The 230,686-nt window shown below is 40.3% G+C and carries 195 protein-coding genes, 2 tRNA genes, 2 pseudogenes and 1 riboswitch (1 of these 200 running past the window's edge); of the genes and pseudogenes, 105 read left to right on the forward strand and 94 right to left on the reverse strand.

What is annotated here, in order from left to right; all coding sequences use genetic code 11:
* From pseI to AACW45_RS01640, 10 genes are all read right to left on the reverse strand, one after another.
* On the reverse strand, positions 1–815 hold the 5' portion of the coding sequence (gene pseI, locus AACW45_RS01595; RefSeq protein WP_190626992.1) for a pseudaminic acid synthase. It extends 238 nt beyond the left edge of the window; the window shows 815 of its 1,053 coding nt (coding positions 1–815); the start codon lies at positions 813–815; its stop codon lies beyond the left edge, outside the window.
* Positions 816–834: 19 nt separating this feature from the next.
* The gene (gene pseG, locus AACW45_RS01600; RefSeq protein ID WP_190626994.1) at positions 835–2,325 is read right to left on the reverse strand and encodes a UDP-2,4-diacetamido-2,4,6-trideoxy-beta-L-altropyranose hydrolase; all 1,491 of its coding nucleotides are present in this window, start codon (positions 2,323–2,325) and stop codon (positions 835–837) included.
* 111 nt (positions 2,326–2,436) lie between these two features.
* Positions 2,437–3,195 (reverse strand): glycosyl amidation-associated protein WbuZ, encoded by a 759-nt coding sequence (gene wbuZ / locus AACW45_RS01605; RefSeq protein WP_190626996.1) that lies wholly within the window; start codon positions 3,193–3,195, stop codon positions 2,437–2,439.
* An 8-nt stretch (positions 3,196–3,203) separates the two neighbouring features.
* Complete coding sequence (hisH, locus tag AACW45_RS01610) at positions 3,204–3,821, reverse strand: imidazole glycerol phosphate synthase subunit HisH (RefSeq protein ID WP_190626998.1); 618 nt, start codon at positions 3,819–3,821, stop codon at positions 3,204–3,206.
* A 16-nt stretch (positions 3,822–3,837) separates the two neighbouring features.
* Positions 3,838–5,052: an N-acetyl sugar amidotransferase gene (locus tag AACW45_RS01615; protein WP_199330860.1), complete on the reverse strand. Its 1,215-nt coding sequence runs from the start codon at positions 5,050–5,052 to the stop codon at positions 3,838–3,840.
* 27 nt (positions 5,053–5,079) lie between these two features.
* Entirely contained in the window at positions 5,080–5,694 is a 615-nt protein-coding gene (locus AACW45_RS01620; protein ID WP_190627000.1) for a pseudaminic acid biosynthesis-associated methylase, read from the reverse strand.
* 19 nt (positions 5,695–5,713) lie between these two features.
* Positions 5,714–6,454 carry a cytidylyltransferase domain-containing protein gene (locus AACW45_RS01625; protein WP_190627002.1) on the reverse strand — a complete coding sequence of 247 codons (741 nt, stop codon included), beginning with the start codon at positions 6,452–6,454 and terminating at the stop codon, positions 5,714–5,716.
* Positions 6,451–7,617, reverse strand: coding sequence for a UDP-4-amino-4,6-dideoxy-N-acetyl-beta-L-altrosamine transaminase (gene pseC, locus AACW45_RS01630; RefSeq protein ID WP_190627004.1), 1,167 nt, complete (start codon positions 7,615–7,617; stop codon positions 6,451–6,453). Before pseC ends, AACW45_RS01625 begins: the two co-directional genes overlap by 4 nt.
* On the reverse strand, positions 7,614–8,603 hold the full coding sequence (pseB, locus tag AACW45_RS01635; protein ID WP_190627006.1) for a UDP-N-acetylglucosamine 4,6-dehydratase (inverting): 990 nt from the start codon (positions 8,601–8,603) through the stop codon (positions 7,614–7,616). The genes pseC and pseB overlap by 4 nt, the downstream gene beginning before the upstream one ends.
* 100 nt (positions 8,604–8,703) lie before the next feature.
* A complete protein-coding gene (locus AACW45_RS01640; protein ID WP_190627008.1) occupies positions 8,704–9,117 on the reverse strand; it encodes a tetratricopeptide repeat protein in 414 nt (137 codons plus the stop codon).
* A gap of 951 nt (positions 9,118–10,068) precedes the next feature.
* On the opposite strand from AACW45_RS01640, the gene AACW45_RS01645 reads away from it, so the two are divergent.
* Entirely contained in the window at positions 10,069–10,287 is a 219-nt protein-coding gene (locus AACW45_RS01645; protein ID WP_096642191.1) for a DUF4327 family protein, read from the forward strand.
* A 53-nt stretch (positions 10,288–10,340) separates the two neighbouring features.
* Here AACW45_RS01645 and AACW45_RS01650 read toward each other — a convergent pair whose 3' ends face one another.
* The 4 genes from AACW45_RS01650 to AACW45_RS01665 all read right to left on the reverse strand — a co-directional run bounded on the left by AACW45_RS01650 (position 10,341) and on the right by AACW45_RS01665 (position 16,624).
* A complete protein-coding gene (locus tag AACW45_RS01650) occupies positions 10,341–11,594 on the reverse strand; it encodes a protein kinase domain-containing protein (protein WP_190627497.1) in 1,254 nt (417 codons plus the stop codon).
* 96 nt (positions 11,595–11,690) lie between these two features.
* The gene (locus tag AACW45_RS01655) at positions 11,691–13,691 is read right to left on the reverse strand and encodes a serine/threonine phosphatase (protein ID WP_190627010.1); all 2,001 of its coding nucleotides are present in this window, start codon (positions 13,689–13,691) and stop codon (positions 11,691–11,693) included.
* 262 nt (positions 13,692–13,953) lie between these two features.
* The gene (locus AACW45_RS01660; RefSeq protein ID WP_190627011.1) at positions 13,954–15,684 is read right to left on the reverse strand and encodes a sensor histidine kinase; all 1,731 of its coding nucleotides are present in this window, start codon (positions 15,682–15,684) and stop codon (positions 13,954–13,956) included.
* A gap of 346 nt (positions 15,685–16,030) precedes the next feature.
* Entirely contained in the window at positions 16,031–16,624 is a 594-nt protein-coding gene (locus tag AACW45_RS01665) for an rRNA large subunit pseudouridine synthase E (RefSeq protein WP_190627013.1), read from the reverse strand.
* Between the two features lie 632 nt (positions 16,625–17,256).
* Positions 17,257–17,353, forward strand: a riboswitch (TPP riboswitch).
* 6 nt (positions 17,354–17,359) lie between these two features.
* Here AACW45_RS01665 and thiC point away from each other — a divergent pair.
* The 3 genes from thiC to AACW45_RS01680 all read left to right on the forward strand — a co-directional run bounded on the left by thiC (position 17,360) and on the right by AACW45_RS01680 (position 20,001).
* The gene (thiC, locus tag AACW45_RS01670; protein WP_190627015.1) at positions 17,360–18,733 is read left to right on the forward strand and encodes a phosphomethylpyrimidine synthase; all 1,374 of its coding nucleotides are present in this window, start codon (positions 17,360–17,362) and stop codon (positions 18,731–18,733) included.
* Positions 18,734–18,870: 137 nt separating this feature from the next.
* Entirely contained in the window at positions 18,871–19,050 is a 180-nt protein-coding gene (locus AACW45_RS01675) for a PCP reductase family protein (protein ID WP_190627017.1), read from the forward strand.
* 246 nt (positions 19,051–19,296) lie between these two features.
* The gene (locus AACW45_RS01680; RefSeq protein WP_190627018.1) at positions 19,297–20,001 is read left to right on the forward strand and encodes a DUF4058 family protein; all 705 of its coding nucleotides are present in this window, start codon (positions 19,297–19,299) and stop codon (positions 19,999–20,001) included.
* 45 nt (positions 20,002–20,046) lie between these two features.
* Here AACW45_RS01680 and AACW45_RS01685 read toward each other — a convergent pair whose 3' ends face one another.
* Both AACW45_RS01685 and pyrE read right to left on the reverse strand, forming a co-directional pair.
* The gene (locus AACW45_RS01685) at positions 20,047–20,892 is read right to left on the reverse strand and encodes an Rpn family recombination-promoting nuclease/putative transposase (RefSeq protein ID WP_190627021.1); all 846 of its coding nucleotides are present in this window, start codon (positions 20,890–20,892) and stop codon (positions 20,047–20,049) included.
* 108 nt (positions 20,893–21,000) lie between these two features.
* Entirely contained in the window at positions 21,001–21,621 is a 621-nt protein-coding gene (pyrE, locus tag AACW45_RS01690; protein WP_190627022.1) for an orotate phosphoribosyltransferase, read from the reverse strand.
* A gap of 101 nt (positions 21,622–21,722) precedes the next feature.
* On the opposite strand from pyrE, the gene AACW45_RS01695 reads away from it, so the two are divergent.
* Complete coding sequence (locus AACW45_RS01695) at positions 21,723–22,136, forward strand: hypothetical protein (RefSeq protein ID WP_190547324.1); 414 nt, start codon at positions 21,723–21,725, stop codon at positions 22,134–22,136.
* 93 nt (positions 22,137–22,229) lie between these two features.
* Here AACW45_RS01695 and AACW45_RS01700 read toward each other — a convergent pair.
* Positions 22,230–22,302: transfer RNA gene (locus AACW45_RS01700), tRNA-Ile, on the reverse strand.
* A 347-nt stretch (positions 22,303–22,649) separates the two neighbouring features.
* On the opposite strand from AACW45_RS01700, the gene AACW45_RS01705 reads away from it, so the two are divergent.
* Positions 22,650–23,348, forward strand: a complete 699-nt coding sequence (locus AACW45_RS01705) for a hypothetical protein (protein ID WP_190627024.1) — start codon at positions 22,650–22,652, stop codon at positions 23,346–23,348.
* A gap of 206 nt (positions 23,349–23,554) precedes the next feature.
* Entirely contained in the window at positions 23,555–24,916 is a 1,362-nt protein-coding gene (locus tag AACW45_RS01710) for a CNNM domain-containing protein (RefSeq protein WP_190627025.1), read from the forward strand.
* Positions 24,917–25,067: 151 nt separating this feature from the next.
* On the opposite strand, the gene queC is transcribed toward AACW45_RS01710, so the two are convergent.
* Positions 25,068–25,742, reverse strand: coding sequence for a 7-cyano-7-deazaguanine synthase QueC (queC, locus tag AACW45_RS01715; protein ID WP_190627027.1), 675 nt, complete (start codon positions 25,740–25,742; stop codon positions 25,068–25,070).
* A gap of 614 nt (positions 25,743–26,356) precedes the next feature.
* Here queC and AACW45_RS01720 point away from each other — a divergent pair.
* The 6 genes from AACW45_RS01720 (at position 26,357) to rdgB (ending at position 32,617) form a co-directional block, all read left to right on the forward strand.
* Positions 26,357–27,439 (forward strand): Gfo/Idh/MocA family oxidoreductase, encoded by a 1,083-nt coding sequence (locus AACW45_RS01720; protein WP_190627029.1) that lies wholly within the window; start codon positions 26,357–26,359, stop codon positions 27,437–27,439.
* Positions 27,440–27,642: 203 nt separating this feature from the next.
* The gene (locus tag AACW45_RS01725) at positions 27,643–28,266 is read left to right on the forward strand and encodes a DedA family protein (protein WP_190627031.1); all 624 of its coding nucleotides are present in this window, start codon (positions 27,643–27,645) and stop codon (positions 28,264–28,266) included.
* Positions 28,267–28,476: 210 nt separating this feature from the next.
* Positions 28,477–29,625 carry a ParM/StbA family protein gene (locus tag AACW45_RS01730; RefSeq protein WP_190547339.1) on the forward strand — a complete coding sequence of 383 codons (1,149 nt, stop codon included), beginning with the start codon at positions 28,477–28,479 and terminating at the stop codon, positions 29,623–29,625.
* Positions 29,626–29,630: 5 nt separating this feature from the next.
* Positions 29,631–30,122, forward strand: coding sequence for a plasmid segregation centromere-binding protein ParR (locus tag AACW45_RS01735; protein ID WP_096642207.1), 492 nt, complete (start codon positions 29,631–29,633; stop codon positions 30,120–30,122).
* 226 nt (positions 30,123–30,348) lie between these two features.
* A complete protein-coding gene (locus AACW45_RS01740; RefSeq protein WP_190627033.1) occupies positions 30,349–31,785 on the forward strand; it encodes a phosphoglucomutase/phosphomannomutase family protein in 1,437 nt (478 codons plus the stop codon).
* Between the two features lie 247 nt (positions 31,786–32,032).
* Positions 32,033–32,617, forward strand: coding sequence for an RdgB/HAM1 family non-canonical purine NTP pyrophosphatase (rdgB, locus tag AACW45_RS01745; protein WP_190627036.1), 585 nt, complete (start codon positions 32,033–32,035; stop codon positions 32,615–32,617).
* A 169-nt stretch (positions 32,618–32,786) separates the two neighbouring features.
* Here rdgB and AACW45_RS01750 read toward each other — a convergent pair whose 3' ends face one another.
* The 3 genes from AACW45_RS01750 to thiD form a co-directional block, all read right to left on the reverse strand.
* Positions 32,787–33,125, reverse strand: coding sequence for a P-II family nitrogen regulator (locus tag AACW45_RS01750; protein WP_017749852.1), 339 nt, complete (start codon positions 33,123–33,125; stop codon positions 32,787–32,789).
* 336 nt (positions 33,126–33,461) lie between these two features.
* Positions 33,462–34,088 (reverse strand): hypothetical protein, encoded by a 627-nt coding sequence (locus AACW45_RS01755; protein ID WP_190627038.1) that lies wholly within the window; start codon positions 34,086–34,088, stop codon positions 33,462–33,464.
* 191 nt (positions 34,089–34,279) lie between these two features.
* On the reverse strand, positions 34,280–35,107 hold the full coding sequence (gene thiD, locus AACW45_RS01760; RefSeq protein WP_190627040.1) for a bifunctional hydroxymethylpyrimidine kinase/phosphomethylpyrimidine kinase: 828 nt from the start codon (positions 35,105–35,107) through the stop codon (positions 34,280–34,282).
* 300 nt (positions 35,108–35,407) lie between these two features.
* Here thiD and AACW45_RS01765 point away from each other — a divergent pair, with 300 nt between their 5' ends.
* On the forward strand, positions 35,408–37,639 hold the full coding sequence (locus AACW45_RS01765) for a PAS domain S-box protein (protein ID WP_190627042.1): 2,232 nt from the start codon (positions 35,408–35,410) through the stop codon (positions 37,637–37,639).
* Positions 37,640–37,765: 126 nt separating this feature from the next.
* On the opposite strand, the gene AACW45_RS01770 is transcribed toward AACW45_RS01765, so the two are convergent.
* Positions 37,766–38,173 (reverse strand): hypothetical protein, encoded by a 408-nt coding sequence (locus tag AACW45_RS01770; RefSeq protein WP_190627044.1) that lies wholly within the window; start codon positions 38,171–38,173, stop codon positions 37,766–37,768.
* A gap of 109 nt (positions 38,174–38,282) precedes the next feature.
* On the opposite strand from AACW45_RS01770, the gene AACW45_RS01775 reads away from it, so the two are divergent.
* Positions 38,283–40,136 (forward strand): S8 family peptidase, encoded by a 1,854-nt coding sequence (locus AACW45_RS01775; protein ID WP_190627046.1) that lies wholly within the window; start codon positions 38,283–38,285, stop codon positions 40,134–40,136.
* Positions 40,137–40,215: 79 nt separating this feature from the next.
* Positions 40,216–40,443, forward strand: a complete 228-nt coding sequence (locus AACW45_RS01780; protein ID WP_190627047.1) for a hypothetical protein — start codon at positions 40,216–40,218, stop codon at positions 40,441–40,443.
* On the opposite strand, the gene AACW45_RS01785 is transcribed toward AACW45_RS01780, so the two are convergent.
* Positions 40,440–40,763: a thioredoxin family protein gene (locus AACW45_RS01785; RefSeq protein ID WP_190627498.1), complete on the reverse strand. Its 324-nt coding sequence runs from the start codon at positions 40,761–40,763 to the stop codon at positions 40,440–40,442. The two genes, AACW45_RS01780 and AACW45_RS01785, sit on opposite strands and share 4 nt — an antisense overlap.
* A gap of 2,682 nt (positions 40,764–43,445) precedes the next feature.
* Here AACW45_RS01785 and hetF point away from each other — a divergent pair.
* Positions 43,446–45,953, forward strand: a complete 2,508-nt coding sequence (hetF, locus tag AACW45_RS01790) for a cell division protein HetF (RefSeq protein WP_190627049.1) — start codon at positions 43,446–43,448, stop codon at positions 45,951–45,953.
* Between the two features lie 230 nt (positions 45,954–46,183).
* A complete protein-coding gene (locus AACW45_RS01795) occupies positions 46,184–46,978 on the forward strand; it encodes an LmeA family phospholipid-binding protein (RefSeq protein WP_190627051.1) in 795 nt (264 codons plus the stop codon).
* A 175-nt stretch (positions 46,979–47,153) separates the two neighbouring features.
* On the opposite strand, the gene AACW45_RS01800 is transcribed toward AACW45_RS01795, so the two are convergent.
* A complete protein-coding gene (locus tag AACW45_RS01800; RefSeq protein WP_190627052.1) occupies positions 47,154–47,939 on the reverse strand; it encodes an MlaE family ABC transporter permease in 786 nt (261 codons plus the stop codon).
* Positions 47,940–48,524: 585 nt separating this feature from the next.
* Here AACW45_RS01800 and moaA point away from each other — a divergent pair.
* Positions 48,525–49,511 carry a GTP 3',8-cyclase MoaA gene (gene moaA / locus AACW45_RS01805; protein ID WP_190627054.1) on the forward strand — a complete coding sequence of 329 codons (987 nt, stop codon included), beginning with the start codon at positions 48,525–48,527 and terminating at the stop codon, positions 49,509–49,511.
* A 56-nt stretch (positions 49,512–49,567) separates the two neighbouring features.
* On the opposite strand, the gene rpsD is transcribed toward moaA, so the two are convergent.
* Complete coding sequence (gene rpsD, locus AACW45_RS01810) at positions 49,568–50,176, reverse strand: 30S ribosomal protein S4 (RefSeq protein WP_096642221.1); 609 nt, start codon at positions 50,174–50,176, stop codon at positions 49,568–49,570.
* Positions 50,177–50,184: 8 nt separating this feature from the next.
* On the reverse strand, positions 50,185–50,415 hold the full coding sequence (locus AACW45_RS01815; protein WP_190627056.1) for a hypothetical protein: 231 nt from the start codon (positions 50,413–50,415) through the stop codon (positions 50,185–50,187).
* Positions 50,416–50,850: 435 nt separating this feature from the next.
* Here AACW45_RS01815 and AACW45_RS01820 point away from each other — a divergent pair, with 435 nt between their 5' ends.
* Complete coding sequence (locus AACW45_RS01820; protein ID WP_190627057.1) at positions 50,851–51,447, forward strand: hypothetical protein; 597 nt, start codon at positions 50,851–50,853, stop codon at positions 51,445–51,447.
* 94 nt (positions 51,448–51,541) lie between these two features.
* Here the strand turns inward: AACW45_RS01820 and hetR are convergent, their stop codons facing one another.
* Positions 51,542–52,441 (reverse strand): heterocyst differentiation master regulator HetR, encoded by a 900-nt coding sequence (hetR, locus tag AACW45_RS01825; RefSeq protein WP_096642223.1) that lies wholly within the window; start codon positions 52,439–52,441, stop codon positions 51,542–51,544.
* 1,066 nt (positions 52,442–53,507) lie between these two features.
* The gene (locus AACW45_RS01830; protein WP_190627059.1) at positions 53,508–54,599 is read right to left on the reverse strand and encodes a nucleotidyltransferase domain-containing protein; all 1,092 of its coding nucleotides are present in this window, start codon (positions 54,597–54,599) and stop codon (positions 53,508–53,510) included.
* A 623-nt stretch (positions 54,600–55,222) separates the two neighbouring features.
* Here AACW45_RS01830 and rplU point away from each other — a divergent pair.
* Together rplU and rpmA are read left to right on the forward strand one after the other, a co-directional pair.
* Positions 55,223–55,618 (forward strand): 50S ribosomal protein L21, encoded by a 396-nt coding sequence (gene rplU, locus AACW45_RS01835; protein ID WP_190627061.1) that lies wholly within the window; start codon positions 55,223–55,225, stop codon positions 55,616–55,618.
* A gap of 23 nt (positions 55,619–55,641) precedes the next feature.
* Positions 55,642–55,920: a 50S ribosomal protein L27 gene (gene rpmA / locus AACW45_RS01840; protein WP_096642226.1), complete on the forward strand. Its 279-nt coding sequence runs from the start codon at positions 55,642–55,644 to the stop codon at positions 55,918–55,920.
* A 284-nt stretch (positions 55,921–56,204) separates the two neighbouring features.
* Here the strand turns inward: rpmA and AACW45_RS01845 are convergent, their stop codons facing one another.
* On the reverse strand, positions 56,205–56,651 hold the full coding sequence (locus AACW45_RS01845; protein ID WP_190627063.1) for a hypothetical protein: 447 nt from the start codon (positions 56,649–56,651) through the stop codon (positions 56,205–56,207).
* Positions 56,652–57,048: 397 nt separating this feature from the next.
* Between AACW45_RS01845 and cruF the strand changes: the two genes are divergently transcribed.
* On the forward strand, positions 57,049–57,954 hold the full coding sequence (gene cruF, locus AACW45_RS01850; protein WP_190627065.1) for a gamma-carotene 1'-hydroxylase CruF: 906 nt from the start codon (positions 57,049–57,051) through the stop codon (positions 57,952–57,954).
* 106 nt (positions 57,955–58,060) lie between these two features.
* Complete coding sequence (cruG, locus tag AACW45_RS01855) at positions 58,061–59,266, forward strand: 2'-O-glycosyltransferase CruG (protein ID WP_190627068.1); 1,206 nt, start codon at positions 58,061–58,063, stop codon at positions 59,264–59,266.
* A gap of 185 nt (positions 59,267–59,451) precedes the next feature.
* Here the strand turns inward: cruG and rnhA are convergent, their stop codons facing one another.
* Entirely contained in the window at positions 59,452–60,357 is a 906-nt protein-coding gene (gene rnhA, locus AACW45_RS01860) for a ribonuclease HI (RefSeq protein ID WP_190545062.1), read from the reverse strand.
* A 603-nt stretch (positions 60,358–60,960) separates the two neighbouring features.
* Here rnhA and AACW45_RS01865 point away from each other — a divergent pair.
* The 3 genes from AACW45_RS01865 (at position 60,961) to AACW45_RS01875 (ending at position 65,802) form a co-directional block, all read left to right on the forward strand.
* Entirely contained in the window at positions 60,961–63,429 is a 2,469-nt protein-coding gene (locus tag AACW45_RS01865; RefSeq protein ID WP_190627070.1) for a CHAT domain-containing protein, read from the forward strand.
* A gap of 236 nt (positions 63,430–63,665) precedes the next feature.
* A complete protein-coding gene (locus AACW45_RS01870) occupies positions 63,666–64,064 on the forward strand; it encodes a hypothetical protein (protein ID WP_190627072.1) in 399 nt (132 codons plus the stop codon).
* Positions 64,057–65,802 (forward strand): caspase, EACC1-associated type, encoded by a 1,746-nt coding sequence (locus AACW45_RS01875; protein WP_190627073.1) that lies wholly within the window; start codon positions 64,057–64,059, stop codon positions 65,800–65,802. Before AACW45_RS01870 ends, AACW45_RS01875 begins: the two co-directional genes overlap by 8 nt.
* A gap of 313 nt (positions 65,803–66,115) precedes the next feature.
* Here the strand turns inward: AACW45_RS01875 and AACW45_RS01880 are convergent, their stop codons facing one another.
* Positions 66,116–66,304 carry a hypothetical protein gene (locus AACW45_RS01880; protein WP_190627543.1) on the reverse strand — a complete coding sequence of 63 codons (189 nt, stop codon included), beginning with the start codon at positions 66,302–66,304 and terminating at the stop codon, positions 66,116–66,118.
* A gap of 33 nt (positions 66,305–66,337) precedes the next feature.
* A complete protein-coding gene (locus AACW45_RS01885) occupies positions 66,338–67,162 on the reverse strand; it encodes a DUF4351 domain-containing protein (RefSeq protein ID WP_190627075.1) in 825 nt (274 codons plus the stop codon).
* 1,047 nt (positions 67,163–68,209) lie between these two features.
* On the opposite strand from AACW45_RS01885, the gene AACW45_RS01890 reads away from it, so the two are divergent.
* The 6 genes from AACW45_RS01890 to pgsA all read left to right on the forward strand — a co-directional run bounded on the left by AACW45_RS01890 (position 68,210) and on the right by pgsA (position 74,137).
* Positions 68,210–69,214 carry an ABC transporter ATP-binding protein gene (locus AACW45_RS01890; protein WP_190627077.1) on the forward strand — a complete coding sequence of 335 codons (1,005 nt, stop codon included), beginning with the start codon at positions 68,210–68,212 and terminating at the stop codon, positions 69,212–69,214.
* The gene (locus AACW45_RS01895; RefSeq protein ID WP_190627079.1) at positions 69,215–70,033 is read left to right on the forward strand and encodes an ABC transporter permease; all 819 of its coding nucleotides are present in this window, start codon (positions 69,215–69,217) and stop codon (positions 70,031–70,033) included.
* A gap of 127 nt (positions 70,034–70,160) precedes the next feature.
* Complete coding sequence (locus AACW45_RS01900) at positions 70,161–71,942, forward strand: GldG family protein (protein WP_190627081.1); 1,782 nt, start codon at positions 70,161–70,163, stop codon at positions 71,940–71,942.
* 1 nt (position 71,943) lies between these two features.
* Positions 71,944–72,552, forward strand: coding sequence for a DUF4340 domain-containing protein (locus AACW45_RS01905; protein ID WP_190627082.1), 609 nt, complete (start codon positions 71,944–71,946; stop codon positions 72,550–72,552).
* A gap of 107 nt (positions 72,553–72,659) precedes the next feature.
* On the forward strand, positions 72,660–73,514 hold the full coding sequence (gene purU / locus AACW45_RS01910) for a formyltetrahydrofolate deformylase (protein WP_190627500.1): 855 nt from the start codon (positions 72,660–72,662) through the stop codon (positions 73,512–73,514).
* Positions 73,515–73,621: 107 nt separating this feature from the next.
* Positions 73,622–74,137: a CDP-diacylglycerol--glycerol-3-phosphate 3-phosphatidyltransferase gene (pgsA, locus tag AACW45_RS01915; RefSeq protein ID WP_190627084.1), complete on the forward strand. Its 516-nt coding sequence runs from the start codon at positions 73,622–73,624 to the stop codon at positions 74,135–74,137.
* A 65-nt stretch (positions 74,138–74,202) separates the two neighbouring features.
* Here pgsA and AACW45_RS01920 read toward each other — a convergent pair whose 3' ends face one another.
* Entirely contained in the window at positions 74,203–75,618 is a 1,416-nt protein-coding gene (locus AACW45_RS01920; RefSeq protein WP_190627086.1) for a sugar transferase, read from the reverse strand.
* 643 nt (positions 75,619–76,261) lie between these two features.
* Here AACW45_RS01920 and AACW45_RS01925 point away from each other — a divergent pair.
* The 11 genes from AACW45_RS01925 to AACW45_RS01975 all read left to right on the forward strand — a co-directional run bounded on the left by AACW45_RS01925 (position 76,262) and on the right by AACW45_RS01975 (position 88,814).
* Complete coding sequence (locus tag AACW45_RS01925; RefSeq protein WP_190627088.1) at positions 76,262–78,460, forward strand: GumC family protein; 2,199 nt, start codon at positions 76,262–76,264, stop codon at positions 78,458–78,460.
* Between the two features lie 166 nt (positions 78,461–78,626).
* Positions 78,627–80,129, forward strand: coding sequence for an MATE family efflux transporter (locus AACW45_RS01930; protein WP_339385072.1), 1,503 nt, complete (start codon positions 78,627–78,629; stop codon positions 80,127–80,129).
* Between the two features lie 46 nt (positions 80,130–80,175).
* Positions 80,176–80,901, forward strand: a complete 726-nt coding sequence (locus tag AACW45_RS01935; RefSeq protein WP_190627092.1) for a TylF/MycF/NovP-related O-methyltransferase — start codon at positions 80,176–80,178, stop codon at positions 80,899–80,901.
* Between the two features lie 32 nt (positions 80,902–80,933).
* Positions 80,934–81,632 (forward strand): acyltransferase, encoded by a 699-nt coding sequence (locus AACW45_RS01940; protein ID WP_199330864.1) that lies wholly within the window; start codon positions 80,934–80,936, stop codon positions 81,630–81,632.
* A gap of 44 nt (positions 81,633–81,676) precedes the next feature.
* The gene (locus AACW45_RS01945; RefSeq protein ID WP_190627093.1) at positions 81,677–82,642 is read left to right on the forward strand and encodes a class I SAM-dependent methyltransferase; all 966 of its coding nucleotides are present in this window, start codon (positions 81,677–81,679) and stop codon (positions 82,640–82,642) included.
* A gap of 1 nt (position 82,643) precedes the next feature.
* Positions 82,644–83,771: an SDR family NAD(P)-dependent oxidoreductase gene (locus AACW45_RS01950; protein ID WP_190627095.1), complete on the forward strand. Its 1,128-nt coding sequence runs from the start codon at positions 82,644–82,646 to the stop codon at positions 83,769–83,771.
* On the forward strand, positions 83,764–84,657 hold the full coding sequence (locus AACW45_RS01955) for a glycosyltransferase family 2 protein (protein ID WP_190627096.1): 894 nt from the start codon (positions 83,764–83,766) through the stop codon (positions 84,655–84,657). Before AACW45_RS01950 ends, AACW45_RS01955 begins: the two co-directional genes overlap by 8 nt.
* A 198-nt stretch (positions 84,658–84,855) precedes the next feature.
* The gene (locus tag AACW45_RS01960; RefSeq protein WP_190627099.1) at positions 84,856–86,064 is read left to right on the forward strand and encodes an O-antigen ligase family protein; all 1,209 of its coding nucleotides are present in this window, start codon (positions 84,856–84,858) and stop codon (positions 86,062–86,064) included.
* Positions 86,065–86,181: 117 nt separating this feature from the next.
* The gene (locus AACW45_RS01965) at positions 86,182–87,273 is read left to right on the forward strand and encodes a glycosyltransferase family 4 protein (protein ID WP_190627100.1); all 1,092 of its coding nucleotides are present in this window, start codon (positions 86,182–86,184) and stop codon (positions 87,271–87,273) included.
* 60 nt (positions 87,274–87,333) lie between these two features.
* Positions 87,334–87,903, forward strand: a complete 570-nt coding sequence (locus AACW45_RS01970) for a serine O-acetyltransferase (RefSeq protein ID WP_190627102.1) — start codon at positions 87,334–87,336, stop codon at positions 87,901–87,903.
* On the forward strand, positions 87,900–88,814 hold the full coding sequence (locus tag AACW45_RS01975; RefSeq protein ID WP_190627104.1) for a glycosyltransferase: 915 nt from the start codon (positions 87,900–87,902) through the stop codon (positions 88,812–88,814). Before AACW45_RS01970 ends, AACW45_RS01975 begins: the two co-directional genes overlap by 4 nt.
* 133 nt (positions 88,815–88,947) lie before the next feature.
* On the opposite strand, the gene AACW45_RS01980 is transcribed toward AACW45_RS01975, so the two are convergent.
* From AACW45_RS01980 to AACW45_RS02005, 6 genes are all read right to left on the reverse strand, one after another.
* Positions 88,948–89,541, reverse strand: coding sequence for a YdcF family protein (locus AACW45_RS01980; RefSeq protein WP_190627106.1), 594 nt, complete (start codon positions 89,539–89,541; stop codon positions 88,948–88,950).
* Positions 89,542–89,604: 63 nt separating this feature from the next.
* Positions 89,605–90,501 carry a dTDP-4-dehydrorhamnose reductase gene (gene rfbD, locus AACW45_RS01985; RefSeq protein ID WP_190627108.1) on the reverse strand — a complete coding sequence of 299 codons (897 nt, stop codon included), beginning with the start codon at positions 90,499–90,501 and terminating at the stop codon, positions 89,605–89,607.
* On the reverse strand, positions 90,498–91,043 hold the full coding sequence (gene rfbC, locus AACW45_RS01990; RefSeq protein WP_190627110.1) for a dTDP-4-dehydrorhamnose 3,5-epimerase: 546 nt from the start codon (positions 91,041–91,043) through the stop codon (positions 90,498–90,500). Before rfbC ends, rfbD begins: the two co-directional genes overlap by 4 nt.
* A gap of 162 nt (positions 91,044–91,205) precedes the next feature.
* Positions 91,206–92,093, reverse strand: a complete 888-nt coding sequence (gene rfbA, locus AACW45_RS01995) for a glucose-1-phosphate thymidylyltransferase RfbA (protein ID WP_190627505.1) — start codon at positions 92,091–92,093, stop codon at positions 91,206–91,208.
* A 232-nt stretch (positions 92,094–92,325) separates the two neighbouring features.
* Complete coding sequence (gene rfbB / locus AACW45_RS02000) at positions 92,326–93,396, reverse strand: dTDP-glucose 4,6-dehydratase (RefSeq protein ID WP_190627112.1); 1,071 nt, start codon at positions 93,394–93,396, stop codon at positions 92,326–92,328.
* A gap of 187 nt (positions 93,397–93,583) precedes the next feature.
* A complete protein-coding gene (locus tag AACW45_RS02005) occupies positions 93,584–94,525 on the reverse strand; it encodes an NAD-dependent epimerase/dehydratase family protein (RefSeq protein WP_190627114.1) in 942 nt (313 codons plus the stop codon).
* Positions 94,526–94,849: 324 nt separating this feature from the next.
* Between AACW45_RS02005 and AACW45_RS02010 the strand changes: the two genes are divergently transcribed.
* From AACW45_RS02010 to AACW45_RS02025, 4 genes are all read left to right on the forward strand, one after another.
* Positions 94,850–96,010 carry a glycosyltransferase gene (locus AACW45_RS02010; protein WP_190627116.1) on the forward strand — a complete coding sequence of 387 codons (1,161 nt, stop codon included), beginning with the start codon at positions 94,850–94,852 and terminating at the stop codon, positions 96,008–96,010.
* A gap of 94 nt (positions 96,011–96,104) precedes the next feature.
* A complete protein-coding gene (locus AACW45_RS02015) occupies positions 96,105–96,863 on the forward strand; it encodes a sugar transferase (RefSeq protein ID WP_190545054.1) in 759 nt (252 codons plus the stop codon).
* A gap of 750 nt (positions 96,864–97,613) precedes the next feature.
* Positions 97,614–98,693 (forward strand): GDP-mannose 4,6-dehydratase, encoded by a 1,080-nt coding sequence (gene gmd, locus AACW45_RS02020; protein ID WP_190545002.1) that lies wholly within the window; start codon positions 97,614–97,616, stop codon positions 98,691–98,693.
* A gap of 23 nt (positions 98,694–98,716) precedes the next feature.
* On the forward strand, positions 98,717–99,661 hold the full coding sequence (locus AACW45_RS02025; protein WP_190627118.1) for a GDP-L-fucose synthase family protein: 945 nt from the start codon (positions 98,717–98,719) through the stop codon (positions 99,659–99,661).
* A 528-nt stretch (positions 99,662–100,189) separates the two neighbouring features.
* Here AACW45_RS02025 and AACW45_RS02030 read toward each other — a convergent pair.
* Together AACW45_RS02030 and AACW45_RS02035 are read right to left on the reverse strand one after the other, a co-directional pair.
* A complete protein-coding gene (locus tag AACW45_RS02030; RefSeq protein ID WP_190627120.1) occupies positions 100,190–100,657 on the reverse strand; it encodes a MarR family winged helix-turn-helix transcriptional regulator in 468 nt (155 codons plus the stop codon).
* Between the two features lie 78 nt (positions 100,658–100,735).
* Positions 100,736–102,355 carry an ArnT family glycosyltransferase gene (locus AACW45_RS02035; RefSeq protein ID WP_190627122.1) on the reverse strand — a complete coding sequence of 540 codons (1,620 nt, stop codon included), beginning with the start codon at positions 102,353–102,355 and terminating at the stop codon, positions 100,736–100,738.
* A 152-nt stretch (positions 102,356–102,507) separates the two neighbouring features.
* On the opposite strand from AACW45_RS02035, the gene AACW45_RS02040 reads away from it, so the two are divergent.
* The 3 genes from AACW45_RS02040 (at position 102,508) to AACW45_RS02050 (ending at position 104,859) form a co-directional block, all read left to right on the forward strand.
* Positions 102,508–103,152 carry a class I SAM-dependent methyltransferase gene (locus AACW45_RS02040; protein WP_190627124.1) on the forward strand — a complete coding sequence of 215 codons (645 nt, stop codon included), beginning with the start codon at positions 102,508–102,510 and terminating at the stop codon, positions 103,150–103,152.
* Between the two features lie 261 nt (positions 103,153–103,413).
* Positions 103,414–103,923: a hypothetical protein gene (locus AACW45_RS02045; protein WP_190627126.1), complete on the forward strand. Its 510-nt coding sequence runs from the start codon at positions 103,414–103,416 to the stop codon at positions 103,921–103,923.
* A gap of 48 nt (positions 103,924–103,971) precedes the next feature.
* The gene (locus AACW45_RS02050; protein ID WP_190627128.1) at positions 103,972–104,859 is read left to right on the forward strand and encodes a hypothetical protein; all 888 of its coding nucleotides are present in this window, start codon (positions 103,972–103,974) and stop codon (positions 104,857–104,859) included.
* Between the two features lie 397 nt (positions 104,860–105,256).
* Here the strand turns inward: AACW45_RS02050 and AACW45_RS02055 are convergent, their stop codons facing one another.
* The 5 genes from AACW45_RS02055 to AACW45_RS02075 all read right to left on the reverse strand — a co-directional run bounded on the left by AACW45_RS02055 (position 105,257) and on the right by AACW45_RS02075 (position 109,048).
* Positions 105,257–105,994, reverse strand: coding sequence for a hypothetical protein (locus tag AACW45_RS02055; RefSeq protein ID WP_190627129.1), 738 nt, complete (start codon positions 105,992–105,994; stop codon positions 105,257–105,259).
* A gap of 315 nt (positions 105,995–106,309) precedes the next feature.
* A complete protein-coding gene (gene rpsU / locus AACW45_RS02060; RefSeq protein ID WP_096642267.1) occupies positions 106,310–106,504 on the reverse strand; it encodes a 30S ribosomal protein S21 in 195 nt (64 codons plus the stop codon).
* 111 nt (positions 106,505–106,615) lie between these two features.
* Complete coding sequence (locus tag AACW45_RS02065; protein ID WP_190627131.1) at positions 106,616–106,921, reverse strand: RNA recognition motif domain-containing protein; 306 nt, start codon at positions 106,919–106,921, stop codon at positions 106,616–106,618.
* 320 nt (positions 106,922–107,241) lie between these two features.
* Positions 107,242–108,120: a 3'(2'),5'-bisphosphate nucleotidase CysQ family protein gene (locus AACW45_RS02070; protein ID WP_190627132.1), complete on the reverse strand. Its 879-nt coding sequence runs from the start codon at positions 108,118–108,120 to the stop codon at positions 107,242–107,244.
* 67 nt (positions 108,121–108,187) lie between these two features.
* Positions 108,188–109,048, reverse strand: coding sequence for a sugar kinase (locus AACW45_RS02075; RefSeq protein ID WP_190627134.1), 861 nt, complete (start codon positions 109,046–109,048; stop codon positions 108,188–108,190).
* A gap of 71 nt (positions 109,049–109,119) precedes the next feature.
* On the opposite strand from AACW45_RS02075, the gene rsmI reads away from it, so the two are divergent.
* Both rsmI and AACW45_RS02085 read left to right on the forward strand, forming a co-directional pair.
* Entirely contained in the window at positions 109,120–109,983 is an 864-nt protein-coding gene (gene rsmI / locus AACW45_RS02080) for a 16S rRNA (cytidine(1402)-2'-O)-methyltransferase (protein WP_190627136.1), read from the forward strand.
* Between the two features lie 547 nt (positions 109,984–110,530).
* Complete coding sequence (locus AACW45_RS02085) at positions 110,531–111,211, forward strand: tetratricopeptide repeat protein (RefSeq protein WP_190627138.1); 681 nt, start codon at positions 110,531–110,533, stop codon at positions 111,209–111,211.
* A gap of 441 nt (positions 111,212–111,652) precedes the next feature.
* Here the strand turns inward: AACW45_RS02085 and AACW45_RS02090 are convergent, their stop codons facing one another.
* Positions 111,653–112,558: a peptidoglycan-binding domain-containing protein gene (locus AACW45_RS02090; RefSeq protein WP_190627139.1), complete on the reverse strand. Its 906-nt coding sequence runs from the start codon at positions 112,556–112,558 to the stop codon at positions 111,653–111,655.
* A 653-nt stretch (positions 112,559–113,211) separates the two neighbouring features.
* Here AACW45_RS02090 and AACW45_RS02095 point away from each other — a divergent pair.
* The gene (locus AACW45_RS02095; RefSeq protein WP_190627141.1) at positions 113,212–113,826 is read left to right on the forward strand and encodes a hypothetical protein; all 615 of its coding nucleotides are present in this window, start codon (positions 113,212–113,214) and stop codon (positions 113,824–113,826) included.
* Positions 113,827–114,108: 282 nt separating this feature from the next.
* Here the strand turns inward: AACW45_RS02095 and AACW45_RS02100 are convergent, their stop codons facing one another.
* Positions 114,109–114,483, reverse strand: a complete 375-nt coding sequence (locus AACW45_RS02100; RefSeq protein ID WP_190627142.1) for a DUF4870 domain-containing protein — start codon at positions 114,481–114,483, stop codon at positions 114,109–114,111.
* 350 nt (positions 114,484–114,833) lie between these two features.
* Here AACW45_RS02100 and AACW45_RS02105 point away from each other — a divergent pair, with 350 nt between their 5' ends.
* Both AACW45_RS02105 and rpsU (AACW45_RS02110) read left to right on the forward strand, forming a co-directional pair.
* The gene (locus AACW45_RS02105) at positions 114,834–115,178 is read left to right on the forward strand and encodes a hypothetical protein (protein ID WP_190627144.1); all 345 of its coding nucleotides are present in this window, start codon (positions 114,834–114,836) and stop codon (positions 115,176–115,178) included.
* 264 nt (positions 115,179–115,442) lie between these two features.
* Complete coding sequence (rpsU, locus tag AACW45_RS02110) at positions 115,443–115,622, forward strand: 30S ribosomal protein S21 (protein ID WP_008226419.1); 180 nt, start codon at positions 115,443–115,445, stop codon at positions 115,620–115,622.
* Between the two features lie 253 nt (positions 115,623–115,875).
* On the opposite strand, the gene pth is transcribed toward rpsU (AACW45_RS02110), so the two are convergent.
* The 3 genes from pth to psbH all read right to left on the reverse strand — a co-directional run bounded on the left by pth (position 115,876) and on the right by psbH (position 117,297).
* Positions 115,876–116,523 (reverse strand): aminoacyl-tRNA hydrolase, encoded by a 648-nt coding sequence (gene pth / locus AACW45_RS02115; protein ID WP_190627146.1) that lies wholly within the window; start codon positions 116,521–116,523, stop codon positions 115,876–115,878.
* Positions 116,524–116,671: 148 nt separating this feature from the next.
* Positions 116,672–116,926 carry a TatA/E family twin arginine-targeting protein translocase gene (locus tag AACW45_RS02120; protein ID WP_096642279.1) on the reverse strand — a complete coding sequence of 85 codons (255 nt, stop codon included), beginning with the start codon at positions 116,924–116,926 and terminating at the stop codon, positions 116,672–116,674.
* 167 nt (positions 116,927–117,093) lie between these two features.
* Entirely contained in the window at positions 117,094–117,297 is a 204-nt protein-coding gene (psbH, locus tag AACW45_RS02125) for a photosystem II reaction center phosphoprotein PsbH (RefSeq protein ID WP_096642280.1), read from the reverse strand.
* 85 nt (positions 117,298–117,382) lie between these two features.
* On the opposite strand from psbH, the gene psbN reads away from it, so the two are divergent.
* Positions 117,383–117,514, forward strand: coding sequence for a photosystem II reaction center protein PsbN (gene psbN, locus AACW45_RS02130; protein ID WP_096642281.1), 132 nt, complete (start codon positions 117,383–117,385; stop codon positions 117,512–117,514).
* Positions 117,515–117,610: 96 nt separating this feature from the next.
* Here psbN and AACW45_RS02135 read toward each other — a convergent pair whose 3' ends face one another.
* Entirely contained in the window at positions 117,611–118,882 is a 1,272-nt protein-coding gene (locus AACW45_RS02135) for an RNA-guided endonuclease InsQ/TnpB family protein (protein ID WP_190627148.1), read from the reverse strand.
* A gap of 86 nt (positions 118,883–118,968) precedes the next feature.
* Between AACW45_RS02135 and tnpA the strand changes: the two genes are divergently transcribed.
* The gene (tnpA, locus tag AACW45_RS02140; protein WP_190627507.1) at positions 118,969–119,370 is read left to right on the forward strand and encodes an IS200/IS605 family transposase; all 402 of its coding nucleotides are present in this window, start codon (positions 118,969–118,971) and stop codon (positions 119,368–119,370) included.
* Between the two features lie 68 nt (positions 119,371–119,438).
* Here tnpA and AACW45_RS02145 read toward each other — a convergent pair whose 3' ends face one another.
* A complete protein-coding gene (locus AACW45_RS02145) occupies positions 119,439–122,588 on the reverse strand; it encodes an alpha-mannosidase (RefSeq protein WP_190627150.1) in 3,150 nt (1,049 codons plus the stop codon).
* Positions 122,589–122,693: 105 nt separating this feature from the next.
* On the opposite strand from AACW45_RS02145, the gene AACW45_RS02150 reads away from it, so the two are divergent.
* From AACW45_RS02150 to AACW45_RS02170, 5 genes and pseudogenes are all read left to right on the forward strand, one after another.
* Positions 122,694–124,247, forward strand: a complete 1,554-nt coding sequence (locus AACW45_RS02150) for a hypothetical protein (RefSeq protein WP_190627151.1) — start codon at positions 122,694–122,696, stop codon at positions 124,245–124,247.
* A gap of 196 nt (positions 124,248–124,443) precedes the next feature.
* A complete protein-coding gene (locus AACW45_RS02155; RefSeq protein WP_199322625.1) occupies positions 124,444–124,674 on the forward strand; it encodes a hypothetical protein in 231 nt (76 codons plus the stop codon).
* 85 nt (positions 124,675–124,759) lie between these two features.
* Positions 124,760–124,900, forward strand: a pseudogene (locus tag AACW45_RS02160) (NADH-quinone oxidoreductase subunit C); the annotation flags it as partial.
* 118 nt (positions 124,901–125,018) lie between these two features.
* Entirely contained in the window at positions 125,019–126,311 is a 1,293-nt protein-coding gene (locus AACW45_RS02165) for an ATP-binding protein (RefSeq protein WP_190627153.1), read from the forward strand.
* Positions 126,301–127,932 carry a tetratricopeptide repeat protein gene (locus AACW45_RS02170; protein ID WP_190627155.1) on the forward strand — a complete coding sequence of 544 codons (1,632 nt, stop codon included), beginning with the start codon at positions 126,301–126,303 and terminating at the stop codon, positions 127,930–127,932. The genes AACW45_RS02165 and AACW45_RS02170 overlap by 11 nt, the downstream gene beginning before the upstream one ends.
* 68 nt (positions 127,933–128,000) lie before the next feature.
* Here AACW45_RS02170 and AACW45_RS02175 read toward each other — a convergent pair whose 3' ends face one another.
* Complete coding sequence (locus AACW45_RS02175) at positions 128,001–128,381, reverse strand: hypothetical protein (protein WP_190627157.1); 381 nt, start codon at positions 128,379–128,381, stop codon at positions 128,001–128,003.
* A 369-nt stretch (positions 128,382–128,750) separates the two neighbouring features.
* Between AACW45_RS02175 and AACW45_RS02180 the strand changes: the two genes are divergently transcribed.
* Positions 128,751–130,043 (forward strand): ATP-binding protein, encoded by a 1,293-nt coding sequence (locus AACW45_RS02180; RefSeq protein ID WP_190627159.1) that lies wholly within the window; start codon positions 128,751–128,753, stop codon positions 130,041–130,043.
* Positions 130,033–131,814 (forward strand): tetratricopeptide repeat protein, encoded by a 1,782-nt coding sequence (locus AACW45_RS02185; RefSeq protein ID WP_190627161.1) that lies wholly within the window; start codon positions 130,033–130,035, stop codon positions 131,812–131,814. Before AACW45_RS02180 ends, AACW45_RS02185 begins: the two co-directional genes overlap by 11 nt.
* A 422-nt stretch (positions 131,815–132,236) precedes the next feature.
* Here the strand turns inward: AACW45_RS02185 and AACW45_RS02190 are convergent, their stop codons facing one another.
* Entirely contained in the window at positions 132,237–134,282 is a 2,046-nt protein-coding gene (locus AACW45_RS02190; RefSeq protein WP_190627163.1) for a sensor histidine kinase, read from the reverse strand.
* Positions 134,283–134,576: 294 nt separating this feature from the next.
* On the opposite strand from AACW45_RS02190, the gene AACW45_RS02195 reads away from it, so the two are divergent.
* The 3 genes from AACW45_RS02195 (at position 134,577) to AACW45_RS02205 (ending at position 137,151) form a co-directional block, all read left to right on the forward strand.
* On the forward strand, positions 134,577–135,317 hold the full coding sequence (locus AACW45_RS02195; RefSeq protein WP_190627165.1) for a RibD family protein: 741 nt from the start codon (positions 134,577–134,579) through the stop codon (positions 135,315–135,317).
* Positions 135,318–135,520: 203 nt separating this feature from the next.
* Entirely contained in the window at positions 135,521–136,693 is a 1,173-nt protein-coding gene (locus tag AACW45_RS02200) for a GNAT family N-acetyltransferase (protein WP_190627167.1), read from the forward strand.
* Positions 136,694–136,767: 74 nt separating this feature from the next.
* Positions 136,768–137,151 (forward strand): DUF4346 domain-containing protein, encoded by a 384-nt coding sequence (locus AACW45_RS02205; protein WP_190627509.1) that lies wholly within the window; start codon positions 136,768–136,770, stop codon positions 137,149–137,151.
* Positions 137,152–137,421: 270 nt separating this feature from the next.
* On the opposite strand, the gene psb32 is transcribed toward AACW45_RS02205, so the two are convergent.
* Together psb32 and AACW45_RS02215 are read right to left on the reverse strand one after the other, a co-directional pair.
* Complete coding sequence (gene psb32 / locus AACW45_RS02210) at positions 137,422–138,159, reverse strand: photosystem II repair protein Psb32 (RefSeq protein ID WP_190627169.1); 738 nt, start codon at positions 138,157–138,159, stop codon at positions 137,422–137,424.
* A 477-nt stretch (positions 138,160–138,636) separates the two neighbouring features.
* The gene (locus AACW45_RS02215) at positions 138,637–139,311 is read right to left on the reverse strand and encodes a Uma2 family endonuclease (RefSeq protein WP_190627171.1); all 675 of its coding nucleotides are present in this window, start codon (positions 139,309–139,311) and stop codon (positions 138,637–138,639) included.
* 136 nt (positions 139,312–139,447) lie between these two features.
* Here AACW45_RS02215 and AACW45_RS02220 point away from each other — a divergent pair, with 136 nt between their 5' ends.
* Both AACW45_RS02220 and surE read left to right on the forward strand, forming a co-directional pair.
* On the forward strand, positions 139,448–140,011 hold the full coding sequence (locus AACW45_RS02220; protein ID WP_190627173.1) for a Uma2 family endonuclease: 564 nt from the start codon (positions 139,448–139,450) through the stop codon (positions 140,009–140,011).
* 273 nt (positions 140,012–140,284) lie between these two features.
* On the forward strand, positions 140,285–140,965 hold the full coding sequence (surE, locus tag AACW45_RS02225) for a 5'/3'-nucleotidase SurE (RefSeq protein ID WP_190627175.1): 681 nt from the start codon (positions 140,285–140,287) through the stop codon (positions 140,963–140,965).
* A gap of 123 nt (positions 140,966–141,088) precedes the next feature.
* Here the strand turns inward: surE and AACW45_RS02230 are convergent, their stop codons facing one another.
* Complete coding sequence (locus AACW45_RS02230; RefSeq protein ID WP_096643970.1) at positions 141,089–141,385, reverse strand: hypothetical protein; 297 nt, start codon at positions 141,383–141,385, stop codon at positions 141,089–141,091.
* A gap of 602 nt (positions 141,386–141,987) precedes the next feature.
* On the opposite strand from AACW45_RS02230, the gene AACW45_RS02235 reads away from it, so the two are divergent.
* Positions 141,988–143,157, forward strand: a complete 1,170-nt coding sequence (locus AACW45_RS02235) for a homocysteine biosynthesis protein (protein ID WP_190544915.1) — start codon at positions 141,988–141,990, stop codon at positions 143,155–143,157.
* 88 nt (positions 143,158–143,245) lie between these two features.
* Here the strand turns inward: AACW45_RS02235 and AACW45_RS02240 are convergent, their stop codons facing one another.
* Positions 143,246–144,274, reverse strand: coding sequence for a hypothetical protein (locus AACW45_RS02240; protein WP_190627177.1), 1,029 nt, complete (start codon positions 144,272–144,274; stop codon positions 143,246–143,248).
* A 378-nt stretch (positions 144,275–144,652) separates the two neighbouring features.
* On the opposite strand from AACW45_RS02240, the gene AACW45_RS02245 reads away from it, so the two are divergent.
* Positions 144,653–145,528 (forward strand): tetratricopeptide repeat protein, encoded by an 876-nt coding sequence (locus AACW45_RS02245; RefSeq protein ID WP_190627179.1) that lies wholly within the window; start codon positions 144,653–144,655, stop codon positions 145,526–145,528.
* 368 nt (positions 145,529–145,896) lie between these two features.
* Here AACW45_RS02245 and AACW45_RS02250 read toward each other — a convergent pair whose 3' ends face one another.
* Positions 145,897–146,517, reverse strand: a complete 621-nt coding sequence (locus tag AACW45_RS02250) for a TMEM165/GDT1 family protein (RefSeq protein ID WP_190627181.1) — start codon at positions 146,515–146,517, stop codon at positions 145,897–145,899.
* A gap of 428 nt (positions 146,518–146,945) precedes the next feature.
* Here AACW45_RS02250 and AACW45_RS02255 point away from each other — a divergent pair, with 428 nt between their 5' ends.
* From AACW45_RS02255 to AACW45_RS02265, 3 genes are all read left to right on the forward strand, one after another.
* Positions 146,946–148,118, forward strand: a complete 1,173-nt coding sequence (locus AACW45_RS02255; protein ID WP_190627511.1) for a murein hydrolase activator EnvC family protein — start codon at positions 146,946–146,948, stop codon at positions 148,116–148,118.
* Positions 148,119–148,279: 161 nt separating this feature from the next.
* Positions 148,280–148,352: transfer RNA gene (locus tag AACW45_RS02260), tRNA-Arg, on the forward strand.
* A 547-nt stretch (positions 148,353–148,899) separates the two neighbouring features.
* Positions 148,900–149,280 (forward strand): hypothetical protein, encoded by a 381-nt coding sequence (locus tag AACW45_RS02265; RefSeq protein ID WP_190627183.1) that lies wholly within the window; start codon positions 148,900–148,902, stop codon positions 149,278–149,280.
* A 232-nt stretch (positions 149,281–149,512) separates the two neighbouring features.
* On the opposite strand, the gene AACW45_RS02270 is transcribed toward AACW45_RS02265, so the two are convergent.
* Positions 149,513–150,988, reverse strand: coding sequence for a serine/threonine protein kinase (locus AACW45_RS02270; protein WP_190627513.1), 1,476 nt, complete (start codon positions 150,986–150,988; stop codon positions 149,513–149,515).
* A 387-nt stretch (positions 150,989–151,375) separates the two neighbouring features.
* Between AACW45_RS02270 and AACW45_RS02275 the strand changes: the two genes are divergently transcribed.
* Complete coding sequence (locus AACW45_RS02275) at positions 151,376–152,992, forward strand: adenylate/guanylate cyclase domain-containing protein (protein ID WP_190627185.1); 1,617 nt, start codon at positions 151,376–151,378, stop codon at positions 152,990–152,992.
* A 411-nt stretch (positions 152,993–153,403) separates the two neighbouring features.
* Positions 153,404–153,664 (forward strand): hypothetical protein, encoded by a 261-nt coding sequence (locus AACW45_RS02280; RefSeq protein WP_190627187.1) that lies wholly within the window; start codon positions 153,404–153,406, stop codon positions 153,662–153,664.
* Between the two features lie 132 nt (positions 153,665–153,796).
* On the opposite strand, the gene AACW45_RS02285 is transcribed toward AACW45_RS02280, so the two are convergent.
* The 6 genes from AACW45_RS02285 to AACW45_RS02310 all read right to left on the reverse strand — a co-directional run bounded on the left by AACW45_RS02285 (position 153,797) and on the right by AACW45_RS02310 (position 156,650).
* Positions 153,797–154,366 (reverse strand): Uma2 family endonuclease, encoded by a 570-nt coding sequence (locus AACW45_RS02285; protein WP_190627189.1) that lies wholly within the window; start codon positions 154,364–154,366, stop codon positions 153,797–153,799.
* 240 nt (positions 154,367–154,606) lie between these two features.
* The gene (locus AACW45_RS02290) at positions 154,607–154,849 is read right to left on the reverse strand and encodes a hypothetical protein (RefSeq protein ID WP_190627191.1); all 243 of its coding nucleotides are present in this window, start codon (positions 154,847–154,849) and stop codon (positions 154,607–154,609) included.
* Positions 154,839–155,084 carry a PIN domain-containing protein gene (locus AACW45_RS02295; RefSeq protein WP_242045438.1) on the reverse strand — a complete coding sequence of 82 codons (246 nt, stop codon included), beginning with the start codon at positions 155,082–155,084 and terminating at the stop codon, positions 154,839–154,841. The genes AACW45_RS02290 and AACW45_RS02295 overlap by 11 nt, the downstream gene beginning before the upstream one ends.
* Positions 155,085–155,090: 6 nt before the next feature.
* A complete protein-coding gene (locus tag AACW45_RS02300) occupies positions 155,091–155,279 on the reverse strand; it encodes a hypothetical protein (RefSeq protein WP_242045439.1) in 189 nt (62 codons plus the stop codon).
* Positions 155,280–155,958: 679 nt separating this feature from the next.
* A complete protein-coding gene (locus AACW45_RS02305; RefSeq protein WP_190627193.1) occupies positions 155,959–156,405 on the reverse strand; it encodes a type II toxin-antitoxin system VapC family toxin in 447 nt (148 codons plus the stop codon).
* A complete protein-coding gene (locus AACW45_RS02310; RefSeq protein ID WP_190627195.1) occupies positions 156,393–156,650 on the reverse strand; it encodes a hypothetical protein in 258 nt (85 codons plus the stop codon). The genes AACW45_RS02305 and AACW45_RS02310 overlap by 13 nt, the downstream gene beginning before the upstream one ends.
* A gap of 45 nt (positions 156,651–156,695) precedes the next feature.
* On the opposite strand from AACW45_RS02310, the gene AACW45_RS02315 reads away from it, so the two are divergent.
* Together AACW45_RS02315 and AACW45_RS02320 are read left to right on the forward strand one after the other, a co-directional pair.
* On the forward strand, positions 156,696–156,929 hold the full coding sequence (locus tag AACW45_RS02315) for a hypothetical protein (RefSeq protein WP_190627197.1): 234 nt from the start codon (positions 156,696–156,698) through the stop codon (positions 156,927–156,929).
* Positions 156,930–156,952: 23 nt separating this feature from the next.
* Complete coding sequence (locus AACW45_RS02320; protein ID WP_190627199.1) at positions 156,953–157,117, forward strand: hypothetical protein; 165 nt, start codon at positions 156,953–156,955, stop codon at positions 157,115–157,117.
* Between the two features lie 32 nt (positions 157,118–157,149).
* Here AACW45_RS02320 and AACW45_RS02325 read toward each other — a convergent pair whose 3' ends face one another.
* Entirely contained in the window at positions 157,150–159,936 is a 2,787-nt protein-coding gene (locus AACW45_RS02325; RefSeq protein WP_190627201.1) for a tetratricopeptide repeat protein, read from the reverse strand.
* A gap of 170 nt (positions 159,937–160,106) precedes the next feature.
* Here AACW45_RS02325 and AACW45_RS02330 point away from each other — a divergent pair, with 170 nt between their 5' ends.
* Complete coding sequence (locus tag AACW45_RS02330; RefSeq protein WP_190627203.1) at positions 160,107–160,250, forward strand: hypothetical protein; 144 nt, start codon at positions 160,107–160,109, stop codon at positions 160,248–160,250.
* A gap of 958 nt (positions 160,251–161,208) precedes the next feature.
* Here the strand turns inward: AACW45_RS02330 and AACW45_RS02335 are convergent.
* Positions 161,209–161,964: a superoxide dismutase gene (locus AACW45_RS02335; RefSeq protein WP_096643960.1), complete on the reverse strand. Its 756-nt coding sequence runs from the start codon at positions 161,962–161,964 to the stop codon at positions 161,209–161,211.
* A gap of 212 nt (positions 161,965–162,176) precedes the next feature.
* Positions 162,177–163,598, reverse strand: a complete 1,422-nt coding sequence (locus AACW45_RS02340) for an NADP-dependent isocitrate dehydrogenase (RefSeq protein ID WP_190627205.1) — start codon at positions 163,596–163,598, stop codon at positions 162,177–162,179.
* Positions 163,599–163,933: 335 nt separating this feature from the next.
* Between AACW45_RS02340 and AACW45_RS02345 the strand changes: the two genes are divergently transcribed.
* The 5 genes from AACW45_RS02345 (at position 163,934) to AACW45_RS02365 (ending at position 168,402) form a co-directional block, all read left to right on the forward strand.
* Positions 163,934–164,647 (forward strand): GUN4 domain-containing protein, encoded by a 714-nt coding sequence (locus AACW45_RS02345; protein ID WP_190627515.1) that lies wholly within the window; start codon positions 163,934–163,936, stop codon positions 164,645–164,647.
* 203 nt (positions 164,648–164,850) lie between these two features.
* Complete coding sequence (locus AACW45_RS02350; protein WP_190627207.1) at positions 164,851–165,990, forward strand: ABC transporter ATP-binding protein; 1,140 nt, start codon at positions 164,851–164,853, stop codon at positions 165,988–165,990.
* A gap of 51 nt (positions 165,991–166,041) precedes the next feature.
* Positions 166,042–166,581, forward strand: coding sequence for a Uma2 family endonuclease (locus AACW45_RS02355; RefSeq protein WP_190627209.1), 540 nt, complete (start codon positions 166,042–166,044; stop codon positions 166,579–166,581).
* Positions 166,582–166,677: 96 nt separating this feature from the next.
* Positions 166,678–167,514, forward strand: coding sequence for a 4-hydroxy-tetrahydrodipicolinate reductase (gene dapB, locus AACW45_RS02360; RefSeq protein WP_190627211.1), 837 nt, complete (start codon positions 166,678–166,680; stop codon positions 167,512–167,514).
* Between the two features lie 171 nt (positions 167,515–167,685).
* Positions 167,686–168,402 (forward strand): phosphate ABC transporter permease, encoded by a 717-nt coding sequence (locus tag AACW45_RS02365; protein WP_190627213.1) that lies wholly within the window; start codon positions 167,686–167,688, stop codon positions 168,400–168,402.
* Positions 168,403–168,468: 66 nt separating this feature from the next.
* Here the strand turns inward: AACW45_RS02365 and AACW45_RS02370 are convergent, their stop codons facing one another.
* The 5 genes from AACW45_RS02370 to AACW45_RS02390 form a co-directional block, all read right to left on the reverse strand.
* The gene (locus tag AACW45_RS02370) at positions 168,469–169,089 is read right to left on the reverse strand and encodes a precorrin-8X methylmutase (RefSeq protein ID WP_190543978.1); all 621 of its coding nucleotides are present in this window, start codon (positions 169,087–169,089) and stop codon (positions 168,469–168,471) included.
* Positions 169,090–169,240: 151 nt separating this feature from the next.
* Positions 169,241–170,050 (reverse strand): TPM domain-containing protein, encoded by an 810-nt coding sequence (locus AACW45_RS02375; protein ID WP_096643952.1) that lies wholly within the window; start codon positions 170,048–170,050, stop codon positions 169,241–169,243.
* Between the two features lie 256 nt (positions 170,051–170,306).
* Positions 170,307–170,849 carry a DUF948 domain-containing protein gene (locus AACW45_RS02380; RefSeq protein ID WP_190627215.1) on the reverse strand — a complete coding sequence of 181 codons (543 nt, stop codon included), beginning with the start codon at positions 170,847–170,849 and terminating at the stop codon, positions 170,307–170,309.
* Positions 170,850–170,863: 14 nt separating this feature from the next.
* Entirely contained in the window at positions 170,864–171,241 is a 378-nt protein-coding gene (locus tag AACW45_RS02385; RefSeq protein WP_190627217.1) for a YtxH domain-containing protein, read from the reverse strand.
* 173 nt (positions 171,242–171,414) lie between these two features.
* Complete coding sequence (locus tag AACW45_RS02390; RefSeq protein ID WP_190627219.1) at positions 171,415–171,747, reverse strand: hypothetical protein; 333 nt, start codon at positions 171,745–171,747, stop codon at positions 171,415–171,417.
* A gap of 129 nt (positions 171,748–171,876) precedes the next feature.
* On the opposite strand from AACW45_RS02390, the gene AACW45_RS02395 reads away from it, so the two are divergent.
* Positions 171,877–173,268: a 1-acyl-sn-glycerol-3-phosphate acyltransferase gene (locus tag AACW45_RS02395; protein WP_190627221.1), complete on the forward strand. Its 1,392-nt coding sequence runs from the start codon at positions 171,877–171,879 to the stop codon at positions 173,266–173,268.
* A 94-nt stretch (positions 173,269–173,362) separates the two neighbouring features.
* Here the strand turns inward: AACW45_RS02395 and AACW45_RS02400 are convergent, their stop codons facing one another.
* The 4 genes from AACW45_RS02400 to AACW45_RS02415 all read right to left on the reverse strand — a co-directional run bounded on the left by AACW45_RS02400 (position 173,363) and on the right by AACW45_RS02415 (position 180,227).
* A complete protein-coding gene (locus AACW45_RS02400; protein WP_190627223.1) occupies positions 173,363–174,235 on the reverse strand; it encodes an SGNH/GDSL hydrolase family protein in 873 nt (290 codons plus the stop codon).
* Positions 174,236–175,033: 798 nt separating this feature from the next.
* Positions 175,034–176,554, reverse strand: coding sequence for a pyruvate kinase (locus tag AACW45_RS02405; protein WP_190627225.1), 1,521 nt, complete (start codon positions 176,552–176,554; stop codon positions 175,034–175,036).
* Between the two features lie 553 nt (positions 176,555–177,107).
* A complete protein-coding gene (locus AACW45_RS02410; RefSeq protein WP_190627227.1) occupies positions 177,108–178,751 on the reverse strand; it encodes an acetolactate synthase large subunit in 1,644 nt (547 codons plus the stop codon).
* 108 nt (positions 178,752–178,859) lie between these two features.
* The gene (locus AACW45_RS02415) at positions 178,860–180,227 is read right to left on the reverse strand and encodes an NAD-dependent succinate-semialdehyde dehydrogenase (RefSeq protein WP_190627230.1); all 1,368 of its coding nucleotides are present in this window, start codon (positions 180,225–180,227) and stop codon (positions 178,860–178,862) included.
* A 505-nt stretch (positions 180,228–180,732) separates the two neighbouring features.
* Here AACW45_RS02415 and AACW45_RS02420 point away from each other — a divergent pair.
* Positions 180,733–182,064, forward strand: coding sequence for a cytochrome P450 (locus AACW45_RS02420; RefSeq protein ID WP_190627231.1), 1,332 nt, complete (start codon positions 180,733–180,735; stop codon positions 182,062–182,064).
* Positions 182,065–182,571: 507 nt separating this feature from the next.
* Here AACW45_RS02420 and recQ read toward each other — a convergent pair.
* The 4 genes from recQ to AACW45_RS02440 all read right to left on the reverse strand — a co-directional run bounded on the left by recQ (position 182,572) and on the right by AACW45_RS02440 (position 191,281).
* Complete coding sequence (gene recQ / locus AACW45_RS02425; RefSeq protein ID WP_190627234.1) at positions 182,572–184,734, reverse strand: DNA helicase RecQ; 2,163 nt, start codon at positions 184,732–184,734, stop codon at positions 182,572–182,574.
* A 200-nt stretch (positions 184,735–184,934) separates the two neighbouring features.
* Entirely contained in the window at positions 184,935–186,509 is a 1,575-nt protein-coding gene (locus tag AACW45_RS02430) for a hypothetical protein (RefSeq protein WP_190627236.1), read from the reverse strand.
* Between the two features lie 1,249 nt (positions 186,510–187,758).
* Entirely contained in the window at positions 187,759–189,315 is a 1,557-nt protein-coding gene (locus tag AACW45_RS02435; RefSeq protein ID WP_190627238.1) for an RHS repeat domain-containing protein, read from the reverse strand.
* A gap of 853 nt (positions 189,316–190,168) precedes the next feature.
* Positions 190,169–191,281 (reverse strand): S1C family serine protease, encoded by a 1,113-nt coding sequence (locus AACW45_RS02440; RefSeq protein ID WP_190627240.1) that lies wholly within the window; start codon positions 191,279–191,281, stop codon positions 190,169–190,171.
* A 904-nt stretch (positions 191,282–192,185) separates the two neighbouring features.
* Between AACW45_RS02440 and AACW45_RS02445 the strand changes: the two genes are divergently transcribed.
* Both AACW45_RS02445 and AACW45_RS02450 read left to right on the forward strand, forming a co-directional pair.
* Complete coding sequence (locus tag AACW45_RS02445; protein WP_190627242.1) at positions 192,186–192,881, forward strand: hypothetical protein; 696 nt, start codon at positions 192,186–192,188, stop codon at positions 192,879–192,881.
* Between the two features lie 48 nt (positions 192,882–192,929).
* A complete protein-coding gene (locus tag AACW45_RS02450; RefSeq protein ID WP_190627245.1) occupies positions 192,930–194,072 on the forward strand; it encodes a DUF1822 family protein in 1,143 nt (380 codons plus the stop codon).
* Positions 194,073–194,170: 98 nt separating this feature from the next.
* Here AACW45_RS02450 and AACW45_RS02455 read toward each other — a convergent pair whose 3' ends face one another.
* The gene (locus AACW45_RS02455; RefSeq protein ID WP_190627247.1) at positions 194,171–196,945 is read right to left on the reverse strand and encodes an ABC transporter substrate-binding protein; all 2,775 of its coding nucleotides are present in this window, start codon (positions 196,943–196,945) and stop codon (positions 194,171–194,173) included.
* Between the two features lie 528 nt (positions 196,946–197,473).
* Between AACW45_RS02455 and AACW45_RS02460 the strand changes: the two genes are divergently transcribed.
* The 6 genes from AACW45_RS02460 to AACW45_RS02485 all read left to right on the forward strand — a co-directional run bounded on the left by AACW45_RS02460 (position 197,474) and on the right by AACW45_RS02485 (position 203,728).
* Positions 197,474–198,910 (forward strand): aspartate ammonia-lyase, encoded by a 1,437-nt coding sequence (locus tag AACW45_RS02460; RefSeq protein ID WP_190627249.1) that lies wholly within the window; start codon positions 197,474–197,476, stop codon positions 198,908–198,910.
* 73 nt (positions 198,911–198,983) lie between these two features.
* Positions 198,984–199,955: a DUF362 domain-containing protein gene (locus tag AACW45_RS02465; RefSeq protein ID WP_190627251.1), complete on the forward strand. Its 972-nt coding sequence runs from the start codon at positions 198,984–198,986 to the stop codon at positions 199,953–199,955.
* 885 nt (positions 199,956–200,840) lie between these two features.
* Positions 200,841–201,026, forward strand: coding sequence for a hypothetical protein (locus AACW45_RS02470; protein WP_190627253.1), 186 nt, complete (start codon positions 200,841–200,843; stop codon positions 201,024–201,026).
* 552 nt (positions 201,027–201,578) lie between these two features.
* The gene (locus AACW45_RS02475) at positions 201,579–202,091 is read left to right on the forward strand and encodes an inorganic diphosphatase (RefSeq protein WP_096644415.1); all 513 of its coding nucleotides are present in this window, start codon (positions 201,579–201,581) and stop codon (positions 202,089–202,091) included.
* Between the two features lie 344 nt (positions 202,092–202,435).
* Positions 202,436–202,819, forward strand: coding sequence for an aspartate 1-decarboxylase (gene panD, locus AACW45_RS02480; protein WP_190543922.1), 384 nt, complete (start codon positions 202,436–202,438; stop codon positions 202,817–202,819).
* A 12-nt stretch (positions 202,820–202,831) separates the two neighbouring features.
* Positions 202,832–203,728: an MBL fold metallo-hydrolase gene (locus tag AACW45_RS02485; RefSeq protein ID WP_190627255.1), complete on the forward strand. Its 897-nt coding sequence runs from the start codon at positions 202,832–202,834 to the stop codon at positions 203,726–203,728.
* Positions 203,729–203,817: 89 nt separating this feature from the next.
* Here AACW45_RS02485 and AACW45_RS02490 read toward each other — a convergent pair whose 3' ends face one another.
* The 6 genes from AACW45_RS02490 to AACW45_RS02515 all read right to left on the reverse strand — a co-directional run bounded on the left by AACW45_RS02490 (position 203,818) and on the right by AACW45_RS02515 (position 208,802).
* The gene (locus AACW45_RS02490; protein ID WP_190627257.1) at positions 203,818–204,891 is read right to left on the reverse strand and encodes an anthranilate phosphoribosyltransferase family protein; all 1,074 of its coding nucleotides are present in this window, start codon (positions 204,889–204,891) and stop codon (positions 203,818–203,820) included.
* A gap of 282 nt (positions 204,892–205,173) precedes the next feature.
* On the reverse strand, positions 205,174–206,121 hold the full coding sequence (locus tag AACW45_RS02495) for a LysR family transcriptional regulator (protein WP_190627258.1): 948 nt from the start codon (positions 206,119–206,121) through the stop codon (positions 205,174–205,176).
* 136 nt (positions 206,122–206,257) lie between these two features.
* Positions 206,258–207,556: a HEAT repeat domain-containing protein gene (locus AACW45_RS02500; RefSeq protein WP_313933712.1), complete on the reverse strand. Its 1,299-nt coding sequence runs from the start codon at positions 207,554–207,556 to the stop codon at positions 206,258–206,260.
* A 254-nt stretch (positions 207,557–207,810) separates the two neighbouring features.
* Complete coding sequence (locus AACW45_RS02505; RefSeq protein WP_190627260.1) at positions 207,811–208,083, reverse strand: type II toxin-antitoxin system RelE family toxin; 273 nt, start codon at positions 208,081–208,083, stop codon at positions 207,811–207,813.
* Complete coding sequence (locus AACW45_RS02510; protein WP_190627262.1) at positions 208,070–208,282, reverse strand: hypothetical protein; 213 nt, start codon at positions 208,280–208,282, stop codon at positions 208,070–208,072. Before AACW45_RS02510 ends, AACW45_RS02505 begins: the two co-directional genes overlap by 14 nt.
* 94 nt (positions 208,283–208,376) lie before the next feature.
* Positions 208,377–208,802, reverse strand: coding sequence for a QcrA and Rieske domain-containing protein (locus AACW45_RS02515; RefSeq protein ID WP_190627264.1), 426 nt, complete (start codon positions 208,800–208,802; stop codon positions 208,377–208,379).
* A 399-nt stretch (positions 208,803–209,201) separates the two neighbouring features.
* Here AACW45_RS02515 and AACW45_RS02520 point away from each other — a divergent pair, with 399 nt between their 5' ends.
* The 10 genes and pseudogenes from AACW45_RS02520 to AACW45_RS02565 all read left to right on the forward strand — a co-directional run bounded on the left by AACW45_RS02520 (position 209,202) and on the right by AACW45_RS02565 (position 224,065).
* A complete protein-coding gene (locus tag AACW45_RS02520) occupies positions 209,202–210,758 on the forward strand; it encodes a ferredoxin--nitrite reductase (RefSeq protein WP_190627267.1) in 1,557 nt (518 codons plus the stop codon).
* Positions 210,759–210,894: 136 nt separating this feature from the next.
* Positions 210,895–212,214, forward strand: coding sequence for a CmpA/NrtA family ABC transporter substrate-binding protein (locus AACW45_RS02525; protein ID WP_190627269.1), 1,320 nt, complete (start codon positions 210,895–210,897; stop codon positions 212,212–212,214).
* A gap of 57 nt (positions 212,215–212,271) precedes the next feature.
* Positions 212,272–213,111: a nitrate ABC transporter permease gene (gene ntrB, locus AACW45_RS02530; protein WP_190627271.1), complete on the forward strand. Its 840-nt coding sequence runs from the start codon at positions 212,272–212,274 to the stop codon at positions 213,109–213,111.
* Positions 213,112–213,201: 90 nt separating this feature from the next.
* On the forward strand, positions 213,202–215,190 hold the full coding sequence (locus AACW45_RS02535) for an ABC transporter ATP-binding/substrate-binding protein (protein ID WP_190627273.1): 1,989 nt from the start codon (positions 213,202–213,204) through the stop codon (positions 215,188–215,190).
* A gap of 290 nt (positions 215,191–215,480) precedes the next feature.
* Positions 215,481–216,329, forward strand: a complete 849-nt coding sequence (locus AACW45_RS02540) for a nitrate ABC transporter ATP-binding protein (protein ID WP_190627275.1) — start codon at positions 215,481–215,483, stop codon at positions 216,327–216,329.
* A gap of 501 nt (positions 216,330–216,830) precedes the next feature.
* Positions 216,831–218,333 (forward strand): NarK family nitrate/nitrite MFS transporter, encoded by a 1,503-nt coding sequence (locus AACW45_RS02545; protein ID WP_190627278.1) that lies wholly within the window; start codon positions 216,831–216,833, stop codon positions 218,331–218,333.
* Between the two features lie 247 nt (positions 218,334–218,580).
* A complete protein-coding gene (locus AACW45_RS02550; RefSeq protein ID WP_190627280.1) occupies positions 218,581–220,770 on the forward strand; it encodes a molybdopterin oxidoreductase family protein in 2,190 nt (729 codons plus the stop codon).
* 303 nt (positions 220,771–221,073) lie between these two features.
* A pseudogene (locus AACW45_RS02555) lies at positions 221,074–221,526 on the forward strand (phosphate-starvation-inducible PsiE family protein); the annotation flags it as partial.
* Between the two features lie 165 nt (positions 221,527–221,691).
* On the forward strand, positions 221,692–222,153 hold the full coding sequence (locus AACW45_RS02560; RefSeq protein WP_190627284.1) for a nitrate reductase associated protein: 462 nt from the start codon (positions 221,692–221,694) through the stop codon (positions 222,151–222,153).
* A 547-nt stretch (positions 222,154–222,700) separates the two neighbouring features.
* On the forward strand, positions 222,701–224,065 hold the full coding sequence (locus tag AACW45_RS02565) for a PrsW family glutamic-type intramembrane protease (RefSeq protein WP_190627286.1): 1,365 nt from the start codon (positions 222,701–222,703) through the stop codon (positions 224,063–224,065).
* 327 nt (positions 224,066–224,392) lie between these two features.
* Here the strand turns inward: AACW45_RS02565 and AACW45_RS02570 are convergent, their stop codons facing one another.
* The 4 genes from AACW45_RS02570 to AACW45_RS02585 form a co-directional block, all read right to left on the reverse strand.
* Positions 224,393–225,031, reverse strand: a complete 639-nt coding sequence (locus AACW45_RS02570; protein WP_190543881.1) for a hypothetical protein — start codon at positions 225,029–225,031, stop codon at positions 224,393–224,395.
* A gap of 234 nt (positions 225,032–225,265) precedes the next feature.
* The gene (locus AACW45_RS02575) at positions 225,266–226,852 is read right to left on the reverse strand and encodes a CHAT domain-containing protein (protein WP_190627519.1); all 1,587 of its coding nucleotides are present in this window, start codon (positions 226,850–226,852) and stop codon (positions 225,266–225,268) included.
* A 138-nt stretch (positions 226,853–226,990) separates the two neighbouring features.
* Positions 226,991–229,258, reverse strand: coding sequence for a PP2C family protein-serine/threonine phosphatase (locus AACW45_RS02580; RefSeq protein ID WP_190627288.1), 2,268 nt, complete (start codon positions 229,256–229,258; stop codon positions 226,991–226,993).
* Positions 229,259–230,193: 935 nt separating this feature from the next.
* Positions 230,194–230,550, reverse strand: coding sequence for an NAD(P)H-quinone oxidoreductase subunit M (locus AACW45_RS02585; protein ID WP_190627290.1), 357 nt, complete (start codon positions 230,548–230,550; stop codon positions 230,194–230,196).
* Positions 230,551–230,686: the final 136 nt, after the last annotated feature.

The following is a 230,686-nucleotide window of genomic DNA, read 5'->3' on the forward strand; positions in this document are numbered from 1 at the left end:
TGCCAAGCTCTTTCAGTTTCAAGAACCAATTGATGCATTTCTTCTGGTTCCATTGAAAAAGCAGAATCAACGCCCCCATCAGCCCGACAGAGAGTAAAGTGTTTTTCAATGAATGTCGCCCCTAAAGCAACACTAGTAACGGCAACACCAATTCCCATCGTGTGATCCGATAACCCCACCTGTACATTGAACAAATCCCGCAGATGAGGAATTGTCAACAAATTGCTATCCTTTGGTGTTGCCGGATAAGTACTTGTACATTTAAGTAAAATCAAATCATTACAGCCTGCTTCCCTAGCTGTCCGTACCGTTTCATCTAACTCCGAAATTGTTGCCATACCAGTAGAGATAATCATTGGTTTGCCAGTACTAGCCACTTTGCGGATTAGAGGTAAATCAGTATTTTCAAAAGAAGCTATTTTATAGCAAGGTACTTCTAAAGATTCGAGAAAATCTACAGCCGTAATATCAAAGGGAGTACTAAAGCAGATAATTCCTCGTTGCTTGCAACGCTCAAAAATTAGTTTGTGCCATTCCCAAGGCGTGTAAGCTTGTTGGTAAAGCTGATACAAAGATTTACCATGCCAAAGACTATTGGGATTATCAATATAAAAATCACCCTCTTTGATATCCAAAGTCATACTATCTGCTGTATAAGTCTGAAGTTTGAGAGCGGTTACCCCTGTCTTGGCTGCAGCGTCAACTATTTCTAGAGCTAATTCTAACGATTGATTATGATTGCCCGACATTTCAGCAACCATAAATGGCAGATGGTTGGCACCTATTTTTTTACCTGCAATATTAATTTCTTTCATATAATTTGTTACAGAGATTTTATTTATTTTTAACTAAATGAATTGCTTGATAATCGCCTAGTTTACTGTTGCCGATATTTTTAAATCCAGATTGGGAAAAAGCTTTGATTGAGCTTGTATTATAGGGTTTGACATAGGCATGAATTATTTTGACTTGAGATTCAGAAAATATTTTTTCGCATCCTAAGTTAATCAGGTGACAACCATAACCTTGATAACGAAACTTTTTATCAATATTTATAGAAATAATGGCTTCATGAACTTGTAATTCATAGCGAATTTGACCAATAGGTATATCATTCCTATCAACACCAATGTAAAAAATATAATTCGGAGAGTTTAGTCTAGATTGAAACCATTGAACATGATCCTCCCAAGGTATAGGTTCTGTGGAAAAAGAAACAGCCCTGACTTCTGGATCGTTTGACCATTCCCACAACAACCGACAATCTTCTTGGCACGCCCAGCGTAATTTTAACAACTTGGCTTCTAGATGACTCAATACGCGCTTACTTCCTTCGCCATCTACTAACTCTTGGCCGCGTCTAGTCATCTCTACTCGTGTATGTGCAGCTATTAGTAAATCAGTAAGCGCCGATCCTATTTCAGCAGCAGAAACATCCTCATGCCAACCAAGATAGATAGATACCCCCATATAATCTAATTTTTGTGCGATCGCTTTTTGATTTTCAGCTAAACTCAATATGAGGCTAGGCAACCCCATAAAAGCTAGTTCCCAACATGTACTACCACCTGCTGTTATTGCCACATCAGCCCAAGCCATCAACTCAGGCATATTTGTCACATTCTTTTCTAAACGAATAGGAAATTGCGAATTCTGCGATGCTAAACGCAATTGTTCATAGTGAGAATTACTTCCACCGACTACAACTATTGCTTCTATTCCATTTATCTTCAATATATTTAAAGCTTGAATAATCTTCAGGGTGACATTATTAGTATCGGCACCTCCCATTGTGATCAGTAATTTACTAGCTATAGGTGGGTGATAGCGTTGCCATTCTTTCCACTGCAAAAACTCCCGTCGTAACAATACATAATTATTTCCTAGTAATATCTGAGTGTAAAGCTCGCGGTTTGAGTACAAGTCATTATCACCAGAAATGTTCTGATTCAAAACTAGATCTGCATAGTAGCGCTTGGCATGTCCATAATCATCAATAAATAAAAGATTTAGTCCGGAATTTTTAATAATTTTTTGGTAATCAGAGTCAAAGTTATAGCCATCAACTATAACCCACTTAGCATTAAGCTCCTGAGCTATACGAGAAGTTTCTCTAGCATCCTCATGACTATGCAAATGTGCTGGCAAATAAAAGATTTGGAAGTTTTCTGCTGTTAACCGTGCCTCTAAATGCATAGTTTCCGTAGATATTACAAAAATAGGTTCTCCTACTTTTGCCTGCCATACATGAGCTAACGCAAGACACCGCATTAAGTGACCTGTTCCAATATTGCTAGAAGCATCTGTACGAATGACGACTTTCATGGGAGTATTTCATCCTCTCCTATTTTAGAGTCGGTATCAGCAACTGATATTCTTTTCTTGTTCAAAATTCAGATGAAAAGTTAATGTTGAAATTAATAAGATACTTTTAAGTTATTGCCGTACATTTATACCGCGTTCTTTAAGAAAACGCTTCGCCTGTAAAGGTGTTTGTTCAGTAAAGTGAAACATACTAGCTGCTGCGATCGCAGATGCTCCTCCTTCAATTAGTGCCGAAGCCATATGTTCATACTTCCCTGCGCCCCCAGATGCAATGACAGGAATAGAAACTGCTAAGGTGACTTTTCTAGTGAGTTCGATATCATAACCTTTCATCGTCCCATCAGCATCAATAGATGTGAGTAATATTTCACCTGCACCTAGTTTCTCAACTTCCTGAGCAAGTTTCACAGGGTCTTTTCCTGTAGCCTTTGTCCCACCATGAGTAAATACTTCGTATTGTCCAGTGTGGAGTTTTTTGGCATCAATTGAAACTACTACACATTGGGAGCCAAATTGTTGAGCCGTTGCTCGAATGAGTTCTGGTGTCAATACAGCAGCAGTGTTGATAGCTACTTTATCAGCACCAACCAGCAACAATCGCTTTACATCTGCAATTGTTTGTACTCCGCCACCTACAGTTAAAGGCATATAGCACTCATCAGCAAGCTCATCGACGGTTTCAAAATCAGGAGAACGCCCCTCATTACTAGCAGTAATATCTAGAAAAATTAACTCATCGACTTCGCGCATATTGTAAACTTTAACAGCTTGCATGGCGCTACCAACTCGTCGCCAACTGTTAAATTGGATACCTTTAACTAAGCCGAAGTTTTTAAATAGCAAAGTTGGCATAACACGAACTTTTAGCATAGTGTCTGCTACATAGAAAGGAAATTTTTGATAACTTGTAGTCCCAATCTTTGACTCTTTTCTGGATGAAACTGAACACCGAAAATGTTATTTTTTCCTACTACTGATACAAAATCTCTACAATAAGGTGTATGAGCAATTTCATCCTGGGGATGATTGCATATAAAATGGTAGCTGTGAACAAAGTAGAAATCTTTGCCTGAGGGTATATTCTGAAATACAGATGACGGTTGATTGAAAATAACTTCATTCCAGCCTACATGGGGAATACGGATTTCCGAGCTATCAGGTAAAAGTCGCTTGATTTCTCCTTCAATCCAACCCAGTCCCTCTGTTTCTCCTCCTTCCCAACCTTTAGTAGCTAGCAATTGCATACCCAAACAAATCCCTAAAAAAGGGACACCTTGTCCCAAGACTTGTTCTTGTAACACTACGTCTAAACCCTGGCTACGGATATTTTTTATTCCAGTTTGAAAAGCACCCACTCCAGGTAGTATGATGTAATTGGCAACTTCAAAATCAGCAGTTTTAGATGTAATAACTGGTTCACCGCCACAGTGCTGAACTGCACGCGCGACAGAATCAACATTTCCCATACCATAGTCAACAATCGCGACTTTCTTCATTAGTATTCTAGGTATCTTATGAGATTGTGGTGTGATTTACAGTTAGTTGCCAGTCTAATCCTGGATTAGGAATGATATTGTCATAATTGATTTTGCTAAGATTTCCCTCTTTGTCTTTGACTAAATTGCCTCTGCTATCACAGAGAAATAGCTTTTTGTTGGTGAAGCGATCGCAGACCTGGATAAATTCTTCAACGGTCATATCAATATCTTTCAGAATTTCCTCCAAGGGGCAACCTAAATAAACCCAAGGGAATTTGCCATCATGCATCTTTACTAGTTTGATAGCTTCTTCTCTTCTCAATCGTCCACGCCGGACATGCAAACAAGCAAGGTCTGTAGCTCTCCCAAAACCGTACTTGAGAAATTTAAAGTAGTCATGTATTCCTGTTTGATAGTTATCTAAATTCTCATAGTTAACTAAAGAACCTTCAACACTCTTGTGGTAAGTTTCAAAACCATGCGCTTGGGCATACAGCGCATTCTGATAGCCATCCCAAGGGAGATAGTAACCTAAGAAAAGTCCCGTTACACCGACTCTCTGTAAGTCCTCATCAGACGGATAAGTATATTGAATCAGGTGGTGTGTTTCAATACCTTGTTGTCCGATCAAATCGCTAACTCTCAGCCCTAAAAGTCCGCCAAACTCCTCTAACCATCTTCGGGTCAGGGAATTATTATTTCCAGCAGCAGCAGGGCCTCCATACTCATTCTGTGGATTTTCTCCCCAGATAATCAGTGGTACATTGAGTTGTACAGCCAACTTAATAGGTATAGTAAATATAGTTACATGCTCTGTCCAAGAAATATCCCCAATTTCCGTTAATCCTAGACGATTTATCCTACGCCGCACTAAAGGATTAGTGGTAACTTCTATATAATCTAAACCAAGGTTTTTGAGATTCTCAATATTGCGTCGTCCTATGTCAGACAGCTTATCTGTTGTTGCTGTAACACACAGAGGATTCATTCCCATTTCTAAGATTTTGAGCACTTGAAAGTGGCTATCCTTACCACCACTCACAGGAATAATACAATCATAATTACTGCTATTCTTAGAGCGGTAACGCTCTAAAATCTGAAGCAATGCTTTTTTCCTTGCTGGCCAGTCCACTTCCTGTCGTTTTTCAAAATTACGACAGGCACTACAAACTCCTTGTTCGTCAATATATAAATCTGGTTTAGTTTCTGGCATTACACAACGAGTGCAGTACTGAATGTATTTAGTCATAAAAAATGCTCCTTAACCCATCTAGCATTAAACAATTCTTTCTAATAAAAACCAATTTGTGTTGTCCCAACCAGGGTGTATCTTATTCCATAAGAATCCATTATCAATAACTGAAACTTTTCCCTTGTACTGTTCTAAAAACTCACTAGCGAAATCACGCTTAAATAGTTTACTGGTATGTCCCCGATAATGAACTTCCACAGGCACAGGATTATAATATTCATTAAGTAAAATATATCTAGAAGAAATATTATAAATTTTCTCGTAAATGATTGGTAAGTCCTCAGGATTAATATGAATTAAAACTCCACATGTAAATACTAAATCAAACTTTTCATCTGTTTCAAATTCTTGAATTGAAGCTTGTTTGGCTTTTACACCGGGCATTTTATCTAACTCAGCTATTGCTACCTGATTTAACTCAACTCCGGTTAGTTCAAAGTTACGACTTAAGTTAGCGATCGCCTGAAGATTGTGACCGCGATTTGCACCTAGTTCACAAATTGTTCTGACACCATAAGTCTTTTGTAAAACTTGGGCGAAAAATGGTTGGCGTTGTTCTGGTAAGATTTGATTTCTTGTGGTGTATTCATTACCAAATTCACCTTCCCAGAATAATTCTTGTTCTGTTTTAGATCTCATAATTAATTGCACCCATTATCTATAGTTCTTTCTGCTTCACATGAATATTCAGGTTTAGTAACTCTGGTTTCGCTGTTAAAAGAGCTATTACCTCATCAGTAGTAAAAATTTCTCCTTCCTGATATAAATCTGCATATACTGCTTGGATTAATTTCCAATCTTCTTCGGTATCTAATGTCCAGCGATAATTAGATATATCTTCATCATAGGTCTGGTTATGTAAAGCAAATATTTCCGGATGTTCGTAAATATAAGGCGTAACATGTTCTCGTTCGTATGGCTTTTGTGCAGCTTGAAAGGTTTTTTCTAAAACGCCAAAAGTAAAAACTTCTGCATCTAATCCACGGGGGTAACTGCGATTCAAGCAATTACTCAGATAATCTATTTCTAATCCTTCAGATGTTTCATCTTTGAAGTATTCCAACATTTGTGAAAGTACTTCAGGATCAAATAATGGACAGTCAGAGGTAACTCTGACTACTACATCAGCACTGTATTGTTTAGCTGCTAAATAATAGCGTGCTAAAACATCTTCTTCACTTCCTCGAAACCACTTTACTCCACATTTTTCTGCTTCTGTTACAATCGCATCATCTGTGTTTAAAGTAGTCGTTGCCACAACCACTTCATCAATTAATGAACAAGCTTTAACTCGACAAATGACATGTGCCAAAACAGTTTGGCCACAAAGTTCTTTCATCACCTTACCTGGTAGGCGAGTAGATCCCATACGAGCTTGAATAATTGCAACGGTTTTCATAACAAAATCCTTTGCAGCGCCGCTACTACCCTATCTTGATCTTCCTGAGTCAAGCTGTAGTACAAAGGAAGAGAAATTGCTTTCTGGTAATACTTCTCAACTTGGGGAAAGTCACCCCAACTAAAACCTAATTGCTGATAATAAGGTTGAGTATGAACTGGAATATAGTGTAAATTAACCCCTATATTTTCCTGCCTAAGTTCCTCAAAGACCTGCTGATGAGTTTTGTTAATTTTATCTAGCTTGAGTCTAATGACATAAAGATGCCAGCTAGACTGAGTATCCGGATGTTGCCAAGGTAGTATTAATGGCAAATCTTGTAGTAGTTGATTATAGCGGTTAGCTAAAAACCAACGGCGTTCTACAAACTCATCCAATCTTTGCATTTGGCTAGTACCCAATGCAGCTTGAATATCTGTCATGCGATAGTTATAGCCTAATTCCAGTTGCTGATAATACCAAAGACCGTGAGATTCTCCTTGCATAAAATTTGGATTGCGAGTGATACCATGACTTCTTAATCTCATCAATCTCTGATATAGTTCTTCCTGATTTGTTAGTACCATACCACCTTCACCAGTTGTAATAATTTTGACTGGATGAAAGCTAAAAACTGTCATATCAGAAAATAGGCATGAACCAATAGGTTGATGCTGATATTTCCCGCCAATTGCATGAGATGCGTCTTCTATAATTTTGAAATTATATTTTTGGGATAAAGCATAAATTTTAGCCATTTCACAGGATTGTCCTGCAAAATGCACAGGTACTAATAATTGAGGTAAACAGCCTAATTTTTCTGCTTCAATTAACCTGCGTTCTAATTCATCACTACTGAGATTATAGGTATTAGGGTCAATATCAATAAAGTTAACCTTTGAGCCACAATAAAGCCCACAATTAGCTGAAGCAACAAAAGTATTTGGTGATGTCCAAAGAATTTCATTTTCCTTTAACCCAGCTGCAATACAAGCAATATGTAATGCAGCTGTCGCACTAGAAACTGCAACAGCATATTTGGCTCCACAGTAGTTAGCAACAGCCTGCTCAAACCTTTCTATGGCAGGCCCTTGAGTAATCCAATCTGATTGTAAAACTGCGATTACAGCATCAATATCTTCTTGGCTAATATGTTGCCGCCCATAAGGAATGTAGTCATTCATTGCTTTAACATATCCAATAGTTGGAATCCTTTTAACCATTCTGTATTGATTTCGGAACTATATTCAAATCCTTCGGAAACGGGGACTCCTTTTTCACCTAAAATGTTACAAGTGTAATCAACAGAATGAGCATATTCAATAGTTGGTTTAATTACATAATGATCGAAAAATTCCAAAGCTAAATGTGAAGATTCAGCAGAAAACATTGCTTCATGTAGTTTTTCTCCTGGTCTGATGCCAACAATTTTAATTGGTACTCCTGGTGCAAGTGTTTCAGCTAAATCAGTAATTTTCATGGAAGGGATTTTAGGAACAAATATTTCTCCTCCATGCATTCTTGCAAAACTTTTGAAAACTAAATTAACACATTGCTGAAGAGTAATCCAAAAGCGAGTCATGCGCGGATCGGTAATAGGAATTACTGGAGCTTTTTCAACAATGAGCTTTTGGAAGAAGGGTACAACTGAACCTCGCGAACCGACAACATTACCGTAGCGAACTACTGCAAAACGAGTTCTTTTAGTACCTACAATATTGTTAGCGGCAACAAAAAGTTTATCGGCAGCTAGCTTGGTTGCACCATAGAGATTAATGGGATTTACGGCTTTATCAGTGGAAAGGGCAATTACTTTTTCTACTTCTTGCTCAATGGCAACATCAATGACATTATTTGCGCCATGAATATTAGTTTTAATACATTCCATTGGATTGTACTCAGCAGCAGGAATATGCTTGAGCGCTGCGGCATGAACTACATAATCAACTCCGCGCATAGCCATACTCAAGCGATCGCGATCGCGTACATCTCCAATGAAATATCGCATCTCTGGCGAATTAAACTCTTGCGCCATTTCATACTGTTTAAGTTCATCACGGGAATAAACTATAACTTTCTGAGGCTGATATTGGCTGAGGATTGTTTTGACAAATTGTTTACCGAAGGAGCCTGTACCACCTGTGATCAAAATAGATTTATGATTAAACATTGTGTCTTACCTAGTAATTTATAAATTAATTTTTTGCGGAAATTGTTGGCAGTAGAGTATTCATACAATGCTTAATTGAATAGCCTTAATCAGGGTTAGACTAATTATGAGTTTTTCTCTCGTTTTTACCGACTTCTTGCTTGAATTTGTCTAAAACGACCTTGTAGTCTTGGCGTTCTGGGTGTAACTTCACCAGCTTTTCTAAAATTTGAATAGCACCTTGAGTATCGTTCAACTTGATCCGTACATTTACTAACCCTTCTAGGGCTAATTGGTTTTGTGGTTCTCTTTGTAAGACCATTTCCCAACCCTTTGCTTGTTCCTGTAATACAGCATCAGGAGATTTCTGAGTTGCAGCCTTTGGCTGTGGTTCTTGCAAAGCTTTTTGGATGACAGGAACTGCTGAAAACAAGATGGAACCAAAGAAAGATACAATTGACACTATGGTTAAAAATTTTTGTCGGCGTTGAATCTGCTTCTTGCGATTAATTAAGTATTCTTCTCCCGCTCCCATATTTTCCTTAGATCCTGTGGTAATTACTTAGGTACTAGCAACCCTCTGGTATGAGGATACCCACCACTCTCAGGAAACTAACATCTTAACTAAAAATTTTTTACACAACCTTTAACAGATGAGTCTGGACGATCTCCATAGTCTTGTGCTAGGGGCTAGGGGCTAGGGGAGAGAGATTTTTAGGGAGCATCCCAAATGTGCAAAAACGCCCTCACCCTTATAGGGTGGGGCTAGAAATACGAAGCCTGCCTTCGCAGGCTATCAAACTTTTAGCCTGCGAAGGCAGGCTTTGTTGGTATAGCAATACCCTTCTAGGGTATTGCGTCAAAATTGGGATGCTCCCGATTTTTATATTTGGTTGTGAGATTGTTTTGTGAGAGACTAGCATGTAAACTGCTCATAATTTCGCTTTTCTCCATCTACCAAAAGCTTGATTTCTATTTATAAATAAAAGTAAAAATATATACTTGCTCTAATATGTTTTTAGGGTAAAAATAAAATTTATATGAAGATTTGCAATAACGTTGTTTATCCTGGAATGTTTGCGATATTGTATATAGGATTCCAACAGGGTAAATAATTTCACCGTCAGCTAATCAACTTTATATCAGCCCGTTTACTATGGGTTTTCTAAAATCTGCACACATTTTGTTGACGAAAACAAATACAGTGTTACTAGTCGTGTTTGCCTATGCTATTGATGCATCTGTGAGGACGGCTGGTTTTGCGTTTTGCGGTTACTGTCAATCTCTTGGGCTGAGTTGGTTGTGGTGGTAATTACCGTACAAAACCGACTTATGGAGCAACATATTTAGGGCGAGTATGGTATATTTAAGAAGTTAAGACTAGCTTTGCCCAAATTACAACGCTCTACGCATAGGTAAAATTTGCAAAACGGAAAGCAGTTTTGATTAAGTATTTACTAAACAAAATCTGAATTGAATCGAGGTTATGACTCAGCAAGTAATTCACCCAATGGTGAAATTGCAGCGTAACGTGCAATCACTCGTCGAATCCAACATTATCAAGCCAAATGATAGTATTTGGAAAATTGCTTTGCTCTATGGCAATGAATGGCAACATTGGAAACAAGAACTGTTAGATTTTGGCTTTAGTATGCAAGATCCAATCAGTGAATTGTTGGCAGTGGAAGCCTGGGATGAAGAATAAATTGTTGAAGTGAAGGATGAAATGTTTCAGCCTCCACTGTTGACTACATCCCTTTATTGGCAAGCAGTTAATGCCAAAGAAAGCTCTTTAGCTGTCTGATAGCGATCGCGTGGTAATGGCTCTGTCACCCGGTCAATTATTTCTCTTAATTGCGGCGTAATTGTCGGAATACTGCTGACATCAAAGCGAAAATGTCTTCCACGTTGATGGTAAAACTTGAAAGGGTTTTCCCCAGTCAGCAAGAAAATTAAAGTTGGGCCAATAGCGTATAAATCTGATTGCGTCAGGGGTTGTCCTCGTTCTTGTTCGGGAGCGCAGTAACCCTCTGCACCAATCCGAGTACCTGGTGCTGTACCAATTTCTTTAACTGCACCAAAATCTAGCACTACTATGCGATTATTAGAATTTTTCACCATCAGATTAGCGGGTTTAATATCCCGGTGAATCAGTGGCGGTTGTTGGCTGTGGAGATATTCTAAAATATCACAGGTCTGGATCATCCAGGCGATCGCTTGTTTGGGGGTAACTGGCCCTGTGGTATAAATCCGCTTTTCTAAATCCTGTCCGTGGACTAGTTCCATAGCCAAGTATTTTTTGCCACCTTCGACAAAAAAATCATAATATTTGGGTATTCCCGAATGATTCAAGGATCTGAGAGTATAGGCTTCGCGTTCAAATAACTCTTGGGCTTTGGCAATTTTTGCCATATCAGCATTCATCTGTTTTAATACCAGCAGTTGCGGATGTCCCACAATTGCACCTGCTGTATCCCAGGCGAGATAGGTAGTACCCATACCTCCTTGTCCTAGTGTTCGTAATACCTGATACTGGCGAATCTTCTTTTCTACTGTCAGTGGTTGACCGCAATGAATACAGAAGAGATTTTTCGGGGAGTTTCCTTCATGGGTACAGTGAACAAATGAAGGTGCAATTGTCTTTTCTGTTGAGCCAGGAATCTCTGGTTGTAGCAGCCAAGAATCGGGTGCGGTTACCTCTTGCAATTGGAATTTGATTATGGGGCCTCCCTGTGCTAATTGCAGCAGAGAATTATCTGGTAGTTGGCTCTGAGTCACAAGCACGCCATTGAGGAAAGTGCCATTAGTGCCGTGACTAATTACCTGCCACAAACTACCATTTTTGGCAGAATTAACTGGTTTAAGTTCTAGATGGTAGCGAGAAACTAAAGTATCGCTCAAAACAACGTCATTATCTGTCGCTCTGCCAATCTTAATCAGGGAAGAGTTTTCAAAATACCATTGCTTGAGCGGCGTTTTTTGTTGCGGTTCTAGCAGGGTCAGAGTAACCACAATACAAACTAATAAGGTAATGGGGCATGGGTCATGGGGCATGGGGCATTGGGTAGAGACGCGATTAATCGCGTCTGTACAATTCCTAGCCCCGATTTATCTTTGACTATCGAGATTGGGACGCACTTTTGCCCTGATCAGGATAGCAGTAATATTGTCATGGCCATTGTATTGATTGGCTAAATCAATGAGGTCTGTGACACCTGCTTCTAGGTTTGTCCCAGAACCAAGCAGAGGCAATAAGTGCGTCTGCCAATGGCTTTCTAATAAATCATTATCCGATAAACCGTCCGAGGCTAGTAAGAAGAGAGTATCTTCATTAATCTCAAAAAAGTCTACATCAGGATTAATTGAGTGTTCGTCGCGGGGCCCTAAAGCTTGGGTAAGTTGGTAAGCATCGGGACGGGCGTAAGCGATGCTAGCATCTACTCCCCTAGTAATTTCTCGTTGACCGACTTCGTGGTCGATGGTGATTTGTTCCAGTCCGCGTTTATGAGTGATGGAATAGAGACGGCTATCTCCCACATGAGCAACGGCGGCGTGGCTGTCCTGAATTAGTAGCATGACTAGGGTAGTACCCATGCGCCCCACCCCAGAACGAGCATCTTTTTGATTGAGATCGTAAATTGCCTGATTGGCGAGATATACTGCTTCGCGAATCTCATCTTCTGTTGGCAGTTGGTTATCTATCCATTGCTGTTGAAAGTACTGCCTGATGGTACTGACTGCCAATTCGCTAGCTATTTCACCACCAGCATGACCGCCCATACCGTCACAGAGAATATATAAGCCACGAGCTTGAAGAACGCGAGTTTTAGGTAACTCTAGTTTATTAATACTAGTTTCAATGCCAAAGTAGTCTTCATTGTGATGACGTTGACGACCAACATCAGTTTGTCCCGCATCTTGCAAGCTACTAAGCTGCATCGGCAAGACAACTGTAGGCATATCTTCGCTTTTTGAGTTGAAATTGTCTAGATCATCTACTTGCAGCATGGTTGGTGCGCTAGGGTACTGTTCTTCGGTAGGCGGTAAAGTTTCCCATGTAGAGGCGACTATTTCTGTAGACATTTCTTCTAAACGCGATCGCAATTGTGCGATCGTCTCAATTTTACCGAGTTCTAAATCTCCTAACATCTGGACTATAGAACCAAATTGAGTCCGTTGCGACTGTCTAAATAGTGCCTGCCAAACTCTCCCCAACGCTTGAATTGTTAAAAGCTGTTCTGGTTCCCCTGCTTGCTGTTCGTTATTGTCTACCGATACATTAGTATTAATATACTTAGTTAAAGGTGCTGAATATAAGCGCCCTAGAGTCAATGTTTGGTCTTCATCTAAGAGCAAATTTGATAGATCCAACAGACTTTGACAACAATTGACTGGTTCTAGCAATGTCCACAATTGGGTCATTTGATAACACCAATGTAAAATTTGCAATGAACTGGTTGTGTTTTCTTGCCATCGGTCAAGTAAATGCGGCCAATGGGACTTGTCTGGGATGAGTACGACTTGTATATCGCCTTGTTGCCATGCATCATGAATTTCTGGAATTCCTGGATTCCCTTGTGCTTGTAAAGCAATATAAGGTTTAGCCAGTTGGGGAATTGCCGTTGCTGCTACTGATGGTGTTACCAGGCCCTTTTGGCGATTTTCTAACATTGTCGCCAGTGGGGAAATTTGATATGGTTGGCAGTCAATAACTTGAATACACACCTCAGTATCAGGGGCAAGTTCTTCTAAGCTGGGTAGTGGCTCTAATAACTGATAGCGTTGCTCTGGGTCTAAATAAGAGCCTACTACCAGTGGAGCGCTAACAGGTACAGCAGATGGCGATGATATTGCACCCTCATCTTTTTCTACTTCCTCATTTTTCCCATAGTCCCCAGTACTTATTTCTCCGATGACAGTCGGCTGTTTGGCAATAATGGCCAGCCAGACTGTTCCACAATCTGCGCCGCAGTTAGGACAATTTTGTGCGTTTACAGGTACTGAGGTACTGCATTCAGGACAGAATTTCTGTGTCAGTGATGCACCACAGTTTTGGCAGAATTTATTGGTATTAGAGTTTTCAAATTTACACTGAGGGCAAATCAGCATAGTGGAAGTTCCTCATTCCCGTTCCAAGGTGCTTCTAGCCACTTCAAATTCATAGTGCCACAACTGGCTACCCCTGCCTAAAGTAGACCTAATAAAAAATTGCGGTTTCACAGCGAATTTTAGTAGCAGTATTAATTGTGACGCATATTAGCTAAATATTTTAGATATTCGCAAGCTAATTTTTCTAACATGGGGGTGCAAGGGAAGAAAGACAAGGAAGCAGGCGTTAAATAAATGACTAATAACTCTGGCAAAATCTCCTTTACACCTCATGATTGAGCGGTAACTGAATTGTAAAACAGGTAAGGTTTGACCCGCTTTCTACTTCGATTGTTCCTCCTAAATACTTGGTGAGCTTCTGTACTAATGCTAAACCTAGTCCTGTACCACCCTGCTTCCAGGGGTCGTTGCTAGGAATGCGGTAAAATTTATCGAAAATACGCGGTAATTCGGAACTAGGAATTTCTACACCCGAATTAATCACTTGAAATTGGAGATTGGGAGTTTTTAATTGGGCGGAAATTGTAATTTCTGCATCTGGAGGGCTGAATTTACAAGCATTGGTGAGTAATTCTATTAAAATGCGTTCTAGACTAAAGGGATCGCAGACAAAGGTTGGGAGATTAGCGGCGACGCTGAGGCGCAATTTTTGCTGGCTAGAGTTGCGATTGCGTGCTTTAAAGAGTTCAACTACTCGCCACAGCCATTGCTGTATTTGTATGGTTTCCAGCACTAAGGGTTTAGTTGTTGTATCCAATCTTTGTAAATCTAGAAAATTACTAATGAGATTAATTTCGCGATCGCATTCATTATCTAAAATTTCATAATAGCGAGCCGCTTTCGAGCGTTGTGCTTGTGGCTTGGCCATTTCTATCATCAAGTTTTGCTCTTGATTGAGCGCGATACCCAGCATTTGAATCGCCATTTTCATATTAGTAAGTGGCGTGCGGAGTTCGTGAGAAACTGTACTGAGAAATTCATCTTTGAGGCGATTTAGTCCTTCCATTTCTTCTAATTGCGCCTGTACAGATGCTTGGCTATGTTTAAGGGCGACTTCTGCTAATTTCCGCTCTGTAATATCTATGCAACATCCAATGTAACCAACAAACTTGCCATCAGGTGTAAATCGAGGTACGCCAGTATCTAGAATCCAACGATATTCGCCATCATGACGCATCAGTCGATATTCCATCTCAAATTTACCTCTGGCATGGAAGGCTGAATCATAAATTTCTTGACAGAATTCTTGATCTTGGGGATGAACTCCTTCTAGCCAGCCTAAACCTTGCTGCTGTTCCATAGTCCGGCCAGTAAATTTTAACCAAGATTGATTAAAAAAATTAAATAGGCCATCTACTCCCGCCATCCATAACATTACTGGTGCGGTATTAGCCATAGTATGAAAGCGTTGTTCGCTTTCTCTTAATGCATCTTCTGCTTGTTTATGAGCAGTAATGTCTTCTAAAACCATAAGAATTTGTGGCTTTTTCTGAGGACATCCATCGCTCAAGCTTTCATCTATGAGATAATTTATCTCTTCTTCTGGTAATAAACGAGCAACTACTTTTACCCAGAAAATCTTGCTGGCGGGACAATTTAAGCGAAACTCCCAATTGGTAATTTCTCTATCAGTGGCAGTATTTAATAGTGTTTTAAATGCTTGAAATAATTTTTGTCGGTCTGATTGTGTAAATAAATTAAAAACAGATTGATCGAGCAATTCTTCTACGGTATATCCCAGACAGTTAGCGCCAAACTTATTGACTGACAAAATTATTCCTGTTGTATCCAAACTAAAATATACAGAAGGAATATTTTCATAAAGCCTACGATACAAGTTAAGTTCCTGTTGCAGACAATGCAAGGTTTCTGCTGTACAAATGTGTAAATCGCAGGGTCGTTCAGGCACAAGTTCCAAGCGTGCAGGGGTTGTAGATAAGATATCTTGTGGTTGGCGATTTTCATGCCAAATAGATTGCTGATTAAGGCTCATAAGATTTAATCACTTGCACCCAATGGTTGACGTAGATATCGGCAGGAATAAAAAAAAGAATATTATAAGGCTTTTGCTGAGATTTTTGTCAAAAAATGAAAATAAAAACTTATGTAACAAACCACAACACTGTTTTATCGTTTGTGAATTTTTAGCTCAAGTTAAGGAGTAAATTATGTTTACTAAGCTACATTTTTTCCCTAGTTAATTCCAGAGAAAAAATTCATTTTAAATATACAGCCTGAAACACAGCCTCATCCGCAGAGTTTGACTGGACAATTTTTATTTAGACAAAATAAGCAATAATACTTATTAAATAGATACAGAAATTAATTGGTAAATTGACTTAGAGTTTATTCCCTAACTGAGAAAACAGTTTAATTTCAGCGGTTGTGAGATCGCGCCATTGACCTAGTTCTAAACTATCTAATTGTAAGTGAGCGATACTCACGCGAATCAATCGCAAAGTGGGAAATCCTACAGCAGCAGTCATCCGCCGCACTTGTCGATTTTTTCCCTCAGTGAGAGTCATTTCTAGCCAAGCTGTTGGTATATTTTGGCGAAATCTAATTGGTGGATTGCGATCGCTTACAGGTGGTTCTTCTAGTAATAACTGTACTTTAGCTGGTCGAGTACGGTAATCTTGAATTTTTACCCCAGTTTGCAACTTATTTATTGCCTCTGCATCGGGGATACGTTCTACTTGTACCCAATATGTACGTTCATGGCCAAATTTTGGATTGGCAAGACGATGTTGCAATTGTCCATTATTGGTGAGCAGCAGTAAGCCTTCACTATCCCAATCTAAACGCCCGACAGGATAAACATCAGGAACGGGAATATATTCTTTTAGGGTACGGTGTTTGGGTGTTTCCTGGGTAAACTGGCTCAGAACGCCATAGGGTTTATGAAAAATAATATATCTATTGTTATTGGGCATGGGGCATGGGGCATTGGGAAGGCTGCTTTTTCATATTCTCCCCACCTTTACCACATTCCTATCATTCCGGCACACCCTCCACTGGCTTACTAGAATAAAGCACGATTTTGGGCGTTTTGATAACAAAACTATAGTTAAAAATTAATTATGCCAAGTTCTAAATTGTTGATGATGATGCGATAAATCTGTACCTAAGTATTGACAACCAGCATGGGTGAAGATTCAAAAAGGCGATCGCTTGGTGTTACTTGCTGGTTAATTGAGACTCGCTCAAAGATAGCGATCGCATCATGCTATAAGAAAAAACCCCGACGCAACAGCCGGGGAGTACTGTATAGGTTCAATGTATACCTGTGTCGCTTATAGCAATTAAAAATGAGGAAAAGATGAGGATTGGCTAGAAAAATCATCCATCAGCTAGTTGACAAGTCAGATAGTTAAGAGTGAGTGCGATCGCTTTATACTAATCAGCTAATCACGAGACAATCTCACAACCAACCATGAAAATTTCTCTTTCCAGTCAACAGTCAACAGTCAACGCTATTTTCAAGAAAGTTGTTAACAGCTTTTCCTCTCACCTCATGAATTGTTAACAGCCTTGCTCCCAGCCATAAGCAAAATGGTACAATCTACATCCATGCTAGGGGTGCCTGAATAACTAGGCTGAGATCACACCCTTAACACCTGAGTCTGGGTAATACCAGCGGAGGGAAGCTGTTTATCGAGGAATTCAATATGCGGACAGAATGGGTTGCCAAGCGTCGTGGGCAGAGCAATGTAACTCAAATGCACTACGCGCGTCAGGGTGTCATCACAGAAGAAATGCACTACGTCGCCCAACGGGAAAATCTTCCTGCGGATCTCATTCGCGAGGAAGTGGCGCGGGGGCGAATGATTATCCCTGCTAATATTAATCACACCAATTTAGAGCCAATGGCTATTGGTATTGCCTCTAAATGTAAAGTAAATGCTAATATCGGTGCTTCTCCCAACTCTTCCAATCTTCAAGAAGAAGTGGATAAGCTGAAATTAGCGGTGAAGTATGGTGCTGATACCGTGATGGACTTGTCCACAGGCGGTGGTAACTTAGATGAAATTCGTACTGCAATTATTCAAGCTTCACCTGTTCCTATTGGCACAGTACCCGTTTATCAAGCTTTAGAAAGCGTTCACGGCACAATTGAAAAACTCACCCCCGATGACTTTCTCCATGTCATCGAAAAACACGCCCAGCAAGGGGTAGATTATCAAACTATCCATGCGGGAATTTTGCTAGAACATTTACCTTTAGTCAGAAGCCGGATTACAGGGATTGTCTCTCGTGGTGGCGGTATTTTGGCGCGGTGGATGCTGCATCACCACAAACAAAATCCGCTATACACACACTTCCAGGATATCATTGAAATTTTCAAAAAATACGATGTTTCCTTTAGTTTAGGTGATTCTCTCCGCCCTGGCTGTACTCATGATGCCTCAGATGCCGCCCAATTAGCCGAATTGAAAACCCTCGGACAGCTAACCCGTAGAGCTTGGGAAGATAATGTTCAGGTAATGGTAGAAGGGCCTGGACATGTGCCAATGGATCAAATTGAGTTTAATGTCCGCAAGCAAATGGAAGAGTGTTCAGAAGCGCCTTTCTATGTGTTGGGGCCATTGGTGACAGATATTGCTCCTGGTTATGACCATATTACCTCAGCGATTGGTGCTGCAATGGCTGGTTGGTATGGTACCGCGATGTTGTGCTATGTTACGCCCAAAGAACACTTGGGTTTACCCAATGCTGAAGATGTACGCAATGGCTTAATCGCTTATAAAATTGCCGCACACGCAGCCGATATTGCTAGACATCGCCAAGGTGCTAGAGATAGAGATGATGAATTGTCTAAAGCCCGTTATAACTTTGACTGGAATCGTCAGTTTGAATTATCACTCGATCCAGAAAGAGCTAAAGAATATCACGATGAAACTTTACCAGCAGATATTTATAAAACTGCTGAATTTTGTTCAATGTGCGGGCCTAAGTTCTGTCCTATGCAAACCAAAGTTGATGCTGATGCGTTGACAGAACTTGAGAAATTCTTGGCGAAAGATAAGGTAGCTCAGGTTTAAAACCTGAACAATAAGATCCCCAAATTATTCAAAAATTGGGGATCTCAAATATAAAATGAGATGAAAATATTTTTACTTCAATGACTCGCCAATTTCATGACCAATTCGCAAAATAATATTTAAAATTGTCAAAATTTATGAGTGAAGCAATTAAATGGACTGCTGAAGCAGAAGTAAAAATTAAAGAAATTCCTTTTTTTGTCCGTCCTTTTGCACGTAAAAAGATTGAAAATTATGCTCAGGAGAATAGTATATCTGTAATTACTCTTGAAGTTTATGAACAGGCTAAACAATTATTCAATAAAAATTTTAATTAACGTATCTGCTTAAATCTTAATGACTCTCAATATCACGACTAATTTGTTAAAGAATATTTAGAAGAATTATTAGCACTTATAGGAACTATTAAAAAAGCGAAAAAGTCAAAAGTGAAGTTCAATAAATTGATCTTTGCTTTGAACTATTTACTTCTCAACCTCAGGATAATTTACCTTTATGTTTATTAAAAAAACGGCGACGAATCAATATTTATTTAAACCTTTTCGCAACCCATTTTATCAAACATGATGCTGCAAGACCATTTTCGTCCACCACTCTCAATTCGCCGTCACTGGCACGCATTTCATAATGCTTGGGCGACTTATATTGCATCTGATTTAAATGCTAAATTGCCAGAAGGTTATTTTGCTGAACCAAATGTACAATTTGGCATTGAAATTGATATAGCAGCTTTTGAAGAGTCATGGCAGGAATCAAAAAATATTTATAATATTTGGAGTCCGCCACCACCCGATCAAACAATAGCTTTTCTACCCACAGATGAAACAGTAGAAGTAAATATTTTTAATACTGAGGCTGGCCCAATTTTAGCCGGAGCAATAGAATTAGTCAGTCCTGCTAATAAAGACCGTTCTACTCATCGAAATGCTTTTGTTTCTAAATGTGAAACCTATTTACGACAGGGTATTGGTTTAGTAATTGTTGATGTTGTAACAGAAAGGAAGACAAATCTCCACAATGAATTATTAACTCGTGTTGCAGAAAATAATGCATTGCTTTTTAATGCTGAACTTTATGCTACTGCTTATCGACCCATTCAACAAAATGGGCAGTATAAACTAGATATTTGGCAAGAAAAACTGAATATAGGCACTATACTACCGACTTTACCATTGTGGTTGCATGGTGAAATTTGTTTACCAGTAGAACTAGATAGTATTTACGAAAGGACTTGCCGAGAACAAAGAATTCCGATGCATACTGCTTAGTTATACATTGGTAGGTGAAGTTATTAGGAATGCACTTATCCAAGACTAAAGAATTTGTCGTAAATCCTCAACTGAATTAGCAGTTTTAATCGCCTGTTGAATCGATTTTAATTTTTCTAAATCATTAATTTGAAAGATTATTGGCATCAATTCTAAACCGTCGTTACCAAACTTCATCTCTAATAGTAATTCAATACTGGAAAATAACTCTTCCCGTCGTCCGCGTTCGACTCCACGCTGCTCAATTTCTTGATACCAAGGCGATTCGCGCAATACAGCCATATCCCACCTCATGATTTCTTGAACTAGGGCGCTTTCTAATACAAACGTAGCAAAAAATGCTAAAACCGTCTCAAGTTGGTTTAGCTGTTCGTCATCCCGGAGAATTCTTAAGGCTTCTCTAATGATTGATTCGTTTTCACCACCTTTAAGAATTGGCACAAAAGGTAGTAAAGATGGTAAAGGCTGTTCAAAAGCAATATTTACATCAACTTCCCACAAATTGATGACGCGATAATCTTGAATTGCTCGCAAACCAGCAATATTGGTTTCATAATTTGTAGGTATTTCTGCATCGCCAGTTTTCAGAATATTAATTAATACAGGATATGTTAGTAATTTATATTTTTCTTCTGCAAGTGCGGCATCAGCACGCATTCTTCTGGGCATTTCTGGCGTGGGACGCAGTTGTAGTTCATTGAGAACTAAAAAATTACCATATTGGGGATTTTTCGCCCGGATTAAAACGTCACTTTCTCGACTAATCCATTGAAATTCTGAATTGAGTATTTCACCTGCGGTAATATCAGGAATGCCTGTAACCCACTTTACCCAGTTATCTGGTGCGAGGCTAATTAAGCGTTTTGTGCTAACGTCTGCGGATTTTGTCATTGATTTGTAGATGCAGAGAAATTATTCACAATATCAAAAATGCGATCGCACTCTTGATCGGCTAATTACCAACAAAGTAAAATTGCGATCGCATCTTGCATCAGTCAATTAACTTCCTAATTCCCGATACCGCTTTTGAATTTCCTCAATCGAAAATAACGCAGTAAACTTTAACCCTGCTGACTGATATAACTCTGCGCCTCCTTGCAATCTGTCTACTAGTGCAATTACTTCCTCAACTGTATAACCTGCTTCTTGGAGACGATTAACAGCTTTCAGTGCAGATTGTCCAGTTGTCACCACATCTTCCAACACTACAACCTTTGCACCTTCTGGCAAACTCGGCCCTTCAATATAAGCCTTGGTTCCATAACCTTTGGCTTCTTTACGAATAATCAGCGCCGGAATTGGTCGATTTTCATACACAGAAACCACGCTAACTGCTGTCACAATTGGATCAGCACCCAATGTTAAACCAGCTACAGCTTGGGTATCGCTAGGTAATAAAGGAAAAAGTAGCCTACCTACAGCTAAAGCGCCTTGGGGATGTAGCGTTACTTGTGTTTTGTTCACGTAGTAAGTACTACGTAACCCAGAAGAAAGAACAAAATCACCCTCTTGATAAGCCAGTTGACAAAATAAATCTAGTAAATTTTGGCGCAGCGTAGTCAAGTCAGCATTAGCCGCCCAAATATTGGATAAGTTGTCGGTTTCAGTAGAATAAGTCATTACAAGAGGTTAATTATTGTGCTACACCAAAGGTTGAACCGATCGGTGTTCTGAATTTAAGCATAAATTAAGATTTGCCCAAAATTTGAGGAGTCATGAATATGGGTATAAAACTTCGACCTTCAAGTATTTTTTTAGTACTGGTAGCTACTACTATTGCTGTTCCTTCAGTTAGCAACGCTCAAACCACAACATCCAATTATGAAACCAACAGTGATGCAATGGAGCGAGCTTATTTTCGTCATAACCCGAATTTCTATGACAATCGCAGTTTAAAACGGCAGTTAGACTCTTTTCTCGGTGCTGGGTCATTTTCCAACACTTTTCCAGAAAACGAAATCGCCCGTGATGGTGAATTAATTAATGGGATTTACCGGGATATGATGACACAGCAAGCTACCAACGATCCCTATCTGCGTACCCCAGATTTACCTAATCCTTACGGTACATCGATTCTCATGTCTCCCCGCAGCAATGCTGAACGGATGAAAGTTGGCACCGAGTTTCGCTTTTAAAATTTACTACGACGGCTAAATTGCCACAGTTAAGATTGCTCAGTGCTGACTGCTGATGCTAGTTCAGCACTCTAAGTTTTATAAATTTTTTAATCCAGGGTGCAGGAGTTGAACCTGCCTTGGGCGAATTATGAGTTCGCTGCCTCAACCGCTCGGCCAACCCTGGGCGGATTTTTATTATATATTGTACGCTGATTATACCAGCTTTTGTACCCTGGATAATAGTTTAGCAGATTTTTTTACTACATAATTTGATTATGAAATAGTCCAGACTCACTCAGTAGGCGATTGTACACAATTATGATACGAAACTTTAGATTGACCTTGCCGATGAATGGATAGGGCTAGAAACTCGATAGATAGGCGGATGTGCAGGTTAGTAGCACTCAGGCTGTAATAAGTTCTCAAGCAAAAAATCTCAAATCGGTAATCTAAAGTCTAAAATGGGCAAGGTCAACAGTCTAAAGATGTTTTTTAAATAAACTAGGCTAATTTGCCAACAGCGCCAGAGCGATGAAACTAAATTCCACTGTACTTCTTACGTTAATTTTGTTAACCCTGATGTTGGGCGCAGGATCTGTTAGTGCATTTTGGGGGTTCACCTTAGGGAGTTCCGCACTCAAAGGTGTAACTACGCCAGATGGTCGTCCTACCAGTAAATTTACTACCAGTAAATCCTCTAACTCCCAAGCAGGAAGCTTAGTACTCTTAAGAGAAGAAGAAATACTAAAAATTGTTAAAGCACGCATTGAAGGTAAAACCAAAGCGGCTAAATCCGAAAAACTAGATGAAGATGAAGAGGAGACTAATAATCAGCAAAAGCCACAAGAAAAGCCTTCAGAAGTAGCTGAAGAAAAACCCCAAAAAGGATTTCCCGTTACTGCGGAAAATAAAGGTGTAACTTTCGCTGTCCAATCTGCACGCTATTCTGGGGGGGATTTACTCCTGAAAGTGAAAATGCAGAATAAAGGTGCTGATTCTGTGCGCTTCTTATATAGTTTCTTGGATGTCACCGATGATAAGGGACGTACTCTCAGCGCCAGTACAGAGGGTTTACCAGCAGAATTACCAGCCAACGGGCCAACCTTTTCTGGTACAGTGAGCATTCCCACAGCTTTACTTGATGATGTCAGTAAGATTTCTCTGTCGTTGACAGACTATCCTGCTCAAGAATTAAAGTTGGAAGTGTTGAATATTCCTGTAGAAAAATAAACTAGGCAATTGTGAAAATAAGGGATGGGAAATTTGAGATTGAGATGGCGATGTTAAAGCTATTAGAGTAAGCAAGTTCCTGAGTCAAGTTACTGTTGTTGTGTAGTATTGGGAACTGGGGAACGATCGCAACCACCATCCCTAATTCCCAAATCTAAAATTACCAATCCAAGAGTGGGTGCATAAGTTGTACACGAGCTGTAGCGGTGAGTGGTTTTCCTAGTTTAATTTGGACAGATGTGGGGCTGCGATTGTTATCAGTTTTGCTACTGATTACCATCAATGCTTTTTTTGTCACAGCCGAGTTTTCAATGGTGACAGTGAGGCGATCGCGTATCCATCAGTTAGTCCAAGCTGGTGACATTCCCGCGATCGCTGTAGAAATGTTGCAGCGTAGTATCGATCGCCTGCTATCTACCACCCAGTTAGGCATTACTCTTTCTAGTTTGGCATTAGGCTGGATTGGCGAAAATACAATTGTGCTGTTGGTAGATGCATGGTTGAAATCCTGGCCTTTACCGCAAAAAATGAGTCTGTTGATCGCTCATTCTCTCTCTATCCCCATCGCTTTCTTTTTAATTGCCTATTTACAAATTGTTTTAGGAGAACTTTGTCCTAAATCAGTAGCGATGCTGTATTCAGAACAGCTAGCCAGATTTTTAGGGCCTTCAGTCAAAGCGATCGTGCGTTTTTTCAGCCCCTTTATCTGGATTCTTAACCAATCAAATCGCTGGCTGTTAAGATTGTTTGGTATTGAATACACCGGTCAAGGCTGGAGACCACCTGTTACCCCCGAAGAATTGCAGCTAATCATCTCTACAGAACGAGAATCCACGGGTTTACAGCGTTCCGAGCGAGAATTGCTGAATAACATCTTTGAATTTGGCGATGTCAAGGTGCAAGAAGTGATGATTCCCCGCACCAGCATCGTCGCCTTACCTAAAGACGCTACATTTGAGCAATTCCTCCATGAAATGGCTGATACTGGTCATTCCCGCTACCCTATTATCGGCGATTCTTTAGACGATATTCGCGGTATTGCTTACTTTAAAGATATGGCACAGCCTTTAGCTGTAGGTAAGCTGACTTTAAAATCATCGATTCAACCTTGGATGCGTCCAGCCCGGTTTGTTCCCGAACACACCCCCTTAAGCGAACTTTTACCAATGATGCAGCAAGAAAAGCCCGCTATGGTGATGGTAGTGAATGAATTTGGCGGAATTGTCGGCTTAGTCACACTTCAAGATGTGATTGCCGAAATTATTGGCGATGCAGGTGTACTTGATAGCACTGAAGATTTACTCATCCAAATGTTAGATGAGCAAACATTTCTCGTGCAAGCACAAATCAACTTAGAAGACCTCAACGCCATTTTAAATTTGAATTTACCTCTGGCAAAAGAATATCAAACCCTGGGGGGTTTTCTGCTGTATCATCTCCAAAAACTACCCGCCAAAGGGGAAACATTCAGTTTTCAAAATCTGGAATTTACCGTAGTTTCCGTCATAGGCCCCCGGTTGCACCAAGTCCAACTACGACGCTTAAAACAAGAGGCAGAAAGTCAGTGAGTTGGGCATTGGGCATTGAAACAATTTTGGATTTTGGATTTTGGATTTTAGATTGGAATCCAAAAGACGCTCGCGGACTCGCTAACGCTGCGCTATCGCAAATCTAAAATTTAAAATTCCTTGTCCCCCTGCTCCCTGCCGCCTGCCCCCACTAACCATAAGCCACAGGGTCACTTAAGCCTAATTCAGCAAAGGCGGCTAGCCTGAGGCGGCAAGAATCACAGACACCACAGGCGACATCAGCACCAGCATAACAAGACCATGTGAGTTCCCAAGGTACGCCCAGTTGATTACCAAGCTGGATAATTTCGGTTTTTTTCAAATTAATTAAGGGCGCAACAATAGTAATCGCTTCTCCCTCCCTACCTTGCTTAGTTCCTAAGCGAAAAACTTCTTGCATCGCCTGGATATAGTCGGGGCGACAATCAGGATAACCAGAGTAATCTAAAGCATTAACACCAATATAGACACGTTCGGCAGTGATTGTTTCTGCATAAGCGAGGGCAAAACTTAAAAAGATTGTATTGCGGGCAGGAACATAAGTTACAGGAATATTTTGAGACATTTCCGTCAGGGAACGTTCCTGTGGTAAATCTATGTCATCATCTGTTAGGGCTGAACCGCCCCATTGACGTAAATCAAAGTTGACTATCTGATGTGTTGCTACCCCAGCTTTTTGTGCTACCAATAGGGCAGACTGTAACTCTCGCTGATGTCGCTGGCGATAATCAAAAGAAAGGGCGTGGCACTCATAGCCATCAGCTTTGGCTTGATACAGAATTGTGGAAGAGTCTAATCCTCCAGACAACAGAATTACAGCTTTCATCGGGGTTAATAATTTGGGCTTTTTAATCGCGAAATCTGACTGCGGTTGCCTTTGCACTGTTGTTAGCGATCGCATTTTCAATTACGACCTCAACAGTCAAAGGACATTCTCTCAACTAAAGTCTCTAAAAATATCACTGCCTAATCTGTCAGTGTTACAGATAATTATGTAAAAATTATTAAATTACTCATTAGTCTTCACTATTGTTTAATGACTGCAATTTTTTTCCGACCTAAGTTAAGGAGGAAATTTTGATTTTTATGTAATTTTACTCACAAAAAAGGATGACTTTTGATTATCTCAACCAAATATTGATTGAAATAATCAATTACCTAATTCCTATTGAGTAATTGATTTTTAAGTATTACTGAGATTGTAAAGTTAATAAAAAGACATTTTATATTTTGTGTAAAGTGTAAAAAATTAATCAACAATCAACTCAAATTCCAAAAGATACTCAGATTGCGGGAACCCATAACAAACTTTGAAATTCTTCATAAACAGAACCTCTATGTTACCATCTGGATGGTTTTAGACGGATCGTAACAGGCAGTTAAGTATAAAGGCCAACGACCGTAGCGTCTCTAAATTTGGTGGTTGAGGAGAGAATCATAGTGCAAAATAGCATGTCAGTGGCAGAACCAAATCCCTATACACAGCGCAACCAACCACGACCAATTCGCATAGGCGTAATTGGAGTGGGTAACATGGGGCAACATCATACCCGAGTCCTGAGTTCAATGAAAGATGTTGAACTGGTGGGTGTTTCCGATATTAACGTCGAGCGAGGATTAGAAACCGCTAGCAAATACAAAGTCAAATTTTTTGAAGATTACTGTGACTTACTACCTCATGTAGAAGCAGTTTGCATTGCCGTTCCTACACGCTTGCATTATGCTGTAGGTATTAACTGTTTGTTAGCCGGAATTCACGTTTTAATTGAAAAACCAATTGCTGCCAGTATTTCTGAGGCAGAATCCCTCGTGAATGCTGCTGCTGAATCTCAGTGTATTCTCCAAGTAGGTCACATTGAACGCTTCAATCCCGCATTTCGCGAACTGAGTAAAGTACTCAAAACCGAGGATTTATTGGCGATAGAAGCCCATCGCATGAGTCCTTATTCAGATCGGGCAAATGATGTATCTGTGGTGCTGGATTTAATGATCCATGACATTGACTTACTTCTGGAATTAGCAGCCTCTCCAGTCGTCAAGTTAACCGCTAGTGGCACCCGTGCATTAGACTCTGGTTATCTAGATTACGTGACTGCCACCTTAGGATTCGCTAATGGTATTGTAGCAACTTTAACTGCAAGCAAAGTCACTCATCGGAAAATCCGGCGGATAGTTGCCCATTGCAAAAATTCTTTGACGGAAGCAGATTTCCTCAAGAATGAAATTTTGATTCACCGCCAAACAAATCACAATTCTCTCAACGATTCAAGACAAGTACTTTATCGCCAGGATGGTGTGATTGAGAAAGTTTATACAACTAATGTTCAACCTCTCAGTGCAGAGCTAGAACATTTTGTCAATTGCGTACATGGTGGAAATCAACCTTCCGTTGGCGGGGAACAAGCCTTAAAAGCTTTAAGATTAGCCAGTTTAATTGAGCAAATGGCTCTAGAAGATAAAGTTTGGAATCCATTAGATTGGCAATCAGAACCAAGAGTACAATCACTAACTCCAACAGTCTAGAAAAGTTGGAGGAGGATAAAATCAAAAGGCAAAAGTCAAATGTTAAAAGCATTTTTGATTTTTGCCTTTTCTTGTGATTTAAATCTTTGATTTTAATTTTTTATGTGTAATTAGCAGATTTTCTCAACTCAATTTATTGAGCTTACCTGCGGTACAGATAAGGAAATTTTGTAACTAAATACAGTAATTTTAGGAATTAAATCATGCTGGAATGGATAACTAATACAATCAACTCTCTAGGATATTGGGGGATTGCTCTGTTGATGTTTTTAGAGAATCTTTTTCCGCCGATTCCTTCAGAGTTGATTATGCCATTGGCAGGATTTACCGCCAGTCCCCATCAGCCAGGAGGCGCAAAGCTGAGTATTATTGGTGTGTTTCTCGCCGGACTTTTAGGTTCGGTATTAGGTGCATTAATTTGGTACTACCCAGGACAGTTTTTAGGCGAAAAACGCTTGAAAAAATTAGCTGATAAATATGGTAAATGGATTGCCATATCGAGTGAAGATATTACCAAAGCAAACCAATGGTTTAATAAAAAGGGTAGTAAGGCTGTATTATTGGGGCGATTAGTGCCAGGAATCCGGACTTTAATTTCTGTGCCGGCTGGTCTGAGCAATATGCCTTTGGTGCCTTTTTTATTTTACACAACTATGGGTAGCGCAGCTTGGGTAGGTTTGCTAACATACTCAGGATACCTGCTAGGTAGTCAGTATGAACTGGTGGACAAGTACCTTGCTCCTGTATCAAAAATTGTGCTTGGGAGCTTGATTGTGGGATTTTTTATTTGGGTATTCAAACGCAAGCGTAAAATCACTAGAAAATGAAATAGAAAGGTTTTTGGCATCAAAATAGGTGTTAAATATACTTGATATTGGCCTAAACTATCCCCAATAATGCTAGATTCGCGATCGCCTGACTTAATTTTTTGCGTATTTCTAGCTACACTTGACGCAGCCAGGAATTTTTGATAATTCCCATTTTTGTAAGATTGAGCAGGATTTAGTTTTTACAGTTAAGTTAGGACTAGGAGCTTTATGACAGACCAACCTTCCGCAGCTACCCCAATAAACGCCGCCGCTATACCCATGAATCGGGTGTCTGCGTCCACCCCCATTAACGCGACTACGACACCCAAGCCAAGCACCTTTTCTGGTAAGGCAATTCTCAGTGTGGATTTAGGCAGAACTTCTACCAAGACTTGCGTTACTCGCGAACCCAATAATGTGGTGTTTGTACCAGCAAACGTCAAGCAAATGTCCATCGAACAAGTACGTGGCGGTGTGTTTGAAGCCCGCGCGACAGATCCTTTAATGGATTTGTGGCTAGAGTATCAAGGTAATGGCTATGCTGTCGGTCAACTAGCCGCAGACTTTGGGGCTAATTTGGGAGTAGGTCAATCCAAGGTAGAGGATGCACTCGTAAAAGTATTAGCCAGTGCGGGCTACTTTAAACTCAAAGACGAGATTTCCGTCGTTCTAGGTTTACCTTTCCTATCTCTAGAACAATTTGAAAAAGAAAAAGCACAGTTGACCAGCTTGGTAAGCGGCCCCCATGTGTTAAACTTCCGTGGCGAAACCATCAACCTCAACATCAGTAAAGTTTGGGTAATGCCAGAAGGCTACGGTAGCCTGCTGTGGACAGAAGCTCAACCACAAAAAGGTGCTACTCTCCCTGATTTTACGAAAATTTCCGTGGGTATCGTCGATATTGGCCATCAAACTATCGATTTGTTGATGGTGGATAACTTCCGCTTCGCTCGAGGCGCTTCTAAGAGTGAAGATTTCGGGATGAATAAGTTTTATGAACTTGTCGCTGCTGAAATTGAAGGTGCTGATAGTCAATCTTTGGCATTGATTTCGGCTGTAAATAAACCCAAAGGCGAAAGATTCTACCGTCCCAAAGGTGCCAGCAAGCCAACAAATCTTGATGATTTTCTCCCCAATCTCACAGAGATGTTTTCTCGAGAAATTTGCAGTCGCGTTCTCGCCTGGTTACCAGAACGGGTGACTGATGTGATCATCACCGGTGGTGGCGGTCAATTTTTCTGGGAAGATGTACAACGGCTATTGAAGGAGGCTAGAATTAACGCTTATTTAGCTGCACCTTCCCGACAAGCTAATGCCTTGGGGCAGTATATTTATGGAGAGGCGCAATTATCTGCTGTTCGCTCTTCTAGGGCTTAAAACTGATGTTCCAATGGTCAAAAAAAGTAGTTAAATCGGTCACGTTCAATCCAGGGGTTGCTGATGAAAGCTTGTTGGCTCTTGTAGAAAGCTATTTAGAGAAACAAGTCGATAAAACTTTCAGCGACCTCTGTAAAGAAGCTTTATGGCAATCTTTATGTGTCCCGGAATCAGTCAAACCTGGTGCGCACACAATATCGACAACGGCGGTTGAACAAGAAATCGGTAGACTGCAACATCAACTGGCTGACCTTGAGGAACGCTTTTTTGCCAAAGAATCTCATCGTTTAGAATCAATGGAAAGCCAAATTCTGCAACTTACTCAGCAAGTTGCCCACTTGGCTATCATGGTCGCTGAACGACCAGTGATTCAGTATGCAGCTTCAGGAACACCAGTAGGGGAGGTAGTCCATAATACCTATGTTCCGCCTCCACCTCCTCCTCAAGAGGTTGACCCGGTGATCAGCAGACTTAGCCAGTTTCTCGATGATTTTTAGAGACTATCGGGGTGTTGAGCAGTTTCCTGCTCCTATATAAAATCCTTAATAGTGTTTGCTATTAAGGATTATTAATATTTTTATAGGTTGTAAATTCTTTGCTGATTCTTGACTCGCGGAAATTTCACAGCTAGTTACTAGAAATTATACGTATTAGTACTATATTCTTTTTAATAAAGCTTACAGTCTAAATGATAGAATTCTCAGTAAAAATTAGGATAACTCCATGCCAGTTGTAGCAAACTCCATCAAATTTGGTACAGACGGCTGGCGAGGTTTGATTGGTGAAGAATTCACCTTTGAACGCCTAGCCTTGGTTGCACCAGTTGCCGCGAAAGTATTATATGATACTTATTTTTCAATTGTCGGGACTAAGAAAATCGTTGTCGGCTACGATCGCCGATTTATGGCGGAAGATTTTGCCCGTGCTGTCGCTGATGCTGTTACTGCTATCGGATTTGATGTGCTACTCAGCGATAGTTATGCGCCCACTCCGGCTTTTAGCTGGGCGGCGAAACAACTTAATGCTTTGGGCGCTTTGGTAATTACTGCCAGTCATAATCCTGGATCATATTTAGGCTTAAAAGTCAAGGGATATTTTGGGGGTTCGGTATCGCCAGAATTTACCAAAGAAATAGAAACACTGTTACCGCAAGGGGTACCTACAGCAGCTACACCTGGTAAAGTGGAGAAATTTGACCCCTGGCCTAGCTATACGGCAGGTTTAGAAGGTAAAGTTGATATTGGCAAAATTCGCGCAGCCATAGCTGATGGCAGATTAACTGTCTTTGCCGATGTCATGCATGGAGCGGCGGCTGGGGGATTAGCTAGATTATTGGGCGATCGCGTCCAGGAAATCAACAGCGATCGCGATCCTTTATTTGGTGGTGGTGCGCCAGAACCTTTACCAAAATACCTCTCCCAGCTATTTACAGTCATCAAAAATCACCGCGCCAGCAATCCTCATAATTTAGCTGTAGGCTTAGTATTTGATGGTGATTGCGATCGCATCGCCGCCGTTGATAGTGAAGCTAACTTTTTAAGTTCTCAAGTCTTAATTCCGATATTAATTGACCATTTAACCTTAAGGCGTAGTTTTACAGGTGAAATCGTCAAAACAGTCAGTGGTTCTGACTTAATTCCCCTAGTAGCTGCATTACATAAACTCTCTGTCTTTGAAACGCCTGTTGGTTATAAATACATTGCTGACAGAATGTTAGCCGCAGAAGTTTTGCTAGGTGGTGAAGAATCAGGGGGAATTGGCTATGGTAGCCATATTCCCGAAAGAGATGCATTGCTATCAGCTTTATATGTGCTAGAAGCCATCGTTGAATCAGGGCAAGATTTAGGGGAATATTACCGACAGTTACAACAGCAAACAGGCTTTGATTCTGCCTACGATCGCATCGATTTACCCCTCGCGAGTATGGAAGTGCGATCGCGGCTTTTGCAACAACTACAAACCCAACCATTAACAGAAATAGCCGGACAAGCAGTCATTGACTGTCAAACCATCGACGGCTATAAATTCCGCCTAGCTGACAATAGCTGGTTAATGATTCGCTTTAGCGGAACCGAACCAGTTTTACGCCTGTACTGTGAAGCCGCTACAATCGATCGCGTACATGAAACTCTTGCTTGGGCAAAACACTGGGCGGCGTAAAATTAGTCAATAGTCAAAAGTCCACAGTCAAAAGTCCACAGTCAAAAATTCCTGACCATATTAGACTTCTTGCATAAATATTGTCGCTGTGTTGACTAGAGTTTGAAAAGCTCACGCAGTGCCGCAGAGCCGCAGAGAAGAATGCGAAAATTAGGACTTTTGCAAGAGGTCTATTGACTATTGACCATTGACCATTGACTATTGACATTGACCAATGTACAGACGCGATTAATCGCATCTCTGACCAATGACTAAAAAACTTATAGTAGCCACAGGTAACCCCGGTAAGTTAAAAGAAATGCAAGCTTATCTGGCGGATTCTGGCTGGGAATTATCCTTGAAACCGGAAGAATTAGAAATTGAAGAGACAGGGGAGACTTTCGCCGCTAATGCTTGTCTGAAAGCTTCCCAAACCGCCAAAGCCACGGGACAATGGGCTATAGCTGATGATTCTGGCTTACAAGTAGATGCTTTAGATGGCGCACCAGGGGTTTATTCTGCACGTTACGCTAGAAACGACGCCGAACGCATTGCTAGAGTATTAAGCGAATTAGGCGCGGAAATTAACCGCAAAGCGCAATTTGTCTGCGTAATTGCGATCGCTAGTCCTGATGGTGAAATAGTCCTGCAATCTGAAGGTATTTGTCGCGGTGTCATCCTTCATGCACCTCGCGGTACTCGTGGTTTTGGCTACGATCCGATTTTTTATGTCCCAGATAAACAATTAACCTTTGCGCAGATGACACCACAATTAAAGCGATCGCTTAGTCATCGCGGTAAAGCATTTACAGCGTTACTTCCGCAATTAGCAAAGCTGAGTCCTGAGTCATAAAGTGGGAGTTTAGAGTAAATTTTGCGTTAATTTAGTGTGAAAAGATGATATTTAACCATTTTTTCAAAACTCTCTTATATAGAGGTATTAAGCATCTTCTAAAAACCCAAAATTTAACTCTATTAACTCTTTTTTAACCACTCGGTACTCAAAACTCAGCCATCAGATTTTAAACTGCTTCTGTATTCTTTTCTCCCGTCCGAATCCGAACCACTTGTTCCACAGGCGAAATGAAGATTTTACCATCACCAATTTCACCAGTGCGGGCAGCAGCAATAATTTTGTCTACCACCATATCAACTTGGTTGTCTTCCACAACGATTTCTACTTTCAGTTTTTGCAGAAACTCGACGGTGTACTCAGAACCACGATAGCGTTCGGTTTGACCTTTTTGTCTCCCAAATCCGCGAACTTCGGAAACAGTCATCCCGACAATACCGGCATTTACCAAGGCAATTTTGACTTCATCCAGCTTAAATGGACGGATAATTGCTTCTACTTTTTTCATTAAATTGCACTCCTTGTTTCTACTAGCTTTGTTTATCTATCTAACCAGATTCTTTGTCTGAGACTTTAACTAGTAGAACTATTTTAAAAATATATGTAATAATTTACGACTTTAAATGACCGATGGGAACAGTTCTTAAATTAACTATGGCAATGTATTTGTTATTAAACTATTTTTTGTGATTATGAGATCAAACAAACCAGCATATTTTTGCATGAAAATATGTATTTTTTGTTAACAAAAAATAGGTAAATGTCCTGAAATATTAATTTATAATTGTGAGAGCGAAATTTTTCAACAAGTATCCAGTTACAACTGCAATACAGACAGATGTAACTAACGGCTCTGGTGTTCAAATAAAGGTCGTACAACCAAATACCCAGCACTAAAAGCTGCCAGCATAATTAATAAAATACTAATAACTAACCACCAACCGCTAATTTCCTTAGTTTTTGACTCATTAGCAGCATAATACCTAACTTCCTGCTCTTCTATAAAAATCGGTTGCGGTGTTGGCGGTATCATTTCCATCACAGGCGCAGAGACGGAAGCAGCTGGACTTTTACTACTTGGGGTTTCCGATACAGGTGGACGAGGACGCGCAACTTGCTGCTGGGGACGTGCTTTTGTTGCTGCTTTTGGCGGTGCTGTCTTTTTCCCTTGGGTATTATTAGCAGGCGTTGGACTATTAGCTTGGTTATTAGCTATATTTGGCTGTTGTCCGGGAACATCCACCAACTTTTGTAACCGCAGACAAGATTGAATCAATTTAGTCATTTCCTGACGTAGTAGTTGATTTTCTTGTGTTAATTGCTGGTTTTTAGTAGATAGGCTTTTTAATTGTGCTTGTGCTGTTTGTAACTCATCTGCTAATTCCCGATATACAGACAGGGGTACAGAGGGGGGATAAGTAGGTGTATTTTGTGTATTTGGATTGCTGTAAATAGAATTTGTTGCTTGCATAGGTTACTTAGCATGAAAAATTAGAGTAGGTTATGGTTCTAGAGATACTATCAGAGATAGTCAACACTGAAACTATGCCCAAGAATAATAGAAAAATGATAACAGGGCAAAGATTTTTGCAGGAGATGATGAAATAATTACATACTAAGTACCTTAAAGCCCTATTGGCTTGAAGTACAGCAGATAACATACTAATTGTTATTTTGCAGTAAAGGGAAAAAATGTCCTACAGGGCCTTGTCCTTGACCAATATCAAGAGAGTAAGTAAGGGCAGTTGTAACATAGTTCTTTGCCTGTTGTACTGCTGTGAATATATCCTGGTTTTTAGCGAGGTTAGCCGCGATCGCAGCTGATAAAGTACAACCAGTACCATGAGTATTTTTTGTATCTATCAACTGAGTTGACAAGGTTGATAATTGTTCGCCATCAAACCAGATATCAACACCATGTGCGTTTCCCTCCATTCCACCACCCTTTACCAAAACCGCTTTCGCGCCTAATTTCTGGTGAATAATTTGCGCTGCTGCTTGCATATCATCCAAGCTATCAATCGTTAACCCACTCATAATTTGCGCTTCATAACGGTTTGGCGTCACAATAGCCGCCTGGGGGATTAAAGCATGGCAAAGAGTGTTTACGGCATCATCATCAATTAATTGTGCCCCAGTGCGTGACACCATTACTGGATCTACTACCAAATTCTGAATTTGCAAAGCCTCTACCTGCTGCGCCACAGCTAAAATAATTTCCTGATTGAGTAACATTCCTGTTTTCGCAGCTTGCACACCAATATCTTCAACCACAGCTTGTATTTGCGCCACTACAGCCTCAGTAGCTATCGCATCAACTCGCCTGACACCCAAAGTATTTTGTGCCGTAATGCAGGTTATAGCACTAGTACCGTGAACGCAGTGAAACGCAAAAGTACGTAAATCAGTTTGAATTCCCGCACCACCACCACTATCAGAACCAGCAATCGTTAAGGCAACAGGTATCCTGGATTTTGTCACAGCATTCATCTGATTAATTTTTTACCTGCATTGATTGTAAATAATTACCACAATCAAAACCTATTTTTGGGTTTCACTCTGTTCAACCCAACCTACATTTATTTTTCTTTTCCCAAAGTAATAAAAGAGGGTTGATCGTGTTAATTCCTTAGCCAACCCAATCCAACAACAAATTTTAACAAAAGCTTGTGTAGTCTTGCGGATTTTTGGGCATTCTAACTAAAGTTACTTCTACAAATCCGTTCTGCTGGGCGCAAAAAGTATTGTGAAGACAAATATATAAATATACAGTGAAAAACATAAAGCAGTATGTCTACTGAAGCTATATACGAAGAGCTAACAACTTTACGCCAACGCACTGAGCAGTTAGAGAAAGCTTTCTCCTCAGCAACTCGTGCTGTTAAACAGCAATATCGATTGTGGATAGATTCTCAACGTGCAGGGGAAACTGTAACAGAACTGCGGCATAGATTGTCATTTATGATACAGCGTCATCCATTAGGAGTAATTTCTTGGAATTTGGCTTTTGAGGTGACAGACTGGAATCCAGCAGCAGAGAAAATATTTGGCTATAGCGAGCGGGAAGTACTAGGACGCCATGCAGCAGATATTATAGTAGCTGAAGGTGATAAACAGGAAATAAATGCCGCCTTTACCCAATTTACTCAACAAAAACAGGTAATACCTAATACTAGCCAGAATTATACTAAAGATGGCAAAAAAATCACTTGTAAGTGGTATCACACACCTCTAACTGATTTACATGGCAAGCTCATAGGTTTATTATCAATCGTTGAAAATATCACTGTAGCGCCTGTCACAGAAGTTACCACGATGGCTTCTGTGACTGACGATCAACAATTAATTGCCAATCTACCTGCTATGGTTTACCAGTTTCAACTGGAACCAGATAATAGCGCTTCTTTCGTGAAAATTTTGTCTGGTTCTCAAGAAATTTACGGTATCAAACCAGAAGTAGGACAACAAAATTGTAAATTATTCACAGAAGCAGTTCATCCCTGCGATCGCCAAAGCTTTCTAGAATCCATTGCTATTTCTGCCCAAACTTTACAAACTTGGCGTTGGGAAGGACGGATTTTATCTAGTTGTGGTCAGTGGAAGTGGGTACAAGGTCTTTCCCAACCAGAGGTACAATCAACAGGTAAAATTCTTTGGGATGGGTTATTGATTGATATCACTAATCGCAAAACAGCATTCACAGAAACACCAGCAATTACTTTCCCAGCACAAACTGAAGCCATGTTTCGCAGCTTAGTGGAAAATTTAGATGATATAATTTATACTTTATCTTTAGATGGTAAGTTTACTTACCTTTCCCCTAGCTTCACTGAGATGTTTGGCTATGAAATCTCAGAATTTATCGATAAATCTTTTGCTTCGATAATTAATCCTGAAGATATCACCAGTTATGAAACAATTCTGCAAAAAATTCTCGCAATAGGTAAAAAACAAGCTGGAATAGAAGTGAGAGTTAAACGTGCAGATGATAGTGATTGCTGGATTGTTTTTAACGCTTCACCGATAAAAAATACTGCTAGTAAAGTAGTAGGTTTTCAGGGTAATATGCGAGATATTACGGAGAGAAAAATTACAGAAGCAGATTTAGTGCGATCGCAAACTCAACTCCAACAGCAAACCTCTGAATTACAGCAAACCCTCCAAGAATGCCAACGCATTCAATCCCAGCTGATCCAGAGTGAAAAAATGTCTTCTATTGGTCAACTAGTAGCTGGAGTTGCCCACGAAATCAATAATCCTGTAAATTTTATTTACGGTAACTTAGCCCACGCAAACAACTATACTCACGACTTATTAAATTTTCTCAAGCTTTACCAAAAACACTACCCCAATCCTCCCGCAGAAATCACAGAAGAAGCCGAAGCCATCGACCTCGATTTTCTCTTACAAGACTTACCACATCTTTTATCTTCCATGAAAGTAGGTGCTGACCGTATCCGGAAAATTGTCGCTTCTTTACGTACCTTCTCCCGTTTTGATGAAGCCGATTTAAAATTTGCGGATATTCATGAAGGTATAGATAGCACCTTAACGATCCTAGATTACCGTTTAAAAGCCAAACCCAACCGCCCCACCATTCAAGTAATCAAAGAATACGGCGATTTACCTTTAATTCAGTGCTACGCCGGACAACTAAACCAAGTATTTATGAACATCTTAGCTAATGCTATCGATGCTCTCGAAGAAAGTTATGAGTTACAAAAGTTAGCTTGTGATTGTCTTACCATCCGCATTTATACTGAAAAAATCAACGCTCAACATATCACTATCCGAATTGCTGACAACGGCCCTGGTATCACAGAACAAGTGATAAATCGGTTATTTGACCCCTTCTATACAACCAAGCCTGTAGGTAAAGGTACAGGTATGGGTCTATCTATTAGTTACCAAATTATCACCGAGCGTCACAACGGCTCAATCAAATGCATCTCATCACCCGGACAAGGTGCTGAATTCGTCATTGAAATTCCGATTGAACAGTCAATAGTCAATGGTCAATAGTCAATGGTCAATGGTCAATGGTCAATGGTCAATGGTCAATGGTCAAAAATATAGTCTTTTTATCCTCCTTGTCTTCCTTGTCCTCCTTGTCCCCCTTGTCCCCCTTGTCCCCCCCCAATGCCCAATTTACAATACTCCCTGTAAAAACTTGCCCCATTCTGCAGCTAAAGGAATTTCTGTAAACGGAACGCGCACTGATTGAGGTTTTTCTGCAAAAAGAAATTCCAACTCAATCTGACGACCTTTTTCTGGTGGATTTTCTATCTCTACTATTTTGTCATCCACTAAAAGTTGGATTTTTTGCACATCAACTAAAGAAAAAGTTTCGAGTTTAATCGGCCCTTTCGGCGTGGGTTTTCCCCAAGTTATATCTTGACCCTTTTGACCTAATACTGCATAAATATCATATTTAGCTCGTTCAAATTGCTCTGCCCAAGCGCGGTAAGCCTCAACTTTTTGATACTCTTTTGAGCCTTGCCAAGCCAACCAGAAAAACATGAATAATAAGGGTAACCACAAAAGACCGCGTTCCATTGTTGAAAAATCCTGAGTACAAATTTTAACTTACGTGCAAAATACACCAATCCGAGCCAGAGATAAGTTATGTTAGTGAGCAACTGGCAAAAAGCGGTGATGAGTTTATATGAGAAGGCTTATATTATTTTGCTTGTTTGTCATTGGGTTAGTAGCTGCTGTATTTGGGTTCCTCAATTTTCAGGGACTAGCAGCTAAAGGCGAGTTTGAGACGATTTTGCTAGATTTTCGCGAAGATATACCGAAAGAGGTAGTAGAGAAAAATCTACAAGCGATCGCTCAACAATACCAGGTTACACCCCAATTGGATAATAAATTTTCAGCAAAAGATAATGTGTATATTATCAAAGGCGATCGCCAACGGCTGAAAGAACTGCAAAAATCTCAATTCAAATCGGCTACAGAATTTATCGAGCCAAATTACATTTACAAAAAGATTCCCCAACCGGGTGAAGCTGCTTTCTTGGGCGAATTTTTAAAACCCAACGAAGAGGAAGACGATGTGAGTCCTTCCTTAACTGGCCCTAACGATCAGTATTACAGCAAGCAGTGGAACTTGCACCAAATTGGTATTGAAGCCGCGTGGAATCAAACTAAAGGTAGCGGCGTCACAGTCGCCGTTATCGACACGGGTATTACTCGCGTCCGCGACTTGTACGAAACGAAATTTGTCAAAGGTTACGATTTCGTCAACGATAGAGAAGACGCCAAAGACGATAACGGACATGGTACCCATGTAGCAGGTACCATTGCTCAAGCCACTAACAACAAATATGGTGTAGCTGGTATTGCCTACGAAGCCAATCTCATGCCTTTAAAGGTACTGAATGATTATGGTGGCGGTACAGTAGCCGATATTGCCGAAGCAATTAAATTTGCTGCTGATAAAGGCGCAGATGTGATTAATATGAGCTTAGGTGGTGGCGGTGAAAGCCAGTTAATGAAACAAGCCATTGACTACGCCCACAACAAAGGCGTTGTCATTATCGCCGCAGCTGGTAACGAAAATGCCAATGGAGCCAGCTACCCCGCCCGTTATCCCCATGTTATCGGCGTTTCTGCATATGGCCCCGATGGTGAAAAAGCCCCCTATTCTAACTTTGGTGCAGGGGTAGATATCTCCGCGCCTGGTGGTAGTGAAGCAGGAAAGATTCTCCAAGAGACAATCAACGAAAATGGCGAAGGCGTGTTTCTTGGTTTCCAAGGAACAAGTATGGCATCTCCCCACGTGGCTGGCGTAGCTGCACTCATCAAAGCCAAAGGCGTTCAAAATCCCGATGAGGTTTTACAAGTTCTCAAACAGTCATCGCGAGTTATCCAAGACGACAGTTTAAATTATTACGGCGCTGGACAACTCAACGCTGATGCAGCAGTTAAACTCGCCACTGAAGGTCAAATTAGTTTCTCCGATTTCTTCCGTTGGTTGCGGGATAACGGCTATCTTAACCCCGGCTTTTGGATTGATGGCGGTGCTGTTGCCCTCCTACCCAAGATTTTGATGGTATTAGGTTCCTATCTATTAGCTTGGTTCTTACGAGTTTACTTTCCCTTCTCTTGGAGTTGGTCTTTATCCAGTGGTTTAATTTTTGGCAGTTCGGGATTATTCTTCCTTAAAGGATTTTATATCTTTGACCTGCCTCAATGGCCGTTCCGCCTTTTAGGCAGTTCGATTCCTGAATTAGGTAATGCTATTCAAGGAACCGATGCTTTAAATCCCCTATTTGCTAGCGTCTTAATTCCCTTTGTGCTTATCGCCTTATTGTTGGGACATCCTAGCGGTAAATGGTTTGCAATTGGTTCAACTTTAGGTGTCGCTGCATGTTTAACCATCAGTGCAGTTTACGACCCTACAGTTTGGGGATTGGGTGATAGTTATTTAGCAAGGATATTTCTCATCGCTAATGCCCTACTCTGTTATGGATTAGCGCAGTTATCGTTGAAAAATGAAAAGCAAGTAGCTTAACTTAAGAGGGAATACAGGGAGAGTGATTCAAAATATTACTCTCCCTCATGTTTTAATCCTCTCAACATTCAGCAATTTTATGAGTACTACAGTTACAGGCACAATCCAACATCGTGACATTGGTACTGGTGCATGGGCACTAGTTACCGATGATGGCGTCACCTATGAACTACCCAGAAGTACAGACAAACAGCTACTCAAGTCAGGACAAACAGCCAAAGTCACAGGAAAAGTGCGTGACGATATTATGACAGCCGCCATGATTGGCCCTGTCCTAGAAGTAAAATCCTTTGAGGTAATTAATTAATTCTGACTAGCTGTGGAATTGAGTACTTCTTGTAAACGACTTCTAAATTCTCCTTTGGGATGACCTCCTTTCACCTCACCGATGATTTGAAACTCTCCTTCAGGAGAATCACAAACAATGTAAGTAGGCCATCCCATTTCTGATTTATCAGGATACTGAGTTAATAAAATCTTGCGATACTTGCGGTAAGTAGCTGTATCCTGCATCTTGACATCAATAAATTGCAAATTCAACTCCTCAGCCACTTTTTGATCATAGAAAGACATTTTGTGGCAAATTCCACATTCTTCTGAGGAAAATTTAATTACCGCTAAATTCATTGGACTTTGCGACTCTTGAAGATATAAGCAAGCAAATCTAGTATAAAACATTCAAGATCCGCATCTTAGCGCCACAGGTAAGACTTACCCCAGTAGTCCATTAACGTAAATCTCATAGCCAGAGTTTTAGTCCGCAAATCCTCACAAAACTAGCCGATAAAAGTTGCCAGAGCCGAAAAGTTGTGTAAAACTGGGAATGGGCTTAAAAGCTTATAAATAATGGAACCTCCCCAAAAGCACAACGTCTTATTAGGTTGAAAGCTTATTCTTCCTGGAAGGCAAGCTAAAAACGGTTTGGTTCAGAGAGCAAAATTCTAAAGAAATAATTAAAAATTTTGCCCCATATATTAGTGGAATATCTATTGCATCAGCCTTCTAGCAAATATAAGGTTAAAAATTTAGTCAATAACTGACATCAAGACCTAGCAAAAACAATGGTAAAATAGATTCACTTAACAGTTAACGCCAGGTAAGCGATCGCGAAACTGAAAAAAATCAGTATTTAGTTGGGCAGTGGCAAGAAGATAAAAACACAATTGTTGTGTTAAGATATTGCCCTCACTACCTAAATAATCGGCAGCTAACCGCCAACTATCTCCTCAAAAAATCCCCAGTAGGTATAAGCCTACTAGGGGAGTTAGTTATCAGGGTGCATCTACCACTTCACTGTTCTTAGGTTCAAGGCCATCCTCCGGATAAATTTTGATCGAGGATATTCCTCTGGTTTCAAAAATAAAAAACCCTAGTAAGTATAAACCTACTAGGGGAGTTAGTTATCAGGGTGCATCTACCATCTACTTGTTCTCGAATAGATCTAGGCAATCCGGATAAAATTGTCACAAATACAGTAACTAGAAAATGACCAGAAAAAACCCCCCAATGGTGGCAGCCAATGAGGGGAGTTAGTTATCAGGGTGCATCTACTAGTTTATGTATTCTTCACTGAGAGACTAAATCCGGACAAAATAGGCACATAAAATTAACCAGTGCAAAACCAAAATAAAACCCCTAATGAGTTTGAGCAAATTAGGGGAGTTAGTTATCAGGGTGCATCTACCTCTTCACTATTCTCAGTGCAGCTACTACAATCCGGATAAAAATCAGAAAGCAGGGTGTAATACCAGTGAATCATGACAAAAACCCCCTAGTGAGTTTGAGTCAACTAGGGGAGTGGATTATCAGGGTGCATCTACCTCTTCACTATTCTCAGTGCAGCTACTACAATCCGGATAAAAATCAGAAAGCAGTGGCGTGGCAAGGCTAAAATGTTGCCAAAAAATGTAGGTTGGGTTGACGTAAGGAAACCCAACACCAGCATCTATGTTGAGTTTCTGAAATTCATGTTGGGTTTCGCAAAGCCTCAACCCAACCTACATCTCATGCACTATTTTAGTTATGTCAGTCCAGTAGGGTGTAAATCATGACAAAAATCCCCTAGTGAGTTTGAGTCAACTAGGGGAGTGGATTATCAGGGTGCATCTACCTCTTAATTATTCCCAGTGCAGCTACTAAAATCCGGATAAAATTTTTACCTAATCAGGCGTGAAACTAGCAAATAATCATAAAAATCCCCTAGTGAGTTTGAGTCAACTAGGGGAGTGGATTATCAGGGTGCATCTACCTCTTAATTATTCCCAGTGCAACTACTAAAATCCGGATAAAATTTTTATCAAAGTGCGATCGAGGTGTGTTCTACGAAACAATCAAAAAATCCCCTAATGGGTAGCAACCAGCTAGGGAATTTTACTCTGATGGTTACTCTGATGGTGCATCTACCATTATTATTTTTCTCAAAAAAATAAGTAGCTCCGGACAAAATTGCCACAATGATGATGATTATGTTGTTTCAACCAGAAAAAAATCCCCTAGAAGGTTTGAGCCAGCTAGGGGAGTTAGTTATCAGGGTGCATCTACCATTTCATTGTTCTCAAAAAAAATAAGTAGCTCCGGATGAAATTGTCACAATCATCATGATTATGTTGTATCAACCAAAAAAAAATCCCCTAGAGGGTTTGAGCCGACTAGGGGGAGTTAGTTATCAGGGTGCATCTACCATTTCATTGTTCTCTAGGTAACTGGCATCATCAGGATAAATTTTTTATCTATTCAGCTAATCACGAAAAAATTCACAACCAAACATCAAAATCTCGCTTAAGAGTCAACCGTCAACCGTCAACGCTATTTTCAAGTTAGTTGACAAACATAAAAAACCCCCAGAAGGCGTTAGCCAACTAGGGGAGTTAGTTATCAGGGTGCATCTACCATTTCATTGTTCCCAGATAAACCACCACGATCAGGATAAATTGACTAAAATGTTTATTTTAGTTAGATGTCCAAAAAAATCATGGATGCTAGCGAGAAAAGATGACAGATGAGGAGTTCTAGACTTAATATTTGTTAAAAATACCTATATGAAATTTTGTTGCTATTCGTCAACATAAAAAAATCCCCAAGTCAGCATCAGCCAACTAGGGGAGTCGAAGATCAAGGTGCATCTACCAATAAAGTGTTCTATTGTGATGCCAGCTAATCCGGATAAAGTTATAAAAGCCAAAAACGTAAAATAACGAAGATTGAGAAACATCTCAGTGGCAAGATGCATCTAAGGTATCAGAAAGAGCGAAAAATCGACTTGAAACTTTCGCGTTTCAAACCTGATTTAGGAGGCTAATAGGAGAAGTTGTGACCCAGGAATTTCAAATTTCCGTAACCCCAGTAGGGCAAAATGACTACTTGGTACGCACGGAACAAGTTGCGCCTGGGGTGCCATTGGCAGAAGAACTGGTGACTTGGCCTGTAGCTGATTGGTTAGCAGCTGCTGGACATCTAATGAATGACCCTTTGATGTCGGTGTTACAGGGGGATGCGTTTGCAAGAAACTCTGTTAACCTGGTGGCTTTGGGTCAACAACTGTATAATGCACTGTTTCAAGGCACTCTCAGGGATAGTTGGATTACGGCACAGGGTATAGCCCAAAATCAGCAACAGGTATTGCGTTTACGTTTAGGGCTAAAAGACACGAGGTTAGCACGTCTACCTTGGGAAGTAATGCACGCAGGGGATCGGCCTCTAGCTACCGGGCCTTACGTTACTTTTTCTCGCTATCAAACTGGCATTTTGCCAGCTTCTCGCCTGCAATCGCACAACATACCACAACCATTAGAAGCTTCTGGAATCAAAGTTTTGATGGTAATTGCTTCGCCTACAGATCAGAATCGTCTGGAGTTGCTGAAACATGAAGCCATCAAACTACAAATGGAACTGAATCGACATGTCCCGCGAGTGGGGGAAAGTGGCAATTATATTCCTGATATAGAACTGACGGTGTTAGATCAACCAGGGCGGGAAGAATTAACTCAAGCTCTGGAACAAGGAAGATATCATGTACTGCACTACTCTGGCCATAGTAATTTAGGTGCCAGTGGTGGTGAAATTTATTTGGTTAGTAATAGAACTGGTTTAACAGAAACTTTAACTGGGGACGATTTGGCAGGCTTGCTTGTCAATAATAATATTCAAATGGCTGTGTTTAACTCCTGTTTAGGAGCATACAGTGCTAATGCCGATCGCACTGAAGAAACAGGAGAACGTAACCTTACAGAAAGTTTGGTGAAACGCGGGCTGAGAAGCGTATTAGCTATGTCAGAGCGGATTCCTGATGAAGTAGCGCTGACTTTGACTCAATTGTTTTACCGCAATTTGAATCAAGGATACTCTGTAGATTTGTGTCTGAGTCGAGTGCGTCAGGGATTAATTTCTGCCTATGGTTCTCACCAGATGTACTGGGCTTTACCAATTCTCTATCAACAACCGGAATTTGACGGTTTTCTGAGTCCGGAAATTCCCGATAGTGGGGAATTAGCAAATGAGTATAATCCGCCTTTAAGACCAAATGCAACGGCGATGTACTCTGCTGTAGATGAACCTGATATGCCTTTACCAATAGAGGAGATGATCCCTAATAGTTTGGCACGGGAATCTTCAGGGCTGGATTGGCTGGGAGAAGAGACTTGGGGCGATTTGGTTGATGAAATTGAATATGACGATCCATCCTATGCAGAAGATTCGGCTTTAGTTTCCGATTTGTTTCGCCAACTAGATCGTCAAAATGTCTTATCTGACGATTCGCCAATGACGGCAGAACTGGTACAACATTTAAATGATAGCGGTGCGCGATCGCGATCTGTTCCCCAAGATGTCAATGAATCAGACCAAGAAATTAGTTTTTGGGAAGAAGAGCCAATTGCATCCGATGAAACCACTGCAAATACTTCAAATTATGCGAGAAATTGGCAGAATGCTGCTGTTGGAAGTTCAAACCACAATTCCCGCAAAAAGCCCAAAAAACGCCAACTTTTGCCAATTTTCGGGATGTTGGGAGCAGGAGCGATCGCAATTGTTGCTGGTGTTTTTTGGTGGCAAAATCATCAACTATCCAAGTTACCTGATATTCCTCCCATTCCTACCCAGCCACTTACTACCGAAAATAATCCGCCTATCGATTTAAAGAATGCCCCGACGGGTATTGTCAGCGCTACTGCTACGCAAAAAATCAGCCAAGGCGATTTACAAAGCGGACTGGAGGCTGTGGAAGAATTACTCAACCGTGGGGTTATTCCAGCTGCACAAGCCGCTTTAAATCTTGTACCAAAACAACAAGTTAATAATCCATCTGTGAATTTTCTCAAAGGACGATTAGCTTGGCAATCAGTTCAACTTCAAGATCCAAAATACAGCGTTGATGATGCTCGCCGTTTTTGGGAAAGTGCTGTGAAAGCCGATCCCGATTCTTTTTTATATAACAATGCTTTAGGGTTTGCTTACTACGCCGAAGACAATTTAAATCGAGCTAATGATTCTTGGTTTAAGGCTTTGAATTTAGCTTTGAAAAAACAAAATATTGCTAGTACTACATCAATAGCTATCAGCGCCGCCGCAACAGTACCTAAAGATGCTTTAACTTCCTATGCTGGCTTGGCTTTAGGACTTTATAAATCTTCATATAGACAAACATCTAATAAACAATCTCAATATCTCAATGAGGCTATTAAACTCCGCCAAATGGTGATTAAGGACGATCCGGTAAATTTCCAGGTAGATAAATTAAGTCATAATTGGTTGTGGACGCCAAAAGCAATTGACGATTGGCGATCGCTGCTGCAAGAAAAAGGTCAGCAGCAGCAGCTATAGTTCGTAATTCGTAATTCGTAATTCGTAATTTAGAGCGATCGCACTTTTTTTGTCTGGAGATGGCGATCGCTTCCATGCTAGGATGATTTTTTGGTGTATTTTCATACATTTTCTGCGATCCATCAGTTATCATACCCCCTACCTATCAGCACAATTAATCGGGGATCGCTTGCTGTATTGTTCACAATTTGTTACAAAAGTACAAAGAACTTCTAGAGACGCAAAAGCTCATGTTCGGCGGACTTACTGGTTTAACAGATCCTAAAAGCACAGATTGGGGTGAGCGGATGCTCAACACAGTCGCCAGCCAAACGATTCGCCACCTGTTTACCCAAAGCGAGTCAGTAGAAGTCTTTGTGCGCTGCTATCCCTCCAGCAAACTGTTGCAAGGCAGCATTGATAGTTTCAAAATGAGCGGACGTGGCTTAGTCATCCGTAGAGAATTCGCTGTAGAGGAGATGTCTTTTGAAACGGATGCAGTCGCTATTGATTTCGGCTCGGTTTTAGGTGGCAAATTAACTCTTAAACAACCTACTCAAGCGATCGCCCAAGTAGTATTATCAGAAACTGGGATTAATCAAGCTTTTAATGCTGAATTGGTAAAAAAACGGTTAGTAAACTTGTCTTTACCTGCTTTAACAGAGTTATCTGGCGGTAAACCAGTTTCTTTCCCAGAAATTCAAGTACAGCTATTGCCAGAAAATCGCCTGCGGATTTTAGCCAAGGCAGATTTAGATAATGGGGAACTCGTACCCTTAATTATGACTGTCAGTTTAGCTGTGGAACGGCGGCGACGGGTTTCTTTCAAAGATCCGAAACTAGAGTTAGACTCTGTTCCCGAAGCTCAAAAGGAAACTTCGCGCACTTTAAGCCTCGCATTGGTAGAAATTTTAGATAACATGGTTGATTTAGATCGCTTTGACCTTGATGGGGTGAAAATGCGACTTAATCGTTTAGAAACTGAAGGACAAAAATTAATTTTCAGTGGCTATGCTGAGATTGAGCGTATACCTAGTACTTCTTGAGTGCAAAATATAAGCACCCCAGGAGGGGGAAGTCAAAAGTCAAAAGTCAAAAGTCAAAAGTCAAAAGTCAAAAGTCAAAAGTCAAAAGTCAAAAGTCAAAAGTCAAAAGTATTCAATTCCCCTCGGAATAATTGAAACAAAGACATTTTTATGGTTTGGCTAAAAGCAATGGGATTTAAAGTGTAGGTTTTTCAAACAATACTAAAGATAAAAAGAAATCCATCATAAAAATTGCTACCCAAGTGGTGACAACTGCTGTTGTTGCCGATTCTCCTACTTCCTTAGCTCCACCTCTGGTAGTTAGACCCCAACTACAGCCATTAACAGCAACTATAGCGCCAAAAATAAACCCTTTAAGCAAAACAATCCATAAATCTGATGGCTGTAAAAAACTTCTAACCGACTCTAAAAATGCGTCGGGAGTAATTTGATAAAACTGCGATGCCACAAAAATTCCGCCCATGATGCCGGTGACTAAACCAAAAATTGTTAATAATGGAGTCATCAAACAGCAAGCAATGACTCGCGGAAGCACCAAATAATCAATGGGATCGGTTCTGAGCATATGCAGTGCATCAATTTGGTCTGTGACTCGCATTGCACCTATCTCGGCTGCAAATGCTGAACCAACTTGACCGGCAATAATACTAGCAGACAATATAGGCCCTAATTCTCTGCAAAAAGCTAAAGCAAATGCACCGCCAACAGTGTGCAAAGCGCCATATTTAACTAATTCTCTAGCTGTTTGAATAGTAAAAATCATCCCAGCAAATCCACCGACTAAAAGCACGGGAGACAGTGAAGCCGGGCCAGCAGTCACCATGTGTTCGAGAATTTTCCGGTGATAAGTTTTTCCTTGGAGTAAACGCAGCAATACTTGACCCAAGAGAAACATTACAGAAAAACAGCGAGAAACTGAAAATTGCTGGGTATGTTTTCTATGTTGTACCTTTAATACCATCTATTTATCCCTCAAAATGATTGTTCAAAGTTTGTGATTAGGGCAAATTTACCTAATATAGACAATTAAGGGAAATATATTGAATCTATACATTTAAAGCAATCAATTATCAAAATCAGCTACAAATTACTGAGAACGTTAAAAGGATAACCCATTCTAGTTGCTTATGAACATTTTGGATATATGGCAATCTAGCTGGAAAATGGGGGCTAGGGGCTAGAGGCTAGGGGCTAGAAAAGAGAGATTTTCATGTTTGGTTGTGGGTTTTTCCGATGAGGGGCTGTCTTGAAAATAGCTTTGACTGTTGACTGTTGACTGTTGATTGTTGACTCTTAAGAGAGAGTTTTATGTTTGTGATGAGATTTTCTCGCGATCGGCTGATTTATTGGCGTTGTGAGGGAATAAGGAACAGAAAAGAAGGAAAATTCTGTATTCAGTTTTTTGCAACAATTGCATAGGCGTCTGCGAGAAATTTATATAGATTCTATGTTGACAATAGAAACTAAAAAAAATGAGAGGCTGGGATCGGTTGCATCTCACTTACGCAAATAGACGGAAATAGAATAGAAATAAACACGCTCAAACATGAACCAGGTAGATTACCTCAGAATTAGCTTAATCGATCGCTGCAATTTCCGGTGTCAGTACTGTATGCCGGAAGGTGCAGAAATAGACTATATTCTCCAGCAGCAACTTTTAACTGATGCGGAACTCCTGACTCTGATTCAAGAGGTATTTATCCCTGTGGGTTTTACCCGATTTCGTTTGACTGGGGGGGAACCTTTGCTACGTCCCCATGTGGTGGAATTAGTGAGAGCGATCGCTTCTTTTCCCCAAACTCAAGATTTATCGATGACAACTAACGGCTTTCTTCTCGCCCCTATTGCGCAAAATCTCTATGATGCTGGTTTGCGGCGGATTAATATTAGCCTCGATTCCCTAGAACCAGAAATTTTTGACCAAATTATTGGGAATCGTGGACGGGGAAAGTGGGAGCAAGTTTGGCAGGGGATTCAAGCGGCTTATAGTGTTGGTTTTGACCCCTTAAAGCTGAATGTAGTGGTGATTCCTGGGGTAAATGACCATGAAGTCCTGAATTTAGCTGCGCTGACTCTTGAGCGCAACTGGCACATCAGATTTATTGAGTTTATGCCGATTGGTAACTGGCAATTATTTGGCGATCGCGGATGGGTTTCTTCTGCTGAATTACGGCAACAAATCCGCGATCGCTGGGGCTTGACAGAATCTCAAGTTTGTGGTGCTGGGCCTGCTGATGTGTTTCAAATTCCTGGAGCGAAAGGAACATTGGGATTCATCAGTCAGATGTCCGAGTGTTTTTGCGATCGCTGTAATCGGATGCGCTTGAGTGCAGATGGTTGGCTGCGTCCTTGCTTATTAAATGAAAATGGTCAAATTGATTTAAAAACTGCTCTCCGGGCTGGTATTAGCACCGCACAATTACAAGAGCAAGTCAGAGAATTATTGGCAATTAAGCCAGAAATTAACTTTAAACAGCGAGAATCCGGGACTGAGGGCAGTTATACGCGAACTATGTCACAAATTGGCGGTTAGTCAATAGTCATTTGTCCTTTACAAACTCAGGACAAATGACCAAAGACAAATGACTATTACGCTTGGCGTGAGTAGTATTCCACAACCAGCAGTTCGTTAACTTGTAGCGCCACCCATTCTCTTTCAATAACACCGTTGACTTTACCAACCAGTTTGGCTTTATCAAACTCCAGATGACTGGGAAGGTTAGCTAGTCCCGGATATTGGAGGTTGGTTTCTACCAATTTCCGCGATGCTTCTTTATTCCTGACAGCAATTTCTTCACCAGGACGGCACTGATAGCTGGCAATATTAACTACACGTCCATTGATAGTGATATGACCGTGATTTACCAATTGACGCGCTGCGGGAATAGTGGGAGCTAAACCCAAGCGAAAAACGGTATTATCTAGGCGCATTTCTAGCAGTTGTAACAGTGCTTGTCCGGTAGAACCAGTAACACGTCTGGCTTTGCGCACATAGCGTAACAATTGCTTTTCGGTCAAACCGTAGTTTAAGCGCAGCTTTTGTTTTTCTTCTAGACGGATAGCATACTCAGAACGTTTTTTGCGGTTCTGACCATGCTGACCAGGGGGATAAGCGCGTCTAGCACTTTTACGAGTTAATCCTGGTAAGTCACCTAAGCGGCGTACAATTCTGAGGCGAGGCCCTCTATATCGGGACATGTGTTTCCTTAATCTAATCCTGTTTCAACTTTACCCAGACATTTTATTTTGACACTTCCCCAAGGAAACAAATAAAGCGATCGCTGATTTGTTTCGCTAAGTCGGGGAATTCTCGGTTTGATGAAAATCCTGGCTCTAGCAGAATCAATTCCACCAGAATCAAAGTATTTTCTGTACCAGTTGCTTGAGTTCGGTACAACCGACAGCGATCGCTTCCACTTTAGCAAGCAAAGCGACACTTTCCTAAAGCACTAGTTTCCAAGCTTAAACTCCCCAGTGCCCCTGGGTACTCAGACCCATTGTTTTTTGTTTGCTAGTTTCGTAGACTACTCAATCACTAGATTGATTCACGTAGTATTTCCCACAAGAAATACTTTTTATGTTGCCTACTTATCTTCGATCAAAATATATTAGCACATTGAAACCAGAGAAATCCTCTTGCCAGAGGTTCAATCCCTAAATCTAGCGCTGTTTAGGCGAAAAAAGCTGATTGGCAAAAAGACGTAATGAGGCGGAGAAATTACAAATGCCCCATGCCCCTTGTAGAATTTTATGTTACTGCGTTATGCTCAAAAATGCTGCGAAAATTACCCAGAACTACAGGTGCGATCGCGCTGATTGAGTTAGGATAACCTTGGTGTTTGGAGAATGGGAATCTTAAGGAGTAAAAATCGATGAGCAAAAAAGGCGGTTCTGACTATAAAATATTGTCGGCTAAAACAGTTAAGGTAACAGCGCCAGTTTTAGCGATCGCCGGATGGTTAGCAACGATGGTTCCCACTATGGCTATCAATGCTTCCTACAGCAATAATGATTTCCGTGCTTGTGCCGGTCAGCTATTGCGCTTTAATATCAATGCGGATACAGCATCGCAAGCTTGTGCTGGCGCGCTACGTCCCAGAGATTTGTCTTCCTGCGTAGTTTCCATTAGCAGACAGACAAAAATAAATGCTGTAGATGCTCTCAATACCTGTAGACAGGTACGACGCCCTGAGGAATTAGCAAGCTGTGTAGTTGCAATTAGTCGCATTCCCACTCAGGAACAACCTAACGTAAATATTTTGAACTACTGCAGTCGGAGTTTGTTACCTATTCGCTTTGGTCAGTGTGTGGTTGGCTTGCGGAGTGAATTTAAATTAGCACTCGATCAAGCATTAAACACCTGTATCAGTGGTAGCGATACTGTTAGTACTTCGACATCTGTATTTATTCCGCAAGCTCCTAGAGCTACAGAATCCCTTCCAAATTTAGGAACGGGTGGAACCCGCTAGGTAGCAATTAAAGCTCCCATCTAGAGGCTAGGGGGGAGCAGGGCGCGCGAGCAGACAAAGTCCGTAAATGGCTCTCGCTCCTTAAGTTGATTTATCAGTCTTCTTTTTTACCAAAAGCTAACTGTAAAATCATCGGAATGCCCCCTTCTTGGTGATACCTATCAGCCCAAGCCCGCAGCACTTCATCCAATTCTTCCATTGCTTGCTCAAAGCGTTCTGGTGGAATGTCCAGTTCTTCTAAAGCACGCATAGAGTTTGGTCGCCGTTCTGCCCAATCTTTCATTAGCCGGAAATACCGGGCGGTATCTTCAACCATGATATAGGTGCGCTCTTGGTCGTCTGCTGGCGCGTAGAAAGGACGAGTCAGCGCATAGAAAGGCATACCCCAAGGAGAATCTATCCGGGTTACCGTGCCAGAGTAAAGCAGGCGGCGCTTGATATGCTCCGCTAAAGCTTCGCTCAAAGGCATTTGATGCTCAACGGGCATGTCTTCTTGCGATCGCTTGTGCAAAAATTCGATTAACTCTAAAAATTCAAAAGAGGTAATTAACTGGGCATCAGGCAGATTACTAGGTAGTTTCTGCTCAATTTGCCTTTTTTCCTCGGTAGTCAGACTCGTACCGGGAATGCGTGATTTCCCAGGACGCCAAGGATATTTCTCCATCCAGACATAAGGCAATTGAATCAAATAGCGCGGTTCTTGAGAACCTAGCATTTTCAACAATTTTCCTTCAGTCAGGGCTTGTCTGACCTCTTCCACAATGATTTTGACCCGCTTCGGTTCTAAGTGGTGCAAATGCCCTGTCATCCGCAGGTTTTGCCCTTGCTCCAGGTAGGTCATATAGATTGCGCATTTGGCTGCTGTAGCCGCCGCATCTAAAAATGCCCCATGCCTGTGCCCACTAGTCCGCATGGCACTAAAAGCCAGATAAAGCATGATCTGATCCATCGCACTGGGGCCTAGCCGTTTGATCAGATCTATGTCGTTACTCATATAACAGACAGTTAAATAGCACGTTTACAAATTTATTCGCCGTAGGAAAGTAAGTAGTATACACCCGACTGAAGGCAATATTGTCACTTCAGATTATTTATTATGCGTCAACTATGAAGTTGTTGCTAGTCATAATTGTGAATTTCCGCGTAATCTCTGGCACATAGTTATAAAAAAGTATTTTGCTGTAATTTATATATCATGCCTAAGTGTTTTTACTTAGATAATAATACCTTTTTCCTGGAATTGCTTGACGTTATCGGCAAAATTACAAAATGTTATTTTCATGGTTGGTGTCCAAAATATCTTATATTTGTTAGTTAAATTCTGAACTATTTTTGGCTGTATTTTATACTTAGTTAAGTAACAAACTAAATATTTATGAATAAGAAATCTCTACAATTAGTTAATAATTAATTGGGCTGTAAGTTATGCGATCGCAACAAATTTATACTGTTATATAAACCAGTAAATCTCTGCTGCATCCGAGACAATGCAACTTCACTAAATCCAAAACAAGGCTATTTACACTGCCATATCAAAAACTCTCTGCTCTCACCTTAATCCACTGATAGATATTTGGCTTGACCAGAATCATAGACTGCAAATAGAGTCAAATTAGCAATTTTTAGGTGTTTTTCTATATTTATCCGTTGATTATAACATCTTTTGCGATTAATTTGCAAGTATTAATGAATTTTACAGTATTTTTATCATATGTATAATAATATTTTATCAAGAAAGTAAATTAATTACGATCGAGATTTCAAACCTACTTATTCAGCTAAGATATGCGATCAAGCACTCGAATCACTGCTAAAAATTCCTCTGTGATGAGGGTTATGCTTTAGGGAGATAGATAGAAAAAGTTAAATAACAATTTATATCAATAGGTATAAAGCAATAGACAAGAGTTATTAGTGATATTTAGCTCCCCGACTTTTTTAAGCAGTCGGGGAGCTAGCAAATTATTAGGAATTGAGGTTTATGTGTCAAGTTAAGCAAGAGAAGAATATCAAAATGGGGAAAATAAATCTGCTGGAATAACCCCGCTCTCACTGTTAATTTATTCCCATCCTTGCATTTCTACTAATTCCATACATAAGTTGTTAATTTGCTCCAAGTTAGGTTTATGAGGGAGAGTTGATTGTGCATAAGCAGTTTCCATTTTTGCAACCAATTCTTCCGCCATTTTCATTACTTGCTCGTATGTATATGCACCTTGAAGAATCGCTTTTAAATCATCTGCATCACCAGCGATTCTTCTATCAACAGTAATTTCTCCTTGTTGCAAAATTTCTAGTCCACTACGCAATAGTCGAATACAATGCATCCCATGCTTCAAATCAAATCCAGATTTGCTTTCCATTTCTGCTCTGGCTGGATTGCGATTTTTCTGCCATGATAAGTAAGCTTGCCATTCTCTTAAAGCTATTTGATAGCTTTGACTTTTTTGCAGCAGACGGATAAAATCTTTGCGGCTGTTGGTGAGCTTTTGTGTGTATTCCATAGTTTCGTCGGGTAGGGTGTACTGTTTGAGTACGCCTTTGAAATCTATGTCTGCTGTCAGTAGTTTATATAACTGTTCGGCTTCTTCTAAAAATTCGATTCTTCCTCTAATTAAGAGATAAAGATACTCTAAAAATGCATTAAGGTCTTCTTTAACTAAAGGTAATTCATCTTCTATGCCAAAATCGGATGGTACTGGCTTCTTTTGGGGAGGATTTAATAACCACTTACGATGGGTTTCCATTTTTTTGATTTGAGCAAAAGCATAACCAGAATAAGTATGTTTAACTTTTTTGCTTAAAAATATTTGCTTATGCTTAATTAAATGCTTGCCAATATCTGTAAGTACGGGAAAGTTATGCAACCAGAGTAATTCTAGTACATTGGGATTTGCTCCAGCTAATAAATGTAGGATTTTTCTTAATTCATAAATAACTGTGTCTTGATTATTATCTAAAAACGAAAATATTCCTGGCTCGTCCCAACCATTTTCTTTTTGTTCTATGTTATCAAACCCTAAATAATATCTTTTAGGGGCGATAAAAATTCCTCGGTAGTCAAAATCAGAATCGGGACGGTTTAATCCATAGCCATGACTACCAGCTAAACCTATGAGAATTGTTCTTTGTTCTACGTCTATTCTTTTCATGTGATTGAGTCAATATAAGTTAATGTCGGTCAATTTATGAAAGGTTATGGTTTTGGCTGCGCCGCACTGAGCCTGTCGAAGTGTTGATTGTTGACGAGCAACAACCATAAATGTAATATTTCACAAATAATTGAGGATGGCTATAAATTACAAGCGATCGCTCTTTATAACCGTGAATAGCTAATAGTTATTTTTTTAAAAGTTAAATATTTTAAAGTTTTGCAAAATTTATAAATAATCTCCCTAGTTTGTAGCGCTGTAACCGGAGAATAGAGAAAATCTGAGCAACTATGATCTGCTGCTCAGACTTTTCGGTGCTGTTCTGTGTCTCATTGATCTACATCAGCGCAAATCTCAATTTCGCTAAATCAGCAAAAATTTTTCGGAAAAATCTCTTATTTAATTTGGCGATCGCGCAAATAGCCCTATACTTGAGACTTTTGTGGTGAAAATAGTTGTGTTATGTTGCTCTATAGCAGTCAATCAGATACAATTTTAGATTGTCTGTCTAATTCCTGCTCGGATCAGGTAGACATACTGCAAAAGCTGGCAAAAGCATAAAAACAGCTTATCTCCAAGTAAGCAAGGCCAGCTACCTGTACGGCAACCTCAAGGACAATTCGATGACTTACGCAATTATTGAAACTGGCGGTAAACAACTAAAAGTTGAAGCTGGCCGCTTTTACGATATTGAGCTATTGGCTGCTCAACCTGATGAGAAAGTTACAATAGACAAGGTATTACTAATCCAACACGACGGCGAACTCAACATTGGTCAGCCGCTAGTAGCAGGCGCGACTGTAGAAGGGACTGTATTACGACATCTGAGAGGTCGTAAAGTCCTGGTATACAAAATGAAGCCGAAGAAGAAAACCCGCAAAAAACGCGGACATCGCCAGGAAATCACTAGACTGTTGATTAATTCAATTAACCTCAATGGTGCAGTTCTAGCTTTGGAAGAAGCAGCAATAACTGCTCAAGCTTCCCCTGAAGAAACCACTGCTGATAATAATCAATAAAAGTTAAGTCACAAAAGGAAATTATGGCTCATAAGAAAGGAACAGGTAGTACACGCAACGGTCGTGACTCTAATGCTCAACGTCTAGGCGTAAAACGCTATGGTGGTCAAGTTGTCCGTGCTGGAAATATTCTGGTACGTCAACGCGGTACTAAATTCCACCCTGGTAACAATGTTGGTATTGGTAGCGATGACACCTTATTTGCGTTAATCGACGGTGTTGTTACCTTTGAAAGAAAGGGTAAAACTCGTAAAAAAGTCAGTGTTTACGCACCTGCGGCGGCTGAACCGGTTGCTAGCTAAGAAATAGCTGAAAAAAATAGGGTGGTAATACCAATTCTTGGTGAGGCTGCACATTAACGCCCTCACCCTATAAGGGTGGGGCTATAATTACAAAGCCTGCCTGCGCAGGCTAAATTATAGGCATATTGACATTGAATTGGTATAAGCTATTACGCACTTAGGTTGTCAAAAGTAAATAGTCCAAGCTAGCTTTTGACAGTGCTAACGCCAAAATATTTGATTTAGGTGTGTATTAGCTGATTTACACCCTATTTTTTTATGAGAAAATTGTCCTTCAAGGAAAATTAAGGGATTGCCCAGTGGCGGAAATAGAGAATTTGCATTCCTGCGCCTAAGGCTACACCTGCTAATGAAAGTGCAGATGTAATCCAAAAAGCTTGCCCTTCTTTGTATCCAGCTGCTTGAAAGTCTATTCTCGCTAAGATAGCTGCCGCTATGATTAGCAATGTGTCAAGGAACATGCGAAACCAAGCAAGCATGACAAAGAATAAAAAGGCTGCCAAAACTGAAAATAAAAAAGTCCTAGTATTGGATTTAAAAACAACAATAGATAATTGTGTCATCCTTGTCCAGGGAACAGTTAAGCAGCCTACAAATAGTAAGATACCTAACACAGTAATTCCCCAAATAAACAAAGGGGCTTTAGTCTCAGATATTACCCAGCCCAGGGTACTGTAGCTCAATAGTAATAGTGTGAGAGAAACCCAAGGGATGCGTTGCAAAATCGACATGGGTTAAGTTTTTGTAGCAAGTGAAACTATGATTCCTCGACTATGAGGAGGTAATTACAGTCTTGATTTAATGGGTTTTATGAGTTTGTTTATACATAACTCCTATCAACCCTAAATTGGCTTGTTGATGCTAAAACTTGATTGTGCTTTAGCTAGGAGCTGATAGCACTATGAATAAAGGTCTGAGTCAGAGGTATAGATTTTTTATTTCATGCCTTAGACTGTTACTTTATCATCTTATATTTTCTCGGTTCTAGCAATCGTTGATTATGCTCGTGCCGAAACAGTTCGATAAGTTTACAGAGAATTTGTGGATAACTAGTTAAATTTTTTCTTAAACATTTGTAAACTGTTAGCAGCCGAGTAGCCGAATGTCACATCTTGTTAAGGAACGATCATGAGACAACTTGTTATTGCAGAGCGCGTATGCCTGATTGGTCATATCGTGTCTATGGTGTTTGGACTTGTAGGTATACTACTAGTCGTGCCGAATGCCGAAATTATTATGAACCTCACTGAGGTTGGACAAACCGCTATGCAGTGGAGTATGGCTGGAGGCGGTGTGGTTTATATGATTTTGGGTGCGACGGCTGTATTTTTGTATGCCTACCGGACTTTAGGATTGGGTCGCGCTTTGGCATTTTTGCTGCCCTCAGTGTTTATTTCTTTAGGAAGTGAACTGTCGGGAACCAGCACTGGCTTTCCTTTTGGTCACTATAGTTATCTAAGTGGACTGGGCTATAAAATTGCTGGTTTAGTTCCGTTCACAATTCCTTTGTCATGGTTTTATGTGGGATGTGTTTCTTACCTGTTGGCGCGTGCTGGTTTAGAAGTAGACAAAAAACCCAGCTTGTTGCGTCATGTAGGTGCGATCGCCTTAGGTGCTTTATTATTAACATCTTGGGATTTTGTACTTGATCCAGCAATGAGTCAAACTTCTCTGCCCTTCTGGTATTGGCAACAGCCTGGTGCTTTCTTTGGTATGCCCTACCAAAACTTTGCTGGCTGGATGGGTACCGGGTCTGTATTTATGACTGTGGCTGCATTTTTGTGGAGAAATAACCCCATTAAATTAGAGCGATCGCAGCTGAATGTACCTTTGATTGTTTACTTAAGCAACTTTGGCTTTGCTACTGTTATGAGTTTGGCTGCTGGCTTCTCTATCCCTGTATTACTTGGTTTGTTGCTAGGTGTAGCTCCGGCTGTAGCACTGTGGTGGCAAGGGACAAATGGACAAGCTGTGGCTGTAGATACTGGAACTCCAGAAATTTCCGTAGCAAAAGTCAAGGTGGCTTTGAAGTAGGGGCTAGGGGCTAGGGGCTAGGGATTAGGGGCTAGGGGACAAGGAAGACAAATTGTACAGACGCGATTCATCGCGTCTCTGACCAATGACCAATGACAAATGACAAATGACAGCCCTTGCCAATTTATATTTAATGACGCTGACCTATTTATCGCTTTTATTACTATTACTGCAAATACCAGCGACAGCGATTTTACTTTCACGGTTATTTAAGGGGCCGACACGCCAACGGCCTATTCAACCCCAACAGCCGACACCGGAAATTTTCGGTAGTGTCAGCGTGGTGGTGCCAACATTGAATGAAGCTTTGCGGATTAGCCCACTGTTGCAAGGCTTAAGTCAGCAAAGCTATGAAATGCGGGAAGCAATTGTTGTAGACAGCAGATCGCAAGATGGTACAGCTGATTTGGTAAAGGCTGCACAACAGCAAGATCCTCGCTTTCGCGTGTTTACAGATGACCCCTTACCTGCTGGTTGGGTGGGTCGTCCTTGGGCTTTACATAATGGCTTTTTGCAGATTTCCCCAGGAAGCGAATGGTTTTTAGGGATGGATGCAGATACTGTACCTCATCCTGGTTTGATTGCTGGGTTGGTACAGACAGCCGAAAAAGAGGGCTATGATTTGGTATCTCTGTCACCTCAGTTTATTCTCAAATATCCTGGGGAATGTTGGCTACAACCGGCTTTGTTAATGACTCTGCTGTATCGCTTTGACCCAGCCGGTGTGAATACAGAACAGCCAGAACGAGTAATGGCTAATGGTCAGTGCTTTTTATGTCGGCGTTCTGTGCTATCTGCGGTCAATGGTTATACAAGTGCAAGTAGTTCTTTTTGTGATGATGTTACCTTAGCTCGCTATATTGCTGCACAAGGATTTAAGGTGGGTTTTTTGGATGGGGCAAAGGTGCTAAAAGTACGGATGTATGAGGGTGCAATTGAAACATGGAAAGAATGGGGGCGCAGCCTCGACCTTAAAGACGCATCGCCGCGCGCTCAGATTTGGGGGGATTTATGGCTACTTTCAGCAGTTCAAGGTTTACCCCTGGTAATTTTACTGAGTTATGGTTTGCTTATCCCTCAACCTGCCGAGCTTCCCATTCTCTTGTTATTGGGACTAAATATATTTTTGCTGGCGATTCGCTTTGCAATGTTATTAGCGATCGCACCCTCTTACGATCGCAAAACAGCTAAAGGTGGCTGGTTGTTCTGGCTTTCGCCTTTAGCCGATCCTCTAGCCGTGCTGCGAATTTTCCTTTCTGCATTCCGCCAGCCTAAAGAATGGCGTGGAAGAACTTATAGTAATGGGGCATAGGGCATGGGGCATGGGGCATGGGGCAAGTGGTGAGCAGAGGGGGAAGAGATGCAGAGGAGCAGAGGGAGCGTATTTATATAATTTTCCTCCTCTGCACCCTTGCTTCCTCTGCTTCCTCTGCTTTTTTGTCCCCCTTGTCCTCCTTGTCCCCCTGCTCCCTGCTCCCTGCCCCCTTGCCTCTTTACCTAATCTTCCTCACCTCCTACTTGATCGGCGCGTTCTAGTTCCCAGAGAATTTGATTACCTTCTCGTCTGACTCGTGAAACTATCCAGTTGCGCCAGCGCCATTGATCTCCGCGACTGGTAACTGCACTAGCATGAACATCCATTAAATCGGCAAGTTCCGAACTCGTGATTAAGTAACCTTTAGTGGCTATTTCGTCGGCAATGCGTAATGTTTCCACCAGAGCGCGCAGTTGTGCCACTCTCATTTCTGGTGGCTTATCATCAATAGGAACAGAAGAGTTTATGATAGTTGGCTCCATTGTGGTTATATGCGATCCAGAATTGTTTTCTGGTTGAGTTGTCTCAATTATTGTCAAGGTTGCTGGAGATTCAGTTATTTTTGCTACATTTATTTGATTTAGTTGTGGTAATGCTTGGTGAGAATCTGTCAGGGACGATTGTGTAAGTGTTGGAACTTTGCCAGTAGCAAAAGTCCGAGCAATGACATCGCACCGCTCGTTACCTATATTACCAGAATGACCCCGAACATATTCCCAATTTACTATATAACTATTCAGTTTGTCTAAAGTTTCTAAAAGGTCTTGGTTTTGTACGGGTTTACCATCGGCTTTTACCCATCCTTTCTTTTTCCAGCCTTTTATCCACTTGGTAACTGAGTTAATGAGGTATTCGCTATCGGTATAAAGAGTGATGGGTTTTTGTTGTCCAGAAGTTTGCAGAAATTCGAGAGCTGCGATCGCAGCTTGCATTTCCATTTTATTGTTGGTGGTGTGGGATGATGCACCGCCTAACTCGTGAACTGAGCCATCACTGAAGTAAACGACGACACCCCAACCACCAGGGCCAGGATTTCCCGTACAAGCGCCATCTGTATATATGCTTTGGATTGTGCGTTGGGACATGATTAACTAACCGCATTGGTACTTTCAGTAATTTAGCGGCGAAAGATGGGAAGAACTATATAGGTTAGTACAGTAAAAATCAAGACTATTCTGACAATAAATCGAGTAATTGCCAGGTGCAAATTTAAACAGAAACCTTGAGGAGTTAGTTACAAATGCTTTGATGTTCGTTCTGTAGCAGTTGAGGTTTTAATGCCAGCTATTTAGAAAGGATTTAGAAATTGTCTTGGTTGTTCATCAGCATATCAGTAAATGCTTATGCGGGCAATGGGATACTTATACTATTTTGGATTTTAGATTTTAGATTTTGGATTGTGGAACATCTATAGGACTTACGCAGTGTCAGATATTTTTCATGCTTTTTGTCAATGGTCAATAGTCCAAAGTCCAAAAACCTGAATTTTGACCATTGACTTTTGACTTTTGACCATCCTTGTGAGGGTTTTTGTGTTCGGTGCGTAAGTCCTAATCTATTGGATAAGCGTTTCAGATTTCCATCTGTCGCAATCATTTTTCAAACTGGTATTAAATTTGCATATCTTGAGATTAACCAGAGATATATATTTTTGAAATCCTGTTTGATGGAAATTGGGACGGCGAACAGCTATGGGTTATCGAAATCTGAGTTTAATTGCATTTATTACCCTCATCCTGACAACTTTCTCACCAACGGCTAACTTTCTAGCATTCTTGCAAATGTCACAGGTATTGGCGCAACCAGCCAATGCACAGAAAGCAGAAGCAGACCGTTTGTATCAGCAAGGCGATCGCCAAATTCAAACTAGTCAATATACAGCAGCATTACAGTCATTTCAACAAGCGCTAGCAATCTATCGACAACTTAAAGACCGTCCTGGTGAAGCACTGAGCTTGAATTACATCGCCATAGTTCAACGTACCCTTGGCGATTATATCCAAGCGCTAGAATTTTACAAACAAGCCTTAGATATATTTAGAGAATTAGGCGATCGCTTGAATGAAGGAACTGCTCTGAATAATATTGGCAAAGTTTATGAAGGTTTAGGACAGTATCCTCAGGCTTTAGACTTTTATCAACAGGCTTTAGCTATTCGCAAACAGGTAGGCGATCGCTCTGGCGAAGCCTTTACGCTTGCTGACCTGGGTTCAATTTACACTAGTTTAGGGCAGTATCCGCAAGTATTAGGTTACTTACAGCAATCTTTAGATATTTTTAGAAAAATTGGCGATCGCAAACAAGAAGCATTGATTCTTAACTCTATTGGCTTGTATTACCGCACTATAGATCAATATACTCAAGCTGTTGAATATTATCAACAAGCCTTAGCTATTTTTAAACAATTAGGGAATCGGCGAGGAGAAGCAACTTGTCTCAACAATATTGGAGATTTTCGGCGTAATCAAGGCGAATATTCCCAAGCACAAGAGTTATTTCAACAAGTTTTAACTATTTTTCGAGAAGTTAACGATCGCGGTGGACAAGGAGTTGCTCTGAGTAATATTGGCAGAGTTTACGCCTATCAAAAACAATATCCGCAAGCGTTAGAATCTTTTGCTCAAGCCTTAGCTATTTTTCAAGAAGTTGGTGATAAACCTGCTCAAGCGCGAACTTTTAGATATATAGGTAGCGCCTTCTATCAATCGGGGAAATTGCCAGAAGCAGAACAAGCTTTACGCACTGGCATAGATATTTTAGAATCTCTCAGACCAAAATTAAGCGATGCTAATAAAGTTTCCCTGTTTGAAACCCAACTTGCTACTTACCAACTGTTGCAACAGGTTTTGATTGCGCAAAATAAACCTGAAACTGCACTAGAAATATCAGAACGTGGTCGTGCTAGAGCATTTTTAGAGTTATTAACATCTCGCTTATCTGCAAATAATAATGTTACCAAAGCGCCTCAATTACCCTCAATTTTGGAAATGCAACAAATTGCCAAAAGGCAAAATTCTCACTTGGTTCAATATTCCATAATTAAAGAGGAATTTTTAATCGCAGGTAAACCCCAGATTAAAGAATCAGAACTTTATATATGGGTAATCAAACCTACAGGTGAAGTTAGCTTTCGCAAAACCGACCTTAAACCATTGTGGCAAAAAGATAAAACAACTTTAAATGATTATATAATTACCAGCCGCAACTCCATCGGTACAAGAGGTACAGCTTTTCGTGGCGTTAATGTAGTTTACAACCCCAATGCACCCGCAGCAAAAAACAATTTAAAGCATCTCTACCAATTACTAATTAATCCAATTGCTGATTTATTACCGCAAAACCCAAATGAAAGAGTTACTTTCATTCCTCAAGGTGGATTATTTCTCGTGCCATTTCCGGCGTTACAAGATGAGCAAGGTAAATATTTAATTGAAAAGCACACTATTCTCACATCACCATCAATTCAGGTTTTAGATTTAACTCACAAACAACTGCAACGCATAGGAAAGCAACCAATACAGGGGAATAATACCTTGATTGTGGGTAATCCGACTATGCCTTTTATCTCCCCCAAAATTGGCGACAAACCGCAACAGTTAACACCTTTACCCGGTGCAGAACAAGAAGCAAATGCGATCGCCAAATTACTCAAAACCCAACCGCTCATCGGTAGCAAAGCAACGAAAGCAGCAGTACTTGGGCGTTTAACCCAAGCGCGATTTGCACATTTAGCAACTCACGGTATCTTTGATGATATCCAAGGTTTAAATAGTGCGATCGCTCTTGCACCAAACTCACCCGGTAGCAAGGGAAATCAAAAAGGTGATGGTTTATTAACAGCAGCAGAAATCCTCGATTTAAAACTCAATGCAGAATTAGTAGTTTTAAGCGCTTGCGATACCGGACGCGGACGCATTTCTGGGGATGGGGTAATTGGTTTATCTCGTTCGTTAATTTCTGCTGGTGTACCCAGTGTCTTAGTGTCCTTGTGGTCGGTTCCAGATGCGCCCACAGCATCATTAATGACGGAATTTTATCAAAATCTGCAAAAAAGCCCTGACAAGGCGCAAGCGCTGCGACAGGCGATGCTGACGACGATGAAAAACAATCCAAATCCCGTTGATTGGGCTACTTTTACTTTAATTGGCGAAGCTGAGTAAAAGTTAGCGGCGACGGAAGCTGAGTAAAAAATATGCGATCGCAATGGTATTGTTGAGATTGCGTAGTTTACCGCCCTAAGCATCGCTTTTGGTTTCCTCTGGGTGGATTATCCTTTAGATATCAGCTAAGTTATCGCCATAATTGGTTAATTTTTAGGGAATTATTCTGATAACGAATCGTAGAATTTAAAGGTATAGTTTATCACTATGTAGATAACAGGACTTTGGAATTGACGATGACAGGCGAACCCACGATTAAATTTACTTTTGCTGTTGATGATCCAGAGTTAGATGATAACAGACGGCAACAGATAGCTATCAAGCTGCTGCGAGAAATTCGGGAACTGGATGAGGTAGAGAAAGCCGATCGCGCTGAAGATTTGAACCCAGAAGCGGGAAGCAAGCTAGGGTTTGCTACTTTGATCGGAGTGCTGACGGCTGAGGTGAGTCTAAAGAATGTCAAGGCATTTTTAAGCTTTCTGGGCGATCGCCTGGGTGACAAACCAATGAAAGTTACTGTCAAAGTGGGAGATAAACAAGTCAACATTGAGGCTAAAAGCCGAACAGAGCTATTGGAAATTGAAAGAATAGCAAAAGAGTTGTTAGCAGCAATGGGTGACGGCAAAAATGGCTAAGAAGATAGCGCTGCTGATTGGAGTCGGTGAGTATGGTGAAGGTATTCCTCCCCTGTCATCTGCACTCAATGATGTGGAAGCTATGGAGAGAGTTTTGCAAAACCCAAATCTGGGAGGTTTTGAGCAAGTAGAACGGCTCCTGAATCCCGATGCGATCGCTATGCGAAAGGCAATTCAAAACCTGTTTAAACAAGCTTATAAAGATGATTTAGTATTATTCTTTTTCTCTGGTCATGGTATTACTAATGATCAAGATCATCTCTATTTAGCAACTCGAAATACAGCTAAAGATGATTTTGAAGCTACTGCTGTAGATGCAAGTTTTATCCAAAGGCAATCATACAATTGCTATGCGAAACGGCAAGTCTTGATTTTAGATGCTTGCTACAGTGGTGCTTATGCTCAAGGTTGGCGAGCAAAAAGTGCCAGTATCGATATCAAAAAGCAGTTAGGCGCGGAGGGGCGAGTTGTTCTCACATCTTCCAGTGCAACACAAACTTCCTTTGAACAAGAAGGTGCAACACTTTCGCTCTACACTCAGTATTTAGTTGAGGGAATTGAGACAGGCGCAGCAGACAAAGATAGTGATGGCAAGATTTATGTACAGGAACTGCATGATTACGCTAAGGCAAAAGTCCAAGCAGTGAAGCCGAAGATGATACCAGGGATTATTCAAGATAAGGAAGCATACAATCTTGTACTGGCTTATGCGCCAAAGAATCCAGAGGCAGAGTATCGCAAACTGGTTGAACAATATGCCAGAAATGGTGAACTGAATGAATTTGCTTTCTTAGTCTTAAAGCCAAAACGGAAAACATTTGGACTCACAGATGAAAAAGCTGAGGAAATAGAAACTGAAGTCTTAGAACCTTTTCGTAGACGGTTAGTAAGCTTGGAAAGTTACAAACAAGCTTTTGCTAAGGCTGTTGAGCAAAAATATCCTTTAGATGAACATATTTTAAAAATACTGAAAGATTATCAGCAAGATGTTTTAGGCTTGAGAGATCAGGATGTAAAGTCGATTGAGTTAGAAATTAAATCTGTTAAAGAAGCGGAATATCAAAAACAGGTTCAGAGAGAAAAAGAACAGTATGGAAATAATCTACGGCGTTATGAGCAGGAATTTACAAAAGCAGTTCAAGCGCAATACCCTTTAGATGAATATGTACGCAATGAATTAAAACAGTTTCAAAAGTCATTAGGACTCAAAGATGAAGATGTAAAGCGAGTTGAAGAAAGAATTAGACCACGAAAAACACAAAAAGAACAAAAACTGCGCTCTGAAAAGGGAGTAGACTACACCAAGCTGTGCGATTTGCTAGCAGCAGGCAAGTGGAAAGACGCAGATGAGGAAACTCTAGCTGTGATGCTGAAAGCCACTGGTAGAGAAAAAGACGGCTGGCTTAATATTGAATCTATTGAAAACTTTCCTTGCACTGACCTACGCACTATTGACCAACTGTGGGTAAAATACAGCAATGGGCGATATGGCTTTAGTGTGCAGAGAAAAATCTGGCTAGAAGTAGGAAAAAATGAGAATGCTTTCTACACTCGTGTAGGATGGCAGATATCTGGTAAATGGTTGAATGGTGGATGGATAAAAGAATCTAGTATTAAATATGACTTCGCTACCTGGTATGCCCCAGTGGGACACCTCCCTACGTCCCACTGTTTCAAACGGCCTGCGTTCCGCGTTGTGGGAGGTCTCTTCTCTCGCGTCGAGACTTGTGAATTGTAACATATAAGCCTTTCAGAAATTTTTAAAGATTCATAACACAACCCATTCCCACGTTGTAATCAACATTGTAGAAATCCGATACTTGGCACTGGGGGGTGATAGCAGTTCGCTTCAATAAATACCCTTGCTACTTCCTCTACTTCTGTGCTGTCTGTCACTTTTTGCTTGTCCCAAGGTAACGTCATATGCCCAGTTTTGGTAGTGGACTGACACGACTAAAATGTGGCAATATAATTTTCTTGTAGGCTGGACATCTTGTCCGCCCAGGACGGGCGAGACGCCCATCCCACAAGAGTTTTACTAATGCACATTATTATTCCTCGTTGTCATACATACTTTCCCAGCTAACTGCATAATCTGATAACAGCGCTGAATTGCGATCGCGATTTGAAGCCCATTCTAAAAAAGCTTGTGCTAATTCTTCAGGTGTGGCAGTGAGATGAACTAAAAGTAGAATTACATCGATTCGTAGGTTGGGTTGAGGCTTTGCGAAACCCAACATTTATGCGGAAACCAACATTTTACCTACGATTACTTAACTGCTTGTATTTTGCTCAAGCCAAACAACTAAATCAGATAAAGCTGAAAAATCTAGTAATGCTTCTGCCAAAGTATCTAGTTTTTCAATAGGTAACAGTTTAATCCTATCAATCAATGACGAATTTATTTCACCAAAACGTCGATTAAGCTGGCGTATGATTGTACGTTCCTCTCCTTGTTTATCTCCCTTCTGCAAAATATCCTGATAAATAACCGATTCCTGCATAATATCCTCACGTAATAACTGACGAATCAAACCCTTCTCAAACCGCAAACCTGCTAAAATTTCGGTGTAGGCTGCTGTATTTTGCCTTGTCTCTCTATCTGGAATTTTAACGATTTCCTGAGCAATCTGCGATAATAAATCTCGTGGAGAATCAGTTTGACACAAAGGTGCTAACGGTAACAATGCCGAATTACTCAAAAATAAGCTGGAATCTTGCTCCCACATTCTTACTGCACGGTAGCGATGTATAGTTGTATCATCTACATACTCTTCAGTAAAAGCAATTTCATCATCCGTCTCCTGCAAAAATATTACCACCTGTACAACTAGACACTTATACTGACGTTTTAACCTCACAGAATAATCTAGCATTCGGAAAGGAATCGCAGGATTAGACTGTGTTAAAGTCTGAAATTCAATATGCAAAATCCGATTGCCAGTTTGTAAAAAAGTCACAGAATCTGCACGAATTGGTTCTAAACTTAACTCAGTTTTTAACACCTTAACATTGGTAGATTCTTCAGCAATTAACCACCGCACAAAATCTGTTGGATATTTCTCTGCAAGCAATTTACAGACATTATCAAAACTCACGATATCAACCTAATTCATCCCATAAATATATTATTCTTAAAACAGTTTAGGGAATTCCAAAAAATAAATTATGCCAAATTGTAGGGGCGGGGTTACCCCCATTGGTGTCAACTTAACGTGAAACCCTTTTGGTTACTAGGTTTTGTCCTCATCTGCAACCCCTTGCTTACCCAATAAACCGCCGTCACCCTCGAAGGGTGCGGCTAATTGAACAAAGCCCACCTACGTGGGCTAAGAAAATTTAGCCCACGTAGGTAAGCTCATGTAACGTTAGCCCCAGGCTTACAGCCTGTGGGCGGTCTGTTGGTTAAGTCAGAGATACTTAAGTTGACACCAATGGGTTAGCCCGCCCTGACGAGTTGCGGGTTTGGTAAGTTAATGATTGGAATATTTTTTATTTGGAAGTCCCTTACTTCAATGAGATTGAAGTCAAGGCAAAGCTACACAATTTAAATTTAGATGGCTACAGCTGATTATGCTTGGCGATCGCAATTACTCCCAACTTCATCAAAAAAACATATAAAAACCTACTTTTTTAGCAAAATTTTAATTTACTGGCTGATTTTAATGTTTTGAGAAGGCAAAATGCTTTAACGCCTACTCATTAAGCCTTAACACCTTCTCAAAAAAGATTATTGCCTACTCATTTTGGTGTTTTCCGCAAGCAAAATGCTTTAACGCTTACTCGTTAAGCCTTAACACTTACTCATTTTGGTAAATCACGCACTCATTTCGCTGTTTTATGCACATGAAAAGCCTTAACGCTGACTCATTTCGGTAAATCACGCACTCATTTTAGTGTTTTCCGCAGACGAAAAGCTTTAACGCTGACTCATTTCAGTAAATGACGCACTCATCAACCAACAAGACATATATAGCAATCCGTTAAAGATTTGTGAAATATTATAAACAGGGCTGTCAACAGTCACCCGTCAACAGTCAACAATCAACCGTCAACAATCAACAACCAACCCCCAGTCCGTATTTTTCCAACATGGTGATCTAATATTGTTGGGTATTCTCTAAAAATGCGATCGCCTGAGACCGATGATTGAAGTTGAGCATCTGAGTAAAATATACGGTTCTACCCCAGCGATTACTGATGTGACTTTTAATGTCGAACCTGGGGAGATTCTAGGGTTTTTAGGCCCTAATGGCGCTGGTAAAACTACGACTATGCGGATTTTAGCTGGCTATTTACCAGCAACTAAGGGCACGGCGAAAATAGCTGGCTTTGATGTGCATGAAAATTCTTTAGCTGTGCGTCAACGAATTGGTTATTTACCAGAAACGCCGCCTTTATATCCCGATATGACGGTGGAGGGATTTTTGCATTTTGTGGCGAGAATTAAGGGAGTATCCGCAGGCGATCGCAATAATAAAGTGCAAGGTGCGATCGCGCGATGTAATTTAGAGGATAAGCGCAAGGTACTAATTCACAAGCTATCTAAAGGATATCGGCAACGGGTAGGAATTGCTCAGGCGATCGTCCACGATCCGCCAGCAATTATTTTAGACGAACCCACCGTAGGACTCGACCCCCGGCAAATTATCGAAGTACGGAATTTAATTAAAAGTCTGGCGGGAACCCATACCATTATCCTATCTACCCACATTCTCCCCGAAGTTAGCATGACTTGTAGCCGCGTTGCCATTATTAATCGCGGTAAAGTAGTCGCCACCAACACACCAGAAAATCTCATGACACAGTTGACAGGTGGCTCAGGATATGAATTAGAGATTGAGGGAGAAGCAGCCCTAGCAAAACAAGTCCTGCAAAATATATCCGGCGTCAGTCTGGTAGAATCAATGCCGACAGTCGGGAGTCATCAGCCAGCGCCAGAAAACCGCGCTTACTTGCGGATAATATCTCAACCAGGAACCGAACCCGGAAAAGATATTGCGACAGCATTAGTACGTTCTGGCTTTGCCTTGCATGAAATGCGGCGTGTCAGCGCTACCTTAGAAGATGTGTTTTTACAACTCACCACAGCCGAAAAAAATGTAGAGTCTTTAGAAGACTCAGAAACAACAGAAGGAGAAGCCGCGTAAATGGGTATCGTACTGAGTAATATTATTGCTATTTATCGCCGGGAATTGCAAAGTTACTTTGTATCGCCCTTAGCTTATGTAATTGCTGGCATATTCTGGTTTTTATCTGGGTTATTCCTCGTCATGCTTTTGCTAGCGCCAGCACCAGATGGAATTTTAGCAACTGTCGCCGCCATAGATTTACAAGGACAACAAATGAGCGTGCAACTACCAGCAATTGATGTACCTTATGAATTTTTGCGAGCATTTTTAGACCGCATGAGTTGGCTATTATTATTTATCTTGCCCATTCTTTCAATGGGATTATATGCCGAAGAACGCAAACGGGGCACTTTAGAACTATTAGCTACGTCACCAATCACAAACTGGGCGGTTGCTGTAGGTAAATTATTAGGCGTGCTAACCTTCTTCATCACTATGATTGTGCCCTTAATTGCACTAGAAGTTTTCGTCATCAGCCAATCAAATCCACCCATGTCACTCACAATTTTATTGTTGGGTCATTTAGGCTTAATCTTGCTAGCAGCCGCAATTTTATCATTAGGAATGTTTATTTCATCCTTAACAGACAGTACAATTATCTCTGCCGTCTTAACTTTTGCAGTGATTTTACTGCTGTTATTCGTTGATTTTATTTCTAAAGCTATCCCCGGTTTTATCGGCGAAGCTTTAAGTTATATTTCCTTACTCAAGCATTTTAATACACTTATTCAAGGCATCTTTGACACCAGCGCCATTCTGTTATTTGCAACTTACATATTTCTCGGTGTCTTTTTGACATCACAATCCATTGATACATTGCGCTTTCAGAGGCAATAGTTGATAGTCAATAGTCCATAGTCAATAGTCAAAAGTCCATAGTCCAAATTTAAAACCATTGACCATTGACCATTGACCGTTGACTCTTAACCATTGACTCTTAACCATTGACAATTTGACAAATCACATGAAAATCGTCGCTAAAAAGAAACTTTGGAAATATTTATTTTGGCTAGGCCCTTTTTTCTTGGTTGCGGGTTTAACTTCGGGATTAGTGTCATCAACATGGGGGACGATTTCCTTAGCATTTTTGATTACTGGATTAGTAATCATTGGCTTATGGGTGTTTATTCAAAGCCAAGAAAGTCAATGGTGGGGGAGACGTTCAACCCAAGCTGGTACTAATGCTTTAGTCGCCACAATGGCAGTATTAGTAATTTTGGGATTGATCAATTTTTTAGGTACTCGCTACCACTATCGCGCAGATTTTACAGAAACCCAATTATTTACCTTAGCGCCCCAATCGCGGGAATTAGTAAATAATCTTTCACAACCTGTAAAAGTTTGGATTTTTGATAAAAGCCAAAATCCCCAAGACAGAGATTTATTAGACAATTATCGACGACAAAATTCTAAATTTCAATTTGAATATGTCGATCCCGATGCGAGACCGGGATTAGCTACACAATTTGGTTATAAAGATAACGGGGAAATTTATTTAGAATATCAAGGTAAAAGACAGTTAGTCCAGGTAGTTTCTGATAGAGACAGACTCTCAGAAATCAGATTAACTAATCGCTTGCAACAAATTACTACCACTAACGCCGCTAAAGTTTATTTTCTTCAAGGTCATGGCGAACATCAACTAGCAGCCGCACAAGATTCTATTTCCCAAGCGGTTCAGGAATTAACTGATAAAAATTTCACAACAGCAGCTTTAAATTTAACCGAACAGCCGAAAGTTCCCGATGACGCAACGGCTGTAGTCGTCGCCGGGCCAAAACGCGGATTATTTGATAGTGAAGTCAAAGCTTTGCAAGATTACCTCAATCGCGGCGGTAATTTAATGCTCATGATTGACTTAGGTACAGAACCCAAACTGGATAACTTACTCAAAGATTGGGGTGTACGTGTAGATAATCGGTTAGCGGTGGATTTGTCAAAAAGAAATGCCGAAATTGGCCCTGCGGTTTCCATCGTTACCGACTACGGACAACATCCAATTACCAAAGATTTCGCCAATGGTATTTCTTTTTATCAGTTAGCAAGACCGATAGAAGTCACCCCAGTACCGGGAATTGAATCTACACCATTACTGCGAACTAAACCTTATCCTGACAGTTGGGCAGAAAGTGACCTGAAAAGTGAAAAATTAGAGTTTAACGCCGATAAAGATTTAAAAGGGCCGTTAACTTTAGGCGTAGCGTTGAAAAAGAAAATTTCCGCCCCATCTCCGACTCAAACCCAACCTAGTCCCACACCATCACCCTTACCATCGCCCACAACCCAAGGAAAAGCAACACCATCACCATCCCCATCCCCAATTGCAACAGGACAAGCAAAACCCACTCCGACAACTTCACCGACTGCATTACCATCACCAACCACCGCTAATCAAGCTAGTCCTAGTCCGACAATTTCACCCAGTCCCGCTAATTCTGCACCGCCAACCGACAAGCAACCAGAAACAACGGCGACGGAATCGAGATTAGTAGTATTTGGTAATTCGGAATTTGCCAAAGATGGCTTATTTCAACAGCAACTTAACGGTGATGTCTTCTTGAATTCAGTCACTTGGCTAAGTCAACAAGAAGATAAACAACCCTTATCCATTCGTCCCAAAGAAGCCAAAAACCGCCGCTTAAACATCAACGCCGTCCAAGCTAGTGTTTTAGCCTTATCATCGCTGCTACTTTTACCCCTGTTTGGTTTGGTAGGCGCTGCGGTGATGTGGTGGCGCAGGAGGTAGTATGAAATTTTCGCGAACGACTTTAATTTTGCTATTGCTGGCGCTGGGTTTGGGTACGTTTGTTTACTTTTATGAGATTCGCGGGGGAAGTCAGCGCGAAGAAGTGAAGGAGAAACAGCAGCAAATTTTCTCTTTCACTGCAGATGATGTGCAGTCGTTGACGGTGACAACCCAAAAGCTGAGTTTGTCTTTAGAACGCAACCCCCAAGGAAACCAGCCGAAGTGGTTGCTAAAATCGCCTGTGTCAGAACCAGCGAATGATGCTATTGTTTCTTACTTGATGGATTTGTTAGTTAAGGGAAAAAGCGATCGCATTTTCTCAATCCCACCCAGTCAAAAAGCTGAATTCGGTTTAGATCAACCCCAAGCTACAATTAACATCCAGCTAAAAAATCAACAAAACCAGCAATTATTGTTAGGAAAGCTTAACCCTAACGGTAGTTCCTTATACGTCCAAGCTAATCCAACAGTTAAACCCGATGGTAATATAGATGTGCTATTGGTATCTAAAGACTTTGAAAATGCCGTAAATCGCGAATTATCAGAATGGCAACAACCCAAAAATAATAGCGAACAACCAACCCCAACTCCAACTCCAACTAGTAAGTAAGGAAGATAGAGAAACAGGGACAAGGAAGACAATTGTACAGACGCGATTCATCGCGTCTCTGACCAATGCCCAATGCCCAATGCCCAATGCCCAATGCCCAATACCCAATGACTAATCCAACAGCCACATTGCTGATTTCTTGTCCCGATCAACAGGGATTGGTGGCGAAAATTGCTAATTTTATCTACTCGAATGGTGGCAATATTATCCATGCCGATCAGCATACAGATTTTGCGGCAGGATTGTTTCTCACCCGGATTGAATGGCAATTAGCAGGGTTTAATTTACCACGAGATTTAATCGGCCCGGCATTTAATGCCATAGCGCAACCTCTAGGCGCTCAGTGGGAACTACATTTTTCTGATACCATACCCCGAATTGCTATTTGGGTAAGTCGTCAAGACCATTGTTTATTTGATTTAATTTGGCGACACCGCGCCAAAGAATTTATCGCGGAAATACCTTTAATTATTAGTAATCATAATTCTTTAAAACCAATAGCCGAGCAATTTGGCATTAATTATCACTATATTTCCATCACCAAAGAAAACAAAGCCGAACAGGAAATTCAGCAATTAGAATTACTGCAACAATACAACATTGATTTAGTTGTATTGGCAAAATATATGCAAATTGTCAGCGAAGATTTTATTACTAAATTTCCGCAAATTATTAATATTCATCATTCTTTTTTACCTGCATTTATCGGCGCAAATCCCTATCACCGCGCTTTTGAAAGAGGCGTGAAAATTATCGGTGCTACCGCCCATTATGCAACTACAGATTTAGATGCCGGGCCAATTATCGAACAGGACGTAGTGCGAGTTAGCCACCGGGATACAGTAGAAGATTTAATTAGAAAAGGCAAAGATTTAGAAAGAATTGTACTAGCCAGAGCAGTGCGATCGCATTTACAAAATCGCGTATTAGTCTATGGCAATCGCACAGTAGTATTTGAATGATGGGCATGGGGCATGGGGCATTGGGCATTGGGCATTGATGATTTCTCCTCTGCTTCCTCTGCTTCCTCTGCCCCCTCTGCTTTCTCTGCTCCCTAACCTATTGGCTTATGACCCTACCTAACTGGATTACCTTTTCGCGCTTATTAGGAATACCATTTTTGCTTTATGGCTTATACAACCCTACACCCCAAGCAAAATGGATATGTTTAGCGATTTTTTTAGTAGCAGCATTAACTGATTGGTTAGACGGCTATTTAGCACGTAAACTCAACCAAATTAGCGATTTAGGTAAGTTTCTTGACCCTTTAGTCGATAAATTTCTCGTATTGGCACCGTTGATGGTGTTGATTGAATTAGGTAGAGTCCCCGCTTGGGGAGTGTTTCTGATTTTAGCGCGAGAATTAGCGATCGCAGGTTGGCGCGTCAATCAAACTCAAATTACCGGAGCGAATATTTGGGGTAAACTCAAAACCGTCAGTCAAATTATTGCGATCGCTCTTTTAATTGCACCCTTATCACCCGATTGGCAATTCCCAGCCTTGATAGCTTTTTGGGTTTCTGTAATTCTGACATTAATTTCTGGGGCAATTTATCTCTTACCAGCACCCGCATCAGCCGATTAGTCCCCAATTCTACATCACACAACGCCAATGCCCCATGCCCAATGCCCAATGCCCACTTACTATTTTTATCTACCTTTACCCAACAAAACCACGCGGATAGTTTTAAATGCGATCGCAATATCTAACCACAGAGAATAATTCTTAATATAGTAAAGGTCGTAAGCTAGCTTTTCCGAAGCATCCTCCACCGAAGCACCATAGGGATACAATACCTGGGCCCAGCCGGTGATACCTGGTTTAACTAAATAACGTAGTTCGTAGTAAGGAATCGATTCTTTGAGCTTGACATCAAACTCCGGTCTTTCTGGCCTGGGGCCTATCAGACTCATATCACCCCGAATCACATTAAAAATCTGTGGTAATTCATCAATGCGCAGCACTCGCAGCAAATACCCAACTCTAGTAATGCGCGGATCGCGTTGACTAGCCCATTGTGCCCCCAATTTCTCCGCATCCTTATACATTGAGCGGAATTTATAAACCCTAAATGGCTTACCATAAAGCCCAGTACGTACTTGGCTGTACAAAACAGAACCAGGACTATCCAACTTAATCGCCACCATTGCCAATAACATCAGTGGAAATAAAAGTATTAATAACAGCCCTGCCAATATCAAGTCTACCAAGCGTTTTAACTTCAAACTAATACCGCTAGAGACTAAGTTAAAACCACTACTGAAAGCCCACCAACTATCTTCTAGCAAACAAGAGGGCAGCTTATACCATAATGTTTCGCAAATATCCGGCAATCGATAAATAGGAATACCTTGCAGTCTTAATTGCATCAACTGCTCCACCTGGATCTCAGAAAAACTCATCTGAGTGGCTACAACCAAACCTGACCAAGGATACTGGTTCCAAACAGCTAAGTCTTTAATATTACCTCCATAACTTAAGTTAGATCCTGTTTTAGCTAATTCAGTAATATCTTTACTAGTTTCTGCTAAAACCACTAAGCGCCCTAGTGGGTTCTGCTCTAAGAACATTTGCGCAAATTTTATACCACTCTCACCAGCACCCAGCATTAACCACAAACTTTGTTCAGCGTGCGATCGCAACCACTTAACCGCCAATAACCTTGATATTACTGCCCAGATTGTAAATATTCCCAAGCTCACTAGCAAAATTCCTCGCCCTAAAAACGGGTACTGTCCCCAAGTCCCGGATAGGTAAATTAAAGCAGAGGTAATGCCAGCAATAATAGAATTACTAATCACAATGCGAGCTGGAGCACGTAACCCTGCTATTTGTGTATCTGGATGGTAAGTATCTGCTAAATAAAGCCCTGCCAAGACTAGTAGTATAAATCCGCAAACAACCGTATCAAATCCTACTGGTTGACCTATACGTAACCAGAATGTAATTTTTAAACAGATAAATAAGCCAAAAACATCTCCTACCAAAAGCAATACAGGCGTGAAGCGGGGTATTTTATGAAACTGAATGCTTCCCCTGTCACAATTAAATGGTACATTGAACATAAGTATTTTATACTACACTGAAATTTTCAGGTAAATAATCTGTCGGTAGTAAATTTTTGTGCCTTAAGATGCTTAACCCTCAAGTCCATAACCTTAAGCATGTATTTTAAATTACCAATTTTTGGCAGTAAAACAGGCAAATTCGATGAACTCAGTTTGATTGAAAAAAGATTTTAAGTGTTTATGCGATATTATTTTATTACTTGAGAACATAAAAAAATTAACACAGTAACAGTAATTTTTGTTATGGATACATTAATATAAGTTCTTGTTCACAAGTATTTACTAGTGAACACTTGTGTATATTTTTATTCTATGTATTATTTATCAATAACCTAGGTAGCAAAACTTAGATCAAAGGCTCAAATAATAAGTTAATCTTATAAATTATTTAAATTTTTATAAATATTTTGTGCTTTCTACCAATGATTTTTGTCAAAAGTAGTATTTTAGTGAAGAGCGAACAGAAAACTAGTATAAAATAGTCAGGACATTTTGGGAATCAGAACATTTCCGGAAAATGTCTGATAGAAAAGAACACTAGCCATTACCAGTGGATATTGTCGAAAAAATGACCTTGTGCATCAGCCTTTAGAGAAGTGACAGCCCAAATTATTATTTGTGGTGTTTCGGTACATTATTTATGCCTACTCAGCAAGACGACGGTGACCTGATTAATTTTCAACAATACTGGGCGATATTAAAAAGGCGCTGGACAATAACAGCAATTGTGGTTAGCTCTGTGTTTGGACTAACCGCATTAGTCACCTTCACGCAAAAACCAGTTTACGAATCACAAGCCAAGCTGTTGTTTAACAAACAGAGTGGAGCTTCATCCCTCACTGGCCTGTCTTCACAAGTAGGACAACTTAGTGGTTTAACCAACCTCAGTAACCCAGTGGATACAGAAGCTGAGGTTATTCGTTCCAACCCTATAGTCCAAAGAACCATTAACAGCCTTAATCTCAAAGACAAATTTGGTAAACCATTAACAATCGAACAATTTCTCAAACTGCTGAAGCTCAAAACAATTCGGGGAACAGATGTGATGCAAATTTCCTACCGCAGCACTAATCCCCAAGAAGCTGCAACTGTCATCAATTCGCTGATGCGTTATTACTTAGAAAGTAATGTTCGCACTAACCGCTCCGAAGCCAGAGCAGCACGGGAATTCTTAAGCAAGCAGTTACCTGAGATTGAACAAAGAGTTTTAAAAGCCGAAATTGCCCTGCGTCGCTTTAAAGAGCAAAACAGAGTAGTAGCTTTAGATGTAGAAGCAAAAGCTGGAGTGGAAGGACTCAAAGATTTAGAACAAGAAATTACCACTGCTCAAGGAGAATTAGCAGCTGCGAAAACACGCTCTACTGCTCTACAAAGTCAAATGGATTTAAATGTCCAGCAGGCAGTGGAACTAAGTACCTTAAGTCAATCTCCTGGAATACAAGAGGTACTTAAAGAATATCAGAAAGCGGACGATGAGTTAGCTGTAGCGCGGACGCGTTTGACAGACGATAACCCTACAATTGTTAATTTAGAGCAAAAACAAGCAGCTTTAAGAAGTCAGCTCGAAAGACGAGTAGGTCAAACTCTAGGTAGTTCTGAGTTTGTACCAGAACAAAACTTGCAGATAGGAGAACTCAAACAAAACCTAAGTGAAGATTTAGTCAAGTCAGAAGTAGAACGATTGGCATTGGAGAATCGAGTTGCACAATTGCGCAAAGCATACATCATCAACAAAAACCGTTTAGATATACTACCTAGATTAGAACAACAACAGCTACAGCTACAGAGGCAAATGCAAGTAGCAAAAGTTACGTATGAACAACTGGTGAAGCAATTTCAAGAAGTTGAGATGATTGAGAACCAGAATGTTGGTAATGCGAGGATAATTTCAGATGCCTTAGTTCCCGATAAATCAGTTTCTCCCATCATTCCTTTAAATCTAGCGCTAGGTGGTTTTTTAGGAATTTTGTTAGGTGTGGGCGCAGCATTAATCCTAGAATCTACAGATAATTCTCTCAAGACTATTGAAGAAGTCAAGCAATTACTAGACTATCCTTTACTAGGCACTATTCCTTTAGCAGAAAAACCTAAAAATAGTGATAGTGATGAAGCCGGTGCAGAATTGCCTGTATTAAATAATCCGTATGCTCCTGAATCTGTAGCTTTTGAAATGCTTCAAGCTAACATAGGTTTCAGCATTTCTGATAAAACTTTGAAAGTAATTGTAATTAGTAGCTCAATTCCTGGAGAGGGTAAATCTTTTGTCGCCGCAAACTTAGCTGTAGCAGCCGCACAAATCGGACGCAAAGTACTATTGGTGGATGCAGACATGCGTCGCCCTCGTCAGCACAAAATTTGGGAACAATCTAACCTGATAGGGCTGAGTAATATTTTAGTCAATCAGGCTGAGTTACCAACAACTACTAAAGAAGCACTGATGACTTTAGACTTAGTAACTGCTGGTACAATTCCACCCAATGCAGCTGTACTTCTAGAGTCAAAACGCATGGCTGCTTTAATTAAAGAGGCTAGTAATGAATATGACTTTGTGATTATTGACGCTCCACCTTTAACAGCAGTTGCTGATGCTCAAATACTGGGTAAATTAGTAGATGGAATTTTGCTAGTTGTACGTCCTGGTGTAGTTGAATCTGCGGCTGCTATTGCTACCAAGAACCTATTAGCACAGTCTGGACAACGAGTTTTGGGGATGGTCGTCAATGGTATTACCTCTGGTAGCAGCTATGGTGGCTACTATTCCAAAGGTTATTACCATCAAAATGGGCACTCCAAGAATGGCAAAGTTGATGTTCAAATGCCCAACATTCGGATTTCTTGATAGTGAAAAATGAAGCTTTTAGCTGATGTGACTTAAGAATGAATTTAAAGCTGTATTAAGTATGGTGATGTCATGAGTAAATAAATTAAATCAATCTTCTAGTTGGAATTTGCTTTTCAAGAAAAAATAAACAAAGCTATATCAAGTGTCAAGCAAGATTTCGTATTTGGTATTGCTGAAAAATGCTTTTGCGAATGTAATTCGTGGCAGTTTCAGCGCCTTAATGGCTTTTATTCTCCCGCCATTTTTAATACAATTACTCCCAACACACACTTTTAGTGTATGGATTATAATTCTTCAGCTAACAGCCTATGTAAGCTATTTTGATTTTGGTGTGCAAACTGCTGTTGGACGTTTTGTGGCTTATGCCAATGAATTGGGTGATTTCCAGCAACGCGATCGCATTGTTAACACCTCCCTCATTATTCTATTTGGCTCTGGGTTGTTGGCTATGTTGTTTTTGGCTTTATTAGCTTGGCAATTACCTCATATTTTTCCCAAAATACCAGGAGAGTTGCTCACCGATGCACAGATAGCCATTTTATTAATTGGTAGCTCTTTAGCGTTCGGTTTGCCATTCTCTGTATTTAATGGGATTTTTGTTGGTATACAAAGATATGAAATACCAGCCGCTATTACTGGATTTAGTAAATTAAGTACTACATTATTAATTATAATAATAGCAAAAATGAGCAATAATCTTGTGCTGATGAGTACTGCTATTGCTGGTGTAAATATAATATCTTATTTTTTCCAATTTCTAGCTTGCATAAAATTAAATCAAAATATTAAATTTAATCTTAAATTAATATCAATAAATACCAGTAAAGAGATTTTAAATTATTGCTTTAGTCTATCAATTTGGTCATTTACTATGATATTAGTAAGTGGAATAGACACCACAATTGTTGGCATTTTTGACTTTAAAGCAGTAGCCTATTTTGCAGTGGTAGCAACTCTGGTAAATCTGATTACAGGACTACAAAATGCCATCTTCAGCACACTTTTACCTATAGCTGCTGTGATGGATGCAAAAGCTGATGCTACGCAATTAGGCAAATTATTGGTGACAAGCACTCGCTATGGCATATTCTTATTACTAATAAGTGGAATGCCATTAATTTTAGGTGCAAAATTTTTCTTGACGTTATGGGTTGGTCAGGACTATGCAGAGCATGGGGCAGTTGTCTTACAGTTGCTGATTATCGCAAATATTATTCGTCTTTCTGCGACTCCTTATGTAACCCTACTCATAGGTACTGGTCAGCAGAACTTAGTGATTATTTCACCGATCCTTGAAGGATTATCAAATTTGATTAGTAGTTTAGTTCTAGGTTCACTTATAGGGTATGTAGGAGTAGCATTGGGAACTTTCGTTGGTGGAATAGTTGGGGTTGCTGGAAATATTCTTTATAATATGCGTCGGACACAACGTATTTTATTATCTCGAAAAAACTATTTATTAAATGGTTTATTACGACCTTTAGTATGTATTATTCCTCTACTGATAATGACTTATTTTGAAAGGGAGTATCAACTCTTATTAATCAACAGGATAGCATTATTATTGATAACTTTAATAGCGACAATAGCCAGTTTTTGGTTTGGCAGTTTATTAGCGGTAGAACGTCAAAAAATACTTAATTTAGTTATAAAATTTCGCCAATAATTAACATAATTTCAACAGGTTAAGTGAGAACTAACAGAAGTAACTTATGCTGAACAATCTCAAAAAAATTGCGTCTAACTATTTTGTTTTTACGAAAAATGCTACCTATAAAGATGATGGTATTATTACGTTTCATAATGCAGACTTTTTCAAATATTTGCTATTTCAAGAATCTTACCGTTTAGGTAAAGAAACTGGCTCTTGGGGCGGCTATGATCTAGAATGGCGGGTTTACATTGCCTGCTGGGCAGATCTAAAGGGCAGCCACTTATCAGGTGACTTAGTAGAGTGTGGAGTAAATCGCGGAGGATTATCACGGGCTGTAATTAATTACATTAAATTCGAGCGCTTCAATGATAAAAAATTTTATCTTTTAGATACATATTCAGGTTTCCCACAAGAAAAGAGAACTGTGGCAGCCAGAGCCAACCTATATGATTACGATGATGATTATTATTCAGAAGTATGCAATACCTTTAAAAACTTCTCTAATGTAGTGATTGTCAAAGGTGAGATACCCTATACTTTACAAGAGGTAAAATCTGAGAGTATTTGTTATCTATCAATTGATATGAATTGTTATCAACCAGAAATAGCTGCGGCGGAATATTTCTGGGACAAACTCGTCAGTGGAGCAGTCATCATCTTAGATGACTATGGTTACAGCGATGACTATATACTTCAAAAAAATGCTTTTGATGAATTCGCCCAGAGAAAAGGAGTACAAGTATTATCCTTACCAACTGGACAGGGTTTAATCTTTAAACCTTGAGAATACTTGAGAATTAAGTTCATCTCTATTATATGTGGCAAAAAGCAATACTATATCTCTTGTTAAAGCAATGCAATAATCATCAAATTTTATTACTTATGATATTTCGGAAATTAAAAAAACTTTTGAATGCTTCTTTGCTCGATAAAATTAATTTTTTATCTGATGTGTATGATATGCTAAAAACTGCAACGCTCTACCGTATCTTATTTAAATCAGTAGGAAAATATAGTATTATTAAACGACCACTACTGATTAGTAATCCCCATTTCATCTCTATTGGAAATAAGGTATTTATTAGAAACGGTGTCAGATTAGAAGTAGTGATTCATAACCAACAAAAAAATCCTGAGCTTTCAATTGATGATAATACTAATATTGAACAAAATGTTCATATTGTCTGTCACAGTAAAATCAAAATAGGTGCAAATGTATCTATTACTGGTAATTGCTGTATTGTCGATGTAACTCATCCCTATGAAGATGTAAATGACAGGAGAAAAATTGGTTATAGAATATTAAATGAAGATTCATTTGTGGAGATTGGAGATGGTTCATTTATTGGGTATGGCAGTACCATTTTGCCTAATGTAAAAATCGGTAAATATGTAGTAGTGGGAGCCAATTCAGTTGTAATTCATGATATTCCTGATTATTCTGTAGTGGCAGGTATGCCTGCAAAAGTTATTAAACAGTATAATCATGAGCAAGGTAAATGGATTAATGTTTAAATGTTTATTTGTAATTGTTTTACATAATATTAACGATTAATTTTATGCAAGAAAATACAACTAATTTCACAGAATTAAGTTCTAACATAGCCTTAAAAAAAGTTAATAATTGTCCTCTTTGCGGAACATCACACTATGACAAAATATACGTGACTAGGGATAGACACTATAATATTCAAGGTTCATTTACAATTGTTCGATGCAGAGAATGTTCATTAGTCTTTATTGATCCTATGCCGACTGAAGAAGGATTGGTAAAACTTTATCCAGATGATTACTACTCCTATCAAGATTTTTTCGCTGAAAAAAAATCTTTTTTAAAGGATTTAATCAAAAAAATCCTGTTGTTTAATTTAGGTACTAAAGATCCAACATTTTCTGCTCCTGGTAAAATTCTAGATATTGGCTGCGGTAGCGGCAATTTTTTGTATTCAATTAGAGAAAAGGGATGGGATACGTATGGAGTAGAAGTTAGTTTAGCAGGAGCAAAGCTAGGTAGAGAAGCTGCTGGGTTGAAAATATTCAATGGAACTTTATTAGAAGCTAACTTTTCTAATAATTATTTTGATTATATTAGATCCAATCACTCATTCGAGCATCTTGTTAACCCTAACGAAGTTTTACAGGAAATATATCGAATTCTAAAACCTGATGGTAAACTGATGATTGGTGTACCCAATATTGATAGTTTAAACGCAAAAATTTTCAAGAAATATTGGTGGTATTTAGGTGCACCTATACATCCTTGTAATTATTCAGTCAAAACTTTATTAGCAATGCTGAAAAAGCATAATTTTGTGATTGATAAAGTTAATTACAATTCCGATTACAGTGGCATACTTGGTAGTATACAAATATTTTTTAATCGTAATTCTGCCAGATTATCCAGTGAAGGTATATTTATTAAAAATTACGTTTTAGTAGTTTTATTTTATTGGATAGCGAAAATATTAGATCTGTTTCGAGTTGGTGATGCCATCGAAATCACTTGTCACAAAAAGGAATTTTAATATGAGAGTGCTGATTACAGGAGGAGCGGGATTTATTGGTACGCATCTAACGAGACGACTTATTAAAGAGAGTTGTGAAGTTACTATTTTAGATAACTTTAACCCACAGATCCACGGCAAGAAACAAACAATACCGGAAGAACTGCAACAACAAGTCAAGCTAATAGTTGGAGATGTGCGCGATAAAGCGGTTTTTCATAATGCACTCGATAACCAAGATGTGGTAGTGCATCTAGCAGCAGAAACTGGAACAGGTCAATCGATGTATGAAGTTGAGCGCTACGAAGATGTGAATATTAAAGGCACTTCTATATTGATTGATTACCTAGTAAATAATCAAGCTAGTCAGGTTAAGAAAGTAGTGATTGCTTCTTCAAGAGCTATATATGGTGAGGGTAAATATCACTGTCAAAAATGTGGTACGGTTTATCCCTCTATGCGTCTTAGAAAAGATATGGAAGCTGGTATATTTGAGCCGTTTTGTCCGATGTGTGGTGCAACCATCCAGTCTCTACCTACAGATGAGATATCTGCTATTCATCCTTCATCATTCTATGGGTTAACAAAGCAAGTTCAGGAGCAAATGGTTCTGATGTTTGCTAAAACCCTCGGCATTTCTGCATTTGCCCTACGCTATCAAAATGTCTATGGTTCCGGTCAATCATTAAATAATCCGTATACTGGTATTTTAGCAATATTTTCTAATCAAGCCCGTAACAATCAGCCAATTTATATTTTTGAAGATGGCAATGAGAGCCGCGATTTTGTTTACATTGATGATGTTGTTGAAGCTACTTATCGCTGTATTCGCCCCGAGGTCACAGGGATAGAATATTTGAATGTTGGTAGCGGTCAAAAGACGACAGTCACTGAAGTGGTGCAAGAGATAGTTGAATTTTTTAATAGTAGTTCGCCGATATCAATTAATGGCGCATTCCGTGAAGGCGATATTCGCCACAATATAGCAGATTTAACAAAAATAAAGCGATTACTGAATTTCGAGCCTCAATGGAAATTTCGTGAAGGGGTTCGGGAGTTTTTATCTTGGGCTGCATCTCAACAAGCCAGTACAAATAAGTACGAACAATCACTCCAAGAAATGCGCGTAAGGGGGTTAATGCATGGTTAGTAATGTCAAAGTTGGAGTTGTGACTGTTACCTACAATAGTAGTGATGTAATTGATGAGTTTATGGACTCGATGCTTAAGCAAACTCATAAAGATTACATACTTTACATCATAGATAATGCTTCGGCTGATGCTACTTTAAGTAAGTTGTCTCATTATGATGACTCACGGATTGTTGTGGTTCCTAATCGAGAGAATTTAGGAGTAGCCGAAGGCAATAATCAGGGAATTAAGGCTTCACTAAAACATAGTTGTGAGCATGTTTTATTAATTAATAATGACACTGTTTTTGAGCCAGAACTGATTGAGAAATTGATTGCAGGTTTAACTGAATATGACTGTCAAATGGTTGTTCCTAAGATGATGTACCATGAAGCTCCTCAATTAATCTGGTGCGCAGGTGGATATTTTATACCTTACAAAGCTTACGCAGGAGACCATTATGGAATAAATCAAAGAGACTTAGGGCAGTACAATCAAGCTAAGCAAATTACCTATTCTCCTACATGCTGTATTCTGATCAATAAACAAGTTTTCAATTTAATTGGCTATATGGATGAAAAATATTTTGTTTATTATGATGATACAGACTTTTGCTTGAGAGCAATGAAAGCAGGATTGAAGCTTTTTTATTTACCATGTGCTGTTTTATTTCATAAAGTTAGTAGTCTAACTGGTGGTGTAGAGTCACCATTTACAATTAGATATATGCATAGAAACAGAGTCTATTATATCAGGAAGCACATCAATTGGTTAATACAGCCATTTTGGCTGATTTTGCTTCAATTATGGTTCTTGTTACAATTAATTATTAAAAAAGATAACTTCAAAACCTTTCAATTAAAACAGAAAGCATTTTATGAAGGGCTGAGTTTATCATTACAATGATAGTTGTTTTTAGCAGAATTAAAAATGTTAATTTTTTTGCTGTTAGTTTTGCTGTTAAGTAAAATTTACTAATTTATTAAAACCTATCTTAAAGTAAAAATGAGCGTCCTTGTACTACGAGTTTTATTCTTTATGGGTATAAGTCTATGGATACCTGGCATCTCATTATTTAATATCAATGATTCTTGGGGCTTCCAAGTGCCCACAGCTTTATCATTGTTACTTTTAGGCTTAATGTTAATTAACATGAGCAATCGCCTGAGGACAAAAAATAGAATAACACCTGCTACTAAGAATAAATTGTTGATTATCCACGCTTTTTTTTTAGTAAATACGCTTACTAGCACTATATTTTCTTCGGTGGGGGTTGAGAGATCAATTCAGACAACATTAGCAGAAATAATCGGTTTATTATTTTCTTTAGTTTTGTCTTGGTGGTTAAGTAGATTTAATTTATATGTTACTTATTTTTTTAAAGGTTTTCGTATAGCTGGTTTGATTTTTGCTATCTATGCTGTTTATCAACTCATTGCTTTAAGTACTGAATTACCATTTTCATATTTGCCTATGAACAATGCCAGCTTTAGCTTATTAGATGTTGAGGCGGCGGCATATCATGTGCGAGCCTTAGGATTAACGCCTGAACCATCTATTCTTGCTTCTTTATTAATAATTCCAATAGGGATGGTTACGGTTGATATAGTATTATGGCCGAGTTTCAAACAATATATATATATCATTGTATTATTACTAGGATTTTTATCTACTTCCTCCCAATCTATAATCATACTACCTATATATATTTTGTTAATTGTACAACTTACTCGTTCATGTATATCTCATCCGCGTAATTTTCAAACAATTGATTTAATTGGTTTATTGATTCTAGCTTTAGGTGGGATATTGCTAGTTTTGAGTAATCCATCTATATTGATAAGTTTAGCTCGTCTAACTACTGAAAATACTAATCAAGTGCAATCAGCTAATGCTCGATTTAATGATTTCCTGGTTGCACTAGAAATGTTTTACCAAAATCCCCTCTTTGGTGCTGGCTTAGGTTCTTATACTGATTTAGCTTTGCAGGTAAAAGATAGTCTCGGTCTAGAAGGAGAGGCTGGTGCATCAAGTAGTTTTTTTCGGATGATTGCAGAACAAGGCTTGTTTGGGCTAATATTTTGTGCTATCAGTTTTAAAATATTGTTTCCTCCGCGATTACCTCGGTTGGCTAAAAAGGAATTTTCTGCACTAATAGGCTACCATCTTTGTACAATTGTCGGCATTTTATTATCAATTATCTTTTTTGTCGGCTATCGTAACCTTTATCATCTATGGCTATTAATACCATTGGGGTTAAGTCTAAGTGCCCGAATAATAGAAGCGAAGAAAGAATCTGAATATGAAAGCTAATTAATTATACAGTGACGAAACTATTCAACTTTACTAATGTTTAATATCTCGGTATGATAACGATAAATTTAAAAATCATCCTATGCCGAACAAAATTTATCTAAAAATTTAACTTATATGAAGATTTTAGCAGTAGCCTTCTGTCCACCTATTGGTGCTATTGTTGATAGTTTTGTACAACTTGTTGTCGATCTTTCATTACAGGCAGAAGTTTCGGTCTTATGCCCTCAAAATGTAGTTTTAATAGGAGGAAATTTCCAGAAAGTTTATCAAATTGATTATAGTAGCGATCGTCCTTTTGCTTTCCTATCTACCAGGACTTGGCTGATACTACAAGAAATACTCAAGGCGAAGTTTGATGTAGTATTTTTCTTTTCTCAGCATATTCTCAATGTTCCTGTTGCCTTGATTGGCAAACATTGCTCCCAAGTGATGTGGTGGCATGAACCCATTAAGCGCGGACGAACTACATTTCTCAAATATCTGCTGTATATTCCTCATGATTATATTCTTACGCATCAAGCCCGAAAGATTATTGTAGCTTGTGAGGCCATGCGATCTTTAGTGCCTCACCATTTAGCAGACAAATTATCCACAGTATCACTGCCGCTTTTAGGCGAATCTGCTCACGAAGAATTACCAACACAAATTGTTGCTGGCAGTGATTTACTCTTCTTCGGCAATATTGAAGCCTATAAAGGATTAGATGTGTTAGCTGCTGCTTTAAAGCAATTGTATACACAAGGTAAGTTTTTCACTTTAACAGTAATTGGACGAGGTAATATCGATCAACATTGTCCTTTACTGCGAGAGTTAGCAATAGCTTATCCACAACAGATTAAGATTAAAAATAATTACGAACCATACAGTAGCATTATTGCAGCAATAAAAGCTTGTAAAGTAGTAGTTCTTCCTTATCTGACTGCCACGGGCACTAACACCATCCAACTTACGTATCACTATAGTAAACCGGCGATTGCTACTGCAACTGGTTGCTTTCAAAACTATATTGTTGATGGAGAAACTGGTTTGTTAGTGCCTCCTGGCGATGCCTTGGCTTTGGCGCAAGCAATTATGAAAATGCTGGCGGTACCTGACACTGCCCAATATATGGGTAAACAAGCATATAAATATTTTGGTGAACATTTTCAACTGTCACTGATTACGAGCCAATTGCTAGAGGTGTTCAGACAGGCTATTCAGGAATGACCAATATTATTTAGATAATTGCAATGTTAAGTGATTTAACAGTTGTGGAGTAAAGACGTTTTGAACTTAAAACAGACCTTACTTGCTGATTTGAAACAACACTATTACTACAATGATGGCACTCCAGAACGACAGCCTTCTGTTTGGGGTGTCTTGAAAAAAGTAGTTCATCTTAAATTCACTCCTGTACTGTTATATCGTCTTGCCAGCTACTTCTACCAAAAAGGGTTTGTACCTATAGCAAAAATACTTTCAATGTTAAACTTCATTGTGTTTGGGATTGAAATTGGCTTACGCTGCGATATTGGTGAAGGTTTATACTTGCCCCATACTTTTGGTACTGTTATTGGTGCAAGTGCTATCGGTCGTAATGCAGTGATTTTTCAGGGCGTCACCTTGGGAGCTAAAACAATTGATATTGGCTACCATGAAGACCAACGCCCATCAATAGGAGATAGTGTTGTAATTGGTTCTGGTGCAAAAGTCCTCGGAGGAATTATTGTTGGCAACAATGTAACTATTGGTGCTAATGCTGTGGTCACAAAATCTCTACCAGACAATGTTGTCGCTGTAGGTGTACCTGCTCAAATCATTTGTAATTCCAAGCAAGAAAAGGAGATTAGCTCATGAGTTCAGTAGATTTATCAATTATTGTTGCTAGCTATTCTACTGAGAATCTCACGCGGGGTTGTCTCAAGTCTATCTATGAAAATACCCACGGCATTAGTTTTGAAGTAATTGTGGTGGATGATTGTTCTAAAGATAACAGCCCTAACATGGTAGAGCGGGAATTCCCGCAAGCCAGACTTATTTGCAATCCGGTTAATATGCGCTATGCCAAAACCAATAATATTGGTCTGAAGGCAGCAAAAGGTCGGTATGGACTACTACTTAATAGCGATGTAGAACTGCGTGGTGATGCTTTCACCGCTCTAGTAAAGTTTATGGATACTCATCAGGATGTAGCAGCAGCAGGCCCAAAGTTGATCAACCCGGATGGCTCTATTCAACATTGTATTCGCAGTTTTGCTGGTTTGATGCCGATGCTTGCTCAATCAGTGAATATGCATCAGTGGTGGCCAAATAATCCTTTTACAGATCTTTATTACAACACAAAATTCGATTATGAAAAATCCCAACAAGTCCAAAGTATCGGTACTACTGCTTTTATTATTCGTCGTAGCACATGGGAAACATACGGGATGTTAGATGAGAGATTTACTCTGTCTATGGTCGATTTGGCTTACTGCCGGATGCTTGGACAAGGCAATCAAAAAATTTATTATGTAGCTGATGCTGTAGTTATGCACTACGGTAGCGCCAGTATTAACCAAAGTAGTTTAAAAGAAATACGATTAACCCATGCCGCTTTGCGCCAATTTTATGATATTTACTATGCTCCCAACCATAATCCTTTCGTGCAAGTTTTGGCAATAATCGGAATTTGGCTGAGAAAACAATTCAAGATTTTAGAGTATTACCTATCCACCGATAAAAGAGTCATCAAAGGACCGGGTGCTCCACCAAAAGCGGCTACATAATTTTGTAAATTTTTTGGCGGTTGATTGTTACACTCATAAATCTTATTACTCATATGGAATTGAATACATTATTGAGTTACGAATTGAGCCTGGATACTGCTTCATGGCTTTCTAATTTTTGACAGATTCTCACCTATGAAAAATAATTTGATGCTTTGATATTAGGATTAAGCCTGGCTCCTGTTCTTCCACTCAAAATCCACAAAATCGAACGCCCACAATCTCGAAATATTCGCATTAAGGTTTCTGATTGGTCTGTTACTGAAGGTACTGAAACAGGGGTGACTACAATTCCCTGGCTACCCAAAACAAAGGTGGCGATCGCCTTTGCTCTTCTCATGTGATAATTCGATGTAATCAGATAAATATGCTGTAATTTTTGGCGAACAAAATCTGCTGCTAAGGTTGTAAAATTAGTCACCGTATCTGTGGCGCGACCATCCAACCGCAACCGTTGATTTGGAACACCAAACTGTTGAAAAATTTGACGATCATAATCCAGATTCGCTCTCAAGTCTGAAACCCAAATATTTAAATTAGGCTGAGATTGCCAAAACTGTGCTGCAAACTCCATCCGCTGCGGATCGCTACCTAAGACAAAAATTGCTTGGGGAATTGGGGATTGATATGAAGCGATCGCAATTTTCGCCGGAATCACACTAATCCAGATGGCTAAAACTCCGCCCATAAATCTCAGCAGGTAGCCTTTAAAATACTTGCTTCTCATAAATAATTTAAAGAGATCGCCTATTCTGCTATGATTTTAGACTTATTTTTTTATAAATAATTATTAACGACCTAGTAACAACGCTAAACACTTTTCCCAATCAGGTAAAATTAACCCAAAGCTTTGCGATAATTTTTGGCTGTCTAGTAAGGAATAAGCTGGTCTACTGGCTGGTGTAGGGTATTCTTTAGTGGTAATGGGAGTTAATTTTTGCAATTTGCGATCGCTCTTTTTTTCATCAAGTTCAAAAATGGCTTTGGCGAATCCATACCAGCTTGTCTCACCGCTAGCTGTTAAATGATATATTCCACCCCGATTTGCGAAAAAATCAGAGATATTCCCTGGTGCTTGCCCTATAATTTGCGCTGTAGCTTCAGCAATCATCCGATTCCAAGTCGGTGCGCCAATTTGATCGTCAACTACTTTAATTTCTTCTCGTTCTTGCGCTAGCCTGAGCATAGTTAATAAAAAGTTTTTACCCCGCAGACTGTAAACCCAACTGGTGCGTAAAATTAAATAAGGTACACCCACAGATGCGATCGCTTGTTCCCCAGCAAGTTTAGTTTTACCGTAAATATTTTGGGGGTTAGGTTCGTCTAGCTCGGTGTATGCAGTATTTTTCTTACCATCAAATACATAATCTGTAGAATAATGTATCATGGCTGCGCCTATTTCTTTAGCTGCTTCGGCGATCGCACCTGGCGCAATTGCGTTAATCGTCATTGCTAATTCTGGTTCGGTTTCGGCTTTATCTACTGCTGTGTAAGCCGCAGGGTTGATAATTAAGTCTGGTTTGATTTCTTTAATTATGCGGCGAATAGTATCTATTTGCGCTAAATCCATTCGTAAATTTGGATTATTAATATTACGACCTACAGCTATAACTTCACCGATAGTCATCAGGGTACGTTGTAATTCCCAGCCTACTTGTCCGGTGACACCTGTTAAGAGAATTTTCATACATACACCTCTGCGTCTTGCAATCTTGTCCCCACTTTATCTTTAGCTGATAATATTGGTTCTGATTGTATTGGCCAGGCGATCGCTAAATCTGGATCGTTCCATAAAAGAGTGCGTTCGTGTTGGGGTGCATAATAATTTGTAGTTTTATATAAAAATTCTGCATATTCAGACAACACTAAAAAACCATGTGCAAAACCTACTGGTATCCACAATTGTTTTTTATTCTCTGCACTTAAATTTGTGCCCACCCATTGACCAAAAGTTGGCGAACTTTTACGTAAATCTACAGCGACATCAAACACTTCTCCGACTACCACCCGCACGAGTTTTCCTTGAGGTTGTTGGATTTGATAGTGCAAACCACGCAAGATATTTTTAGCAGAACGCGAATGATTATCTTGGACAAAATGCTCGATAATACCTGTCTTTTCTCGCCAAGTTTTTTCGTTATAACTTTCGTAAAAGTAACCGCGTTCATCGCCAAATACTTGAGGTTCAATTACTAATAAATCAGGAATTTCTGTTGATATAACTCGCATTGAATACCTTATATTGACAAAAGCAAATTGATTTTATTATATTTAACGCGCTTATTATATCATTAAATATAGTCCATGATTGAGATTTTTACTATGTTAATTTTTTACATAATTGGTAAATAAATTTAAATTTAAAATTTACTTTTTTATCCCATTATTTGGTTATATATGTACAGGTTTTTGTTCATTGTCTAACACCGACATCAGGTAACGTCCATAACTACTTTTTGCCATAGATTCAGCTAATTGTCTCAATTGAGATGAGTTAATATATCCTTGATTGTAAGCAATTTCTTCAATACAAGCTATTTTTAATCCTTGTCTTTCTTCTAGAGTTTGAATAAAATTACCAGCCTGATGTAAGGATTCATGAGTTCCTGTATCTAACCAAGCATAGCCTCGTCCTAAAATTTCTACACGGAGTTTTCTTTGTTGTAAGTAGACAGTATTTAAATCAGTAATTTCTAATTCATTCCGCGCAGATGGTTGCAGATTAGCAGCAATTTCTACTACTTGAGAATCATAAAAATAGATACCCGGAACAGCATATTTTGATTTGGGAATTAAGGGTTTTTCTTCAATACTAATTACTCGCCCTTCGTTATCAAATTCAATTACTCCATATTGACTTGGATCTTTGACTTGATAACCAAAAACTAATCCGCCTTCTTTGAGATTTGCAGCCCTAGATAACACTTCTGTTAAACCATGACCGTAAAAAATGTTATCGCCTAAAATTAAGCATACTGGCTCGTTCGCAATAAAATCTTTCCCTAAAATAAAAGCTTGTGCTAATCCTTCAGGGCGAGGCTGTTCGACATAACTAAATTGCAAACCCCACTGGCTACCATCTTTGAGTATTTTCTCAAATAATGGTAAATCATTAGGTGTAGAAATAATCAAAATTTCCCGAATTCCTGCCAACATTAATACAGATAAGGGATAGTAAATCATCGGCTTATCGTACACTGGCATTAACTGTTTACTAACAGCGTATGTTAGAGGGTAAAGACGAGTACCAGAGCCACCTGCTAAAATAATTCCTTTCATGATGTTTAGTAATTTGTCATTTTTCATTTGTCATTTGTCATTTGGATAAATTTACAAATGATTTAAGTGAATTAAGGCTAAATTATAGGACTTACGCACCGAACACAAAAATTCTCACAAGGGTGGTCAAAAGTCAAAAGTCAATGGTCAAAATTCAGGTTTTTGGACTATGGACTATTGACAATTGACAAAAAGTATGAAAAATATCTGACACTGCATCAGTCCTAAATTATTAAGAATTTCTATTTTCATAGTTTTGTTTTAGCCAGTTTTTATATGCGCCTGAACGTACTTGTTCGACCCAAAGAGAATTATGCAGATACCATTGCACTGTTTTTAATAATCCACTGTCAAAATTTTCTTGAGGTTCCCAGCCTAAATCTCGGTGGATTTTACTACAATCGATTGCATATCGTCGGTCGTGTCCTGGACGGTCTTTAACAAAGGTAATCAAAGATGAATAGTGAAAATTAGATTTAGGTGCTAAGTCATCTAAAATAGCACAGATTTTTTCTACAACTGTTAAATTAGGTTGTTCGTTAAGACCGCCAATATTATAAGTTTCACCAACTTTACCTTGTTGCAGAACAAGATATATCGCTTCGCAATGGTCGATAACATAAAGCCAATCGCGAATATTTTGTCCATCACCATATATAGGTAATGGCTGTTGGTCTAAAGCGTTAAGAATAGTTAGAGGAATGAGTTTTTCGGGAAACTGTCTCGGCCCGTAATTGTTTGAGCAATTGGTGGTTAAGGTTGGTAATCCGTAGGTGTGATAATAGGCGCGGACAAAATGGTCTGATGAAGCTTTAGATGCGGCGTAGGGACTATTAGGTGCGTAGGGTGTGTCTTCTCTAAAAGCTGGGTCTTGGGGTTGGAGCGAGCCGTATACTTCATCTGTAGACACATGCAAAAAGCGAAATTGCTGTTGCTTTAGCGATGATAATTTTTGCCAGTAAAGTCTACTTGCTTCTAATAATTGAAATGTACCTACAACGTTTGTTTGAATAAAGTCATGGGGATTCAAAATTGACCTATCTACATGACTTTCGGCGGCAAAATTAAGAATTGCATCTGGCTGATACTGTTCTAAAAGGTAATTGATTAACTCAAAATTACCAATGTCTCCTTGAACAAAATGATAGTTGGGGTCAGTTTCTAGTTCTGCTAAATTTTGGAGATTACTAGCGTAAGTTAATTTATCTAAATTAATTACATTAGCCCATTGCTCCTTTCGCGCTTGGAGAATAAAATTTGCGCCAATAAATCCGGCTCCTCCGGTAACTAAAATTGTTTGCATATTTTTTGTGTTAATCGTCAATAGTCAATGGTCAATGGTCAATGGTCATTAGTCAATGGTCATTAGTCATTTGTTATTTGTCCTCCTTCCCTTGTCAATGATCAATAGTTTTGACTGTTGACTTTGGACTATTGACTCTTGACTATTGACTCTTGACTATTGACTCTTGACTGTGGACTTTAAACTATTAATTCTGGACTTGTAAAATCTCTTCATCTACTGAGAAATCAATCTCAGCTTTGTCGCGCCCAGATGTTAAATAATCATTATTGAAGGCGTCAGTTAGCCCAGAAATTAAATCATACTCAGGCTTCCAAGCTAATTCGTTCTGAGCTTTATTGACTGATGCGAAGAAATGTTGTGTCCGCATCGGGAAAGCTTTACGTTTACCGAAATCAAATTTTTTCGGATCGTAATGGACTATTTTGATGTCATCGGCTGATTTACCAGCAGCTTGCGCACAAGCGCGGGCTAAACCATCAAAAGTGACATAGCGATCGCCTGAGATATTATAAATTTGCCCTATGGCTTGCTGATTACCAATAACCTGAGTCATGGCTTGGGCTAAATCTTTGACATGACCGAGTTGGGTGATGTGTAAACCATGACCGGGGATAACTATGGGGCGATCGCGGACTATTCTATCAAAAAACCAGGCTTCTAAATCGTTATAGTTACGCGGCCCGTAGATATAAGTGGGGCGAATTGAGGTAAAAGGAATACCGATTTGTTCTAAGTACGCTTCTGTTTCATGTTTACCCCGATGGCGACTTTTAGGATCGACTGGATCGCCTTCTACATGGGGCATTTGGTCGGATTTAAGATATACTCCAGCAGAACTCATATAAACAAAATGCTGTACCCGACCTTGAAAAATTTCTGCTAGTGGTTGGGTATCAGATAGTTCTCGCCCATTATTGTCAAAAATGACATCAAACTGTTCCTGTGATAATTTTGCTTTTAACTGAGTGGGGTCAGTGCGATCGCCTATAATTTGTCCTACTCCCTGTAAAGCAGGTGCAGGACGATTACCACGATTGAACAGTACCACCTCATGTCCTTGTTTTACTAGCAATTGAGTTAGGTAAACGCCAATGAACCGAGTCCCACCCATGATCAAAATGCGCATAAATTCCCCTGTAATCTTTGTTATTCATCAAGGGGCTAGAGGACAAGGCTAGGGGCTAGAGGCTAGAGGCTAGGGGCTAGTGTAAAAAAATATTAATGCTTTATCTTCCTTAGTCCCTCATCCCTAGTCCCTAGTCCCTCATCCCTAGTCCCTAGTTCTCCCTATTTGAGGTTATCAGGTTGCTGCATTCCTCTGGAACCTGTTTTCGGAGAATAGCGTCTTCATTAACACCTGGGTTGCTTTCCATTTCTTAATTAAAAAGGGAAAGTTTTCAGTTAACCTCATCACTTAAATTGCTGTATTTTCCATTTATTTACGTTAGCTGTGCCCTTAAAATATGCTCTGGTTCATGAATGGCTGACACCTAAAGCCACCGGAGGTTCAGAACTAGTTGTACGTGAAATTCTGAATCATATAAATGCTGACTTATTTGCACTCATTGATTTTGAATCTAGCAATCCAGAAAGCTATTTATATCAGCGTCAGATTGGTACAACTTTTCTCCAAAGCTTTCCCTTGGCGCGCAATGGTGTACAAAAATACTTACCTTTGTTACCGTTAGCCATTGAACAATTGGATTTACGGCAATATGACGTGATTTTATCTTCATCTCACGCTGTAGCTAAAGGAGTGATTACTAGTCCCGAACAATTACATATTTGTTATTGTCATAGCCCGATGCGTTATGCTTGGGACTTAACTTTTGATTATCTCCAACAAAGCAAATTAGGCAGTGGTTTAGCTGGGTGGATGACGCGATATTTATTACATCGCTTGCGCCAATGGGATGTATTATCAGCCAATCGCGTGGACTATTTTATTGCCAATTCCCAGCATACAGCTCGACGAATTTGGCGCTGTTATCGACGCCAGGCAGAAGTAATTTATCCCCCGGTTAATGTCGATGCTATGCCTTTTGTCAAGGAGAAAGAAGATTTTTATCTGATAGTTTCCCGGTTAGTTAGTTACAAACAAGTATCCTTAATTATCCAAGCTTTTAATCAACTGCAAAAACAGTTGGTAGTTATTGGTACAGGCCCGCAGATGGAATATCTTCGGAAAATAGCAAACTCTAATATCAAAATACTAGGATGGCAACCTGATGATGTAGTTAAAGAATACATGGCAAAAGCCAAGGCATTTGTGTACGCAGCTTGTGAAGATTTTGGCATTGCCTTAGTAGAAGCCCAAGCTTGTGGTACTCCGGTAATTGCCTATGGTGCAGGAGGAGCATTAGAAACTGTCAAAGATATTCGCCTATGTGGCGATACAGGAACAGGAATCTTCTTTAAAGCCCAAACGGAGGCTGCTTTAGTGGAAACAGTAGAAAAGTTTGCAATGTATGAAAATGCATTTAATCCAGAGTATTTGCGATCGCACGCTACTCACTTTTCTACAGTAGCATTTGCCCAGCGCTATCTCAATTTTGTTGAGCAGTGCGGCAAACAAAAGCAATCCTTGGAGTCAAATTCAAAATTTTTGTAATTCTTTTGTATGCTTTTGGCAATTTCAACCCAGAAGCACCTCGTTTTAGCTTTAAGATTGGGACTATGTGTGGTGTGGATTGTTAAGGAGTATGATGACTGCCCAGAGCTCACTCCTCTCCGGCAAGCGAGGCCTGCGACGAGATGCTAGCGCGTCTGCGCGTACTTTCTTCAAACGCGGTCAACCAAAAAAGACTTTTAGGTTAAAACCTAAAGGCTTGTCTTTTCAAGGTTTAAACGGAGAGTTTGCCAAGCGACTGTTTGATATTGTGTTTTCGCTGTTTGTTTTGATCGTATTTTTCCCTGTCTACTTAATTTTGGCCTTACTGATTGCTTTGAGTTCAGAAGGCCCGATTTTTTATGTCCAAGAAAGGGTCGGTAAAAACTACAAGCCATTTAATTGTATTAAATTTCGCACAATGGTGAGTAATGCCGATGAAATGCTCATGCAAATGATGGAAACATCCCCCCAAATGCGCCAGGAATTTGAAAGCAGTTTTAAGCTGAAACAAGACCCGCGAATTACCAAAATTGGGAAATTTTTACGCATCACTAGCTTGGATGAATTTCCGCAATTCTGGAATGTCTTAAAAGGGGATATGAGTGTTGTCGGCCCGCGACCCTTAGTAGCGGAAGAATTGCCTAAATACGGTTGTCACATCGACCGGGTTTTAACTACCCGCCCCGGAATCACCGGATTGTGGCAAGTTTCTGGGCGTAATGATATCCCTTATCCCCGCAGAGTTCAAATTGACCTACATTATGTCAAATTTAGGACTTTTTGGCTGGATTTGTGGATTATCTTGAAAACTATTGATGTTGTAATTATACCCAAAAATAACGGGGCTTACTGACAAATACATCAGTGCAATTCTCTGGGGCAGTTAATGCCCCCAGAGCAAAAATTTATACAATTTAATTTATGTGTCTAGTTCATGCTTTCTAGAGAGAGACTAGATAATTTTTTATGGGTGGTTATTTACGAGAATATCTCATACCAATTTAAATATTTTTTGCTGCACGTAAATATATTCTAGAGGGCATGACAGTGCCCATTGGTGTCAACTTAACGTCAAACCCCGATTCCATCTAGCTCCCATGCTCTGCGTGGGAGCGTAGATTTATGAGGCTCTGCCTCAATTTATCACAAGACGAGGCAGCAGCCGGAGCCTGGAAACGATATAGAGAAAGGTTTTTAGCTTAAGTTGACACAGGTAGGCAGTGCCATGCCCATTTTCAAGACAGGTTTAGCCCAGACATTTTTGCTGGCTCGCTAACTGAACGAGGGATTGAGATGGAAGTGCGATCGCTTTTAGTATAAATTTAAAGTTTTCGATAAAATTTATGCAAGCTTCATAAAATCTAAATTTATATGAAGTTTTAGTCAAAATTTCCCAATTTTCAAGATCAAATTTTGTAGTTTCGATTGTACTGCTATCAAAATTTGAGAATTTTGTCTTTTCGGAGTATATTAGATAACTTTAGATTTTAAGTATTAGCAAAGATTTCTAAGTTGTCCATTAGGCAATTTAGTAATTAATTGCTAGCTTGTATCAGTTAGACTCGTCAATTCTTTATCAAAATATCGCAAAGGAATACTCAGCATGACGCAACAGAAGCGAGCATTGATTACTGGTATTACAGGTCAAGATGGTTCTTATTTGAGTGAGTTTTTGCTAGAGCAAGGTTATGAGGTTCATGGTATTATCCGTCGCACTTCGACCTTTAACACTGACCGTATCGATCATATTTACGAAGATCCCCATAAAGAGGGTGTACGGTTGTTTCTGCACTACGGCGATTTGACCGATGGTACAACCCTGCGCAGAATTTTAGAAGAAGTAAAGCCCATAGAAATTTACAATCTGGGCGCTCAATCCCATGTCAGAGTCAGCTTTGACTCGCCAGAATACACCGTAGATGCTGTAGGGATGGGTACACTACGTTTGCTGGAAGCAATCCGCGATTACCAGCAACGCACAGGAATTCAGGTGCGTTTCTATCAAGCTGGTTCTTCAGAAATGTATGGTTTAGTTCAAGCCGTACCTCAAAGTGAGACAACGCCTTTTTATCCTCGTAGCCCCTATGCTTGTGCTAAAGTTTATGCCCATTGGCAAACAGTAAATTATCGAGAATCTTATTCTTTATTTGCTTGTAATGGTATTCTTTTTAACCATGAATCGCCGCGCCGTGGTGAAACTTTTGTCACCCGGAAAATTACTAGAGCAGTAGCGCAAATTGTGGCGGGTAAACAGAAAAAATTATACATGGGTAATCTAGATGCTAAAAGAGATTGGGGTTATGCCAAGGATTATGTCAAAGCCATGTGGCTAATGTTACAGCAAGAGCAGCCAGATGATTATGTAATTGCTACTGGTGAAACCCATTCAGTCAAGGAATTTTTAGATTTAGCTTTTAGTTATGTAAACCTCGATTGGCAAGATTATGTAGAGTTTGATGAGCGCTATCTGCGTCCGGCGGAAGTAGAGTTATTAATTGGGGATTCTACTAAAGCCAGACAAAAGCTAGGTTGGGCACCATCTGTAAGCTTTAAGGAATTAGTATCACTAATGGTAGAAGCGGATTTACAAGCCTTGGGCGTGACAGCAGCTAATGGTAGTGGTTCTTCCCTGTTGGAAGATATGGCGACTGTTCGCCAACAATTAGGCGCTCTCCACTTTTAATACCCAAGGCTGAGGATAAAAATATGGCTGTCTTAGAACTAAAAAATAAGCGAATTCTCGTAACTGGCGGATCGGGTTTTCTCGGTCGTCAGGTAATCGATCAGCTATGTCAAGCAGGAGCAGATCGGGAAAAAATTACTGTACCGCGATCGCGCGATCGCGATTTGCGCGTCTGGGAAAATTGCCAACTTGTAGTCGATCAGCAAGATATAGTCATTCATTTAGCCGCCCATGTTGGTGGTATCGGACTCAATCGTGAAAAACCAGCCGAGTTGTTCTACGACAACTTGATCATGGGAACTCAACTCATCCATGCTGCTTATCAAGCTGGAGTAGAAAAATTCGTCTGTGTTGGGACTATTTGCGCTTATCCCAAATTTACCCCTGTGCCTTTTCAAGAAGATGACCTGTGGAATGGTTATCCTGAAGAAACTAACGCGCCCTATGGTATTGCTAAAAAAGCGCTGTTAGTGCAGTTAGAAGCTTATCGTCAGCAGTACAACTTTAACGGTATTTACCTGTTACCTGTAAATTTATACGGGCCTGAAGATAACTTTGATCCGAAAAGTTCTCACGTGATTCCGGCGCTAATTCGCAAAGTTCACGAAGCCCAAATCAACGGCGTCAAGCAACTTCCTGTATGGGGTGATGGTAGTCCTACCCGTGAATTTCTCTATTCTGAAGATGCGGCTAGGGGAATTGTCATGGGTACTCAGTTTTACAACGAAGCTGCACCAGTGAATTTAGGAACAGGTTCTGAAATCTCCATTCGCGATTTAATCAATCTGATTTGTGAACTGATGGAATTTACAGGTGAAATTGTCTGGGAAACAGATAAGCCTAATGGACAGCCTCGCCGTTGTTTGGATACTGAACGCGCAAAGCAAGCTTTTAATTTTACTGCTCAAGTTAGCTTTCAGCAGGGGCTAAAGAATACTATTGAGTGGTATCGGCAACATGCCGTCTAAATAAATGGGAGTTGTTGAACAGGATTTTGACTTGTTGACTAACCTCTCTTCGTTTGGGAGAGAGGTTGAATATTTAATGAGCAGCAGTAGCACCTGTAGCCTTAACTTTTTTAATAAAAATAATCGCCAGACCGCTTAATAATAAAGCAATGGTAATCAAGTGAAAACAATCATTAAAAGCCATCACAAAGGCTTCGCGACGGACAATATTTTATATAGATGCGATCGCGTGATTTTGAGCCGTACTTAAATCTGCTCCTCGTCTGCTTTTAACTGGCTCAATCCATTGTGAGGGCTGTTAAATGTTGACGGTTGACTGTTGACGGTTGACGGTTGACGGTTGACGGTTGACGGTTGACGGTTGACTGTTGACGGTTGACTGTTGACTGTTGACTGTTGACGGTTGACTGTTGACGGTTGACTGTTGACTGTTGACTGTTGACGGTTGACTGTTGACTGTTGACTGTTGACAGCCTTTATTAGTAGTTATGCAATGTAGACGCGCATTAGCTTAATCTTCACTAGCCCCTAGCCCAAATTCGCGATCGCTCGATTTAATAATTGAGAAAATAATTCTCGCTCTGCGATAGAAATTCCCATCATGGCTTGATCGCGCAACTCTGCCGCCAGGGGTGGTAAAACTTTTTCTAATTCCTTACCCGCATCCGTCAGCCAAATTCTCCAGATGCGGCGATCGTGCGTATCTCTTTCGCGACGCACTAAACCCCGTTCTTCCATCCGATCTAATACGCCTGTTAAAGTTCCGCCCACTTGCTTGAGTTTATCGCCAATACTAGAAGTCGGTAAGCCATCTTCTTGCCACAAACAGCACAATACTAACCAATGAAAGGGTGTCAATCCAAAAGGTTCTAGCTTTTCTGTAAACTTGCGAGTCAGCATCTGTGAGAGTAGCTTAATTCTGTAGCCAATGCTGTATGGTGCCAGAACTTGCTGCCACGACTCCAATATTTCAGAATCCTTAGATATAGACACCATAGCAAATAATTATTTAGTGTGCGTACTATTATTTTAACTAACTAAATTCAAGTTTGCAACAACTGAGTGCCATCCGCCTTAAGGTAGGACTTGAATCAGCTGGTACTCTTGTAGTGTAGCAATAACGCGATAAGGCGGGGATAATTGCTGGTTATTAGCAGATATCCAAGCATAGCTCAATATAGGGACTTGAGAAATAGCCCTAACCCTAGCAGCAGGTATAGGAGTGTAGAAATTCAGCAATACAGAGTTTTTATCTTCGAGTTGAGCAAAATAAACCGGATGCGACTGGAGAATAGAAGCGATCGCTGGACGTTGGAAAAAAGCCTTAAAATTTGGATTGTAATCACCTAAAAACCCTAAATTACCAGCCATAGCTAAAGTTAGCCAACAGGGAATTAACCAACTCGCTAACCAATAATTGTTGCTTAAAAACTTTTGTCCAAATCTGTGACGTGCAATCCATATCAAAGGTACTGTTAACCAGCCTAATCCTAAAATTAAACAAGGAATTGCCCGTTGTTTGAGGTAAGCATCGCCGTAACTTAGAGCCAAGATTCCTGCGCACAGCAAGACAATACTGAAAACGCCAAAAGCATAACTAAAATTTCGGGGAAGATATTTCTTCGCCTGAGTCTGAGGTGTAAATCCTTGCTGATACATCTTACCCAGCCAATCTAAACCGACAGCCGCTAATAAAGCTATAAAAGGATATAGACAAAGCGCGTAGTGAGAAAGGCGAGTAGAGAAAATGCTCAGTTCAGTAAATAAAACTATAGGAAAACCGACTACAAGTAACTGGTAGTGAGGAATCGGACGTTTTATAACTACAGCCATCCCTAAAAGACTGAAAAAAAACCAAGGAAATGATTTTAAAGGAATATTCCAGAAATAAAAGAAAAATCCATTATGGTTGCGGTCTTCCGAACCTAGCTCTACCACAAACCCTAGTAATTGTCCAATAGTATCATTGCCAAAGCGCAACCAGCTTAACCCCAACCAAATTAATGTCGGAATTGAACCCACAACTAAACCTACATAAAACATGGGGTTAAAAAGATGCTGATGACGGCGATTTTCCCCGATTAAATAAGGTAATAAAGCCACCATTGGCAGAAAAATTACAAAGCTTCTTAATAAAAAACCTAAACTAAAACTTAAGCCAGCAATAAACAGCCAAAAATAGCTTTTATCTGGAGATAATTCGGCTTTCAGAAAAGATAAAATGCCTAGAAGTACCAATAAAATCGTGGGAATATCAGGAGCGGCTAGCCGACATGATTGTAGCCAGAGAAATTCCACACTTAAAATAATAGCTGTGAGCCACGCTACTTTTTGACTTAATATAATTTTGGCAATTTCGTAGATTGTAAATAGACAAAAAATTCCCGCGATCGCACTGGGAAGTCGGGCACTAAATTCGCTCACTCCCAACAACCGATAAGCCGTTGCAATTAACCAATAAGAGCCAGGAGTTTTATGATGGGCAGTTCCCCAAGGCGCGATCCAGTCCCCAGATTCAAACATTTGCCTTGCACGCCCTGCATAAAAGCCTTCATCATGAGCCATCAGGCTATTTTGCCCAGAATTGCCCAATATTAAAGGAATCAGCCAAACTAACAAACTCACATAGGGCAATCTAACAAATAAATAGATTGACCGCCATATACTCGGAAATACTCGGTTTTTGTACAACATTAATTAGTACGAATTGAATGTTGCGAGCTAGGTTCATTTAATGGTTAATCTGCCTTTAAAATATGTAAGGCATCATACCAATTACTAGATTTAAATCCTAACTGAAATTAATTCAGTTGGGGAAAAAATCCTCCAAAATAAAGATTTAAGTTATGATTTTGCGACCAGATCAACGCTTGAAGCTAGATGACACAAATGACAATTTGTTTTATAATTACCCTCGATTTGTGACTCATGTTGATGAAGCATTTATTACACAGCTAACAGATGTATATCGTCAACGACTTAAACCTAACACGCGCATCTTAGATCTGATGAGTAGTTGGGTATCCCACCTCCCACCAGAAATGCAGTTTTCCCACGTTGAAGGGCATGGATTAAATGCTGAAGAATTGGCACGTAATCCCCAATTAAATCATTATTTTGTGCAAAATCTCAACGATAACCCCCAGCTACCCTTAGCAGATGGAGATTTTGATGCGGTTCTCAATTGCGTTTCTGTGCAATACATCCAGTATCCAGAAGCAATATTTTCAGAGATTCACCGCATTCTCAAACCCGGTGGTGTAGCGATTATCAGCTTTTCTAACCGGATGTTTTATCAAAAAGCCATTCAAGCTTGGCGAGATGGTTCAGAAGACACCAGAGTCGAACTAGTAAAAAACTACTTTGCTTCAGTCCCCGGATTTTCTACCCCAGAAGTCATTGTGCATAAATCAACCATACCATCTATTCTCCAATGGTTAGGTGCGCCAGGGGGAGATCCGTTTTATGCTGTCATAGCTTATCGTCAATAGCCAGTAGGGGCGGGTTTATTTAAATCGTTGTTAATCAGCGAGAAATATCTGTGAACCCGCTCTTACAGTCGTCAATTGTCAAAAATCACCAATCAACCGTCAACAGCGCCGCACTGAGAGCTACACTCGAAGTGTCAACCATCAACAGTCATCTGTAATTCTAAACACACACGAATAGTTATCAAAAAATAAATTTTCTGGCTAAAAGCTAAACCAGCGCTGATAATTGCCTCAAAGCTCAAGCATCAGGAGAAGCAAAATATGACTTTCCCACGTGGGCGGAGAATTTTAGCGGCTGTATTACTTTCAGTATTACTACTGACTACAGCATGTTCGCCAAAAACTCCCGGACGTTTCGATCAAGCACAGCAAGAAAGCAGTCGCCAAAAAAGCGGCCAAGCAGTTGCTAAAGATGCGACTCAAGGTAGCAAATTAAACCAATTCTTCCCGGCTGGGGGTGATGGTTACCAACGTGTCTACACTCAAGAGAAAAAAGGCTTTTCCGCCGCGAATTTGAAAAAAGATGGTAAGGTTTTAGCCGAATTGTCTATTTCCGACACCACTAGTATTCCTGGTGCGGCGGCTAAGTTCTCCAATAGCACCAAACAAGTTGGTGGTTACCCCTCAGTTAAACTAGGTAATACTCAAACTTCGGTTTTGGTGGGTAAGTACCAAGTCAAGGTGCTTTCTAAAGATCCAGGATTTACGTCAGCAGACAGAGAAACTTGGATAGAAAAATTCAATCTTGATGGTCTAGCTAAACTCAAATAAGCTGGAATCCAGAAATAAAACTTACTACACCAAAATAAGGAGACTATTTTGAGTAAACCAATTTTTGAGTTGGTGGATCAACTACCAACAGGTGGATTGACTGTTAATATGTTGAACGCCTTAGATTTTGTCGCTCCCGGTGAATGGCATAATACTGTAGGCTTTGTCAACACAATTAAGACTGTTACAGGAGAAACTGACGAAGGTTTAATTCAGCAAATTGGCGAACGGGCAATTTATCTTTTTAACGATAAGTCTCAAGGCTACCAAACAGCTTTATGGCTATATCAAACTGTTGATAATACAGATAAAATTCTGGGCGCAGCAGCTTTAGCCAATAAAGTGGGTGAAAAGATTCCTTTGTTGGGTTTTTTAAATAGTGTTACTCCCAAACCTGACAAAGCCCAAACTATTGACTTGACTTTAAAGTTAGTGGCTGAATTAGTAGCTTTCTGCCAAATTAACGGTATTCCTGGCGATAGCATTGGCGATTTTGTCGGCGCTTTGGGTGAGTATAGTGGTGAGTCTTTAATCCGGCTGGTAGCTTTAGTCTGCGTTGATGGTTTAATTCCATTAGGGCCTGACTTTATCAGTAAAGCTATATCTGGATTAAGTCAAACCAGCCCACAAGAATTAGAACAAAACACAACTTTTCAAAATATCAAAGATGCAATTCCTGGGGGTAATTCTGCCGGGAAACTGAACTTTATTGGTGAAAGCTTTGATTCTGTCAAAGGTTGGATGAGCAGTCTTGTTGCATCCAATGGGTTGACACCGCAAAAAGTTGTCAGCCATTTGCAAGGTTTTGTCGAATTTTCTGATAGCAAATTGGATTATTTAGCGGCGTTTTTAGATGTGTCAACCAATTACTATGAACACACTGGTACGCAAACTCTAGCGCGTCGTTTGATTGAAAGAGCCATAGCTGAAATTTAAGTTTGGCGTTAATTGGTGATGAGTAATGGGTAATATTTTTAATTATCTATTACTCACACCAATTAGCAAAAATTGCGAGTTGCCATAACTTAGACTAATTCAAATAATGTTGGCGACACATGAATATATTCTAGAGGGCATGGCAGGACGTAGGTTGGGTTGAGGAACGTAGACGCGGAGCGGCTTCCCGTAGGGTAACCCAACACCCGCATGGGTTACGCTATCGCTAACCCATCCTACAAATAATTATGTCTCCCTACTTAATGTTGGCGATACATGAATATATTCTAGAGGGCATGGCAGTGCCAGTGCCCCTACAATCTGTCGCATTCTTTTTTCAAATTGGTATTATCTGACAAATAATCTAATGGCTCTTTTTGAGGAAATACTAACCGCTTTATTTCGGTAACTTGAGATCGGCTGCGATCGCATAAAGGTATGGTTGAAAAATTGCCAAATCTTCTAATTTGTCAAATTTACCTGTTGCTGAACTGGGATCGAAAGCACTGGTAATCACATACAATGTATTACCATCAAAGGTAACATGACCGATATGTTGCTCTTTGACTCCACCCTCGCGTTTAAGTCCCGTAAATCCGTAGCGGATTCCTGGAAGTTTACCAATTGTTACTAGTTGTGGGGGATGGCTGGAGAAAATAGTCTCTTTTCCATAGCTTACCTGACGGTCTTTGGCGATCGCAGTATAATAATCTGTCACCCAAGCTTTTAATGCTGTCCATAGCTGGGTTTGATACTCAGGTTTTTGGTAATCTATTTTACTATTGGCGGGAATACCTGCTGCTTCTAGCTGCTTTTGAAAAGCTGAATTTTTTTCCAAGGGGTAGATATTAATCTCAACTGTACCTAAAACTTTGCCTTCAGTTGAAACACATAACAGTGGCGCATTTCCTTCACAAGGCGCAACTTCCCAATCTGTTGGTGCTGAGGCGTTACCCAGAATATTCCGCCAAATATTACCTTCTGTCGGTAAGGGTTTAGGCTTTGCTGATGGTTCTACCGCAGGGGGGGTTTGCTCAGTCTGATTTTTCGGAATAAAATTAGAACCATATTTTAATCCTACTGGGATTAGTGCCACTAAGATAGCAGCAATTAATAAATGATAAAGGCGCAACATTTGTCTGAAAATCCAGAATCAGAGATTGCGTTATGCAACTAACTACAATATTTGTCAGTATATAAACAAGATATATCTACTCAGCTATAAGTTCCACAAACAAGAACTTATGAATCGGAAAAAAATATCTATACTGTCAATAATCTATGATTACATACATTTGTAGTAGCACTGAAAGCTAAAACAGTGCTACTACCACAATAGTTATGTATGAATGTCTGCCTAGTTATTTGCGTTTGCGCTTCCCGATACTAATGCTACCAAACATGGTAGTAAAACACGGTAATTAAGTCGAAGAGCAAATTTTTAGGAATCTTATCTGTAGCGAGAATGTTGTCTACGATTTTGCTTGTGTCTAGCTACTGCTTTGCGCTTTTCCTTCTCTAAAGGCGTCTCAAAATGACGTTTTTTGCGCATATCTTGGAAAATTCCTGCTTTAGAAACTTCCCGTTTAAATCTACGTAAAGCTGATTCAATACCTTCATTCTCTCCTAATACGACTTGTGTCATTCTCATTCCTCCTCTATATGGATGAATAGACAAAATAAAATTTTCCAGCAGCATCGAGCCTTTGGCTTTAACTGCTGGAGACTCTAGATTTTTAAGTTTTTGATGCCAAACTTAGTAACGGCGATTATTACGGTTGTTGTTACCCCCCCAGTTACCACGAGGAGCGCTTCTTTCTTCACGTGGCTTGGCTTTGTTAACTTTGAGATCTCTTCCCATCCATTCCGCACCGTCAAGTGCTTCAATGGCTGCTGTCTCTTGAGCATCCGATTCCATTTCTACAAATGCGAATCCGCGAGGACGGCCTGTTTCCCGATCGGTTGGTAACTGAACGCGATTAACCTTCCCATATTCTGCAAATGCCAGCTTCAGGTCTTCCTCAGTAACCTGATAGGACAAATTCCCAACATAAATTGACATGCTCTGTCTCCGAATTCAGAAATTGTAGAGAGTTAGATTCGGAGAGACGCTTTAGAGAAATCAAAACGAATAACTCAACCGAAAATAATCTTTATATCCGCTATTATAGCACAGCATTTCAAAATTGACTCCTACGGAGTCTGATTTCTAACTCAATATACCTGAAGGTCAGCAACTAAGGTTAGTTGATGACATGCATATTTGTAAGCCTATTCTATTATTACACAATTGCTGGTTTTTTGAACAAGGGTAGAAGATCAATTGCATTCTACCTCGACTGTAAAATCAGGTGGCGATCGCCGTAATTTATCCGCAAAATCTTATTTATCATCAAACTCTGACTCAGAAAATTGCGATAAAATAGTTTCTGCTTCTGTACAAAGTAACTGATGATATTGACCATTACTCGCCAATAAACCACCCCATTGATTAATATCATCGGTATTGTACTGTAATGGCGAGCCATCAAAATGGGTAAACTTTCCGCCAGCTTCGGCTAGGATTAATTCTGGTGCGGCGATATCCCAATCTTTAGGCGCAGATTTACCAGAAAGAGAAATATAGATATCTGCTTGTTGCTCAACAATAGCGGCAATTTTACAACCTATACTACCAATAGCTTTTTGATTTTTACAAGGAAGATTGTCTAGCAAGTAATTTAATTTTGGGTTGCGGTGGGAACGACTCACAACTAAAGTTAAATCTTCTAAAGATTTTTTGTTACCTTCTAAAGACATTCGTAAGGGAATAGCACCATTATTTGTTTCCACAAATGTACCCCCACCCGCAGTAGCAAAGTATAATTTCTGCGCTTCGGGAATCACAACAACTGCTAGTACTGGGCGTCTTTCTTTCACTAAAGCAATGTGAATTGCATACTCGCCTGTTTTTTCAATAAAATCTCTTGTCCCATCTAACGGATCGATAATCCATACCCATGTAGAATTACTTTTAATTTGTTGTGCTTTATAAGTTTCTTCGCTAATGTAGGCGAAATCTTCATTACCTAAAGCGGCTTGTAATGTTTCTAAAATATATTGACTGGTAGCGATATCAGCAGCCGTAACAGGCTCATTTTGTTTATATTGAACTGCTAAATTAGCGTCTTTAATTGTGCCATGATAATAAGACTTGAGTATATCTGCTGCACCCCATCCTACTTGACGCGCGATCGCTAATATTTCTGATAAATCTTTCATAAATTATGCCTTGTCTAAGTTAACTATTTAATCAGTCAATTATCAAAACATTTCTATTTTCTAGCCCCTAATCCATCCACCGACGAGTACCAAAAAATTGACAAGCTTTAGCAGCCACGTTTGCGGCTTGCGCCAGAGCATCGGTAAAAGTTTCCTGTAAAATATAATGGCAGAATGCCCCGTGAAAAATATCTCCAGCCCCTAGTGTATCAACTACTAATATCTGCGGCACATCTACTACACCTCTATTACCACAACTTATATATTCAATTGGCTGTTCTCCGTGAGTGATGGCGATGTGGGGAATGGCAAAATCACTCAGGTAAGCAAAAACTTCTATTGTAGAGTGAGTGTTAGGAGGATGAAAATTACTCGAACAAATAGCGTAATCGACAAAAGGTAAAACTTCCTCAAACCCAGCTTTCCAACTCCCGCCATCGATGACGATAGGGATATTCTGAGATTTAGCCATTTGCGCTAATGCAATACTAACTGCCATTTGATGTCCATCAATCAGCAATATATCAATATTTTGCAAAATATCTGACGGTAAGGCGGAAATACTGGCTTGAGTTTTTACCGCATTAATGGAAACTACAGCGCGATCGCCTGTAGATTCGGTGACAATAATCGAAGATACTGGTACAGAGGTTGTCGCGTCAGGTTGAAGATCCGCGATCGCTACCTGATAATTATCTAAATCTGTACGAATTAGTTGCGTCATTGGATGGGAACCTACCACACCCAAAACTTTAGCCTGGTTTCCTAAATAGCTAAAAGTCACCGCCGCATTTGTTGCCGGGCCTCCTGCTGCTACAGTATAGTCAATAGCTACCAGCTTTTGATTATTTTGCGGAGCAGATTCAGCTAAATAAATTAAATCTAAGGTAACTAAACCTACAAATAAACCATAATTGTCAGTTGTCATTAGTCAGAGACGCGATGAATCGCGTCTGTACAATTTTTATTTTTCTCCTAGCCCTTAGCCCCTAGTTTCTCATGCAAACCGATCCCAAACCTGGAACACTTTATATTGTCGGTACACCTATTGGCAATCTCGAAGATATCACTTTTCGGGCGGTGCGGATTTTGCAAAATGTGGATTTGATTGCGGCGGAGGATACGCGCCATACAGGGAAACTCTTACAACATTTTCAAATTCAGACTGGGCAAATTAGTTATCACGAACATAACCGTAGTAGCCGCATCCCAGAATTGTTAGAGCATTTAACTAATGGTAAGGCCATTGCTTTGGTTAGCGATGCAGGTATGCCAGGAATTTCCGATCCGGGTTATGAATTGGTGAAAGCATGTGTGGAAGCGGGGATAACAGTGGTACCGATTCCCGGTGCGAGTGCTGCAATTGCGGCTTTAAGTGCTTCCGGGTTACCAACGGATAGATTTGTGTTTGAAGGTTTTCTTGCCGCCAAGACGCAACAACGGCGAGAATATTTAGAATCTCTGCAGACAGAATCTCGCACTTTAATTTTCTACGAATCGCCCCACCGCTTGCGCGATACTTTACAAGACTTAGGAGAAAGCTTAGGAAGCGATCGCCAAATTGTTTTAGCTAGAGAACTAACCAAATTTTACGAGGAATTTTGGCGGGGAACAATTGCCGAAGCCATCAGTCATTACAGCCAGCGCGAACCCCAAGGAGAATATACTCTAGTGGTAGCGGGAACGCCAGCTAGTCAACCCCAACTAACAGAAGCCGAACTCAAAGCTGAACTAGAACAAATTATGCGTCAGGGAATTTCGCGATCGCAAGCTAGCCGTCAATTAGCCAAGTTTACTTCCCTACCCCGGCGGCAAATCTATCAATTAGCGCTCTCTATTGTGCTTGATTCTGATTCGCAATAGTTATCTCATTCATCAAGGGTTATATCGGACAACGTTTGCTCAGTTCTCATTTATGACTAAGTGTGTTGCCAATTTTCTGGAAAATTTGAAAATAATCAACACATATCCAAGAATGATTGATTACATGTAAAACACTTTCAACTCAGGGACTAAATTGGCTAACAATCGCTTCTAATTGCTGCCATCATCAATATAATATCCATCTTCAAGAGATGATTTGAGTGAGTTTTATCATGTCTAATATTTAACTTTATAACTGTATAAATATTTGATTTATTTAAGCATGAATGATGATAATCATAGTATAAATTTCACAGGCTTGCTGGCATCAAAGACTGTCCTTGAACAATACTGTGGAATATACGTCCGATTGACTATGTTTGGCTGAACAATTACGTAAAAACTCTGATTTTTCTCCATCAGTACTGACAATGTAGATAAAACATTATTAAAATTTTATAAACCAGAATAAATACAGTTTGCAAAACTCAATATTTCTGTTTTAATGTACAAGAAAAAAGTTCCCTAGAAACTCAGGAAATTTACTGTGTACAAACCGATTACATTTATAGTAAGCATTTTGTTATTAGGTAGTTTTGCTGCAACTATATCGCCAGCAGCTCAAGCTCAAGTCTTGTTAGCACAAGCGAGAACTCCCGAAGTAAAGCAAATGCTAGAAGAAGGGCGCAGATTAGTTGATGCTGGTGATTATAATGGAGCAATTTCCGTTTACCAACAAGCCGCAACTCTCGAACCTAAGAACGCAAAAATTCATTCAGGTATTGGCTATTTATATGCTCAACAAGGAAATTTTCCCGCAGCATTAGCCGCTTACCGTCGAGCATTGGCTATTAGTCCTAACAACGGCGATTTTTACTACGCTGTCGGTTACATTAAAGGTAATATGGGCGATACAGCCGGAGCAAAAGAAGCTTATCGGCGTGCGATTCAACTAAATCGCAATAATGTGAATGCTTATTTAGGATTAGCTGTCACCCAAGCGCGTTTGGGTGACTACGAAGCCGCTAACTGGGCTTATGAACAAGCAATTAATTTAGATCGGAATAATGCCCAAACTTATGAGTTAATGGGTTCAATGTATAAGCAAAGACGACAAGCTAAACAAGCTGTAAACGTCCTCAATAAAGCTCGTGACTTATACCAGCGACGCAATGATTTTGATGGTGTCGCTAGAGTAGAAGCATTACTGAGAGATTTAGGAGGATAAGGTTAGTTTAATGGGCGTTCCGTTAGTTTCACAAAAATATCTTTTCAGTACAGCTTTGCAGACAATCGTGATTCATTGAGAGTTGAAATTTAAACGCAAAGGGGCGCAGAGGTAAGCGGATTCGCCGTTAGGCGTTCCCGCAGGATAGGTACGCGGAAGTCAGCTAGGAATTAATGAAATGTTGTACTAAGTAAGTCAGTAGAATTAAACACAATTATGAGAAGAAATGCAAAATAGCATGAAAATAGGGGTTAGGGGCTAGGAGAAAAAGATTTTCATATTTGGTTGTGAGATTTTCTCGTGATTGACTAACTATCAACCCTTACCAATGACTATTGACTAATGACTATTGACTAATGACTAATAACCACCTCAATTGAGTTCACAGGATTGAGGTGGTTCAATAATTGTTAATGCAATTTGGGCAAAATTAATTTAACCTCATCCAGGAACAGTTTTGACGAAATCATCCCCAGGAATAATTGTCGTATAGAAAACATAGTCTTTGTTGACTAGATAGCGGCGGTCTTGTTTAATAATGGACATAAATTCACGATGTCCATCTCGCCTGCGTCCCACTAAACAACCTGCACTGGCAGTTTTAATATCATTTGCTGGCGCATCATAGCCCCAATGTTGATTAACTGCAAATAGTCCTGTGTCTAGTTTATCGCCAGTACGTATAAAATTTTTGTCAAAATCGCGGTGAACGGTAATCGGTGCAACTTGAATTAAAGCTTCGTGACGGTCTGCATTACCATGAAAGCCAACAGCCCAAGCTTTATACTGACCAAACTTAATTCTGGCAGCCCCTTTCGGATTCATGGGATTGTGTGTATAATGTCTACCTGGTTCAGTAGTAGCTTGCCAGTGGTTGACAATTTTGGGAACACCTTCGACAATTTCGATCACAATCCGAAGGTCGTTGAATTGATTGGGTGCATCGCCATTGAGAGTCCAATCTTCACTCATTCCCTCGATATAAACAATGTTGTATTGTTTAGCTCCTATGGATATTTGATAATCTTTTAGCTGCAAGTATTTGATAATTCTGCTAGCAATGTTGCTGCTAAGTTTTAAGGGAGGTTGGGGTAAATCTCCTGGTTTTGTTTCAATTAAATTTTTGGCTGTGACTGCGCCTAAATAATCTTTTTCTCCCGACTTAGTTAATTCTTGAAATTCTTTTAGTGCTGCTGCAGAAACAGGCCCAAACTTACCATCGGCTGGGGGGTCTAATAAACCCAGTCCCATTAATAGTACCTGAATCTGACGAGTTAGATCTATATCTTCTGCGATCGCTTCAAAGTTCCATTTCTCTTGGGTTCCTAGAAAATCTTGTAGTTTCATTTTTTACTTTCCTCCAATGTTCTACTTACTAAGTAGCTACAAATATGCTTGTATCGATTAATTCTGTTTGAGAACATACCTGAGATAGGAATTCTCGTCAAAATTATTACCTATCATATACACTATCAGTATATATAAGTATATATTTCATGCTGAAAAAGCACTTATATAGTGTATGAGAAGGATCTTATTAAATACAAGATTGCAGCAGTTACATAATGTAAATTTAACTATCGCTATAAACTTAAGTCATAACTAAAGCTGATTACTGTTAATAAAACTAATTGCTATCTAGATATATTGACAACAGAAAGCCAGAAGCTAGAGGACAGAAGCTATAAAAAGGGTCTAACCCCCCAGCTTATATATGAAAAGCAAAAAGTATTTATTTTGAGACTTGTAGCCGCAAAATTACTGCGTCCCGATGGAATCATCTATATTGATTTATGATTTTCCCTGAAGTTCTTTAGCGAATTTACTTCTGTCTGCTTAACAGTTTTAAACTAGCGCTCATGTTTTGTCGATGGTAACATTAGCGACTAGCTGATAAATAAGAAAAATTTAATTTTTTGTATCAAAAAACTGAAATTCAGAAAAAATAAGTTAACTTTATGGCACAAAAAATCTAGTGCTAATACTGAGTGCATAACAACATGACAACAGAAATATCAGTTAGACTACGCGACCTCAAACCGGAATATCAAAGACTTTGGAGTACTTGCGAAATTAAGCCAGAGAAATTAACCCAAGCTCAAGATATAGTGACGCAAATCTCCTCATATCGCCGGCGCTACAGAGCAATACAGCGACAAATTAATGTTCCCTGGTACTTTATCGCAGTTATCCACAATATGGAATCCTCTCTCAAGTTCACCAGACATTTGCACAATGGCGATTCGCTAAAAAAACGTACTGTTAACACCCCTCCGGGTAGACCCTTAGCCGAACCGATCAATGGTTGGGAATCAGGATATTCTTGGGAAGAAAGCGCAATTGATGCTTTAACTTTAAAAGATTTTGATAAGGTAAAAGACTGGAGTTTAGCAGCACAGCTTTGGCAGCTAGAAAGATTTAACGGTTTTGGCTATAGAATGTACCATCCAGAAGTCCTCAGTCCTTACCTTTGGTCAGCTACTAATCATTACACCCAAGGTAAATATAAAAGCGATGGTAAATGGGATGCTGATGAAGTGTCCGCACAAATTGGTGTCGTCGCTTTACTGAAAATTTTACTCAAAGTAGAAAATATCGAAGTTCCGTTGGCTTAGGAATTGGTCATTTGTCATTTGTCATTTGTCATTTGTCATTGGTAAGGATCTCAAGTCTACTTATATAGCGTTTCCCAGGCTACTGAAGTACACACGAACCTTTTATATCAAAACAAGTAGCTTTAAAAACGTACCTCACTAGATTGAGAAACGCTATATAAAATTTAAGGGTGTGTCGGAAATACAGACAATCGCTGTATATTCAATTTTTAGAACTGACGCACCCTAATTATTTAGAATTTAACTAATCTATTTCTGGGAATTTTCAAATTAATTTGGTGATTACAACAGTCTAAAAATGAACGGATAACGGAACGGCTCATCTGGATTAGTTAGACAGTGAAATAGCGCCCAAATTGTCAGTCCCCAATGCAGTAAAAAGCCTAAAGCGATAATGGGAAATAGTAAAAATCCGGCGATACCAAAGGTCAACCAAGTTAAAATTCCAATGGGTACGCCAATTACAGTTGCCCAAAACCAAACATTGAAGTGAAAATTAATCGATTCTTTGGCGTTGCTTTTAACAACTGGGTCGTCGGAAATGATGTTAATGACGATTGGTACTCCGACAGACAATAATGTTGTACTAAAGAAAATCGCCCCATGACATAGAGAGGATAGCAATTTACGCTTATCTGAATCGTATGTAACTTGCATCCTGGTGGCTCCTCCACTTGCTTTATTGCTTTGATTGTAACGGTTACTATCTGAGTTTGGTATTGTAGTTTACCGTACTCCAGCTATTTTCCGGACTGCGCTTGAGATAGATTGACTTTGAGGGCTAACTATTATATCAATGATGAGGTTTACCGAACTTAGAGAATTTACATATTATCTAGTCTATTTATTTAGTCTATCTCGGCAGACAATTGGGACAAATTTTGTCAAATAATCTAAACATTGCGTATTTTTATAAAAAATTAATATATTTTTTTATAAGTTTAACTTAATTTTTTATGATAAATCAAAAGGTCAATATATAATTATCTTACTATTAAGAGAATTGTATGAGCAGACTATTAATCAAAGTTATAGGGTTATTTTTATTGTTTTTAGGCTTATATTTTTTGGGACAAAATATTATATTTGCTACTGGTTATTATTCTTATTTTTATAGCAAAATACCTGCTACTGGTTCAGTGTTAGCAGTCATGGCTGGGGTAATTACATTAATTTTTTTCCGTAGAGAAACTGGTAACTTAGGATGGATTTTTTTAAGTTTAGGAATAGTTCTAGTTTTCCTAAGCGGAGGAGTTATGTTAAGACCAACTAGCTTGTGGAATTTTTTCTTAGCTTTTACAGCCTTGGTTGCTGGCTATAAAATGCTGACTCAGGGGAGAATCAATTTCTGAATTTAATATCTCTATCTCCTCACACCTAGCGCCTAGTCCCTCATCCCTGTTTTTTAGTTGGGGAATGTGAAGATGCGATCGCTTCATTTTCTCAAAGAGCGCAAAAATTATGCTAATGTAGTAAAATTTTGCACGCTCCAGTAACAAACAACCTAGCCCAATGTGAAAAACTATATTTTTGCATCGTTATTGGCTAGGGGAGTTTTGCTAAGTTAGGGGGTGCTATTACAATGGAAACTAATCGATCGTGAGGATACAGCAAGAATGACCCAAGTGGTTTTAGGAGAGAACGAAGGAATAGACTCAGCACTACGTCGCTTTAAGCGCCAGGTTTCCAAAGCTGGTATATTAGCTGACGTAAAGTATCATCGGCACTTTGAAACACCATTGGAAAAGCGTAAACGTAAAGCAGTGGCAGCTAGACGCAAGAGACGTTTTAAATAAACCTATTTTGGTAGTAGCGCTGTTTGAAGACAAGCCCTTAAACAAGCCACAAGACGTTGTCATGATGCTGACGAAAATTAACAAAGATTTATCGCACTCCTGATTTGGGGCGTGAGTGAATTCTTTTACCCAAATATGGGGCGGGTGAAATGCCTGAATTACGGTTAGATGGAGACAGCGACAATCGCTGTCCATCAACCACAAGAATGGGAAAATAACCAGAACAACAGAACAACTGTTGAACAGCCTGTGTTTAAGCTGACTCAGATTCAGGAATTTCAATGCTGCGGCTGTTACAACGGTTCATTGCTTTTTCTACACCTTGTTTAAGGCTGAGTTCTATACACTCAACCACAAACTGCAGTACTAGAGACATGACTTGATTTTCGCTAGCCGAGAAACGTCCCAATACATGGGAAACAGCGCCAGAATCATCATTAGCTGAATTTTTGGGTTTACCGATACCAATACGCAATCTGGGGAAATTTTGTGAACTTAAATGTGCGATCGCACTTTTCATTCCATTATGCCCCCCAGCAGAACCAGATAAGCGCAAGCGAGTCTTACCTAAAGGTAAATCCATCTCATCATAAATCACTAACACTGACTCTGGCGGCAATTTATACCAGCTAGTCACTGCTTGAATAGATTGTCCGGAACGATTCATGTAAGTTAAGGGCTTGAGTAAGCGGATTTTACCGCCAACAGGCGCAACACCTTCACCGTACTCGCCTTGAAACTTCTTATTTTCTGCTAAGGGAATTTTCCACGCCCTGGCGATGGCGTCAACAGCCGCAAAGCCAATATTGTGGCGGGTTTGGTCGTATTTTGGCTCTGGATTCCCCAACCCGACAATTAGCTGGGGAATTATCAAAGCCGGTTTTGTCACAGCCTCTGTCATTCAATTTTGGATTTTGGATTTTGGATTTTGGATTTGAGTTTGGGCACAAGGCCAGCGATAATTGAAGCTTGAGGATTTGAGATTTGACAACAATCTAAAATCGGCAATCTAAAATCTAAAATTGCCAACTACTCATTTTAGCTTTTAGTTAGCTTTTCGGCTGTTCTGATGGAGCGGCTTCGATTTGCTTGGGTTCTAGTTCGGCAGTGGTTTTCACGGCTTGTTCTAGTTGTTCGGCTTCGCGCTTGAACTCGGTTTGAAATTCATTAGAAGCTTCTTGGAAGCCGCGAATAGCTTTACCTAAGCTACGCCCAATTTCGGGTAGCTTTTTTGGCCCGAATACTAATAGTGCTACTACAAAAATTACAGCCATTTCTGGCAAGCCAATACCAAAGATATTCATGGTGTTGTTCCGCTAAATTGACAGTTGAACCAGGGAAGGAGAACGCAGTCTTCCTATATATATGTTGACTTGTTTTTGATTAACTTTTGTTTATCGAATCTACAAAAAAACCCGGATGAGCCGGGTGTTACTACGCTTATTCTTTGAGCTATTGAGCTTGGTCTAGATTAACGGCCTAGACTGCGCCAATCAACCAATACATCCTGAATGAGGATGGTCTTGTTATAGACTTGGAGAATAATCAGCAAGAAAACGAAAAATAATAGCATAAAAACAGCCATTACTGGTGTAGTTCCCCAACCAGGAGCAACTTTACCATACTCAGCGTTTAGGGGCCTCAGTATATCTCCCAACCTTGTCCTTTGTGCCATAGTTCACCTAAGATTACTTGCCAAAGCTTTTTTTAATCTTCTGTAATATTCTATAAGAATAGCACTCATAATAAATCTTTCAATTATGGAACCCGCAATAGTTCTTATCATTTCTGTCGCCGTTGCTGTTATCGGCATTACTGGCTGGGGAATCTATATCTCCTTTGGGCCACCTAGCAGAGAATTGTCAGATCCCTTTGAAGATCACGAAGACTAAAGCTAGCTTAGATTACAGACGCGACGATTTGCGTCTGTAAATTCAAGGGTTGGTTTCTGGTTTGACACTCCCCCGCCTGACTAAGTATCGCTTCGCTCACTTAGTCGTAAAGGCGGGGGATTCTTCTTTCACCCTAGTTACTTGCTCTAACAGGCTTACGCCAATTAGCGTAGAGGTTACTAGTCCAGAAGCGTTACTTCGGGTATGCCCTACCCTAGCTTTTGCAAGATTTAGAATATTTTTTGCGGCGTTCACGTCTCTTTGAAGTTCGCATCCACAACTACATTTATGGGTGCGAGTTGAAAGAGATTTTTTAACAATTGTTCCACAATCACTACATTTTTGAGATGTCATTCTAGGATTGACGGCAGCAACTTGTGAGTTAAATTTAGCTGCAAAATATTCTAACCAACGACGAAATAGTGACCAAGATACATCATTAATACTCTTGGCAAGAGCGTGATTTTTTACCATGCCTTTGACGTTTAAATCTTCATAGGCTACTAAGCTGTTAAGCTTGCATACGTTACGCGCCAATACAAGAGCGTGTTCTTTCCGTTGCCTACTTACTTTTAAATGCTTCCGCGCATATCTCTGTCTAGCTTTCCGGCGTTGATTTTTACCTTTTTCTTTCTTGTATATTTGGCGTTGAGAGTGTTTAATCGCTTTTTCAGCTTTCCTTAAAAATCTAGGATTTTCTTCATGATTACCATTTGAATCTGAATAGAAATACTCTAGCCCAACATCTAGACCTATTTCACCATCAGCAATTCTAGATTCAGATTTAACATCAGTATCAATGCAGAATTGGCAATAGTAACCGTCAGCTTTTTTGAGTAGCCTAACACGCTTTATTTGTTTAACAGGGTATGTTTGAATATCCCATTTACCTAGTAATTTGACCTCACCGATACCTTTTTTATCGGTAAATGTGATGCGTCTTTTAGCTTGGTTTAATGACCATCCGGTGGTTTTGTACTCAACAGAACGGTTATCTTTTTGAAATTTGGGATATCCTTTTTTACCTGTTACTTTCTTCTTACAATTTTGGTAGAACCTATCAATAGCTAACCATGCTCTTTCAGTTGCAGATTGACAAGCCATTGAATTCAATTCCTCAACAAATTTAAATTCTTTACGTAATGCTGTTGAGTAATTATTCAAAGCAATTTTATTAACCTTAGCTTCCCTTGGTGAAACAGTTGCAGTCCTGTCGGTTTCCGTCGGATGCAAACTGTTGAACCCGAAGGGTGCATCCATCCAATATCGTATAGCCTTATTTCTGATGAATTGAGTTGTACGGATAGCTTCATTAATGGCATCGTATTGATGTTTTTTAGCCTTAACTTTGTACTCTAAAACCAGCATTACTTAATCACCTCCTTAGTTAATTTCTTGACTGTATATATAGTAGCGGGTTAATATTTTGATGTCAATAGCTCTGAGTAAACAACATAAATAATTCACTAGAACCTAGACACAACAATCATTCTGTGGGTAATGCTGTCGTTCATCTGGTATGGATTCCCAAGCGTAGACGTAAGGTGTTAGTGGGTGAAGTAGCCAAACGAGTAAGACAGATATTTTTTGATTTAGCAAAAGAGAAAGATTGGGATATTTTAGCCTTAGAAGTTGCACCAGACCATATACATTTGTTTGTCGAATATCAGCCAACTTACGCTATTAATCAAATAGTTAAATTCTTTAAGGGTAGGTCATCTTATCTGCTGAGAAGCGAGTTTCCAGATTTAAAAAAGATGCCCTCTATGTGGACAAATAGCTATTTTTATTCAACTGCCGGAAATGTTAGCGCGGCTGTAATCAAAAAATATATTGAAGACCCTCACCACAAATAGAAAATGTCACTTAGAATAAATTCTAAGTTGGCACTACATCCCCGGTCTAAAGACACGGGGTTTTGTGCCTATCGGATATTTTCTATAATCTGGAAAGTGTTAATTTTCCAAGGGCTAATTGTGAAGATTTGTTGCCCAGATGAGAATTTATTGGCTTGAGAACGTTCCAATAAATCTACGGCATCGCCAAGAACTAAGCGCATATCATTTTGCAAAGATAACTGGGCGGTATCGCCGTGACATTCATAACAACGCAGAATTAATTGCTGTGGATTGTCTTCAGATTGTTTGAGTGCCATTAAGATTAAGTTATCAGCCGATAAATTGAGGAAACTTCTGGTTTCGGGAGTTTGTGACACTGAATTAGGATTATTTGGCGGATTTACAATTACTTGCAACGGAATATTCAACTCATAACCGCGCTTCACTGTCTGGGCTGATTCCCAACTCTCGGCGTGGGGATATAAAGCATAGGTAAATTCGTGAAAACCTCGGTCAGCTTCAGGATTCGGCCAGTGGGGACTGCGTAGTAAAGTTAGGCGTAATTGATTTGGTTGAGCGTCATAACCATATTTACAATCGTTTAGTAAACTGATACCGTATAATAATCCAAGGGTTTCTCCTGTCAAATCAGCCCAACGCAGGGCGGGAACTTCCCACTTAGCTTTTTCGGCGGGGGTTTGCGGTTTAGTGGAACGGCGAATCGCACCGCAAGGTATTTCATAGGTAGCAAAGTCTGCTTCGATATTGAGAGGAAAAGCAGCTTTCACCAATACATGACTTTCTTGCCAATCAACTGTGGTGGCGATTTTGAGTACAGGTGCGCCGACAGTTAATATATAGTCTTGGCAGAATTCCGATTTACCTAATTGGCGGATCACTCGCAAACGACTTTGGACTGCGCCTTGTTCTAACCATTCAATTGATTTGAGGGTAGTTGGCGGTAAAGGATGTTGAGCGTAATTGGGGTCAATATTCCAAGCATCCCAATATTGACCGCTATCTTGAAAAGCTTGGAGTTGATTACCCGCACCGCTTAATACTTCCCGTTGATGAGTTTTATCAAAGACACTAGCTAAATCTCCGGTGTGGGGATTTACCTCAACGCGCAGGTATTCATTTTCGAGAACCCAGTCTGCGGAAGGTGGGGAAGAAGGGGAGACATTAGCAGTAGGAACGAGCCAGAATAGCCGATAGCCGACGGAAGGAATATCTGTGGCGTAAAATAATAAGGTTGATGCTTCAGTTAGCTGAGATATTAGCTGATTTCCCGAATTATCGTAAACTTGCCATTGTTGGTGAGAAGTTACTGGTGTGGGTAAGTTTACCGCCACTACTTCCGAACGTTGCCAATTAAGGGAATTAAAGACAACAACCGGTAAACTATCTGGTTGTGGTGGTTGTGGTAAGTTGATGTGAGATGCGATCGCTAAAAGTGATTCATTTAAAATCTTCGTGCCGACTCGCTCTATTTCTTGCCATTCTGGTAAAGCATCCACATAAACTTGGGTAATGGCAGAACCGGGTAAAATATCGTGGAATTGTTCAAACAATAGCTGTTTCCAAGCTTTTTCTATCTCTGCTTTCGGGTATTCTCTCCCAAAACTGACACTGGCTAAAGTGGCAAACAATTCCGCTTGATACAATAAATTTTCACAACGACGATTCCAACGCTTTTGGTCACCGTGAGTAGTATAACAACCACGATGGAATTCTAGATAAAGTTCATCATCCCAGACAGGGTGAGGGGATGGGGGAGAGTTGAGGAGGTTTTGAAGATATGTTTCCGCAGTGGTAAATTCTAAATTGGGGAAAAAGGGTGAATTTTGCCAACGTTGGGCAATTTCTAACATATCACGGGTAGGGCCGCCGCCATGATCGCCAATTCCCGGTAACCACAGCGCATCAGGTATACTAGTTTGAGTTTGCCATTCATAGGCGTAACTTGCCATCTGCATGGGGTCGATACCTTGACCGATGAGTGCAGACATATAACTAAATACTTGACTACCATCAGGCGATCGCCACCAAAAAGTCTGATAATCAAATTTAGTAGTATCGTTCCAGCGCAACTTTTGGGTGACAAAATATTCAATTCCCCCATTCGCGAAAAACTGCGGTAAAGTCGCACAGAAACCAAAACTATCGGGTAACCAAGCTATAGGCGAAATTCTGCCAAATTTTTCCTGGGTATATCTTTGACCATATAATAACTGACGCGCGATCGCTTCTCCCGCAATTAAATTTAAATCCGGTTCTACCCACAAACCGCCGATAACTTCCCATTTTCCAGCAGCTACCGCTTCTTGAACTTTCGCAAATAAATCTGGGCGATGTTCTTCAATCCAAGCATACAAAGCTGGCGTAGAATGACAATAAATTAAATCGGGAAAATCCTTTTGCAACTTCAGCACCGACTCAAAAGTGCGTTGTGCTGCATTCCAAGTTTCACTCACAGGCCATAACCATGCTAAATCTAAATGCGCATGACCCAACAAATAAATTTTAGATTTTGGATTTTGGATTTTAGATTCTGCTAATTGCTTTCGGATAGATAATAACCACTCTTCCCTCTCTTCCTTTGTGTCCTTTGCGCCTTCGCGGTTCGTTATCCCTCCTACCACCTCCACCAACACAGCCAACTTCTCCGGCGCAAACCTTTCTAAATAAAGCTGCACCAAAGCCAACTCATCAGCCACAAAACCCGCATCGGGATAATTATAATCAGCAGACTCATAAATTAAAAGCGATCGCACCAAAGCACCATTATCATGTCCCGGACTCACCAACCGTAAAGCCACAGTAAACTCATCACCTGGCTGTACTCCCCGACTCAACAAAACTCTAGTAGCACAATCAAATAAATCTCCTTCCAGCACCAACTCCCCATTGACATAAACCTCAGCCGCATCAGCCCACCAAAGTAACGCCAACCGCAAAGCTAACCCCGCCAAAGGATAACCCTGTAAATCTTGAGGAACCACCAACTTTTGCAGCAACCAGACAACTTTTTTCCCTGCATTCCAAGCAATATTGCCTTTTTCATTCAGCTTTACAGGTTCCCATTGCGACAAATTTGCCGCCATCAATTCAGCAATATTACTGTCATATTCACAGTATAACCACTGAGACTGAACATTAACTTGACAACAAGCACGTAATTGCTCAATTGCCTCAGAGATTAATTTAGTATGAGATTGGTTTACAGAAGGGGTCATATTTTGGCTAAGATTATGGCACTTACGATAATTAAAAATTTGTCGTTGTGACTGTGCAGTGGGAGTCTCGCAGATCAATCAAGTTCTAACTAACAAATCACTACCATGTCTTTCGGTTCCTCTGGTCGTTATCAAAGCAGAATCTTTAACTTTGTCCACCAGCAATCTCGGCGGTTGACAGAACAATTAGAACACACCATTCGCTACGTACAAGTAGCTACTAAATGGGGTGTTGAAGCCATACTGTATCCTGTATATATGTGGTTGCATTCTAGTCAATCATCAGAGAGAACCTTAGATGGTCAACCAACTCAAGCCAAACCACAGTTAGAACCACAAGTTGACAAACCTATTGTAAATGTATTAGAGACTGTCAAAAATTTACCATTTACCGATGATACTGCCACCCCCTCAAACGACAGATTATCATTGCAAAATTCTTTAGATTTCCTAAAATTTCTCAAGGAGAAAATTTCTCCGCAACAATCAACTACTGAATCTAGCTTAGTTTTATCAACAACTCCGGCAAAAAATCAGGTTCAGAGTCTCAACCCTGCGCCTATGTATTTAATGGTACGAGGAATTGCCACAGATATAGAAAAGCGGAATTTATTACTAATTACTGCGGATAATGCAATTCTGGATATTTTAACACCACAACAGCAAGCAAAATTAGAAGCCAAAATTATTAGTGAAATTGGAAATTACAGGAATTACGAAAAATTATTGGCAAGTAAGCAAGAAACTAACCCATTACCAGAAATTGAGCGGTTATTAGCAAAGCTTACTGGTAGTAATCCGGAAGAAATTCATGTATTAAATGCAAGTAAACTTAATGAAACTCAAGATTTATTAAATTATCAAAAAGCTTTAACTTTTATCGATGCAGCAGTAGCCAATTTAGAAACTAAGGCTATAGTTCCCATACAGCAACGCAGCCAGGAAATGGTGCAAATTGCTCAAACTCAGTTGCAGATATTTCTTTATGGGAAAGAGGAATTAGCCGCTAGAGGTGAAATTACAGCGACTAGTAATGTTAATTTTGCAGCCTTGATTGAAGCTGCACTCAATTACTTTTTGGGTGTGGGAAATTATAAAAAGCTAGATATTAGCGATGCAGAAATTAAAGCACCAAGTAAAAGATTAGCCGATAGTTCTGAGGTGACATCAACAAATAACCAGTTAGTCAATCAAAATATAGGCGCAGATGCTTGGTTAACTTGGAGCGATTTGTATGGCGAGTCTGAGATAATTGTCAAACCTTCAGTTAAAACTCCATCAAGTTTATCAATTACTTCTACTGTTCCTCAAAATTTAGTTAAGAGTCAGCAAAAATCTAGACAAACATCAGCCTCTAGTTCTGATTTGGTACAAAAGAAGAAAACAGCGCCGAATATCTCCCGCAATCAGCGAAAATCTGCTAAAGTTACCTCTAGTAGCCAAAATTCTGCTTCCATATGTCAGACTGAGAGCGATCGCAAAAAAAACAATCAAGTAGAAGCAAAGCCAGATTGGATAGAAACAAAAGCCACATTCGTCAGTTATGAAAAACACATCTTACAAAGAATTTTAGAGTTGCTGGATGGGATTATGGTTTGGTTAGAAACAGTATTTGTCAATATAATGATGTTTTTACGCGGTTTTTTGGGAGTTAAGTAACTGTTAGCTGTCAGTAGGGGCGAGTTGATTGAGATTTTTGTTAAGCAGCGAGAATATTTGTAAACCCCTCTTTACAGTTTTTATTTGTGAGAAAAAGCTAATTTTGCATTTTGAGTTGTTAATGGTGGGTTTCTGAGTGAAAGTTCTTGTTTACTGTAAGTACTTCAATTTTAAAAATCCGCTAGAAAAGCCTAAAATGGAAACCTTTGTTGTGGATTTACCGCAAATTCCCAGAATTGGGGAGACAATTGTCGTTGAGAAGATGTCCCCCATGAAGCAGTGCGTAATTATTTTTGAGTACATTGTTACAGCAGTGCAGTTTAATGCAGTGAGTGAAGCTGCTGATGCTCCCAATGCTAGGGTTAATGTCTGTTTAAATCACTGTTGGGAAGGTACATCTAATTTTAAGTTGACCAACTTTTTATAGGATTCATCCAATACCTTTTAAATGATAGAGCGATTTAGGCGATCGCTCTCAATAAATCCCCTTGAAGTTGTTCTTAGCACTAGAAAACCCCAGAGTACCTTCAGTATACTCGATTTGAAAGACCGCAGACTGGCAAGAGCGCGAGTCTTATGATATGTTCAGCATTGTCTATGAAGGAAACCCCAACCCGAAGCAGATTTTGATGGCTGAAGATTGGCTAGGTTAGCCTTTGCGGAAAGATTACATCTCGCCTGATTTTTACGAATTGCAAGATGCTGATTAGATTTATTCTTCAGCAATAATGGGCGATGATGTGAATAGTTAACTTTATATTGCAATATCCCATGTCTGAAGAATTATTAAAATCATTTCAAGAAGCATATAGAAATTTGGAATTGTTGCCACTCTTAGAGCAAAAAGACTTAGATAAATTTCGCGTAGATTATGGTGATGAAGTCATTGAAGAATTAGAGCAATTAGTTGAAGATAGCCCTAATGGTGATGGCAAAATTATTTTTACTGGACATCGCGGTTGTGGTAAGTCCACATTGCTGGCTGAATTTAGCCGGAGATTGCACAATCGTTATTTTGTAGTTTTATTTTCTATCTCAGACACAATCGAAATGTCTGATGTTAACCACATTAACATTTTGTTTGCGATCGCAGTTAATTTAATGTACGAAGCCGAAGCACGCAGAGTTGAAATTCCTAATTCTACTAAAAATGCTTTATATAGCTGGTTTGCTACCCGTACTAAGACTGAAGAAGTCAAAATTGGTGCAGAAGCATCTGGCGGTTTTGATTTGCTCAAACTGATTAGTACTAAGTTAAAAGCTGATGCTGCTGTTCGTTATGAAATTAAACAAGAATTTGAGCGAAAAATCTCGGATTTAGTGGCTCGTATTAACGAAATTGCTGCTTTGATTCAGGTAGCAACCAGAAAAGATATTTTAGTGATTATTGATGATTTAGATAAATTAGAATTGGGTAGAGTTAACGATATTTATCGCGATAATATTAAAGCTTTATGCCAACCTAATTTAAGAATTATTTATACAATACCTATTGCTGTTTTACGCGATAAATTTCTCAGACCACTTATTGAAACTGAAACTAACGACCAAATTGTAGTGATGCCTGTCTTAAAGTTATTTGAGAAGGGTAAAAATCGTCAGCCTAATTCACAGCCTCGTTCAGAAGCTAAAGATGTTTTATGCGAAATTTTAAAAAAGCGGATTGCGGATGAGCTTATACAACAACAAGTTGCAGAAAAAATAGTTTTAAATAGCGGTGGCGTGCTGCGAGAACTAATTCGGATTGCTAATGAATGTTGCCGAATTTGTCTAAGATTAATTCGCCGCAATCCTAGTCAAAAATTAATTATAGATGATGTAATTTTAGATAGAGCTATTAATAGCATTCGCAATGATTTCGCTACTCCTTTAGGTAAGCTTGATTATGCCATATTACAAACTACTTATCAAAATTTCCTGCCTGACGATCCTAAAGATCCAGAATTTTTAGATTTGCTGCATGGGCTTTATGTTCTAGAATATCGCAATCGTCAAAACTGGTACGATGTTCACCCGATTGTTGTGGAACTCTTGCAAGAACAGGGTTTAATCAATGGTAGCTAACGAATTATTCGAGCTTGATGAAGATAATTTGGATGCTTATGATAATTTAATTGTGAGTATTCAAGCTAAAGAACAGGGATTAAGTCTGTTAATAGCTGTTTGCGATGATCAAAATTTACGAGAGCAAATAATTGCTCGGTACGAAACAGAATTACAGCCTGAATTTCATCATTATCAAGTGACATTGGCACGGGGTGAACCAAGTCTGAGATCTGCTGTTGCCAAACTTGTAGAAGGTGAAGAATATTTGCGTCAGGGGGGAAAAGCGGTTATCACCGTGACTGGAGCAGAACAGCTTTATTTTCTTAAATTGGGTAAGGAACGTTCGGAACAAGAGGTTTTTTTCGGTTATTTACAGTGGACTAGGGAAGCATTGAGGGCATTTCCTTTTGCTATTGTATTGTGGGTGACTAATCAAATATTAGTTGAGTTAATTAAAAAAGCGCCTGATTTTTGGAGTTGGCGCAATGGTGTTTTTCGGTTTGTGTCTAGAAGGAAAAACACCGTTCCTGGTAGAGATTTAGAAGCGATTCGTTTTGCTTTCCGGGATAATGAAATTTCTGATTTTGATGCTGACAATGATTATTTGTTACCTATAGAAGATTTGCAAGGGTTTATTCAGAATTTAGAACAGCGTGGTGTTAAAGATGCAAGTTTAGCAACTTTATACTTTAGTTTAGGATATATTTATAGAAAAAGACTCAACCGAGGTGAATTTCAAGATTATAAGAAAGAGCAAGAATTAGCCATTGAGTATTTAAGCAAAGCTGTAGAATTGCAAAAAGAATTAGGTTTAGAGAAAGACTTAGCTACCAGCCTCAACAACCTAGCTCTACTCTACAAATCCCAAGGAAAATATAGCCAAGCCGAACCTTTGTTGATCCAAGCTTTGGAATTAAGGCGACGAAGCTTGGGTGAGGAACATCCAGATTTTGCATCTAGCCTCAACAATCTGGCGGAACTCTATGGTTCCCAAGGAAAATACAGCCAAGCCGAACCTTTGTTCATTCAATCTTTGGAATTAAGGCGACGAAGCTTGGGTGAGGAACATCCAGATGTTGCAAATAGCCTCAACAACCTAGCAGTACTCTACTACTACCAAGGAAAATACAGCCAAGCCGAACCTTTGTTCATTCAATCTTTGGAATTAAGGCGACGAAGCTTGGGTGAAGAACATCCAGATTTTGCAACTAGCTTCAACAGCCTAGCAGAACTCTACCGTTCCCAAGGAAAATACAGCCAAGCCGAACCTTTGTTGATCCAAGCTTTGGAATTAAGGCGACGAAGCTTGGGTGAGGAACATCCAGATGTTGCAAATAGCCTCAACAACCTAGCGGGACTCTACACATTCCAAGGAAAATACAGCCAAGCCGAACCTTTGTTGATCCAAGCTTTGGAATTAAGGCGACGAAGCTTGGGTGAGGAACATCCAGATGTTGCAAATAGCCTCAACAACCTAGCGGGACTCTACGCATTCCAAGGAAAACACAGCCAAGCCGAACCTTTGTACGTTCAAGCTTTAGATATTTGTGAGCGACAATTAGGGGTAAATCATCCCCATACTATTACTGTGCGTGAAAATTTAGCATTTCTTGGCGATCGCCTCTCCTCAGACAAGTAACCTTGATGAGCAAATTCTCAAGCGCTATCGCCTAAACTCGAAGTTTCCGGTTTCAAACGAGAATGTTCCTATTTTAAGTGAGAACATTCCTGTTGCAAACGAGAACGTTCTTGTTCTAAGCGAGAATGTTCCTGTTTCAAGTGAGAACGTTTCTGTTTCAAGTGCGGCGTTTCGTGTTCTGAGGTGGAATGATGGGGTTGTAAATGCGATCGCTTGACTGTGGAACGAGAATTTTCCTGTTCTGGGGTGGAATGATGGGGTTGTAAATGCGATCGCTTGAGTTTGGAACGAGAATTTTCCTGTTTTGAGGTGGAATGATGGGGTTGGAAATGCGATCGCTTTAATTTAGAGTGCGAAGTTTCCTGTTTTGAGGTGGAATGATGGGGTTGGAAATGCGATCGCGTGATAATTTTACTAACAAATCCTATCACTGAATCGCATAGATACATAGAAACACTTAACCTTTCAAGGCTAAGAAATTTGTACAGATGTGAAGTATGTTGAAAATTTCATTTTATTGCTAAAAAATTTATTTTATTTATTTGTTAAGTAGCTTTCACTATTGTAAATGTATAAACTAAAATTTATGCCTATTTACTAGATGTATAATTCATCATCAATTTTTATTTACTTTTCTCATCTATTCCTAATCTATCTGTTGTTATCCTACAAGTCAAAGTTTGATTTTAATTACCTAATATATTTATTACTTAGTAACTATTATTTGGTATAGCTTGGGCAGTCCAATAAAATGTTGTTTTACCGTAAAAGAAAATAAGCCATGATATGAATAGTTGGCACTTTTACGGGGATAGGGAATGTCTAAAGAATTATTAGAATTGTTTCAGGAAGCATATAGCAATCTCGAACTATTTCCCTTGATGGAAAAGAATGAAATGGAAAAGTTTCGAGTAGAATATGGTGATGATTTGATTGCAGATCTAAACCAATTGGTTGAAGATAGTCCCAATGGTGATAGTAAAATTATCTTTACGGGACATCGCGGATGTGGTAAGTCAACTTTGTTAGCTGAGTTTAGCAGACAAATTCAAAATAATTATTTTGTAGTTTTGTTTTCTATTGCTGACAAAATTGAAATGTCAGCCGTTAATCATATTAATATCCTGTTTGCGATCGCAGTTAATTTAATGTCGGAAGCGGAAGCGCGTCAGGTGGAAATTCCACAATCGACTAAAGAGGCTCTTTATCAATGGTTTGCTACCCGCACTCGCACTGAAGAATTAAATTTTAAAGCTGAAGCCGAAATTGGTTTTGATTTACTCAAGCTGATTAGTTCTAAATTAAAAGCTGATGCGACGGTAAGAGATGAAATTAAACAAGAATTTGAACGCAAAATATCAGATTTAGTGGCGAGAATTAATGAAATTGCTGCTCTCATTCAAACTGCTACTAAACAAGATGTTTTAGTGATTATTGATGATTTAGATAAACTCGATTTAGGCAGAGTTAATGAAATTTATAAAGATAATATCAAAGCTCTTTGTCAGCCGAATTTCCGCATAATTTATACTATCCCCATTGCTGTATTGCGGGAAACATTTATTAGCACGATTCTGACTACAGAAACTAATGACCAAATTGTAGTAATGCCTGTTTTAAAAATCTTCGAGAAGGGTAAAAATCGCTTACCTCATGCTCAACCTCGTCCTGAGACAATTAAGATTCTTGGTGAGGTTTTACAGAAGCGGATTGCTAGTGAATTAATAGCCGAACAAACTGCTGAAAAAATTGTGATTTACAGTGGTGGAGTCTTACGAGAATTAATCCGCATTGCTAAAGAATGCTGTCGTATTTGTTTGCGGTTAATTCGGAGAAATTCAGCAGAAGAAATTATCATTGATGATAATATTTTATTCCAAGCTATTAATAAGATTCGGAATGATTTTTCTATACGTCTAGGAAGAATTGACATAGACATTCTCCAAAACGTATATAAACAATTTATGCCTAATGACCCCAAACAACCGGAATTTTTAGATTTATTACATGGGCTATATGTTTTGGAATATCGCACTGATGAAACTTGGTATGATGTGCATCCAATTCTGATAGAAAGTTTGAAGAATAAAGGTGTTATCTATGTTGAATGAAGGATTTAGCGATGATGGAGAGTTAGATGATGAGCAAGAAAATCAAGATGCTTATGATGATTTGATTGTTTCTATAGAATCGGAAAAGCGCGGATTAAATTTGCTAATTGCTGTATGTGATGATGCAATTTTTCGTGATGATATTATTGATAAATATGAAGCAGAACTACAACAGAATTTTCGTCCATATCGGGTGATGTTAGCACGACAGGAACCGAGTTTAAAATCTGCTCTCAACCAACTAGTGCAACAAGAAGAATATCTACGTCAAAAAAATCCAGCAGTCATAACGATGATGGGTGCTGAACAACTTTATTTTCTCAAATTGGGTGATGAGCAATCAGAGCAAGAAAAGTTTTTTGGTTATTTACAATGGACTAGGGAAGGATTGCGGGAATTTCCTTTTGCAATTGTACTTTGGGTAACGAATCAAATTTTATTTAATTTAATTAAAAAAGCTCCTGATTTTTGGAGTTGGCGCAATGGTGTATTCCGATTTGTCTCGAAAAAAACGAATGCGATCGCAGGTAAGGAATTAGAGCCGATTCGCTTTGTTTTTCGAGATACAGAGTTAGCTAGCATTGATACTAATGAAAATTACTCTTTTTGTTTACCTATCCAAGATTTACAAAGGTTAATCAAGAAAGTTGAACAGCAAAAAGGAAGCAAAGATCCCAGCTTGGCTACTTTATATTCTAGGTTGGGTGATATTTACCGTAGTCGGTTAGATAGGGGTGAGTCTCAGAATTATCAAAAAGAACAGGAATTAGCAATTAAGTATTGGCGTCAGGCGATAGATTTGAATAGGGAATTAGATTTGCAGATGGATTTAGCTGCAAATCTGAATAATTTAGCAGGATTTTACCGCGCAATTGGACGTTATCAGGAAGCAGAACCTTTATATCAACAAGCTTTGGAATTGACTCAAAATCTTTTAGGCGATAATCATCCATGTTTTGCTACTAGTTTGAATAATCTTGCCGGTCTTTATAAATCTAGGGGACAATATAGTAAAGCAGAACTTTTATATCAACAAGCTTTGGAATTGCGAAAACGCCTGCTAGGAGATCATCACCCTGATGTTGCTGCTAGTCTCAATAACTTGGCGCTACTATACGATCAACAAGAACGTTATCACGAAGCTGAACCACTTTATCTACAGTCATTAGAAATTAGAAAGCATCTACTAGGTGAAAATCATCCTTCTATTGCTATTATTCTCAATAATTTAGCATTACTTTATTATCATCAAAAACGCTATGGAGAAGCGGAACCATTATCGCTGCAAGCTATAGAATTAGATAAGCGATTTTTAGGAGATGAGAATTCTGAAGTCGCGACAGATTTACACAATTTAGCATTAATATATCGCGCTCAAGGACGTTATCAAGAAGCTGAGAGTTTGTTTTTACAATCTTTGGAAATTAAGCAGCGTTTACTACAAAAGGTGCATCCCTTGTTAGCAGATACAATTTATGCTTTAGGTTATATGTATCGAGAACAAGGGCGTTTTCAAGAAGCAGAACCTTTGTGTGTAAAAGCGCTGGAACTCGATAAGCAACTTTTAGGAGATAATCATCCTTATGTTGCTGAAAGTCTCAATAATTTAGCCGAAATTTATCGGTTAACAGGGCGTTATAGTGAAGCACAGCCACTTTATGAGCAAGCTTTAGATATTTGTCAGCTAGTATGGGGCGTAAATCATCCCCATACTGTGACTGTTAGGGATAATTTAGCAGATATTAGCGATCGCCTTTCTTCGCTGCGGTGAGAGGTTGCTTTTGTTTTGGTTAGACTCAGCGCGATTTCAATAATTTTGGCGATACATCAATATATGATGGAGGGCATGGCACTGCCATGCCCCTACAATCTGTCAATTACCATGATGGAATGTTAAAGCATTTTTTTCTGAACTCAACATTCCGTGTTTTGAACTCGACATTCCGTGTTTTGAACTCGACATTCCGTGTTTTGAACTCGACATTCCATGTTCTGAACTCGACATTCCATGTTCTGAACTCGACATTCCATGTTCTGAACTCGAAGTTCCGTGTTTGAAGCTCGATATTTCCTGTTCCCGGCTCAAAGTTTTGCGTTCTGAGGTGCAATAATGAAGTGATAAAGGCGATCGCTTGACTTCAAAACCTCAAAGCTGGGATTTACAACGAGAAGTTTCTAATTTTGATAACGAATTTACCCGACAGAACTAGTAACTTCACGGTTATCATCTAAAATTGATATATCGTGCGCCTCATCTATCGCAGTTTTTGCCGTTCCATTGACTAGAGATTCTTCCAGCAACTTAGGATAGTTGTTTATTCCCCTTTTTGCTTCATCTGTAACGGGGACTTCAATATCTTGTAACTGCTCTTGTGCTTGCGCAGGTGATAATAGGGCAATATCAATTAAAGGTAAGGCTATAGTAACTGTTGTACCTTGATAAAGTCCGGCACTTTTGAGGGTAATGCTACCTTTCATGAGTTCGATTAAGTTGCGCGAAATCGCCAATCCTAAGCCTGTACCCTCAATTTTGCGTCTGCTGGCACCATCTACCATCATAAACGGGCGAAATAGTTTATGCTGTTGGGCAGGATCGATGCCTATGCCTGTATCTGTGACATGAATTAATACTTGAGAGCGATCGCAGCTTTTTTCAATTTCACAAACTATAGTAATACTACCTTGTTCTGTGAATTTAGTCGCATTACCAATTACATTAATTAATACCTGCTTGAGTTTTGCTGCATCAGCTTCCACTGGAATTACTTCGCTACCTAAATCAGTTTTTAACTGCAACTGTCTTTGTTGAACGTTGACTGACTGTAAATTAATTACTTCTAAAAGTAATTGTCGCAGGTCTAGGGGTTCGGTGACTACTGAAAGTTTACCTGCTTCGATTTTAGAAATATCCAGCAATTCATTGATAATTCCTAATAAATGAATTGCTGTTTCATCGGCACGCTTGAGAAATTCTATTTCTTCTTCCCGACTATCACACAAACCATCGTGAACTAAGCGTACACAATTAATAATAATATTTAATGGATTGCGCAATTCATGGGAAGTTGTCGCTAAAAACTGACTTTTTACTTGATTCGCAGTTTTTGCTTCTTTCCAAGCTATTTCTAATTCTTCTGCCCAAGCTCTCAACCTCTCAACCATTTGGTCTAGGGCTTGTGCTAATTGATTAAATTCTCTAATTTTAAAATTGTGGGGTATTGGTTGGGCTTTGTGGTGACTGTCGATATTGAGAGCATAATCTCGCAATTCTTCTACAGGCCCTGCTAAATAAGGTGCTAAGTATAAAGATGCTAATAAGCTAGCACCAATTAAGCCAACTGTTAATACTATGATAATTAGTTTGATTTCTTCCAAACCAAATAGAGCATTCTCAACACTGCTCACAGCTAAAACAATCAATTTTTGCGGCGATTCTTGATTGGTGGGATCGACAATTGCTATATATCCTGCTAACAGTTCTTGTCCTTGTTTTAAGGACAAATCCATCGCTCCTGGTTGCTCAATAATGGCATTTTGAATTAAATTTTGAAATTGCTCGTTAGTCAAATAATCTTGAATTTTCGTTCCCAATCTTTCTGGTATGGGATGTGCCAAAATTGTCCCATCTTCAGTGAAGGCAAGGAGCGAGCCTGATAAAGAGCCTGGATTATTTTTAGTTTGTTGATATAATGCTGACTTAATGCTTAAGCTATAAGCCAATTCACCTTTCTGATTGTAGACTGGGGCAGATAATAATAATTGCAGTTGGTTTTGCGCGTCTCTAGAACCAGTGGTGCCGGCTTTTGGCGGTAATATAGCTTTGATGTCAACACCTGCACTAGGAAATGAGGTAGTAAGTTCTGCGATTTCGCGATCGCCACAACTACTGGCAACTATTTTCTCAGTTTTGACATCTGTTAATTGAATACAGTCTACTTGGGTTGGCAGTTGTTGCGAAATCTCCGTGAGAAAGTCTTCCGTCTCGATGGGCGAAGGCGACTCGATTATTTTGGTTCTACTGATAATGAGTAAAGTAGTTTTCAGGGTAGCGATCGCATCGCGAATCTTTTCCCCTTTAATCACAGCACTTTCTGTTAAATTTTGCCGCGCATTTTTTAATAGGCTAGTACGTGCCTTATTCAAGGCCACTATCTCTCCTATCAATAATACTGGCACAAACACCAGCAATATTCTGGTTAATAATATACGTCTAAAGGATGATTGACGAGGCTTTGCCATCGAATGTCTCACTTCGCATCTGCAAACCACAATAGCTAAAGATATGGAACTAATCCAGCCAAATGAGACATTTTATGAAGTTATGTCTACTTTATTAGCGAATTTTAAACATATCAAAGCTGGTATTTGCAAAATGAAACATGATATACCAAAACCTCTGGAGGTTAAATGTAAAAAATACTGGTGTTGTATATGCATAGGATTGGGAAATTAGTACACAGGAACTTGCAAGCATGGATTTTTGTTAATTCAACACACCAGCAAGCAAAATATTAAAACTATCAAAGCAATTCAATGGTGCAACATCGTCCTCATACCACAGTAGTTTTGGCCATGAGTGCAGATGGCAAAATAGCAGATTTCAGGCGATCGCCTGCGCGGTTTGGTTCAAAGGCTGATAAAGCACACCTGGAAACACAAATTGCTGCCTCTGACGCCGTTTTATTTGGTGCTGGCACTCTCCGTGCTTACGGTACGACACTTACCGTATCACATCCAACACTGCTGCAACATCGATTGCAGGAGGGTAAATCTGCCCAGCCACTTCATATAGTCATTACACATTCTGCTAACCTCAATCCGGAACTTCACTTTTTTCAACAACCAATTCAAAGGTGGTTGCTCACAACTACAGCCGGGAAACTTTTCTGGAAAAGACGGGAAGATCAACTTCCGCAGCCAGAAACTACTCCCCCACTGGAATGCGCTGCAAAATTCGAGCAAATTTTGGTTTTTGAAACCCCGACGGGCAAGATTGACATACTTGCCGCCCTAAAACACCTGGCATATCTACATATAACACGCCTAGCAATATTAGGGGGTGGGGAATTAGTAGCTTCAATGCTGGAATTAGGTTTAATAGATGAATTATGGCTGACTGTGTGTCCTTTGATTTTAGGTGGTGCTAGTGCGCCTACACCCGTCCAAGGTGAAGGATTTTTGGCAAATCTCGCCCCCCACCTACAACTTTTAGAAGTTCGCCAAGTCGATCAAGAAGTGTTTTTACACTATAAGCTGCAACAAACTGTAGATTAGATTACTCTATTATGGGTTGGGCATTGGGCATGGGGCATTGGGCATTGTTAGAGACGCGATTAATCGCGTCTGTACAATAGTCAATAATCATTTATTTTCCTCCTTGTCCTCCTTGTCCCCCTTGTCTCCCTTGTCCCTCTCCCTAACCCCTAGCCCCTAGCCTCTAGTCCCTAGCCCCTAATCCCTCACCAAAAAACCACAGGATGATAGAAAAACTAAAACCCCGCTATTCTATCGTTTGGAGCGATAAAATTGCTGAAATCCCGCAAGAAGCTTGGGATGCTTTGGCTTTACCTCTGAAAACTCCTTTTTTAGAGTGGGAGTGGTTAAATAATTTGGAAATCTCCCACAGTGCTACTAGAAGAACTGGCTGGTTACCCAATCACTTGACTGTATGGCGTGATAAAACGCTGATTGCGGCGGCTCCTCTTTATCTTAAAGGACATAGTGCTGGCGAATTTGTCTTCGATCACCAATGGGCAAGTTTAGCTGAAAGGATTGGGGTGGATTATTACCCGAAATTATTGGGAATGACGCCGTTTACTCCGGCTGAAGGCTATCGGTTTTTAATTGCGCCTGGGGAAGATGAGGATGAAATTACAGGTTTGATGCTCCATGAGATTGACTCTTTCTGCAATCAGCATCGCATTTCTGGCTGTCATTTTTTATATGTCGATCCCGAATGGCGTCCGGTGTTAGAAAGACAAGGCTTTACTAGTTGGTTGCATCATAGTTACATTTGGGACAATGGCGCATTTAAGAATTTTGATGATTATTTAGCTGTATTCAACGCTAATCAACGCCGCAACATTAAACGAGAACGCAAAGCGGTAGAAAAGGCGGGTTTACGGCTACAAGCTTTGACTGGTGAGGAAATTCCCCATTCTTTATTTCCTTTGATGTATCAGTTCTACGCAGATACTTGTGATAAGTTTGGCTGGTGGGGTAGTAAATACCTGACAAAACGGTTTTTTGAACAGTTACATGGTAATTATCGTCATCGGGTGTTGTTTTTTGCTGCTTATAGCGAGCAAGATAACCGTCACCCCGTAGGCATGTCATTTTGTTTATTTAAGGACGATAGACTATACGGGCGCTATTGGGGAAGCTTTCAAGAAATCGATTGCTTACATTTTGATGCTTGCTATTATGCACCGATTGAGTGGGCGATCGCTAACAATATCCAAATTTTTGACCCTGGCGCTGGTGGAAGACATAAAAAACGGCGCGGGTTTCCTGCTAAACCCAATCACAGTTTGCACCGCTTTTACAATAACCGTTTAGGACAAATTTTGTTGCCTTATATCCAGGAAGTCAATCAACTCGAACAACAAGAAATTGAGGGGATTAATGCCGAATTGCCGTTTAGTAAATGAGATATTTAAGTACAATAAATTACACTAGAAATAGCATGTATAAACTTGGCAAAAATTTGCTTTAAAAAATGACTATGGATTTGATGGTAGAAGATTTGGCCGCGATTGATGAACAGCTTTCTGCAAGACATATTGACCTTGACCCTAGTGGATATTTTATTATCTACTTGGATCGAGAGGCAAGATTAATTTATGCCAAGCATTTTACAAATGTAATTGATGAGCGCGGTTTAGCTGTAGATCCAGAAACGGGAGAAGTAATACCTGCTAAAGGAAAAGTGCAACGAACTCACACAACTGTATTTAGTGGGAGAACTGCTAAGGAACTCTGCGTCAAAATATTTGAAGAAACTCAGCCCTGTCCAGTGAGTCTTTTAGACCATGCAGCTTATTTGGGCAGAGAATTTGTCCGGGCTGAGGTGGCTTTAGTGACAGGGCAAGAGTATATTCAAGATTAAAATTTATTGCACATAGGCAATAAAAGACTAAATTTTGTCATTTGTCATTGGTCATTGGTCATTTGTCAATATGAATGACCAATTATTGTATAGTGTCGATTTAAAGACATACTCTGAAGACAGTAGCAGGACAATAAAGACAGGGAATTTTAGATTTTGGATTTTGGATTTTGGATTTTAGATGACAATCCAAAATCCAAAACTTGTACTGAGCCGCAGTGGCTCATCCATGCCCAATGCCCAATGCCCAATGCCCAATGCCCTTAGCTATTAACCATTGTTAGATGGTTGATTAACTTGATAGAGATAATAGGTTGCCATGGGAATAATAGTGGCAGCAATTAACAGTCCTACTACCCAGGCTGTAGCATTACTTTGGTCGGTTTCGGAGGCTTTTTTGAATGTGCCTTCTACCTGTACTTTCTCTACAACTTTTGGCGGGCCGGGATCGGTTTGTCCAGAGAGGACTGCAACTAGGCGATCGCTCGCATCTAAGAATGCTTGGTTATATTTGTTACCTTCTCTTAGGGGAGTCATGACAGTTTCCGAGGCTACGCTTTCGGCTATAGAGTCTGTCAGCAAGGACTTGACTTTATCTCCGGTAACAATGGCAGTACCGTTGGTGACTGTATCAATTACCAAGAGGGTTTGATTAGCTTGTGCTTCTTTGGTGGGAAACCATTTTTCAAACAGCGCTTTGGCGAAACTCTCTGGTGTTTCTCCATAGTCAAGTCGGTGAATCGTGACAATTCTGGTTTCATAGCCAGTTTGCTTTGCCAAATCTGACAAGGTGCTGCTAATCTTACCTTCATTCACCCGACTAATTGCGTCGGCTTCATCTACCACCCAGGTGCTGTTATCTGCTGCTAGGTTGGGTATTTGATATACACCAGTAGCTAAGGCGGAAGGGACAACGAACAAGGAAACTAGAGCGATCGCCACTAATGGCAAAATTAGCTTAATTAAGTATTTGGGAATGATAATTGCTTGGTTGAGGAGCTGTTTCATTTGATAAACTCAACAGAGAGACTTGCACCAAAAATACTACACAACCCATGTCAAAATCACCTGGTTGATAGCTTTTTTCTGCTGAAAGTTTTTCGCTACATCCCAAAGATAGATTTTATTGAGCTTTGCTTGTCAGTTGTTAGAGACGCGATCAATCGCGTCTGTACAATTGTCAGTTGTGTGGGCAATATTTTCGAGGAATTCCGCCCATTTCAAGATAAATTCTTTAATTGGGCGGATTTTGCAAACCATTCGCGGATATTACCATACAATTAAACGTTTATACTATTTTTGGTAGAAAATCTTAAACTTTTCTCTGCTATTGAGCATAGATACAAGTTGGATGAATTAGCGATCGCTCTTTTTCCTTCTTTAGGGACTTCCAGAGAATAAATTACCCCATTTATTTAAGGAGATTTTTCTTTACTCCCCCTGCTCCCTGCCCCCTGCCCCTCTGCCTGTATAGCGATCGCTCTTTCACCTTCTTTGACTCAACTGTTGTACAAACGCTGTATGTTCGGCTGAATTCAACCCCGCCTGCACTACTTCTAACACCTGTGCCATTTGATTATTTAACAGCGCTTCTACCGCTAACCACAAACCCGGAAATACCTGAGAGCGAATAATCCCATCTGCGCCAGGTGATAGCAATTGATAGTCGCCATCGGTGAGGTAAAACCATTCAATTTGATTGTCATAGGTTTGCCAGATTACATACTCTAATACCCCGTTACGGCGATAAACCTGCTTTTTGCTACCCCTATCAATTGCGGCGCTACGGGCGGCAATTTCCACAATTAACTCAGGCGCGCCTTCGATATAATCATCACTACTCACACGTGTTTGTCCACCTACCGCAGATTCAAGAAACAGTACTGCATCGGGTTGGGGTTCGTTATCTAAATCCAGGCGTACCGTGGGTGCATCACTCAAGTCAACACCAGGAGTCATTGCTTGGTAGATTCCTAACCAAGTCATGATTCGGCTGTGGGGTTTGCCATGCTGTTCATGGCCTAATGGAGATGCTATGTAAACGATACCTTCAATTAATTCAGCTTTCTTGATGTGGGGTGCAGCCGCATAACGTCGTTCAAATTCTGGACGAGTTAAGCGATCGCCACTTTGAAGCGGGGGTGAGTACTCTCTAACCATTTTTTCATCCTCAAAGTTGCCGGATTACGATCAATGTAGCAAACCTGTGTCTGTGAAAAGTGCAGATTAATTTACACTGCTAAACTTGTAAATAAAGGCAACTATTGTTAGCTAAAAAGGCACTGAGAAAAGTTCAATGAATACTGTTGTTTTAAATCTTGAACCAATCGCTCATTTAACCGATGAGCAATTTTATCAATTGTGTCTTGCCAATAAAGACTTAAGCTTAGAGATGAATGCAGCAGGAGAATTAATAATTGTGCCACCAGTAGGAGGAGAAAGCGGCAATCAAGAAGCCGGGCTAATTACTGATTTAGAAATCTGGAATCGTCAAGCTAAATTAGGAAAAGTTTTTAGTTCTTCAACTATTTTTACATTGCCAAATGGTGCCAAACGTTCTCCTGATGCAGCTTGGGTAAAATTGGAAAGGTGGGAAGCTTTAACAGTAGAACAGCGAAAAAAATTTCCGCCCCTTGTACCAGATTTTGTCATTGAACTGCGTTCAGAAACAGATTCACTCAAACCTTTGCAACAGAAAATGCAAGAATATATAGACAATGGGTTGCGTTTGGGTTGGTTGATTAATCCTCAAGATGCCACAGTAGAAATTTATCGAATCAATCAAGCTGTGGAAGTTTTGCAAATACCAAATATTATTTCTGGCGAAGATGTATTACCTGGATTTGAATTGCAAGTTTAGCTAGGCGGTATGAGGTTACACTGGTTCAGGAATTAAACTATCTGGGGACTTACAAAAAATAAATTACCCATATTCCGTAGTGCGAGCAGCGTTCGACTGAGCGCTCACGCCGAAGTCTTGCACGATGAATGAACACCAGCGAGCGAGACGCTCGCACTACAAACGCACTACAAATTTATTGGGTATTTAAAAAATTGGATGTCCCCTGTGACAGGAGATTGCTAGACTCTGGCGACGGTTGACGATAGAATTCCACTGGCTTTCCTCAAATATATGACTATCATCCTCACTAACGACGACGGTATCGATGCACCTGGAATTAAAGCATTGCTCAATGCTGTCAAAGACAAAAATGTAATTATCGCTGCGCCGAGAGATCATCAATCTGGCTGTGGACATCAAGTTACCACAACTCGCCCCATCACTCTTGAGCGACGTTCAGAAAATGAATATGCGATCGCCGGAACTCCTGCTGATTGTGTCAGAATTGCAATAACACAAATCAACCAAAATATCAAGCTCGTGTTATCAGGGATAAATGCTGGCGGTAACTTAGGCGTAGATGCTTATATTTCCGGTACTGTAGCGGCGGTGCGAGAAGCTGCAATGAATGGAATTGCCGGAATTGCCATTTCTCACTATCGCAAAGCCAAGCAAAATTTTGACTGGGAACTGGCGGCTAAGTTCACAACTGATGTTTTAGCCGATTTACTTCAGCGTCCTCTGGAACCAGGACATTTCTGGAACGTCAATTTACCACATCTGCAACCAGGAGAACCAGATCCGGAAGTTGTGTTTTGCCAACCCTGTACCAAAGCCTTGCCAATTAACTATCGAGTTGATGGCGATGGTTTTTATTATATTGGGGAATATGGCAAACGCGATCGCACTCCTGGTAGCGATGTGGATGTCTGTTTTTCTGGTAACATTGCTGTCACCAAATTAAAGGTGTAATTGCAGGGATAATCCCTTAGTAGTCAAAAGTCAACAGTCAACACTTCGACAGGCTCAGTGCGGCGCAGTCAACAGTCAACAGTCAACAGTCAACAGTCACCAGTCAACATCACCCTATCCTTCCTAATCTGACCCTTGTAACAAAATCATCAGCTTATCCAGTGTTTCTGTCAGATGGCTGAGTTTTTGTAAAGAATCATCTTGAGATTCTGCAAGGGTCTGTACAGCGTCACATAATGCAAAAATTTGATAACCTTGCTGCTGTAACTGCTTTCCTTGGGCTTCCACTTGCACGCTCAAAGTCTCTAGTCGGTGCGCTAGACTCTCAATTGTCTCTGTAGTAGACAATACTGCTTCCCCAATTTGCTCAACAATAGATTCCAATCGCCCAATTTTAACTTCCACTCCTGATGAAATCATTTCTTCACCACCCTAATTTTGAAAGTTCAACATACTAAACATTGCTACGGTTATTGAATAATTTAATATACGCATTAACACTGGGAAACCGCCACTATAAAAATATAATTGCTCGTTAATACGTAATTATTCGTAGCAGATTATAGCGAGAATAAACTTGATTAGAAAGTTTTCTCATAATTAGTTACTTTTGCCAATAGTTGTCTAATCAACTTTAATCCTAAAAATATAAAAAGTCAGTATATTTGCACTTGAGTAACCATAAATAAGTAATTGTACGGTTGCCTTAAATATTTCTAATACAATTATTTAGACAGTAGAATTAATGCGATCGCTTAATTATTTAGGACTTACGCAGTGTCAGATATTTTTCATGCTTTTTGTCAATGGTCAATAGTCCATAGTCCAAAAAGCTGAATTTTGACCATTGACTTTTGACTTTTGACCACCCTTGTGAGGGTTTTTGTGTTCGGTGCGTAAGTCCTATTATTTTTAAAACCCAGATAAGTAGACAAATATGTAGATAAATATAATGATTTAACGTGGCAGCTATCTTGCTCCACCTTGCTCCACAATGAATATAGGAATTCGCTACATTTAATATGCGAACAATTGCGGAAATTAACGAAAAAATCAGCAGCCAACGTGCAGTAGTTTTGACAGTTGAAGAATTAAAAGCAAGAGTTGCTGAAGTTGGAGTCGATCGCGTTGCTCAAGAAGTTGATGTGATTACCACAGGAACTTTTGAGCCAATGGAATCCAGTGGTGCAATTATTAATCTGGGACACACTGACCCACCAATTAAAATTCGCCGTTGTTGGTTAGATGGCGTACCCGCATACTCTGGTTTTGGCGCAGTAGATTTATATTTAGGTGCGAGTTGTCCCGTAGATGTAATTGATGGTGAAGAAGTGCGGGAACGGGGCGGTGGTCATGTGATCGAAGATTTAATTGCAGGTAAAGCTGTACAAGTACGCGCCCAAGGACAAGTTACAGATTGTTATCCCAGAGCCACCTTTGAAACTACAATTATGCGGGAAACAATCAATCAGTTTTATTTATTTAATCCGCGTAATCTCTACCAAAATTTTATTGTCGGGGTAAATGGAGGCGATCGCCCGCTTTTTACTTATCTCGGCCCTTTACAACCACGTTTAGGAAATGCAGTTTACTCTAACCCAGGCGCAATTTCTCCATTACTTAACGACCCCAATTTACAACTAGTCGGCATTGGTACAAGAATTTTTTTAGGTGGGGGAATTGGTTATGTTGCTTGGGAAGGTACTCAACATTTCCCCTTACAAAAACGCCTAGCTAATAATACACCCATTGGCCCGTCTGCAACTTTAGCTTTAATTGGTGATGCCAAGCAAATGGATGCTAGGTGGGTGAGGGGATGTTACTTCAAAAGCTATGGCCCTTCATTAATGCTGGGCGTAGGCGTACCGCTACCGGTATTATCAGCCGAAGTGGTGGAACATTGTGCCGTGCAAGATAAAGAATTAGTCGCGCCTATTGTAGACTTTTCTATTCCCCGGCGCGTGCGCCCCACATTTGGTTTGGTGAGCTACGCCCAACTCAAGTCTGGGCGTGTCACCATTGAAGGCAGAACAGTGCGGGTTGCACCGCTAGCCAGTTTGTTTTTCTCGCGGCAAGTCGCCTTGGAATTGAAAGAATGGATCGAAGCAGGGAAATTTACCCTGACTGAACCAGTTTCTCCAATTCCAATGGATCGTTCATTTCTCCCTCAAGACCGATGGACAGAGTTTTGACAGGACAAGGAAGACAAACAATTCAAAATTCAAAATTCTTTTTGACTTTTGACTTTTGACTTTTGACTTTTGACTTTTGACTTTTGCCCTACTCCTGAGTCGGTTTCGGACGCTTAATTGGCTTAGGAGGAGCCGTTTTTGGTACAGGTTTTGATACAGCTGAGGGATCGCCGCCACCGCCGATTTTCCTGACTGGGCGTGGGGTATCGCTGCCGCGTCTGGGGGGGAATGGTCTTCTACCACCACCACCACCGCCAGCACCACGAGGCCCGCCACCTCTGAATGGCGGTTTGCGCTTTTTGGGTAAGTCCGCGATCGCTTCTGCGCTTTCGATGAGTAATAGGTCAGCTTGTCGCTTTACTTGAAAGTCCCAAAACTTGCCTACTGCTTTGGTCGTCAGCACACCTGTCAGCTTTAATTTAAAATACTTGGGCTTGTCTATTGGTTTGCGCGGAGCCTGTTTGATTTTGACTACTAAGCTCTTAGCATCAAAAGACTGATAAACTACTTCACCACGTACCGAAAAACCACCATCAGGAATTTCTGATGAGGGTTTAAGGGTGCTTAGAGATTCTTTAGCACTGTCAGACACAGTATTATCCGGGATATCTACTTCTTCTAATCCCGAATCTTGATCGTCCTCCTCTGTCAACTGTTTAGCCAGTTTTTCTGGCTCCCAAACCCCGACAATTTGGAGGTGCAAAGTGTCATTTTCTTGTCTTGTACGTGGATAAACTACCCACAGATGTTCTTGTTGCAAATCTAAATGATTCTTAACTAAACTCATAATCCGCCCTAGCAGGACGGCATTGAGTTCTACACCATCACTGGTTAGCAGATTACCTTGAGTGAATTGTTCATCGCTAGCAAGGTAACGACCTCGGACTAACCCGATAGCGCGGTACTGCATCGGCTCGCTGGGAGGCGGAATCGGTTGTTGCCGATTAGCTAAGTTCCCATTTGAGGCAGTTTCGCCAGGGTTAACAGAGGAATTTTCTGGTTCAGAGTCCTGGGCTGCTACTGTAGGAACACTAGCGATTGACTCTGCTGTAATTTGGCCTTGGTTAGAGGCAGAAGAATTGGAAGATTCGGGCGACGGCATCAGGTCGGAATTCATAAAAAACTCCTTGCGGCGGAGACACATCCCATTGTGGGATTTTACGAAGGCAGCTGAAAAGAGCGTTTGTGCGGCTGATGAAAGTATATTTGCTTTCAATCCACCACGACTGAGCGCTCTCAAGCATTCTCAAGACACAGTTGTACACTAAATGTGTAATTTAGCGTCTTTAGACTAGTTTCGGGAAGCATATCATAGGTTAAATCTTGACGGCTCCTCCTAAAGTCATCACTTACTTTAGCAGCGTGTATAGTTATTTGTTATAAAATTCACAGGCAATCGAGAGTATTCCGCAAAGTTTTGGAAATTTTTAACTTTCGGATTTATCAGATTTATGTAGATGATAATGTCAATTCAAGTTCAGGAGAAATTAGTCTTGTGTCTCAACCGCGCAGCTGGATAGTTAAGGTCATCTTAGCTTTGGCAGTTCTTACCTTTGTGGGAATTTCTCTGTATCCCTTAATTTCTGCACTTAATAATAATAATACACAAACCCCACCCCAGAATAATGCCAGTACTCAGGGGAATTCAGCTTCCCCTGACCAAAAATCAAAATTGCAGGATGAAGCTAGAGGTTATCAGCTGGTTTTGCAACGGGAACCAGAAAATCAAACTGCCCTTAAAGGCTTGCTCCAGGCAAGGCTAGAATTGTTAAGTCTCAAAGAAGGTGATATTCAGGGAGTCATTGAACCTCTAGAAAAGCTAGCCAAGCTCAACCCTAATCAAACAGAATATGCGGTTCTGCTGGCGCAAGCCAAGCAGCAACTGGGCGATAAGGAAGGTGCAGCCCAAGCTTACCGTTCTGTTTTAGCCACAAAACCGGGTGACCTCAAGGCTTTACAAGGTATGGTATCTTTGCTTTTAAGCCAAAAACGCCCAGAAGCGGCTATTGGTTTATTACAAGATACTTTGACAGCTGCATCCCAGGAAAATAAGCTCCAGCCTGGAAGTGTCGATACGGTGGGCGTACAGGTGCTTTTAGGCACGGTTCACGCCGAGCAGAAAAGTTATACCCAAGCTATTTCTGTATATGACCAAGCAGCAAAGAAAGATCCTAAAGATTTTCGTCCAGTTTTGGCTAAGGCGATGCTATTTAAGCAACAAGGCAAAGTTGCAGAAGCGAAAACTTTGTTTAATAATGCCTCTGCTTTAGCACCTGCTCAGTACAGAGACGAAATTAATAAAGCTGCCGAAACTTCCCCAAGTCCTAGTCCGGCGACATCTGCGACACCTTCACCGGAAAGTGGGAAATAGGGGCTAGGAATTAGGGGCGCTTAGGCTAGGATGAGGGAAGGGAAATTTTCAAGTTTGGTTGCGATCGCAATTTGAAAAAAGAATGCGACAGATTGTAGGGGCATGGCAATGCCCACCTGTGTCAACTTAAGCTAAAAGCTATATACGGTGCGTGTTGTACAAAAACCCTCGCCCTTATCCCCTAACCCCTTCTCCCTCAGGGAGAAGGGGAATTAAATCTCTTGCTCCCCTCTCCCGGTGGGAGAGGGGTTGGGGGTGAGGGGAAAAACCTTGCTACAAAGCGGGTTTCACGTTAAGTTGACACCAATGGGCAATGCCATGCCCTCTAGAATATATGGATGTGCCACAAAATCAAATTGTGATACCGATCAGGCTCCTTCAATTGCGGCAACAATACCAAAAACCAAAAACAAGCATCCACCTATTAAAGTTAGCTGACGCTCGGAGATTCTACCCGCTATCATTTTGCCACCAATGACTGCGATCGCGGCACAAATGGCATGTCCTAAAACTGCACCTACAGTCACACCGATGGGATTATTCCCGGCTGCTAGGGCAATGGTAGCAATTTGCGTGCGATCGCCCCACTCTGCCATAAATGTTAAAACAAAGGCTTCAATTAAAATTGACAGTGGTGTTTTGCGTTTGGGTAAGTCTAAATCTGCTTGCTTTACCGCCGCTTCCGCTTCTTCTACTACTTCTTTGTCGCAACTAGCAGCAGACATTTTACTACCTTGATACAGGAGCTTAAGACCAAAGGCAATAAACAAAGCGATTTCCCCATAGTGAATATACACCTTGGGCAACAAAGATACCGTTTGTCCCAAAATTACCGAAAGAATTGTCATCGCCGCTAAAGCCGCTACCACCCCGGTAAATACCAACCGCCGCGAGTGGTGCATTGCTAAGATGACGGCGATAAAAAATGTTTTATCACCTAATTCGGAAACTGTGATTAATAACAAACCTGCGGTGAAAGCTGCTAGCACTCTCTCAAGCTCCTGAAGAATCGTTTACCGATGTGAAGCTTGATGAAAGCACAAAGACCTCACCAAGCTGCACACTTTTTTGTGTGAACTTAGTGAAGGTCTCGCTTCCAAATATTTTTGCAAATACTTTCTTGATATTAAATATTTGTCACCTGAACCAGGCTCATCGCCAGTATGTTGATTCAGATGGGCTGGTTTTTATTACCAGCAGCTACTCCCCTTCTATTCATTCAAAATTGTATATCTCTATGGAGGATGAGTCAATACACTTAGGCAACAGTCAACGGTCAACGGTCAACGGTCAACAGTCAACAGTCAACAGTCAATGGTCAACAGTCAATGGTCAACAGTCAACTAATTTGTTGTTAGTTCTGCCGAAATTTTGGGAACAATGCTGGTTATGCTTGAAATTCTTGGGCGGAAACGGCATGAAAGCGCCATTTTCTCAATATATTAAGTTTGGCTGGCTGTTGATAATTTGCTGGTTGCTGGTGTGGTTACCTGTGGGTGCGACGCCTACAGCAACTATTGATAATTTACGACAACAACAGCAACAAATTCAGCAACAACGTCAAAATGTGCTTAAAGAAAGCGATCGCCTAAATCATATCCAACAGGGTGCGCAAAATCGCCTCACGGGGATTAACAAAAATCTGCAAATTACTAATAACAATATTCAATACAGCGAATCGCAATTAAAGCTAGCTACCGAAAATCTTCAGCAGTTACAGGCTAATTTGGAAGCGGCGGAACGATTTTATGAACAACGCCAAGTAGCTACCGTTGCAAGGTTGCGGTTTTTGCAGCGCTCTTCAGGCGATCGCGGTTGGGCAATTTTACTGCAAAGTGAAAATATCAGCGATTTTATCAGTCGTCGTTATCAACTCAAGTTAGTTTATCAAGCAGACCAGAAAATTTTAACTCAACTCAATGCACAAGCACAGGAGATTATTGCCCAAAAAACCGCAGTAGAACAGCAAAAAAATCAAATTGCCTTAATTAGAGAGCAATTACTGGCGCAAAAAGCTGATTATCAATTACAAGCGCAATCGCAAGCCGAGTTAATTCAACGCCTCAATAGCGATCGCTTGGCCTTAGCTGCAGCACAAAATCAGCTAGAACAAGATTCTCAAAATATAGAAGCCTTAATTCAACAAAAAATAGCCGAAGCCCAAGCCAAAACCAACAGCAACAGTAAAAGCGTCATTATTCGCGGAACTGGAATGTTAGCCTATCCCAGCGATGCAGCTACTAGCAGCCCCTTTGGTTGGCGGATACATCCAATTTTAGGCTATCGGCGCTTTCACGCCGGACTAGATTTTGCGGCTAGCTATGGTAGTACCATTCGCGCAGCTGATTCGGGAACAGTAATTTTTGCTGGCTGGTATGGCGGATATGGTAAAGCTGTGATTATCGATCACGGTGACGGTATTACAACACTTTACGGTCATACTAGTGAATTATATGTTTCTGAAGGACAAGGAGTACAACGGGGACAAGCGATCGCGGCTGTCGGTTCCACCGGTTTATCTACCGGGCCTCATCTGCATTTTGAAGTCCGCCGCAATGGTACGCCCGTAGATCCGGCGGCTTATTTGTAGGGACAATCGAGACAAACAATTCAAAATTCAAAATTCAAAATTAAGAATTCTATTTGACTTTTGCCCAATGCCCAATGCCCAATGCCCAATGCCCAATGCCCAATGCCCAATGCCCAATGCCCCATGCCCAATAAAAAATGTGCTATAATACAAAAAATCGAGGGCGCGTGGCTCAGTGGATAGAGCAACAGATTCCGGTTCTGTGGGTCGGGGGTTCAAATCCCTCCGCGCTCGTTTTTTATTTTTGATTGTTAATTAATTTGTCAACGCAGACAAGTTAATAATTTCCTTTATGCAGGTTTTAGAGCGTGTTTAATTAAATGCGCCTGATGTTATTGCCTGAAAATGCAATTTACTAGCCAAAAATTTCTAAATTTCCATTAATTTTTCATGAAGTTGCTGCGAATACTGAAGTTTTAACCATATTATTAGCTAAATTACTTTATAAAAATTACCACTTAATTGGGTGCTGTCTCCATACCTTTACGGTTTAGTGATGATTGATGTAATTTTTTGCCAAAAAATCATCGGCCATTAAAAACTGTTGTGTAGAATGTTGTTTGCGTTCCAGTCACGCCATCCCAGTATTAAGTGCGCCTAAACCAGACATAGCGTATTTTATGTAAAAGAGGTACGCACTTCGGCGCATGGCACTGCCATGTTTCTACAATCACCCTAATCGGCTGTTTTTTATCGGTTGCAATGACCAAGGTAAAATAGCGGCTCACGAGCGCTTGTTTGATAAACCGATGGGCATGTATGCAGTTCAAGTTTGATACAAATGGGTTTGCAGGGGGGCTGGGGGCAGGGAGCAGGGGGAGGAGAGAAAAATTGGATTAAATTAAGTTGGATAATTGTTTGTTTGATTGGAATCAACACAACATTGATTGCAATAAATACAACATTGATTGGAATCAACACAACATTGATTGCAATAAATACAACATTGATTGGAATCAACACAACATTGATTGCAATAAATACAACATTGATTGGAATCAACACAACATTGATTGCAATAAATACAACATTGATTGGAATCAACACAACATTGATTGCAATAAATACAACATTGATTGGAATCAACACAACATTGATTGCAATAAATACAACATTGATTGGAATCAACACAACATTGATTGGAATCTTTACGACAACCTAAGCCCTGAAAATGTTGGGTTTCGCTGGCGCTCTACCCAACCTACAATTATTACCAATGACAAATGACTAATGACTAATGACTTTTTTACTTAATATATTCTAGAGGGCATGGCAGTGCCATGCCCCTACAATCTGTGGCATTATTTTTTTAATTGGGATTACATCGGTCTGAAACCCTGACAAATGACCAATGACCAATGACCAATGACCAATGACCAATGACCAATGACAAATTATTTAGCACAAGAATTTCTGGTGCGACTTTTCCAAATCCAACCTACTTCGGGAGCGCTAATTTCTACCCAGCCACCGTCAAGTCTGCCAGTAGTTGTTACCTGAGTCCCGGCTTTAATTACTTTTCCGGTTCTTCTTTGTCCAGATCCAGCACGTAAATTTGAGGAACTAATAACAGTTAAACAACCTGTTTTTTGTTCGGGTTGACTTGGGGTAGTTGCTACAGGCTTGACTTCCTTTTGCGGAGTGCTAGAAGAAGAAGCAAGTTTTTGTGAGTTATTCGCAGACATAATTCCCAAAGCTGCGATCGCAATTGCTGCACCCCCACCAATGAATAATCGCGATTTGCGTTTTGATTGGGGAATAGAACGAATGTAAACTTGAATCTTACTAGGCGATCGCGTAGGAATTGGATTTGTAGTTGTAGTATTTGAGATACTACTTTTTACCTCAGAAGCGCGTAGGGTAGAAGCAGCAGTTAATGGGGGTAATGTCGGATCAGAATTAGTACCATTCTCTGGGGGAACATAACAAGGCTTGGCTAATTCTTGCAGATATTGCATGACTTTAGTAGCTGTCACATAGCCATCTTTTAAATAGTGTCCTACCATTTGAGTCATAACAGATGCTACAACCCCAGGTGTACTAGCATTAGTAATAGAAGTGAGGGATTGCAGTACCTCTGTGGCTGTTTGATAGCGGTATTTAAAATAATGGCGGATCATCTTATTGAGAATAGCTGCCAGTTGATTGCTAACTTGCGCGTGATGTTGCCATAATATTTCCCCAGTTCCCGCATCTTCTCCTAACTGTTTGGGATTTAAGCCAGTAATTGCTTGGATACAAGTTATCCCCAGCGCGTAAATATCGCTACAAGGTCTTGGTCTACCTTGTCCTTGTTCGCTTGGCATATAACCGGGAGTTCCTACAGCCAAAGTATCATTTTTTAGCTGTTCTGTAGTCATCAGCGAGTAGCTTTTAATTTGTTTAACCGCGCCAAAATCAACCAAGACTATTTTATTGTCGCTAGCACGGCGAATTAAATTATCCGGCTTGAGATCGCGATGAATTACCCCATGACTGTGAATAAATTCCAGAATTGGTAAAACTTCTTGCAACAGTTGAATTACTTGTTCTTCACTCCACCGAGTTCCGGGAGCCATTTCCCAGGATAATGGATGTCCTTCCACTAACTCTTGGACTAAATAAAATTCTTCATTTTCCTCAAAGTAAGCTAAAAGCCTGGGGATTTGGTCATTGTGCCCCAAGTTTTCTAGAGTTTCGGCTTCTCTATTAAATAAACGTCTCGCTAAAGGCAAAAATTCAGGATCGCTAGTAATCGGCTTGAGGTGTTTCACCACACAAGCAGGATTCCCAGGACGGCGAGTATCCTGAGCTATATAAGTATGACCAAATCCGCCTTTGCCTAATAGCTCGACTACTTGGTAACGTTGGTCTAGTAATCTGCCGATCATTTTATAGCTGGACTGAGGTTCACTGTTCACTAGAATACACTTTTTCCTGAAAGAAAAAGTTTGTTAGGTTTTTCATAAGAAGGCTGATGTATATCTAAATATAATTGTTCCGTAATAATTACTACCTCCTAGTTGTCGAAATGCGATTGATAATGTCATAAAGATAAAGCCAAAGACTTATCCAGGATTTACGCACCGAACACAAAAACCCTCACAAGGGTGGTCAAAAGTCAATGGTCAAAATTCAAGTTTTTGGACTATGGACTATTGACCATTGACAAAAAGCATGAAAAATATCTGACACTGCGTAAGTCCTATTATCCTTTGAGTAGTTCCCAGCTTAAACATGGTTGAACCTCCAGATTCCAGGACAGATAATTCACACTCATGACTGAACTTAAACTACGTCTACAAGATGGAGATACTGAAAGCGTTGTTTCAGTAGATCGAGATGTATTTACTATCGGTAGGTTACCGGAATGTAACTTATACTTACCTTTTGGTGGTGTTTCTCGTAACCATGCCAAAATTGTCAAGACAGCCGATGGGGTGTGGAATATTGAGGATATGGGAAGTAAAAATGGCACGCAGGTTAATGAACGCATACTGACAAAACCCCAACCGTTACATCACGGTGACAATATTTGGTTAGGTAATGTGAGTTTAAGGGTGTTTATTATCGATCCTGCTAAACAGCTAACAATTCAGCAGGATGATATCGATAATAGCGAACAAAAAACGATTTTACGCAATGTTCAACAACTGCAACAGCAATGGATAGCTGCTGATAGTAAAGATGGTGAAATTAATAATAAAGATACAACTATTGCAAGATTAAAAGATTTAGTCAATATCGCTAAAAATCTTTGTGCCGCTACATCCATAGAAGCAATTTTTTCGCAAGTGCAAGAAGTAGTATTTCGCTATTTAGATAGTATTGACCGCTTGGCATTATTAATTGATGTGAGTAGTAATGGTAATTTAGAATTAATGAATGCAGCTACGAGAAATGCTGCCCAACAACAATATTTAGCGCCTGATGGTAGTTGGATTAGTCGGAGTATTTGTCAAAAGGTATTTGACGAACAAGTTGTGATTCAATCGGCTGATACTCATAAAGATGAACGCTTTTCTTCCGAACACAGCGTTTTAGTTAAGGGAATTCGCAGCGTCATGGCTGTACCATTATGGGATGAAAATAAAGTTGTAGGTGTACTCTATGCAGATGCACATTTATCTTCTTATCATTGGGCAAATGAAGGTGAAGAAGAACTCAGCTTTTTTTCGGCTTTAGCTAATCTTGTCGCTTCGAGCGTGCAACGCTGGTTATTATTAGATAGATTGAAACAAGAAGAGGTAATTCGTCACCGACTCGAACGCTATCACTCTCCGGCTGTAGTGCAGCAGTTAATATCTGTAGGTAGGTTACCAGATGGACGTTTACCACCGGAAGAAAGTGAAATTAGCATTTTATTTGCAGATTTAGTGGGTTTTACGGCTATTTCTGAAAGGGTAACACCAACTGCGATCGCGCAATTACTCAATAATTTATTTGAAGAAATGTTGCAAGAAGTGTTTGCCTATGGTGGCACTTTAGATAAATATATCGGTGATTGTATTATGGCGTTTTTTGGCGCACCAGAACCACAAGCAGACCACGCCCAACGCGCCACAGCTGCTGCTAAAGGGATGCTAACTCGCCTAGAACGCTTGAATATGAATGGTTTTTGGCAAGAACCTTTACAACTACGCATTGCAATTAATAGCGGTAAAGCTGTTGTTGGCGATGTGGGAAGCTCCCAACGGGTTGAATATACAGCCTTAGGCGGTACGATTAACTTAGCTGCAAGGATGGAAGCAGTTTGTCCTCCTGGTGAATGTGTAATTAGTGAAGTGACTTACAATATGCTTTCACAACCCTCAGATTTTCAAGAAATGGGAAGCTATAGTTTTAAGGGTATTAATCGGTTGATTAAAGTTTATCAAACTACTATGCATCATTAAGCTAATCTGCTTTTAAGTTGCACAATCGATTGTGAGGGCTGTTGACGGTTGACGGTTGATGGTTGACTGTTGACTGTTGACTGCCCTTATTAGTTAAGGATAATTGTAGGTTGGGTTAAACGAAGTGAAACCCAACAAACCCTCCAAATGTTGGGTTACCCTGCGGGAAGCCGCTCCGCGTCTACGTTCCTCAACCCAACCTACGCACTACAATTAAACTAGAGCGATCGCACTCTGAATACCATGATTTAACCTCAAAATAAAAGCGATGTCTTCGACGGGCTACGCCTACGCACTATGAACGCCATCATTCCACCTCATACCAATTGGAAAAAAGAATGCGACAGATTGTAGGGGCACTGGCACTGCCATGCCCTCTAGAATATTTTGATGTGTCGCAGATTATTGAAATTGGTATCACAACAAAAGCGATGTCTTCGACGGGCTACGCCTACGCACTCTGAACACCATTATTTCACCTCAGAACAAAAGCGCTCGCACTGTGAACACCATGATTCCACCTCAGAACAAAAGCGATCGCACTGTGAACGCCATCATTCCACCTTAGAACAAAAGCGATGTCTTCGACGGGCTACGCCTACGCACTCTCAACACCATGATTTCAACTCAAAACAAAAGCGATCGCACTATGAACACCATTATCGTAAATAAAAGGGTTTAAGACCCCTACGTCTATACGTGGTATCATTTTCAGTCGGGGTTTAAAGCCCCGACTGAAAATGTCTTTAATTTTGAATTTTGAATTTTGAATTTTGAATTGTTAATAATAGTTTTCATCACATTTCATCCTTGCAATACTTCAGCAGCAGTTAACTGAAGATTAGTAAAAATTGAAGAAACAATCGCACTTTCTCCCTGATAAACTCGCTCATCATAAAATCCCTCAACCCATTCCAAAACTGTCACCTTTTGAGCGATAGGATCAACAATCCAATACTCTGCAATACCTCGCGCTGCATACTCAGAACGCTTGTAACGATAATCCCGATTTTCCTGATTCGGACTCACTACCTCAACCACCAACAACGGCGGCGGCATATCCATCAAAATTAGCGATCGCTTTTCCCCTTGCATTACCATCGCCAACTCTTCGGAAAACACCACCAAATCAGGAACACGCACCCCTACCCTCCGACTATTTACAGCAATTTCTGTTTTCATACTCAAGCGGTAATAGGGAATACCTAATTTAGAAAAATAGATTAATAAAAACGTCGCTATTCGCCGATTTAGCTCACTTTCAAAAGGCATAACAATTAATTGCCCATTCTCCAATTCATATAAAGTATCTGTACCATCATCAAATTGAAGAAATTCTTCAAAAGTCATTTTTTTAGTACTTGCAACTGTCATGACTATTTCTTCCATCAACCGCTTGTATTAACTATTTTAACAATGTCCCTAATTTCTCTATTCCTGCTGAATTTCCACCTCAAAACAAAAGCGATCGCACTGTGAACACCATGATTCCCCCTCAGAACAAAAGCGATCGCACTGTGAACACCATGATTCCTCCTCAAAACAAAAGCGATCGCACTATGAACACCATGATTCCCCCTCAAAACAAAAGCGATCGCACTCTGAACATCATCATTACCTCTCAGAGTTTTCTTCTGGGGATTGTTTACTATCTTTGTCTTGATATTCTTTGATTTTGGTGTATAAGCTGGCAACAGTTTCTTGAGCAAACAGTTGTTCTTTAATTTGCAAATAGTCGCCTTCACTTAGTTTACACGCTGCCCAAAATTTCATTACCTTGGATGGTTCTAAATGGGTGAGTAAAATCTGTATTACTTCTTGTAAATTTTCTTGTTCGTTGGTTACTTTAATTTTCATTTTCGACCTCAAAAATAAAATTATTGGGGTTGATGACTGTGAGTGATAAATTCTGACATCGGTTGATTAATCTCCTGTCACAAGTGATAAAATAATCACTTTGAGAAGCTTCTGCACAGGCTACATGAAGTGCATCAATAGATTTAATTCCTTGTTGTTCTAGTTGTTCTGCTCTGTTTTTAATACTTTCATCTACTAATACTCTCAAGGTTGCTATTTGTAAGTATCGCTCCATTGATTGCTAATTGATAACAAAAGGGTTACGACTATTTTCATAGTCTAGAACTGAAGAACTAACTAATTCTATTAATCTTGCTTCTACCATTTGTAAAATTAAGATGATAGCTTGTGTTTCTAAAAAGATTTTTGGCTGTGTTTGGTCGTCAAATGGACGATTATAAACACTGGTGTCTAGATAAACCCTGGTCATATAGCTGTTTATAACATTGTCTCTCAACAAAAGCGATCGCAATGACTCTTATCTCTCAATCCTCACAAGCGATCGCTCATCATTCTACAATTTACAGCAGTTTTCACCTATTTGAACCACATCTGTCGTAGGGGCACGGCACGAGTAAAATTATTGTATGTACCAAAAGATTATCGGTGCCGTGCCCCTACAGCGTGGTCTATTTACCTGAAAATAGCTGTAAGTCGAGCGATCGCACTCTCAACACCATGATTTCACCTCAGAATAAAAGCGATGTCTTCGACGGGCTACGCCTACGCACTCTCAACACCATGATCATAGGTGTCAACTTAACGCACAACCAGTTTACCGCAAGGAACTGAAGTTCCTTGCTAATAGCTAAAGTCATCTCAAGATGACTAAAATATGCGGCAAAATCTTCAGTCTACTTCAGTAGACTTGGACTATTAGCCTTGGAATTCATTCCAAGGCGGATGACGCTTGTACAGAGGCTATTTTTACCTTAAGTTGACACCAATGCACCATCATTCCCTCACAAAACAAAAGCGATCGCACTCTCAACACCATGATTTCACCTCAGAATAAAAGCGATCGCACTCTCAACACCATGATTTCACCTCACAACAAAAGCGATCGCACTTTGAACACCATGATTTCACCTTAGAACAAAAGCGATCGCTCATGATGTCAGCACCTCATCTAGAATCACAACGGGTAAGTTTGTTGCTGCCCTCAGTTGGCGATCGTTGGTGAGAAACTGAGTACAGCCAGATATTGTAGCAGTCGCAATATGAATGGCATCAGGTGTTCTCAACGAAGGCGTACTTGCCCGTAGTCTTGCTGCTTCACGCAAGATAGTCTGACTAATGGGAATCAACTGCATTTGAGGCGATCGCAGTAATCTATCATAAGCATCAACCAGAAATGTATCCGAGTTTCTCAGTGGCACAACTAAGGTTTCCATCAGAGTTAGTTCACTGCTAAAGACTTCAAGGGTTCTCGCCTGAAGACTATGCCATAAGGGATTTAGCAACACCCCATCAGTTGGAGTCTGTTCGACGGCGTAAATAACTGTTACGGTATCGAGGTATATACGAGCAGCATTTGGCAGAATTAATTGTCCCATGCATCTCGCTCTGCTTGGAGGTCTCGATGGATTTCTTCTAAACTTCTGCCAACAGGACGCTGTTTGTGGATTTCTTCAAGCAGGTGGATAATCGATTGTCCTTCTGGTGTCGTTTTTTGCTCTGGTATCAGGACAATTACCTCAATAGTTTGTCCTACAGAGGTTGAGAGTGTATCGTCAGGCAAAGTGATTTCAATTTTGTTGCCTGGTAACACTTTAGTTTCTATGCGTAATGCTGATTGCATCAAGCTTTCTCCTGATTTGGTTTCTTTTTAGCTATTGTTTGTTCTATGGACTCTGTATCGTTCATCCATTGTGGCTCAAAAAGCGATGGCGATCGCAATCATCTCTCAACTATCAAAGGCGATCGCACTCTGAATACCATCATTCCCTCACAAAACAAAAGCGATCGCACTATGAACACCATAATTATCCCTGAGAACAAAAGCGATCGCACTGTGAACACCATAATTATCCCTGAGAACAAAAGCGATCGCCTTCCGAACACCATCATTTCACCTTAGAACATCAAACTTCGAGTAAAAAGGTGGAGCGATCGCCCTCAAAAGGTCATCATTCGCCTTCAGAACACCATCATTCCACCTCAGAACAGGAACGTTCTCGTTTGGAACCTGAACATTCGTGTTTGGAACACGAAACTTTGAGTTCGGAACATGAAACTTCGAGTTCGGAACTCGGAACTTGGAGATAAAAGCTTGAATGATGAGGTTCGGAACTTGAATTTTACTGTTGTGATTTTATAGAATCGCGTAAATCTGCTAAATTTTTACGCACAATTACAGTATTGGGATGATTCACTCCTAATTGTCGCTCGGAAATATCTAAAGCTTGGATGTACAAAGGTTCGGCTTCGCTGTATCTACCTTGGGAACGGTAGAGTGCAGCTAGGTTGTTGAGGCTAGTAGCCACAGATGGATGTTCCTCACCCAAGCTTCGTCGTGTTAAATCCAAAGCTTGGATGAACAAAGGTTCGGCTTGGCTGTATTTTCCTTGGGAACGGTAGAGTGCTGCGAGGTTGTTGAGGCTAAATGCAACATCTGGATGTTCCTCACCCAAGCTTCGTCGCCTTAAAGCCAAAGTTTGGATGAACAAAGGTTCGGCTTGGCTGTATTTTCCTTGGGAACGGTAGAGTGCTGCGAGGTTGTTGAGGCTAAATGCAACATCTGGATGTTCCTCACCCAAGCTTCGTCGCATTAAATCCAAAGCTTGGATGAACAAAGGTTCGGCTTGGCTGTATTTTCCTTGGGAATCGTAGAGTAGAGCTAGGTTATTAAGGCTAGTTGCAACAGATGGATGTTCTTCACCGAGCAAGTGTCGTGTTAAATCCAAAGCTTGGATGAACAAAGGTTCGGCTTGGCTGTATTTTCCTTGGGAATCGTAGAGTAGAGCTAGGTTATTAAGGCTAGTTGCAACAGATGGATGTTCCTCACCGAGCAAGCGTCGCATTAAATCCAAAGCTTGGATGAACAAAGGTTCGGCTTGGCTGTATTTTCCTTGGGAAAAGTAGAGTCCTGCTAGGTGGTTGAGGCTAGTTGCAACAGATGGATGTTCCTCACCCAAGCTTCGTCGCATTAAATCCAAAGCTTGGATGAACAAAGGTTCGGCTTGGCTGTATTTTCCTTGGGAAAAGTAGAGTTCTGCTAGATTGCTGAGGCTAGTTGCAACAGATGGATGTTCTTCACCGAGCAAGTGTCGCATTAAATCTAAAGCTTGGATGAACAAAGGTTCGGCTTGGCTGTATTTTCCTTGGTAACGGTAGAGTGCGGCTAGGTTGTTGAGGCTAGTTGCAACATCTGGATGTTCCTCACCCAAGCGTTCTCTCGTAGCTTCTAAACACTGCTTATACCAAGGTTCTGCTTTATCATACAATCCTTGACCATCATAAAAAAAAGCGTTGCCAGTGAATACCCAAAATAAATCTTCATCGCTGACATACTGAATGAGATTGTCTGCTACTGCTACCAAGTGAGGTATGGCGGGGGCGACATTCTTAATTTGCTGAATTGTGGGTACTTGAGGAATATCTTTAGCAACTGCTACCATTACCCTGCAAAAACTTCGCTTAAATTCCTCTGCTTGTTCTAAACCTGTAAGCTTATCTTGGAAAAACTCCCGCAGTAGGGGATGTAGTTGATAAATTCCCTCACCTTTGGGCTGGAGTAAATGCAACTGTAACAAATCTCGTCTGGCTTTTTTCCAATCTTGAGCCGCATTATTTATTGTTATATCCTCCACCAACTCCCAAGGAATCGGCGCTAAGGCGAATAAACTCAGAAGACAGCCTAAACGTTGAGCATTTTCTCGCAACCGTCGCCAACTTAACTCAAAAGCAGCAGCGACACCCAATTTAACAGCCATTTCTTGGGGAACTTCTTCTAAAGCCTGATGCTGCAAACGCTCATTTTCCAAGTCTTGCAGCATTTGAGCTAGGGTTAATTCCTCATCACCTAACAAATAACGCCCGACTAATTCTAAACCCAAGGGTAAATATCCCAGCCATTTACAAAGTTTTCTTGCAACTAAAGCCTCACGCCGCAGTCGTTCTCTACCAACTATAGATTTTAATAACTGCATCGCCGCTAGTGGTGTCAGCACATCTAAATCTAATCGCACTATGGGCGGTTGTAATTTTTCCCGCGTGGTAATTAACTGCTTAAACCGCGAAGGAACAGACTCTAAATAACACCTAACTTCGTCTCGATAGTTAGTGACGTTATCAATTACCAGTAAAACCTCACCCTGATGCCATTTTTCTAGACAGTGTTGCACTCTCCCAACTAAATCTAAATCATCTGGGATGTTCAATTGCAGCTTATTAACAGCAAACTGCACCAATTGCACCCCCACATCCTGTAATGCAGACAACCAGCAAATTCCGCCTTGATAAGTTTCGCGGTGCAAATTTGCATATTGCAGTGCTAGTTCTGTTTTCCCGACTCCACCCATTCCTGCAATAGCCGCAATTATACTTCGACTACGCTCAGTAACCACCTGTTGATTCTTCTGCAACAGCCGATGGAGGTTTTGCAATTCCGTTTCTCGTCCGACAAACTTTGTTACCCCACTCCAGGGAATATTCTGGTAACGGGTAGGCGAAAGTTGAGCTTTTCTACCTTTCTCACGCTGTACACCGGGTAATTCTTCTCGTTTACTTTGCCATTCTGTATCAAATTTCTGCAAATTCCCGTGTTTGTCGCTTTTATCATGCCAAAGCTTCAGCCGAAAGTGCCAATCCTCTGAGCCTCGCTTATGTTCGCGCAAATCTTCGAGAATCCCTAAAAAACCTTTCAGCGTATTTAACGCTTCCCTGACTTGTTCTTTACTTAAACCGCTAAGTTCCCCTAAGACTCTTAGCTGTGTTCTGACTATTACTTGCTGCGGTGTTTCCCAGTTGTCGTCAATTTTGAAATGTTCACTGTTTTCTAACTCGTAATTAGCATAAGCCAAAAACCTTTCTAACAGTATTTTTACCCGCGCTTTGACATCATCACCATAGCTAACACGCGCCATCGCTGATTTTTACCCAAATTTGCGACAAAGTTTAGGGATTCCCTAAACTCAATCTAGCATCCCCAAACTCAAATCTTGGCAGATTCACGGATCGCAGCTAATATACAGCCGTTTTTGCTTCCCAGTATTACCCCAAATTTACCTTGGCTTCAAAGCTTGAGGTAAAACAAATGACAGCTAAAAAGTTAATCGCGGTTTTATTTTTTCTGATTCCCCTAATTGCTGATTTATTGTTCCCCGGTTCAGGAATTGCGATTGAATTAGCCATTTTAATTTGGGAATTGCTGGAACCAGATGAAACCCAAGAGGAATAAGGGAACTCCAGAAAATAAATTATCCCAAATTGTAGGGGCGGGGTAACCCCCATTGGTGTCAACTTAAGTCACAGATGGCTGATTGCAAGGCTTACCGGCTCGCCTTGGAATGAATTCCAAGGGCCAAAGGCAAAGTTTACTTTAGTAAACTGGGGATAAATGATAATTTTTAGTTAGCTTTAGCTTACTTTTGCTATGAGACTCAGAATTCATTCTGAGGCGGGCTATGGGTTTCACGTTAAGTTGACACGTATGGGTAACCCCGCCCCTACGAGGATACTGCTGGCAAATGGTGGGTCTGACCCATCAATTGATATAAACTGTTCTCTCGCTTACCCGACACACCGCCCACAGGCTATAAGCCACTGGCTCATGCTACAAAGCCTGCCTCCGCAGGCTAGAGAAATAGAGCCTGCGGAGGCAGGCTTTGTCCGGTTAGCCGCACCCTTCTAGGGTGACGGCGGGATTTCGGGATAAGCGAGGGGTCTTACCCCTAATTCACCAGATGTATCCTACGAGTTGCGGGCTTGGTAAGTTAATGATTGGGATGTTTTTTTGGAAGTCCCTAAGACGCTGGTTATTTGGGAAATTGTGCGATAGGGGCTAAAGGCTATTCATAGGTGTCAACTTAACGAGAAACCCGCTTGGTGACAAGGTTATGCCCTCACCCCCAGCCCCTCTCCCTGAGGGAGAGGGGAGCAAGAGATTTAATTCCCCTTCTCCTGGGGGAGAAGGGGTGAGGGGATGAGGGCGAGGGTTTTTGTACAACACGCGCCGTATATAGCTTTTAGCTTAAATTGACACCAATGAAAGGCTATTCGCCCCTACAGGTAAGCTAATAGGCGTCTAAATTGCATAACTACTAATCAAGACAGTCAACAGTCAACCGTCAACAGTCAACAGTCAACAGCCCTGAAAATAGATTGTGCAACTTAAAAACACAATAGCTGATTGTGATTTAAGCAGACTTACTCGCAGCCGCAAATCGCTGATTAATCTCATCCCAATTCAAGACATTCCACCAAGCTTCTAAGTAATCAGCGCGGCGATTTTGATAGTTGAGATAATATGCGTGTTCCCAAACATCATTACCCAAAATCGGATATAGTCCTTGACTTAAAGGGGTATCTTGGTTAGCTGTAGTCGTCACTTCTAGCTTGCCAGCTTTATTACGCACCAGCCAAACCCAACCACTACCAAATTGAGCTGCACCTGCAGCATTAAATTGTTTTTTGAAATCAGCAAAACTACCGAAATTTTCTTTAATTGCAGATGCGATCGCACCTGTGGGTTCCCCACCACCTTGGGGTTTCATAATTTGCCAAAACATTGAATGATTAACATGTCCGCCGCCATTATTGCGGACTGTTTTGCGGATATCTTCTGGTACTCGATCCAGTTGACGTAACAAATCTTCTACGGTTCTACCTTTCAGTTTTGGATATTTTTCTAAAGCAGCATTAAGATTTTTCACATAAGCAGCATGATGCTTATCGTGATGAAACTGCATTGTTCTCGCATCAATATGTGGTTCTAATGCGTCATAGGCATAGGGTAGCGGTGGTAATTGAATAGCACCAGTGGTATCTGGTTTTGGTTCGGGGCTAGTTTGGCTACCGCTAGGAGATTGTTCGGCAGAAGCACAAGCTTGTAAAGCTAAAGTCCCCGTACCTGTGGCAAGTAAAAACAAAAAATGGCGTCGATTAATAGTCATAAAAAATTTGCAGCCAAATCAATGGAAATATCTCGATAGCTTTTATTTTCGATGATTAAGGCTGCAAAAAGATAGGAATTTGGGTATGGGGCATTGGGCATGGGGCATTGGGCATTGGAAACAATTTTAGATTTTAGATTTGCGATTTTGGATTCCAATCTAAAATCTAAAATCCAAAATCTAAAATTCCTTGTCCTCCTAGCCCCTAACGCCTAGCCAAAATGCTTAATGATGGCGTCGGCGAATTCAGAACATTTTAAGGGTTCTACTGCTGGTTCTAGTAAGCGTGCTAAGTCGTAGGTGACTTGACGATTTGCGATCGCATCTCCTAAACCTTTCTTAACTAAGTCTGCGGCTTCTTGCCAACCCATATATTCCAGCATCATGACGCCAGATAAAATCACAGAACCGGGATTAATCCGATCTAAACCGGCGTGTTTGGGTGCTGTACCGTGGGTAGCTTCAAAAACTGCGCAAGCATCGCCAATATTCGCCCCTGGCCCCATTCCTAAGCCGCCGACAATCGCCGCAGCCGCATCGGAGAGGTAATCGCCGTTTAAGTTCATTGTCGCCAGAATTGAATATTCATCAGGTCTGGTTTGGATTTGTTGAAAAATACTATCAGCAATCCGGTCATTGACCATGATTTTATCTTTCCACTTGCCGTTGCCGTGGCTATCCCAAATTGCGTTAAGAACTGTTTCCACTTCCTTGACAATTTGCGCTTTTTTCTCTTGGGTTAGAGCATCAAATCCCGGATCTATTTGCCGCGCGTTGTCTTCTAAGGAAATATTCGGGTTTTTCTCCTTGTTGCTCAAAATCCAAGATTCCCGTTCAGTAACGCATTCAGCGCGGAATTCGCTGGTGGCGAGTTCATAACCCCAATCGCGGAAAGCGCCTTCGGTGTACTTCATGATGTTGCCTTTATGCACCAAAGTCACTTGCTGCTTGTCTTTGGGCAATGTTAAGGCATGTTTGATGGCACGACGTACCAAGCGCTGAGAACCCTTTTTACTGATGGGTTTAATGCCAATACCAGCATCTAGGGGAATTTGCTTTTTCCCGTGTTCTGGGGTCGCGGGAATCAAATCCTCATTGAGAATTTTAATTAAGCGATCGCCAATTTCGCTGCCTTGTCGCCACTCAATCCCCAAATAAATATCTTCTGTATTTTCCCGATACACAATTACATCAAGCTTTTCGGGGTTTTTGTGGGGGGAAGGCGTACCTGCATAATAGCGGCAAGGACGCACGCAAGCATACAAGTCAAAAATTTGTCTGAGCGCCACATTTAAAGAACGAATGCCACCGCCCACAGGAGTGGTTAACGGGCCTTTAATAGCAACACCATATTCTTCTATTGCGGTTAATGTATCCTGAGGTAAATACTGATAAGTACCGTATAAATCGCAAGCTTCATCACCAGCATAAACCTTAAACCAACTAATTTGCCGCTTACCGTTATATGCTTTTGCTACCGCCGCATCAAGTACCTTTTGGGCAGCTGGCCAAATATCTATGCCCGTTCCATCGCCCCGAATAAAGGGGATAATAGGGTTATCGGGTACAACCGGCTCACCATTCTTGAAGGTAATTTTTGCACCAGTTGTAGGGGGTTTAATCTTGTCGTACATAACTTACACACTCCTGATTGATTGGCTGTTGGGATTAGGGCTTCGGCTTCGCTCAGCCCAAGGGGTATGGGGCATTGGGCATTGGGCATTGGGGCAATAGGTATCTCCTGGGCTTCCTCTGCCCCCTCTGCCTCCTCTGCTCTCCTGCTTCTTCTGCCCCTACCTATTGAAGCGCAGATTATCCCCTGATAGGACTTCAAGTATGGGATGAAGTGAAACGATCGCAATTTTGTACGATCAAAAATAGTAAACTACATTTCGCTATCAGTGTTTCACTTTTGGTAAAACCTTATAGCGATCGCTTTTTCACGCACCCGCTAAAACGAGTAATTGGCATGACAGACCCAATGATTGTATCAGGCCCTGCTAATGACATCGACTCCCTCCGACAAACGTTAATCGCTGGGTCTATTCAAGTCCAACAACAAATTATCTCAAAGTTAGCTGACTTGGGTAATGAGGGATTGGATGTATTGATAGAATTCTTACGGAAACGTTCTGACACCCCGGCAACTTGGATTGATGGCAAAGCCTACCAAGTACTTTACAATTCTGATGCACCATTAGCCAAAGAATTTCTGCTTTCTTCTTTTCCTGAGGGCATTGTACCTCTAAAATCAGACTGCGGGATAGATTACCATCCCTTACAGCAGCTATTGGCTAGTCAAGACTTCCAAGCAGCAGATCGTCTCACCATCCAAAAGATGTGTGAATTAGCAGGCCCAGCAGCTTTACAAAGAAAATGGTTGTATTTTACCGAAATTGACAGTTTCCCCATTATTGACTTACAAACCATTAATCAGCTGTGGTTAGTCCACTCTGAAGGTAAATTTGGCTTTTCCGTACAGCGAGAAATTTGGTTAAGTTTGGGGAAAAATTGGGATAATTTTTGGCCGAAAATAGGCTGGAAAAATGGTAACAATTGGACACGCTATCCTCATGAATTTATTTGGGAATTAAGCGCCCCGAAAGGCCATTTACCTCTATCTAATCAATTACGTGGAGTGCGCGTCATTGCTGCTTTATTTGCTCATCCTGCTTGGAAGTAGTCATCATACCAATTTTGGATTTTAGATTTTGGATTTTAGATTTTAGATTTTAGACTGGGGATGAAACTTCTCAGCGTGAGAAAATCTAGAAATCTCCAACAATACTAAATAATCCAATTTGGTATCTTCATGAGTCCTGATTTCTCAAGGACAACTGACAACTGACAACTGACAACTGACAAATGACAACTGACAAATGACAAATGACAAATGTTCGTCTAGAAGACATTAAACGTAGATTCAACAACGTCACAGCCATCGAGGATATTTCCTTTGAAATTCCCGATGGTGAATTTTGGGTTTTGGTAGGGCCTTCAGGGTGCGGTAAATCGACCATTTTACGCACGATCGCCGGTTTAGAAACAGCTACATCTGGTAACCTGTTTATCGGCGATCGCTTAATGAATAACATCCCCGCCAGACAAAGGGATGTGGCGATGGTATTCCAAAACTATGCCCTATATCCGCACATGACGGTAGCTCAAAACATTGCTTTTGGCTTGCAGATGCGGAAAGTTGACGCGAAAATTATTCAGGAACGGGTGATTAATGTAGCGCGATCGCTTTCTTTAGAACACCTATTAGATCGCAAACCCAAACAACTGTCTGGGGGACAGCAACAACGGGTAGCCTTAGGGAGAGCGATCGCCCGTCAGCCCCAAGTATTCTTATTAGATGAACCCTTGTCTAATTTAGATGCCCAATTACGCGATGATACGAGAGCAGAGTTAAAACAACTGCATCAAAATCTAGCCATTACAACTATATATGTTACCCACGATCAAGTTGAGGCGATGACCTTGGCAGATAAAATTGTGGTGTTAAATCGCGGGCGAATTCAACAAATTGGCGATCCTCAAAGTATTTACGCTCTACCCGCTAATCAAATGGTGGCATCTTTTTTAGGCAATCCACCAATGAATATTTTACCAGCAATTTATCAATATTCAGGGTTTAATATTAGCGGGCAATTATTAGAAATTCCTCCAGATTTACAAGCAAGATTACCATTATCTCAAGGTCAAAGTGTAGATTTAGGAATTAGACCAGAGCATATTCACATTCACCAACCACAGCCACAAGTAAGCCCAGATGACACAGTTATTAACTCATCACAGTTGATGGTGGAAGTCAAGGTAGTAGAACCTTTGGGAAGGGAAACTTTGATTCGCGTCAGTTTACCCAATTCATCAGCATTATTGAACGTGCAGCTTGGTGGTGGCGTGCGGTTGCGTCCAGGCGATCGCTTAACTTTACAATTAGATTTAAATCAGTTGTTTGTCTTTGACTCTAATAGTGGTGAGAGAATTTTGCCTCAGAACTCCCTAACCCACAGTCCCTAGCCCCCATACCGTAGAAATGCCAAAATAAATTCAGATGTTTCCGGAGTCCTTATGTCTCTTACTGTCAAAGACCTGGAGAAAGTGCAGGCAAATTATCCTGAATATCGTATGGAATTAGTTGATGGCAATATAGTGATCATGAGTCCATCTGGTTATGAATCTGAGGAAGTAGGAACAGAGTTTTCCCGAATTTTGGGGAATTGGGTCAGACCACGTAAACTTGGGCGTGTAGTCGGTTCTAGCGCTGGCTTCAAATTACCCAACACAGATTTACGCGCACCAGATGTGTCTTTTGTACGTGCAGAAAGACTCAAACGTTCTACAGAAGACTACGCAGAGTTAGTTCCAGATTTAGTAGTTGAGGTTAAGTCTAAGACTGATTCCATCAATAAACTCCGCGAAAAAATTCAAGAATTTATTAGCTTGGGTACTCAAATTGGCATTTTAATTGACCCCAAAACTAGAACTTTGGAAGTTTACCGTTCTGGCGAACAAATCATCTTGGGAGATGGTGATGTATTAACTCTCCCTGATTTACTTCCTGGTTGGGAAGTAGTTGTTGCTGAAATTTGGTCACCAGTGTTTGATTAATTTACCGATAATTAAAAACCTAACTACATAAAATCACTGTCAATGGAGAGATTGCTCTACAATTCCTTTGTTGGTTAAAAAAGTTATGCTCAATTTATGACGAATCAAGCTCCTATCCCAGTAATTGTTAATGGTGCTGCTGGCAAAATGGGCCGTGAAGTGGTAAAAGCTATAGCGCAAGCACCAGACTTAAACCTAGTGGGTGCAATCGATCATAGCCCGGAACATCAAGATAAAGATGCTGGTGAATTGGCTGGTTTAAGCGAACCCTTAGAAATACCAATTACCAATCAATTAGAACCAATGCTGGGGTATGTAGCTGGGGACAGACAAGGGCCGCCAGGGGTAATGGTAGACTTTACTCATCCTGATTCAGTTTATGACAACGTTCGTAGCGCGATCGCTTACGGGATTCGTCCTGTAGTGGGAACTACTGGGTTAAGTCCAGCACAACTGCAAGATTTAGCAGACTTTGCCGATAAAGCCAGTACAGGCTGCTTAGTTATTCCCAACTTCTCCATTGGTATGGTACTGCTACAGCAAGCCGCGATCGCCGCTTCCCAATATTTCGATCATGTAGAAATTATCGAACTACATCACAATCAAAAAGCCGATGCGCCTAGCGGTACAGCAATTCAGACCGCACAATTACTAGGGGAAATGGGTAAAACTTTTAACCCTGCCGTTGTTGAAGAAACAGAAAAAATCGCTGGAGCTAGGGGTAGTTTAGCAGAAGAAGGCATTCGCATTCATAGCGTGCGCTTACCGGGATTAATTGCCCACCAGGAAGTAATTTTTGGCGCAGCTGGTCAAATTTACACTTTAAGACATGATACAAGCGATCGCGCTTGTTATATGCCAGGAGTCCTACTGGCAATTCGCAAGGTCATACAGCTAAAGTCATTAGTATATGGATTAGAAAAGCTACTATAAACTTCAAGGGTAATGGTCAGTTTTCAGAGTGAACAGGGAACAAGGAACAGGGAACACAGAAGAATTTTCAATTTTGAATTGTTTGTTCCCCATGCCCAATGCCCCTGTCCCGCCCAATGCCCCATGCCCAATGCCCCATGCCCCATGCCCCATGCCCATTAATCAACCAAAATGCTTGTCCCACTGACTCGACAAAAATTTGAACAAGTCATTCCTTTAATCGCCAGTGGCCCCCAGTATAAGTACTACTGGGGAAAATTTTCCAGCTTCATACAGCGACTATTAATTTCTGTAGTTGCTGTAGTTGTGATTTTACTAGTCAAAGTCTTATTCAAGTTTGAGTTTGATCTCATCGTATTTATCCTGGGGATAATTGGCGCATTTTTTTGGCTGTGGTATCCCGTGTTTCAGGCAAGTATCCGGAATTCCAAATGCCGTCGTTACAAGTACTGCGGTTTTTTCCGGGGTCGAATACTAGATTGGTGGATTACAGATCGGTTGATTGGTAAACAAGAAACTGTTAATAGTAAAGGGGAATTAGTAATTGTCGAAAACCGAGAAAAAAGAATTAACTTAGAAATCGGCGATGATACAGGATTTACAATTGAGTTTGACGCACCACTAAAACCTGCTTACAAAGTAATTAATCGGGGACTAGTTGCCGAAATGGTAGTCATGTCTAACCGCCCAGATTTAAGCAGAATTGAAGAATTCAGTGATGTTTATATTCCGAATCGCGATTTGTGGGTGAGCGATTACCCTTATGTGCGACAGGATTTTTTTAGCGAAGTTAGCATTCGCTTGCGTGAAGATGCAGACGAAGATAGGCCGCGTCGCCGTCGTCGTCCACAAAGACGGCGGGATGAAGATTATGAAGATGAATATTAATTCACAACTTTTTTCTCCCCTGCTCTCCTGCCTATAAAGCAATAGGATTTTTGAGTTAGAAGTCCCTTATTTCTGGTCTTGTCCGTAAGCTTGCCAAGCCAAGTCTATCAACCCATCCATAATTGCCGCCGCTACAACCGCATTTCCCTTGCGGCTGTCAATTGTAATATTTGGTACTAAGGATTCTTGTAAGCGTTCTTTAGCAACATCCACATCCACAAATCCTACGGGAGTTGCAATTACCAAAGCTGGTCTAATTTCTTCTGCTTCAATTAAATCCACGAGTGTAGTTAGCGCCGTTTGCGCCTGACCTACCACAAAAATACCTTCTGGATAACGTTGCGCTAAAGTTTCGATTCCCCCAGCTACGCGGCTTTTTTCTTTTTGCGGACGGATGGGAGTCTCCAGACTAGAATATACCGGATTGGCAAAGGTATTTTGAATATCGTAGCTAATGCCTACTTGTACTAGGGGCACATCTACAACAATACTGCTACGTGCCGCTAAGGCTGCTGCACCAGCCTGTAAAGCATGTTCAGAAAAGCGAATTAAAGACTTATACTCAAAATCGGCTGTGGCGTAAATTACTCGCCGGACAATTTCATACTCTGCTGGTGAAAATACATGATCGCCAATTTCACCATCAATAATTGCTAAACTTTGAGCATCAGTTACGTGCCATTCCATTATTATTTCGCTCTCTCAATTTCAGCTTTCAGCTTATCAGCTTCAAACCATTCCGAGAATAGTGCCCTTCAACTTCGCTCTCAGCACATGTTAAAGGGCACAGTGTTTAAGGGCACAATCACGTTTGATATAATATTTTCTGCTAATCTCCTTAAGATTCAGCGTTGGAAGAAGGACGATTGAAAACTGGTGAGAGATAAGCTACTAAAGCCCCGATGAGGAATCCAGCGATATTACGGAATAAAGGTAGCCAATCGCTAGTTCTGGTTACAACCGGGCCAATACCGAAGGCAATAAACAAAATCCCCCATAAAGGCGAAAAAATTAAAGCCCATTGCCATGAAAAAATTTGCCCTTCGCGCTGGGGTTGAGATGCAAATCCGCAGACTATACCGCCAATAACCGATGTAACCAGGGTGAGAATCCATTGTTCTCTCGGTAAACCGGGAACAACTTTACAACCACCGTTAACTAAACAACCTTTAACTGAATCTAAGGCTTGCAGAATAGCTTGGTCTTCACCTTGTTCGCGGACAAAATACAAATTACCAAAACGGGTTTGTAATTCTATCCAAAAAGTTCGCGGTAAAAGTTCGTAAACTGCGTCACCCACACTAAAGCTGAGAATGTTACCACCACGGGAATCAGCAACTAACAAAATACTTTTGTCATCTAATCCCCAAAAATTGATGACTGCTCGACCCGGAGTCCGGTCATATTGGGTTAATACTCGCAATTTCCAACCAGTTTCTGTTTCAAACTGCTCTAAATCGTGAACGAGCTTTTCTTCTTGTACATCAGTGAGCGATTTGGCTAAGTCTACAACTGGAGTTGGTGTACTGGGTAATAACTCAGGATTGTCATAAGCCAGTGCTGGGGGAGTATGCATCGCCCAAATTGACCCAGCCAAGAAAAATGCTGCAATAGATAGGATAATTCGTCGCCAAAAACAAGACTGCATGGACGTTTTTATACAAATATCAACAGTAGAAGTGAACAAGTTGTTTTAAAAGGTACGGGAAAAGTGATAGTTCTTTACACTTGTTTACTTTACTCTAATCTTGGGTAATTAATCTATAAGGTGTCAGTTGTCAGTTGTCAGTTGTCAGTTGTCAATAGTCAATAGTCAATAGTCAATAGTCAATAGTCAGTTGTTAAGTATCAATACTTTATCTCCCCTGCCCCCTGCTCCCTGCTCCCTGCTCCCTAGCCCCTAGTTACTCTTGGTCGTCAAAACTTTTTTCCCAGTCAGGATTGTCGCCATAACCGTCATTATTGGTGTATATTTCTGATTTAGAACGGCGATTTTCCGATCTGAGTGTTTCGCGATCGCGTAGATTTAAAGGTTTTTTCTCAGGAATCGGTAAGCGCTCAAAAGATGAGCGTCGAGAAGGTTTTGGGCGGGTGAAGGTTTTCCAGGCGGTTTTTACACCCACGAAAATACTGCGCGTGTTGACTTGAATATTCTGAGCTTGTTTTCTGGCACCATCTAAGCTTTGATCGACTTGTTTAACCACTTGACTGGCGCTTTTGACACCTTCGCTGACATCATCGGTTAAATCAGTAATTTCTGAGCCTGTAGTGCGAATCGCATTTAAAGTTGGCGGTAATTCCCGTGAAAGGGTATCAAAGAATTTTTCGGCACTGCGAGCGGCACGGGCGACTTCTTGCAATGCAGGAATAGCCGCTACTAAAACAGCCGTGAGACTAGCAGCGACTAAAAGTATGGAAAGTCCCAGCCAAAACAGGGGATCGGTCACGGTTATGCTATCTATTAACGTTCTAGATGCTGGGTAAGAGAATCGGAGTCTTCTTCTGTTTGCGCATCGCTGTGGTGAGTTTCAACAACGTTTTGCCGTTTTAAGACTTGGCTTTCTCTTTGAGAGGCAATAATACCAGCTGCGATCGCATCTCGCAGCCGGTCTAATGTTTCATCCCAGTTACGTAATGCATTGGCAGAAAGACGATCTGCCTGTAACTGTACGCTTGTTGATAAATCTTCTGCCAATTCTGGTAAAGCATCAGCAGATTTTTTTAATAGTTTACGTGTTTCGCGGCCTGTGCGTGGAGCGACAAGCAACCCGGTTAAGGCTCCGATAGTTGCTCCTAGCATCATACCGCCAATAAATACTCCAGAACGGTTGTTAGACATTTTTATATTGGTTTCTCTCCTTACACTCATTTTAGGTGGGTTTTCTTTCCTTGCAAGACTCCAGTGATTTTATTTATTAAAGGGCATGGGGCATGGGGCATGGGGCATTGGGCATGGGGCATGGGGCAAGAAGAGACGCGATTCATCGCGTCTGTACAATTGTCCTCTCAGCTTTAAGAATTGCGAATTTGCTGTAATGTTAATAGCTTGCTACTCAGATAACGCTGCCAGATTTGTCTTCCTAAAATCAACAGGCTCATAATTTGCCGTATTTGCTGAATTTGTAGCTCTAGGCGTTGATTTCCTTGTCTTAGATGATGAATATTCTGCTGCAAACAATAAATTTTTTCTGGGGCTGTATATAATAATGCATGACTACATTTTTCATAGTTAGTTAATGTATCTGATATCAGGCGCAATATTCGCTTAAACTTCCATACGCGCCAAGCAATATAAAATAATAGGAAAGAAATTAAAGTATTTATAACTACAACAAGTGTGACCATTTTGACTGGTGTGTTAATTATAGAAAGTAAGCATGTAAATAAACTGTTGGTGAACTATTGGCGATCGCTCAATTTTAAAAGTGTCAAAATCAAGGAGGCGACGCTAAAAAACATCATCTGGAGTTTAACTTGCCGAAATCCATTCAATCCATTCAACCACCACTAAAATTTATTCCTCCGCGCTTTAATGCAGTCATACTCCAGATTACTAGATGGTTGTTACCATTATTGCTGCGCTTGCGGTTGCGGCCTTGGTTACCTGCTGGTATCGTCCAAATTGAAGCTAAAAATGCTGAGGTATTAGTTCCGCTTTATCAACAATTCCAAGCTGGCAAAATTAGGTTTTTACTAGCTTTTCGCCATCCAGAGGTAGACGATCCATTATGTATGTTTTATCTACTATCGCGGATTGTGCCACAAGTTGCTCGTCAGCAGGGAATAAAATTAGCATATCCAGTTCATTCTCATTTTCTTTATGACCGAGGGATGACTTTGTGGGCTGGGGATTGGCTGGGGTGGTTTTTCTCTTGTTTAGGGGGTGTAGCCATTCGCCGGGGTAAGCGCTTAGATAGACAAGCGATCCAAACAGCTAGGGATTTATTTGCTAATAGTAATATGCCGATCGCAGTTGCACCAGAAGGCGGTACTAATGGTCATAGTGGCTTTGTTAGTCCTTTAGAACCCGGTGTTTCTCAATTGGGATTTTGGTGTGTCGAAGACTTAGCTAAAGCACAGCGTCCAGAAACAGTGTTGATTGTACCCGTTGCTATTCAGTATCGCTACGTTAACCCACCTTGGGCAAAGCTGGAATGGTTATTGCAAAAATTAGAAGCTAAAAGCGGGTTATCATTATCGCCAATTGATCATAGTATCAATGCACAACCAGAAATTTATTATCAACGCCTCTATCGATTGGCGGAACATGTAATTTCCGAAATGGAGGAATTTTACCGCCGTTTCTATCATAAAAATTTGACTGATATCCCAAATCAAGATATCAATTCCCGTCTCCATCGCCTCATGGATACAGCTTTACAAGTACCAGAGGAATATTTTAATGTTCAGGCTCAAGGCAATTTTATCGATCGCTGTCGTCGGTTAGAAGAAGCTGGTTGGAGTTACATTTACCGCGAAGATGTAGCGGATATCGCGGCTTTATCTCCCATGCGACGAGGTTTAGCAGACTGGATTGCAGAAGAAGCAGATTTACGAATGCGACACATGCGTTTAGTCGAAAGTTTTGTAGCTGTGACTACTAACTATCTGCAAGCGCAACCAACGGCGGAACGCTTCGCTGAAGTGACATTGATTATATTTGATATGCTGTCACGAATTAGCGATACAAAAACACCTGCGCGTCCGCGTTTAGGTTGGCGAACAGCCAAGCTTACCATAGGCGAACCAATTTCTGTGACAGAACGTGCTGCAAAAGCCCAAGGCGATCGCCAAGCCACTAGACGCGCTGCAAGTCAGTTAACACAAGATTTGCAAGTTACATTAGAACAATTAATTAATAGTTGATTAATTAAGTAGATCAATTTGAAAAAGAATGCAAAAGATGGTAGGGGCATGGCACTGCCATGCCCTCTAGATTATATTAATGTGTTGCGAGTATTTATCGCGTTACAGAAATAGCTTTTAACGCTGCATCTGCCAATATACGATGTGCGGCTGTTGTCGGATGAATAGCATCCCAAAATAGAAATTGGTCTGGATTATTACAGCTATTAACATTAGATAAACAAGAAGCAGTCACATTAGTAAATCCAAATTGTGCAGGTTGGGTAATTGCATCTCGATAGAGGCGATTAGTATCGAATTGGATGATATTTTTATTAGGGCCAAATTTTTGTTGCAAGGCATTAATCGATTTACTCAACTCTAAATTATGTTGATTGGTGACTGCACTTAAGCTGTTAGCTTTTGCAGTATTGTAAGTAGCGGGAATTTTTCCTAAATCTGGTAAATTAGCCACCAAAACTGTTTTCGCCCCGGCTGTTAATAAGGAATCAAGTGCATTTGATAAATTGGCGATCGCGCCATTAGTGCTAGTCGTACCGTAAAGATAATCATTGGCTCCAGCCCAAAGGATGTACAGGGCATTTGGGTTTATCTTTGGTTGAGATTTTGTATAACTATTAACTTGTGATAATGCTCCAGGAATACCGTTAGCAGTACCGTTAATAGTTGTCGCGCCACCAAGAGCAAAATTAATATTCTTGCTAGGATTCAAGCCTAATTTATTACCAAGATGTTCCACCCAAACTGGCCCGTTAGAATAACGTCCTTGAAAGTAAGGGGGACTAGGGGGATAAACTCCGTTTGTAGCTTTGAAGATATTACCTGTATCTGAAAGACTATCCCCGAATACATAGATTTCATTAATGTTTTCTTGAGAAAAGCTTTGAGAATTCTGGGTAGAAGCCGCAAATATAACCATAATAAATGTTAAAAAAGCCAGTGCTACTGCAAAAAGTTTCTTGTTCACGCCGAAAGTTTTTGTTTAAAAACTAGGGAAAAATTTAATCAATGACAAGAAATATATATAGGGTGGAAGCATCCTAATTTTGATGCAATAAGGGACTTCCAATAAAAAAAATACCCACGGGGGTAGGGGCACGGCACCGATAAAATATCGGTACTACCGAAAGTTTGTATATGCCGTGCCCCTACAAGTTGGATAATTTATTTTTTGGAGTTTAACCTTGAGGTTATTGCTATACAAACAAAGCCTGCTCTTGCAGGCTTCGTATTTATAGCCCCACCTTTGGGGGTGAGGGCATTTTCACTTATAGTTAAGGGAGCTTATATCTTAAATTTCTCCCAAATATAACTGCTTGATACCGCGATGGTATTGCTTTTCTTGGTTCTAGTTATCAGCTTACTGGCTGCTGACTTCTTAAATATAACAAGCTAAACTTCACTTCTTTGGAGTATTAACCGTACTTTGTTTGGATGGTTATACTAGGTTGAGAATGGGCATGGGGCATCCCTTCGACTTCGCTCAGGGCGAGTGGGCATGGGAAATACAAATTTTTTTCATATTTGGTTGTGATACCAATTTAAATAATGTTGGCAGTACATGACTATATTCTAGAGGGCATGGCAATGCCATGCCCCTACCGCCTGTTGCATTCTTTTTTCAAATTGGTATGAGATTTTTTCGTGAGAGACTAGGTTGAATTAGGTTACAGGTTTAATGTTCTGGTTGCTTGTTTTGGTAATCAATCAAGTTTTTTCACCAACAAAAAATAATGGCGATCGCATTTAATTGCTCGGTGATTACTTACCATGAATTTAAAGCCCGCAATTGGGGTGTTTTTTTCTGTTGATGGGCTTCCATTCTGGTTAAAACATCATCCAAAATTGTCACAGCTTCGGCAATAAAGGGGCCTTTATTTAACATGACACATTCCGCCCGTTCTGCCATTGCGGCGTCGGTAATCTCTGCGCGTGAGGGAATTCCTTTTTTCACGAGTTTTTCTAAAACCTGTGTCGCCCAAATTACAGGTACATGGGCTGCTTCACACAACCAAAGAATTTCTTCTTGAATTTCTGCTAACCGTTGATAGCCAATTTCAATCGCTAAATCTCCTCTGGCAATCATAATTCCAAATGATTGTTTACCTGCTGCTTGTACAATTAATTCGGGAAGATTACGTACAGCTTGCGGTGTTTCAATTTTAGCGACAATTGCGGGGGGTTGATTTGGCCTTCTGCGTTCTAACTCCCATTGCAAATGCTCAATATCTGCTGGTTGTTGGACGAAGGAATAGCCAATTATATCCGCATGAACTGCGACAAAATCTAAATCTTGCAAGTCTTTATCTGTTAAAGGATTGAGCTGCAAATCTGTATCTGGAAAGTTTAAACCCTTTTCGTGGGGAATTTTGTTACCTTTTAAGTCAGCATAAGTGATGCGTAACAAAACGCCATCGGGTGTGATGGATTCAACTTGGGCACCTATATTACCATCATCAATCCAAACAGTAGCACCAACTTTTAATTGTTCTAGAACTTCAGGAATAGAACAGTTAGCTTGAAAGCAGTCTGAGGAGATTGTGGTTGGTAAATTACCAGTGAGTAAGATACCGTCTCCTCTGTATAAACGCTTAGGAGAATTAGGCGCGATCGCCATGCCAATACGCGGTTTGGGGCCTGCTAAATCCATCAGCACTTTGCAAGGATATCCTCTTTCTCTCTCGGCTATGCGCACGTTAGCAATCATCGCTGACCATTCGGTAGCGCTATCATGGGCACAGTTGATGCGTACACAATCGCATCCACGTTGCAGCAAATTTCGCACGAATTCATAATTGCTAGCTGCTACGGTGGGTAAGGTAACCATAATTCTTACCCGACGATTATCAGGTTTGTTACCAAATAAGTCATCTGTATTTTCTTTGAGTAGGCGATCGCCTGCAAAAAATTCCTCTAATGATGGACGATGAGGTAATGAATTAGGATCGGCTTGGCAAATTGCACCCAAAGTTGCGATCGCTGCATCTAAATTTGGTAATACTCTCGATTCAATCCGTCCCAAGGAAGACAAACCCCAAGGTATCAAAGCTGCTTGCAACGGACGCAAATCGTGTCGCCGCAAGGCTAAATAATAGGCGAGATTTTTGCTACTGCTGATAAAAGTTGACCTTTGGATCTGCGATCGCCATTCCTGAAAAATTTTCTCCCCCTCTTGTATTACCATCTGACGCAATTGTTGTAGCGTATTTAGCAAATTCTCAGCATTCGATAATTCCATAGCTGAATAATTATGTCCAATTTGGCGATTTTTATCTAACTTAAACATCACGCTTTACCTTTAAAAGATATTTGCTCTTGTAACCAATAGAACATTGATTATCAATTAAATATTTAAGTCGATTGTGATAAGAATCACTATTTTACAAGGTTGTTTTAATATATTAAATACATGTTGTTTAATGTTGTATTAACCAATATTTAACCAATAATTAATATTAGAAAAGTATGTCAAGTCAGTATTTTTAAAAAATTCACAATCAAGGGTTAAATATTAATAAGTTTTTAATATTTTTTAATCTAAATATTAGATATGTACTCAAGACTGCGATCGCAAAAGTCAGGGTTTACTTACTATCTACCGACTTTTATTTTTTGATGAAAAAATAATATTATTATTGATTTAACGATGGTAATAACAATTTAAATAGTGTTGGCGGCACATCAATATATTCAAGAGGGCATGGCATTGCCCATTGGTGTCAACTTAAGCTAAAACGCTTACTCCATATGCCTTTTACCCCTCCCCTTAATCCCCTCCCCGTTTACGGGGAGGGGAGGTTTTGCGTCAGCAAAGCCGGGGTGGGGTGACAGCTAAATAACTACACCGAACAACTTAACTCACCGGCTTTTTGCGTAAAGCGGCGATTTTCGCGATAATCTACCGGACAATCAATCACCGCAGGTACATCTTGCGCTAAAGCTTCTTTAAGTACAGGAATTAAATCAGTCGCAGCTTCAACTCTGTAACCTTTTAACCCCATACTTTCAGCTAATTTGACAAAATCAGGATTACCAAACCGAACAAAAGCTGATTGTCCGGGGCCGAAATGATTTTCTTGTTTCCATTCAATTAACCCATAACCACCATCATTAAATATGAGGGTGACAAAGGGAGTCCCCACACGCAAAGCTGTTTCTAATTCCTGACAGTTCATCATAAAACCGCCATCGCCAGTGACAGCGACAACTTTGCGGTTCGGGTAGACAAGTTTTGCAGCTAAAGCACCGGGAATCGCAATTCCCATTGCCGCAAAACCATTAGAAATAATGCAAGTATTAGGGCTATGACAATGATAATGGCGAGCCATCCACATTTTATGCGCACCCACATCAGAGATGACAATATCATCTGGCCCCATGACTTGACGCAAATCATAAATTAATTTTTGCGGTTTAATGGGGAAGCCATCATCATGGGCGTGTTCTTCGTAATCAGCGCGAATATTTCCGCGTAAGCTAATAGCGTAGGGATTAGGTTTACCTTGTCTATCTGCTAATTTTAAAATTTCAAACACTGAATCAGAAATATCACCAATGACTTCAGCACAGGGTATATAACTGCTGTCAATTTCCGCCGCACTTAAACCGATATGAATAACGGGAATTTCCCCGTCAGGATTCCATTTTTTGGGAGAAAACTCGATTAAATCGTAGCCAATAGCAATTACTAAATCTGTGTTATCAAAGCCACAAGTAATGAAATCTCGTTGTTGCAATCCTACTGACCATAGGGCTAAGTTGTGGGTATAGGGAATGACACCTTTACCCATAAAAGTATTAGCTACAGGAATATTTAATTGGGTGGCAAATTGAGTAACAGCATCACTAGCTTGGGCACGAATCGCCCCATTCCCAACTAAAATTAAGGGATTTACGGCTTGAGAAATTGCGGCTGCGGCTGCACGAATACTCGCAAAAGATGCATAGGTTTTTTCAATTTTATCTTTACGTAATGGCTTGCCTTCTACAGACATAGCCGCAATATTTTCGGGTAAATCAATATGTACTGCCCCAGGTTTTTCTGATTGCGATCGCTTAAAGGCTTTGCGGACAACTTCTGGTGTAATACTAGGTCGGACAATTTGTTTATTCCACTTAGTAACCGGGGCAAACATTGCCACTAAATCTAAATATTGGTGGGATTCAATGTGCATTCTATCTGTTCCCACTTGTCCGGTAATGGCGACTAAAGGCGCACCATCGAGGTTAGCATCAGCAACGCCTGTCATTAAATTTGTCGCCCCAGGGCCAAGAGTAGAAAGACATACCCCAGCTTTCCCCGTCAAACGTCCATAGACATCAGCCATAAAAGCTGCACCTTGTTCGTGACGGGTAGTGATAAATTTAATGGAAGATTTTTTTAAGGCTTCTAAAACATGCAAATTTTCTTCACCAGGAAGACCAAAAACGTATTCTACACCTTCATTTTCTAAACATTGAACTAATAACTCTGCTGTATTCATTTGATTTCCTCTATTTTGTCAGTAGAGACGCGATAAATCGCGTCTGTACAATTGTCAGTTGTTGCTTGACTATTAACTATTGACTATTGACTATTGACCATTGACTATTTATTTGACCCACACTGTTTTAACATTGACAAACTCATGTATCCCCTGGATACTCAATTCTCTGCCATAGCCAGAACGTTTTATACCGCCGAAAGGTAGACGGGGGTCGGATTTGACCATACCGTTGATAAATACGGCACCGGCTTCGATTTCTTCGACTAAGCGATCGCATTCTTGTTCGTTGGTTGTCCAAGCGCTAGCGCCTAAGCCAAAGGGTACGGAATTAGCCAGTTTTATGGCTGCATCAATATCAGGGACGCGGAATAGTAACGCTACTGGCCCGAAAAATTCTTCTTGGGCGATCGCACTATCTTGGGGGATATCTGTGATAATCGTCGGTGCATAGTAATTACCAGGACGATCGGCTATTGCCTGTCCACCGGTGAGAACTTTTCCGCCACTTTTGACAGCAGCTTGTACTTGTTGGTCTAAATCCTCAAGAATACCAGGAGTTGCCAAGGGGCCTAAGTCAGTGTCTAGTTGCATAGGATCGCCAACTTTTAAGGCCAGGAATTTATCTAACAACAGTTTTTCAAATTTATCAGCGATCGCTTCTGCAACAATAAAACGTTTCGCTGCTATACAAGATTGCCCGTTATTTAACATTCTTGCTGTAGTTGCTGTGACAACTGCTGCTGTTAAATCAGCACTCTCTAACACGATGAAAGGATCGCTGCCACCTAATTCTAAAACTGTCTTTTTAATTTGCTTTGCCGCCGCTACTGCTAAAGATATGCCTGCGGGTTCGCTTCCCGTTAAGGTAGCAGCTTTAACTCTGTCATCAGTCATGATATCGGCAACTTGCGCCGCCCCAATTAACAGAGTTTGAAACACACCTTGGGGAAAACCTGCCCGTAAAAATATATCTTCAATTGCTAAGGCGCATTGAGGTACATTAGAAGCATGTTTGAGTAAACCTACATTACCCGCCATGAATGCCGGTGCAGCAAAGCGAAACACTTGCCAAAAGGGGAAATTCCACGGCATCACAGCCAGAATTACACCTAAAGGTTGGTAGCGGACAAAACTCTTACTTGCATCGGTTTCTACGGATACATCAGCTAAGAAAGTGGCAGCATGTTCGGCGTAGTAGCGACAGACAAGGGCGCATTTTTCAGCTTCCGCGATCGCAGCTTTCAAAGGCTTACCCATTTCCAGAGTCATCACTTGAGCAAATTCAGCCTTTTCTTGCTCGAGAATATCGGCAGCTTTTTGCAGCCATTGCGATCGCTCTTGAAAACTAGTTTTGCGGTAATGCTCAAAAGCCTGACCGGCTAAATCCAACTTAGCAGCGATTTCGGTATCATTCAGCGCCTCAAAGGTTTTGAGCGTCTCCCCAGTAGCGGGATTAATGGTGGCGATAGCCATTACCTGACCTCCCGTTTAAAAATAACTTGAGCAGCTTCTGAGTATTACACAGATAAATTGTGGAAGCTACCAACCAAATTGTAGTCTTTTAATAAAGAAGTCGTGGGTTAATATTACGATTTCAAAATAAAAATAGAAATAAACTATACAATATGTTCTGTATTTATACTTGAACCTATAGCAATCTTAAACAAGTCATAAATACTCATCAAAAAAGGGAATAGGGAACAGGGAACAGGGAACAGTTTTTCTTATTCCCTATTCCCTCCAGGAGTAAAAGACCCCTAATTCTACAAAGTAGCAAGTTTTAGGTGGGGTTTAAATCCACATACATTACATTCTGTTCCCTGTTACCCGTTAAGAGTTCCCTCTTTAACTTCCTTGTCCCCCTTGTCCTCCTTGTCCTCCTTGTCCCTTTTGTTTATATATCAAATATGATTGCTATATACAGTAGTTGAATCTCAAGTTTCCTCAATTCCCGCACCAGCAAAACTCACCGAATTTTATGTCACTTCCCGATAGTCCCAAAATTCCCAAATTTATGCAGCTATTGCAGTGGATTTATAATCCATTGCATCTCATGTCCGCATCTAAGAAAAGTTGTGGCGATTTATTTACCCTATGGCTAATCAACAAACAGCCAATGGTATTTCTTAGCCATCCCCAAGCTATTCAAGATATTTTTACCACTCATGCAGAAAAGCTAGACTCTCGAAGTACAGCCACAATTTTACAACCATTATTAGGGGATAATTCCTTATTACTCATCACAGGAAAAACTCATCAACGTCAAAGAAAATTATTAACACCGCCTTTTCATGGCGATCGCATGAAGGCTTATGGCGATTTAATTACAGGACTTACCAAAGATGCGATCGCTAAATGGCAAATTGGCGAACCTTTCTCTGCGGCTAAATCCATGCAAGAAATTACTTTGCAGGTAATTTTACAAGCGGTGTTTGGACTACAAAAAGGCGATCGCTACAATCAATTGCGAACAAGCTTATGCGCAATTTTGGGCTTATCATCTTCTTCCTTACGCTCTACATTATCTTTTTTCCCTGCGTTACGAATAAATTTAGGACGCTGGAGTCCTTGGGGAAATTTTCTCCATCTACGAGAAGAAATTGACAAATTAATCTATGCAGAAATTGAAGAACGCAGAAATCATCCAGATGCCAGCCGCAATGATATTCTTTCTTTGATGATGTCAGCCCGTGATGAAAATGGCGAAGCCATGACTGATGTAGAGTTACGCGATGAGTTAATGACTTTACTTCTCGCTGGGCATGATACTACAGCTTCGGCTTTAACATGGGCATTATACTGGGTTCACCATCTACCCGCAGTCCGCGAGAAACTATTAGCTGAATTGAATAGTTTTCACGATGCAGATTTCAATGAAATCGCCCGTCTTCCTTATTTAACAGCTGTATGTCAAGAGACACTGCGGATTTATCCTATTGCAATGATTACTATTCCCCGCATTGTCAAGTCACCTATAGAAATTATGGGTCATAAATTTGCACCAGGAACAAACTTAACTGGCTGTATTTATTTAATGCATCATCGTCCAGATTTATACCCTGAACCAGACAAATTTATCCCAGAAAGATTTTTAGATAAACAATATTCACTATATGAATATCTACCTTTTGGCGGTAGTAATCGGCGTTGTATAGGCATGGCTTTTGCATTATTTGAAATGAAACTAATTTTGGCGACAGTTGTAGCGAATATGGATTTAAAATTAGTCGAAAATTATCCAGTTAAACCTCAACGTCGCGGCGTAACTTTAGTACCTTCAAGTGGCAAATGGTTAATTCGTAATTCGTAATACCCTGCGGGAAGGCTTGCGCCTACGTAATTCGTAATTACAGCAGATTGCCAGTGAGGCACAGATTATCGTTGATTGTAGGGCACTGCATTGATGTCAACTTACAGGTATTTTCAGGTAAATAGACCACGCTGTAGGGGCACGGCATCGACAATCTTTTGGTACATACAATAATTTTACTGGTGCCATGCCCCTACGACAGATGTGCTTCAAATACGTGAAAACTGCTGTAAGTTCAAAAGCTTGCCCCACAAGTCTTTTACCCCTCCCCTAACCCCTCCCCGTTTACGGGGAGGGGAAGTTTTGGCTTTAGACAAAACAGGGGTGGGGTAACGCGGATATTGATGGTAGACGATTTGATGATACAGCGAATTGCCAGTTGCTGAGGTACAGATGATCGTTGATTGTAGGGGCACTGGCACTGCCATGCCCCGAAGCGCGTACCTCATTTACCTGAATTTTGAATTTTGAATTTTGAATTTTGAATTTTGAATTTTGAATTCATAATTACTTCCCCTTTTCTCGTCGCCATTTTCCCCTGACTAAGCGAATTTCATCATAACTATAATTCTCTCCCAACTGTTCGCGAATTGGGGTGAGTGCAATATCACCCAACACTTCTAAAACTTGCCAAATTTTCTTTTGCTTTTCTAAAGGAACTAATTGATTTATATCTACTGGTTGATTTTTGGCAATTAAATCTTCTAGATGTCTAATAATAGTTGTTGGGCGAAAATTTCTTTTTTGGGCTATTTCTTCAACGCTCAAACCCCGTTGATATAATAGTAATGTCGCTAATTCTGTATCAGAAGGTAAGGTATTTCTTCCCATCGGTTGAGAATTATCTGGCGGATCTATCAAACCTTGTTCTTGACGATAAGCGCGAATTTCTGCGAGAAATTTTTCGCCATATTGCGCGAGTTTATGACTACCTACACCAGAAAGTTTCGCAAACTCAGTTAAATTCCTTGGTTGTACCTGCGCCATTAATTTCAAGGTAGAATCTTGAAAAACTACGTAAGGCGCTACAGATTGTTCATCAGCGAGTTGTTTACGGAGCGATCGCAATCTTTGCATTAACAGTTCTGCATCCGCAGCTTTTTCGCTTCCTTCTTCCCAGGTAATCTTTTGCACTGTAGGAACAGCCAAGCTAACTGTGCGCTGTTTTCGCATGACTTCCCAACTCAAAGCGTTCAGCTTTAATACAGAATAGCCATCGGTAGTTTGTTCTAATAAACCTTGATGTAAAAGCGATCGCCCCAGCATTCGCCATTCATCCACAGTTCTATCTTTACCAATCCCGTATGTAGAAAGTTTATCATGTTCGTTTTGGATAATTTTCTGACTTTTTCCACCCCGCAACACATCAATAATGTGCAACATGCCAAATCTTTCTTTACAACGCGCCACGCAAGATAGAAATTTCATCGCTTCAATTGTCCAATCTTGCATTGGTTTGGGATAGCGACAATTATCACAGTTACCGCAATTTCCCGCAAAACGTTCGCCAAAATAACTTAACTGAATTGTCCGCCGACAATCTGTACCCTCGGCGTAATCTATCATTTGTCTTAATTGTTGTTTGGCGATTAATTGTTCTTGCGGATCGGTTTTTTGATCGATACTCCATTCAATAGTTTTAATATCACCAAAACTAAAAAAGATTGTACAGCGCGACGGTTCCCCATCTCGACCCGCCCGCCCTGATTCTTGATAGTAACTTTCTAAATTACGGGGGATATCAAAATGAACTACTAACCGCACATCTGGTTTATTAATTCCCATGCCAAAGGCGATAGTCGCCACCATGACGCGCACATCATCGCGAATAAATCGCGTTTGATTTTTACTGCGTTCCTCATCAGGTAAACCTGCATGATAAGATAAAGCAGAAATCTTATCTTTTTGCAGTTTAAATGTTAGTTCTTCTACTTTTTTGCGCGTTAAACAATAAACAATAACTGCACCAGAAGCTTCCCGAATTAATTCTAATAACTCTGCATAAGCATATTTAGTTTTCCCCCGGACTTCATAATAAAGATTTTGCCGATTAAAGCTAGCAATGTGAATACTCGGTTGCTTTAACCCTAATTGTTGAATGATATCACTACGGACGCGATCCGTAGCCGTAGCAGTCAACGCCACGGTGGGAACATTGGGGTAACGTTTGCGCACAGATCTTAACTGACGGTATTCTGGGCGGAAGTCGTGTCCCCATTCCGAGACACAATGCGCTTCATCAATTGCAAAGGTAGAAATCCCCATTTGGTGATTGATTAAATCGAGAAAGGGGAGAAATCTTTCACTCAGTAGCCTTTCTGGCGCGACGTAGAGTAATTTTACCTTACCTGCGAGGATCGCTTCTTCCCGCGATCGCACTTGATAAGCATTCAAACTACTATTCAAGAAGGTGGCAGAGATATTATTATTGCGCAACCCTTCCACCTGATCTTGCATCAAAGCAATCAACGGCGACACCACCACCGTTAAACCCTTCTTTAACAGCGCAGGTAGCTGAAAGCACAAAGACTTACCGCCACCCGTAGGCATCACCACCAACAAATCCCGATTTTGCAGCGCATCTTCGATAATTTGCCTTTGTCCCGGACGGAATCGGTCATAACCGAAGTGATATTTTAGCGCTTGTTCGAGGTTGGGATACTGAAGCATAGCGATCGCTTTTTTTAAACCCTGCTGCGTGAGTTGTTATGATAACAGGATTTTAGCAATCTCTATGGTGAAAAGCGATTAGGAGTTAGAAGAGAAGCGAAGGCTTCCCGACTCAGTCCAATGGTGCTAGCGCAGCGTCAAGGCTTTTCCTCAAATCGCTGCTGTTGCTAGCTTGCTTCAAATCAAATCGGATTTATATATTAGGGCGTGTCATCAATTACATAGAAACTTGCCACATACGGATCACCAGTCCCAAAAGACTGCGTATGTGTAAGACCACCAGACAAAACAGTTATATCTCCTTTTTTAAACTCAACGCTCTTGAAAGCTCCTAGTTGTAATTGTGGGAAAATACCTGATGCGAGATTGCGATCGTAGCTTGTATTAGAGATTGTTCTTTGATCAATCAAACCATCAGCATTGAAATCAAATTCAGACACCGAAAGAGTTAGGTTACCTTTCTTGTCATAAGTATTATTGGTGGTGGATCTGCTATCAATGATGCCATCACCATTGAAATCAGATTCAGACACCGAAAGAGTTAGGTTACCTTTCTTGTCATAAGTATTATTGGTGGTGGATCTGTTATCAATGATGCCATCACCATTGAAATCAGATTCAAACACCGAAAGAGTTAGGTTACCTTTTTTGTCATAAATATTATTGGTGGTGGATCTGCTATCAATGATGCCATCAACATTGTTATCAGATTCAGACACCGAAAGAGTTAGGTTACCTTTCTTGTCATAAATATTATTGGTGGTGAATCTGTTATCAATGATGCCATCAGCATTGTTATCAGATTCAGACACTGATTTGGTCAGGTTACCTTTGTTGTCATAAGTATTATTGTTGATGAATCTGCTATCAATGATGCCATCACCATTGTTATCAGATTCAGACACTGATTTGGTCAGGTTACCTTTGTTGTCATAAGTATTATTGTTGATGAATCTGCTATCAATGATGCCATCACCATTGTTATCAGATTCAGACACTGATTTGGTCAGGTTACCTTTGTTGTCATAAGTATTATTGTTGATGAATCTGCTATCAATGATGCCATCACCATTGTTATCAGATTCAGACACTGATTTGGTCAGGTTACCTTTGTTGTCATAGGTATTATTGGTGGTGAATTTGTTATCAATGATGCCATCACCATTGTTATCAGATTCAAACACTGATTTGGTCAGGTTACCTTTGTTGTCATAGGTATTATTGGTGGTGAATTTGTTATCAATGATGCCGTCAGCATTGAAATCATTTTCAAACACTGATTTGGTCAGGTTACCTTTGCTGTCATAGGTATTATTGGTGGTGGATCTGTTATCAATGATGCCATCAGCATTGAAATCAGATTCAGACAGCGATTTGGTGAGGTTACCTTTGCTGTCATAGGTATTATTGGTGGTGAATTTGCTATCAATGATGCCATCAGCATTGAAATCAGATTCAGACAGCGATTTGGTGAGGTTACCTTTGCTGTCATAAGTATTATTGCTGGTGGATCTGTTATCAATGATGCCATCACCATTGAAATCATCTTCAAAGACCGATTTGGTGAGGTTACCTTTGCTGTCATAAGTATTCTTGATGATGGATCTGCTATCAATGATGCCATCAGCATTGTTATCAAATTCAGACACTGAGCTAGTTAGGTTACCTTGGGTGTTATAAGTACTCTTGGTGGTGGATCTATAATCAATGATGCCATCACTATTGAAATCAGATTCAAAAGTAACAGATTCAGAAACAGGAGTATTTGAAGCCATAATTACATACCTCAAAAAAGATTGAACTCAAATTAAGTAGTGATGAACGTAGCGACTCTGCCATGACCAGCCTGGTATCTCCTAAAAGTGTTAATACTCGGTGGTCACTGGTGACAGATTGGCTAATGTTTTTGGTGAAATATAACTTCATGCGGTGTTGCATAAAATACGGATGATTCTTGTAAAGGAGTAACTAAGCCCTTGCGGGTTAAGAGTGTTGTCGCAAGTGGCGTTGGTCATCCTCTAAGCCTGGAAATACAAGGGACAGTCCATCCGGCTTACCCCACAAAACCAAGCATTTCATCCCGCAAATATACAATGCCCTTCATGCTTTAAACCGCTTCACCCCACGGGAATCTGGATGCAGAGATCCAAATTCCTGTAATTGGGCGATCGCTTTTTGCGTGACTTTCTTTGCAAGACTCATGACTTTTAGATAGTGATTTAGCATTGTTTGTGAAAACACATATATTTTCATGAGATTTTCATCATCTTATGCAAAATAAAAATCGAATTTATCTAGTCAGAGTGTAAGTTTAAGAAAGCAGTCCCAATGAAAAAATTTCATCACCATGCATGAAAGGGTGATGTGGTACCCTGCAGGAACGACTTCGCGGTAATCGAGTTTCGACTCCGCTCATGCCTTCTTTGGTCAATTATAAGTAATCAGTTTTAGACACTGAGTTACTTAGGTTACTTTTGCTGTCATAAGTATTATTGGCAATGTGTTAGCGATCAACGATGCCATCAGTATTATAACCATACTCAGCAATAAAATGTCTGAATTTTTGGAAAAATATCCTTATATTTGACGATATATAGAGGTTATGGGTTAAGTCCAATACACGCGACGATATAATTTTGTATTGCATCCAACCCAGAAGCGCTATATTTGACTGATATCATTCACGCTCTACTTGATGTGTTCGCAGGAAACAAGCCTATGATCACAGGATTTTATCAATCTCTCTGGGGAAAAGGGACAATGAGGACAAAGAGACACAAGACTCAGTATTAGCTTTACCTTGTGTTTTGTGTCTTCATATTTTCTAGGACTTACGCACTGTACAAATTGATGATCTTGTGAATTAACGAAAATAGGTCGTTTCAGGCTTTAATTAATCATCTTTGGATAAATAGCGATCGCTTAAAAAGTGTCGAAAAATCAAGGTTTAATGCCTGAAATCCATACCCCATATTTGGTTTTTCCTGTCAATGCGTAAGTCCTATTTTCCTAAGTCCAATAAATTTAGAGAATTGGGTTATCAACCATAATTCCCAACGAACTTCCTAATCTTGGCTGATCCTGCAACAACATTTGATCCAATGTAAATTTGTCTGATAGTGGATTTACTTGATTATGAGAATTCAAACCAAATACTTGTTGTAGTTCTAGTGACTGAGAAATATTTGAAGTATCTACTGCGATCGCATCAGCTAAGTAATCACTTCCTACGACTAAAGTTTGGCGATCGCCTGTACCGATGAGGTTATCTGTATAAGTGAAAGTAAAGGTTGTTTTTGTATCAAAGACGCCATTAGCATTGTAAGAAATTGCTTCCACTCCACTGATTATGTTACCTTGGTCATTATATAACTGAGCATCTATGTAATCAATAATACCATCAGCACCAAAATCTTCTTCAAATACCGAGCTGATTAAGATACCTTGACTGTTATAGGCTTTATTAAGAATGTCTCTAAAATCCACAATACCATTAGCCTTAAAATCATCTTCACGGACTGAGTTGATTAAGTTACCTTTTTTGTCATAACTTTTAGTAGTATTTTCTATTCTATCGATGATTCCATCATTATTGTAATCGCCTGTATACACTGATTTTATTAAGTTACCTTTTTTGTCATAACTTTTAGTAGTAATATCTTTTCTATCGATAGTGCCATCAACGCTGTCATCAATTTTCAACACTGATTTTATTAAGTTACCTTTTTTGTCATAACTATTAGTAGTAATCTCTTTATTATCGATGATGCCATCCTTGTTTTTATCAAGTTCAAATACTGATTCTGATTTTATTAATTCACCTTTTTTATCATAAGTATAATCAGTATTTCTTCGGAAATTAGAAATGTCATCAACTTTGCTATCAACTTGATTGAGTAAATTGATTAAGTTACCTTTTTTATCATAAGTATAATCAGTATTTCTTCGGAAATTAACCTCACCATTTTTATCTCTTAAATTGATAAAACTGATGAGGTTACCTTTTTTATCGTAGGTATTTTTCTCAATGGATCTTGAATCAATCTTGCCATCACCATTATTATCAATTTCCGAGACAAAACTGATGAGGTTACCTTTCTTGTCATAGGTCTTTTTCTCAATGGATCTTGAATCAATGATGCCATCTCCATTTTTATCAGATTCAGATATTGATCTGGTGAGGTTACCTTTCTTGTCATAAGTCTTTTTCACACTAGAACTTGAATCAATGATGCCATCTCCATCGTTATCAAATTTAGATTTAGATCTGGTGAGGTTACCTTTCTTGTCATAAGTCTTTTTCACACTAGAACTTGAATCAATGATGCCGTCATTATCGACATCAGACTCAGATATTGATTTGGTGAGGTTACCTTTTTTATCATAGGTATTTTTCTCATTAAATATTGAATCAATGATGCCATCATTATCGACATCAGACTCAGAAAACGAGCTTATTTTGTTACCTTTAGCATCATAGATATCAGTGGTTTTGTCTGTTGCATTAATATCAATAATGCCATCTAAATCTTCATCTACTTCGCTGGTTACAACTATAGAAACAGTAGTATTTGAAAGCATAATTATCAACCTCCGAAAATATTGGGAATAAGATAGGAACAAGTTAGGGTAAAAGTAATTACCCTGTGATGATTAGCCAGATATTTCCTAAAAGTTTTAATGTCAGTTTTAGCTCGTGAAAAATTAGTTAATTTTTTGTCGCAAAAAACAACTTCATGCTGAAAATTTTACTCACAGCACAGACATCTCAACGCAGAGTTATAGATTTTGATAATTCTGCGATCGCTTGTTAGGTGAATTTCTCTGTTAGCCTCATGGTTTTGTCTCAAACAGATATACTTATTTGGCTGTTCTCGTCATCTTTTTCAAAGTCATAGATGCCAATTCAGTATGTGCTTGTTGGATTAACCACTCGTGCAGATTTCACAGTAACTTAACTCTATCTCTACCATTTTTATAGTGGGTATGTGCCAGTCTTGTAACTGTAATCTGAATCAAATTAGATTATACTCATGAAAAGCTAGGCTATAAGCTTTGAATCATTTAAATATGCGCTTAATTGAGTGTTATTTCTAAAATATTACATTTTAATTAAGAGTAGTCTTTACTTTATAGTAAAAATACTTCTCTGTGTTCTCTGTGTCTCTGTGGTTAAATAAATTTTCTTAACCGCAGAATAAGCAGAGGGCGCAGAGAGAGAAAATTGACTTTTATTATTTGACTATAAATAACATAAGCAGTGTACTCTGCAATACACTGCTCTATAATAGACAAACAACACCCAACACCTTAGACTGTATCTCAATTCAATACAAAGATGCATATAATTTAGCCTGCTTGCGCAGGCTTTGTTTGTATAGCCCCAGGCTTCTAGCCTGAGGGCTTTAATATACAACTTCACAGAGAATAGGTATTAGATTTTGCTAGCTATAATTTCTTGACAATTTTTCAGAAACTTTTCCACCTCAGAATGTTGCGGAAAAAGACTTTTAACTAACTTAAATCGCTGCAATGCTTGTGAGTAATTTCCTTGATTGTAAAATTGCAGACCTTCCTGATATTGTCGATTAACTAAACTTTGTTCGTTAATAATACCAGCTTTTTGGAGGAACTCTTGAATAGTATTGCTAGTGAACAGAAAGATATAATTATTGCTGTCAGGTACACCAAAAGTTACCATACCAATAACTTCACCTTGTTCATTTAATACTGGCCCGCCTGAATTTCCAGGCGCAGCAGCAGCACTAATTTGAATCACAGGTATATCAGGATCGAGGGTTTTTTTGGCAGAAACTATTCCCTTAGTAAAAGTAGCTTCTTGAAAAGAATTTTCCTTCCAATCAACCGGAAGTCTTTCTACTACACCTGGATAACCAACTGCTATTACTTGATCCATCAGCTTGACTTGCTCAGAATCTGCTAGCTTAAGAGCAGGAGCATTTTTTAAATTAACCTGAATAATAGAAACATCCTTACCTTCACCAACAGGATCGCCAGAAATAATTATTTTAAAAGGAAGTTGCTCGCCATTAGGTAAATAAACTAAGTTGATTGGTTTATTTTCAATCCACTTCAAATCTTTTTCAACATCTTCTAAATTTTTGCCATCATCCTTTAATTGGTCAGACAATTCTGACTTTAAGATGTATTGACATTCCTCTGCACTGAACTGTGTTACATGAGCATTGCTAGCTATAGTGCCACTTCGATGCACAAAAAAACCAGAACCATGACTAATGATTTGGCTTAATTTATAAACTTTGCCATTTTTTGGCAAGTAAACTTTAGCTTCACAGCCTAAAACTACTCGCACAACTGATGGCTTAACAGTCTCCGCTAGTAAATTGTCTGGTGATAATTTAGCTGGATTATTCTTAATTGTTTTCGCCTGAATAGACTTTGTTGCTACTTGATATTGTCCAGTTTCAGTAGTTTGAGATTTAGCGGTATTAAAGGGAATTAGAGTAGTAAATAATGCAGATAACCACAGGAAGGTTTGAAATCGTAGTTGCGCTTTTGACAACATAATATTTACCCTGGATTCACGAATTATCAATGTAAGACTTGCTGATTGTCTTGTTATTTACTTCTGAAGTATTCTCTAACTTTTACGCAAAAGAACAGATTTTTTAGTTATTTGACTAGAGTAAATTTTTGTTAATTATACCAATTGGAAAAAAGAATGCGACAGATTGTAGGGGCACTGGCACTGCCATGCCCTCGATAATATTTTGATGTGTCGCAAAGATTATTGAAATTGGTATTACTCAACGTCAGTGTAAAATCGTCCTCCGAGAAAACTCATCAGCGATATTGAGAAAATAATGCTTGCTTACCCTCTCAATATTTAATTCCGAAAAACTTACCAGCTTTTACGCAAATTCCCTAAATTTTTACTAGCTAACTCGCAGAGAACAAACCAAATTATATGTTTGGCTCTGACACTACTTATAAGTGTCAACTTAATTATGGGAGAGACTTTTCCAGTTGATTGATTCGGGTAGCCGCGTAGGTTGGGTTGAGGAACGAAACCCAACATTATCGCGACTTTGGGGACATCCAATTTTTTAAATACCCAATCAATTTGTAGTGCGAGCGTCTCGCTCGCTTTAGAACAACAGCGAGCAAGATGCTCGCACTACGGAATATGGGTAATTTATTTTTTGTAAATCCCTTGTTGGGCTTGGTTCCCTTCTACCCATTTGTCACTGCTGTAGATAATTTGGTGTGAGTACTTTGTTACACCTCAACGCCAACAGCAGTGTAACTACATGCTCTCTGCCTAAATTTGTAAACTTATATTAAAAATTTAGGCTTTTGCGTTAAACCCTTCTACCTCTCCAGATTAAACATTAGAGGTTCAACCAACGTGGGTATACCTGAGTATATAAGGCATTAACACTTTTATCTGGCCCCGGATGATGACTATTATGACCTTTGATGAGCCAAAGCACTCTTTTAATGATGAATTAAAACTTCTCGCCCTAGAAGTTCAAAAACAACCACATCTAACTCCTAAAAGACAGCTGGCTTTGAATAAGCTGCTGCAAGCAATTCAACAACCATCAGAAACTACAAGACTTAAAATAAGTCTCAGAGCAATATATCCAAACTTACGAAATGAGCTTTTTCAAGACCTATTTGATGAAGCATTGCAAGAAACTTTAATTGCCATTAGCCGATATATTGACAATTATAACCCTCAACGGCAGCTATTTATTAGTTGGGTTATCGGTATTTTGAAGCATAAGTTTCATGATGTTTATAGAAAATACTCACGGACGACTTCAGTAAAAATACTATCTTTTGATGGATTAGAAGAATTTGTGGTTGATGCTGAATTAGAAAATTCACATTCTTATAAAGAAAAACTAGCAAAAGAAAAATTAGCATTTGATTGTGATTTTCTCAGAGAACTGCTAATAAAAGACCCAGATAATCAATTTCAAAAGCATATCAAGGGCAAACCAGAGCTAACTTTTCAATATATTGCTAAAGCTTTATATATAGAAGGTATCAAAATGACTTATCTTTCCAAAAAGTTAAACTTACCTAATACCACCCTTACTAGTTTTTTCTCTAGAGAATTGGCAAGATTAAAGCCATATTTTCAGGAAAAATTATAGGTGTCGATGTAATTTACAAAATCAATGAGAATTAACCGAGGATTAATCATGACTAACTCTGCTGGAATTTTAACTTTTACCGTACCTCTTTCTTTTAGCGCACATTCCTTAGCACAAGAGTATAGTAAACAACATCATCAACCAGAAAAAGCCAAACAAGTTTATCTTAATATTTTAGCTATATATGCAGTAGAACATTACTTTAAATGCATGGGTTTTGAAAGCGATTGGGAAAATAGCGATAGCCGTAATTTAATAGTGCAAAAATTTCTAGATATAGCGGATTTAAACATCAAGAATTTGGGTAAATTTGAATGTCGCCCTATATTAACAGATGCCGAAGTTTTCACAATACCCTCTGAAGCTTGGGAGAATCGCATAGGTTATGTAGCAGTACAGCTAAACTCATCTTTAAGACAAGCCACACTACTAGGATTTTTACCACAATTAGCACCAGAACAAGAAAATGTACCTTTAAAAAATTTGCATTCCCTAGAGGAATTTCCTGAGTATTTAAGCGAAAAAAGAAAACAATTACAGCAGATTGCAGAAATTCCCAAAATTGTGTATTTAGAAAATTGGTTAAATAATATTTTTGATGCAGGTTGGCTAGCTGTAGAAGAACTTATTCGCAATCAAACACCTAGTATGGCTTTTCGGTTTCGTAGCATAGCATCTGCAAGAGTTGATCCCAATGATACTCACAGTATTAGGCGTTTGATTGCACAGTTATACGCTAACCAGCCACAAAATATTTCTCTAGCTGAATTAGAACCCAGTACAGCCTTAAGCCAGCTTATACAAGCTACTCAAGATGAGCGGATTCGCTGGAAAGCAGCTGAACTTTTAAGACAAATAAACCCTCAACATCCTGATACTGGCGCAAGAAGAATAATTGATATAAGTATGCGTTTAGGAGGTATTCCAGTGGCGCTGATGGTTGCAGTTTTACCCACACCTGATGCTAGAAGATCCATTCTACTGCGAGTTTATCCAATGGGTAGCCAATCTTTTGTACCTGATGGGTTAAAATTACTGGGTTTAGATGAAGCTGGGAAGATTTTTTATCCGGTTACAGCTAAGAAAGAAGACAATTATATTCAGTTTATATTTAGTGCAGATTTAGGAGATAAATTTAGTGTCAATGTTACTTTAGCTGAGGCTAGTGTAACTGAGTTTTTTGTTGTTTAAAATTTGCAATGTAAATAACAATATGTTCAGATACCCGACTTCTTTAAGAAGTCGGGTATCTATAACCTTTAGCACAGATTTGGCGGATAAATTTAGTGTCAACGTTGCTTTGGCAGATTATATTTAACAAACTTACAGGAATTATTACTAGTACATTTAACTTTTACCAATACCCCAATTTCATCTGAATTCGTATCGTTACGTATACGTTCGCCATATTGAGTAAATATTACTGGTTTCGTAGCACCTTGGATTAAAAATTGATTGGTTTGTAAAAGTTTTTCTTTAAGCTGCTGGCGATATTGTTGAAGCTTCTGGGGATTGTATTGTAAGTTTATTTGCTTTAACCCTGCAATAATTGCTTGAGTTGCATCATACGCCATAGCATTTCGCCAGTCTAATTCTACATTATTACCCCAAAGATTATTAGCCTGTATATTGAAAGGTAATTGCTCGTCATCTGAGTGCCAAGGAACAGCAAACACCAGGTTACTTTTTTCTACATTTTTTTTCCTGGTTTTACTGTAGGATAGAGAATCTCCACCTATTAGTATCAGATTTGGATTTGGAATCTGAGAAACTTGCTCAATAATGGTTAATGCATTATCTAAAGTTGTACCTTTAGCAGAAGTAATCAGTAGTAAAACAGTCGGCTTATTGGTTTCTATTTGTTTTAGAATATCGGTTGGTTGTTGCGTCAACAGATCGAATTCTGCATCATACTGTGGTAACGCAAACGAATTTTGAAAAGTCTTTTTTAAAGAGTTGCTATAAAGATTACCTTTAGTATATGCAACAATAAATTTTGCATCTTGAGGCTCGCTTTGATTTAACAATCTCAATCTTTTCTGAACATAACTAGACAAAATTGTAGCGCTATAATTGTCATTAATAGTAGTGCGAAAAATTTGAAACTCATACTCATTTATGTCAGAAGAGGTACTGGTAGGAGAAATAACCACAATTTGATTGTTATATTCTTTTAAAGATGCAATGGTAGTTGAACTCGAATAGTGCCCGATAACTGCTAATATATTCCTCTCAGGTTTAATAATATTGTTTGCGAGTTTTGCTACATTGTCTGCATTATCCTGATCGTCTACTATTTCAACTACCAATGGTTGCTTCTTATTATTAATACCAATGCCGCCTGTGCAACTATTCAAAGCTGTAATGTTATTATTGTTAATAAAATTAATAATATTATCCACACTGCCGCAATTTAGTTCGCTTTGAGCATGGGCAACTCCACGTAAAATGTTTTCAGAACGTTCTTGATCACTAGTAATAGGAACAGTTACTGCTATTTTGAGATAGTTTTGTCCCTGGCTTTTTCTTAACTCGGCGATCGCATTATTTAGATAAATCAGCGTTTCTGGATCGTTTTTTGATGATTGTAAAGATTCTCTAAAATGATTAATAGCAGATTCCCATTGTTGTGCATGAAATGCATTTATTCCCTCTTTTTTTTTGGTTATTTGGGTGTTTGTATTCCTGTTAATTTCAGGTTGGTCATCCCGTAAAAGTTTGTCACCACGACTGAAGAATTTATCAAAATCAGTTTGAGTATTTGAGGGAGGGGTTGGTGAAAGTGCTGTTACTGTGGGGGTGGGAGGAGGATTTGTATTAAGGCAATTATTACTTAGTGTACATTCTATTTGAGGAAATAAGATAACTATAAAGCAGCATATCAAAAATAAAAAGATACATATCGCTAATTTGTACTCACGCCAAAGCTTTTTTATTCCATCTTTGAGCTTGTAAATGTTAATCAAGTGAGGCCAAACTGGCGACTTTGCTGCAGGGTTTTGATAAATAACAGGTAGCCAGGAAGCGCAAGGATATTGATTTTCTATACTCTGTAAATTCCCTTGTGCTTTGCGCACAGCTAGATAAAACAATTCACCTTGGGAAAATAACTGCAAGAATTCTTTTAAAAATTGATATGCGACTTCATCTGGTACCAGTTCCCGCATAATAATTACTTGGGGAATTTGAAATTGCATCAATTTATTTGCTAAACCTGAACCATCGCAAGAACTGAAAATCACTAATTTTAAGCCGTTTTGTATAGCGCCTTTAAATGCATTTCTTAACTCTCTCATAGATGGACTATCGCTAGGGTTGATCTGCAATTGTCCATCATTGTTTGTATTTATACTCCAACTGTGTCCTGAAAAACAGACAATATCCCAAGAGTCCTCATTTTGTAATTCTTGACAAAGTGCTTGGCGCGTTGGTGTTGGTAATTTTTTGACTTTTGCACCAGGTAAATTGTTGAATAAGTTTCCATCACGTTCAAAATTATTGGTATTTGGATCGGTATTTTGATCGCTACCCAAAATAGCTAAAATTCTTACAGGTCTTTTTAGTGGTTTAGAATGTGTATGTATATTAGGTTGATGTATATTCAAGGTCGTACTTAGGGAGAACCAAGCTTTAGGAAAAATTTCAAATAAATCCCATAAATGCCAAGGTAGCTTTTTTAGTATTTCATTGTCGGTATGGAAAATGACCTGAATAGGTTCGGTTCTTCTTAGGTGTTGTTCTATGTAAAGACGCAATGTTTGAATAGAAGGATGATTGAACCACTCTTCGAGACGCATTTCCAATCTTTGAGCAGCTTCTATACACTCTGCTATGGTAGGAAATTCGTTGTTCTGATCTGGGGGAATTTGAAAGTTTAAAAAAGGCTGATCTAAATTCTTATAAATTTCTTGGAAATTCTGATAAAGCTCTGGAATATCAGGTGCAGGAGGAAGATTTGCTATTTTTGGATCAATGAGTCTACCTTTTTGACGAATTTCCACTTGGACTCTAAAACCTTGCGCAAAATCACCATTAATGATATTGAGTTTAACTACTTTAGCCATTAATATTTAGTTATTTTTTATAATTAAGTTTAATTATTACTGATTTAAGTTCTCTCATGATTAATTATTATTTTTCTTTGATTAAATAATTTATTTTAAAAAAATACTTTGTTTTAAATTTGGCAAATTTGCAGAAATATACATGATTATCATAATTAAGTAATCTATCTAAAGTAGTAGATTATCATGATTTACTCATTTTTGTGACTAGTCTGAAAGAATAACTTACAACCCTGATATATATTTGGCTGTAGGGGCACGGCACCAGTAAGATTATTGTATATGCGAGAAGATGATAGATGCCGTGCCCCTACAATGTGGTCTATTTACCTGAAAATTGCCGTATATTCATTTTTATATATAATTGGTATGACATAGATTTTGTATTTTCTCTTAATGTATAAATCCTATAAATTATTTTTGCACCGCAGAGGCACAGAGGGCGCAGAGAGAAAATTGGATTTTCATATCTTCGCCTAAGCATGGGATGATCTTTGTTCTGAGATTGTCTACATCATTATCGGCACTATGACTCAACAAGCAAATTCCCAATTTCGCATCGAACGGGATTCGATGGGCGATCGCCAAATTGCAAGTAATGTTTATTACGGTATCCAAACCCTACGGGCTATCGAAAACTTCCCTATTAGCGGACTTAAGCCGTTAACTACTTACGTGGATGCTGGTTTATTAATCAAAAAAGCTACTGCAATTGTTAACGGCGAACTGGGTTGCATTCCCCAAGATATTAGTCAGGCTATTGTGCAAGCATCAGATGAGATACTTGCAGGAAAGTTACGCGATCAATTTGTGGTGGATGTCTACCAAGCTGGTGCGGGTACTTCTCACCACATGAATGTAAATGAAGTGCTGGCGAATCGGGCTTTGGAAATTTTGGGGGATGAAAAGGGCAATTATAAAAGAGTCAGCCCCAATGACCATGTGAATTATGGACAGTCTACCAATGATGTAATTCCCACAGCAATCCGCATTGGTGGGTTATTGGCGCTGACGCATACATTACACCCAGCTTTGGATAATGCGATCGCATCTCTTGAAGCCAAAGCGGTAGAATTTCAAGATATCGTCAAATCTGGTAGAACTCATTTGCAAGATGCTGTACCTGTGCGGTTGGGTGAAAATTTCCGCGCTTGGGCTTACATCCTTGCAGAACATCAAAACCGGATTTACACTGCTTCTGGCGATTTGATGGTGTTGGGTTTGGGTGGAAGTGCTGCGGGTACAGGGATGAATACTCACCCCCATTATCGGGCGCGGGTGGTGGAAGTTCTCGCAGAATTGCTAAATACACCTTTGGAACCTGCACCCCATTTAATGGCGGCGATGCAAAGTATGGCACCATTTGTGAATGTTTCCGGTGCTGTACGCAACTTAGCTCAAGATTTAGTTAAAATTTCCCACGATTTGCGGTTGATGGATTCGGGACCAAAAACTGGCTTTAAGGAAATTCAACTACCGCCAGTACAGCCCGGTTCCTCAATTATGCCAGGGAAGTATAATCCGGTGATGGCAGAGATGACATCGATGGTATGTTTTCAAGTTATGGGTTACGACAATGCGATCGCACTTGCCGCCCAAGCTGGACAATTAGAATTAAATGTGATGATGCCTTTGATTGCCTATAATTTAATTCAGAGTATCGAAATTTTAGGTAATACCATCGCCGCCCTCACGGAACGTTGCATTAAAGGCATTACCGCGAATCAAGAACGCTGTTTAGCTTATGCTGAAGGTAGTTTAGCTTTAGTTACCGCCCTCAATCCCCACATTGGATATCTGAATGCAGCAGCTGTAGCCAAGGAATCCTTAGAAACTGGTAAATCCTTAAGACAGATTGTTTTGGAAAAAGGATTGATGAGTGAGGCGGAATTAGCCACCGTGTTAAATCTAGAACAGATGAGTGGTATCTTACCCCTCACACCAGAAGCAGACAATTTAGATTAGAAAGATAATAGGAAGATACAAGAAAGAAGAATTTCTTCTTTCTGTTATCTTTACTAATTTGAATTTATTATCCATGCAGACCCAAAAACCATCGGTCAGTTTAATTCGTGCTACTTCTTACGAACGCGAGTCTCTACGTGAATCGTTAACAACGCTGCTGGAACCTTTGGGGGGAATGGCGGCTTTTGTAAAAAAAGGCGATCGCGTTTTGCTCAAGCCTAATCTCCTGACTGGGGCGCGTCCAGGTAAAGATTGTACCACACGCCCCGAACTGGTTTATGCAGTTGCCCAGATGGTCATAGAAGCAGGCGGTAAGCCATTTTTAGGCGATAGTCCCGCTTTTGGTAGTGCTAAGGGTGTAGCGATCGCGAATGGCTATGAACCCATTTTAGAAGAACTCAACCTACCAATTGTAGAATTTCACGGACAGCGCTACGAAACTGTCAGCGAAAATTTCAACCATTTATTGTTATCCAAAGAAGCAATAGCGGCGGATGTGGTTATTAATTTACCCAAAGTCAAATCCCATGCCCAGTTAACATTAACTTTAGGCGTAAAAAACCTTTTTGGCTGTGTTCCTGGGAAAATGAAAGCTTGGTGGCACATGGAAGCCGGGAAAGACGCTAACCGCTTTGGCGAAATGCTGGTAGAAACAGCTAAGGCTATTAACCCCAACTTAACCATTTTAGATGGCATCATCGGTCATGATGGCAATGGCCCTAGTAATGGAGAACCTCATCCCTTGGGAATTTTAGCAGCAGCCACCAATGTTTTTGCTCTAGATCGGGCAATGGTGGAAATTCTCAATGTATCACCCTCTCAAGTTCCTACCGTTGACGCTTCCCAAAGATTAGGCTTATGTCCCGAATTGGCTGAGATTGATTTTCCTCACCTAGAACCCGATTTACTCAAAGTAGACAATTGGAAATTACCAGACAAGTTAATCCCCATCGATTTTGCTATGCCCCGCGTGATTAAATCTACCTTTAGACATCTATATATTCGGTTTATTAAAGAACCAATGACAGCCTACGGCAGACGGTAGTTTAATAATTGCAATCTTGACTACAAAAATCTTCAGTTGTTCAAGAGTAATCTATATCTACCCTCCGATTGCTTAACTAAACCGCCCTCGTTTTGCGGCGGTTTTCTCATTGAGAATTGTGTTATAAAATTATTTATGTAAAGTTTTTTATCTGCCGCACTTGGTTTTAATTGTTGTTCTATATCTTGAAGACAATATTCAGCAAAATTTTCTATACATCCAGCTAATTAGTAGATAAATCTACCTATATATAGATTTACAAAATAACAAAAGTAATATTTTCAATTGAGAACCTAAAGTTTAAATGGTTGTGAGTGCAATAACTGAATTAATACCTCTAACTAAGATAGATATATCTGTATTTATCCGGTGTCAATTCATAGAGCAAAAACCTACCTCAACAGCGAGAAGGAAAGCGAAAATTGATTTACGTATAACCACTGTTGAATTGTGCGTAAAACCAAGCCATAATCGGTACTTTTGCTGTATTAGCGTGAAGTAGCACAAATTCAGCAATTATCCTTATAACTACCTTAGACAAGGGTTTTAGAGATGTTATACTGATGCAATCAGGTTTCAATTCTGGAAAAAATCAGCAGCAAGAACTGTAATTTATAATGCATCATTACCAATCATGAAATACTCAACAATTCCTCCCTAGCGCAAGTATTAATTAATATTAATGAACGCCTGAATGGGGAAAATGTTTGTAGCGAACAATGTATTAAATTTTCCAGCCAATAAACAGAATTTATGCTAGTTACCAAAGTGGTTAAGATTCTGTATTAATTCAGGGTTCGCAGCTAAAAATTAGTTACAATAGTAGTAATACTCTCGTCAAGAGAGCATAACTTAAAGTGATTTGGTGAATTTCAATTTTTTTGTATGAATTCAAATAGCCAGTCTGCCAATACCGATACATATTCCCATAGGTTGGCAGACATTGTGGGAACTGCGATCGCTCTTTTAACTTTGACATTACCAGTTTTTGTCATTGCCCACTATTCTTCCACAAATTTACCCTATAATCAGCCATCTCTGACTTATAACTTGCCACGAATGGACGATTAAACAATCTCAACAAAAAAATATTCACAAAACAAGCATTGCAGAGTCATTCATACTAAAACATCAGCACGTACTCAGCACCAAAGAGAATGAAATAACTCTCTTTTGATGGTGTTAAGCATAACTCGGATGCTTTTGAAAATTGTGGCTAGCTATCTAGTTAACACTGGCGCAACTCCAGGTTCTTAAAAAGCCAAAAATCCCATTAATCACAGTCAATGGGACAAATAAACAAAAAAAGCGGCGATAATTTAGCGATCGCCGCTTTTTTGTCATTGGTCATTTGTCATTGGTCATTTGTCATTGGTCATTTGTCATTGGTCATTGGTTAAGAATTCTCGACAATGAACTGTTGACTGTTGACTGTTGACTGTTGACCATTGACCATTGACCATTGACTCTTGTACAGACAAGGGTTATTGCGTCTCTAACAAATGACTGTTGAGCGCCAATCGAAAGAATTCTTTAAGATTTGTCCATCTTGGCCATAAAATTCTACACGGGGAGCCTAAATAATTGCACCCAAAATCTACCTGTTATGAGAGGAACCTTGTTGTGGATTTATCCCTAATACCACCCCAACCAAAACCCGGTTTGCTGAATGTTCTCATTGAAATTCCCGGTGGGAGCAAAAATAAATACGAATACGATAAAGATCTTCAGGCTTTTGCCCTAGACCGAGTCCTGTATTCTTCGGTACAATATCCTTATGACTATGGCTTTGTACCCAATACTTTAGCTGATGACGGCGATCCTCTAGATGGTATTGTCATTGTCGATGAACCAACCTTTCCTGGCTGTATAATTGCTGCACGACCAATTGGTTTGTTAGAAATGATTGATGGCGGCGATCGCGATGAAAAAATCCTTTGCGTTCCTGACAAAGACCCACGCTACGCTCAAGTAAAATCATTAAAAGACATACCATCGCACCGTTTGGATGAAATTGCTGAATTTTTCCGCAGTTATAAAAATCTGGAAAAGAAAGTAACTGAAATTCTCGGATGGCAAGATGTTGAGCAAGTAACAGCATTAGTAGAAAAGTGTATCAAAGCTGCTCAAGCATAATCGGTTAAAGTAATGGGTAATATTTCAGTTGTCAGTAATTCAGAAACTAACTTTTGCATTGTTGACGATTGATTCATTACCCATTACTAATTTGCTAGAACGAGCAATTCTGAGTCGCTTTGCTAATTAATGAGCTAAAAGCTATATGTCGCCATCCCTAAAACAAAAGAAGAAGCACAGAACAAACCAATGAATAACTAATGACAAATGACAAATGACCAATGACCAATGACCAATGACCAATGACCAATGACTCTTTAACATCACCAGAGTCAAGCAATCATCAATATTAACAACTTTTGCTATTTGCAGAACGCAAAAATTGCTACATAAACCCAAATCAAATGCAGCGAACTCTCCTTTCGGCAAAAATTCATAACTGTACCCTGACAGGGGCAAATGTTAACTATGTGGGAAGTATTAGTATAGATAACATTCTGTTGCAAAAAGCGGGTATATTACCTTACGAACAGGTACAGGTAGTTAATAAGGCGAATGGCGAGCGCTTTGTTACCTATGCCATACCTGCGCCAGCTTATTCAGGAGTAATCGAGCTAAATGGGGCTGCTGCACGTCTAGGCATAATAGGCGATCGCCTGATTATAATGGCCTACGGGCAGTTTACTCCGGAAGAGTTACAAAATTACTCGCCTACGGTTGTCATTGTAGACGAAAAAAACCAACTGTTGGAAGTACGGCACTACGATGACCTGCTCAGTAAGGTCTAAAATGCGAGGACAATGTCAAATTTTGAACTGTCAGGTTCCCAGAGCTACTTAACTGAGACGGAAGCTACCCCCCTCAGTCATCCCCCCACAGAATTTTTGGTGCAATTGTGGGGTGTGAGAGGTTTGATTGCTACCCCAGGAAATAACACCAATCGCTACGGTGGAAATACTGCTTGTGTAGAAATGCGCGTAGCCGGAAAAGAACTGATTTTTGATGGGGGTACTGGCTTAAGAGTACTGGGTAAAACTTGGCAGCAAAGGGAACAGCCAATTGAAGCGCATATATTTTTTACTAACTCCCAATTAAATCGCATTCAAGGCTTTCCTTTTTTTGCGCCTGCATTTATCACCAAAAATAACTTCCACATCTACGGTACAGCAGCTTCCAATAGCGCTTCGATTAAGCAATGTCTGTACGATCAAATGCTTCAGCCGCACTTCCCCTATCCTTTACAGGTGATGCAATCACAATTGCATTTCCACAATCTGACTTCGGGGAGCAAGGTTAGCTTAGATGATGTAACGATTTATACGGCATTAATTAATCAACATCAGCGATCGCTTGGCTATCGTATCAGCTGGCAGAATTTGAGTGTTGCTTACATCACAGATTTGCCCAAAAATCCTGATGAAGTCGAACAAGAGCGGATTTTACAGCTAATTACAGGGGTAGATTTATTGATTGCTAACGGTACTTATAATCCCCCAACAGCACATAACCACGATCTAGCTGATTTGCAATGGCAAACTGCTGTAGATTTAGCCCATCATGCCTCAGTCAAAAGCTTAGTTATCTCTCATTATCATCCAGATGATGACGATGATTTTCTCGACAGCGTGCAATCTGAAGTTAAGTCTGTATTCCCCAAAGCATTATTAGCCCGTGAAGGGATGGTTTTATCACTTTAGGGCATTGGGCATTGGGCATGGGAAGATGAGGCGATAAGGAAGACAACCGACAATTGTACAGACGCGATTCATCGCGTCTCTGTCTCTGACTATTGCCCATTGACAACCGACAACTGACAACTGACTCTGGACAATTGACTGAGTTGTTTGAGTTTGTCTGCTACTGCGCCACTCATAAATAATTCTTTGGCTGTGGCTATACCCGATCGCATATCGGGAGAAATACCACTGCGCCATAGATAAAATCCACCATTCCATAAGGCGGTTTCCATTAATTCTGTGGCTGTACCTGCTAAAACCGCTTGCATTTCCGTCAGCAGTTCTTCTGTTGTGCCCAGGGGGACGTTTTTCGCTGGGATATCATAATCACGGGGTGCAAGGTGCAGTCTTTCTATTTCTCCTGTTGGGGATGATAAGCCGATAATCGCTGTGCGATCGCGTGGTAAGTCGCAGCTACCTTCCAATCCCTTAACCAAGGTATATTTTGTGATGTTGTGGAACCCAAGCGTGGATTGAAATAAGGCTTCTGTTGGTGGATGGACAAACCCAGGAATTATATGTACATCCCCGGCGTAAGGACACCAAATTAACTCCATTGTGGCGAAGGGCGGACGTTTGCCTAGCTGGTCGCGGTATTCCCAAAGACTGTTAATTAAGGGAAAATGCTGAGGCGTATAAACAAAGCCAATGCCAGTTTCTGCAAATACCTGCTGGGTTTTTTCTAATGACAAGCTTGTCCAATTGACTCCTAAACCCTGCCAAATTTCTGCTAAGGGTAAACCGTATTTTGTCGGTAAGCGATCGCCTCCATGCATCAACACAGGTTGACCTACAGCAGCTAATAATAAAGCTGTAATTGGGCTAATTGGCGCAGTGCGGGTTCTGCCATCATAAGGAATACCAAAAACGATGACTGGTTTCTCAGTAGCGATGGGTTGAAGTTTTGGCCCTAGTTCGTTGTAAGCATCTAACATTCCCGCTAACTCGTCTGCTGTAGGACGTTTGATGCGGTGAGCAATGAGAAACGCCCCAATTTGGGCTGGGGTCGCTTCACCTAGCAATATCATTTTGGTAGCTGTTGCAGCTTCAGTCCGAGTTAAATTTTCTCCTGTATGATTTCCACTACCAACCTTTTGCAGAAATTGCCTAAATAGATTGCTCATAGGAGTCAACAGTCAATGGTCAATAGTCAATAGTCAATGGTCAACGGTCATTAGTCAATAGTACTGAGACTTCGGACTTTTGATTTGGGACTTTTGACCCTCCGAATTTTAGATTTTAAATTTTGGATTTTGGATTGAGGTTTTTTGGTTCATGCCCCGCCCCTTGAGGGCGAAATAAATCTCAAATCGTCAATCTAAAATCTCCAAGCTCCGTACCCTTGTGGTCGGGGTCAATCTAAAATCTAAAATCCAAAATCTAAAATTGTTTGACTCATGATAGCTTTAAGAAGCCGATCGCTGTTGATTAATTTGTGGTGGGATATTGTCGCGTACTAGTTGCCAAAAGTGTTTGATTGGGGGAATTTGTAAGCGATCGCCAGTTGTTACCATGACTACCCGACGGGTTAAGCTAGAAGTGTCGGGTACAGTACCATTATTATTACTGGCTAAAGGGCGGACTGCTAAAGTCGGGTCAAGTTGGGCTTCCATTAATGCCGAATGGGGTAGCAAAGCTATGAGTTCGCCTTGACGCACTACTCCCCGGAAAGCATCTAGGGTGTTGACTTCTAAAGCCGCTTGCAGGTTGGCTTCTAGTCGCTCAAATCTATCTTGGATTAAGCGTTGCATCCCATAACCATCTTTAAAGACTACTTGGGGATAACGCACTAATTCCGACCAAGGAATACATTCATATTGGGCTAATGGATGTTTAGCTGAGGTAAGAACTTCTATCGGTTCTTCATAGAGTACTTCTACTACCATTTCCCGCCCTGTAGTTAAAAAGCGATTGTTCATCACAATTGCTAAATCTACCAAGCCGTCTTTAAGGACTTTTAAAGCGCGATCGCTACCTAAGGAGGTGACGCGCAATTGCACATCTGGATAGTCGCGGCAAAATTGCTGCAACACTGGTGGTAAGTAGGAGGCGCACAAAGAGTGAATTGCCGCAATGCACAATTCTGGCTGCTTCCCAGCAATTAAATCTGTTAATTCCTCAGTTGCAACTTGCCATTCTTGACAAATTTTGCGCACGCGAGGAAGTAATCGTTCACCTCCCAAGGTTAACTTGGCGTGAGTGCTGCGATGAAACAGTTCTATGCCCAAATCGGCTTCTAATGCCTGGATTTGGCGGCTGATGGTCGATTGGGTTACCCCACATTTACGTGCTGCTTGTTGAAAGCTGCCGGTGTCCGCGATCGCTATAAAAGCTTGCAACTGCTCTAGTCGCATTTTTTTGTAGCCTGAATTACATTTATGGCTTCCATTAACTTAACGGTTTTTTTACCTCAATTTGGTACAGTTTGTTACAAGTGGTGAGCTTTGCAATATTTTAATGTAAATTTTTCTCCAGTCATCCAGGAATTATTTACCATTCAGCTAAAGCGATCGCTACTCCTGTTTGTAAATCGGATGCGATCGCAGTATCGTTCGCTAGCTGCTGTAATTGTTGATGGGCGCTTTCTGGTGCAAGATTTTTCAAAGCCGCGATCGCATGAAGTCTCACGGCTGGTTCAGGATCGGCTAACAGTAAAATTAAGGGTTCAATCGCCTGGATATTACCTAAATGTCCTAAAGCCAGCGCGATCGCACTTTTAATATGGGCAATTTCTTTAGCTGGATGGTGAGATTGCAAGATTTCTAGTAAAATTTCTGTGGCTAGTGCAGTTAATTCTGGTTTTTGCACTCTCCCTAAAACTGTCACAATTTCTTGCCACAATCTTTCTGATTTCATTTGTGCAAATGCTTGTTGCAGATACTTTAACGCTGTAGCAGTCTCTAACCAACTTAAAGCGCGAATAATTTCTAATTGCAGCTTTACCGATGAGTAGGGTGATAGCAGTACTGGAAATAAGCAATCAGCAGCTTTGTCACTACCCATCCGCGATAAAGCTATGGCTGCTGCACAAGCTACATCTTCGCTTAAGTCATGGAGTTTAGGTTGCAGCTGAGTCACCAAATCTAATGTTTGACATAAATCAGCGCGAGAAGCTAAACCTTGCACGGCGGCGAGTCTTACGGGAGTAGAGAAATCATCTAAAGCTTTTAATAATACTGGCGGGATGCGTTCATCATGAAAGCTGCTGAGGGCTTCAATGGCTGCTAACCTGATTGTAGGTTGGGTGTCTTCCACCACAGTTAACAGAGGTGCAATCGTTTCTTTACGGCGGATGTAAGTAAGCGATCGCACTGCTAACAATCTGGTACTTTCCTCTGCCAATAGTTCAGTAAGTTCCGCAATTGCTAAAGTATCCATTTGACCCAAAGCAGTAGCAACCATTAACTTGAGTTCTTGATTATCGCTGGTTTTCAGCAATTGCACCAAAGAAACAATGGTATCCGGTTGCTGAAACTCGCCTAAAATTCGCGCTGCATACCAGCGTACTTCTTCTTCTGCATCTTCATCTTCTAAGATGGCAATTAATGGTGCGATCGCCATATCACCCAACTGGGTAAAAACTTTGGTAATCTCCCAGCGTTGCTGAAAATCTCCCTGTTCTAAAATCGCCATTGCTAATTCCAGCCATTGCTCGCGATTTTGCTCAATTTCTGGATTTTTAGAGTTTACTTTTAAAGTCAACTGTTGTAAATATAGAATCAGCGATGACCAATCAGCAGCGTCATGTGCTAACTGCGCCTGCATCAAAAGCTGGTTGATGTTATTCACAACTCTTCAAAACCCCTATACTGCTAATTTGCATACTCTCATACACTACTACCGACGGACATATTAAACCTGCTTGCTGCTTTTATGTTGTTTTAATTGTTCGCCAGTTCTAATATTTTATTTTATTGTTGAAACGATAGAATTTATTTACGGCGAAAATCCAAGGATATCAAAGCTAATTGAGCGCTACCACATCAAAGCAAGTATTTAGCAAGACAACACTTACAGCAGATTGCAGAGGCGTGAGGTACAGATTAAGGAAAAATCCTATAAATATCTTTACGATGTGCGACTCGTTGGCAAATTAATGTTTGTGTTTCTTTATCAACAGTAATACCTATTCTGTAATTGCCTACGCGAATCTTATATTTATCATCGTAGCCCTGCATTTTTTGTAAATAACCTAATTCAAAGGGATTTTCTGACTCTAGTTCTTGAAAGACAATTGGTTCTATCCTTTCTCGAACATCTTCTGGTAAATTCACCAAATCTTTTAAAAACCTTTTAGTATATTCAACTTTCCACATTCTGAGTTTTCAAATATTGGTAATATTTCAATGCTTCATCTTTAGAAAGGCGTTCATCATCTTCCGACTCTGCCATTAACTTTACCAAGCCGTAGTTTTCTAATATTTCTTCAATTTTTTCAAAGTCAGCAATAGGAATTTGTACAGCAATAGGTTGCTGATTTTCATCCATGACGTAATTTTTGGTTATTTCTAGCATTTTTTTGTTTTTGAATAAGTCAATACAAAAGATGATGTCGTATAAACACAATTACTCAGTATTTCTTGGATACAAATAGTAGAAGTTAACGCTATTACTTCACTACAACTGCATCGCCTTCAATTTTAGCGGCGTAGGTTTTTAGCGGTTTATCGGCAGGGCCTTTTAGAACTTTACCATCTGTGGCAAATTCTGAGTCATGACAAGGACAGGTAAATTTTTTCCCGGCTTCATTCCATGTAACGGGACAACCTTTATGAGTGCAGTTAGGGTTTACAGCAATCAAATTGGCTGCTTGCGATTTACCAATTACTAAGACAGCACCAACTGGAGAGTCTTTCGCCAATAACTGACCGCTTTTATCTAATTCTGCTACAGAGCCTACTTTTTGCCAACCACTATCGCCTGTAGATTTTGCTTCTGGTGTGGCTGTTTGCTCAGAACAAGCGGCGATGGCTACAGGTAAAGAACTCGCTAGTAAACCTAAACCTACCCAATTAATGAAATCACGACGTTTCATGAGAAATGTTACTTTTAAGAATTTTGAAGTTTGGCGGAATAGCGATCGCTTTCCATCAGCGATTATATTATGCAGAAAATGCATCTGACGATTACATTTTTGGCAATTACTTTAAATTTTCGTAGCGATTTATACGATTTTAGCGAAAATCCACCCTTAACCTTAATAGTATGTAAATCGTTACACTTTCAGTACCCGAACATTCCTTACACAACTACCAAATGAATACACGGAAACATTTTTCCTAAAGCAATCATTTCCGCACCAAATACCCATATATAGATTATCACTGCTTTTGCCCTAGTAGACAGAGGAATGGTCAAACTACGGGTTAATTCATGATGGGCAAAAACTCGCTTTGGTTGTCCGGGATTCAAAACTTGCAATGAGAGTCAGCTCATGACAGACACAGCAACTAGCACTACAGCCAGCCTCAATAAGTTCGAGAAATTCAAGGCTGAAAAAGATGGACTTACCGTCAAAGGTGAGATAGAAAAATTTGCTAACCTTGGCTGGGAAGCAATGGATGAAACAGATCGCGATCATCGCCTGAAGTGGGTGGGTGTATTTTTTCGCCCAGTCACCCCTGGTAAATTTATGATGCGGATGCGGATACCTAACGGTATTCTCACCAGCGATCAAATGCAGGTGTTAGCAGAAGTAGTGCAGCGTTACGGTGATGATGGTAGTGCTGATATTACCACCCGCCAGAATATCCAATTGCGGGGTATCAGAATTGAAGATTTACCCGAAATCTTCAATAAAATGCACACCGTTGGTTTAACCAGCATTCAATCGGGGATGGATAACATCCGCAACATCACAGGCGATCCGGTAGCGGGATTAGATGCGGATGAATTGTTTGATACGCGGGAATTGGTGCAACAAATTCAGGATATGTTGACCAACAAAGGTCAAGGCAATCCAGAGTTTACCAATCTTCCCCGTAAGTTTAATATTGCCATTACAGGTGGAAGAGATAACTCTGTCCATGCCGAAATTAACGATTTAGCTTTCGTTCCTGCGTTTAAAGAAGGTATATTAGGCTTTAATATCCTAGTAGGCGGATTTTTCTCAGCCAAGCGTTGTGAAGCAGCAATTCCCTTAAATGCTTGGGTTGCACCGACAGATGTGGTTGCAGTCTGTAGAGCGATCGTCGAAGTATTTCGTGACAACGGCTTCCGTGCTAATCGCCAAAAAGCGCGGCTGATGTGGTTAATTGACGAATGGGGTTTAGATAAATTCCGCTTGGAAGTCGAACACCGTTTAGGGAAAGCATTTTTACCCGCAGCACCAAAAGACGAAATCGACTGGGAAAAGCGCGATCATGTTGGTGTATACAAACAAAAGCAACCAGGATTAAATTACGTAGGCTTACATATTCCTGTCGGGCGGTTTTACGCTGGGGATATGTTTGAAATTGCCCGTTTAGCCTCAGTTTACGGCAACGGTGAAATCCGGTTGACGGTAGAACAGAACGTAATTATTCCCAACATTCCCGATTCGCGGTTAGCAACATTTTTAGCTGAACCACTACTAGAAAGATTTGCCATTAATCCAGGGTTATTAACGCGATCGCTAGTTTCTTGCACAGGCGCACAATTTTGCAACTTTGCCCTAATTGAAACCAAAAACCGCGCTTTAGCCACCATTCAAGCCTTGGAATCTGAGTTAATTCTCACCCGCCCTGTCCGCATTCACTGGACTGGCTGTCCTAACTCCTGCGGACAACCACAAGTAGCCGATATCGGCTTAATGGGAACGAAAACCCGTAAAAACGGCAAAACCTTAGAAGGGGTTGACATCTACATGGGCGGTAAAGTCGGCAAAGATGCCCATTTGGGAACATGCGTTACCAAAGGCATACCCTGCGAAGACTTACAGCCAGTATTACAAGATTTACTCATCCAGCATTTCGGCGCAAAGCTCAAAGCAGAAGCCTTAGTTACCCATTAGACAAGGACAAGGGAGACAAGGAATTTTAGATTTTAGATTTTAGATTTTAGATTCAAACCCAATCCAAAATCGCAAATCCAAAATTGAATTGCCCCATGCCCCATGCCCCATGCCCATTACCACTAACAACTAACCAATGACTAATCTCTCGCGTAGAAAATTTATTTTCGCTTCCACGGCTGCGGCTGCGGCTTCTATCTTGGCTCATGGTTGTTCTTCTAGTAATTCCAGTACAACGAGCGAACAATCTCCCTCAGCAGCGCCAGCCGCTAATGTTTCTACCTCAGCTAATGCGCCTAAAGTTGAAACAACCAAAGCCAAGTTAGGATTTATCCCCCTGACAGACGCCGCACCTCTGATTATTGCTAAAGAAAAGGGCTTCTTTGCTAAATACGGCATGACTGATGTTGAAGTCATCAAGCAAAAATCTTGGCCTGTCACCCGCGATAACTTAAAAATTGGTTCTTCAGGTGATGGTATCGATGGGGCGCATATCCTCAGCCCCATGCCTTACCTGATGACAATTAATGATAAAGTCCCCATGTATCTCTTGGCGCGGTTAAATACTAACGGGCAAGCTATTTCTGTTGCTAATAAATTGAAAGATTTTAAAGTCGGCTTAGAAAGTAAAGCTTTAAAAGAGGCTGCGGAAAAAGCTAAAGCTGATAAAAAATCCATGAAAATGGCGATAACATTTCCTGGTGGAACCCACGATTTATGGATGCGCTATTGGTTAGCTGCTGGCGGAATTAACCCCGATCAAGATGTAGTTTTGGAACCTGTACCACCACCACAAATGGTAGCCAATATGAAAGTTGGTACAGTTGATGCTTTTTGTGTAGGCGAACCTTGGAATGCTCAATTGGTAAGCCAAAAGTTAGGTTATACAGCTTTAGTTACAGGCGAATTATGGAAAGATCATCCAGAAAAAGCCTTCGCTATGCGCAAAGATTGGGTTGATAAAAATCCTAACGCCGCACAAGCATTATTAATGGCAGTTTTAGAAGCACAACAATGGTGCGATAAGGCAGAAAATAAAGAGGAAATGTGCAAAATCTGTGCCGATCGCAAATACTTTAATGTTGCCGCAGCAGATATTTTAGAAAGGTCTAAAGGTAATATTGACTACGGTGATGGACGTACAGAGAAAAATTTCGCCAATAGCATGAAATTCTGGGCTGATAATGCTTCTTATCCTTATAAGAGTCACGATACTTGGTTTTTAACAGAAGATATTCGCTGGGGCTATTTGCCAAAAGATACCAAAGTCAAAGAAATTGTCGATCAAGTAAATAGAGAAGACTTATGGAAAAAAGCCGCCCAAGCAATTAATGTACCTGCTGCGGAAATTCCTACTAGTAGTTCGCGGGGAGTTGAGACTTTCTTTGATGGTGTGAAATTCGATCCAGAGAAACCAGAAGAATATCTCAATAGTTTGAAGATTAAAAAAGTTTAATCATAACTGCGATCGCTGTTTGTTGAATCAACTAAAATTACACAGGAGAAAAGAAAAATGACAGCTATTGCGGGCATTCGGATTAGCAAAAAAAAGTCCCAAAAAGCTATTAGTAAATTATTCTGGCGAAAAATTGCGCCACCAATAGCAGCGCTAGCAGTTTTTCTGGTGATTTGGCAGCTACTTTGTTTAAATCCTAGCTTTAAGTTACCAGGCCCCATTGAAACAATACAAGAAACTTGGAATCCGTTTATTATTCAGCCATTTTTTGATAATGGTGAAAGTGATAAAGGTTTAGGTTGGCAAATCCTCAATAGTTTAGGTCGAGTCGGTTTAGGATTTTCTCTAGCAGCAATTGTTGGTATTAGTTTAGGAATTGTCATCGGTGCTAATCCCCTACTATTTAATGCTGTCGATCCCCTATTTCAAGTACTGCGCACTGTACCGCCGTTAGCTTGGTTACCTATCTCACTGGCAGCATTTCAACAAGCTAACCCCTCAGCAATTTTCGTCATTTTTATTACCTCGATTTGGCCGATTATTATTAACACTACAGTTGGCGTTCAACAAATTCCCCAAGACTACGTAAATGTAGCCAGAGTTTTACGACTCAAAGGTTTTAAGTATTTCTGGAAAATAGTTTTTCCTGCTACTGTTCCCTATATCTTCACAGGCTTACGTATCGGAATTGGCTTATCTTGGTTAGCAATTGTCGCGGCAGAAATGTTAGTTGGTGGCGTCGGGATTGGCTCATTTATTTGGGATGCCTATAACACAACGACAGAGACCAATTTAAGTGAAATTATCTTAGCCCTTATCTACGTTGGTTTAGTGGGCTTAATGTTAGATAGATTAGTAGGTTTTATCGCTAGCAAAGTTGTAGCAGATCAGAAGTAGTCAATAGTCCAAAGTCAATAGTCAAAAGTAGATTATTGACTCTTGATTCTTGACAAATGACCAATGACGAATGACTAAGGACTAATAACAATGACTACTTTTGTAGAAGTCGATCATGTGGATCGGGTGTTTGATTTACCCAATGGCAGCAAATATATTGCCCTGAAAAATATTGAATTAAAAATTAAACAAGGCGAGTTTGTTTCACTCATTGGGCATTCTGGTTGTGGTAAATCTACCTTGCTGAATATCATCGCAGGTTTAGATCAAGCCAGCATTGGCGGCGTAACTTTGGAAGGGCGAGAAGTTAGAGAACCCAGCCCAGATAGGATGGTAGTATTTCAAAATTACTCCCTGCTTCCCTGGTTGACAGTACGGGAAAACATCGCCCTAGCTGTGGATGAAGTTTATAAAGATAAGCCAAAAGGCGATCGCCGGGGGATTGTTGAAGAACATATCGATATGGTAGGGTTGCGCCTCGCCGCGAATAAACGCCCTAGCGAACTATCTGGAGGAATGAAACAGCGAGTTGCGATCGCGCGTGCTTTGGCTACCCGTCCTAAGTTGTTATTGCTAGATGAACCCTTTGGTGCTTTGGATGCCCTAACAAGGGGGAGTTTGCAACAACAACTAATGAAAATCTGCAACGAACACAACGTTACTTGCGTGATGGTGACACATGATGTCGATGAGGCGTTATTGTTGAGCGATCGCATCGTCATGCTCACCAATGGGCCAGAAGCCCACATTGGACAAATTCTCGAAGTCCCCATCCCCCGCCCCCGCCAGCGTTTAGAAGTCGTAAATCATCCCAGCTACTACAATCTGCGGAACGAAATGATTTACTTCCTCAATCAGCAAAAACAAGCAAAAAAACGCCAAGCTGCACAAACTCAAGCACCCGTCATCATCTCCCGCAACGGCTTAGAAAAGGTAAATCTAGACATCGGCTTTTTACCCCTCACCGATGCAGCACCATTAATTGTGGCTCAAGAAAAAGGTTTCTTTGCCCAATACGGCTTAGAACAAATCACCCTCAGCCGCGAAACCAGTTGGAAAGACATCGCCAAAGGCGTAGGTACTGGCAGATTAGACGCAGCCCAAATGGTAGCCGGTATGCCCCTCGCCCTCACTTTAGGCGCTGGTGGTAAAAAGTCCATTCCTATAGTCAACGCCTTAAACCTTTCCCGCAACGCTAACGCCATCACATTCAGCAAAAGATTATATAGCCAAGGCGTGAGAACCCTCGCTGACTTAAAAGCAGCAATTAACGCTTCTCCCGACCAAATTTTAACCTTGGGAATCGTCCACCCCACATCCATGCAGAACCTCATCCTGCGTTACTGGTTAGCAGCCGGGGGAATCGATCCCGACACAGACGTTAGCCTGACAGTCATCCCGCCCACAGAAATGGTTTCCCAACTCAAAGCCGGCAATATTGACGGTTACTGTGCTGGCGAACCTTGGAACTACCGTGCTGTTCATGAAGATGTCGGCTTTATCGCTGCTACCGCCTTAGAAATTTGGTCAGGACAGCCGAAAAAAGTCTTGGGAGTGCGGGAAGAATGGGCGCAGAAATATCCAGAAACTTATCTAGCTTTAGTCAAAGCCCTCTTAGAAGCTTGTAAATACTGCGACGACTTCCGCAACCGCGAAGAAATTGTCGAATTAATCTGTCGTCCTGAATACCTAAATACAAATCCTGCATACATCCGTCCTGGTTTTACCGATCCCTACGATCGCGGTGACGGTACAGCACCCCAAGAATTAGCCAGATATAACCAGTTTTACCTCAATCAAACCAACTATCCCAACCGCACCGAATTGTTATGGATGGTAACTCAGCTAGCACGTTGGGGTTTAGTCAGCTTCCCCAAAAACTGGGTAGAAGTAATTGACCGAGTTTGTCGCACAGACATATTCGGCGCAGCTGCACGCGATCTTGGCATTCTCGACATCGGTCAAGACGATCCCATTCATTTATTTGATGGTAAAGTTTTTAACCCATCAGAGCCACTAGAATACCTCAACAGCTTGGAAATCAAACGCCAAGTCCGTGTTGAAGAAGTATTTATTTAGTCAATGGTCAATGGTCAATAGTCAATAGCATTGATCTATTGCATGAATATTACTCGCTAAACTCATTTTCTCTTTCTCTTCTTATTTCTTTCTTCGTGTACTTCGTGTCTTCTCTGCGAGACGCTTCGCGAACGCGGTTCGTTTTTTAGCATTGCATAATTGCCAGATGATTTATCTCACGCAGAGACGCAGCGAAAAGTCTGAGCGGAGGTTTCCTCCGATCAGAACTTTTCAAGACAGAGGCGCAGAGAAGAGATTTTACAAATAACTAGCTTAAATATCAAATAACCATGCAAACAGCCAAAAAAACCACCAATACAACCCAAACCAACCACCTACAACCAAAGAAAGCCGAAAACTTTCTCGTAATCGAAGGCGTAAGCAAAATTTACCCCACCCCCGAAGGCCCTTACACCGTATTAGACGGAATTGACCTAAAAGTTCGTGAAGGTGAATTTGTTTGCATCATTGGTCATTCTGGCTGCGGTAAATCAACCTTACTCAACATGATATCCGGGTTCAACACCCCCACCGATGGCGTTGTTCTTTTGCAAGACCAACCCATCACCGAACCAGGCCCCGATAGAATGATGGTATTCCAAAACTATTGCCTTTTACCTTGGCTAAACGTCTTTGATAACGTTTACCTAGCGGTAGATTCAGTATTTCCGAAAAAACCCCAAGCCGAAAAAAGAGCAATTGTCAGAGAACATTTAGCGATGGTAGGGTTAACAGAAGCTGCTGATAAAAAACCCAGCCAAATTTCTGGGGGAATGAAACAGCGAGTTGCGATCGCTCGCGCTCTCTCCATTCGTCCCCAAGTTCTGATTCTCGATGAACCCTTTGGTGCATTAGACGCCATCACCAAAGAAGAATTACAAGAAGAACTACTGCAAATCTGGCGCGATCACCAAGTTACCGTCTTGATGATTACCCATGATATTGATGAAGCTCTATTCTTAGCCGACAGAGTAGTCATGATGACAAATGGCCCATCTGCGCAAATTGGGGAAATATTAGAGATTCCCTTCGCTCGTCCCCGCAATCGTCGCCGCATCATGGAAGACCCAGAATACTATAACTTGCGGAACTATGCTTTAGACTTCTTGTATCGCCGTTACGCTCACGATGATGAGTAATCAAAATTAGAAAAATTCTTTGGCAAAGGTATTGAATACCAATCCCAATACTGCTCGGTTAAGCTCAAAAACCTTAACCCGCGTAGGTTGGGTTTCGTTCCTCAACCGAGCAGTATTGATACCAATCCAATATGAAGATGCATATAATCTAGCCTGCGCAGGCAGGCTTTGTAATGATAGCCCCAGGCTTACAGCCTGAGGGCGTTAATTTTTAGCCTCACATAGAATTGGTAGAAGTATGATTTTTAACGCATAGCTCCGATGCCATTTTTACATTAATACTAACAAACTGTAATTGTAGATACAAATCAACCTGTTAGGTAAGCATAATTTAGTATTAACAACATCTTACGTACTCCCGAATATTCCACTAATCAGGGAGTAAGAATTTTAGATTTAAATCCAGCACCAATAAATAACGAAAAATATCTAAATTCATCAGGGTAATTAAACATTATCCCTGTATTGCTCCATGCAATTTTGTAATTGAGGAAACTTTGAATGCTCAAAGGATTATTTTCATTCAGGGATCGCTATCGTATCCTGCATCAGACTTGGTTTGCCTTTTTTCTCACCTTTGTCTGTTGGTTTAACTTTGCTCCCTTTGCCACAACTATCGGTAAGCAATTACATTTAGCACCTGAGCAAATTAAAACTTTGGGCATTTGTAACCTCGCTTTGACAATTCCAGCAAGGTTAATTATTGGAATGTTACTGGATCGTTTTGGCCCCAGAATTACCTATTCAATACTATTAATGTTTGCGGCTGTTCCTTGTTTAGCAACAGCATTATCACAGGATTTTAATCAATTAGTAATCAGTCGCTTACTAATGGGAATTGTGGGTTCTGGGTTCGTTGTCGGTATCCGCATGGTAGCTGAATGGTTCCCACCTAAAGAGATGGGAAGCGCTCAAGGTATTTATGGCGGTTGGGGTAATTTTGGTGCTTTTGGTGCAGAATTCGCTCTACCAATGATTGCTGTAGCGACAAGCTTTTTAGCTGGTGGCGCTTCTAACTGGCGATTTGCGATCGCACTTACAGGAATTGTTGCTGCTATCTACGGCGTAATTTATTACAACAGCGTTCAAGATACACCTACTGGTAAAGTTTACAAAAAACCGAAGAAAAATGGTGCTTTAGAAGTAACTAGCATTAAAAGCTTCTGGGCAATGATTATCTCCAATTTTGGGTTAATATTTGCCTTGGGTTTATTAGCTTGGCGTTTAGAACAAAAGAATATTCATTTTTTGACTTTAAGTCAAATGTATTTGGTTTGGTTTCTCTTAGCAGGATTATTCGCTTACCAAACCTATAAAGCTTATCAAGTTAACAAAGAATTGCTAATAGGAAAGAAAACTTACCCAGCTTTGCAACGCTATCATTTTAACCAAGTTGCATTACTTGAATTCACTTATGTAACTAACTTTGGTAGTGAATTAGCAGTAGTTTCTATGCTCCCAGCGTTCTTTGAAAAAACCTTTGCCTTAGAGCATGTAGTCGCAGGGATGATTGCTGCAACATATCCCTTTTTAAACTTAATTTCTCGTCCTAGTGGTGGCTTAATTTCTGATAAATTTGGCTCGCGCAAATGGACAATGACAATTATTAGCGCTGGTATTGGTGTCGGTTATTTAATGGCACATTTTATTAGTAGTAGCTGGCCAATTCCGTTAGCGATCGCAGTTACAATGTTCGCTGCTTACTTTGCTCAAGCTGGCTGCGGTGCTACCTACGGCATTGTACCTCTAATTAAAAAAGAAGCTACCGGACAAATTGCCGGGAATGTCGGTGCTTACGGGAATTTTGGTGGTGTAGTATACCTCACGATTTTCAGCCTCACCGATGCATCAACCCTCTTTACCACAATGGGTATAGCCGCTTTAATTTGCGCCTTTATGTGTGCTTTCTTCCTCAAAGAACCGCAAAATTCCTTCGCTGGTGCTTATGAAAGCAACTCATCAGAAACAATCGCACCACCTCCACAGATTTTAGCTGAAGAGTAATTTTAGGGCATTGGGCATGGGTGATTTTTCACCTGTTATGTGTATCCCTAATCCCTAGCCCCTAGTGGTCTGTCCCATTAAATATGATTGGTAAAAAACGAACCGCGTTCGCGAAGCGTCTCGCAGAGAAGACACGAAGTACTCAAAGAAAGAGGAAAAGAAGAGAACGAGAAAATGTGATGCACCTAGCATAGTTCCCTTGCCAGACTACTACTCCCTAGCCCCTAGTCCCTACTTAATTGCCATTATGAGTGAATTTACCAAAACCCTTTGTCCTTACTGCGGCGTTGGCTGTGGCTTAGAAGTTTCGCCCCCAGCGCAACATGGAAAAGCGACTAATCGGGATAGTCAAGGAACTCCAATTTGGCGCGTGCGAGGAGATAAAGCACACCCATCTAATCAGGGGATGGTTTGTGTTAAAGGTGCAACTATCGCTGAATCGTTGGATAAAAATAGGCTCCATTACCCAATGGTGCGAGACTCTTTAGATCAAGAATTTCGGCGCGTCAGTTGGGATGAAGCGTTTGATATCATTACCAAGCGCATTCAAACGGTGCGTTATACCCAAGGTTCAGAAGCTATCTGTATGTACGGTTCTGGACAATTTCAAACAGAGGATTATTACATCGCCCAAAAACTGATGAAAGGATGTCTGGGCAGTAATAATTTTGATGCTAATTCGCGTTTATGTATGTCCAGCGCTGTATCTGGCTATATTCAAAGCTTTGGCGCAGATGGCCCTCCTTGTTGTTACGACGATTTAGAGTTAACCGACTGTGCATTTTTAATTGGTACGAATGCTGCTGAATGTCATCCGATAGTCTTCAATCGCTTGGCGAAGTATCACAAGAAAAATCGCAAAGTCAAAATGATTGTTGTCGATCCTCGACGCACACCCACCGCAGAAGCAGCCGATTTACATTTAGCTATTCGTCCGGGTACAGATATTGACTTGTTAAATGGTATTGCTTACCTATTGATGCGTGGTAATGCTCTTGATGTTGGGTTTATTGACGACTGTACGAGTAACTTTCCGGCTTATGCAGAGGTTATTCGTCATTATGCTCCCGATATCGTGGCAGATCGTTGCGGTATTAGCGTTGCAGATTTGGAAACAGCCGCGCGTTATTGGAGTCAATCCGAGAGGGTGTTGTCTCTGTGGTCGATGGGTGTGAATCAATCCAGCGAAGGTACAGCGAAGGTCAGAACAATTATTAACCTGCACCTGATGACAGGACAAATTGGTAAACCGGGAGCCGGGCCTTTTTCTTTGACCGGTCAACCCAATGCAATGGGGGGAAGGGAAGCTGGCGGTTTAGCGCATTTATTACCCGGTTATCGTTTGGTGAAAAATCCCCAGCACCGCGCTGAGGTTGAGGATTTTTGGGGATTGCAGCGAGGACAAATTTCACCAAATCCCGGTTTAACGGCGTGGGATATGATTACTGGGTTAGAAGATGGCTCAGTGGGGTTACTCTGGATAGCGGCTACTAACCCAGCTGTGAGTATGCCAGATTTAGAACGGACTAAAAAGGCATTGTTGCGATCGCCTTTTACTATCTATCAAGATGCCTATTATCCGACGGAAACGGCTGCTTACGCTCACGTTCTGTTACCTGCGGCGCAATGGGGTGAAAAAACTGGGGTAATGACTAATTCCGAGCGCACAGTCACTCTCTGTCAAGCATTCCGCCAACCGCCGAGAGAAGCTAAAGCAGATTGGGAAATTTTTGCCGAAGTTGGACGGAGATTAGGTTTTATCAAAGAATTTAGCTATGCTAACTCCGCAGAAGTTTATGCAGAATTTGTCCGCTTAACTCGCGATCGCCCCTGTGAAATGACTGGTATTAGTCATGAAGGATTGCAACAGTTTGGCCCCACTCAATGGCCTCATCCAGAAGCAGCAGAAACGCCGAGACATGAAAGAAAGCGCCTCTACACAAATCTCCGCTTTCACACCCCTGATGGCAGGGCGCGGTTCGGAGCGTATCACTCACGGGGATTAGCGGAACCACCAGATCCTAATTATCCCTTTGTACTGACCACAGGACGCCTATACGGACATTGGCACACCCAAACCCGTACCGGACGGATTGAAAAAATTCGCCAAATGCACCCCGATCCGTTTATTGAGATTCATCCCCGTGATGCTGCTAAATTGGGGATTACAGATAACCAGTTGTTAGAAGTGCGATCGCGTCGCGGTAAAGCCAAATTTCCTGCTAAAGTTACAAAAGCGATCGCCCCTGGTACCGTATTTGTCCCGATGCACTGGGGCGTACTTTGGGCAAATGAGGCAGAAGCTAACGCCCTCACCCATCCCGAATCTTGCCCAGATTCATTACAACCAGAATTAAAAGCTTGTGCAGTACAATTAGTACCCATGTCTGTGGAAGTGACATTTAAAAATTATCAACTCCAGTCCTCACAATGGTAAGCTGCTAAATAGATTTCTCAATTTTGATTGAGAATATAACCCATAGTTAATATTCAATCGTTACGATTATTTTTTTTAATCCTCTAGATTTATCTATAGGATTTTTGTTTTATGTTTGAATATTTACTATGGATCAAAAAGAGTAATTTCACAAATAAGCCAATTATTCACTAGTAAGTTGGGCACTGCTTAACATCCACTCAAATCTTGAATGGGAAAGTTATCGGCAGTGCCTATCCTACAAGGATTTATTTGTATTTTTATTTTTGATAATTAAAGTTAGCTAAAAAATAGGGGCAGCAAATGAGGAGACTATTCAAAAATCTGGCAGAAAATACCAAAGATGAGAAATTTATGCACTTTATTGAAAATATCGAAGTGCTAGTTTCCAAGATTTTATCTTTATTAATGGTATTGGTAATTTTGGCAGCATTAGGAGATTTGGTGATCTTTCTGGCAAAAGAGTTATTTACTACCCCATACGGCAAATTTAATACTACCTTATTTAAGATATTTGGGTTATTTCTCAATATTTTGATTGCTTTAGAAATCTTAGAAAATATCACTGCCTACCTGCGCAAGCATGTAGTGCAGGTAGAATTAGTAATTGTCACATCTTTAATCGCTGTCGCCAGAAAAATTATTATTCTTGACCTAGAAAAAGTATCAGGCATTGATATCATTGGTTTAGGTATAGCAGTTTTAGCTCTATCAATTAGTTATCTCATAATTCGTTATAGCAATTCCCATTCTCGAAAAAATAAGGTAAACTCATCTCCTTTGGTGTATAAAGAACTTGATAAATCCAAGAAGATAATCAGAAAAGACCATTCTTGATTTCAAGATATATATCTTAGGGAAATAGAGACATAAATAATTCATACTGCTGCCATATCCCCTTTTGTCGATTGCAAATGACAAATGACTAATCATCAAACTTTCTTTGATTTTGAAGCAGATTTCGTTGAATCCCTCCGTTGCATCCCCATGCAAGTGCGCTACAAACTAGATACTTGTGGTATCAAGCTCAAGTTGTCTGATTGGCATCAAATGTCTCAAGCTGAACGAGAAGCTTTAGTTGAATTACCTTGCACTACAGAAACAGAAATTCAATCTTATCGCCATTATCTCGAACAGTTAATTGTCACTCGTACAGGTGTACCAGCTAAACAATTACCCATTGAACCCCATCCGGAGTGGATGGACTCTACTAATTTACCAGCTAGCGTTCAAGAAAAAGCTCAAGAAGTAGGTGTTGCGATCGCAACTCAACAATGGGAAGCTCTAACACCTTTACAGCGATTTGCGCTGATTAAACTCAGCCGTTCCGGACATGAGAACAAAAACTTTCCCAAAGCGGCGAGAGAATTTCATTTACTCTGAAACTAGAGGCTAGTACGCATCAACAGTCAACAGTCAACAGTCAACAGTCAACGATATTTTCAAACTAGGTACAAGAAAAGATTAATTTTCCTAACCTAGTGGTGTAATTCATCACATAAACTCTAGCATCAAGATAGTATTGGGGTTACACAATTGGGACAACATTTAATGTTAGGGTTGTCAACAGTCCACAATCCATAGTCTATAATTTGTTGACAATTGATCGTTAAGCATCTACAGCCTCAACTCAAAATCAACCAGAAATACAGCCTGAGTGCTTGGCAATCTACAGCTTGTCAGCGCGCGATCGCATAATTTTGGTTTTTACGTAGGAAAATTCGGATTCTAGAGCAGTGAGTGAAGCTATATTGTATTTAGCCATGCCGCAGTTACAGTAATCCAGTATGATGAACAAATTTAAATTCACAATTCAGGTACGGCAGATAATTTTTTTTGCAACATTTAAATGAGATTGCTGTAAATTGGTTAGGCTTAAGTTCTAATAACAAGTAATTTCCGAATTCTTTGAAAAAAGCAATCTAACTCGATGACAGGCAAAAACGCAAGACATAATGCATTTCTGCGGCTAGTGTCTGGTAATGGGGCACCTCTTAGGTCAGAATTCCGCTACTCGCTGCTCCCAAGTCAAGAGATGATCGTTGGACGCGACCCCAGCTGCCAAATTGTCTTGGATGCCATGATGTATCGGATGGTATCTCGTCGTCATGCTGTGGTTCGTCCGCTCTCTTCCCCAGATAACAAATTTAGCTGGCTCATTTGTGATTTAAATAGCGCTAACGGTACGTATTTAAACGGACAGCGCATCCAAGGTTGTCAAGAATTACAGCCAGGCGATCGCATTTCTTTAGGTGCTGACGGGCCGCAATTTGTGTTTGAGCATGATTATGTACCCCAAGCCACAATCATGACCAGGCCAGCCACACCCCTGCCATCACCAGGAAGTTACCCCGCACCCTTAAAATCTGATTCGGTGAGCTTTACTCAACTGTTTCCGATTATTTCCACTGGTAAAGATTTAACTCGTAAAGCTTATCTCATACCAGGAATTTTAACAGTAGTATTTGTGGTATTAATGTTTGCTACGGTAGGCAGACCACAAGCCAATCAAGTGATTGTTGCTAGTTATATAGCCTTTGCCGCTTATTACTTTGTATACCAACTCTGCGGTAAGCAAAAGCCTTGGTGGGTACTGGCATCTGTAGCTTTAGGTACCGCAGTAATATTGAAAAGTCCCCTATTGGATTTGTTTATTTTTGTATTTCGCGGTTTATTGCCTGGGAACTTACCTTCATCTCAGGATACACTAACCTTCACCGAATTGCTGATACGGATGTTTTTTGGTGCAGGTTTAATGGAAGAATTACTGAAAGCATTACCTGTATTAGCAGCCTTAGCTATTGGCCTGATATTGCCCTCACCTTGGCGAGAACGCATAGGTGTTTGGGAACCTTTAGATGGCATTCTCTTAGGAACTGCTTCGGCAGTGGGTTTTACTTTATTAGAAACTCTTGGTCAATATGTGCCTGTTATTACTCAAAATGTGGCGCAACAAGCGGGTGTAGGCACTGGTCAACTCGTAGGTTTACAATTACTCATTCCGCGAATTTTAGGTTCTGTAGCCGGACACATGGCTTACAGTGGCTATTTGGGCTATTTTATTGGTTTAGCTGTACTCAAACCCCGTCTAGTTTGGCAAATTCTCCCCATTGGCTATGTAAGCGCGGCTGCACTTCATGCCTTATGGAATGCTACTGGTTCAATCAATGCCTTGTTATTGGTAATTGTTGGGGTATTATCTTACGCCTTTTTGATGGCAGCAATTTTAAAAGCACGTGCCCTTTCACCCACGCGATCGCAAAATTTCGCTACTCGCTTCCTCGGCCCTAAATGAGAGAGGAGGGAGAAGAGGAGGACAAGGAGGACAAGGGAGACAAGGGGGACTATTGACCATTGACCATTGACCATTGACCATTGACCATTGACCATTGACCATTGACCATTGACCATTGACCATTGACCATTGACCATTGACTCTTTTCTACCTTGAGATAGATAGCTCTGCTTCCGCAATCAGCCTATAGTTGGAATTATGCTAGGGAAATTGTCTTTAAAAATAACGAGAAAAAAAGTATAAGACCCGCAATACAAGCGTCGAGTGCGGGCAAAAGCAAGAAGTCGCCTGAATTAACTGACCCCTAAAGGATAAAAGACAACTGATTTAGGATTCTGACTGAAAGCTGTGAAGTTGGGTCAGAGCATAGTAAGAAATCGCTAAACTAACCTTTGCTCGCTCGACATCGGATAAACTTTCCCATTCCTTATTTTCAAATTTACTCATCACAGATCCTGGGTTATGTGGTTCTCCGCTACGCATAGCATAGGCATAAGGACGGGCTAAAACTAAGAGATCTTCTGCTGCCCAAGTTGGTAACACTCCTTGAACACATTCCACTAATTGCTCGCCAAGAGATTGCTGGGAGGTAAACATCTCAGTGGCTTTTTGGGCAATGTTATTTAGCCATTCTTGGGGTATAGCTGCTGCAAAAGCTGCTTGGAGATTAGCGAATAAAGTCTGACTGCTATTAGCTTGTTCCGGGGAATCAGTCGCATCTTCTGGCCATAGTGTATCAAGTTGTTGGTAAAAACCATGCGATCGCGTATTTAGCTCTTGTTCATCCCATAACTCATCGCTGAGAAATTGCTGTTCTAAAGCGCAAAAATAAGCATCTGATTCGCTATCTGCTGGGTTCCAAGGATAAGTTGCATCTTCTACTTCCAGTAAAGCGGCGAGGAAATCTAATTCGACTTGAGATGGTGAAGAAGTGAAATTAGCTGAGTTGTTAATATTGTTAATCATTTGTCGCCTCCGAGTTGATGATTGAGTTGATTATTTAGCGGTATTGACAGCTACAACTGTCCTTATCCCATTTCCGCAAAAATCAAATGAAATTTGCTGAGGATGAAACTATTTTTTCAGGCTGTTATTTTTTGGATAATCATTGAAATGCGATTAGTAATTTGGATTTACACAAACTACATAAATCACTCCTGTCTTGACAAGAAATCAAAACACGTTAGGTGTATGAACTAATTAGGAGTCTTCAATAATAAACTCCCAAGTTTCACCTCTGGAACTCCCAAACTTTAACTGCATTCCTGAGGTTAAAGGTACTTCCTCGCGGAGGATTTGTTGCCAGCCATTAGAACTAGAAACCCAGGTTGTACCGTAGGTAGATAAATCTTGTAAATAATAAGTTCTAACTGGATTTGTCCCGCTAAAAGTATTCCGACATAAAATTTCCGCATGGCGTTTAGACACAGAAGGTTCGGGAATAACAAGATCGTTATCTTTAGTCCGACCAATGCGGGTGACACCAGAACGTAACAAGCAAGTTTTATCTGGTACTGCTAGCGATCGCAACGAAGCTGTAGGTACCGAAGCAATTATACTCGGAATTGTCGTATCTGGTAGCTCGGTAATTCCTTCATCAAAACTTTTAATGAGTTCGCCATCAAAATCAGGATGGAGATAGAGAACTGGTAAAGTCCAGGCTGGTTGATTAAACCGATATACTGTTAACAATTGTTGTCTAGCTTGGGCGACAGCTTCATCGATGGATTTACGCGATCGCAATGCTTCGGTAAAAGCTTGAATAAAACTGTGGCTTTCCGCATCCGCAATCTCATCTCGCATTCCCAAAACTGCCGGTACGCCATGACGAATTAACACTTCTGCCAAACTGCTAGAAGGTATGGCTTGTTGATTAACCGCCGCCGGTCTTGCTAACCAACAAGCATTAAACACCGCTAATTTCACACCATTGCGAGTCAATACCTGAGCTAATTCTATGCCATTGAGAGTCATCCCCGGTCGTAAAAATAGTAAACCCCCATCTGGATCTGGTAAACCATGACCGGCATAGAAAAAGACATTGTATGCTTTAGTTTCTAATTCTTGAATTAATTCCTGTGGTTGGGGTTGCAGCAATGTAGTTACCATACATGGTGCATATCCCTGAGAATAACTACCTAAAGGCCCTGCTTTAGTCAGAGTTTGTTTTAAAATTTCTGCTTCTTTTTCTAGTTGCAGATTTTTATTTTCATTTTCGCCTAATACCAAAAGAATTTTCAGCGTCTGTTCTATACGTAAAGGCGGTAATGATTCAACTTCACTCGTAGTTCGGCTAAAGAGTAAATCTTGTGACAGCGACATTACCGATTGACCGGCTTCACGCTGCATAATTTCCCAAGGTAAGGCAATTAAATCTGGATCGCGAATTTCCAAGCGAAAGCGCAACCGAGTATGCTGTCCCATAGCTATACCCCGACTGCGTTCTAAACTACCGAGAATTGGCCCGTCAAATAACCAGCGCCACAGACTCATTCCCAAGTATTGCATCAGACGACTGCTATAACCTGCTGTTTGCCCTGAAGGGGATGAATTCAAATTTATTGGTAATGGGGCTTTCTGTGGGAGGGCTGCACCAGAAGCAATATTTAAAGGGTTATCACCTCCGAACATTTCCTGCCATTCTTGCCAAACTTGAGAGAGTTCAACTGGCCATATACAGTCATGCAAAACATAACCACTAGGATAAGGCGCTTTAACTACCCAAATGGCAAAATTATCTGTGCCAGTGTTGGTCAAACGAGCGATCGCCAGGTTCAGGCATGGCAATGAAGTCATTAAACTTAAATGTGAAAACAATTATTTTCAATAACAGTTTTTCCAGGTAAAAGTCTTTACCTTGGCAGTTTTTGATTTTGGTTACTACCTGTATTATTTCAGGTTTTATCAGTTTATGGCGCAATTCCACTAAGTTGCATCACCTTCGGCTTGTGGTTTAGTTACAGGTGGCTGATTTGTTGGCTCTGGCTTTTGCGGAACGCATGGATTTGGTTTATCGGCTTGGAGAACAGTCACCCCTGATTTAAGTTGAGAAAGTTCAATTTTGACTGTTTTTTCTGGTATTTGTCCAGCAGCAATATTCTTGTCGGGATTGGCGGTGTCTTGATTATTCGGACACACCCGCAAAGTCACTACAAATTCTGAATTAGGAGATGGCGGATTTTTAGGTTTTTTGTCAATTACTTGAAAAAAAGTCCCGCTAGGAAATTTTTCCTTGCTATTAATTATTTCATTCTGAGCTTCAATCACCCAACCTGCCGCCAGATTATCAATGGTTCGCGCTGTTGGCGATGGATTGGGATTTTGCTGTGAATTAGGGCTGGCGCTAGTAGTAGCAATTTGCTGTTTCCCCTGGCGTAATTGCATTACTAAGTATCCCAAACTACCAACTATCGTCACCAACATTAAAGGTACAATCAACTGTAGCGGTAGTTGAGCAAAGCCGTTACGCCGCTTGTATTCATCAGGAATAACTTTGGTTTTATTGTTGGGATTGCTGACTAAATTCGGCTGTGCTGTTGTCGGATATGGCTCAGTAGAATTACCAGCAAATGAGCTTTCCGGGATGATGGCTGTTACACTTAAATCTGGTTCTGTATATTTCGCCTGATAATGTACTAAAGCAATAGTGACATTATCGTGACCATTTTTAGTATTGGCGATTTCGACTAATTTCTCGGCTACGCTAGCAATATCTGCTTCGGCTTTGAGAATGGGTAAGATTTCTGTTTCCCAATAATCTTCGATCCGGTCAAAATCACTTAAGCCATCGGATGTGAGTAAGAATACAGCATCTTCATCGAGAATAAACCTCTGGGCGGTGGGATGAAGTGATGTACTAGGACTCATCCCTAAGGCTTGGACTAAAGAACCAGAACCACTTTGTTGTATGGCTTCTCGATAGAGCGCATAGCCTAACCTAACTTCGCGGGAGGCCACATCATCATCTAGGGTAACTTGATAGCAACCTTGGCGGGTAATCCAATAGGCACGACTATCACCCACATGGGTAATATAAATTTCATGACCAATGGGTAATGCCATGACGATAGTTGTACCCATGCGTTGACGACCTTGGCGATTTTCGCTGTCGTTACGCTGGCTAATTTTATCATTGACGACTGCTACCGCCGATTCTAAGTCAGTTAGCAGCATTGAAGGATCTATATGATCTGCTGGAACTTGTGTGAGTCGCTGTACCTGCTGTTGAATTGTTTCAATGGCTAAATTTGAAGCCACATTACCACCTTCATGACCGCCTATTCCGTCACAGACAATGGCTAAGGCTGTAGATTGAGGCGGTTTGGTAACTAAAGTCCCACTGAGAGGATAACAAGCATCTTCATTGCGTTGGCGACTGGGGCCTGTATCGGTTTTGGTAAAAATTTTAATATTAGAGGTTTGCGATCGCCCTAATTGACCTAGTCCTAGATCTAATGCTGCAATTAATTGTTCGGCTGAATTTATTTCTTCTGCTATTAAAGAATTACTAATTTTGTGAATAAATTCCGCTATGGCTGGTTTTGCTGTCTGCTCTAACTGCTGCCAAAATTTCCCTAATTCCGATAAACTCGGCTGGATACCAGCGTCAGAATGCAAATCTAACAAGCGGACTAAAGTACCTTCTACTCTAATTAAATCTGGTTTAAGTATAGTTGTCGCCACACCCTCACTTAACAGTGGTTGCCACAGATTAGCTAATTGCCACAGCCAATGCAGTTGGCGTATAGAACTAGCATTACCCCAAGCGGCGATTAAATTCGGGTAGAGTTGGACTTGTTGCCCTGTACTATCGGTAAATATTGGTGGTTTTTCTAAAAGTAATATTTCTTGTTGAGAGCGTCCCTCAATGGGCGGTATAACTCCATACACTTGGGGCACTTGTACGCGATAAGGTATCAGCCGCAAATAAGGTCTAATGACAGACAAACTCTCTAATTCTGGTGTCTCAGGAACTAACCCCGGTCTGATATCTAAGACCACAGAGCGATCTATAACTAAATAGCGATCGCCTAATATTTCTCCTGGGGTGGCAAAACTCAAGCCTTCACCCTGCACCCAAAGATAGCGCTTAGGTATAGCTGTAGAACACCGCAAGCAAAACTTATGGGTCAGGGGATTGGGAGATTGACAAAGTTCATTTGGGCAGTAGAGCGTGGGAGCATCATTTTCCATAGTTTTTTCACCGATCGGCAATTGGCAATTTCTACAACAGCATTGGCAGCGACCGTCTAGACCGCTCGTGTTTTTTGAACCTGGTATATGCAACACTTTGGTTCAATGATTTTAGCTGGTGGATCGCAGTGCTAAAACTTAATGATTCTACGATCTACTTATTCAAACAACTTACTCCTCAGTCAAACCTACAGCCCCATCATAGCCTCTATCACCTCTATCACTTTCTTGTCTCCACAATCCGCACAATGAATTTTCACCCTGTCACCAAAGTTTAACCCCAGCATCACGCTATTGCTGACTATTGTTGAATGATTTGATTAACAATAGGCAGATCGTGCTGGTATTTCTTTAGTTTATAATTTACAAGCTAGGAATTAACTTTAATTAAGAATTAAGATAGCTAAATATATATATCAAATAATTAATCGCTGGCGGAATTTTAAGAAATATTGCAGCCATCGATCGCAAAAGGCAAAAAGCCGATTGAGCATTTTTACTGTCTGGCTTGGGCGTTATTAGCCTTGGCTGTCTGTAGGAAGTAAATTTTGGTAACGTTCTCACAGCCAAGTTGGCACAAGATTGGGCACTTTGTCATTGATTTTTGACTTTTCTGGCATCATTACAGGCTCTCACTAGTGATGTTTTGACGGTAAAATTTGCGACTTCAGAATTTTCTATCTTCATCAAGAATATTAGCAGATACAAGCCAGATATAAGATTAGGGCACTGTTAACCAATGCCCTAATGAATCAAGAAATACAAAAAATTACAAGTAAGTTGTTACGCACTTAGATCAAATATCTTCGCCTTAGGGCTGTCCAGGGTCAAGAGTCAAAAGTCCAAGCTAGCTTTTGACCCTGGAATCTGGACTTTTGACAACCTTAGTGCGAAATATCCACTGGAAATGCGTCACAGCTTAACTCTGGACTTGATTACTTATCGTCAACTGCTACTTGGGGAAGTCCCATGCTGTAGTTAGTGACGCGACTTTGCAGATTGTAGCTGATTTCGCCTTTTTGCAAGAGCGATCGCAAATAATGCTCTAGGTCGGAACCAACGCGACGTAAGTTGTAGTCCGTTAAATCAGCGCCACTAGATGCTTCTACTAGTTCATCAAACTTGCGATAAATCTTTTGTAGGGCATCTTCATTCCAGTTAAATTCATTATCTGGGTCAATATCTAAAGTTAAGACCTGATTACTGGGAAGTAGTTCGCCATCCTGGTCAAGTTCTGCCGCAAAAATGCGAATATGCCTAGTTGTAGACTTGAGCAGCGTCGGGTTGTCCATAAAAGGTGTAAGATTTTGGTTGACTACACTGAAATCATTGTAGACCTTATGCTAGAGCTTAAATGCCCGCTATCTAAAGCAATTCCTCTTGATTAGTCAGGCAGAAGCTCAAAATGCGTGCATCAACAGCATCTGC

Source organism: Calothrix sp. FACHB-168, from assembly GCF_963889195.1.
GTDB lineage: Bacteria > Cyanobacteriota > Cyanobacteriia > Cyanobacteriales > Nostocaceae > Aulosira > Aulosira anomala_A.

Coding starts and splice junctions, on each gene's coding strand:
- pseG (WP_190626994.1), bottom strand. CDS start 2,325: ATGAAAGTCGTCATTCGTACAGATGCTTCTAGCAATATTGGAACAGGT.
- wbuZ (WP_190626996.1), bottom strand. CDS start 3,195: ATGCTAAAAGTTCGTGTTATGCCAACTTTGCTATTTAAAAACTTCGGC.
- hisH (WP_190626998.1), bottom strand. CDS start 3,821: ATGAAGAAAGTCGCGATTGTTGACTATGGTATGGGAAATGTTGATTCT.
- AACW45_RS01615 (WP_199330860.1), bottom strand. CDS start 5,052: ATGACTAAATACATTCAGTACTGCACTCGTTGTGTAATGCCAGAAACT.
- AACW45_RS01620 (WP_190627000.1), bottom strand. CDS start 5,694: ATGAGATCTAAAACAGAACAAGAATTATTCTGGGAAGGTGAATTTGGT.
- AACW45_RS01625 (WP_190627002.1), bottom strand. CDS start 6,454: ATGAAAACCGTTGCAATTATTCAAGCTCGTATGGGATCTACTCGCCTA.
- pseC (WP_190627004.1), bottom strand. CDS start 7,617: ATGAATGACTACATTCCTTATGGGCGGCAACATATTAGCCAAGAAGAT.
- pseB (WP_190627006.1), bottom strand. CDS start 8,603: ATGTTTAATCATAAATCTATTTTGATCACAGGTGGTACAGGCTCCTTC.
- AACW45_RS01640 (WP_190627008.1), bottom strand. CDS start 9,117: ATGGGAGCGGGAGAAGAATACTTAATTAATCGCAAGAAGCAGATTCAA.
- AACW45_RS01645 (WP_096642191.1), top strand. CDS start 10,069: ATGACTCAGCAAGTAATTCACCCAATGGTGAAATTGCAGCGTAACGTG.
- AACW45_RS01655 (WP_190627010.1), bottom strand. CDS start 13,691: ATGCTGATTTGCCCTCAGTGTAAATTTGAAAACTCTAATACCAATAAA.
- AACW45_RS01660 (WP_190627011.1), bottom strand. CDS start 15,684: ATGAGCCTTAATCAGCAATCTATTTGGCATGAAAATCGCCAACCACAA.
- AACW45_RS01665 (WP_190627013.1), bottom strand. CDS start 16,624: ATGCCCAATAACAATAGATATATTATTTTTCATAAACCCTATGGCGTT.
- thiC (WP_190627015.1), top strand. CDS start 17,360: ATGCGGACAGAATGGGTTGCCAAGCGTCGTGGGCAGAGCAATGTAACT.
- AACW45_RS01675 (WP_190627017.1), top strand. CDS start 18,871: ATGAGTGAAGCAATTAAATGGACTGCTGAAGCAGAAGTAAAAATTAAA.
- AACW45_RS01680 (WP_190627018.1), top strand. CDS start 19,297: ATGATGCTGCAAGACCATTTTCGTCCACCACTCTCAATTCGCCGTCAC.
- AACW45_RS01685 (WP_190627021.1), bottom strand. CDS start 20,892: ATGACAAAATCCGCAGACGTTAGCACAAAACGCTTAATTAGCCTCGCA.
- pyrE (WP_190627022.1), bottom strand. CDS start 21,621: ATGACTTATTCTACTGAAACCGACAACTTATCCAATATTTGGGCGGCT.
- AACW45_RS01695 (WP_190547324.1), top strand. CDS start 21,723: ATGGGTATAAAACTTCGACCTTCAAGTATTTTTTTAGTACTGGTAGCT.
- AACW45_RS01705 (WP_190627024.1), top strand. CDS start 22,650: ATGAAACTAAATTCCACTGTACTTCTTACGTTAATTTTGTTAACCCTG.
- queC (WP_190627027.1), bottom strand. CDS start 25,742: ATGAAAGCTGTAATTCTGTTGTCTGGAGGATTAGACTCTTCCACAATT.
- AACW45_RS01725 (WP_190627031.1), top strand. CDS start 27,643: ATGCTGGAATGGATAACTAATACAATCAACTCTCTAGGATATTGGGGG.
- AACW45_RS01730 (WP_190547339.1), top strand. CDS start 28,477: ATGACAGACCAACCTTCCGCAGCTACCCCAATAAACGCCGCCGCTATA.
- AACW45_RS01735 (WP_096642207.1), top strand. CDS start 29,631: ATGTTCCAATGGTCAAAAAAAGTAGTTAAATCGGTCACGTTCAATCCA.
- AACW45_RS01740 (WP_190627033.1), top strand. CDS start 30,349: ATGCCAGTTGTAGCAAACTCCATCAAATTTGGTACAGACGGCTGGCGA.
- rdgB (WP_190627036.1), top strand. CDS start 32,033: ATGACTAAAAAACTTATAGTAGCCACAGGTAACCCCGGTAAGTTAAAA.
- AACW45_RS01750 (WP_017749852.1), bottom strand. CDS start 33,125: ATGAAAAAAGTAGAAGCAATTATCCGTCCATTTAAGCTGGATGAAGTC.
- AACW45_RS01755 (WP_190627038.1), bottom strand. CDS start 34,088: ATGCAAGCAACAAATTCTATTTACAGCAATCCAAATACACAAAATACA.
- thiD (WP_190627040.1), bottom strand. CDS start 35,107: ATGAATGCTGTGACAAAATCCAGGATACCTGTTGCCTTAACGATTGCT.
- AACW45_RS01765 (WP_190627042.1), top strand. CDS start 35,408: ATGTCTACTGAAGCTATATACGAAGAGCTAACAACTTTACGCCAACGC.
- AACW45_RS01770 (WP_190627044.1), bottom strand. CDS start 38,173: ATGGAACGCGGTCTTTTGTGGTTACCCTTATTATTCATGTTTTTCTGG.
- AACW45_RS01775 (WP_190627046.1), top strand. CDS start 38,283: ATGAGAAGGCTTATATTATTTTGCTTGTTTGTCATTGGGTTAGTAGCT.
- AACW45_RS01780 (WP_190627047.1), top strand. CDS start 40,216: ATGAGTACTACAGTTACAGGCACAATCCAACATCGTGACATTGGTACT.
- AACW45_RS01785 (WP_190627498.1), bottom strand. CDS start 40,763: ATGAATTTAGCGGTAATTAAATTTTCCTCAGAAGAATGTGGAATTTGC.
- AACW45_RS01795 (WP_190627051.1), top strand. CDS start 46,184: ATGTTCGGCGGACTTACTGGTTTAACAGATCCTAAAAGCACAGATTGG.
- AACW45_RS01800 (WP_190627052.1), bottom strand. CDS start 47,939: ATGGTATTAAAGGTACAACATAGAAAACATACCCAGCAATTTTCAGTT.
- moaA (WP_190627054.1), top strand. CDS start 48,525: ATGAACCAGGTAGATTACCTCAGAATTAGCTTAATCGATCGCTGCAAT.
- rpsD (WP_096642221.1), bottom strand. CDS start 50,176: ATGTCCCGATATAGAGGGCCTCGCCTCAGAATTGTACGCCGCTTAGGT.
- AACW45_RS01820 (WP_190627057.1), top strand. CDS start 50,851: ATGAGCAAAAAAGGCGGTTCTGACTATAAAATATTGTCGGCTAAAACA.
- hetR (WP_096642223.1), bottom strand. CDS start 52,441: ATGAGTAACGACATAGATCTGATCAAACGGCTAGGCCCCAGTGCGATG.
- AACW45_RS01830 (WP_190627059.1), bottom strand. CDS start 54,599: ATGAAAAGAATAGACGTAGAACAAAGAACAATTCTCATAGGTTTAGCT.
- rplU (WP_190627061.1), top strand. CDS start 55,223: ATGACTTACGCAATTATTGAAACTGGCGGTAAACAACTAAAAGTTGAA.
- rpmA (WP_096642226.1), top strand. CDS start 55,642: ATGGCTCATAAGAAAGGAACAGGTAGTACACGCAACGGTCGTGACTCT.
- AACW45_RS01845 (WP_190627063.1), bottom strand. CDS start 56,651: ATGTCGATTTTGCAACGCATCCCTTGGGTTTCTCTCACACTATTACTA.
- cruF (WP_190627065.1), top strand. CDS start 57,049: ATGAGACAACTTGTTATTGCAGAGCGCGTATGCCTGATTGGTCATATC.
- cruG (WP_190627068.1), top strand. CDS start 58,061: ATGACAGCCCTTGCCAATTTATATTTAATGACGCTGACCTATTTATCG.
- AACW45_RS01865 (WP_190627070.1), top strand. CDS start 60,961: ATGGGTTATCGAAATCTGAGTTTAATTGCATTTATTACCCTCATCCTG.
- AACW45_RS01870 (WP_190627072.1), top strand. CDS start 63,666: ATGACAGGCGAACCCACGATTAAATTTACTTTTGCTGTTGATGATCCA.
- AACW45_RS01875 (WP_190627073.1), top strand. CDS start 64,057: ATGGCTAAGAAGATAGCGCTGCTGATTGGAGTCGGTGAGTATGGTGAA.
- AACW45_RS01880 (WP_190627543.1), bottom strand. CDS start 66,304: ATGTTGGGTTTCGCAAAGCCTCAACCCAACCTACGAATCGATGTAATT.
- AACW45_RS01890 (WP_190627077.1), top strand. CDS start 68,210: ATGATTGAAGTTGAGCATCTGAGTAAAATATACGGTTCTACCCCAGCG.
- AACW45_RS01895 (WP_190627079.1), top strand. CDS start 69,215: ATGGGTATCGTACTGAGTAATATTATTGCTATTTATCGCCGGGAATTG.
- AACW45_RS01900 (WP_190627081.1), top strand. CDS start 70,161: ATGAAAATCGTCGCTAAAAAGAAACTTTGGAAATATTTATTTTGGCTA.
- AACW45_RS01905 (WP_190627082.1), top strand. CDS start 71,944: ATGAAATTTTCGCGAACGACTTTAATTTTGCTATTGCTGGCGCTGGGT.
- purU (WP_190627500.1), top strand. CDS start 72,660: ATGACTAATCCAACAGCCACATTGCTGATTTCTTGTCCCGATCAACAG.
- pgsA (WP_190627084.1), top strand. CDS start 73,622: ATGACCCTACCTAACTGGATTACCTTTTCGCGCTTATTAGGAATACCA.
- AACW45_RS01920 (WP_190627086.1), bottom strand. CDS start 75,618: ATGTTCAATGTACCATTTAATTGTGACAGGGGAAGCATTCAGTTTCAT.
- AACW45_RS01925 (WP_190627088.1), top strand. CDS start 76,262: ATGCCTACTCAGCAAGACGACGGTGACCTGATTAATTTTCAACAATAC.
- AACW45_RS01935 (WP_190627092.1), top strand. CDS start 80,176: ATGCTGAACAATCTCAAAAAAATTGCGTCTAACTATTTTGTTTTTACG.
- AACW45_RS01940 (WP_199330864.1), top strand. CDS start 80,934: ATGTGGCAAAAAGCAATACTATATCTCTTGTTAAAGCAATGCAATAAT.
- AACW45_RS01945 (WP_190627093.1), top strand. CDS start 81,677: ATGCAAGAAAATACAACTAATTTCACAGAATTAAGTTCTAACATAGCC.
- AACW45_RS01950 (WP_190627095.1), top strand. CDS start 82,644: ATGAGAGTGCTGATTACAGGAGGAGCGGGATTTATTGGTACGCATCTA.
- AACW45_RS01955 (WP_190627096.1), top strand. CDS start 83,764: ATGGTTAGTAATGTCAAAGTTGGAGTTGTGACTGTTACCTACAATAGT.
- AACW45_RS01965 (WP_190627100.1), top strand. CDS start 86,182: ATGAAGATTTTAGCAGTAGCCTTCTGTCCACCTATTGGTGCTATTGTT.
- AACW45_RS01975 (WP_190627104.1), top strand. CDS start 87,900: ATGAGTTCAGTAGATTTATCAATTATTGTTGCTAGCTATTCTACTGAG.
- AACW45_RS01980 (WP_190627106.1), bottom strand. CDS start 89,541: ATGAGAAGCAAGTATTTTAAAGGCTACCTGCTGAGATTTATGGGCGGA.
- rfbD (WP_190627108.1), bottom strand. CDS start 90,501: ATGAAAATTCTCTTAACAGGTGTCACCGGACAAGTAGGCTGGGAATTA.
- rfbC (WP_190627110.1), bottom strand. CDS start 91,043: ATGCGAGTTATATCAACAGAAATTCCTGATTTATTAGTAATTGAACCT.
- rfbA (WP_190627505.1), bottom strand. CDS start 92,093: ATGAAAGGAATTATTTTAGCAGGTGGCTCTGGTACTCGTCTTTACCCT.
- rfbB (WP_190627112.1), bottom strand. CDS start 93,396: ATGCAAACAATTTTAGTTACCGGAGGAGCCGGATTTATTGGCGCAAAT.
- AACW45_RS02005 (WP_190627114.1), bottom strand. CDS start 94,525: ATGCGCATTTTGATCATGGGTGGGACTCGGTTCATTGGCGTTTACCTA.
- AACW45_RS02015 (WP_190545054.1), top strand. CDS start 96,105: ATGACTGCCCAGAGCTCACTCCTCTCCGGCAAGCGAGGCCTGCGACGA.
- gmd (WP_190545002.1), top strand. CDS start 97,614: ATGACGCAACAGAAGCGAGCATTGATTACTGGTATTACAGGTCAAGAT.
- AACW45_RS02025 (WP_190627118.1), top strand. CDS start 98,717: ATGGCTGTCTTAGAACTAAAAAATAAGCGAATTCTCGTAACTGGCGGA.
- AACW45_RS02030 (WP_190627120.1), bottom strand. CDS start 100,657: ATGGTGTCTATATCTAAGGATTCTGAAATATTGGAGTCGTGGCAGCAA.
- AACW45_RS02035 (WP_190627122.1), bottom strand. CDS start 102,355: ATGTTGTACAAAAACCGAGTATTTCCGAGTATATGGCGGTCAATCTAT.
- AACW45_RS02040 (WP_190627124.1), top strand. CDS start 102,508: ATGATTTTGCGACCAGATCAACGCTTGAAGCTAGATGACACAAATGAC.
- AACW45_RS02045 (WP_190627126.1), top strand. CDS start 103,414: ATGACTTTCCCACGTGGGCGGAGAATTTTAGCGGCTGTATTACTTTCA.
- AACW45_RS02055 (WP_190627129.1), bottom strand. CDS start 105,994: ATGTTGCGCCTTTATCATTTATTAATTGCTGCTATCTTAGTGGCACTA.
- rpsU (WP_096642267.1), bottom strand. CDS start 106,504: ATGACACAAGTCGTATTAGGAGAGAATGAAGGTATTGAATCAGCTTTA.
- AACW45_RS02065 (WP_190627131.1), bottom strand. CDS start 106,921: ATGTCAATTTATGTTGGGAATTTGTCCTATCAGGTTACTGAGGAAGAC.
- AACW45_RS02070 (WP_190627132.1), bottom strand. CDS start 108,120: ATGAAAGATTTATCAGAAATATTAGCGATCGCGCGTCAAGTAGGATGG.
- AACW45_RS02075 (WP_190627134.1), bottom strand. CDS start 109,048: ATGACAACTGACAATTATGGTTTATTTGTAGGTTTAGTTACCTTAGAT.
- rsmI (WP_190627136.1), top strand. CDS start 109,120: ATGCAAACCGATCCCAAACCTGGAACACTTTATATTGTCGGTACACCT.
- AACW45_RS02090 (WP_190627139.1), bottom strand. CDS start 112,558: ATGAAACTACAAGATTTTCTAGGAACCCAAGAGAAATGGAACTTTGAA.
- AACW45_RS02095 (WP_190627141.1), top strand. CDS start 113,212: ATGACAACAGAAATATCAGTTAGACTACGCGACCTCAAACCGGAATAT.
- AACW45_RS02100 (WP_190627142.1), bottom strand. CDS start 114,483: ATGCAAGTTACATACGATTCAGATAAGCGTAAATTGCTATCCTCTCTA.
- AACW45_RS02105 (WP_190627144.1), top strand. CDS start 114,834: ATGAGCAGACTATTAATCAAAGTTATAGGGTTATTTTTATTGTTTTTA.
- rpsU (WP_008226419.1), top strand. CDS start 115,443: ATGACCCAAGTGGTTTTAGGAGAGAACGAAGGAATAGACTCAGCACTA.
- pth (WP_190627146.1), bottom strand. CDS start 116,523: ATGACAGAGGCTGTGACAAAACCGGCTTTGATAATTCCCCAGCTAATT.
- AACW45_RS02120 (WP_096642279.1), bottom strand. CDS start 116,926: ATGAATATCTTTGGTATTGGCTTGCCAGAAATGGCTGTAATTTTTGTA.
- psbH (WP_096642280.1), bottom strand. CDS start 117,297: ATGGCACAAAGGACAAGGTTGGGAGATATACTGAGGCCCCTAAACGCT.
- psbN (WP_096642281.1), top strand. CDS start 117,383: ATGGAACCCGCAATAGTTCTTATCATTTCTGTCGCCGTTGCTGTTATC.
- AACW45_RS02135 (WP_190627148.1), bottom strand. CDS start 118,882: ATGCTGGTTTTAGAGTACAAAGTTAAGGCTAAAAAACATCAATACGAT.
- AACW45_RS02145 (WP_190627150.1), bottom strand. CDS start 122,588: ATGACCCCTTCTGTAAACCAATCTCATACTAAATTAATCTCTGAGGCA.
- AACW45_RS02150 (WP_190627151.1), top strand. CDS start 122,694: ATGTCTTTCGGTTCCTCTGGTCGTTATCAAAGCAGAATCTTTAACTTT.
- AACW45_RS02155 (WP_199322625.1), top strand. CDS start 124,444: ATGGAAACCTTTGTTGTGGATTTACCGCAAATTCCCAGAATTGGGGAG.
- AACW45_RS02165 (WP_190627153.1), top strand. CDS start 125,019: ATGTCTGAAGAATTATTAAAATCATTTCAAGAAGCATATAGAAATTTG.
- AACW45_RS02170 (WP_190627155.1), top strand. CDS start 126,301: ATGGTAGCTAACGAATTATTCGAGCTTGATGAAGATAATTTGGATGCT.
- AACW45_RS02175 (WP_190627157.1), bottom strand. CDS start 128,381: ATGTATCTATGCGATTCAGTGATAGGATTTGTTAGTAAAATTATCACG.
- AACW45_RS02180 (WP_190627159.1), top strand. CDS start 128,751: ATGTCTAAAGAATTATTAGAATTGTTTCAGGAAGCATATAGCAATCTC.
- AACW45_RS02185 (WP_190627161.1), top strand. CDS start 130,033: ATGTTGAATGAAGGATTTAGCGATGATGGAGAGTTAGATGATGAGCAA.
- AACW45_RS02190 (WP_190627163.1), bottom strand. CDS start 134,282: ATGGCAAAGCCTCGTCAATCATCCTTTAGACGTATATTATTAACCAGA.
- AACW45_RS02195 (WP_190627165.1), top strand. CDS start 134,577: ATGGTGCAACATCGTCCTCATACCACAGTAGTTTTGGCCATGAGTGCA.
- AACW45_RS02200 (WP_190627167.1), top strand. CDS start 135,521: ATGATAGAAAAACTAAAACCCCGCTATTCTATCGTTTGGAGCGATAAA.
- AACW45_RS02205 (WP_190627509.1), top strand. CDS start 136,768: ATGGATTTGATGGTAGAAGATTTGGCCGCGATTGATGAACAGCTTTCT.
- psb32 (WP_190627169.1), bottom strand. CDS start 138,159: ATGAAACAGCTCCTCAACCAAGCAATTATCATTCCCAAATACTTAATT.
- AACW45_RS02215 (WP_190627171.1), bottom strand. CDS start 139,311: ATGGTTAGAGAGTACTCACCCCCGCTTCAAAGTGGCGATCGCTTAACT.
- AACW45_RS02220 (WP_190627173.1), top strand. CDS start 139,448: ATGAATACTGTTGTTTTAAATCTTGAACCAATCGCTCATTTAACCGAT.
- surE (WP_190627175.1), top strand. CDS start 140,285: ATGACTATCATCCTCACTAACGACGACGGTATCGATGCACCTGGAATT.
- AACW45_RS02230 (WP_096643970.1), bottom strand. CDS start 141,385: ATGATTTCATCAGGAGTGGAAGTTAAAATTGGGCGATTGGAATCTATT.
- AACW45_RS02235 (WP_190544915.1), top strand. CDS start 141,988: ATGCGAACAATTGCGGAAATTAACGAAAAAATCAGCAGCCAACGTGCA.
- AACW45_RS02240 (WP_190627177.1), bottom strand. CDS start 144,274: ATGAATTCCGACCTGATGCCGTCGCCCGAATCTTCCAATTCTTCTGCC.
- AACW45_RS02255 (WP_190627511.1), top strand. CDS start 146,946: ATGAAAGCGCCATTTTCTCAATATATTAAGTTTGGCTGGCTGTTGATA.
- AACW45_RS02265 (WP_190627183.1), top strand. CDS start 148,900: ATGGGTTTGCAGGGGGGCTGGGGGCAGGGAGCAGGGGGAGGAGAGAAA.
- AACW45_RS02270 (WP_190627513.1), bottom strand. CDS start 150,988: ATGATCGGCAGATTACTAGACCAACGTTACCAAGTAGTCGAGCTATTA.
- AACW45_RS02275 (WP_190627185.1), top strand. CDS start 151,376: ATGACTGAACTTAAACTACGTCTACAAGATGGAGATACTGAAAGCGTT.
- AACW45_RS02285 (WP_190627189.1), bottom strand. CDS start 154,366: ATGACAGTTGCAAGTACTAAAAAAATGACTTTTGAAGAATTTCTTCAA.
- AACW45_RS02290 (WP_190627191.1), bottom strand. CDS start 154,849: ATGAAAATTAAAGTAACCAACGAACAAGAAAATTTACAAGAAGTAATA.
- AACW45_RS02295 (WP_242045438.1), bottom strand. CDS start 155,084: ATGGAGCGATACTTACAAATAGCAACCTTGAGAGTATTAGTAGATGAA.
- AACW45_RS02300 (WP_242045439.1), bottom strand. CDS start 155,279: ATGACCAGGGTTTATCTAGACACCAGTGTTTATAATCGTCCATTTGAC.
- AACW45_RS02305 (WP_190627193.1), bottom strand. CDS start 156,405: ATGGGACAATTAATTCTGCCAAATGCTGCTCGTATATACCTCGATACC.
- AACW45_RS02310 (WP_190627195.1), bottom strand. CDS start 156,650: ATGCAATCAGCATTACGCATAGAAACTAAAGTGTTACCAGGCAACAAA.
- AACW45_RS02315 (WP_190627197.1), top strand. CDS start 156,696: ATGGACTCTGTATCGTTCATCCATTGTGGCTCAAAAAGCGATGGCGAT.
- AACW45_RS02325 (WP_190627201.1), bottom strand. CDS start 159,936: ATGGCGCGTGTTAGCTATGGTGATGATGTCAAAGCGCGGGTAAAAATA.
- AACW45_RS02330 (WP_190627203.1), top strand. CDS start 160,107: ATGACAGCTAAAAAGTTAATCGCGGTTTTATTTTTTCTGATTCCCCTA.
- AACW45_RS02335 (WP_096643960.1), bottom strand. CDS start 161,964: ATGACTATTAATCGACGCCATTTTTTGTTTTTACTTGCCACAGGTACG.
- AACW45_RS02340 (WP_190627205.1), bottom strand. CDS start 163,598: ATGTACGACAAGATTAAACCCCCTACAACTGGTGCAAAAATTACCTTC.
- AACW45_RS02345 (WP_190627515.1), top strand. CDS start 163,934: ATGACAGACCCAATGATTGTATCAGGCCCTGCTAATGACATCGACTCC.
- AACW45_RS02350 (WP_190627207.1), top strand. CDS start 164,851: ATGACAAATGTTCGTCTAGAAGACATTAAACGTAGATTCAACAACGTC.
- AACW45_RS02355 (WP_190627209.1), top strand. CDS start 166,042: ATGTCTCTTACTGTCAAAGACCTGGAGAAAGTGCAGGCAAATTATCCT.
- dapB (WP_190627211.1), top strand. CDS start 166,678: ATGACGAATCAAGCTCCTATCCCAGTAATTGTTAATGGTGCTGCTGGC.
- AACW45_RS02365 (WP_190627213.1), top strand. CDS start 167,686: ATGCTTGTCCCACTGACTCGACAAAAATTTGAACAAGTCATTCCTTTA.
- AACW45_RS02370 (WP_190543978.1), bottom strand. CDS start 169,089: ATGGAATGGCACGTAACTGATGCTCAAAGTTTAGCAATTATTGATGGT.
- AACW45_RS02375 (WP_096643952.1), bottom strand. CDS start 170,050: ATGCAGTCTTGTTTTTGGCGACGAATTATCCTATCTATTGCAGCATTT.
- AACW45_RS02385 (WP_190627217.1), bottom strand. CDS start 171,241: ATGTCTAACAACCGTTCTGGAGTATTTATTGGCGGTATGATGCTAGGA.
- AACW45_RS02390 (WP_190627219.1), bottom strand. CDS start 171,747: ATGGTCACACTTGTTGTAGTTATAAATACTTTAATTTCTTTCCTATTA.
- AACW45_RS02405 (WP_190627225.1), bottom strand. CDS start 176,554: ATGTTTAAGTTAGATAAAAATCGCCAAATTGGACATAATTATTCAGCT.
- AACW45_RS02410 (WP_190627227.1), bottom strand. CDS start 178,751: ATGAATACAGCAGAGTTATTAGTTCAATGTTTAGAAAATGAAGGTGTA.
- AACW45_RS02415 (WP_190627230.1), bottom strand. CDS start 180,227: ATGGCTATCGCCACCATTAATCCCGCTACTGGGGAGACGCTCAAAACC.
- AACW45_RS02420 (WP_190627231.1), top strand. CDS start 180,733: ATGTCACTTCCCGATAGTCCCAAAATTCCCAAATTTATGCAGCTATTG.
- recQ (WP_190627234.1), bottom strand. CDS start 184,734: ATGCTTCAGTATCCCAACCTCGAACAAGCGCTAAAATATCACTTCGGT.
- AACW45_RS02430 (WP_190627236.1), bottom strand. CDS start 186,509: ATGGCTTCAAATACTCCTGTTTCTGAATCTGTTACTTTTGAATCTGAT.
- AACW45_RS02435 (WP_190627238.1), bottom strand. CDS start 189,315: ATGCTTTCAAATACTACTGTTTCTATAGTTGTAACCAGCGAAGTAGAT.
- AACW45_RS02440 (WP_190627240.1), bottom strand. CDS start 191,281: ATGTTGTCAAAAGCGCAACTACGATTTCAAACCTTCCTGTGGTTATCT.
- AACW45_RS02445 (WP_190627242.1), top strand. CDS start 192,186: ATGACCTTTGATGAGCCAAAGCACTCTTTTAATGATGAATTAAAACTT.
- AACW45_RS02450 (WP_190627245.1), top strand. CDS start 192,930: ATGACTAACTCTGCTGGAATTTTAACTTTTACCGTACCTCTTTCTTTT.
- AACW45_RS02455 (WP_190627247.1), bottom strand. CDS start 196,945: ATGGCTAAAGTAGTTAAACTCAATATCATTAATGGTGATTTTGCGCAA.
- AACW45_RS02460 (WP_190627249.1), top strand. CDS start 197,474: ATGACTCAACAAGCAAATTCCCAATTTCGCATCGAACGGGATTCGATG.
- AACW45_RS02465 (WP_190627251.1), top strand. CDS start 198,984: ATGCAGACCCAAAAACCATCGGTCAGTTTAATTCGTGCTACTTCTTAC.
- AACW45_RS02470 (WP_190627253.1), top strand. CDS start 200,841: ATGAATTCAAATAGCCAGTCTGCCAATACCGATACATATTCCCATAGG.
- panD (WP_190543922.1), top strand. CDS start 202,436: ATGCAGCGAACTCTCCTTTCGGCAAAAATTCATAACTGTACCCTGACA.
- AACW45_RS02485 (WP_190627255.1), top strand. CDS start 202,832: ATGTCAAATTTTGAACTGTCAGGTTCCCAGAGCTACTTAACTGAGACG.
- AACW45_RS02490 (WP_190627257.1), bottom strand. CDS start 204,891: ATGAGCAATCTATTTAGGCAATTTCTGCAAAAGGTTGGTAGTGGAAAT.
- AACW45_RS02495 (WP_190627258.1), bottom strand. CDS start 206,121: ATGCGACTAGAGCAGTTGCAAGCTTTTATAGCGATCGCGGACACCGGC.
- AACW45_RS02505 (WP_190627260.1), bottom strand. CDS start 208,083: ATGTGGAAAGTTGAATATACTAAAAGGTTTTTAAAAGATTTGGTGAAT.
- AACW45_RS02510 (WP_190627262.1), bottom strand. CDS start 208,282: ATGCTAGAAATAACCAAAAATTACGTCATGGATGAAAATCAGCAACCT.
- AACW45_RS02515 (WP_190627264.1), bottom strand. CDS start 208,802: ATGAAACGTCGTGATTTCATTAATTGGGTAGGTTTAGGTTTACTAGCG.
- AACW45_RS02520 (WP_190627267.1), top strand. CDS start 209,202: ATGACAGACACAGCAACTAGCACTACAGCCAGCCTCAATAAGTTCGAG.
- AACW45_RS02525 (WP_190627269.1), top strand. CDS start 210,895: ATGACTAATCTCTCGCGTAGAAAATTTATTTTCGCTTCCACGGCTGCG.
- ntrB (WP_190627271.1), top strand. CDS start 212,272: ATGACAGCTATTGCGGGCATTCGGATTAGCAAAAAAAAGTCCCAAAAA.
- AACW45_RS02535 (WP_190627273.1), top strand. CDS start 213,202: ATGACTACTTTTGTAGAAGTCGATCATGTGGATCGGGTGTTTGATTTA.
- AACW45_RS02540 (WP_190627275.1), top strand. CDS start 215,481: ATGCAAACAGCCAAAAAAACCACCAATACAACCCAAACCAACCACCTA.
- AACW45_RS02545 (WP_190627278.1), top strand. CDS start 216,831: ATGCTCAAAGGATTATTTTCATTCAGGGATCGCTATCGTATCCTGCAT.
- AACW45_RS02550 (WP_190627280.1), top strand. CDS start 218,581: ATGAGTGAATTTACCAAAACCCTTTGTCCTTACTGCGGCGTTGGCTGT.
- AACW45_RS02560 (WP_190627284.1), top strand. CDS start 221,692: ATGACTAATCATCAAACTTTCTTTGATTTTGAAGCAGATTTCGTTGAA.
- AACW45_RS02565 (WP_190627286.1), top strand. CDS start 222,701: ATGACAGGCAAAAACGCAAGACATAATGCATTTCTGCGGCTAGTGTCT.
- AACW45_RS02570 (WP_190543881.1), bottom strand. CDS start 225,031: ATGATTAACAATATTAACAACTCAGCTAATTTCACTTCTTCACCATCT.
- AACW45_RS02580 (WP_190627288.1), bottom strand. CDS start 229,258: ATGGAAAATGATGCTCCCACGCTCTACTGCCCAAATGAACTTTGTCAA.
- AACW45_RS02585 (WP_190627290.1), bottom strand. CDS start 230,550: ATGGACAACCCGACGCTGCTCAAGTCTACAACTAGGCATATTCGCATT.